At 64.0% G+C, this 230,686-nt stretch carries 186 protein-coding genes, 3 tRNA genes, 3 rRNA genes and 1 pseudogene (2 of these 193 only partly in view); 115 read left to right on the top strand and 78 right to left on the bottom strand.

Annotated elements, in window-relative coordinates; translation table 11 throughout:
* The 3 genes from CXQ81_RS23040 to CXQ81_RS23030 form a co-directional block, all read left to right on the top strand.
* On the top strand, nt 1-1,140 hold the 3' portion of the coding sequence (locus CXQ81_RS23040; RefSeq protein ID WP_007922870.1) for an ATP-binding protein. 183 nt of this gene lie to the left of the window's left edge; only the last 1,140 of its 1,323 coding nucleotides appear in the window; its start codon lies off the left edge, out of view; its stop codon occupies nt 1,138-1,140.
* 247 nt (nt 1,141-1,387) lie between these two features.
* Nucleotides 1,388-2,800: an aspartate aminotransferase family protein gene (locus CXQ81_RS23035; protein WP_101338672.1), complete on the top strand. Its 1,413-nt coding sequence runs from the start codon at nt 1,388-1,390 to the stop codon at nt 2,798-2,800.
* Between the two features lie 81 nt (nt 2,801-2,881).
* The gene (locus tag CXQ81_RS23030) at nt 2,882-3,106 is read left to right on the top strand and encodes an MbtH family protein (RefSeq protein ID WP_007923760.1); all 225 of its coding nucleotides are present in this window, start codon (nt 2,882-2,884) and stop codon (nt 3,104-3,106) included.
* 176 nt (nt 3,107-3,282) lie between these two features.
* Here the strand turns inward: CXQ81_RS23030 and CXQ81_RS23025 are convergent, their stop codons facing one another.
* The 11 genes from CXQ81_RS23025 to soxR all read right to left on the bottom strand — a co-directional run bounded on the left by CXQ81_RS23025 (nt 3,283) and on the right by soxR (nt 12,022).
* Nucleotides 3,283-4,110: a bifunctional 2-polyprenyl-6-hydroxyphenol methylase/3-demethylubiquinol 3-O-methyltransferase UbiG gene (locus CXQ81_RS23025; RefSeq protein ID WP_101338671.1), complete on the bottom strand. Its 828-nt coding sequence runs from the start codon at nt 4,108-4,110 to the stop codon at nt 3,283-3,285.
* A 254-nt stretch (nt 4,111-4,364) separates the two neighbouring features.
* Nucleotides 4,365-5,351 carry a metal ABC transporter solute-binding protein, Zn/Mn family gene (locus CXQ81_RS23020; protein ID WP_101338670.1) on the bottom strand — a complete coding sequence of 329 codons (987 nt, stop codon included), beginning with the start codon at nt 5,349-5,351 and terminating at the stop codon, nt 4,365-4,367.
* Nucleotides 5,352-6,251, bottom strand: a complete 900-nt coding sequence (locus CXQ81_RS23015; protein ID WP_085531635.1) for a metal ABC transporter permease — start codon at nt 6,249-6,251, stop codon at nt 5,352-5,354.
* Complete coding sequence (locus CXQ81_RS23010) at nt 6,251-7,006, bottom strand: metal ABC transporter ATP-binding protein (RefSeq protein ID WP_007930424.1); 756 nt, start codon at nt 7,004-7,006, stop codon at nt 6,251-6,253. The genes CXQ81_RS23015 and CXQ81_RS23010 overlap by 1 nt, the downstream gene beginning before the upstream one ends.
* Entirely contained in the window at nt 7,003-7,932 is a 930-nt protein-coding gene (locus CXQ81_RS23005) for a metal ABC transporter substrate-binding protein (RefSeq protein ID WP_007930423.1), read from the bottom strand. Before CXQ81_RS23005 ends, CXQ81_RS23010 begins: the two co-directional genes overlap by 4 nt.
* 34 nt (nt 7,933-7,966) lie before the next feature.
* A complete protein-coding gene (locus CXQ81_RS23000) occupies nt 7,967-8,539 on the bottom strand; it encodes a DUF6162 family protein (RefSeq protein WP_101338669.1) in 573 nt (190 codons plus the stop codon).
* The gene (locus tag CXQ81_RS22995; RefSeq protein WP_007930420.1) at nt 8,536-8,880 is read right to left on the bottom strand and encodes a hypothetical protein; all 345 of its coding nucleotides are present in this window, start codon (nt 8,878-8,880) and stop codon (nt 8,536-8,538) included. Before CXQ81_RS22995 ends, CXQ81_RS23000 begins: the two co-directional genes overlap by 4 nt.
* Nucleotides 8,877-9,398: a thiamine pyrophosphate-binding protein gene (locus CXQ81_RS22990; protein WP_101338668.1), complete on the bottom strand. Its 522-nt coding sequence runs from the start codon at nt 9,396-9,398 to the stop codon at nt 8,877-8,879. Before CXQ81_RS22990 ends, CXQ81_RS22995 begins: the two co-directional genes overlap by 4 nt.
* Nucleotides 9,399-9,415: 17 nt before the next feature.
* Complete coding sequence (locus CXQ81_RS22985) at nt 9,416-10,627, bottom strand: PepSY domain-containing protein (protein ID WP_053262110.1); 1,212 nt, start codon at nt 10,625-10,627, stop codon at nt 9,416-9,418.
* A 284-nt stretch (nt 10,628-10,911) separates the two neighbouring features.
* Nucleotides 10,912-11,373 (bottom strand): VOC family protein, encoded by a 462-nt coding sequence (locus CXQ81_RS22980; protein ID WP_101338667.1) that lies wholly within the window; start codon nt 11,371-11,373, stop codon nt 10,912-10,914.
* Between the two features lie 193 nt (nt 11,374-11,566).
* Nucleotides 11,567-12,022, bottom strand: a complete 456-nt coding sequence (gene soxR / locus CXQ81_RS22975) for a redox-sensitive transcriptional activator SoxR (protein WP_007930416.1) — start codon at nt 12,020-12,022, stop codon at nt 11,567-11,569.
* Nucleotides 12,023-12,140: 118 nt separating this feature from the next.
* Between soxR and CXQ81_RS22970 the strand changes: the two genes are divergently transcribed.
* On the top strand, nt 12,141-12,506 hold the full coding sequence (locus CXQ81_RS22970; protein ID WP_007930415.1) for an antibiotic biosynthesis monooxygenase: 366 nt from the start codon (nt 12,141-12,143) through the stop codon (nt 12,504-12,506).
* Here CXQ81_RS22970 and CXQ81_RS22965 read toward each other — a convergent pair.
* The 4 genes from CXQ81_RS22965 to msuE form a co-directional block, all read right to left on the bottom strand.
* The gene (locus CXQ81_RS22965; RefSeq protein WP_053262107.1) at nt 12,503-13,609 is read right to left on the bottom strand and encodes a sigma-54-dependent Fis family transcriptional regulator; all 1,107 of its coding nucleotides are present in this window, start codon (nt 13,607-13,609) and stop codon (nt 12,503-12,505) included. The two genes, CXQ81_RS22970 and CXQ81_RS22965, sit on opposite strands and share 4 nt — an antisense overlap.
* 23 nt (nt 13,610-13,632) lie before the next feature.
* A complete protein-coding gene (locus CXQ81_RS22960) occupies nt 13,633-14,820 on the bottom strand; it encodes an acyl-CoA dehydrogenase family protein (protein WP_007930413.1) in 1,188 nt (395 codons plus the stop codon).
* A 199-nt stretch (nt 14,821-15,019) separates the two neighbouring features.
* Nucleotides 15,020-16,171 (bottom strand): FMNH2-dependent alkanesulfonate monooxygenase, encoded by a 1,152-nt coding sequence (ssuD, locus tag CXQ81_RS22955; RefSeq protein WP_101338666.1) that lies wholly within the window; start codon nt 16,169-16,171, stop codon nt 15,020-15,022.
* A 9-nt stretch (nt 16,172-16,180) separates the two neighbouring features.
* Nucleotides 16,181-16,744: an FMN reductase gene (gene msuE, locus CXQ81_RS22950; protein ID WP_007930411.1), complete on the bottom strand. Its 564-nt coding sequence runs from the start codon at nt 16,742-16,744 to the stop codon at nt 16,181-16,183.
* A 401-nt stretch (nt 16,745-17,145) separates the two neighbouring features.
* Between msuE and CXQ81_RS22945 the strand changes: the two genes are divergently transcribed.
* The 3 genes from CXQ81_RS22945 (at nt 17,146) to CXQ81_RS22935 (ending at nt 20,767) form a co-directional block, all read left to right on the top strand.
* Nucleotides 17,146-17,412, top strand: a complete 267-nt coding sequence (locus CXQ81_RS22945; protein WP_085531618.1) for a hypothetical protein — start codon at nt 17,146-17,148, stop codon at nt 17,410-17,412.
* A gap of 321 nt (nt 17,413-17,733) precedes the next feature.
* Nucleotides 17,734-18,903: a cysteine desulfurase family protein gene (locus tag CXQ81_RS22940; RefSeq protein ID WP_101338665.1), complete on the top strand. Its 1,170-nt coding sequence runs from the start codon at nt 17,734-17,736 to the stop codon at nt 18,901-18,903.
* A gap of 55 nt (nt 18,904-18,958) precedes the next feature.
* Nucleotides 18,959-20,767 (top strand): aminopeptidase P family protein, encoded by a 1,809-nt coding sequence (locus CXQ81_RS22935; protein ID WP_101338664.1) that lies wholly within the window; start codon nt 18,959-18,961, stop codon nt 20,765-20,767.
* A 69-nt stretch (nt 20,768-20,836) separates the two neighbouring features.
* On the opposite strand, the gene CXQ81_RS22930 is transcribed toward CXQ81_RS22935, so the two are convergent.
* Together CXQ81_RS22930 and CXQ81_RS22925 are read right to left on the bottom strand one after the other, a co-directional pair.
* A complete protein-coding gene (locus tag CXQ81_RS22930; RefSeq protein ID WP_101338663.1) occupies nt 20,837-21,427 on the bottom strand; it encodes a 2-hydroxychromene-2-carboxylate isomerase in 591 nt (196 codons plus the stop codon).
* Nucleotides 21,428-21,463: 36 nt separating this feature from the next.
* Nucleotides 21,464-22,204, bottom strand: coding sequence for an SDR family oxidoreductase (locus CXQ81_RS22925; RefSeq protein WP_101338662.1), 741 nt, complete (start codon nt 22,202-22,204; stop codon nt 21,464-21,466).
* A 93-nt stretch (nt 22,205-22,297) separates the two neighbouring features.
* Here CXQ81_RS22925 and CXQ81_RS22920 point away from each other — a divergent pair, with 93 nt between their 5' ends.
* Nucleotides 22,298-22,867 carry a TetR/AcrR family transcriptional regulator gene (locus CXQ81_RS22920; RefSeq protein ID WP_101338661.1) on the top strand — a complete coding sequence of 190 codons (570 nt, stop codon included), beginning with the start codon at nt 22,298-22,300 and terminating at the stop codon, nt 22,865-22,867.
* A gap of 11 nt (nt 22,868-22,878) precedes the next feature.
* Here CXQ81_RS22920 and CXQ81_RS22915 read toward each other — a convergent pair whose 3' ends face one another.
* Complete coding sequence (locus tag CXQ81_RS22915) at nt 22,879-23,160, bottom strand: hypothetical protein (protein ID WP_007930399.1); 282 nt, start codon at nt 23,158-23,160, stop codon at nt 22,879-22,881.
* 169 nt (nt 23,161-23,329) lie between these two features.
* Nucleotides 23,330-24,217, bottom strand: coding sequence for a threonine/homoserine exporter RhtA (gene rhtA / locus CXQ81_RS22910; RefSeq protein ID WP_007930397.1), 888 nt, complete (start codon nt 24,215-24,217; stop codon nt 23,330-23,332).
* Nucleotides 24,218-24,914: 697 nt separating this feature from the next.
* Here rhtA and CXQ81_RS22900 point away from each other — a divergent pair.
* The 5 genes from CXQ81_RS22900 (at nt 24,915) to rrf (ending at nt 30,081) form a co-directional block, all read left to right on the top strand.
* Nucleotides 24,915-26,451 (top strand): 16S ribosomal RNA (locus CXQ81_RS22900).
* Nucleotides 26,452-26,516: 65 nt separating this feature from the next.
* Nucleotides 26,517-26,593, top strand: a tRNA-Ile gene (locus CXQ81_RS22895).
* Between the two features lie 26 nt (nt 26,594-26,619).
* Nucleotides 26,620-26,695 (top strand) — tRNA-Ala (locus CXQ81_RS22890).
* 239 nt (nt 26,696-26,934) lie between these two features.
* Nucleotides 26,935-29,826, top strand: a 23S ribosomal RNA gene (locus CXQ81_RS22885).
* 139 nt (nt 29,827-29,965) lie between these two features.
* A 5S ribosomal RNA gene (rrf, locus tag CXQ81_RS22880) occupies nt 29,966-30,081 on the top strand.
* Together the 16S, 23S and 5S rRNA genes with 2 tRNA genes alongside form the textbook arrangement of a ribosomal RNA operon.
* A 133-nt stretch (nt 30,082-30,214) precedes the next feature.
* Here the strand turns inward: rrf and CXQ81_RS22875 are convergent.
* On the bottom strand, nt 30,215-31,219 hold the full coding sequence (locus tag CXQ81_RS22875; RefSeq protein ID WP_101338660.1) for a zinc-binding dehydrogenase: 1,005 nt from the start codon (nt 31,217-31,219) through the stop codon (nt 30,215-30,217).
* Nucleotides 31,209-32,141 carry a TIGR03571 family LLM class oxidoreductase gene (locus tag CXQ81_RS22870; protein ID WP_101338659.1) on the bottom strand — a complete coding sequence of 311 codons (933 nt, stop codon included), beginning with the start codon at nt 32,139-32,141 and terminating at the stop codon, nt 31,209-31,211. Before CXQ81_RS22870 ends, CXQ81_RS22875 begins: the two co-directional genes overlap by 11 nt.
* A gap of 243 nt (nt 32,142-32,384) precedes the next feature.
* Here CXQ81_RS22870 and mrdA point away from each other — a divergent pair, with 243 nt between their 5' ends.
* A complete protein-coding gene (mrdA, locus tag CXQ81_RS22865) occupies nt 32,385-34,277 on the top strand; it encodes a penicillin-binding protein 2 (RefSeq protein ID WP_101338658.1) in 1,893 nt (630 codons plus the stop codon).
* A 1-nt stretch (nt 34,278) separates the two neighbouring features.
* Here the strand turns inward: mrdA and CXQ81_RS22860 are convergent, their stop codons facing one another.
* A complete protein-coding gene (locus CXQ81_RS22860; protein WP_101338657.1) occupies nt 34,279-35,265 on the bottom strand; it encodes a LysR family transcriptional regulator in 987 nt (328 codons plus the stop codon).
* Between the two features lie 155 nt (nt 35,266-35,420).
* On the opposite strand from CXQ81_RS22860, the gene CXQ81_RS22855 reads away from it, so the two are divergent.
* The 3 genes from CXQ81_RS22855 to CXQ81_RS22845 are packed head-to-tail and all read left to right on the top strand — an operon-like array spanning nt 35,421 to nt 38,400.
* A complete protein-coding gene (locus tag CXQ81_RS22855) occupies nt 35,421-36,722 on the top strand; it encodes an MFS transporter (RefSeq protein ID WP_101338656.1) in 1,302 nt (433 codons plus the stop codon).
* On the top strand, nt 36,719-37,474 hold the full coding sequence (locus tag CXQ81_RS22850) for a class II aldolase/adducin family protein (protein ID WP_007928209.1): 756 nt from the start codon (nt 36,719-36,721) through the stop codon (nt 37,472-37,474). The genes CXQ81_RS22855 and CXQ81_RS22850 overlap by 4 nt, the downstream gene beginning before the upstream one ends.
* A complete protein-coding gene (locus CXQ81_RS22845) occupies nt 37,471-38,400 on the top strand; it encodes a glyoxylate/hydroxypyruvate reductase A (RefSeq protein ID WP_101338655.1) in 930 nt (309 codons plus the stop codon). Before CXQ81_RS22850 ends, CXQ81_RS22845 begins: the two co-directional genes overlap by 4 nt.
* On the opposite strand, the gene CXQ81_RS22840 is transcribed toward CXQ81_RS22845, so the two are convergent.
* A complete protein-coding gene (locus tag CXQ81_RS22840) occupies nt 38,394-39,329 on the bottom strand; it encodes a LysR family transcriptional regulator (protein ID WP_087091837.1) in 936 nt (311 codons plus the stop codon). The two genes, CXQ81_RS22845 and CXQ81_RS22840, sit on opposite strands and share 7 nt — an antisense overlap.
* A gap of 182 nt (nt 39,330-39,511) precedes the next feature.
* Between CXQ81_RS22840 and CXQ81_RS22835 the strand changes: the two genes are divergently transcribed.
* From CXQ81_RS22835 to CXQ81_RS22785, 11 genes are all read left to right on the top strand, one after another.
* Nucleotides 39,512-40,816 (top strand): MFS transporter, encoded by a 1,305-nt coding sequence (locus tag CXQ81_RS22835; RefSeq protein WP_101338654.1) that lies wholly within the window; start codon nt 39,512-39,514, stop codon nt 40,814-40,816.
* Nucleotides 40,817-40,843: 27 nt separating this feature from the next.
* Entirely contained in the window at nt 40,844-42,073 is a 1,230-nt protein-coding gene (locus CXQ81_RS22830; RefSeq protein WP_101338653.1) for a Zn-dependent hydrolase, read from the top strand.
* Between the two features lie 10 nt (nt 42,074-42,083).
* Nucleotides 42,084-43,109, top strand: coding sequence for a histone deacetylase family protein (locus CXQ81_RS22825; protein WP_101338652.1), 1,026 nt, complete (start codon nt 42,084-42,086; stop codon nt 43,107-43,109).
* A gap of 296 nt (nt 43,110-43,405) precedes the next feature.
* Complete coding sequence (locus tag CXQ81_RS22820) at nt 43,406-44,092, top strand: cysteine hydrolase family protein (protein WP_101338651.1); 687 nt, start codon at nt 43,406-43,408, stop codon at nt 44,090-44,092.
* A 6-nt stretch (nt 44,093-44,098) separates the two neighbouring features.
* Nucleotides 44,099-44,986, top strand: coding sequence for a LysR family transcriptional regulator (locus tag CXQ81_RS22815; protein ID WP_101338650.1), 888 nt, complete (start codon nt 44,099-44,101; stop codon nt 44,984-44,986).
* A gap of 175 nt (nt 44,987-45,161) precedes the next feature.
* Nucleotides 45,162-46,364, top strand: a complete 1,203-nt coding sequence (locus CXQ81_RS22810) for an EAL domain-containing protein (protein WP_101338649.1) — start codon at nt 45,162-45,164, stop codon at nt 46,362-46,364.
* Between the two features lie 149 nt (nt 46,365-46,513).
* Entirely contained in the window at nt 46,514-47,140 is a 627-nt protein-coding gene (locus CXQ81_RS22805) for a response regulator transcription factor (protein ID WP_101338648.1), read from the top strand.
* Entirely contained in the window at nt 47,140-50,778 is a 3,639-nt protein-coding gene (locus CXQ81_RS22800) for a transporter substrate-binding domain-containing protein (RefSeq protein WP_101338647.1), read from the top strand. Before CXQ81_RS22805 ends, CXQ81_RS22800 begins: the two co-directional genes overlap by 1 nt.
* A 341-nt stretch (nt 50,779-51,119) precedes the next feature.
* Entirely contained in the window at nt 51,120-51,764 is a 645-nt protein-coding gene (locus tag CXQ81_RS22795; RefSeq protein ID WP_101338646.1) for a DUF1120 domain-containing protein, read from the top strand.
* Nucleotides 51,765-51,936: 172 nt separating this feature from the next.
* Nucleotides 51,937-52,338: a fimbria/pilus periplasmic chaperone gene (locus CXQ81_RS22790; protein ID WP_101338645.1), complete on the top strand. Its 402-nt coding sequence runs from the start codon at nt 51,937-51,939 to the stop codon at nt 52,336-52,338.
* A 257-nt stretch (nt 52,339-52,595) separates the two neighbouring features.
* Nucleotides 52,596-53,231, top strand: a complete 636-nt coding sequence (locus CXQ81_RS22785) for a DUF1120 domain-containing protein (RefSeq protein ID WP_081794179.1) — start codon at nt 52,596-52,598, stop codon at nt 53,229-53,231.
* Between the two features lie 377 nt (nt 53,232-53,608).
* On the opposite strand, the gene CXQ81_RS31290 is transcribed toward CXQ81_RS22785, so the two are convergent.
* Nucleotides 53,609-53,818, bottom strand: coding sequence for a hypothetical protein (locus CXQ81_RS31290; protein ID WP_173679822.1), 210 nt, complete (start codon nt 53,816-53,818; stop codon nt 53,609-53,611).
* Between CXQ81_RS31290 and CXQ81_RS22780 the strand changes: the two genes are divergently transcribed.
* The 10 genes from CXQ81_RS22780 (at nt 53,817) to CXQ81_RS22735 (ending at nt 65,638) form a co-directional block, all read left to right on the top strand.
* Nucleotides 53,817-54,446 (top strand): fimbria/pilus chaperone family protein, encoded by a 630-nt coding sequence (locus CXQ81_RS22780; RefSeq protein WP_256593414.1) that lies wholly within the window; start codon nt 53,817-53,819, stop codon nt 54,444-54,446. The two genes, CXQ81_RS31290 and CXQ81_RS22780, sit on opposite strands and share 2 nt — an antisense overlap.
* A gap of 31 nt (nt 54,447-54,477) precedes the next feature.
* The gene (locus CXQ81_RS22775; RefSeq protein ID WP_101338643.1) at nt 54,478-57,054 is read left to right on the top strand and encodes a fimbrial biogenesis usher protein; all 2,577 of its coding nucleotides are present in this window, start codon (nt 54,478-54,480) and stop codon (nt 57,052-57,054) included.
* A 32-nt stretch (nt 57,055-57,086) separates the two neighbouring features.
* Nucleotides 57,087-57,659 carry a hypothetical protein gene (locus tag CXQ81_RS22770; RefSeq protein ID WP_101338642.1) on the top strand — a complete coding sequence of 191 codons (573 nt, stop codon included), beginning with the start codon at nt 57,087-57,089 and terminating at the stop codon, nt 57,657-57,659.
* 186 nt (nt 57,660-57,845) lie between these two features.
* Nucleotides 57,846-60,725, top strand: coding sequence for an autotransporter outer membrane beta-barrel domain-containing protein (locus CXQ81_RS22765; RefSeq protein ID WP_101338641.1), 2,880 nt, complete (start codon nt 57,846-57,848; stop codon nt 60,723-60,725).
* 189 nt (nt 60,726-60,914) lie between these two features.
* Nucleotides 60,915-62,120: an EAL domain-containing protein gene (locus tag CXQ81_RS22760; protein WP_101338640.1), complete on the top strand. Its 1,206-nt coding sequence runs from the start codon at nt 60,915-60,917 to the stop codon at nt 62,118-62,120.
* Entirely contained in the window at nt 62,117-62,560 is a 444-nt protein-coding gene (locus tag CXQ81_RS22755; RefSeq protein WP_101338639.1) for a hypothetical protein, read from the top strand. Before CXQ81_RS22760 ends, CXQ81_RS22755 begins: the two co-directional genes overlap by 4 nt.
* 89 nt (nt 62,561-62,649) lie before the next feature.
* Nucleotides 62,650-63,405, top strand: a complete 756-nt coding sequence (locus CXQ81_RS22750) for a carbonic anhydrase (RefSeq protein WP_101338638.1) — start codon at nt 62,650-62,652, stop codon at nt 63,403-63,405.
* A 275-nt stretch (nt 63,406-63,680) separates the two neighbouring features.
* Nucleotides 63,681-64,094 carry a DUF4398 domain-containing protein gene (locus CXQ81_RS22745; RefSeq protein WP_101338637.1) on the top strand — a complete coding sequence of 138 codons (414 nt, stop codon included), beginning with the start codon at nt 63,681-63,683 and terminating at the stop codon, nt 64,092-64,094.
* A 14-nt stretch (nt 64,095-64,108) separates the two neighbouring features.
* Nucleotides 64,109-64,882: an OmpA family protein gene (locus CXQ81_RS22740; protein WP_101338636.1), complete on the top strand. Its 774-nt coding sequence runs from the start codon at nt 64,109-64,111 to the stop codon at nt 64,880-64,882.
* Nucleotides 64,883-64,942: 60 nt separating this feature from the next.
* Complete coding sequence (locus tag CXQ81_RS22735) at nt 64,943-65,638, top strand: outer membrane protein (RefSeq protein WP_101338635.1); 696 nt, start codon at nt 64,943-64,945, stop codon at nt 65,636-65,638.
* 158 nt (nt 65,639-65,796) lie between these two features.
* On the opposite strand, the gene CXQ81_RS22730 is transcribed toward CXQ81_RS22735, so the two are convergent.
* Entirely contained in the window at nt 65,797-66,060 is a 264-nt protein-coding gene (locus CXQ81_RS22730; RefSeq protein ID WP_101338634.1) for a hypothetical protein, read from the bottom strand.
* A 515-nt stretch (nt 66,061-66,575) separates the two neighbouring features.
* Here CXQ81_RS22730 and CXQ81_RS22725 point away from each other — a divergent pair.
* Genes CXQ81_RS22725 through CXQ81_RS22715 form a run of 3 tightly spaced genes read left to right on the top strand, consistent with a single transcriptional unit; the run spans nt 66,576 to nt 67,495 of the window.
* The gene (locus CXQ81_RS22725; protein WP_177323800.1) at nt 66,576-66,773 is read left to right on the top strand and encodes a hypothetical protein; all 198 of its coding nucleotides are present in this window, start codon (nt 66,576-66,578) and stop codon (nt 66,771-66,773) included.
* A complete protein-coding gene (locus tag CXQ81_RS22720) occupies nt 66,770-67,156 on the top strand; it encodes a hypothetical protein (RefSeq protein WP_101338633.1) in 387 nt (128 codons plus the stop codon). Before CXQ81_RS22725 ends, CXQ81_RS22720 begins: the two co-directional genes overlap by 4 nt.
* Before the next feature lie 21 nt (nt 67,157-67,177).
* Complete coding sequence (locus tag CXQ81_RS22715; RefSeq protein WP_256593413.1) at nt 67,178-67,495, top strand: hypothetical protein; 318 nt, start codon at nt 67,178-67,180, stop codon at nt 67,493-67,495.
* Nucleotides 67,496-67,538: 43 nt separating this feature from the next.
* Here CXQ81_RS22715 and CXQ81_RS22710 read toward each other — a convergent pair whose 3' ends face one another.
* Both CXQ81_RS22710 and CXQ81_RS31115 read right to left on the bottom strand, forming a co-directional pair.
* On the bottom strand, nt 67,539-68,744 hold the full coding sequence (locus CXQ81_RS22710) for a hypothetical protein (RefSeq protein ID WP_101338632.1): 1,206 nt from the start codon (nt 68,742-68,744) through the stop codon (nt 67,539-67,541).
* A complete protein-coding gene (locus CXQ81_RS31115) occupies nt 68,745-68,921 on the bottom strand; it encodes a hypothetical protein (protein WP_157832265.1) in 177 nt (58 codons plus the stop codon).
* Nucleotides 68,922-69,786: 865 nt separating this feature from the next.
* On the opposite strand from CXQ81_RS31115, the gene CXQ81_RS22705 reads away from it, so the two are divergent.
* Genes CXQ81_RS22705 through CXQ81_RS22690 form a run of 4 tightly spaced genes read left to right on the top strand, consistent with a single transcriptional unit; the run spans nt 69,787 to nt 75,392 of the window.
* Nucleotides 69,787-71,703, top strand: coding sequence for a sigma-54-dependent Fis family transcriptional regulator (locus tag CXQ81_RS22705; RefSeq protein WP_101338631.1), 1,917 nt, complete (start codon nt 69,787-69,789; stop codon nt 71,701-71,703).
* The gene (locus CXQ81_RS22700) at nt 71,703-73,421 is read left to right on the top strand and encodes an ABC transporter ATP-binding protein (protein WP_101338630.1); all 1,719 of its coding nucleotides are present in this window, start codon (nt 71,703-71,705) and stop codon (nt 73,419-73,421) included. The genes CXQ81_RS22705 and CXQ81_RS22700 overlap by 1 nt, the downstream gene beginning before the upstream one ends.
* Entirely contained in the window at nt 73,411-74,088 is a 678-nt protein-coding gene (locus tag CXQ81_RS22695; RefSeq protein WP_101338629.1) for a S8/S53 family peptidase, read from the top strand. Before CXQ81_RS22700 ends, CXQ81_RS22695 begins: the two co-directional genes overlap by 11 nt.
* Nucleotides 74,085-75,392 carry an NAD(P)/FAD-dependent oxidoreductase gene (locus CXQ81_RS22690; protein WP_101338628.1) on the top strand — a complete coding sequence of 436 codons (1,308 nt, stop codon included), beginning with the start codon at nt 74,085-74,087 and terminating at the stop codon, nt 75,390-75,392. Before CXQ81_RS22695 ends, CXQ81_RS22690 begins: the two co-directional genes overlap by 4 nt.
* Before the next feature lie 223 nt (nt 75,393-75,615).
* On the opposite strand, the gene CXQ81_RS22685 is transcribed toward CXQ81_RS22690, so the two are convergent.
* Both CXQ81_RS22685 and CXQ81_RS22680 read right to left on the bottom strand, forming a co-directional pair.
* Complete coding sequence (locus CXQ81_RS22685; protein ID WP_101338627.1) at nt 75,616-77,517, bottom strand: amidohydrolase; 1,902 nt, start codon at nt 77,515-77,517, stop codon at nt 75,616-75,618.
* Nucleotides 77,518-77,737: 220 nt separating this feature from the next.
* A complete protein-coding gene (locus CXQ81_RS22680) occupies nt 77,738-79,228 on the bottom strand; it encodes an aldehyde dehydrogenase (RefSeq protein ID WP_101338626.1) in 1,491 nt (496 codons plus the stop codon).
* Nucleotides 79,229-79,459: 231 nt separating this feature from the next.
* Here CXQ81_RS22680 and CXQ81_RS22675 point away from each other — a divergent pair, with 231 nt between their 5' ends.
* Both CXQ81_RS22675 and CXQ81_RS22670 read left to right on the top strand, forming a co-directional pair.
* A complete protein-coding gene (locus tag CXQ81_RS22675; RefSeq protein WP_007921876.1) occupies nt 79,460-79,849 on the top strand; it encodes an MliC family protein in 390 nt (129 codons plus the stop codon).
* Between the two features lie 211 nt (nt 79,850-80,060).
* A complete protein-coding gene (locus CXQ81_RS22670; protein WP_009044849.1) occupies nt 80,061-80,504 on the top strand; it encodes a hemerythrin domain-containing protein in 444 nt (147 codons plus the stop codon).
* A gap of 156 nt (nt 80,505-80,660) precedes the next feature.
* Here CXQ81_RS22670 and CXQ81_RS22665 read toward each other — a convergent pair whose 3' ends face one another.
* From CXQ81_RS22665 to CXQ81_RS22655, 3 genes are all read right to left on the bottom strand, one after another.
* Nucleotides 80,661-82,226 (bottom strand): PAS domain-containing methyl-accepting chemotaxis protein, encoded by a 1,566-nt coding sequence (locus CXQ81_RS22665; RefSeq protein ID WP_101338625.1) that lies wholly within the window; start codon nt 82,224-82,226, stop codon nt 80,661-80,663.
* A 235-nt stretch (nt 82,227-82,461) separates the two neighbouring features.
* Nucleotides 82,462-82,866 carry a DUF1090 family protein gene (locus CXQ81_RS22660; RefSeq protein ID WP_101338624.1) on the bottom strand — a complete coding sequence of 135 codons (405 nt, stop codon included), beginning with the start codon at nt 82,864-82,866 and terminating at the stop codon, nt 82,462-82,464.
* A gap of 130 nt (nt 82,867-82,996) precedes the next feature.
* Nucleotides 82,997-83,662, bottom strand: coding sequence for an HAD family phosphatase (locus CXQ81_RS22655; RefSeq protein WP_101338623.1), 666 nt, complete (start codon nt 83,660-83,662; stop codon nt 82,997-82,999).
* Between the two features lie 435 nt (nt 83,663-84,097).
* On the opposite strand from CXQ81_RS22655, the gene peaA reads away from it, so the two are divergent.
* From peaA to peaD, 4 genes are all read left to right on the top strand, one after another.
* A complete protein-coding gene (gene peaA / locus CXQ81_RS22650) occupies nt 84,098-85,678 on the top strand; it encodes a quinohemoprotein amine dehydrogenase subunit alpha (RefSeq protein WP_101339468.1) in 1,581 nt (526 codons plus the stop codon).
* 79 nt (nt 85,679-85,757) lie between these two features.
* Nucleotides 85,758-87,191, top strand: a complete 1,434-nt coding sequence (gene peaB, locus CXQ81_RS22645; RefSeq protein ID WP_101338622.1) for a quinohemoprotein amine dehydrogenase maturation protein — start codon at nt 85,758-85,760, stop codon at nt 87,189-87,191.
* Nucleotide 87,192: 1 nt separating this feature from the next.
* Nucleotides 87,193-87,516, top strand: a complete 324-nt coding sequence (qhpC, locus tag CXQ81_RS22640) for a quinohemoprotein amine dehydrogenase subunit gamma (RefSeq protein WP_007921889.1) — start codon at nt 87,193-87,195, stop codon at nt 87,514-87,516.
* 23 nt (nt 87,517-87,539) lie between these two features.
* Nucleotides 87,540-88,664, top strand: a complete 1,125-nt coding sequence (gene peaD / locus CXQ81_RS22635; RefSeq protein ID WP_101338621.1) for a quinohemoprotein amine dehydrogenase subunit beta — start codon at nt 87,540-87,542, stop codon at nt 88,662-88,664.
* A 44-nt stretch (nt 88,665-88,708) separates the two neighbouring features.
* Here peaD and CXQ81_RS22630 read toward each other — a convergent pair whose 3' ends face one another.
* Nucleotides 88,709-89,110, bottom strand: coding sequence for a lysozyme inhibitor LprI family protein (locus tag CXQ81_RS22630; protein WP_101338620.1), 402 nt, complete (start codon nt 89,108-89,110; stop codon nt 88,709-88,711).
* 192 nt (nt 89,111-89,302) lie between these two features.
* On the opposite strand from CXQ81_RS22630, the gene CXQ81_RS22625 reads away from it, so the two are divergent.
* From CXQ81_RS22625 to CXQ81_RS22615, 3 genes are read left to right on the top strand one after another with little or no spacing between them, the layout of a single operon-like run.
* The gene (locus CXQ81_RS22625; RefSeq protein ID WP_101338619.1) at nt 89,303-89,758 is read left to right on the top strand and encodes an SRPBCC family protein; all 456 of its coding nucleotides are present in this window, start codon (nt 89,303-89,305) and stop codon (nt 89,756-89,758) included.
* Nucleotides 89,748-90,107, top strand: a complete 360-nt coding sequence (locus CXQ81_RS22620; RefSeq protein WP_097138822.1) for a helix-turn-helix transcriptional regulator — start codon at nt 89,748-89,750, stop codon at nt 90,105-90,107. Before CXQ81_RS22625 ends, CXQ81_RS22620 begins: the two co-directional genes overlap by 11 nt.
* Nucleotides 90,108-90,122: 15 nt before the next feature.
* The gene (locus tag CXQ81_RS22615) at nt 90,123-90,929 is read left to right on the top strand and encodes an aminoglycoside phosphotransferase family protein (RefSeq protein ID WP_101338618.1); all 807 of its coding nucleotides are present in this window, start codon (nt 90,123-90,125) and stop codon (nt 90,927-90,929) included.
* 222 nt (nt 90,930-91,151) lie between these two features.
* Here CXQ81_RS22615 and CXQ81_RS22610 read toward each other — a convergent pair whose 3' ends face one another.
* The gene (locus CXQ81_RS22610) at nt 91,152-91,556 is read right to left on the bottom strand and encodes a GFA family protein (RefSeq protein WP_007921926.1); all 405 of its coding nucleotides are present in this window, start codon (nt 91,554-91,556) and stop codon (nt 91,152-91,154) included.
* A gap of 508 nt (nt 91,557-92,064) precedes the next feature.
* Here CXQ81_RS22610 and darA point away from each other — a divergent pair.
* From darA to darC, 3 genes are all read left to right on the top strand, one after another.
* Complete coding sequence (gene darA / locus CXQ81_RS22605; protein ID WP_101338617.1) at nt 92,065-93,006, top strand: 2-hexyl, 5-propylresorcinol biosynthesis aromatase DarA; 942 nt, start codon at nt 92,065-92,067, stop codon at nt 93,004-93,006.
* 7 nt (nt 93,007-93,013) lie between these two features.
* On the top strand, nt 93,014-94,165 hold the full coding sequence (gene darB, locus CXQ81_RS22600; RefSeq protein WP_101338616.1) for a beta-ketoacyl synthase DarB: 1,152 nt from the start codon (nt 93,014-93,016) through the stop codon (nt 94,163-94,165).
* Nucleotides 94,166-94,251: 86 nt separating this feature from the next.
* Nucleotides 94,252-94,503, top strand: a complete 252-nt coding sequence (gene darC, locus CXQ81_RS22595) for a 2-hexyl-5-propylresorcinol biosynthesis acyl carrier protein DarC (RefSeq protein WP_101338615.1) — start codon at nt 94,252-94,254, stop codon at nt 94,501-94,503.
* A gap of 89 nt (nt 94,504-94,592) precedes the next feature.
* Here the strand turns inward: darC and inhA are convergent, their stop codons facing one another.
* Complete coding sequence (gene inhA, locus CXQ81_RS22590) at nt 94,593-95,279, bottom strand: isonitrile hydratase (protein ID WP_101338614.1); 687 nt, start codon at nt 95,277-95,279, stop codon at nt 94,593-94,595.
* Between the two features lie 114 nt (nt 95,280-95,393).
* On the opposite strand from inhA, the gene CXQ81_RS22585 reads away from it, so the two are divergent.
* A complete protein-coding gene (locus CXQ81_RS22585; RefSeq protein WP_007921935.1) occupies nt 95,394-96,386 on the top strand; it encodes a GlxA family transcriptional regulator in 993 nt (330 codons plus the stop codon).
* Here the strand turns inward: CXQ81_RS22585 and CXQ81_RS22580 are convergent.
* The 5 genes from CXQ81_RS22580 to CXQ81_RS22560 all read right to left on the bottom strand — a co-directional run bounded on the left by CXQ81_RS22580 (nt 96,372) and on the right by CXQ81_RS22560 (nt 101,292).
* Nucleotides 96,372-97,274, bottom strand: a complete 903-nt coding sequence (locus CXQ81_RS22580) for an alpha/beta fold hydrolase (RefSeq protein WP_101338613.1) — start codon at nt 97,272-97,274, stop codon at nt 96,372-96,374. The two genes, CXQ81_RS22585 and CXQ81_RS22580, sit on opposite strands and share 15 nt — an antisense overlap.
* 124 nt (nt 97,275-97,398) lie before the next feature.
* Nucleotides 97,399-97,869 (bottom strand): isochorismatase family protein, encoded by a 471-nt coding sequence (locus CXQ81_RS22575; RefSeq protein ID WP_101338612.1) that lies wholly within the window; start codon nt 97,867-97,869, stop codon nt 97,399-97,401.
* A 102-nt stretch (nt 97,870-97,971) separates the two neighbouring features.
* Nucleotides 97,972-99,792 carry a glycoside hydrolase family 15 protein gene (locus tag CXQ81_RS22570; RefSeq protein WP_101338611.1) on the bottom strand — a complete coding sequence of 607 codons (1,821 nt, stop codon included), beginning with the start codon at nt 99,790-99,792 and terminating at the stop codon, nt 97,972-97,974.
* A complete protein-coding gene (locus CXQ81_RS22565) occupies nt 99,785-100,585 on the bottom strand; it encodes a glucose 1-dehydrogenase (protein ID WP_053262027.1) in 801 nt (266 codons plus the stop codon). Before CXQ81_RS22565 ends, CXQ81_RS22570 begins: the two co-directional genes overlap by 8 nt.
* A 119-nt stretch (nt 100,586-100,704) precedes the next feature.
* Entirely contained in the window at nt 100,705-101,292 is a 588-nt protein-coding gene (locus CXQ81_RS22560) for a TetR/AcrR family transcriptional regulator (protein WP_009044820.1), read from the bottom strand.
* Nucleotides 101,293-101,424: 132 nt separating this feature from the next.
* Here CXQ81_RS22560 and CXQ81_RS22555 point away from each other — a divergent pair, with 132 nt between their 5' ends.
* Nucleotides 101,425-102,618 (top strand): MFS transporter, encoded by a 1,194-nt coding sequence (locus tag CXQ81_RS22555; RefSeq protein WP_101338610.1) that lies wholly within the window; start codon nt 101,425-101,427, stop codon nt 102,616-102,618.
* A gap of 3 nt (nt 102,619-102,621) precedes the next feature.
* Here the strand turns inward: CXQ81_RS22555 and CXQ81_RS22550 are convergent, their stop codons facing one another.
* On the bottom strand, nt 102,622-103,758 hold the full coding sequence (locus CXQ81_RS22550) for a cupin-like domain-containing protein (protein ID WP_101338609.1): 1,137 nt from the start codon (nt 103,756-103,758) through the stop codon (nt 102,622-102,624).
* A gap of 312 nt (nt 103,759-104,070) precedes the next feature.
* Between CXQ81_RS22550 and CXQ81_RS22545 the strand changes: the two genes are divergently transcribed.
* Complete coding sequence (locus CXQ81_RS22545) at nt 104,071-104,814, top strand: thioesterase II family protein (RefSeq protein WP_101339467.1); 744 nt, start codon at nt 104,071-104,073, stop codon at nt 104,812-104,814.
* A gap of 442 nt (nt 104,815-105,256) precedes the next feature.
* Here the strand turns inward: CXQ81_RS22545 and CXQ81_RS22540 are convergent, their stop codons facing one another.
* Nucleotides 105,257-106,225 (bottom strand): siderophore-interacting protein, encoded by a 969-nt coding sequence (locus CXQ81_RS22540; protein ID WP_101338608.1) that lies wholly within the window; start codon nt 106,223-106,225, stop codon nt 105,257-105,259.
* A 212-nt stretch (nt 106,226-106,437) separates the two neighbouring features.
* Here CXQ81_RS22540 and CXQ81_RS22535 point away from each other — a divergent pair, with 212 nt between their 5' ends.
* Genes CXQ81_RS22535 through CXQ81_RS22525 form a run of 3 tightly spaced genes read left to right on the top strand, consistent with a single transcriptional unit; the run spans nt 106,438 to nt 137,378 of the window.
* Entirely contained in the window at nt 106,438-117,612 is an 11,175-nt protein-coding gene (locus CXQ81_RS22535; protein ID WP_101338607.1) for a non-ribosomal peptide synthetase, read from the top strand.
* Nucleotides 117,612-124,184: a non-ribosomal peptide synthetase gene (locus CXQ81_RS22530; protein WP_101338606.1), complete on the top strand. Its 6,573-nt coding sequence runs from the start codon at nt 117,612-117,614 to the stop codon at nt 124,182-124,184. Before CXQ81_RS22535 ends, CXQ81_RS22530 begins: the two co-directional genes overlap by 1 nt.
* A gap of 12 nt (nt 124,185-124,196) precedes the next feature.
* Complete coding sequence (locus CXQ81_RS22525; RefSeq protein ID WP_101338605.1) at nt 124,197-137,378, top strand: non-ribosomal peptide synthetase; 13,182 nt, start codon at nt 124,197-124,199, stop codon at nt 137,376-137,378.
* A gap of 288 nt (nt 137,379-137,666) precedes the next feature.
* Here the strand turns inward: CXQ81_RS22525 and CXQ81_RS22520 are convergent, their stop codons facing one another.
* Together CXQ81_RS22520 and CXQ81_RS22515 are read right to left on the bottom strand one after the other, a co-directional pair.
* Nucleotides 137,667-140,141, bottom strand: coding sequence for a TonB-dependent receptor (locus CXQ81_RS22520; protein WP_101338604.1), 2,475 nt, complete (start codon nt 140,139-140,141; stop codon nt 137,667-137,669).
* Nucleotides 140,142-140,236: 95 nt separating this feature from the next.
* Nucleotides 140,237-141,889 (bottom strand): cyclic peptide export ABC transporter, encoded by a 1,653-nt coding sequence (locus CXQ81_RS22515; protein WP_101338603.1) that lies wholly within the window; start codon nt 141,887-141,889, stop codon nt 140,237-140,239.
* 186 nt (nt 141,890-142,075) lie between these two features.
* Here CXQ81_RS22515 and CXQ81_RS22510 point away from each other — a divergent pair, with 186 nt between their 5' ends.
* The gene (locus tag CXQ81_RS22510) at nt 142,076-142,939 is read left to right on the top strand and encodes a N(5)-hydroxyornithine transformylase PvdF (RefSeq protein ID WP_087091757.1); all 864 of its coding nucleotides are present in this window, start codon (nt 142,076-142,078) and stop codon (nt 142,937-142,939) included.
* Between the two features lie 52 nt (nt 142,940-142,991).
* Here the strand turns inward: CXQ81_RS22510 and CXQ81_RS22505 are convergent, their stop codons facing one another.
* From CXQ81_RS22505 to pvdM, 3 genes are read right to left on the bottom strand one after another with little or no spacing between them, the layout of a single operon-like run.
* Nucleotides 142,992-143,885, bottom strand: a complete 894-nt coding sequence (locus CXQ81_RS22505) for a formylglycine-generating enzyme family protein (RefSeq protein WP_101338602.1) — start codon at nt 143,883-143,885, stop codon at nt 142,992-142,994.
* A 45-nt stretch (nt 143,886-143,930) separates the two neighbouring features.
* Entirely contained in the window at nt 143,931-145,229 is a 1,299-nt protein-coding gene (locus CXQ81_RS22500) for an aminotransferase class V-fold PLP-dependent enzyme (protein ID WP_101339466.1), read from the bottom strand.
* Between the two features lie 36 nt (nt 145,230-145,265).
* A complete protein-coding gene (gene pvdM / locus CXQ81_RS22495) occupies nt 145,266-146,690 on the bottom strand; it encodes a pyoverdine-tailoring dipeptidase-like protein PvdM (protein WP_101338601.1) in 1,425 nt (474 codons plus the stop codon).
* A 207-nt stretch (nt 146,691-146,897) separates the two neighbouring features.
* Between pvdM and CXQ81_RS22490 the strand changes: the two genes are divergently transcribed.
* Complete coding sequence (locus tag CXQ81_RS22490; RefSeq protein ID WP_101338600.1) at nt 146,898-148,520, top strand: twin-arginine translocation signal domain-containing protein; 1,623 nt, start codon at nt 146,898-146,900, stop codon at nt 148,518-148,520.
* 113 nt (nt 148,521-148,633) lie between these two features.
* Here the strand turns inward: CXQ81_RS22490 and CXQ81_RS22485 are convergent, their stop codons facing one another.
* Genes CXQ81_RS22485 through CXQ81_RS22475 form a run of 3 tightly spaced genes read right to left on the bottom strand, consistent with a single transcriptional unit; the run spans nt 148,634 to nt 153,197 of the window.
* Nucleotides 148,634-150,043, bottom strand: coding sequence for an efflux transporter outer membrane subunit (locus CXQ81_RS22485; protein ID WP_101338599.1), 1,410 nt, complete (start codon nt 150,041-150,043; stop codon nt 148,634-148,636).
* A 7-nt stretch (nt 150,044-150,050) separates the two neighbouring features.
* The gene (locus CXQ81_RS22480) at nt 150,051-152,024 is read right to left on the bottom strand and encodes a MacB family efflux pump subunit (RefSeq protein ID WP_101338598.1); all 1,974 of its coding nucleotides are present in this window, start codon (nt 152,022-152,024) and stop codon (nt 150,051-150,053) included.
* On the bottom strand, nt 152,025-153,197 hold the full coding sequence (locus tag CXQ81_RS22475) for an efflux RND transporter periplasmic adaptor subunit (RefSeq protein ID WP_007930104.1): 1,173 nt from the start codon (nt 153,195-153,197) through the stop codon (nt 152,025-152,027).
* 333 nt (nt 153,198-153,530) lie between these two features.
* Here CXQ81_RS22475 and CXQ81_RS22470 point away from each other — a divergent pair, with 333 nt between their 5' ends.
* The 6 genes from CXQ81_RS22470 to CXQ81_RS22445 all read left to right on the top strand — a co-directional run bounded on the left by CXQ81_RS22470 (nt 153,531) and on the right by CXQ81_RS22445 (nt 161,324).
* On the top strand, nt 153,531-154,013 hold the full coding sequence (locus CXQ81_RS22470) for a sigma-70 family RNA polymerase sigma factor (RefSeq protein ID WP_037035587.1): 483 nt from the start codon (nt 153,531-153,533) through the stop codon (nt 154,011-154,013).
* A 131-nt stretch (nt 154,014-154,144) separates the two neighbouring features.
* Nucleotides 154,145-155,479, top strand: coding sequence for a lysine N(6)-hydroxylase/L-ornithine N(5)-oxygenase family protein (locus CXQ81_RS22465; protein WP_087091751.1), 1,335 nt, complete (start codon nt 154,145-154,147; stop codon nt 155,477-155,479).
* Between the two features lie 611 nt (nt 155,480-156,090).
* Entirely contained in the window at nt 156,091-158,856 is a 2,766-nt protein-coding gene (gene mgtA / locus CXQ81_RS22460; RefSeq protein ID WP_101338597.1) for a magnesium-translocating P-type ATPase, read from the top strand.
* 349 nt (nt 158,857-159,205) lie between these two features.
* On the top strand, nt 159,206-159,922 hold the full coding sequence (locus CXQ81_RS22455) for an MgtC/SapB family protein (protein WP_007927856.1): 717 nt from the start codon (nt 159,206-159,208) through the stop codon (nt 159,920-159,922).
* A gap of 134 nt (nt 159,923-160,056) precedes the next feature.
* Nucleotides 160,057-160,476 carry a hypothetical protein gene (locus CXQ81_RS22450; protein WP_101338596.1) on the top strand — a complete coding sequence of 140 codons (420 nt, stop codon included), beginning with the start codon at nt 160,057-160,059 and terminating at the stop codon, nt 160,474-160,476.
* A gap of 368 nt (nt 160,477-160,844) precedes the next feature.
* Nucleotides 160,845-161,324 carry a hypothetical protein gene (locus CXQ81_RS22445; protein ID WP_007927859.1) on the top strand — a complete coding sequence of 160 codons (480 nt, stop codon included), beginning with the start codon at nt 160,845-160,847 and terminating at the stop codon, nt 161,322-161,324.
* A gap of 4 nt (nt 161,325-161,328) precedes the next feature.
* Here the strand turns inward: CXQ81_RS22445 and dkgB are convergent, their stop codons facing one another.
* The 3 genes from dkgB to CXQ81_RS22430 form a co-directional block, all read right to left on the bottom strand.
* Nucleotides 161,329-162,132 (bottom strand): 2,5-didehydrogluconate reductase DkgB, encoded by an 804-nt coding sequence (dkgB, locus tag CXQ81_RS22440; protein WP_101338595.1) that lies wholly within the window; start codon nt 162,130-162,132, stop codon nt 161,329-161,331.
* A gap of 225 nt (nt 162,133-162,357) precedes the next feature.
* Nucleotides 162,358-162,897 (bottom strand): PaaI family thioesterase, encoded by a 540-nt coding sequence (locus tag CXQ81_RS22435; RefSeq protein ID WP_101338594.1) that lies wholly within the window; start codon nt 162,895-162,897, stop codon nt 162,358-162,360.
* Nucleotides 162,898-163,021: 124 nt separating this feature from the next.
* On the bottom strand, nt 163,022-163,930 hold the full coding sequence (locus CXQ81_RS22430; protein ID WP_007927865.1) for a LysR family transcriptional regulator: 909 nt from the start codon (nt 163,928-163,930) through the stop codon (nt 163,022-163,024).
* A 108-nt stretch (nt 163,931-164,038) separates the two neighbouring features.
* Here CXQ81_RS22430 and CXQ81_RS22425 point away from each other — a divergent pair, with 108 nt between their 5' ends.
* The 8 genes from CXQ81_RS22425 to CXQ81_RS22390 all read left to right on the top strand — a co-directional run bounded on the left by CXQ81_RS22425 (nt 164,039) and on the right by CXQ81_RS22390 (nt 171,547).
* Entirely contained in the window at nt 164,039-164,905 is an 867-nt protein-coding gene (locus CXQ81_RS22425; RefSeq protein WP_007927867.1) for a pirin family protein, read from the top strand.
* 97 nt (nt 164,906-165,002) lie between these two features.
* Entirely contained in the window at nt 165,003-165,686 is a 684-nt protein-coding gene (locus tag CXQ81_RS22420; protein WP_007927869.1) for an isochorismatase family protein, read from the top strand.
* A 56-nt stretch (nt 165,687-165,742) separates the two neighbouring features.
* Nucleotides 165,743-166,369: an isochorismate family cysteine hydrolase YcaC gene (gene ycaC / locus CXQ81_RS22415; RefSeq protein WP_007927871.1), complete on the top strand. Its 627-nt coding sequence runs from the start codon at nt 165,743-165,745 to the stop codon at nt 166,367-166,369.
* Between the two features lie 435 nt (nt 166,370-166,804).
* On the top strand, nt 166,805-168,244 hold the full coding sequence (locus CXQ81_RS22410; protein ID WP_007927873.1) for a mechanosensitive ion channel family protein: 1,440 nt from the start codon (nt 166,805-166,807) through the stop codon (nt 168,242-168,244).
* Between the two features lie 202 nt (nt 168,245-168,446).
* A complete protein-coding gene (locus CXQ81_RS22405; RefSeq protein WP_007927880.1) occupies nt 168,447-168,887 on the top strand; it encodes a carboxymuconolactone decarboxylase family protein in 441 nt (146 codons plus the stop codon).
* A gap of 155 nt (nt 168,888-169,042) precedes the next feature.
* Nucleotides 169,043-169,795: a tellurite resistance TerB family protein gene (locus tag CXQ81_RS22400; RefSeq protein WP_101338593.1), complete on the top strand. Its 753-nt coding sequence runs from the start codon at nt 169,043-169,045 to the stop codon at nt 169,793-169,795.
* 211 nt (nt 169,796-170,006) lie between these two features.
* On the top strand, nt 170,007-170,540 hold the full coding sequence (locus CXQ81_RS22395; RefSeq protein WP_101338592.1) for a DUF3087 family protein: 534 nt from the start codon (nt 170,007-170,009) through the stop codon (nt 170,538-170,540).
* Nucleotides 170,541-170,761: 221 nt separating this feature from the next.
* Entirely contained in the window at nt 170,762-171,547 is a 786-nt protein-coding gene (locus CXQ81_RS22390; protein ID WP_101338591.1) for a sulfite exporter TauE/SafE family protein, read from the top strand.
* 111 nt (nt 171,548-171,658) lie between these two features.
* On the opposite strand, the gene CXQ81_RS22385 is transcribed toward CXQ81_RS22390, so the two are convergent.
* Entirely contained in the window at nt 171,659-172,213 is a 555-nt protein-coding gene (locus tag CXQ81_RS22385) for a UPF0149 family protein (RefSeq protein WP_101338590.1), read from the bottom strand.
* Nucleotides 172,214-172,395: 182 nt separating this feature from the next.
* Nucleotides 172,396-173,571, bottom strand: a complete 1,176-nt coding sequence (gene ampC / locus CXQ81_RS22380) for a class C beta-lactamase (protein WP_101338589.1) — start codon at nt 173,569-173,571, stop codon at nt 172,396-172,398.
* A 182-nt stretch (nt 173,572-173,753) separates the two neighbouring features.
* Between ampC and CXQ81_RS22375 the strand changes: the two genes are divergently transcribed.
* On the top strand, nt 173,754-174,632 hold the full coding sequence (locus CXQ81_RS22375) for a LysR family transcriptional regulator (protein WP_101338588.1): 879 nt from the start codon (nt 173,754-173,756) through the stop codon (nt 174,630-174,632).
* Between the two features lie 114 nt (nt 174,633-174,746).
* On the opposite strand, the gene CXQ81_RS22370 is transcribed toward CXQ81_RS22375, so the two are convergent.
* Genes CXQ81_RS22370 through CXQ81_RS22360 form a run of 3 tightly spaced genes read right to left on the bottom strand, consistent with a single transcriptional unit; the run spans nt 174,747 to nt 177,295 of the window.
* Complete coding sequence (locus tag CXQ81_RS22370) at nt 174,747-175,331, bottom strand: isochorismatase family protein (RefSeq protein ID WP_101338587.1); 585 nt, start codon at nt 175,329-175,331, stop codon at nt 174,747-174,749.
* A 58-nt stretch (nt 175,332-175,389) separates the two neighbouring features.
* Complete coding sequence (locus CXQ81_RS22365; protein WP_101338586.1) at nt 175,390-176,226, bottom strand: pirin family protein; 837 nt, start codon at nt 176,224-176,226, stop codon at nt 175,390-175,392.
* 10 nt (nt 176,227-176,236) lie between these two features.
* Nucleotides 176,237-177,295 carry an alkene reductase gene (locus CXQ81_RS22360; RefSeq protein WP_101338585.1) on the bottom strand — a complete coding sequence of 353 codons (1,059 nt, stop codon included), beginning with the start codon at nt 177,293-177,295 and terminating at the stop codon, nt 176,237-176,239.
* A gap of 102 nt (nt 177,296-177,397) precedes the next feature.
* Between CXQ81_RS22360 and CXQ81_RS22355 the strand changes: the two genes are divergently transcribed.
* Nucleotides 177,398-178,279: a LysR family transcriptional regulator gene (locus CXQ81_RS22355; protein ID WP_053261993.1), complete on the top strand. Its 882-nt coding sequence runs from the start codon at nt 177,398-177,400 to the stop codon at nt 178,277-178,279.
* 36 nt (nt 178,280-178,315) lie between these two features.
* Here the strand turns inward: CXQ81_RS22355 and CXQ81_RS22350 are convergent, their stop codons facing one another.
* Nucleotides 178,316-179,203 carry a LysR family transcriptional regulator gene (locus CXQ81_RS22350; protein WP_101338584.1) on the bottom strand — a complete coding sequence of 296 codons (888 nt, stop codon included), beginning with the start codon at nt 179,201-179,203 and terminating at the stop codon, nt 178,316-178,318.
* Nucleotides 179,204-179,335: 132 nt separating this feature from the next.
* Between CXQ81_RS22350 and CXQ81_RS22345 the strand changes: the two genes are divergently transcribed.
* Together CXQ81_RS22345 and CXQ81_RS22340 are read left to right on the top strand one after the other, a co-directional pair.
* Nucleotides 179,336-180,322, top strand: a complete 987-nt coding sequence (locus CXQ81_RS22345) for a zinc-binding alcohol dehydrogenase family protein (RefSeq protein ID WP_007927897.1) — start codon at nt 179,336-179,338, stop codon at nt 180,320-180,322.
* Between the two features lie 16 nt (nt 180,323-180,338).
* Nucleotides 180,339-180,818, top strand: a complete 480-nt coding sequence (locus CXQ81_RS22340; protein ID WP_101338583.1) for an SgcJ/EcaC family oxidoreductase — start codon at nt 180,339-180,341, stop codon at nt 180,816-180,818.
* Between the two features lie 130 nt (nt 180,819-180,948).
* On the opposite strand, the gene CXQ81_RS22335 is transcribed toward CXQ81_RS22340, so the two are convergent.
* Nucleotides 180,949-182,661, bottom strand: coding sequence for an amidase (locus CXQ81_RS22335; protein WP_101338582.1), 1,713 nt, complete (start codon nt 182,659-182,661; stop codon nt 180,949-180,951).
* 428 nt (nt 182,662-183,089) lie between these two features.
* Between CXQ81_RS22335 and CXQ81_RS22330 the strand changes: the two genes are divergently transcribed.
* A tRNA-Gln gene (locus tag CXQ81_RS22330) sits at nt 183,090-183,164 on the top strand.
* 127 nt (nt 183,165-183,291) lie between these two features.
* Here CXQ81_RS22330 and CXQ81_RS22325 read toward each other — a convergent pair.
* Entirely contained in the window at nt 183,292-183,954 is a 663-nt protein-coding gene (locus CXQ81_RS22325; RefSeq protein ID WP_101338581.1) for a glutathione S-transferase family protein, read from the bottom strand.
* Between the two features lie 105 nt (nt 183,955-184,059).
* Complete coding sequence (locus tag CXQ81_RS22320) at nt 184,060-184,665, bottom strand: response regulator transcription factor (RefSeq protein WP_007927901.1); 606 nt, start codon at nt 184,663-184,665, stop codon at nt 184,060-184,062.
* 113 nt (nt 184,666-184,778) lie between these two features.
* On the opposite strand from CXQ81_RS22320, the gene CXQ81_RS22315 reads away from it, so the two are divergent.
* On the top strand, nt 184,779-186,407 hold the full coding sequence (locus CXQ81_RS22315) for a hybrid sensor histidine kinase/response regulator (RefSeq protein WP_101338580.1): 1,629 nt from the start codon (nt 184,779-184,781) through the stop codon (nt 186,405-186,407).
* Between the two features lie 127 nt (nt 186,408-186,534).
* Here the strand turns inward: CXQ81_RS22315 and CXQ81_RS22310 are convergent, their stop codons facing one another.
* A complete protein-coding gene (locus tag CXQ81_RS22310) occupies nt 186,535-187,236 on the bottom strand; it encodes a hypothetical protein (protein ID WP_007927903.1) in 702 nt (233 codons plus the stop codon).
* 120 nt (nt 187,237-187,356) lie between these two features.
* Nucleotides 187,357-188,247, bottom strand: a complete 891-nt coding sequence (locus tag CXQ81_RS22305) for a LysR family transcriptional regulator (protein ID WP_101338579.1) — start codon at nt 188,245-188,247, stop codon at nt 187,357-187,359.
* Nucleotides 188,248-188,387: 140 nt separating this feature from the next.
* On the opposite strand from CXQ81_RS22305, the gene CXQ81_RS22300 reads away from it, so the two are divergent.
* Nucleotides 188,388-189,812: an MFS transporter gene (locus tag CXQ81_RS22300; protein WP_101338578.1), complete on the top strand. Its 1,425-nt coding sequence runs from the start codon at nt 188,388-188,390 to the stop codon at nt 189,810-189,812.
* Between the two features lie 187 nt (nt 189,813-189,999).
* On the opposite strand, the gene CXQ81_RS22295 is transcribed toward CXQ81_RS22300, so the two are convergent.
* From CXQ81_RS22295 to CXQ81_RS22285, 3 genes are all read right to left on the bottom strand, one after another.
* Complete coding sequence (locus tag CXQ81_RS22295; protein ID WP_101338577.1) at nt 190,000-191,529, bottom strand: DUF2235 domain-containing protein; 1,530 nt, start codon at nt 191,527-191,529, stop codon at nt 190,000-190,002.
* A 163-nt stretch (nt 191,530-191,692) separates the two neighbouring features.
* Nucleotides 191,693-192,469: a nucleotidyltransferase domain-containing protein gene (locus tag CXQ81_RS22290; protein ID WP_101338576.1), complete on the bottom strand. Its 777-nt coding sequence runs from the start codon at nt 192,467-192,469 to the stop codon at nt 191,693-191,695.
* A gap of 114 nt (nt 192,470-192,583) precedes the next feature.
* Complete coding sequence (locus tag CXQ81_RS22285; RefSeq protein ID WP_101338575.1) at nt 192,584-193,174, bottom strand: hypothetical protein; 591 nt, start codon at nt 193,172-193,174, stop codon at nt 192,584-192,586.
* 440 nt (nt 193,175-193,614) lie between these two features.
* Between CXQ81_RS22285 and katG the strand changes: the two genes are divergently transcribed.
* The 4 genes from katG (at nt 193,615) to CXQ81_RS22265 (ending at nt 198,035) form a co-directional block, all read left to right on the top strand.
* Complete coding sequence (katG, locus tag CXQ81_RS22280; protein WP_101338574.1) at nt 193,615-195,879, top strand: catalase/peroxidase HPI; 2,265 nt, start codon at nt 193,615-193,617, stop codon at nt 195,877-195,879.
* A 530-nt stretch (nt 195,880-196,409) separates the two neighbouring features.
* Nucleotides 196,410-196,676, top strand: coding sequence for a hypothetical protein (locus CXQ81_RS22275; protein ID WP_178081082.1), 267 nt, complete (start codon nt 196,410-196,412; stop codon nt 196,674-196,676).
* Nucleotides 196,676-197,701 carry a T6SS immunity protein Tli4 family protein gene (locus tag CXQ81_RS31110; RefSeq protein WP_256593412.1) on the top strand — a complete coding sequence of 342 codons (1,026 nt, stop codon included), beginning with the start codon at nt 196,676-196,678 and terminating at the stop codon, nt 197,699-197,701. The genes CXQ81_RS22275 and CXQ81_RS31110 overlap by 1 nt, the downstream gene beginning before the upstream one ends.
* 73 nt (nt 197,702-197,774) lie before the next feature.
* Complete coding sequence (locus CXQ81_RS22265) at nt 197,775-198,035, top strand: PAAR domain-containing protein (RefSeq protein WP_101338573.1); 261 nt, start codon at nt 197,775-197,777, stop codon at nt 198,033-198,035.
* A 198-nt stretch (nt 198,036-198,233) separates the two neighbouring features.
* On the opposite strand, the gene CXQ81_RS22260 is transcribed toward CXQ81_RS22265, so the two are convergent.
* Nucleotides 198,234-199,127: an NAD(P)/FAD-dependent oxidoreductase gene (locus CXQ81_RS22260; protein ID WP_101339464.1), complete on the bottom strand. Its 894-nt coding sequence runs from the start codon at nt 199,125-199,127 to the stop codon at nt 198,234-198,236.
* Nucleotides 199,128-199,233: 106 nt separating this feature from the next.
* Between CXQ81_RS22260 and CXQ81_RS22255 the strand changes: the two genes are divergently transcribed.
* A complete protein-coding gene (locus tag CXQ81_RS22255) occupies nt 199,234-199,881 on the top strand; it encodes a TetR/AcrR family transcriptional regulator (protein WP_009044753.1) in 648 nt (215 codons plus the stop codon).
* Nucleotides 199,882-200,157: 276 nt separating this feature from the next.
* Here the strand turns inward: CXQ81_RS22255 and CXQ81_RS22250 are convergent, their stop codons facing one another.
* Nucleotides 200,158-200,745 carry a TetR/AcrR family transcriptional regulator gene (locus CXQ81_RS22250; RefSeq protein ID WP_101338572.1) on the bottom strand — a complete coding sequence of 196 codons (588 nt, stop codon included), beginning with the start codon at nt 200,743-200,745 and terminating at the stop codon, nt 200,158-200,160.
* 147 nt (nt 200,746-200,892) lie between these two features.
* On the opposite strand from CXQ81_RS22250, the gene CXQ81_RS22245 reads away from it, so the two are divergent.
* The 5 genes from CXQ81_RS22245 (at nt 200,893) to CXQ81_RS22225 (ending at nt 205,646) form a co-directional block, all read left to right on the top strand.
* Nucleotides 200,893-201,993 (top strand): alkene reductase, encoded by a 1,101-nt coding sequence (locus tag CXQ81_RS22245; protein WP_009044751.1) that lies wholly within the window; start codon nt 200,893-200,895, stop codon nt 201,991-201,993.
* A gap of 72 nt (nt 201,994-202,065) precedes the next feature.
* On the top strand, nt 202,066-202,854 hold the full coding sequence (locus CXQ81_RS22240; RefSeq protein WP_101338571.1) for an SDR family oxidoreductase: 789 nt from the start codon (nt 202,066-202,068) through the stop codon (nt 202,852-202,854).
* 47 nt (nt 202,855-202,901) lie between these two features.
* Nucleotides 202,902-203,771, top strand: a complete 870-nt coding sequence (locus tag CXQ81_RS22235; protein ID WP_101338570.1) for an alpha/beta fold hydrolase — start codon at nt 202,902-202,904, stop codon at nt 203,769-203,771.
* 76 nt (nt 203,772-203,847) lie between these two features.
* The gene (locus CXQ81_RS22230; protein WP_101338569.1) at nt 203,848-204,846 is read left to right on the top strand and encodes an NADP-dependent oxidoreductase; all 999 of its coding nucleotides are present in this window, start codon (nt 203,848-203,850) and stop codon (nt 204,844-204,846) included.
* A gap of 449 nt (nt 204,847-205,295) precedes the next feature.
* Nucleotides 205,296-205,646, top strand: coding sequence for a BON domain-containing protein (locus tag CXQ81_RS22225; protein WP_101338568.1), 351 nt, complete (start codon nt 205,296-205,298; stop codon nt 205,644-205,646).
* A gap of 193 nt (nt 205,647-205,839) precedes the next feature.
* Here the strand turns inward: CXQ81_RS22225 and argC are convergent, their stop codons facing one another.
* Nucleotides 205,840-206,766, bottom strand: a complete 927-nt coding sequence (argC, locus tag CXQ81_RS22220) for an N-acetyl-gamma-glutamyl-phosphate reductase (RefSeq protein ID WP_101338567.1) — start codon at nt 206,764-206,766, stop codon at nt 205,840-205,842.
* A 113-nt stretch (nt 206,767-206,879) separates the two neighbouring features.
* Here argC and CXQ81_RS22215 point away from each other — a divergent pair, with 113 nt between their 5' ends.
* Nucleotides 206,880-207,764: a LysR family transcriptional regulator gene (locus CXQ81_RS22215; RefSeq protein WP_087091721.1), complete on the top strand. Its 885-nt coding sequence runs from the start codon at nt 206,880-206,882 to the stop codon at nt 207,762-207,764.
* A 12-nt stretch (nt 207,765-207,776) separates the two neighbouring features.
* Here CXQ81_RS22215 and CXQ81_RS22210 read toward each other — a convergent pair whose 3' ends face one another.
* Entirely contained in the window at nt 207,777-208,148 is a 372-nt protein-coding gene (locus CXQ81_RS22210; protein WP_009044741.1) for a PH domain-containing protein, read from the bottom strand.
* 270 nt (nt 208,149-208,418) lie between these two features.
* Here CXQ81_RS22210 and CXQ81_RS22205 point away from each other — a divergent pair, with 270 nt between their 5' ends.
* Nucleotides 208,419-208,835: a hypothetical protein gene (locus tag CXQ81_RS22205; RefSeq protein ID WP_101338566.1), complete on the top strand. Its 417-nt coding sequence runs from the start codon at nt 208,419-208,421 to the stop codon at nt 208,833-208,835.
* A gap of 53 nt (nt 208,836-208,888) precedes the next feature.
* Here the strand turns inward: CXQ81_RS22205 and CXQ81_RS22200 are convergent, their stop codons facing one another.
* Complete coding sequence (locus CXQ81_RS22200) at nt 208,889-210,151, bottom strand: OprD family porin (RefSeq protein ID WP_101338565.1); 1,263 nt, start codon at nt 210,149-210,151, stop codon at nt 208,889-208,891.
* 168 nt (nt 210,152-210,319) lie between these two features.
* A complete protein-coding gene (locus CXQ81_RS22195) occupies nt 210,320-211,213 on the bottom strand; it encodes a LysR family transcriptional regulator (RefSeq protein WP_023964142.1) in 894 nt (297 codons plus the stop codon).
* Between the two features lie 125 nt (nt 211,214-211,338).
* On the opposite strand from CXQ81_RS22195, the gene CXQ81_RS22190 reads away from it, so the two are divergent.
* The 13 genes and pseudogenes from CXQ81_RS22190 to CXQ81_RS22130 all read left to right on the top strand — a co-directional run bounded on the left by CXQ81_RS22190 (nt 211,339) and on the right by CXQ81_RS22130 (nt 223,204).
* Nucleotides 211,339-212,466, top strand: coding sequence for a muconate cycloisomerase family protein (locus CXQ81_RS22190; RefSeq protein ID WP_162805241.1), 1,128 nt, complete (start codon nt 211,339-211,341; stop codon nt 212,464-212,466).
* 32 nt (nt 212,467-212,498) lie between these two features.
* Complete coding sequence (gene catC, locus CXQ81_RS22185; protein WP_007922462.1) at nt 212,499-212,789, top strand: muconolactone Delta-isomerase; 291 nt, start codon at nt 212,499-212,501, stop codon at nt 212,787-212,789.
* 51 nt (nt 212,790-212,840) lie between these two features.
* Nucleotides 212,841-213,770, top strand: a complete 930-nt coding sequence (catA, locus tag CXQ81_RS22180; protein WP_101338564.1) for a catechol 1,2-dioxygenase — start codon at nt 212,841-212,843, stop codon at nt 213,768-213,770.
* 164 nt (nt 213,771-213,934) lie between these two features.
* Nucleotides 213,935-214,891 (top strand): AraC family transcriptional regulator, encoded by a 957-nt coding sequence (locus CXQ81_RS22175; RefSeq protein ID WP_101338563.1) that lies wholly within the window; start codon nt 213,935-213,937, stop codon nt 214,889-214,891.
* A 440-nt stretch (nt 214,892-215,331) separates the two neighbouring features.
* Nucleotides 215,332-216,693 carry a benzoate 1,2-dioxygenase large subunit gene (benA, locus tag CXQ81_RS22170; protein WP_101339463.1) on the top strand — a complete coding sequence of 454 codons (1,362 nt, stop codon included), beginning with the start codon at nt 215,332-215,334 and terminating at the stop codon, nt 216,691-216,693.
* Nucleotides 216,693-217,181: a benzoate 1,2-dioxygenase small subunit gene (benB, locus tag CXQ81_RS22165; protein WP_009044730.1), complete on the top strand. Its 489-nt coding sequence runs from the start codon at nt 216,693-216,695 to the stop codon at nt 217,179-217,181. Before benA ends, benB begins: the two co-directional genes overlap by 1 nt.
* Nucleotides 217,182-217,191: 10 nt before the next feature.
* Nucleotides 217,192-218,205, top strand: a complete 1,014-nt coding sequence (gene benC, locus CXQ81_RS22160) for a benzoate 1,2-dioxygenase electron transfer component BenC (RefSeq protein ID WP_007922864.1) — start codon at nt 217,192-217,194, stop codon at nt 218,203-218,205.
* Between the two features lie 58 nt (nt 218,206-218,263).
* Nucleotides 218,264-219,037 carry a 1,6-dihydroxycyclohexa-2,4-diene-1-carboxylate dehydrogenase gene (locus tag CXQ81_RS22155; RefSeq protein WP_101338562.1) on the top strand — a complete coding sequence of 258 codons (774 nt, stop codon included), beginning with the start codon at nt 218,264-218,266 and terminating at the stop codon, nt 219,035-219,037.
* Nucleotides 219,038-219,207: 170 nt separating this feature from the next.
* The gene (locus tag CXQ81_RS22150; RefSeq protein ID WP_053261960.1) at nt 219,208-220,545 is read left to right on the top strand and encodes an MFS transporter; all 1,338 of its coding nucleotides are present in this window, start codon (nt 219,208-219,210) and stop codon (nt 220,543-220,545) included.
* Between the two features lie 117 nt (nt 220,546-220,662).
* A pseudogene (locus CXQ81_RS22145) lies at nt 220,663-220,884 on the top strand (benzoate/H(+) symporter BenE family transporter); the annotation flags it as partial.
* A 322-nt stretch (nt 220,885-221,206) separates the two neighbouring features.
* On the top strand, nt 221,207-221,386 hold the full coding sequence (locus CXQ81_RS31285; RefSeq protein WP_178081081.1) for a hypothetical protein: 180 nt from the start codon (nt 221,207-221,209) through the stop codon (nt 221,384-221,386).
* 243 nt (nt 221,387-221,629) lie between these two features.
* Entirely contained in the window at nt 221,630-222,715 is a 1,086-nt protein-coding gene (locus CXQ81_RS22135; RefSeq protein ID WP_007922856.1) for a hypothetical protein, read from the top strand.
* 135 nt (nt 222,716-222,850) lie between these two features.
* Nucleotides 222,851-223,204 carry a DUF1428 domain-containing protein gene (locus CXQ81_RS22130; protein ID WP_053261957.1) on the top strand — a complete coding sequence of 118 codons (354 nt, stop codon included), beginning with the start codon at nt 222,851-222,853 and terminating at the stop codon, nt 223,202-223,204.
* A gap of 4 nt (nt 223,205-223,208) precedes the next feature.
* Here CXQ81_RS22130 and CXQ81_RS22125 read toward each other — a convergent pair whose 3' ends face one another.
* From CXQ81_RS22125 to CXQ81_RS22115, 3 genes are all read right to left on the bottom strand, one after another.
* On the bottom strand, nt 223,209-223,748 hold the full coding sequence (locus CXQ81_RS22125) for a phosphohydrolase (RefSeq protein WP_101338560.1): 540 nt from the start codon (nt 223,746-223,748) through the stop codon (nt 223,209-223,211).
* Nucleotides 223,749-223,892: 144 nt separating this feature from the next.
* Complete coding sequence (locus CXQ81_RS22120) at nt 223,893-224,099, bottom strand: 4-oxalocrotonate tautomerase family protein (RefSeq protein ID WP_007922853.1); 207 nt, start codon at nt 224,097-224,099, stop codon at nt 223,893-223,895.
* Nucleotides 224,100-224,166: 67 nt separating this feature from the next.
* Complete coding sequence (locus CXQ81_RS22115) at nt 224,167-224,913, bottom strand: SDR family NAD(P)-dependent oxidoreductase (RefSeq protein WP_101338559.1); 747 nt, start codon at nt 224,911-224,913, stop codon at nt 224,167-224,169.
* A gap of 118 nt (nt 224,914-225,031) precedes the next feature.
* On the opposite strand from CXQ81_RS22115, the gene CXQ81_RS22110 reads away from it, so the two are divergent.
* Together CXQ81_RS22110 and CXQ81_RS22105 are read left to right on the top strand one after the other, a co-directional pair.
* Entirely contained in the window at nt 225,032-225,952 is a 921-nt protein-coding gene (locus CXQ81_RS22110; protein WP_101338558.1) for a LysR family transcriptional regulator, read from the top strand.
* Between the two features lie 159 nt (nt 225,953-226,111).
* Nucleotides 226,112-226,561 carry a hypothetical protein gene (locus CXQ81_RS22105; protein WP_007922843.1) on the top strand — a complete coding sequence of 150 codons (450 nt, stop codon included), beginning with the start codon at nt 226,112-226,114 and terminating at the stop codon, nt 226,559-226,561.
* Between the two features lie 190 nt (nt 226,562-226,751).
* Here the strand turns inward: CXQ81_RS22105 and CXQ81_RS22100 are convergent, their stop codons facing one another.
* Both CXQ81_RS22100 and CXQ81_RS22095 read right to left on the bottom strand, forming a co-directional pair.
* Nucleotides 226,752-227,798 carry a class I SAM-dependent methyltransferase gene (locus CXQ81_RS22100; RefSeq protein WP_101338557.1) on the bottom strand — a complete coding sequence of 349 codons (1,047 nt, stop codon included), beginning with the start codon at nt 227,796-227,798 and terminating at the stop codon, nt 226,752-226,754.
* A 389-nt stretch (nt 227,799-228,187) separates the two neighbouring features.
* Nucleotides 228,188-229,039 carry a CAP domain-containing protein gene (locus CXQ81_RS22095; protein WP_007922840.1) on the bottom strand — a complete coding sequence of 284 codons (852 nt, stop codon included), beginning with the start codon at nt 229,037-229,039 and terminating at the stop codon, nt 228,188-228,190.
* Nucleotides 229,040-229,264: 225 nt separating this feature from the next.
* On the opposite strand from CXQ81_RS22095, the gene CXQ81_RS22090 reads away from it, so the two are divergent.
* Together CXQ81_RS22090 and CXQ81_RS22085 are read left to right on the top strand one after the other, a co-directional pair.
* A complete protein-coding gene (locus tag CXQ81_RS22090; RefSeq protein ID WP_007922838.1) occupies nt 229,265-229,876 on the top strand; it encodes a cell wall hydrolase in 612 nt (203 codons plus the stop codon).
* 214 nt (nt 229,877-230,090) lie between these two features.
* Nucleotides 230,091-230,686 carry the 5' portion of a GNAT family N-acetyltransferase gene (locus tag CXQ81_RS22085; protein WP_101338556.1) on the top strand. The gene runs 91 nt beyond the window's last position, so 596 of the gene's 687 nt are visible here — the first part of the coding sequence; the start codon lies at nt 230,091-230,093; its stop codon lies beyond the right edge, outside the window.

Below are 230,686 nucleotides of genomic sequence, written 5' to 3'. Positions count from 1 at the left end.
AAGGGCGAGGGCACCCATTTCAGCGCCGAACAGCTGAACATTCCCGGGGGCATGGCCTGCCAGGTCAGCTCCCTGCGCGGCGAGATCCTCGCCCGCAGCCATAACCATCCCGACGAAAAGCTCGAAGCCGAGCGCATGGGCTTTCACGACCAGATGATCGACGGTGTGCGCTGGCGCAGTTTCACCCTGGCCCGGGGCGACCTGCGTATCACCACCGCCGATCGCCAGGTCGAGCGTGAAGCGCTGAACATGTCGGTGCTGCTGGCGGCTTCGGTGCCGGTCGGCGTGGCCTTGCTCGGTTGCCTGTGGTTGTTGTGGCTGGGGATCGGCCAGGGCCTGGCGCCGCTGAACCGCATGCGCGATGCTCTGATGCGCCGCAGCGCCGACTCCCTGGAGCCGTTGCAGATCCAGCCGCTGCCCAGCGAGCTGCGGCCATTGCTGGAAACCCAGAACCAACTGTTCCAGCGCATCGGCAAGACCCTCGAACGCGAGCGCCGCCTGACCGGTGACGCCGCCCACGAATTGCGCAGCCCGCTGACGGCGATCAAGACTCACCTGCAAGTGGCGCGGATGACCGACGGCGCGGCCCGCGATCAATCCCTGGCGCGCGCCGAAGAAGGCGCCGACCGCTTGCACCGGACCCTGGAGCAGCTGCTGTTGCTGGCGCGGGTCGAAGGCAGCCTGTCGTTCGAGGACGGCGTGCAGTGCAGTGCCGAACAGGTGGCGAAAACCGCGATCCAGGACGCCGCCAGCGGCGCCCGGCAGCGGGTCAGGTTGCACATCGACGAGCGGGTGTCGGCGGCGCCGCTGGAAATGCCCTCGGTGCTGGCCATCGCTGCGCTGCGCAACCTGCTGGACAACGCCCTGCGCCACACCCCGAGCGATGCACCGGTGGAGCTGAACCTGGAAACCATCGGCAATCGCGTGCGTTTCCAGGTGCGCGACCACGGTGACGGCATTCCCGAGGATGACTTGCAGCACCTGACCCAGCGCTTCTGGCGCAACGGCCAGAGCACCGGTTGCGGCCTGGGTCTGGCCATCGTCCAGGCGATTGTCCAGCGCTGCGGTTGCGTGCTGCATTTCGACAGCCGGCCCGATGGCTTGCGGGTCGAGCTGACCATGCCGCTGCAAGCGGCCTGAGGGCCTCATCGCGGGCAAGCCTCGCTCCTACAGATATCACTTCTGTAGGAGCGAGGCTTGCCCGCGATGGCATTCTCATGTTCGCCACAACCTTTATGGTTGATACGCAATAAACCTCTCCCGGGTGTAAATCCTCTCGTCGCTGATGCGTTTCCAGAACAGGAAAACCTGCGAGTGCGCGCTGAACCGGCTGCGTACCTGTGTGGTGTGCGGTTTCGCTCAACTCATCAGCGTGAGGATTCGAGAGATGTCAGTTGCTACCAGCCTTGTCGACGATCAGCCCGCGCGGACCAGTCCCGCGCCTGCCGAGACGCTTTACCAGTTCACCGAATCGCCGTTGCTGGCCCGGCAGAACCAGCAGGAATCCAATGCCCGCAGCTACCCGCGGCGGATCCCGCTGGCGCTCAAGCGGGCGAGCGGGATTCATGTCGAGGACGTCGAAGGCCGGTGTTTCATCGACTGCCTGGCCGGTGCCGGGACCCTGGCCCTGGGCCACAACCACCCGGTGGTGATCGAAGCCATCCAGCAGGTGCTGGCCGATGAGCTGCCGCTGCTGACCCTGGACCTGACCACGCCGGTCAAGGACCAGTTCGTCCAGGACCTGTTCGGCCTGTTGCCGCCGGCCCTGGCCGCCGAGGCGAAAATCCAGTTCTGCGGCCCCACCGGCACCGACGCCGTGGAAGCGGCATTGAAGCTGACCCGTACCGCCACCGGCCGCAGCACCGTGCTGTCGTTCCAGGGCGCCTACCACGGCATGACCCAGGGCGCCTTGAGCCTGATGGGCAGCCTGGGGCCGAAGCGCCCGCTGGGTGCGCTGCTGACCACTGGCGTGCAGATCCTGCCGTTCCCTTACGACTACCGCTGCCCGTTCGGCCTGGGTGGCGAAGCGGGGGTCAAGGCCAACCTGAGCTACCTGGAAAACCTGCTGAGCGATCCGGAAGCCGGCGTGCAGCTGCCGGCGGCGATCATCGTCGAAGCGGTGCAGGGTGAGGGTGGGGTGATTCCCGCCGACCTCGACTGGCTGCGCGGCGTGCGCCGGATCACCGAGAAGGCCGGCGTGGCCTTGATCGTCGATGAGATCCAGAGCGGCTTCGGTCGTACCGGCAAGATGTTCGCCTTCGAGCACGCCGGGATCATTCCGGATGTGGTGGTGCTGTCCAAGGCCATCGGCGGCAGCCTGCCGATGGCGGTGGTGGTCTACCGCGACTGGCTCGACACCTGGCTGCCGGGCGCCCATGCCGGCACCTTCCGTGGCAATCAGATGGCCATGGCCACCGGTTCCGCGGTGATGCGCTACCTCAAGGAACACCAGGTGGCCGAGCATGCCGCCGCCATGGGCGAGCGTTTGAGCGAGCACCTGCGGATCCTGCAGCGCGACTATCCGCAGATGGGCGACATTCGCGGGCGCGGCCTGATGCTGGGGATCGAACTGGTGGACCCGGCCGGCGAGAAAGACGCCCTGGGCCATCCGCCGCAGTTCAGCCGCCTGGCGCCGCTAGTGCAGCGTGAATGCCTCAAGCGCGGGTTGATCCTGGAAATGGGCGGGCGCCATGGCAGCGTGGTGCGTTTCCTGCCGCCGCTGGTGATCACCGCAGCGCAAATCGACCAGGTGGCGGATATTTTCAGCCGCGCGTTGGCGGCGGCGGTCGCCAGCCTCTAATTTTCCACGGGCCTTGAACGTTCCTTATTCACAACCGCTGCGCGTTCAGCGCAGCGAGCCTTATAGCGATGGAGACACGTAATGACTTCAGTATTCGACCGCGAGGACATCCTCTTCCAGGTAGTGGTCAACCATGAGGAGCAGTATTCGATCTGGCCGGACTACAAGGCTGTGCCACAGGGCTGGCGCACCGTGGGCAAGAGCGGCTTCAAGAAGGAGTGCCTGGCCTACATCGAAGAGGTGTGGACCGACATGCGTCCGCTGAGCCTGCGGCAGAAGATGGACGCCCAGGCGGCGGCCAACTGATTACCGCGTACTGACGTTGACCTGTAGCCGCTGCCGCAGGCTGCGATAAGCCCGCCAGGGCTTCGGCGCTCTTAAGATCGCTGACGACCGTTCCGGTCGATCGCAGCCTGCGGCAGCGGCTACAGGGTGCAAAAGCCCGTTGAACCCCGCAGGTCCAGCGGGCTTTTTTGTGGGCGTCAGCCCAGGCGTTTGACGGCCTGCAAGGTGTAGCTCAATGGCAAGCGCCAAGGGGCGTGTTGCAGGTGCCATTCGCCTTGTTCGTCACAGCGCATCTGCCCGGGCAGGGCTTCCCAGGGGATGCTCTGGTGTTCCACCAGGCCGCTGATGTCCAGGCCGTGCTTGAGCAGCGCACTGACGATTTCCCCCAGGCCGTGGTTCCACGCATGGGTCACCGTGGCCTTGAGCGGTCGGTCGGTACTGACGTAGGTGCTGTCGTCGTCCCACACCAGCGGTTCGTTGCGCTCGAAGTAGGGCAGGTCGACCACCAGCGCATCCTCGCGGCTTTCGTCCAGGGCCCAGAGCATCGGGTGGCCTTCGCGGATAAACAGCCGGCCGCCGGGCTTGAGCAATTGGCTGACATTACGCGCCCAGGTGTCGACGCTGGGCAGCCAGCACAGAGCGCCGATACCGGTGTAGACCAGATCGAACGCGCCTTTGGGCAGCACCTCGCAGGCCTTGTAGACGTCGGACTCGACGAACTCGATGGCGCTCCCGGTGCGCGCCGCCAGGCTGCGGGCTTCGGCCAGGGACGCGGGGGAGAAGTCCAGCCCGGTCATCCGCGCGCCGAGGCGGGCCAGCGACAGGGTGTCGGTGCCGATATGGCATTGCAGATGCACACCGCGCAGGCCGCTGATGTCGCCCAGCAGCGGCAGGTCGAAACGCACCACCTCGGACAGGTGCCGCGGGTCGTCGACAAACATCTGCGCCTGGTAGTCCGGCGAGGCCGCGTGCAGCGGTGCGCGCTCGTCCCAGTTGGCCTGGTTGAGCTTGAGGTAGTCACTCATGGCGGGGCTTCCTGTCCGTTCGGTGGGAGCAGCAGGCTAGCACCGCCGAGGCGGTCGATTCTTGGGGGAATTTGTAAGCGCAGGCAGGCGCCTGTAGCCGCTGCCGAGCTTCAGCGAGGCTGCGATCACCCGCGAAGCGGGCGCCAAGCCAGGCAACCCCACACATCAGACCGGCGTCCGGTCCACGGGGCTGCGCCCCGATCGCAGCCTGCGGCAGCGGCTACAGGAATCGCGGTCGCGCCTCTGTCACCCATTCAAGACTTGGCGTTCAGCGCCGTGGTCACCTGCTTGATATTGTTCTCCAACTCCGCCAGCGGGTCGGCGCTGTCGGTTTGCAGCACCAGCAACTGGCTGCCGGCGGCGCTGATGGCGGCCTTGATCGCGTCGGACGGCTGGCGGTGATGCAGGACGATGGCCACGTCGTTGTCCTTGAGCCGGGTTTGCAGTTGCTGCAGGGCTTCGGGCGTCCACTCGTTGTCGGCGCGGGCGTCGACCTCCAGCAGCTCCAGGTTGAGCCCGCTGACCAGGTAACCGAAGTGGTCGCTGAGGCTGAGCACACTGAGGTTGTCGGCATTGGCCAGTTGCCCCTCGCTATCGGCGCTGAGCTTGAGCAGGCGTTGCTTGAGGCTGGCCAGGTTGGCGTCGATCTTCGGCTTGGCGGCGGGGGCCAGGCGCACCAGGTCGGCGGCCAGCACATCGGCCATGCGTCCCAGGTTATTGCTCGACAGCCACGGCTGGCTGTTCAGGCCGTCGCTCTTGCCGGGCTGCAGGGCGACCCCGGGCAGGGCGCCGTCCACCGGGCGCGCGGCATCGACTTCGACGATGCGGATGTTGCTGCGCCGCGCATTGGGGTACAGCGGGTCGTCCGGCCAGATCGAGCGCAGGCCGATCACCGCGTCGGCGCCGAGGGCCAGCTTATGCAGCGCCGGGGCGCCGCGGCCGGTGAAGTAGGCAGTCTGGCGTGAGCCCGGCAGGTTGTCGGGGGCGGCGCGTTCGAGTCGCACATCGGTGCCTTGCAGCAGCCACTGGGCGAGGCCGAAGGTGATCGGTAGCGAGGCCAGCACGGTGAGCGGCTTGGGTGAGCTGGCGCTGTGCAGCGCCGTGGTGCCCAGGCTCTGGTTGGCGGTGACGCGCATCGGTTCGAAACGGTCCGGCTGGGCCAGGGCCGGCGCGCTGCTCAGCCCGCCGAGGGCCAGGGCCAAAGCCAGGGGGCGTGTCAGGTGACGTAATGAACTGTGCATTTATCCGATATTCCCTTTGAGGCTGGGGACAATGCCGCGGGCAACGGCGGCCAGGGCGAAGGCGACACCGGCCACCAGGATGATCGCGGCGCCGGAGGGCACCGGCAGGTCGAAGAGGATCGGCAGCAGGATGCCGCACAGGGTGCTGACCGTGGCGATCAGCACCGAGATCCAGAAAAAGCCCTTGAGCGACTGGCTCAGCAGGCGCGCGGCCGCCGCCGGGATCACCAGCAGGGCGCCCACCAGGATCGCGCCTATGACTTTCACCGCGGCCACGGTGATCAGGGTCACCAGGATCACGAACAGGTAGTCCAGGGTTTTCACCGCGACACCGCGCACCGCCGCCAGTTGCGGGTTGAAGCTGGCCAGCATGATGCGGTTGTACAGCGGCAGGCTCAGGCCCATCACCAGGGCACCGACGATCAGCAGCACCAGCAGGTCGTTGCCGTTGACCGTGAGCACCGAACCGAACAGCACGTTTTCCAGGATGTGCACGTTGATCTTGCCGGCGAGGATCAGCAGCAGGCTGGCGCCCAGGGCCAGGGACACCGACAGGAACACCCCGATCAGGGTGTCCGGCGCCAGGCCGGTGCGGTTGCGCAGGTAGTTGAGCAGGATGCCGAACAGCAGGCAGTAGCCGAACAGGCTGCCGTAAGGGCCGGTGTAGGGTTCGCCGAGCAGGATGCCGATGGCCACGCCGGTCAGCGCCGCGTGGCCCACCGCTTCGGAGAAGAACGCGAAGCGCTTGACCACTACCAGGGTGCCGAGGCCGCCCAGCACCGGGCCGATCAGCAAGCCGGCGAGCAGGGCGTTGACCACAAACCCATAGGCCAGGGCTTCTGGCAGGTAACCGGAGGAGGCCCAGCCCTGGATCATCAGACGAAAGGCTTCGTAACTCATCAGGCAACACTCCCGCTGACGATATCCGCGCTGCGCGGGTGGGTGGAAAACAGCGTCAGCAGGCGTTCCGGGGTCAGTGCCTGCTGCGGGTGGGCGTCGAACAGCACGCGGCGATGCAGGCCGGTGACCCGGTCCGCCAGGCGGCCGACCGCTTCCAGGTCGTGCTCGATCCACAGCAGGGTGATCCCGGCCTGGCGCCAGTCGCCGAGCAGGCGCTCGAAGACCTGGATGCCGGCTTCGTCGAGGGCCGACATCGGTTCGTCCAGCACCAGCAGTTGCGGCGCCGGGATCAGCCCCTGGGCCAGCAGCACCCGCTGGCGTTCGCCGCCGGACAGGGCGCCCATGCGCCGCTTGCGTTTGTCCTGCATGCCGACCCGCTCCAGGGCTTCGCCTATGGCCGCGGCGTAATGCCGGCTGAGGCCGAGGAAAGCCGGGCGGCGCTGGCACATGGCGGCCATGAAGTCGTCGACGGTCATTGGCAGGCCGCGGTCGAATTCCAGGGCTTGCGGCACATAGCCGATCACCCCCGGCTCGCCCGGCCATTGCAGGCGCAATTGGCCCTGGTGGGGCATCTGCCCGAGCAGGGTCTTGATCAGCGAGCTCTTGCCGCCGCCGTTGGGGCCGACCAGCGCATGCACGGTGCCGGGCTGCACCTTGAAGCTGACGTTGTCGAGGATGGTGGTGCGACCCAGGGTCAGGCTGACCTGGTCGAATTCGATGGACGGGCCGCGGGCCAGGCTGTGCAGGGCGGTCATGCGCCGGCCTCCTGGATCGCCCGGACCACGGTGTCGAGGTTGCCGGCCATTTCCTTCTCGTATTTCTCGGCGCTGTAGTCGCCGTAGGAAATGTGCGACAGCGGGTACAGCTTGACCCCGGACTCGCGCTGGATGGTGTCGACGTAGGTGGAGGGGAAGTCCATCTCGGAGAAGATCACCTTGACGTCCAGTTCACGCAACTGGTCGATGGTCTTTTTCAACTGGCTCGGGCTGGGCTCGATGCCATGGGCCGGCTCGACCACGGCGGTGACTTCCAGGCCGAACTCGCGCAGCAGGTAATCGTAGGCGGCATGCACCGTGGCCACCCGCAGGTCGGCGTTGGGCGCCTTGGTCAGCTTGGCCAGGGCGTCGGCGCGCATCTGCCGCAGGCGTTTGCCGTAGGCGCGGGCGTTCTGGGTGTAGGTCTTGGCGTTGGCCGGGTCCATCTTGCCCAGCTCGCGGGCGATGTTGTTGACCTGGGCGATGGAGGCGCTGATGGACAGGAAGGTGTGCGGGTTGACCACTTTGCCGGCGCCGCGCGCGGCGATGCCGGTGGCGGCCAGCAGCGGCACGTTCTGATTGGCCTCGATCACCGGAATGTCCGGACGTTCGCTGGCCTCGATCATGCGGTCGGCGAAGTCGTCGTGGCCGACGCCATTGAGCACGATCACGTCCAGGGTGCCGATGCGCTTGATGTCTTCGGCGCGCGGTTCATAGGCGTGGGGGTTGAAGCCGGCGGGAATCAGCGGCACGACCTCGGCCTTGTCGCCGACGATGTTGGCCACGTAGCTGTAGTAGGGGTGCAGGGTGATGCCGATACGCAGACGCTTGGCCTGGTCGGCCGTGGCGAGAGGGCTGAGCAACAGGGCGAACAGGCTGACCAGCAGCACCCGCAGGAGCGGGCGGCGTTGAGATGAAATAGGCATGGGCTAGCGGTCTTCTCTCGGTGAATGCGTGGGTTCAGTGGCGATGCTGGCGGGTCACTCCGGCATCGAATTGCGCGACCACCTGCTGCCAGCCGGCACTGGTCAGGGCGGCGTCGCTGAGGTCGTTGGGGGCGGCGAGGGATGGGCCGCGGTTGAGCCAGATGTCCGGGTCGGCGGCCGGGTCGGCGGCGATGCGCATCAGGAAGGAGCCGGCCACTTGATTGTTCTGGCTGAGGCCGACATAGGCCTGTTGCCGCAGTTGCCAGGTATGCCCGCCACGGCTCACAGAACTGGCGTCCTGGGCAAAGGGCGCGAAACCTTCCTCGGCCAGTTGTTCGGGCGTCGGCAGGGCCTGGGCTTCTTCGCGCAGCAGGCGGATTTCGTCGAGGGTCACCCGCAGGTCGGCGTATAGGCCCTGTTCGCCGGCGGTGAGGTCGCGGCGGGCGTCCAGTTGCTGGCTGTCGATGCTGGCTACTTCGCTGGTTTCGCCGCGCCAGAGCACCACGGTGCCGGCCACGCTGAGGATCAACAGGCACAGCAGCAGGACGTAGAGGGTTTCATGGCCGGCACCGGCCGGGCGCACAACTTGGTGGGTGGAGGTGCTCATGGGGCCTCGATGTCGGCTTGGTCGATCTCGACCACGTGGCCGGGGCCGGCGTCGAACAGCACGTAGAACTCGGCGTCGGGTTTCTTGAAGGTCAGGGTGGAGTCGGCGCCCAGTTTGCCGGGCACCAGGATGGTTTCGTCGTAGCCGATCACGTCCAGGGTCACCCCCGGGGCGCCGCTGCCGTCGGAGAAACCGCCGGTGCAGCGGATCTGCTCGCCGTCGATCTGCTTGCACTCGCACATCGGGTTATGGGCCAGGGCGCCGCCGCTGAACAGGGCGCTGGCCAGCAGGAGTGCGCCGGCACCGAGCAGGCGCAGGCGGGCGGTGGGTACAGCAATCATGGTTTGCCTCCTTGTTGGTTCAGCCAGGCGAGGGTGGCCGGGGATGCCTGGCCCAGGGGGATGGCTGCCTGGTGCATGCTGCCGTCCCAGCCTTCCATGGTTATCCACAGCTCGGCGTCGGCCTTGGTCTTTTGCGGAATGGGCAGGCTGGCCCCCATGCGGTACGGGGTGCCGAAGAAGATCACCCCGGCGGCGCGCAGGCTGCGGGGTTTGCCGATGCGCAGGTAGGTGGCCTTGACCTGGTCGATACAGGCGTCGCACAGGGCGGCATTGAAGCCCTTCATATAGCCGGCCGGCCCCTGGAGTTGTGGTGCTTGATTACGCAATTCGGCCAGGCGCAGGCTCCAGGGCCCGACCTGCACCTCGCCCACCTCGCGCTCGCCCAGGCCGCTGTCGCCACGGGCCAGCGCCGCGTCGGCGAAGTACTTGGGCATGAAGCCGAGGGGGATCAGTAACAGCAGGATGTTCAGGTGGAAACGCCATTTCAGCCAGAACTGGCGCAGGGGCGAAACCGGCATTGGGTTGTCTGTCTTGCTCACAGGTTGCCCTCCGGCGTGTCGCTGTGCAGGGCCGCAACCGGGCGCTGGGCGAGGGCGGGACGTGGTGTCTTGGTGCTGCGCTTGAGGGCCGCGGCCGTGGCCAGGGCGGTGCGTTTGGTCCAGATCAGCAGGCCGCTGAGCACCATCATGCTCAGCAGCAGGCCGAAGAAGCACCAGATCAGCTTGATCCAGATGCCGCCGAAATCACCGGTGTGCAGCGGACGCATGGATTCGGTGACGAACTCCAGCGCCGAGCGATGGGACAGCAGGTGCATGGTATCGACCGAGCCGCTGTAAGGATTGAGGTTGGCGGTCTGGTACATCAGCGGGTACCAGCCGCGGCCGCCAATGAACAGGTGGCTGTAGGCATTGCTCGGCAGCATGACGAAGCTGACCTCGAAGCCCGGGATCTGCTGGGTGGCGATGCGGATGGCTTCATCGACGCCGATCATCGGCGCCGGGCTGCCGTCGGCGGAGGTCGGCACGCTTTCGCGGGCGATCACCGGAACTATGGGTTCGCTGGAAAGGGTGATCTGGTTGTCGCCAAGAATCGCCTGGATCAGGAACCAGGTGCCGGTGATGGAGATCACCGCGATGAACCAGATCGACCAGATGCCGCTCAGGCGATGGAAGTCGCCCCAGAAAATCCGCGCGCCATGGCGCAGGCGCAGGGTCGGCTTGAGGAAACCCTTCCAGAACTTCTTGTAGACCACCAGGCCGGTGACCAGCGAGGCCAGCATCGGCAGGCCGAGCAGCGATACCAGGTACCAGCCCCAGCTGTAGCCGTTGGTGAAAGGCACCAGCCACCAGCCGTGCAGGGCGCGGGTGAAGGCCTGGAAGTTGAATTGCGGGCTGACGCCCTGGATGACGCCGGTGTACGGGTTGACATAGACCTCGACGGAACGGCCATCGGGGTAGCTGACGCCCACGGTCAGGGCGAAATGCGCTTCGTCGGGGGTGCTGATGCTTTCGACCAGGGTCTGCGGTTCGGCCTGCTTGATGGCTTTGACGATCTGGTCGTAGCTCAGCGGTTGGGCGTCGCCTGTGGGTTTGCTGGCGCGGATGTCGGGGTTGGCCAGCCAGACGATTTCCTGGCTGACCACGGCCAGGGTGCCGGTGACGCAAACGATCAGCACAAAGAACCAGATGGGCAGGGCCAGCCAGCTGTGAACGAGAAACCAGATTTTCGAGCGGGACTTCTTCGACATTGAGCACGCGTCTTGATTCGAGGAGTGGAGCCGCGGGCGGCTGGTAAGCCCGGAGAGAAACCCGCGGCGTAACCTTCGCCAACGCGACCTGCTGCATCTAATTAAGACGAATGAGAATCGTAAATCCCGAAAGACGATATGAAAGTAAATGTTTCCGCGCGACCAATGGCGTGCACAAGGCCCGCGCTGTGGGGCGTTGGGGGGGCGCTATCGCGGGCCAGCCTCGCGCGCTTCTTCTGTAGGCGCGAGGCTTGCCCACGATCAACGGTTTTCAGGCACAGCACTTATCCCTGCTGTTTAAACATCTCCACGGCCCGCTGCTTGATCTGCTCTTCGCTCAGGTCTTCCTTGCGGGTGGCGAGAAACCACAGGTGGCCGAACGGGTCTTTGAGGGTGCCGCTGCGGTCGCCGTAGAACTGGTCCTTGACCTCGGACACCACCTGGCCACCAGCGGCGATGGCCTGGGCGAACTGTTTGTCGACATCGTTGACGTACAGGTGCAGGCCGACGGCGGGTGATTGGTCGGGATTGCTCAGTGGCCCCTGATCGCAGGGCGTTCCTAGCATGATCGGGCAGTCGCCGATGCGCAGCTCGGCATGGCCGACGCTGCCGTCGGGCATGTCCAGGCGCATGACCTGGGTGGCGCCGAAGGCATTCTTGTAGAACTCGATAGCCTCGGCAGCCTGCGTAATCCCCAGGTAGGGCGTGATGCTGGGGTAACCCTCGGGGATGGGTTTGACGCTCATCTCGGTTCTCCTTTCTTGTCATGGGTTTGTCGAAGTGAACCTGGCCGGTTTTCCGGTCGGTTCACTATAGGCTCGGGCAGTCCACAGTCTGGCTTGAACTGACGAGGTGTCCGCCTGGCAACAGTGAGCCAGCGATCAGGAGGAAGAGGTGCAGCCGCTGCCACAGGCTGCGGTCGGGCTGGGTGCCGCCCGCTCAGTCGGTTTCCAGCAATCGCGCGCCCGGGCCGCGCTCGCCCAGCTGATCGCCCTGGTTGCGCAGCGGGCAGTCTTGCATCGACAGGCAACCGCAGCCGATGCAGCCATTGAGGCGGTCGCGCAGCAGGGTCAGTTGCTTGATCCGCTCATCCAGCTCCTGGCTCCACTGCTCGGACAGCCGCCTCCAGTCGGCGGCCGTCGGTGCGCGGTGGTCCGGTAGGCTGCGCAGGGCCTGGCCGATCTCGGCCAGGGGAATGCCCAGGCGCTGCGCCACCTTGATCAGCGCCACCCGGCGCAGCACTTCCCGCGGATAACGGCGCTGGTTGCCGGCGTTGCGGTTGCTCTTGATCAGCCCCTTGGTTTCATAGAAATGCAGGGCGGTGACCGCTACGCCACTGCGGGCGGCCACTTGGCCGACGGTGAGTTCCTTGTGCACGGTTTCGGGGCTGGGCATGCAGCGCTCCTGCGGGTGGGGAATGAGCAAAAGTCGCTTGACCTTTACTTAACTGGAGGTTTTACCCTGCGGAACTTCGAATCACAAGATTCCGTTTATCCGTCAGTGGGGACTTGCCATGCACGCGTTTGCGCAAAACCGCAGCTTTACGCAATTGATCGAATTCGAAACCGAACCCCATCAACAATCCGGCCTGGTGTCGGCGCTGTCCGAGCAGACCGAACGCCTGGCCCAGGGCTACCCGGGTTTCCTGAGTGGCAGCGTGCAGGCCAGCGAGGACGGCCGGCGGGTGCTCAACTACCTGCAATGGCAAACCCGGGAAGCCGGCGAGGCGGCCTTCCAGAGTTTCGAGAAGGGCGAACAGGATTTCTGGCAACTGCTGCGTGCCTATCAGGCCAAGACCGTGACCTTTGGCTCGTTCCAGGTGGTGCGCAGCATCGAGCGCAGCCCGGACAACGCGTTGCACTGCCGTCTGGCCAGCTAGATCGACAGTTGCAGGGTGCGCTCGTGCTGGCCGGGTTTTTCCGGCGGGCGGCGCTTGTTCACCGCCAGTTCGCCGATCTTGATCAGCCGGGTGCGGGTGACGTTGCGGCTCAGGCCCAGCAGGTTGGCGGTGTGCACCTGGTTGTAATGGCTGAAGCGGTAGGCCGCGCGCAGCAGCGCGTCCTCGACCTTTTCATGCAGGGCGCCGGCCTGCTCTTCGAAGAGTTTGTGAAAGGCCCGCTCCAACAGGGCTTCGGCTGAGTCGTCATGGCTGTGGTGGCTGTCGTCCTGGCGCTCGATGCGCATGTTCGACAGGCGCAGGTCGTCGCGCTCGATCACGCCGTCGCGGCAGATCAGCAGGGTGTGGTGGATGACGTTTTCCAGTTCGCGGATATTGCCCGGCCAGCTGTAGCTGCGCAGCTTGTGCTCGGCCTCGCTGCTGATGGTCACGGCGCCGTAGCCCAGGCGCTGGCTGTAGGCTTCGATAAAGTGCCGGGTCAGCGGCAGGATGTCGCCGGGGCGCTCGCGCAACGGGCTCAGTTCCAGGCTGACGACGTCGAGGCGGTAGTACAGGTCCTCGCGAAAATGCCCGGCGTTGATGGCTTTCTCCAGTTGCACGTTGGTCGCCGCCAGCACCCGCACATCGATGGGAATGCTTTTGCGCGAACCCAGGCGCACCACTTCGCGTTCCTGCAGCACCCGCAGCAACTTCACCTGGATCGCCATCGGCAGGTCGCCGATTTCGTCGAGGAACAGGGTCCCGCCATTGGCCTCTTCGAACCAGCCGGCCTTGGCGCTCAGGGCCCCGGTGAAGGCGCCTTTTTCATGGCCGAACAGCTCGGCCTCCACCAGCGACTCGGAGAACGCGCCGCAGTTCACCGCCACGAAGGGCCGGTTGCGCCGGGCGCTGAGGTTGTGGATATGGCGCGCCACCAGCTCCTTGCCGGTACCGGTTTCGCCGATGATCAACACGCTGGCCTCGCTCGGCGCGACCTGCTGCAGATGCGCCAGCAAGGCCTGGGATTTCGGGTCTTCGAACACCTGGGCGGTGGCCCGGATCGAGGTGGCCAGGGCCGGCGAGGGCGGTAGGGTCAAAAGCTGCATGGACAAGCTCCGGGAGCAGAAGGCTAGGAATAGAAAGTCGGGGTCGGCAGGGACTGGTTCAGGGCCCAGTCACCCAACTCATGGAGTTTGTAATCCACCGGGTCGTGCAGGGTTTGCGTGCGCAGGTTGCGCCAATGCCGGTCCAGGCGCAGGGAGGCGTGGGTGGAGCGGGCGCCGGTGACCTCGAACAGGCGGCTGCACAGCTCCAGGCCCTGGCGCGTGGTGGCGACCTTGGCGGTGGCGATGGCCGTGGCCAGGTGGCCGCGCTCTTCGGCGCTCAGGTTCGGCCCCTTGGCCCAGGCCTTGTCCAGCAGCTCCGCGGCGCGCTCCACCAACAGCCGCATGCCTTCCAGGGCCACCCAGAAATCCCCGTAATGACCCAGCACATAAGGGTCCTGATAGGCCTCCTGCGCGCTGGACTTATGCCAGGGCCGGGTTTCGGTGAGGGTGTACTGGCGAGCTTCTTCAAAAGCCCCTTCGGCGATGCCGAGGAACATGTGGGTGAAGGTCAGTTGGGCGATCAGTGGGCGCAGGCAGGCGAAGGGCGTGCTCAAGGGCCCCGGGTCCAGCAGCAGTTCCGATTCCTCGACCCGCACCCGCTCGAAGCTGGCGCTGCCGCTATCGGTCTGGCGCTGGCCCATGTTGTTCCAGTCGTTGTGCAGGGTGATGCCGCTGCGGCCGCTGGGGATGGCGGCGATCAGCAGCTTGCCGCCGTTGCTTTCGTCGACCGCCGAGGCGATGAGCATTTCCGAATCGCTGGCGCCGGAGCAGAAGCTCTTCTTGCCGGAGAACTCGCGCCAGCCGCCGAGGTTCTTCACCACGGTACGGGTGTCCAGCGGGTTGAGGGCGTTGCCCCAGAACCAGTTCTTGCGCGCGGTCTGTTCGAACCAGGGTTGCCATTGTTCCGGGCGGGCGAACAGGCGCACGGTGGCCAGCATCAGGTGGTGGAAGCCGAAGACGTGGGCGATGGAGCTGTCGACCTTGGCGAACTCGCGGACGATGTTCAGGGTCTCGCTCCAGCTGGCGCCGAGGCCGCCGTACTGGGTGGGAATGCTCAGGGCCAGCAGGCCGCTCTGGCGCAGGGCGTCGCGCTGGGCTTTCGGGGTACCGCCGCGTTCGTCGCGTTCGACGGCGGTCAGGGCAAACTCGGCCGCCAGCTGGCGGGCGGTCTGCAAGGGGGACAACAAGGCGCTTTGCGGCTTGGCAGTCACGCGGTGTTCCTCGTTCGGGGCCGGTTATTGGGCCGTGAAATCGGTGGGGCTGTGAAGCGAGCGCGGGGCGCTCGATCGCGAGCAAGCTTGTTCCTACAGGGTGCAGGTGGTTTCTGTAGGAGCAGGGGGGGGGGGCGCCCAGTTCTTGCCCGCGATAGCGTTCCGGCAGGCGACCCATGGCATGGGGTCGCCATGCTGGTTAGCCTCCAGCCGCTTTTTTGCTCGGCAGCACGTCATTGGCGATCATTTCGCCGAACGGCCCGGTGAGGTTGGTCACGCCACGTCCGGCCAGGCTGGCGTAGGGTTCCGGCAGCAGCGGGAACACCAGTTCGGCAAAGCGGTAGGCTTCTTCCAGGTGCGGGTAGCCGGAGAAAATGAAGCTCTCGATCCCCAGGTCCGCGTATTCCTTGATCCGCGCCGCCACCTGCTCGGGGTTGCCCACCAGCGCGGTGCCGGCGCCGCCACGTACCAGGCCGACGCCGGCCCAGAGGTTGGGGGCAATTTCCAGATTGTCGCGCCGCCCGTCGTGCAAGGCGGCCATGCGCCGCTGGCCCTCGGAATCGAAGCGCGAGAAGGATTGCTGCGCGGCGGCGATGGTGTCGTCGCTGATGTGTTCGATCAGCTTGTCCGCGGCCTTCCAGGCCTCTTCCGCGGTTTCGCGCACGATCACATGCAGGCGGATGCCGAATTTCACCGTGCGGCCATGGCGGGCGGCCCGCTCACGCACATCGGCGAGTTTCTCGGCGACCGCGGCCGGTGGTTCGCCCCAGGTCAGGTACACGTCCACCTGTTCGGCGGCGAGGTCATGGGCGGCGTCCGAGGACCCGCCGAAATACAGCGGCGGGTAAGGCTTCTGCACTGGCGGGTACAGGGCCTTGGCGTTCTGCACATGCAGGTGCTTGCCTTCGAAGTCCACGGCTTCGCCTTGCAGCACCCGGCGCCAGATCCTCAGAAATTCGTCGGTGACCTCATAGCGCTCGCTGTGGCTGAGGAAGCTGCCGTCGCCGCGGTTCTCGTCGGGGTCGCCGCCGGTCACCACGTTGATCAGCAGGCGGCCGTTGGACAGCCGGTCGAGGGTGGCGGCCATGCGCGCCGAGACGGTCGGCGAGATGATCCCCGGGCGGATCGCCACCAGGTAGCGCAGGCGTTCGGTCAGGGGCACCAGCGCCGAGGCGATCACCCAGGAGTCTTCGCACGAACGCCCGGTGGGGATCAGTACGCCGTGATAGCCCAGGCTGTCCGCGGCCTGGGCCACTTGCTTGAGGTAGTTGAGGGTGACCGGGCGCGCGCCCTGGGTGGTGCCCAGGTAATGGCCGTCGCCGTGAGTCGGAAGAAACCAGAAAACATCCATGACAGGTCCTTAAGCGATTTTCAGCAGATTTTTCGGATGCACGCCGAACAGTGGCGCGGCGCGTTCTGCCGCAAGGCGAATGCGGGCTTTCAAGGGCTCGCTGGTGATCTGGTAGTTGGCGAAGTCGGCCTCGGTGGCATAGACCCCGATGGGCAGGGTCAGGGCCTGGAAGAAACTGAACAGCGGCCGCAGCTGGTGATCCAGCACCAGGGCGTGACGTTCGCTGCCACCGGTGGCGGCCAGCAGCACCGGGGTGTCGATCAGCGCGTTGAGGTCGATCAGGTCGAACAGGTGCTTGAGCAGGCCCGGGTAGGAACCGCGGTACACGGGTGCTGCGACGATCAGCAGGTCGGCGCTTTCGATGGCTTGCAACTGCGCTTCGACTTCCGCCGCCAGCTCCTGGCGGGACAGGGCTGCGCCCAGGGGGCGGGCGATGTCGCCCAGTTCGATGAGTGTGCTCTCGATCGGCAATTGCCCCGCCAGTTCGGCGAGCAGCGCCTGGGTCAGCACCAGGGTACGCGAGGGGCGCCAGGTTCCACCGGACAGGGCAACGACTTTTAATGGACGCGACATGATCAGTTCCTTTGTTGAACAGGGCTCAACGAGCAGTGAGTAGTCCCAGGGCTTGAGCAAGAGCTGTACCAGCGCCGCAAAGCCTTGAGTGGCGGGGCTTGTGGCGCTGTTGCAGGAGCGGGCTGTTGTTGGGAAGACACTGTTTTGTTGATTGGCTGTTGCCTGGCGAACAGTTGCTCAGGCAACAGCAGGCGGCGCGATGGGCCTGTTATAAAGGCTTACTGATATTCCTAAAAAATACTTTATTTCCATATTTATAGGTCTTTTAGGAATATGTGCGCCTGCGATGGGCTGCGATAGGGGGAATCGATAGCCACTATCGAGCGTGATGATTTCTGCCCCGGGAAGGGCGACGGTAGCCTGTGTCCATTGCCTCGCAGCCCAGATCCAGGAGCTTTGCCATGAACCGTTCGCTTGTCTTTTCCTTGCTTGTCGCCACTGCGGTGCTGGCCGGTTGTGCCAGTCAGCCTGGCCCGGAGTCGCGTCCCTATACCGCCGAGGAAACCCGCGAACTGGCGCTGGAAGCCCTGAACCGGCGCGGGCTGTCCTTTGACGAATACCAACAGAAGAAGGCCGAGCTGCTTGCCCCGCAACGGACCTTCGGTTTCGACCAGAAGGGTGAAATGAACGCCGAACACAGCGTGACCCTGCATGGCCGGGCCAGCTGATTTGTCGATCTGCCACGGCCTTGCCTGCGCAGGCTGACGGACTGCCGGTGAGCATCGGCAAAACCCTGTGATGATTTTCCCCGCCTTGCGCCTTGTTCTTCGGCCCCCTGGCCGAACCTCGCTTAACCCGGCTCCCGGAGCCTGTTAAGCTGCCCCTCGGGAGCGTTCCTACGCACTTTTAAATGAAGTTGTCCTTCTTTAACTGCATCCGATCGGGTATTGCTGACGGTCTGCCATTTTTGCGTTGCCGAAAGGGCGCGTATCAGCGTTCGGCACCGAGCGAACCTTGATCCTGGAACAGGCTCTGCGGGTATTTTTGCGATGAATAAACGTCCTCTCTATTTCGACTACGCCGCCACCACGCCGGTGGATGAGCGAGTCATTCAGGTGATGGTGGAATGTCTGGGGTTCAACGGTAACTTCGGCAATCCGGCGTCCAGTTCCCACGCCTTCGGCCAACAGGCCCGGCGCAGCGTCGAGCTGGCGCGCCAGCAGGTCGCCCAACTGGTGGGCGCGGCGCCCGAGCAGATCGTCTGGACCTCCGGCGCCACCGAATCCAACAACCTGGCGCTCAAGGGCGTGGCCCAGGCCCGGGGCATCTCCGGCGGGCACATCATCACCAGCCAGATCGAGCACAAGGCCATTCTCGACACCGCCAGCCAGTTGCAGGCTGCCGGCGTGGCGGTGACTTACCTGATGCCGGACAGCGACGGGCTGATCACGCCCGAGGCGGTCAGCGAGGCCCTGCGCGACGACACCTTCCTGGTGTCGCTGATGCTGGTCAATAACGAACTGGGCACGCTCAACGACATCCCGGGCATTGGCCGTGTGGTCCGTGAGCGCGGGGCGCTGCTGCATGTCGACGCGGCCCAGGGCGCGGGCAAGGTGGCGATCGACCTGGCGCAGTGGCCGGTGGACCTGATGTCCTTTTCCGCCCACAAGATTTACGGCCCCAAGGGCATCGGCGCGCTCTACGTCGGCCCGCGCGCGCAGCAGCGCTTGCAGGCGCAGATCCACGGCGGCGGCCATGAAGGCGGCTTGCGCTCCGGGACGCTCGCGACCCATCAGATTGCCGCCATGGGCGCCGCCTTTGCCCTGGCCGCCGAACATTTCGACGAAGAAGCGGCGACCATCGCCCGTCTGCGCGAGCGTCTGCTCGAACAATTGGCCGACGTGCCGGGGCTGCGCCTGAACGGCAGCCCGGCCCAGCGCATTCCCCACACCTTGAGCCTCACCTTCGGTGAAGGGGCGTTCAACCCGGCGGCCCTGAGTGCCTCCATCGCGTTTTCCGCGACCTCGGCCTGCAACTCGGCGAGCAATGCGCCGTCCCATGTGTTGCTGGCGTTGGGGCTCGACGCCCGGGCGGCGGGGCGGACCATCCGCCTGAGCCTGGGGCGTTTCACCACCGAGCAGGACATCGATCAGGCCGTCCAGCTGATCAAGGCTTCATCCGCCAGTGCACCGGCGTTCTGGGCGGTTGCCCAACCCTGAGGGTCGATGCCCTCGGTATCCAATAACAATGATTGACCTGGTAGCAGGAGACACAATGAGTACGCAGCCCTTGACCAATGGAGTGGTCCCCCAGCGCCTGGCGCGCACCCGCGAGCTGATGAACCGCGAGGGCATTCATGCCCTGCTGGTGCCGTCGGCCGACCCGCACCTGTCGGAGTACCTGCCCGGTTACTGGCAAGGCCGGCAGTGGCTGTCGGGTTTTCACGGTTCGGTCGGCACCCTGATCGTGACGGCGGATTTCGCCGGGGTCTGGGCCGATAGCCGTTATTGGGAGCAGGCGACCAAGGAACTCAAGGGCAGCGGCATCGAGTTGGTCAAACTGTTGCCGGGCCAGCCCGGCCCGTTGGACTGGCTGGCCGAGCAGACCCCGGAAGGGGGCGTGGTCGCGGTCGACGGCGCGGTGATGGCGCTGGCTTCGGCGCGTACCCTGGGCAACAAGCTGCAGGAGCGCGGTGCTCGCCTGCGCACCGATATCGATCTGCTGAACGAAGTCTGGAGCGACCGCCCGAGCCTGCCGGACCAGCCGATCTACCAGCATTTGCCGCCCCAGGCCACGGTCGACCGGGTCGAGAAGCTCGGCAAGCTGCGCGAAACCCTGAAAGAGCGAGGCGCGGACTGGCATTTCATCGCCACCCTCGACGACATCGCCTGGCTGTTCAACCTGCGCGGCGGTGACGTCTCGTTCAACCCGGTGTTCGTCTCTTTCGCCCTGATCAGCCAACAGCAGGCGACGCTGTTCGTGGCGCTGAGCAAAGTCGATGATGCCTTGCGTGCCGTGCTGGAACAGGACGGCATCGCCCTGCGTGACTACAGCGAAGTGGCCGCGGCCCTGAGTGCGATTTCCGACGGCGCCAGCCTGCTGGTGGATCCGGCGCGGGTTACCGCCGGTTTGCTGGATAACCTTGGGGATGGTGTGACGCTGCTGGAAGGCCTGAATCCGACGACCTTGGCCAAGTCCCGTAAAAGCCTGGCTGATGCCGAGCATATCCGCCAGGCCATGGAGCAGGACGGTGCGGCGCTCTGCGAATTCTTCGCCTGGCTGGAATCGGCCTGGGGCCGTGAACGCATTACCGAGCTGACCATCGACGAGCACCTGACCGCGGCGCGCACCCGTCGCCCCGGTTACGTATCCCTGAGCTTCAACACCATCGCCGCGTTCAACGCCAATGGCGCGATGCCGCATTACCACGCCACCGAAGAAGAGCACGCGGTGATCGAAGGTGATGGTCTGCTGCTGATCGATTCCGGCGGCCAATACCTGGGCGGTACCACGGACATCACCCGCATGGTCCCGGTCGGTACCCCGAGCGCCGAGCAGAAGCGCGATTGCACGCGAGTGCTCAAGGGCGTGATCGCCTTGTCCCGGGCGCAATTCCCGCGGGGCATCCTGTCGCCGTTGCTGGACGCCATCGCCCGCGCGCCGATCTGGGCCGAAGGCGTGGATTACGGGCACGGCACCGGTCATGGCGTGGGGTATTTCCTCAATGTCCACGAAGGCCCGCAAGTGATCGCCTATCAGGCGGCGCCAGCACCGCAAACCGCGATGCAGCCAGGGATGATCACCTCGATCGAGCCGGGTACTTATCGTCCGGGCCGTTGGGGCGTGCGCATCGAAAACCTGGCGATGAACCTTGAGGCAGGCACTAGCGAATTCGGCGAGTTCCTCAAGTTCGAAACCCTGACCTTGTGCCCGATCGACAGCCGCTGCCTGGAACCTTCGCTGCTGACCCAGGACGAGCGTGAGTGGCTCAACGCCTACCACGCTGAAGTGCGTCGGCGCCTGAGTCCGCTGCTGCAGGGCGCGGCGCTGGAATGGCTGAATACCCGTACCGCAACTCTCTGAACGTGAATCGCGCTGCCAGCCTTGGGCTGGCAGCGCGAATGGCGTTGCTCGTCATATTGACGTCTTGGCTTAACTCAAGGCTTCTAGGACAAAGTCCAGGCGATCCTGGCCGAAGAACAACTGGTTATCGACGAACATGCTCGGCGCGCCAAACACGCCGCGCTGCAAGGCTTGTTCGGTCTTGTCCTTGAGGGCGTTCTTGACCTCTTCATCGTTGGTCAGGGCCAGCACCTCTTGCGGATCGAATCCCCCCTCACTGAGTACTGCCGCAACGGTGGCCTGATCGTTCAGGTTGCGCTTCTCGACCCAGAGTGCGCGAAACAGGCAGTCGATAAAGGCAATAAAACGCTGCGGGTGTCGCAGTTGTATGCCGGTCACCGCGCGCATCAGCAGCAGGGTGTTGATCGGGAAGTGCGGGTTGAATGCCAGTGGCACCTCATAACGTTTGGCATAACGCGCCAGGTCCTGAAGCATGTAGCGTCCTTTGGCGGGGATGCTGATCGGCGAGGCATTGCCCGTGACCTTGAACACGCCACCGAGCAACATGGGTTGATAAATCAGCTGGCTGCCTGTCTGGGCACAGATCTTTGGCAATTGGGTGTAGGCCAGGTAAGAGGTCGGACTGCCCAGGTCGAAAAAGAACTCGACGGTTTTGCTCATCGGTGATGCTCCCTTTTTGTTGTTGTGGCGCAGGGTTTACCAGCGTTCGTTCCAGGGCCGCAGATCCAGTTCGAAGGTCCAGGCATCCCGGGGCTGTCTGTGCAGATACCAGTAGTTGTCGGCGATGTGTTCGGGGTTGAGGATGCCGTCCTCATCCTTGAGCGCATACTTTTCCGGGAAACTGTTGCGGATGAAGTCCGTGTCGATGGCGCCATCGACCACCACATGAGCAACGTGGATATTCAACGGCCCCAGCTCCCGGGCCATGCTTTGCGCCAGTGCGCGAATGCCATGCTTGGCTCCGGCAAAGGCGGCAAACCCCGCAGCGCCGCGCAAGCCCGCGGTGGCGCCGGTGAACAGGATGGTCCCGCGTTTGCGAGTGACCATGCGTTTGGCCACTTCTCGCGCATTGAGGAAACCCGAGAAGCAGGCCATCTCCCAGATCTTGAAGTACTTGCGCGCTGTTTCTTCAAGGATGCTGCAGGGCACGTTGGCGCCGATATTGAACACCAGGGCTTCGATCGGACCGATCTCGCGCTCAATCTGTTCGATCAAGGCAATCACTTCTTCCTCTTTTCGAGCGTCGCAGGCGAACCCATGGGCTTCGCCTCCCGATTGCTGGATGGCCTCCACCAGGGGCTGCAACTTGTCCGCGCTGCGTCGGGTGACGCAGGCGACAAAACCTTCCCGGGCAAAACGCTTGGCAATTGCACCGCCTGTGGCATCGCCGGCTCCGACGACCAAAACGACTTTCTTGTTCTCTGTGGCTGTAGTCATGGTGGGATCGCTCTATTGGTAAACGGTCGTTAACTAAACGAACGTTATGCTACGATCCGCCGAGCGTCAAGGCGAAGAGAGGAGAGGGGCGTCATGCGTTATTCAGCCAGTCACAAGCAGGAAACCCGGGAACGGCTGCTGCAGAGCAGCGCGGTGTCAGCGAAAAAGGAAGGGTTTTCGACTGTGGGGGTCGATGGCCTGATGAAAGCGATCGGGCTGAGTGGTGGGGCCTTCTACAGCCACTTTTCATCCAAGGATGAGCTGTTCGGTTCTATTGTCGAACGTGAGCTGAGCCAGAGCCTTGAGCGTCTGGGGGGCGATGGTGAGCAAAGCCGGATGCGGCTTGAGCGCTGTCTCAAGCACTACTTGAGCATGGCGCATGTCGAGAGCCCTGAAACGGGCTGCGCCTTGCCAACCTTGGGCGCGGAAATCTCACGGGCGGACGAGGGGGTTCGACAGCAGGCGCAAGACTGGATTTGCCGTTTGCAGCAGAGTTGGGCGCGCACCCTGGGCAGCGACAGCCTGGCCTGGTCGATTCTGTCGCAATGTGTGGGGGCGTTGGTGGTGGCGCGAATGCTGGTCAGTCCGGACATTCAGCGCCAGGTCCTGAAGTCGAGCCATGACGAAATTGTTCGTCAATTGCCAATGCAGGATGTGCAGTAGGCAGGTGCTGCCTACTTGCAGATGACGATCATGCTGCGGCTGGTATAGCCGGCGGGATTCAGGCCGAAGGGATAGTCGCCCGGGTCCTCCACTGCATCTCCGGATTTGGCGATCACCTTGTAGCCTTTGGGGCCGCAGGAGGTAGCAGCGCTGGCGTAGCATTTGTCCCAGGAGGAGGACAGGCCGGAGCAGTTGATATGCAGGCCCTTCTTTCCGCGCTTGACCTCGGTTTTCGAAGTTGCGGCGCAACCTGCGATGGCCAGTACGGCTAACAGAATCAAAAAACGTTTCATTCCTGTCCCTATTGCTGATCCCGGATCTGTTGTCCGGGTTCGACTGCGTTAGCTGTCACTTTGGCGTCTGTGCGGTCCTTGTCTGAAAAATCCATGACTGGCGCTGAGTTACAGTGCCTAAACATGGCCTAATTGAGCGGCAAATACCAGAGCTATGTACAACCAGGAATCAATCCGCCGCTACCAAAGGTTTCGATTCGCTGCGCATGGTCAGGGTCGCACCCACTGACGCCAGGATGATGCAGGCAATAGCCAGCCACTGCGCGAGCGACAGGAATTCGTGGAGGAACAGCAGCCCGGACAAGGCACCAAAAGCAGGCTCGATACTCATCAGCGTGCCGAAGGTTCTCGCCGGCATTCGGGTCAGGGCGACCATCTCCAGGCTGTAGGGAAGGGCGGTGGAGAGAATGGCCACGCCGATGGCGATGGGGATCAGGCTGGGCGTCAGCAAGGCAGCCCCGGCATGCACGATGCCGATAGGCGCAACGAACAAGGCAGCAATCATCACGCCCAGCGCTGCAGTCTGGATGCCATTGTCGGCCCCGGCCTTTTGCCCGAACAGAATATAGAGCGCCCAGCACACCCCGGCTCCCAAGGCATAACCCGCGCCGATCAGGTCGATACCTGCGCTCGTATCGCTGGTTGGAATCAACAGCAGCAGACCGATAATCGCCAGGGCGATCCAGAGAAAGTCGATGGCTTTTCGCGAAGCATAAATGGCCACGGCCAGTGGGCCGGTGAATTCCAGGGCCACGGCGATTCCCAGAGGAACGCTGCGTAGCGACATATAGAAGAGAAAATTCATTCCACCCAGCGCCATGCCATAGACGATGACGGTGCGCAGGGACTTGGCGGTGAGCTTCGCGCGCCATGGGCGCAATAGCAGCAGCATGATGATGCTGGCGAAAATCAGGCGCAGTGTGGTGGTGCCCTGTGCGCCCACGATCGGGAACATGCTTTTGGCCAGTGAGGCGCCGGACTGGATGGACGCCATGGCAATAAGCAGCAGTCCCACCGGGAACAGGGTCGAGGCTAGGCTGCGGGGCTGGTCATTCATGGCAAGGCATCATCCGGGTCAAGAGGAGGGTTTGGTGCGCCGACATGATGCTCAACTAAAAACGCTTGAGCAATATATTGCTCATGATGTTTCTGCTCTTCTTATATAGAGAAGGATTCATCCGTTTTTGCAGGTTATTGATAGAAAAGACAAATTAGGGGTTGACGGCAGATTCTGGAAGTCTATAATTCGCCCCACTTCCGGCGCAGTCGAAACGGAAAACTCCTTGAGATTCAACGAGTTACGCGGTTTTCGGCAGTGGTTACGCTTCAGTTCATCGAAGCCCGAAGGAGTTGATTCGGCAGTAAGTTTTCGCCGAGTTAACGATTCGATCTTCTCGGTCGAAAGCGGAGAAAAAGAGGTGTTGACAGCAGCGTGTAACGCTGTAGAATTCGCCTCCCGCTGACGAGAGATCGGAAGCGCAAGTGGTTGAAGTTGCAAAGGAAACTTTGAAAACTTCTTAAAATAACCGCTTGACAGATGCAGAGGCTGCTGTAGAATGCGCGCCTCGGTTGAGACGAAAGACTTAACCAACCGCTCTTTAACAACTGAATCAAGCAATTCGTGTGGGTGCTTGTGGAGTCAGACTGATAGTCAGAAAGATTATCAGCATCACAAGTTACTCCGCGAGAAATCAAAGATGTAACCAACGATTGCTGAGCCAAGTTTAGGGTTTTCTCAAAACCCAAAGATGTTTGAACTGAAGAGTTTGATCATGGCTCAGATTGAACGCTGGCGGCAGGCCTAACACATGCAAGTCGAGCGGTAGAGAGGTGCTTGCACCTCTTGAGAGCGGCGGACGGGTGAGTAATGCCTAGGAATCTGCCTGGTAGTGGGGGATAACGTTCGGAAACGGACGCTAATACCGCATACGTCCTACGGGAGAAAGCAGGGGACCTTCGGGCCTTGCGCTATCAGATGAGCCTAGGTCGGATTAGCTAGTTGGTGAGGTAATGGCTCACCAAGGCGACGATCCGTAACTGGTCTGAGAGGATGATCAGTCACACTGGAACTGAGACACGGTCCAGACTCCTACGGGAGGCAGCAGTGGGGAATATTGGACAATGGGCGAAAGCCTGATCCAGCCATGCCGCGTGTGTGAAGAAGGTCTTCGGATTGTAAAGCACTTTAAGTTGGGAGGAAGGGTACTTACCTAATACGTGAGTATTTTGACGTTACCGACAGAATAAGCACCGGCTAACTCTGTGCCAGCAGCCGCGGTAATACAGAGGGTGCAAGCGTTAATCGGAATTACTGGGCGTAAAGCGCGCGTAGGTGGTTCGTTAAGTTGGATGTGAAATCCCCGGGCTCAACCTGGGAACTGCATCCAAAACTGGCGAGCTAGAGTATGGTAGAGGGTGGTGGAATTTCCTGTGTAGCGGTGAAATGCGTAGATATAGGAAGGAACACCAGTGGCGAAGGCGACCACCTGGACTGATACTGACACTGAGGTGCGAAAGCGTGGGGAGCAAACAGGATTAGATACCCTGGTAGTCCACGCCGTAAACGATGTCAACTAGCCGTTGGGAGCCTTGAGCTCTTAGTGGCGCAGCTAACGCATTAAGTTGACCGCCTGGGGAGTACGGCCGCAAGGTTAAAACTCAAATGAATTGACGGGGGCCCGCACAAGCGGTGGAGCATGTGGTTTAATTCGAAGCAACGCGAAGAACCTTACCAGGCCTTGACATCCAATGAACTTTCCAGAGATGGATTGGTGCCTTCGGGAACATTGAGACAGGTGCTGCATGGCTGTCGTCAGCTCGTGTCGTGAGATGTTGGGTTAAGTCCCGTAACGAGCGCAACCCTTGTCCTTAGTTACCAGCACGTTATGGTGGGCACTCTAAGGAGACTGCCGGTGACAAACCGGAGGAAGGTGGGGATGACGTCAAGTCATCATGGCCCTTACGGCCTGGGCTACACACGTGCTACAATGGTCGGTACAGAGGGTTGCCAAGCCGCGAGGTGGAGCTAATCCCACAAAACCGATCGTAGTCCGGATCGCAGTCTGCAACTCGACTGCGTGAAGTCGGAATCGCTAGTAATCGCGAATCAGAATGTCGCGGTGAATACGTTCCCGGGCCTTGTACACACCGCCCGTCACACCATGGGAGTGGGTTGCACCAGAAGTAGCTAGTCTAACCTTCGGGAGGACGGTTACCACGGTGTGATTCATGACTGGGGTGAAGTCGTAACAAGGTAGCCGTAGGGGAACCTGCGGCTGGATCACCTCCTTAATCGACGACATCAGCTGCTTCATAAGCTCCCACACGAATTGCTTGATTCATTGAAGAAGACGATTGGGTCTGTAGCTCAGTTGGTTAGAGCGCACCCCTGATAAGGGTGAGGTCGGCAGTTCGAATCTGCCCAGACCCACCAATTACTGGTGCACCCTGTAGCGATACGGGGCCATAGCTCAGCTGGGAGAGCGCCTGCCTTGCACGCAGGAGGTCAGCGGTTCGATCCCGCTTGGCTCCACCATTACAGATTGGTGTCCATCGTTTAAAGCTTAGAAATGAGCATTCCATCAAGTTGATGGTGAATGTTGATTTCTGATCTTTATCAGAATCGTTCTTTAAAAATTTGGGTATGTGATAGAAAGATAGACTGGATAGCACTTTCACTGGTGTTGTTCAGGCTAAGGTAAAATTTGTGAGTTTAATCGCGAATTTTCGGCGAATGTCGTCTTCACAGTATAACCAGATTGCTTGGGGTTATATGGTCAAGTGAAGAAGCGCATACGGTGGATGCCTTGGCAGTCAGAGGCGATGAAAGACGTGGTAGCCTGCGAAAAGCTTCGGGGAGTCGGCAAACAGACTTTGATCCGGAGATGTCTGAATGGGGGAACCCAGCCATCATAAGATGGTTATCTTGTACTGAATACATAGGTGCAAGAGGCGAACCAGGGGAACTGAAACATCTAAGTACCCTGAGGAAAAGAAATCAACCGAGATTCCCTTAGTAGTGGCGAGCGAACGGGGACTAGCCCTTAAGTGGCTTTGAGATTAGCGGAACGCTCTGGAAAGTGCGGCCATAGTGGGTGATAGCCCTGTACGCGAAAATCTCTTAGTCATGAAATCGAGTAGGACGGAGCACGAGAAACTTTGTCTGAATATGGGGGGACCATCCTCCAAGGCTAAATACTACTGACTGACCGATAGTGAACTAGTACCGTGAGGGAAAGGCGAAAAGAACCCCGGAGAGGGGAGTGAAATAGATCCTGAAACCGTATGCGTACAAGCAGTGGGAGCAGACTTTGTTCTGTGACTGCGTACCTTTTGTATAATGGGTCAGCGACTTATATTCAGTGGCGAGCTTAACCGAATAGGGGAGGCGTAGCGAAAGCGAGTCTTAATAGGGCGTTTAGTCGCTGGGTATAGACCCGAAACCGGGCGATCTATCCATGGGCAGGTTGAAGGTTAGGTAACACTGACTGGAGGACCGAACCGACTACCGTTGAAAAGTTAGCGGATGACCTGTGGATCGGAGTGAAAGGCTAATCAAGCTCGGAGATAGCTGGTTCTCCTCGAAAGCTATTTAGGTAGCGCCTCATGTATCACTGTAGGGGGTAGAGCACTGTTTCGGCTAGGGGGTCATCCCGACTTACCAAACCGATGCAAACTCCGAATACCTACAAGTGCCGAGCATGGGAGACACACGGCGGGTGCTAACGTCCGTCGTGAAAAGGGAAACAACCCAGACCGTCAGCTAAGGTCCCAAAGTTATGGTTAAGTGGGAAACGATGTGGGAAGGCTTAGACAGCTAGGAGGTTGGCTTAGAAGCAGCCACCCTTTAAAGAAAGCGTAATAGCTCACTAGTCGAGTCGGCCTGCGCGGAAGATGTAACGGGGCTCAAACCATACACCGAAGCTACGGGTATCACGTAAGTGATGCGGTAGAGGAGCGTTCTGTAAGCCTGTGAAGGTGAGTTGAGAAGCTTGCTGGAGGTATCAGAAGTGCGAATGCTGACATGAGTAACGACAATGGGTGTGAAAAACACCCACGCCGAAAGACCAAGGTTTCCTGCGCAACGTTAATCGACGCAGGGTTAGTCGGTCCCTAAGGCGAGGCTGAAAAGCGTAGTCGATGGAAAACAGGTTAATATTCCTGTACTTCTAGTTATTGCGATGGAGGGACGGAGAAGGCTAGGCCAGCTTGGCGTTGGTTGTCCAAGTTTAAGGTGGTAGGCTGGAATCTTAGGTAAATCCGGGATTCTAAGGCCGAGAGCTGATGACGAGTTACCTTTTAGGTGACGAAGTGGTTGATGCCATGCTTCCAAGAAAAGCTTCTAAGCTTCAGATAACTAGGAACCGTACCCCAAACCGACACAGGTGGTTGGGTAGAGAATACCAAGGCGCTTGAGAGAACTCGGGTGAAGGAACTAGGCAAAATGGCACCGTAACTTCGGGAGAAGGTGCGCCGGTGAGGGTGAAGGACTTGCTCCGTAAGCCCATGCCGGTCGAAGATACCAGGCCGCTGCGACTGTTTATTAAAAACACAGCACTCTGCAAACACGAAAGTGGACGTATAGGGTGTGACGCCTGCCCGGTGCCGGAAGGTTAATTGATGGGGTTAGCTAACGCGAAGCTCTTGATCGAAGCCCCGGTAAACGGCGGCCGTAACTATAACGGTCCTAAGGTAGCGAAATTCCTTGTCGGGTAAGTTCCGACCTGCACGAATGGCGTAACGATGGCGGCGCTGTCTCCACCCGAGACTCAGTGAAATTGAAATCGCTGTGAAGATGCAGTGTATCCGCGGCTAGACGGAAAGACCCCGTGAACCTTTACTATAGCTTTGCACTGGACTTTGAATTTGCTTGTGTAGGATAGGTGGGAGGCTTTGAAGCGTGGACGCCAGTTCGCGTGGAGCCATCCTTGAAATACCACCCTGGCAACTTTGAGGTTCTAACTCAGGTCCGTTATCCGGATCGAGGACAGTGTATGGTGGGTAGTTTGACTGGGGCGGTCTCCTCCTAAAGAGTAACGGAGGAGTACGAAGGTGCGCTCAGACCGGTCGGAAATCGGTCGTAGAGTATAAAGGCAAAAGCGCGCTTGACTGCGAGACAGACACGTCGAGCAGGTACGAAAGTAGGTCTTAGTGATCCGGTGGTTCTGTATGGAAGGGCCATCGCTCAACGGATAAAAGGTACTCCGGGGATAACAGGCTGATACCGCCCAAGAGTTCATATCGACGGCGGTGTTTGGCACCTCGATGTCGGCTCATCACATCCTGGGGCTGAAGCCGGTCCCAAGGGTATGGCTGTTCGCCATTTAAAGTGGTACGCGAGCTGGGTTTAGAACGTCGTGAGACAGTTCGGTCCCTATCTGCCGTGGACGTTTGAGATTTGAGAGGGGCTGCTCCTAGTACGAGAGGACCGGAGTGGACGAACCTCTGGTGTTCCGGTTGTCACGCCAGTGGCATTGCCGGGTAGCTATGTTCGGAAAAGATAACCGCTGAAAGCATCTAAGCGGGAAACTTGCCTCAAGATGAGATCTCACTGGAACCTTGAGTTCCCTGAAGGGCCGTCGAAGACTACGACGTTGATAGGTTGGGTGTGTAAGCGCTGTGAGGCGTTGAGCTAACCAATACTAATTGCCCGTGAGGCTTGACCATATAACACCCAAGCAATTTGCGCTTAACAGCCAGATTGCGGTGTGTGAAGACGAAACGAACCGAAAGTTCGAGAAAACACACAAACTATCGCATACCCAATTTGCTGAAGCGTCGAAAGACGACTCGGCACACCGAATTTCTTGACGACCATAGAGCATTGGAACCACCTGATCCCATCCCGAACTCAGCAGTGAAACGATGCATCGCCGATGGTAGTGTGGGGTTTCCCCATGTGAGAGTAGGTCATCGTCAAGATTAAATTCCAAAACCCCAATTGCGAAAGCAATTGGGGTTTTGTTTTTGCGCGCGGAAAAACCTTTCCAGTCACCGGAGAGCAGTGCGCTTCGACTCAAGAACTACCTCAAGCCGAAGGCACCCTTGGCGGGCGTTAACGTCCCAGGCTGTTGTGGGTCAGCCGGGCTACCCACTTGCCATGCTGCTCACCATTCTTCAATGCCCGCAGTTTCTCCGGCAGTTGGTTGAAGTCGAACTCAATCAGCGGTGCAGGTTGCAGCAGACCCGATACAGTCCCGCTCATCAGTTGCTCGGCGTACTGACGTAGCTGTTGCCAGTCGGCTCGGCTGCCGTAAGCGTGAATACTGTTGAGGGCCACCTCGTGGAGTGAGATCGCGGTGCTGAACGCCGGCAATGGCGCTGCCTCCTGACGATCCTGAATACACACCAAGTGCCCGTTGTAACCCAGCAGTGCTGCCAGCCTGCGCGCCTGAGCCCCGCTGACGGTATCGAACAGCGCATGCAGGCAACGTTCGCCCAGTCGCGATTGCAGCTCGGTTTGCCAGGTGCCTGCCCGATAGTCGAAGACCCCGACCGCGCCTTGCGCCAGCAACCGCGCATGGTGCTGGGCAGACGCCGTCGCCCACACCCGCAAACCACGTTGCGCCGCCAACTGAACCAGCAGTGAACCCACTGCCCCGCCAGCTCCCACCACCAGCACATCACGTGCACCTACAACGGGGACCTTATCCAGCGCCTGCAAGGCGGTCAGGCCGGGGCAGGGCAGGCTGGCGGCAACCGCATCATCCAGTGACTCAGGAACCGGCAGCGCCGCATTGGCATCGAGCAGGCAATACTCGGCGAAGCTGCCATCACGGCTCAACGACTGGTGATAAGCCACCCGTGTACCGATCTTCAGCGTCACCGCGGACCCCGCGGCCACCACCACACCAACGCCATCGACACCAGGCACGCGGCCGGTATGCCAATCGGCATGTCCCCACTCGATGATCTTCCAGTCCACCGGGTTGAGGGCGATCGCGCTATTGGCGATCAGCACTTCATTCGCTCCCGGTTGCGGCAATGTCTTGCGGATCAGTTGAAGGCCTTCCAGGCCGGCTCCTGCGGTCCAGCCCCAGGCGTTGTATTCAGTTGGCATGGTGAAACCTCGGCAGTACGAATTCGGCAATTTCCTCGATGGCCTCGGCCACCGGGCGTTCACTGCGGCGCAGATGCAGGCCGACATGCTGCACGCCTGCCTCACGCAGGGCCTGCAGCTCCTCGATCAGTGCCAGGCGCCCACAGCGGCCACCAAAGCGCAGGCGCTGCATGGGTGCATGCGGGTCAGCGGCAAGGTCCAGGTGGACGAAACTGATATAGGGTTTGTCGCCACCGACCTCACGCCAGAGCGCGACGCGTCGGCGATGTTCGTCCGGGGTGCCCGGGTAGGCGAGCCAGCCGTCCATGTGTGCACCGATCCAGGCCGGCGATTGCTGGCCCAGCCCGGCCACGAGTAGCGGTGCGGCTTCAGGACGCTGTGGCAGCAGATGCGCACCCTCGGGTAAACGATCCTGTCCCTGGCTGTGCAACAGCTCGACAGCATCGCGAAAGAGCTCTCCGCGCTGGGCGTAATCGACACCGAACAGCGGATACTCCATCGGCCGGTCACCACTGGCGACCCCCAGCAGCAAGCGACCATCGCTCAACTCGTCGATGCTGTTGGCGGCCTTGAGGGTCAGCCACGGCTGACGCAACGGCAGGACCACCGCGGCGGTTCCGAGCATGATGTTCTGCGTGATGCCGGCCAGATAGCCGAGGTAGGAAAAGGTTTCGAAGACCTGAGCGGCATCGCCGAAATTCGGGTCGTACACCGGTACGTCACGTACCCATAGCGCGCGAAAGCCGGCCTGGTCCGCCAGGCGGGCGAGGGTTGCGTGCTGCTTGAGGTCCGGCACGCCGAAGGGGCGACCTTCGATCTGGCGCAGGCGTTGGCCATCGCTGGACCAGTCGTTATCGAGCGGCAGTTCCAGGCCGACGGAAAAGTTGTTCCTGCCAAGCAGGCGTTGAAAACGAGGGTGCATGAAGGGCTCCGGCGTCTCGCCCGTGGCAAGACGGTCATAGGGATCACAGCGCAGCAGTATCCCCAGGCCCGGCCCACGGAAAAATGCATGAATCGGAACAACAATCTTGAGCGGGCATCACGAATCGGCTGAATTCTTCATGAAAGCGCCGGGACGGTTTTTGGTATGGTGCAGCTCGCTTTTCAAGGGACCGACATTCACCCGCACGGATCAGCGTTCACTATTCCACGAGAAGCTGTAGCAATGCCTGAACCGATACCGATCAAGGACCACGAAAAAGAGACGCGGCTGGTCAACAAAAGACTGTTGGCCTGCGCGCTCCTGGTGGTCGCTATCACCTGCACCCTGATCGGGCGCCTGTACTTCCTGCAGGTGGTCGAATTCGACTACCACTCGACCATTTCCGAAAACAATCGGGTGCACGTGCTGCCCATCACCCCGACTCGCGGCCTGATCTACGACCGCAACGGCGTGCTGCTGGCCGACAACCGCCCCAGCTTCAACCTGACCATCACCCGCGAGCGCACCACCGATCTGAAGGGCGAGCTGGACCAGGTGGTCAGCCTGCTGCACCTGCCCGCCGAGGACCGCGCGCTGTTCGACAAGGCGCTGAAGCAGTCACGCCATCCGTTCGTGCCGGTCACCCTGTTCTATGAGCTGACCGAAGAGCAGATCGCCGTGCTGGCGGTCAACGAGTACCGCTTGCCGGGGCTGGAGGTCGAGGCCCAGTTCGTGCGGCACTATCCGATGGGCGCGCACTTCGCCCATTCCATCGGCTATGTCGGGCGCATCAACGAGAAGGAAGCCAAGGTCCTGGATTCGGTGGAGTACCGCGGCACCCAGTCGATCGGCAAGACCGGGATCGAGCGCTTCTACGAGTCCCAGCTGCATGGCCATGTCGGCTATGAAGAGGTGGAAACCAACGCCCAGGGCCGGGTCATGCGGGTGCTCAAGCACACCGATCCGATCCCTGGGAAAAACATCGTGCTCAGCCTCGACGTGAAGTTGCAGGAGGCGGCCGAGGCGGCCCTGGGCGACCGTCGCGGATCGGTGGTGGCCCTCGATCCGCAGACCGGCGAAGTGCTGGCCATGGTCAGCAAGCCGAGCTTCGACCCGAACCTGTTCGTCACCGGCATCAGCTTCAAGGAGTACAGCGCGTTACGCGACTCCATCGACCGGCCGCTGTTCAACCGGGTGCTGCGCGGCCTGTATGCGCCGGGTTCGACCATCAAGCCGGAGGTGGCGATCGCCGGGCTGGACTCCGGGGTGGTCAACGCCTCGACCCGAGTGTTCGATCCGGGTTACTACCAACTGCCGGACGTCGACCACAAATACCGGAACTGGAACCACAGCGGCGACGGCTGGGTGGACCTGGACGCGGCGATCATGCGTTCCAACGACACCTACTTCTACGACCTGGCGCACAAGCTCGGTATCGATCGCCTGCACGATTACCTGGCGATGTTCGGCCTGGGCGAGAAAGTCTCCCTGGACATGTTCGAGGAAGCGCCAGGGCTGATGCCGTCCCAGGCCTGGAAGCGCGCCACCCGGCGCCAGCCGTGGTTCCCCGGCGAGACGGTGATTCTCGGCATTGGCCAAGGGTATATGCAGGTCACGCCGCTGCAGCTGGCCCAGGCGACGGCGCTGATCGCCAACAAGGGCGTGTGGAATCGCCCTCATCTGGCCAAGACCGTCGATGGCGTGGCGCCGGTGGACGAACACCCGATGCCGAACATCCGGCTCAAGGACCCGGTCGACTGGGACCTGGTCAGCCACGGCATGCAGATGGTGATGCACGCGCCCCGGGGCACCGCACGCGACGCGGCGGCCGGTGCGCAATACCGCATCGCCGGCAAGAGCGGTACGGCGCAGGTGGTGGCGATCAAACAGGGCGAGCGTTACGACCGTCTCAAGACCCGCGAGCGCCATCGTGACAATGCCTTGTTCGTCGGCTTCGCGCCGGCCGAGCACCCACAGATCGTGGTGGCGGTGATGATCGAGAACGGCGAGGCCGGCGGCCGGGTCGCAGGCCCCGTGGTACGTCAGGTCATGGATGCCTGGCTGCTCGATCAGCAAGGCCACCTGAAGCCGCAATACGCCAGCCCTGGCAAGGGGCCGGACGTTCCCCACGCCTGAGTCATTTGAACATCAGGCTGTCCGGCACCTGCTCACGAATACTGAGCATGTGCTGGATGCTGTCCAGGAACAGGGTTTCGGCCTGGCTCATCTTCTGTTCCCGGTGCCACAGCAACTGGATATCGAAATCCACCACGCCCTCGTCCGGCGGCAAACGCCAGAGCAGCCCTTGCTCGACATCCCGCCTGACCAGGTGGATCGGCAGGCAGCCGATCCCGAACCCTGCGCAGATCAGGCGATAGATCTCTTCAAAGCTGGTGGAGGAGGCGACGATCTTGCCGGTAAAGCCCTGCTGGTCGCGAAACAGCGTCAGCGGTGACAGGTTGCCCCCCAACTGGTCGCTGGTGAAGCTGACGAAGTTCTCGTTGGCCAGCTGTTGCAGGGTCAGGCCTTGCTGGCCGAACAGCCGGTGGCGCTGGCCGCAGAAGTAGGCATACCGCTCGCGAAACAACACCCGCTGTTCCAGCCTGGGTTGTGGCAGGCGGCACAGCCCGACCCCCAGGGTCGCGGTCTTTTGCAGCAGCGAACTGATGATGTCCGAGCTGCCCATCACCTCGACTTCCAGCTCGATTTTCGGGTGGGCCTCATGGAAATCGGCGAGGAACTCGTCGTAATGCGGCGCCTGCACACCGCTGACGGTGAGGATGCGGATCTTGCCCACCACGTCGTCGTTGCGGCTCTCCAGCACCGTGCCCAGGCGCGAGATATCGCCGTAGATATCGGTGGCGATACGCAGCACTTCCTCCCCGGTTTCCGTCAGCTCGAAGCGCCGTCCGCTGCGCGCGATCAACACGCAATCGAGCTGTTCCTCCAGGCGCTTGAGGGCCTGGCTGACCGCCGACTGGGTGATGTGCAGGCGTGCGGCGGCCCGGCTCATGCTGCCTTCCTGGCCGATTACCAGGTAGGTGCGCAGCAGGTTCCAGTCCAGGCGATCGTTGAGGAAACGCCGACCGACCCAGGGGTTGGAGGTGGAGAGCGGTGCGGGCATGGCGGCTCCATGTAGTAGCGGTGCTAATAGCAAAGATAAGGATTTGAAAATTGACTAATCCTGGCATGACGGCGATAAAGCCCACAAGCGCCAGAGAGCGCCGCGTGATCAGCCTTCCGCACCTGCCCAAAACTACAAATACACAGGGTCCTTGCATGCACAGCACTCCTCAGCCGCGCCGAGCCGCGGCGGCGGCCTTTATCGGCACGACCATCGAGTTCTACGACTTCTACATCTACGCCACGGCCGCGGCCCTGGTCCTCGGCCAGGTGTTCTTTCCCAGCAGCGACCCGGTGATGAGCACCCTGGCAGCCTTCGGCAGCTTCGCCGTGGGCTTCATCGCCCGGCCCATGGCCGGCATGGTGTTCGGCCACCTCGGCGATCGCCTCGGGCGCAAGAAAATGCTGCTGGTGACCATGGCGCTGATGGGCCTGGCCACCACCGGCATCGGCTTGCTGCCCAGCTACGCCAGCGTCGGCATCTGGGCGCCCATCAGCCTGATCGTGCTGCGCATCATCCAGGGCATTTCCGTGGGCGGCGAGTGGGGCGGGGCGGTGCTGATGGCCAGCGAACATGCCCCGGCCAAACGCAAGACCTTCTACGCCTCCTTCGCCCAGCTCGGCAGCCCGGCCGGCCTGCTGCTGGCGTTGATCGCCTTCCGCCTGGTGACCGGGCTGGACCAGCAGGACTTCCTCGACTGGGGCTGGCGCCTGCCGTTTCTCGCCAGCGGCGTGCTGATGATGTTCGGCCTGATGATCCGTTCCGGCGTGCATGAGTCGCCGGAGTTCGCCAAGGCCCGGGACAACAACGAAACCGCCCAGTACCCGGTGATGGAAGTGCTGCGCAGCTGCTGGAAGCAGATCCTGTTCGCCGCCGCCGCGGTGACCATCGGTTCGGCCGGCTTCTTCTTCACCAACACCTTCATGATCACCTACGTGACCCAGTACCAGGGCATTTCCCGGGCGACCATTCTCGATTGCCTGTTCCTGGTGACGATCATCCAGCTGCTGTCCCAGCCGGTCTCCGCGCTGCTGGCCGAGCGTATCGGCGAGGGGCGTTTCCTCAAGTGGGTGGCGCTGCTGTGCATGGCCACGCCGTACCCGATGTTCCTGTTGGTCGGCACCCAGAACATTGTGCTGATGACCCTTGGCATCGCCCTGGCGGTGGTGATTCTCTCGGCGCTGTACGCGGTGATCGCCGGCTACATGACCCAGGCCTTCCCGGTGCACCTGCGCTACTCGGGGATCTCCATCGCCTACCAACTGGCCTGCGCGGTCGCCGGTGGCAGCACGCCGCTGATCGGCACCCTGCTGGCCAGCCAGTTTTCCGGACAGTGGCTGCCGCTGGCGGTGTTCTTCAGCCTGCTGTCGGCCCTGTCATTGATCGGCGTCTGCGGCCTGGCCCGGCTGCGCGCCAACCCGACTGTCCACCACGCTGCCAAAGAGGTGTATTCGTGAGCAAACCCGAACACATGAGCCCGATTGAATGGCAGGCCCGCTGCGAGCTGGCAGCCCTGTATCGACTGGTCGCGCACTTTCGCATGACCGACCTGATCGACACCCACATCACCCTGCGCATTCCAGGGCCCGAGCATCACTTCCTGATCAACCGCTACGGGGTGATCTTCGACCGCATGCGTGCCAGCGACCTGGTGCGCATCGACCAGGAGGGGCGCATCGTCGACCCGCACTACGCCGGGCACCGGGTCAACGCCGCCGGCTTCGTCATCCACTCGGCGATCCATATGGCGCGCCCGGACCTCAACTGCGTGATCCACACCCACACCGCCGCCGGCATCGCAGTGGCCGCGCAGAAACAGGGGCTGTTGCCCATCAGCCAGCACGCGCTGAAGTTCTACGGCAAGCTGGCGTACCACACCTATGAAGGTATTGCCTTGTCCCTGGACGAGCGCGAGCGCCTGATCGCCGACCTTGGCCCGCACAAGGCGATGATCCTGCGTAACCACGGCCTGCTGGTGGGCGGTGCCAGCGTCGCCCATGCGTTCCAGGAGATCCATTTTCTCGAGCGTGCCTGCCAGGCCCAGGTCCAGGCGCTGGCCGGCGGTTGCGAGCTGAACTACCCGTCGCCGCAGGTCTGCGCCCACACCGCCGAACAGTTCGAACGCGACGACGCCGACCACATCATCGAGCTGGCCTGGGAGGCCGCCTTGACCTTGATCGAGTCCCAGCGCGAGTCCTATCTGTCATGAGCCTCGTGGTGCTGCTGTCCCGCGACAGCCTGTTGCTCAAGCAATTGCAGGCCGCCTTCGCCCGCTGCGCGCCACAGGTGCAGGCGGTGCTGGCCGACGATCCGCGTGCCGCTCAGGCGCAGGTCGCCGCTTGCTGGTTTCCACCCGCCGGCAGCCTGGGGCGTTTGCCCAGCCTGCAAATGATTCATTCGGTGGCGGCGGGCATCGACCACCTGGAACACGACCCTTCGTGCCCGGACCTGCCGGTGTGCCGGGTGGTGGACCCGGGCCACCGCCAGGGCATGACCGAGTACCTGCGCTGGGCGGTGATCCACTATCACCGCGGCTTCGACCGGGTGCTGCAGCAGCAGCGCGAGCGGCACTGGGAGCGGCCGCTGCAACGGCCGGCGCGGCAGTTCAAGGTCGGGGTCATGGGCCTGGGTTCCCTGGGCAGCGCCATCGCCCTCGACCTGGCCGCCGCCGGCTACGACGTGCGCGGCTGGGCCCGCAGCGCCAAGCGCCTGGCGGGGGTACAAACCTTGGTCGGACCGGGGCAGCTGGAGCCCTTTCTCGACCAAGTGGAACTGCTGATCAACCTGCTGCCCCTGACCGCCGAGACCCGCGGCATTCTCGGGTGCGACAGCTTTGCCCGGCTGGCCCATGGCGCGGCGCTGGTCAATGTCGGGCGCGGCGGCCACCTCAACCTCGACGACCTGCAACAGGCCCTGGCCAGCGGCCAGTTGCGCGGCGCTTTGCTCGATGTGTTCGAACAGGAGCCGCTGCCGGCCGATCATCCGTTGTGGAGCACCCCCGGGGTCACTCTCACCCCGCACATGGCCTCGGCGGCTTCCCACGATTGCATTGCCGAACAGGTGGCGGACAACCTGCGGCGGCTGCAAGCCGGCGATGCGCTGTTGAACGAGGTGGACAGGGCACAGGGTTACTGAGCGCCCAGGCAGGCCTGTAAGGCTTCGATAAAGACCGTCTCGGCGCGGCTCATGCGCTGTTCTCGGTTCCACAGCAGATGGATATCGACGTCGGCGATGCCTTCGTCGGGCGGCAGGCGCCACAGCAGCCCGGCTTCGACATCGGCCGCCACCACATGCTCGGGCAGGCAGCCGATACCGTAGCCGGCGATCACCAGGCGCCGCACTTCTTCCAGGCTCGGCGACGAGGCGACGATGCGCCCGCTGAAACCCTGTTGGTCGCGAAAGATGGTCAGCGGCGAGAGCATGCCGCCGATCTGGTCGCTGGTGAAGCTGACGAAATTCTCCCGCTGCAAATCCCCCTCGGCCACCTTCTGCTGGCCGAACAGCCCATGGTGCTTGCCGCAGAAAAACGCATAGCGCTGGCGCAGGAACAGCCGCTGTTCCAGGCGCGGCTGGGGCCGGCGGTTGAGGCTCAGGCCGAGGGTCGCGGTTTTCTCCTGCAAGGCGCTGACGATGTCCGAGCTGCGCAGCACCTCGATCTCCAGGTCGACCCGCGGATGCTGGCGGTGGAAGTCGGCGAGGAAGTCATCGAAACGCGCGGAAAAGATCCGGCTGATCATCAGCAGGCGCACCTTGCCGATCACCTCGTCGGCCGGCTGCTCCAGCACGCCACTGACCTGGGACATCTGCCCGTAGATCTCGCCGGCCAGGTGGAAGATCTGCTCGCCTACTTCGGTCAGGGCAAAACGTGGTCCGCGCCGGGCGATCAACTGGCGGCCCAATTGTTCCTCCAGGCGCTTGAGGGCCTGGCTCACCGCCGGCTGGGTCAGGTGCAGGCGGGCGGCCGCGCGGCTGATGCTCAGTTCCTGGCCGATCACCCGAAAGGTGCGTAGCAGGTTCCAGTCCAGGCGGTCGTTGAGCAGGCGGTCGGGCAGGCGGTTGGACATGGCGCGGGGCTCTGGGTCGAAGGACAGGGCTGATAATAAGTAGCGGTAATAATCAACATAATAAATAGAAAATTGACTAATTATAGGCCCGCGACGATAAATCCCTCCCAGACAGGCGCCGTCAGAGCGCCTCGGCATTCCCGTTCTCTCCTGCCAGAAAAATAATCAAAGGAGCACGATCCATGAAGCCTTCAGCTTCGCCACAGCCGCGCCGTGCGGCCGCCGCCGCCTTTATCGGCACCATGATCGAGTGGTACGACTTCTACATCTACGCCACCGCCGCGGCGCTGGTGTTCGGCGCCTTGTTCTTCCCCTCCGACGACAAACTGTTCAGCACCATGGCGGCCTTCGGCACCTTCGCCGTGGGCTTCTTCGCCCGGCCATTGGGCGGCATCGTGTTCGGCCATATCGGCGACCGTATCGGGCGCAAGAAATCCCTGGTGATCACCCTGCTGATGATGGGCGTGGTCACGGTGTGCATCGGCCTGCTGCCGACTTATGCACAGATCGGCGCGGCGGCGCCGGTGCTGCTGATCCTGCTGCGCATCGTCCAGGGCATCGCCGTCGGTGGCGAGTGGGGCGGGGCGGTGTTGATGGCCGGCGAGCATGCGCCCAGGGGCCGGCGCAACTTCTTCGCGTCCTTTGCGCAGTTGGGCAGCCCGGCCGGGTTGATCCTGTCGCTGCTGGCCTTCAGCGCGGTCACCCGCCTGCCCGAAGAAGACCTGATGAGCTGGGGCTGGCGCCTGCCGTTCCTCGCCAGTGCGCTGTTGCTGGTGGTGGGCCTGGCGATTCGCCTGGGGGTCAATGAGTCGCCGGAATTCCTCGCCAGCCGCGAGCAGGCGCACAAGAGTCTGCGCAAGGAACAGGCGCCGGTGATGGAGGTGCTGCACAGCGCCTGGCGCCCGCTGCTGCTGTGCATCGGCGCCAACACCCTGGGGATTGCCGGGGTGTACTTCACCAACACCTTCATGATCGCCTACAGCACCCAGCAACTGGGGTTGCCGCGTTCGCTGATCCTGGAATGCCTGTTCGTGGTGGCGATCATCCAGTTCTGCATCCAGCCCCTGGCGGCCTGGACCGCCGAGAAGATCGGCGCCACGCGCTTCCTGTGCCTGGTGTCGTTGCTGGCCATGGCCTCGCCGTACCCGATGTTCGTGCTGGTGAGCAGCGGCCAGGCGCCGCTGATCATCCTCGGCATCGCCCTGGCGGTGGTGTGCATGGCGTCTTTCTATGCGGTGATCGCCGGCTACGTCAGCGGCATGTTCGAGACCCGCGTGCGCTACACCGCGATCTCCCTGGCCTATCAGATCTGCGGTGCCGTAGCCGGTGGCCTGACGCCGCTGATCGGCACCTGGCTGGCCCATCAATTCGCCGGCCAGTGGTGGCCGATGGCGTTGTTCTACAGCCTGATCGCGACTATCTCGCTGCTCTGCGTGCTGGCCCTGGCCCGTCGCCATGCAGCCGTCCACCGCCTGGAAATGGCTTGAGTGTTTACGAATCCGGAGAACCGAAGCATGTTGAAGATCAACGGTGAACGCCTGTGGGCGAGCCTGATGGCCATGGCCGAAATCGGTGCGACTGCCCGTGGCGGCAGTTGCCGCCTGGCCCTGAGCGAGGACGACAAGGCCGGGCGCGAGCTGTTTGCAAGCTGGTGCCGCGAGGCCGGCATGAGCCTGAGCGTCGACCCCATCGGCAACCTGTTTGCCCGCCGTCCGGGCAGCGACCCCGACGCCGCCCCGGTGATGATGGGCAGCCACCTCGACACCCAGCCCGAAGGCGGGCGCTTCGATGGCGTGTACGGCGTGCTCGCCGGCCTGGAGGTGGTGCGCCGCCTCAACGATCTGCAAATCCAGACCCGCAAGCCGCTGGAGGTGGCGGTGTGGACCAACGAGGAGGGCGCGCGTTTTACCCCGGCCATGTTCGGCTCGGCGGTGTTCACCGGGATCATGGACCTGGAGAGCGCCCTGGCGGTGCGCGACGCCGACGGCATCAGCGTCGCCGAGGCCCTGCATGCCACCGGCTACGCCGGTACGCGGCCACTGGGCGGGGCGGTGGATGCCTACTTCGAGGCGCATATCGAGCAGGGGCCGATCCTCGAAGACAACGCCAAGAGCATCGGCGTGGTCAGTGGCGGCCAGGCAATCCGCTGGCTCGATGTGCAGGTCGAAGGCCTGGCGGCCCACGCCGGCACCACGCCGATGCCGCTGCGCAAGGATGCGCTCTACGGCGCCGCGCAGATGATCCTGGCGATCGAAACCCTGGCCACGGATTTTGCCCCCGAGGGCCTGACCACCGTTGGCGAGCTGAGCATCGCCAAGTCTTCGCGCAACACCATTCCCGGCCTGTTGCAGTTCACCGTCGATCTGCGGCACCACCGCGACAGCGCCATCGCCGCGATGGAGCAGGAGGTCCGCGCGCGGCTTGCTGCCATCGCCGGACAACGCCAGCTGAAGGTGACCATCAGCCCGCACTGGATCAGCCCGGCCACGCCCTTCGATGCCGACTGCGTGGCGGCCGTGCAACAGGCGGTGGACAGCCTCGGCTACGCTCAGCAATCGATCGTCAGTGGCGCTGGCCATGACGCGATTCACCTGGCGCGATTCTGCCCCACGGCCATGGTCTTCATCCCGTGCGTTGGCGGCCTGAGCCACAACGAAGCCGAAGACGTATTGCCCGAGGACGTGCGCCAGGGCACCGACGTATTGCTCAACGCCGTGCTGGCCCGCGCCGGCCAGGTCGAATAAGGAGAAGGTCATGCGCAGTTTTTTCCACCCCGAACAGCTGCTGCACCATCCGCGCAGCTATTACTCACGCGGCCAGATGCGCACCCCGCAGGAAGTGCCCGAGCGCGCCCAGCGCCTGGTCCAGGCCGCGCACTCCCTGGGCTTTGAGGTGCTGCAACCGGAGGATGCCGGCCTGCAACCGCTGCTGGCGGTGCATGGCGCGGCGTACCTGCAATTTCTCAAGGAAGCCCACCAGCGCTGGAAGGAAATTCCCGAGGACTGGGGCGACGAGGTGATGTCGAACATCTTCGTCCGCGAGCCCAACGCCCTGCGCGGCATCCTCGCCCAGGCCGCGCGTTACCTGGCCGATGGCAGCTGCCCGGTGGGCGAACTGACCTGGCGTTCGGCCTACTGGTCGGCGCAAAGCGCGATTGCCGGCGCCCGCGCCTTGCTCGACGGCGAACCGGCGGCCTACGCCCTGTGCCGCCCGCCGGGTCATCACGCCCGGGCCGAAGCCGCCGGCGGTTTCTGCTACCTGAACAACGCAGCGATCGCCGCCCAGGTACTGCGCGAAAAATTCGCCCGGGTCGCGGTGCTGGACACCGACATGCACCACGGCCAGGGCATCCAGGAAATCTTCTACGAACGCGACGACGTGCTGTACGTCTCGGTGCACGGCGACCCGACCAACTTCTACCCGGGCGTCGCCGGTTTCGCCGACGAGCGCGGCAGCGGCGCGGGGCAGGGCTACAACCTCAACCTGCCAATGGCCCACGGCGCCAGCGAAGCCGAATTCCTCGCCCAACTGGAAACCGCCCTGGCGGCGGTGAAGAGCTTCGACGCAAAAGTGCTGGTGCTGTCCCTGGGCTTCGACATCTACGAACTCGACCCGCAAAGCAAAGTGGCGGTAACCCGCGCAGGTTTCGCCCGCCTCGGCGAACGCATCCGCAGCCTCGGCCTACCGTGCCTGATCGTGCAAGAAGGCGGCTACCACCTGGAAAGCCTGGAAGACAACGCACGGGCATTCTTTGCCGAAGCTAGGGCCTGGAAGCTCTGATCGAGGCGATTGTGAGATCGCTTCGCGGGCAAGCCTCGCTCCTACGCAAGCACAGGTGCCGCCGTCCGTAGGAGCGAGGCTTGCCCGCGATAAACGTCAACGATAACGCGGGGCTCGCCCTTCATGGGCGGTGCTTTGGCAGACAGCCGCTGAGCGGTGAACCACGCATATTGCAGATTGCCGAACACCCCTATTTGTGCGAAAACCGCACAGACCCTGTGCTACCTGCGCTGTGTTCGAGCTTGAGGTATTTCCCTAGCATTTGCTCATTCACTCGACCGAAGAAGGAAATACCCATGCAACGTTTTACCCGTCGTTTCCTCGCCGCCTGTGCATTTTCCGGCATTGTGGCCAGCACCGCTGCCTTGGCTGAAGGCCATCCGACCATTCGTGCCATGTCGGGCGCCACGCCGGTCAGTGAGTTGCCGGCCGGCAAGTCGGCATTGCTGGTGATCGACTTCCAGAACGAATACTTCACCGGCAAGATGCCGATCCCGGACGGCGCCAAGGCCCTGGCCAATACCCGTGAGCTGATCAAGTTCGCCGACAGCCACAACCTGCCGGTCTATCACGTCCAGCACGTTGCCCCGGCCGGTTCGGCGGTGTTTGCCATCGATGGCGAAACCGTGAAGTTCCACCCGGACATGCAGCCGCGGGCCAAGGACAAGGTGCTGCAAAAAAGCACGGTCAGCGTCTTCGCCAGTACCGATCTGGATAAGCGCCTGAAGAGCGCCGGCATCGAGAACCTGATCATCTCCGGCCTCATGACCCACGCCTGTGTTGCCGGTGCCGCCCGTGACGCTGCGCCCCTGGGCTACAAGGTCATAGTCGCCTCTGATGCCTCGGCCACTCGCGACATCACCCGGGTCAACGGTGACACGATCGACAAGGACGCCTTGCACAAGGCCGCGCTGGCCGAGATCGAGGACACCTTCGGCGACGTGATGACCACCGCCCAGATCCTCAAATTGCCGGTGCGCTAAACCGCTATGAATCAGATGCTCGCCATGCGTGTGTTCCGCTGTATCGTCGAAGCCCAGGGGTTTTCCGCCGCCGCCGAGCGGCTGGACACCACGCATTCCTCGGTGTCGCGACATTTGCAGCAACTGGAGTCCACGCTCGGCGTGCGTCTGATCAATCGCAACACCCGGCGCATGAGCCTCACCGCGGCGGGCGAGCGTTATTACACCGCCTGCGTGGACATCCTGGATCGCGTCGATGCCGCGTCCCAGGCCGTGACCCTGGAGCAGGAACGCCCCTCCGGGCTGCTGCGCATCAGTGCACCGCTGGTGGTCGGCACCCTGGAGCTGGCCCATTGGCTGCCGGCGTTCCAGCAGCGGTATCCGGACATCCAGGTCGACCTGTCCTGCTCGGACCCTTTTGTCGATCTGGTGGCCGATGGCTTCGATGTGGCCATCCGCATCTGCGGGCCCTTGGCCGACAGCAGCCTGGTCGCGCGCTTGCTTACGGTCTCGCCCATGGTGATGGTCGCGTCATCGGCCTACGTCTTCAGGTGCGGCCTGCCACGCAGCGTCACCGAACTCAGCGCGCATCGGCTGCTGACCTTTGCCTCGGCCACGCAGTGGTCCCTGGTGAGTGAAAAAGCTGAGCCGGTCACCGTGACCGCCGACAGCCGTTTTCACACCGACACCATCACCGCGTTGCACGCCTGCGCCCTGGCGGGTGGGGGCATTGCCGCCTTTACCCTGGCCACCGTGCAGGACGACCTGTTGGCCGGCAGGCTGGTGCGGATTCTTCCCGACTACACCCTCGGTGTGCGTCATTACTATGCGCTGTTCCCCCATGCCCGGAACCTGCCCGCCAAGGTCAGGGCATTTGTCGATTTCATGGCCGAGTATTACCGAGCCAAGTCGTGACCTTGGGGCTGTCCGACCGCTCTCCGTTCACTCATGGCGCTCAGCCCCTGGCGTAGGCGCCTGACACCCGGGCTTGGGAAAATTCCTACAAGTCTCTGGGAAGACCCCTGCTCAAAACTCCGCCATCGCCTAGCAGAATGCCTCTCCCTGGCTCCATGGCAATGGCAGACGAACGATGACCTCCCTGCGTATTCTGGTTTTAGAAAAACACTCGGCTCAGCGCAGTGCCGTGGTCGCTGCGCTGCAGCAACTGGGTGTTTTCGATATTTTGCAGGCCAGCAGCGGAGAACAGGCGTTGGCCTTGATGCAACGCCAGGGCCAGGTGGATGTGGCCCTGTGCGACCTGGCCCACATGGGCATGGACTGCCTGGATTTCCTCAACTGCGTGGGCCAGCTGTCGATGGTCCGGGCAGTGATTCTCTACTGCGAGTTTCAACCACAGTTGCGCCGGGCCATCGAACAGATGGCCTCGTTTTCCGGGGTGGAACTGCTGGGAACCCTGAGCACGCCGATACAGGCCAAGGCCCTGCAAAAGATCCTGCAGCGTTACCAGCACCAATGCCAGGCGACGGCAGCGGCGCCTGTGCCCGTGACGAGCTTGCCCAACGAAGAAGACATTCGCCGTGGGCTGGCCCTGGGCGAGTTCCGCGCGTTCTTCCAGCCCAAGTTTTTCCTGGCCAATGGTCAGGTGGCCGGGGCTGAAGTCCTGGCGCGCTGGCAGCACCCGTCGAAGGGCTTGCTGCTGCCCAGGGATTTTCTCGCGGCCGTGCTGGCCTACGACCTGATCGACGAGATGTTCAAGCAGTTGCTGGAACAGGGCCTGAGCCTGCTGGGCATGTTGCAGCGGGGTGGGCGCCCGCTGGAGATGTCGTTCAACCTGCATGCATCGCAACTGTTGGAGGCGGGGCTGACCGACCATATTCGCCAGGCGCTCAAGCGCCATCGGGTATCGGCTGCGGCCCTGACCTTCGAGCTGGCGGAGAACGGTCTGCTGGAGATCCAGCCGAGGATTCAGGAGAGCCTGCTGCGTTTGCGGGTCATGGGCTGCGGGCTGTCGATCGATGATTTCGCCGTGGGTTTTTCCTCGCTGAAACTGCTCTGCCAGTTACCCTTCAGCGAGATCAAGCTGGACGGTGAATTTGTCCGCAGCATCCACGAACCGCGCAGTAAAGCGGTGATTGCCAGTACGGTAGCCTTGGCCCGCTCACTGAGTATGTCCCTGGTGATCGAAGGGGTGAGCAATCAGCAAGAGTGCTACGCACTGATCAATATGGGATGTGAAGTAGGTCAGGGTTTTTACTATGCCCAGCCCATGTCTTCCCATGAGCTGTTAACGTGGCTGCGGGCACCCTCCATCGCCGGGCAAGAGGAGGCTTAGCCAGCGTGGCGGGTGAGGAAAAACACGTCGCGCGCCGCCTTGTAAAAGCTCATATATGCTAAAAGCCGTAGCGGGATATCAGGCGCTTTGCGTGTAGCATCCTGATCCCTTCCGACTCGATTCTCGTTCCCCCATTTACTGAGGCTCCTATGCTCAAAGCCGTGATTGTGGACGATCACCCGTTCATTCGTTCGACCGTGAGGATGATCCTCAAGCAGGAGCAGTACGAGGTCGTGGCGGAGACCGACAACGGCGCCTCGGCCGTCCAGCTGACCCGTGACCATCAGCCCAACCTGGTGCTGCTGGATATCTCCATGCCGGGGGTCGACGGCCTGGATGCCCTCAACCGCATTTCGGCGTTGAAGCTGCCGGTGAAGGTCCTGGTCCTGACGTCCTTGTCCCCGGTGTTCTTTTCGATGCGCTGCTTGCGGGCGGGGGCCGCCGGCTACGTGTCGAAGGCCGATGACCTGGACGAGCTGGTGAAGGCCATCAACGCCATCAAGTCTGGCTATACCTTCTTCCCCGACCTGACCCTGAACTCGGTCCGCAGGGGGGACGTGGAAGCCTCGGAGCAGGCGTTGATCGAGAGCCTTTCCGACCGGGAACTGTCGATCCTGCAGCAACTGGCCAAAGGCTTGAGCAACAAGCAGATCGGTGACGACTTGCTCCTGAGCAACAAGACCATCAGCACCTACAAGGCCCGGCTGATCGAGAAGCTCAATGTGAGCTCGCTGGTGCACCTGGCGGAACTGGCCAAGCGTAATAACCTGATCTGATGAAGTCTTCACTGCGCTTGTGCCTGGCCCTGCTGGTACTGCTGTCGCCGGTATTCGTGGTGGCCCAGGCCGCTGATGAGGCCGAGGCAGAAACCCTGCAATTGCTCGGGCGCTCCAGCCTGGGTGAACACCAGGTCGAGCTGGCCGAGGCGGATTGGAGCTGGTTGCGCAAAAAAGGCACCTTGTACCTCGGGATTTCGGCGCCGGATTACCCGCCCTTCGACGTGACCGGCACCGGTCGCGATTACGAAGGGCTGACCGCCGATTACGTGGGGCTGCTGGCGCAGCTGCTGCATGTCCAGGTGCAGGTGCGTCGCTTCCCGTCCAGGGCCGATGTGATCCGTGCGCTGAAAGACGGTGAAGTCGACCTGCTGGGTACCGCCAACGGTTTTGAAGAGAGCGACCCCGAACTGGTGATGTCGGCCGCCTATGCCGACGATCAACCGATGATCGTCACCCGTAGCGACGAAGGCGCTTCGTTTGCCGGGGACATGGCGGGGAAAAAGATTTCCATGCTGTACCACTACCTGCCGCCGCAGAGTGTCAGTCGCGCCTATCCCGATGCCGAGCTGCAACTCTATCCTTCGACGTTGAGCGCGATTGGCGCCGTGGCCTTCGGCAAGGCCGACGCCTACCTGGGCGATGCCATCAGCGCCAATTACCTGATCGGCATGAACTACCTGAACAACGTCCAGCTCAGCGACTTCTCGCGGCTGGAGGGCAGCCGCTTTGCCTTTGCCTTGTCCGCCCGCAACACCCGGCTGCTGGGCATCACCAATGCCGCCATCGCGGCGATTCCCATCGGCGAGCGCATGGCCATCCTGCGGCGCTGGGGGGCTTCCGAGATGAATATCCCGGGGCAGAATCGCCTGCACCTCACGCCCAAGGAGCAGCGCTGGCTGGAACAGCACCCCAGGGTCACGGTGGCGGCGATGGAAAACTTCCTGCCGCTGTCGTTCTTCGACAAGAAAGGCGCCCTGCGCGGCGTCAGCGCCGACGTGCTGGCCAAGGTCAGCCTGCGCACCGGCTTGAAGTTCGACATGGTGCGCGGCACCTCGATGGCCCGGCAGATCGACAACCTGCAGGCCGGCAAGGTCGATCTGCTGGCCGCCTTGACCCCGAGTGCCGAGCGGGAAGGGCAGATGCGCTTCACCCGGCCTTATCTGTCGACCCCTTATGTATTGATCACCCGCATCGGTCCGCAGAGCCCGGCGACCCTGGATGAGATGGCCGGCAAACGCCTGGCGATCATTCGCGGCATGTTCCTCACCGACTACATCGCCAGCCGTTTTGCGCAGGTGCAGATCGTCTATGCGGACAATGCGGCCCAGGTCATGGCGATGGTCGCCAAGGGCGAGGTCGATGCTGGCGCCAACTCCCTGCTCAGTGCCCGCTACATGATTTCCCGGCAGTATCGGGACCGCTTGCAGGTCACCAGCACCGTGGGCATCGAGCCCGCCCGGTTCGCCTTCGTCACCCAGCGCGGCGACCTGGAACTGTACGCCATCCTGGAAAAGGCCCTGCTGAGCATCTCGCCGGAAGAAATGGCCGAGATCACCAATCGCTGGCGCAGCGAGGTGGTGATCGACGACACCTTCTGGCTGCGCAATCGCGACGCGATCGTCCAGGGCTTCTTTATCGCTGGTGTGTTGCTGCTGCTGGCGTTCGTCTGGATCGCCTACCTGCGCCGCTTGATCCAGCGGCGCGAAGTGGCCGAGCGGGCGCTGAACAACCAGCTGGAGTTCATGCGGGTGCTGATCGACGGCACGCCGCATCCGATCTACGTGCGTGACCTCGAAGGGCGCATGGTGATCTGCAACTCCAGTTACCTCGAGGTCCTGGGCCTGAGCAACGACGAGGTGCTGGGCAAACTCATCACGGAAAGCGTGTTTACCGACAGCGCCGAAGCCGCTGCCTACCACGACGAGTACCTGCAGGTACTGCGCGACGATGTGTCGAAAGTCCAGGATCGCGCGCTGGTCCTGCCCGATGGTCGCCATCTGACGATCTATCACTGGATGCTGCCGTACAAGGACAGCGAAGGGACCATCACCGGCATGATCGCCGGCTGGATCGATGTCAGCGAGCGCGAGCAACTGCTGGGCATGGTCCAGGAAGCCAACCGGGCCAAGACCACCTTCCTGGCGACCATGAGCCATGAAATCCGCACGCCGCTGAATGCGGTGATCGGCATGCTCGAACTGGCCCTGAAAAAGTCCGACCAGGGCGTGCTCGACCGCTTTGCCATCGAAGTCGCGTCGGGGGCCGCCCACGGCCTGTTGGACCTGATCGGCGACATCCTCGACATCGCCCGGATCGAGTCCGGCAAGCTGTCCCTGACCCCGGGCCGCGCCAACCTCAGGGAGCTGGTCAGGTCGGTGGCGCGGATCTTCGAGGGCCTGGCGGAGCAGAAACAGCTGAAGCTGGAGCTGACGCTGGATGCCCGCGCCGATTGCGATGTGTCGATCGATCCGCTGCGTTTAAAGCAGGTCATTTCCAACCTGGTCAGCAATGCCATCAAGTTCACCGCCGAAGGCGAAGTGCGCCTGCTCCTGGAAGTGCTGGCCGACACCCCCGGCGAGCCGCTGTCGATACGGCTGCGGGTGGAGGACAGTGGCCAGGGCATTTCCGTCGAGGACCAGCAGCGCCTGTTCAGCCCCTTCACCCAGGCCAGCAACAACAACCAGTCCGGGCGCAGCGGCTCGGGCCTGGGGCTGGTCATCAGCCGTACCCTGTGCGAAATGATGGGCGGCCAACTGCACTTGCACAGCGTGCTGGGGCAGGGCACGCAAATCGAAGTGTTGCTGCAGATGCCGGTCCTCGAGCCGCTGCCCCCTGCAGCACCCTCTGCGATTGAGGCGTCGCTCCAGCAGCCACTGAAGATTCTGGTGGTCGACGACTACCCGGCCAACCGCCTGCTGCTGTCCAAGCAACTGGGCTACCTGGGCCACGAGATGGTCGAGGCCCAGGACGGCGCCCATGGCTTGCGCGCCTGGCGCAAGCAGCGTTTCGATGTGGTGATCACCGACTGCAATATGCCGATCATGAACGGCTATGCCCTGTCGCGCGCGATCCGTGCCGAGGAAGCGGACCGGCGCCTGGCGCCGTGCCTGATCATCGGCTTTACCGCCAACGCGCAACCGGATGAAAAGACCCGGTGCCTGGAGGCGGGTATGGACGACTGCCTGTTCAAGCCCATCAGCCTGGAGTCGCTCAAGCAGCGCCTGGACCGGTTCGAGCCGGTCGTCGTCGCGGTGCCGGCGGATCAGGCCGCCGAGGAGCAGATCGACGACATCGACTTCGCTTCCCTGGAAAAACTGGTCCGTGGCGATCAGGCGGCGATGCGCGAGCTGCTGAACGACCTGGCGCTGAGCAACCAGCAAGACATGGCCCGGCTGGCCGAAGACTGCTCCACCCAGGACGGGCAGGAACTCTCCGACCTGGCGCACAAGGTCAAGGGCGGCGCGCGCATCGTCAAGGCGCGACGCCTGATCCTCGCCTGCGAGCAGCTGGAGGCCGCCTGTGAAGCGAAGGCAGACGGGCAGGCCCTGCGGCGGGCGGGTGCTGCGTTGAAAGAGGAAATGTCCGCGCTGGCGACGGCGTTGGACACTTACACCGGGGCCATCCAGACCCACTAAGGCGCAGAACCGGGCGTTAGCCTGGGGCTTCTCGCACAGTTAAGTGACAGAGCCGCAATGGCCCAGAGTCTTGAAACTTCCTAGTTTAAAAGTCGCACTGTATACAAGGTTGCGCAGAGCAACGTGCAATGTGTTGGTTTCAACGCGATGCTCCGGGAGCTTATTCCGTGCCACTTCAGGTCGCCGGAAATTTCCTACAAAGACTTGGGCTGATTCGAGTACTGCCACGCTTGGCCCTTGCTTATTCTGGTTCCCGGGTAATAGAGAACAAGCTAACAAGATGAACAGCCTTGAGCTCACTGCCTGTCTTTATCCTTGTATTTTATTAATAGGTAAATGTGATGAACTTTCCTAAGAAGGTAATGTTGGGTTCTGTGTTGTTGCTGGGCGCTACCAGTGTGCTTGCAGATAATGCGGATCTGCGTGTTATTGGTACTATTGCACCAAGTGCTTGTACTCCAGTTTTTACCGGTGGTGCAACTGTTAACTATGGTGCCATTCCTCCCGCTTCTCTGGGCCAGACTACCGAGACCGGTTTGGCTGCTCGGGACGTTGCTTACACCATTACTTGTAATGCTCCTCTTGTTATTTCTACAACCTGGCGTGATGCTCGGGCAGGTACAGCTACAGCAGGACCGGCGCCGGCTATTAACTATTTTGGCCTCGGCCAGCATGATGGCACTAACATCGGTCGCTATCAGATCGCCAACGTCGTTGCTGGTACTACCGCAGATGGTAATGCTGTCGATGTAATCCAGAAAAATACTGCGACTGGTCCTTGGATTCTTTCCAATCTCGGTACAGTCGCGAATGATGGAATTCGACAGTACTCCTACGCACCGGTTGGTACATTGGTGCCGGGGGCTTACTCGACATATGCCGGAACAATTCGTGTGACTTCGGTAATTACACCGACTCAAAACCTCAATATGAACACTGAAGTCACTCTTGATGGTCTCTCCACTATGACCGTTAACTACCTGTAATACGGTATTTATATTGCGCTCCATTTGGGGCGCAATATGATATTTCGTTTTTTCTTCGCTTGTCCTTTGTTTTCTTACTTGTCTCTCTTGAACCCTAAGGGGCAGTGCGCTTTCAATTTACTGGAGGATCATTTTTCATATTTTCGATAAGACCAAACTGCTCTTTCTCGTCATGTTGGTCCCTATCAGCCCGATGTCCCAGGCTGCCGGCATGGTGCCTGAATCCACCGTGGTATTGGTCAATGTCGCCGACGGCGAAGGCGCCATGAATGTCACCAACAGCGATGACAAAGCCATGTTGCTCTACACCTCGCTGGAGAACCTGCCGGAAGATCAGGACAGCCTGCTGGTGGTCAGCCCGCCCGTGGGCCGGGTCGAGGTCGGGGAAAAGCGACTGGTGCGTTTTATCGTCCAGTCTGAGCAACCTATTACTGCCCAACGACTCAAGCGCGTGATCTTCGAGGGCATCCCGCAATCCGACCCCGCTGCCAAGGCGAAGATCGGCGTCACCGTGCGCCAGAAAGGAAATGCCCGCGGTGGCAACAGGGTTGAACGTCTACAACGGGTCACTTGAGAGCCGTTGACGCGGAGGAATAGTTGCAGTGACAGGGCCGTAACGGCCCGAGTCTTTATTCCTCCTTTATCCAGTTTCTTTCTTCTTGTTTTTCGTCAACTGCTTGGGAAATTTCCTACATCCCCTTGGGCTACTTCATATTCGTCTGCATGAGTGATCTCGTTACCCTGAGCCCAGGTCATAGATGCAAGGCAGATACAACGTTGCGTTTTGCTCTAGTAGCCTTTCTTTGAGGTTCTTAATACGGATGATTAGCCATGAGCTTCCCTAAGAAAACACTGCTGGGTTCTTTGCTACTGCTAAGCGCGACTAGTGCATTTGCTGTCGATACCGCCGATCTGCGGGTGATTGGTACTATCGCACCCACTGCCTGTACGCCAACTTTTGCAGGTGGTGGCACTATTAACTACGGCTTGATTCCTGGTGCCTCGTTGAGCGCAACTGCCGAGACTGCACTTGCCGTCAGAACCATTAGCTATACCATTACGTGTAATGCTCCTATCAGAATTGGTATGTCGTGGACTGACAGTCGCCGGGATAGTACTGTCAGGGCTCCATATAATGGGCTTGGAAAACACATGGGGGCTAATATCGGGTTTTTCCTTATGACACCCGTTCCTGCCGGGACTACCGCAGATGGGGCTTCGGTAGATCTTATTAGTAGAACCAATGATACTGCGGCCTGGGTACTTGCGAGTGCTATTAGCCCTATAGTGCCTGACGGCGTACGCACTCACAGCTATGCTCCAAAGGGAACGCTGGTTCCAGGCGCCTATAGTAACTATGCAGGCACTATCAATGTTCTTTCAGTTATTGCCCCTACCAGCACGCTGGATATGACCCGCTCGGTGACCCTGGATGGTCTGACGACCATGATAGTGCGTTACTTGTAACGATGGATAGTATTGCGCCTACAGGTGTGGGCGTAATTCTAAAAATATAAGTGTCCTATGGGGTGGTCTGTTTTTCTTGTCAATTGTTAATGAAAGATGGCTTGTCAATCTTTAGTGGTTTTGCGGCTTTTCTTTAAGTCGCACCTCTTTCGATAAGGAAGAAAATATTATCTGCTGGGCGATTTTTTCGCTCCCTCTCGACGCACACGCCGGATGAATATCGGCACTCTTCGGTCGATGCGATTTAATAAAGTCGGTTGAGCCGCTCCAAGGTGTCACCTGATCTTCCTTTGTCTAATTCGCTCTGGAAGTGATTTTTATATAATTAAAGTTGCGTGAGAAATTTCCTACATGATTGTGGGCTGATTCATCTGTTTTTAAGGTTTCATCTCTTTAAACTTAAGGTGATGTTGTTGGTGTTGCTTGCCTTGGTAGTGGATTTTTTTGTGTGGGGCGGCGCGATAGTTGTTAGGTGGTTGAATTTTTTGCGAGGGTTTATCTATGAAGTATTCATATAAAATTGGCTTGTGTTCCTTGGCTGCATTTGTGTTAGTTGCATTAAGTAATATTTCCCATGCGGCAGGCATGGTGCCCGAATCCACCGTGGTATTGGTCAATGTCGCCGATGGCGAAGGCACCATGAATGTCACCAACAGCGATGACAAAGCCATGTTGCTCTACACCTCGCTGGAGAACCTACCGGAAGATCAGGACAGCCTGCTGGTGGTCAGCCCGCCCGTGGCCCGGGTCGAGGCCGGGGAAAAGCAACTGGTGCGTTTTATCGTCCAGTCGGAGCAACCTATTACCAACCAACGCCTCAAGCGCGTGACCTTCGAGGGCATCCCGCAAGCCGATCCCGCTGCCAAGGCGAAGATCGGCGTCACCGTGCGCCAGAACCTGCCGGTGCTGATCAGCCCCGGGGATCTGCCGAAGAAGCAGGACCCCTGGACCTTGCTGGAGTGGAGCCTCAACGGTCGCGACCTGGCGGTGAAGAACGACAGCCGTTACGTGGTGCGCCTCAACCAGGCATTCAGCGTGATGCCGGCCGACCTCAAGCTGGAACTGCCTGCCAGTTACATCCTGCCGGGGCAGACCCACCACTTCGAGCTGCCCGCCGGCACCACCCTGAGCGCTGACGCCAAGGTGCGGATCTACCCGGTCACCACCTACGGCTTCACCACCCCGCCTTTCGATGCGCCACTGAAGAAGCAGTGATCCCGTTCCGACCTTCCAAGTGGTACAGCCCATGACTTTGCAACCGACGATGGCGCACTCCCGCCGAGGGAGTGCGCGGAAATTCCCTGCGCCGATGCCGGCCTTCCGGGTCAAGCCCTTGTTGCTGATGATCGCCGGCCTGATCGCCTGCGGCGCGCAGGTGGCCAAGGCCGCAGCGCCTGCCTCGCCCGGCGGCACGGCACCCACGGACGCAGCGGCCTCGGCGTCGTTCGACCAGGGTATGTTGAAAAGCCTTGGCCTCGATCCGAAGGTGGCGGAGTTTTTCAGCCAGGCACCGCGCTTTACCGAAGGCCGTCGCCGGGTGGGCCTGCAGGTCAACGGCAGCCCGCGCGGCAGCGTCGACGCGCGGTTCGATGCCGAGGGCGCGTTGTGTTTCGACCGGGCGCTTATGGATCAGGCCAACCTGCGGGTGCCCGCGGACGAGTACCGGCTGAGCCAGGGGCAACCCCCGGCGGACAGCAACTGCTACGACTTTGCAGCGGCCTACCCACAGACCGAAGTAGAACTGCGGCCGAACCGCGAAGAGGTAGCCCTGCTGGTCAGCAGCGACGCCCTGCGCCCGATCGGTGAAGACCTGGGCATTTATCAGGGCGGCGGCAGCGCCGGGCTGTTCAACTATGAAGTGCTGGGGCAGAACAACCAGTTTTCTGGCGGGCAGAACAGCTATTACGCCGCCAATACCGAGTTGGGTTTCAACGCCGGTGACTGGATTGTGCGCAGCCGTCAGGCGTACTCGATGCAGAACGAGGTGAGCAACTTCCAGTCGCTCTACACCTATGCGCAGAAAACCTTCGTGCCGCTGAAGTCGACCCTGCAGGCGGGGCAGATCAATATCAGCAACTCGGTGTTCCAGGGCGCGGCGATCACCGGCGTACAGGTGGTCCCGGAGGCGGCGCTGCAAGGTCGCGGGCTCGGCGGCGCCACTGTCGAGGGTATTGCCCAGAGTTCGGCGCGGGTGGAAGTACGCCAGGCCGGCGCGCTGATTCACACCAGCCTGGTGCCTGCCGGGCCGTTCAGCCTGCCCAACGTGCAATTGTTGAACGGGCGCACGGACCTGGATGTACGGGTCATCGAAGCGGATGGCTCGCAGCGCAGCTTTACCATTCCAGCAGCCTCCCTGTCCCAGGTTGCGCTGACCGCACCAGGTTATTCGGTGGCTGCCGGTAAGGTCCGTACGTTCGACGCCCGGGACATGCAGTCGCCGATGGTGGTGACCGGCACCGGCGGCTGGCTGTTGAACCCCAGTAATAAAGTGTCGACCGGGCTGATGCTCAGCGACAACGACTATCGCGCGGCGGCCTGGACCCTGGATTCGAGCCTGACCCCCAGCACGGTGATGAGCGTGCAAAACACCTTCTCCAATGCTGGCGAGGAGGGCAAGAGCGGCACCCAGGCGAGCATCTCGCTCAACACCAGCCTGACCGAGAGAATCAGCGCCGGGGTCAACGCCACCCGCCAGACCGAGGGTTATCGCGACCTGCTCGACACCACCCGCGAACAGACCCCTGGCTATACCGATGGCCTGAGCCAACAGCAGTACGGTGTTTCCCTGGGCTGGAACGACGATGTGCTGGGGGCCTTGGCTACCAGTTACTCGACCGGGACCACCTTTGACGGCCGTACCACCCGCCATCTGAATGCTTCCTGGGTGAAAACCTTCAAGCATGCGACGGTCAGCCTGAACGTCGAGCGCTCCCTGGGCGGCAATCGTGACCAGGATGAGTTTTTCCGTGGAGGTCGCTCTTCCAGCGACAACGGCAACGCCATGTACCTCACGGTCAGCGTGCCCCTGGGCGGCAAGCGCAATGTGCGGGCCTACGCCAACAAGCGCGACGGCAGCACCCGTTTTGGCACCACCTACGATGACAACAGCAATGATTTCGCCACCTATCGCCTGAGCGCCGAGCGTGACACCGAGCGCAAGGAACAGGACTTCTCCGGCAACCTCAACCTGATGCCGCGTTATGCCCAGGTCAACCTCGGTTATGCGCGCAATGGCGCCGACAGCACCAGCTACAGCGGCCAGTTGCGGGGTGGCGTGGCCGTGCATGAAAACGGCGTGACCCTGTCGCCCTATGCACTGAGCGACACCTTCGGCGTGGCCAAGGTCGGCGATGTCGGCGGCGTCAAGCTGACCACCCCGAGCGGCCCGGTCTGGACCGACCCCTGGGGCAATGCGGTGATCCCGCAGCTCAATGCCTACCAGAACACCCGGGTGGAAATCGAGACCAAGAGCCTGCCGCGCAACGTGGATATCCAGAACGGTTTCAAGTCGGTGTCGGCCGGCCGCGGCTCGGTACAGAAACTCGACTTCCCGGTGGTCAAGTCGCGTCGCGCCTTGCTGCGGGTGACCGACGCCGCCGGCCAGCCGATGAGCAAGGGCCTGGCGGTATTCGATGCCAAGGGCAACTTCGTCACCACGGTGGTGGATGACGGCAAGGTGTTCCTGACCAATGGGCAGTTGAGCGAGGCCCTGAACATTCACACCACGGAGAGCACCTCCTGCGTGATCCATTTCAGCCTCCCGCAAGAGCCGGATCTGGATGTGTATTTCGAAACAGCCAAGGCCACTTGCGCGGCCAGCTGATTGCCGACCCCATGCCGGGGCGAGGAACGAGTATGAAAACTTCCCTGTTAAACCTGAGGGCACTGGCCCTCGGAACGCTGTTGATCGGCGCGACCCTGGCGAGCGAGCGAGCCTTGGCCGATGACTGCCAGATCAACCTGAGCCAGTCGCAGATGGACTTCGGGCAGGTCATGCCGCCCAGTACCAACGCCGCCCTGAATGCCGGCAACCTGCATTCCCTGGGGAATCGGGTCATCAGCCTCAACGCCAGCTGCCTGCAACCTTCGAAGTTGCTGCTGGTGCTGCGGGGCGAGCAGCTCGGCGCGGACTTCAAGTTCGCCAAGCAGGGGCAGACCCGCGTGGCCTTGAGCAATGCCTTGCTTGACGGACGCAGTGTCGAGCTGGCGCAGGTCAAGGCGCCTGGCGCGGCGGCGGGCGCCTACAGCCCATCGATCATCGCGGTACCGGGCGACATGATCATCCCGGTCAGCGGTGGCTTGCCGGCGACGGGTTCGGTGCTGTCGCTGCAAGTGGAAATCCAGCCGGTGGTGCCGGTCGCGGAGCTGCGTACCCGCGAGGCCAAGACCCTGGAGGCCAATCTGTCGTTCCAGGTCAGGGCTTACTGAGAGCGGTGCGGGCCGCGCCGTTCCAGGGCGAGTGCAGGCCAGGAGCGGAGGCGGTGGTTTCAAGCGTAAGGGACAGCCCCAAAGGCTGATCGTGGTTTCTCAACAAGGGCAAACGCCTTGACCAACTTTGCAATTTGAGGATTGCGATGGGGGTTGCTGCGTGCCGAATAAAATAAGGACGGTTTTATGTCTTCCAAGTCGAAGTGCTGTCTGGTCAGTGTTGTCGGGGGGGTGGCCCTTGAAGTCATGACGCTGGGGCAGGCCCATGCCGTTACCTTGCCGGGCCTGGTGCTGGATGGGGTGACCATCGATGTGACCGGGAACAATTTCCCGGGGGTGCGCGATGGCGGGAATAATTTCCCGATCAGCATCCGTGACAGCGTCATTAGCGCCAACGGCCAGTTCAGCCACGGGGTGGTGTTGTCGGGGGCCAACAGCTCGGTGCTGGCCAACGATTCGACGGTGTCGACCCTGGGCGATGCCAGCCATGGTTTCAGCTTCGCCGGTGTGAACCAGACGGGGGTGTTGAACCGTACCGGGGTGAGCACGGCGGGCGACAACTCCTTTGCCTTGAACCTGGGGCAGGGCGCCCAGGTGCAGCTGACCGATGTGAACCTGCAGACCCTGGGGCGGTTCTCCTCGGCGGCCGACCTGTCGGGCGCCAGCCAGCTCAGTGCCAGCGGCAGCCGTTTCCAGACCGCTGGCGACAATGCCCATGGCCTGTACCTGCTGGGTGCCGATACCCGCCAGCGCGCGCTGGCCACCCTCACCGACAGCGACATCCGCACCGGCGGCGACAACGCCATCGGGGTCAACGTCAACGGCAATGCCACGGCGACCCTGGAGGACAGCAGGATTGTCACCAGCGGTGCGAATGCCTTTGGCGTCTGGGTGCCGCATGCCGACAGCCAGTTGCTGGCGCGCAACCTGAGCATCGAGACCCAGGGCGACAACGCCATTGGCGTCTTTACCCAACTGGGCGGCAAGGCCAGCCTCGACGGTGGCCGCGTGCACACCCAGGGGAACCAGGCGTATGCCCTGTATGCCGGCAATGTTTCGGCCATCGAGGCGCGCAATCTGTCGCTGCAGGTCGGGGCCAACAGCGTCGGCGCCTTCGCGAGCGACCGTTCGCAGATCACGCTTGAAAACATCGACCTGAGCAGCGAGCAGACGGCGATTGGCCTGGCGGCCTATTCCGGCTCGACCATCGCGGCCGCCGATTCCTCGATCAGCCTCAGCGGTAGCGGGGCGCGGGCGGCCCAGGCCAATAACGGCGGGACCTTGCGCCTGGACAACCTGGACATCGCGGCCACTGGCGCCGACAGCATCGGCTTGCAGTCATTGGCCAGCGCCGGCGTCGGCAACACCTTCGAGGTGCAGAACACCCGCCTCGATGTAGCCAACGGCCGGGCCATCAGCGTCCAGGGCGGCAGCGCGCGGATCGACCTGAGCGGCTCGACCCTGAGCGCGGACACCCTGTTGGCGGTGGATCAGCGGACCCTCGCCGATGGTCGCGTGCTCGACAGCGAAGACGTGCTGGTCACGGCCCGCCAGTCGAGCCTGAGCGGTGCTATCCAGGCCAACGCGCGCAATTCGCAACTGCTGCTGGAAGATGGCTCCAGCCTGGCTGGCACGGCCCATGGCTTGAATGGGCTGACCTTGAATCAAAGCACCTGGGACATGACCGGCAGTTCGCAGATCGGGCAGTTGAACCTCGATCAAGGGCAGGTGCGTTTCAGCGGTCCTGCGCACAGCGTGCTGGCCATCGACGGCGACCTCACCGGCAACGGCACCTTTATGATGAACAGCGACCTGGCCAGCGAGCAGGGCGACCTGATCAAGGTCGGCGGTTCGATCGAAGGCGCCCATACCCTGGTGGTGGAAGACTCCGGCCATGAGCCGGCGGCGGCCAACGGCAAGCTGATGCTGGTGGATGGCAACGGCGGCGCGGGGCGCTTCAGCCTGTATGGCGGGCATGTGGACGCCGGCGCTTTCCGCTACACCCTGGAGCAGCGGGCGGATGACTGGTATCTGGTGAACACCGCCGGTGTGACGCCGGTCGATCCTCCGATTGATCCTCCGGTTGACCCGCGTGATCCTCCGGTCGACCCGGTCGAGCCTCCGGTCATTCCAGTAGACCCGGCCCCGGCGCATCTGTCGGCGGGGGCCAATGCCGCCATCGCCTCGCAGACCGCGGCCGCCACCTTGTGGAACGCGCAGATGAACACCCTGGTCAAGCGCCTGGGCGAGCTGCGCCTGGGCAAGGATGAAGGTGGCGTCTGGACCCGGGCCATCGGCAGTCGCTACAACATCGCCGAGCATTCCAGCCGGGCCTTCAGCCAGGACAACACGGGGGTCGAGATCGGCGCGGACAAGGCGATCGGCCTGGCCAGCGGCAAGGTGTATGTCGGCGGCATGCTGGGGACCGCCAAGTCCGAGCTGAACTTCGGCGAGGGCGCGAGCGGGCAGATCGACAGCCGGATGCTGGGGGCCTACGCCACCTACCTGAACGACAACGGCGTGTATGTCGACAGCGTGCTCAAGTACAGCCGTTTCGACAACGACCTCAAGCTGCCGACCAACCTGGGCAACGCGGTCAAGGGCTCCTACAGCGCCAACGGCTACGGTATCGATGTGGAAGTGGGCAAGCACATCAAGCTCAAGGATGGCTGGTTCGTCGAGCCGCAGGTCGAGCTCAGCGCCACCCGTACCACTGGCGCGAAATACACCGCGAGCAACGGCCTGCGGGTCGACTCGGCGGCCATGGATTCGTTGCAAAGCCGCGTTGGTTCGCTGTTCGGTCGCAGCCTGGAACTGGGTAATGGCATGCAGGCCCAGCCTTATGTCAAGGCCTCCTATGTCGCCGAACATGCCGGCGACAGCCATGTGCGGGTCAACGGCCACAAGCTCAAGTCAGAGTTGCCGGGTAACCGCGCCGAGCTGGGTGTTGGCGGGATCCTGCAAGTCAGCGAGCGCAGCAAGCTTTCCCTGGATGCCGAGTTCGCCAAGGGCAATGACATTGAACAGCCATGGGGCGTGACGCTCGGTTATCGCTACCTCTGGTAAACGGTGTTCCCTCCTTTGCCCAGCCTTGGCTGGGCTTTTTTTTGCCTGGGGTTTTTAGCGCGCGGCGCTGCGGTTTATCCGCCTGGCATGGCTTGGGAAATTTCATACAGCAACGGCGGACGTTACCTCGGTTGTTTCCCGGGGCCCTGACGCAACATGAGCTACAGCTCTTTTCGTGGGTGGGTCCCAATGCCTGTTTCTACTTTGCGTGTCATCGTCCTTGAAGATCATTCCTTCCAGCGCGCCATTGCCGTGAGCATGTTGCAGCAGATGGGCTGCACGCAGGTGTTCCAGGCCGCGGACGGGGCGCAGGCGCTGGCGGTGCTGAACGAGGTCGGCCCGGTGGATATCGCCCTGTGCGACCTGCGCATGGATGGCATGGACGGCCTGGAGTTCTTGCAGGCGGTCGGCCATTCGGGGCAGGTGGGCTCGGTGATCATCAGCAGTTCGCTGTCCGCCGACCTGCGGCGCACGGTGCGGCAGATCATTTCCCTGTTGAACCTGGAACTGCTCGGCGATATCGGCAAGCCGCTGCACTACGAAACCCTGGAGCGCCTGCTAAAAAAGCATTGCAGTGCGCCGCGTATCGCAACCCCGCCCGAACCGCCGGAGATCTTTCCGGATGAGGCGCAGGTACGCGAGGCCCTGGCGACTCACGAACTCTGCGGGTTCTTCCAGCCGAAATTCATCCTGGAGACCGGGGAGATCACCGGCGTCGAAGTGCTGGCTCGCTGGCGGCATGCCTCGGGCAAGGTGCTGTCTCCGGCTTGTTTCCTGCCGGTCCTGGAGCGTTACGGCTTGCTCGATGAGCTGCTGAACCAGCAGTTGCACCAGGGGCTCGCGCTGCAACAGCAATTGCGCACGCTGGGGCATGACCTGAATTTCGCCTTCAATCTGCACGCCGGGCAATTGTCCAACGGCACCCTCGCTTCACAGATCCGTACCTTGCTCAGTGAGTACGGCGCGCGGGGTTCGAGCCTGACCTTCGAGCTGACCGAGAGCGGCCTGCTGCAAGCGCCGGAAACCAGCCTGGAGTGCCTGTATCGCTTGCGGATGATGGGTTGCCGCTTGTCCATCGATGATTTCGGCAGCGGCTTTTCTTCACTCCAGCGCCTGCTCCAACTGCCCTTCAACGAAATCAAGCTGGATGCCGGGTTCGTCCAGGCGCTGACCCAGGAGCCGCGTTGCCATGCGGTGGTCAGCAGCACCCTGGCGCTGGGCGAAGCCCTGGGCATGGCGGTGGTGGTGGAGGGCATCGAGACCGACGAGCAACGCCAGCACCTGTTGAACATGGGCTGTAGCCAGGGGCAGGGGTACTGGTACGCCAGGCCCATGAGCAGCGGCGATCTGCTGCGCTGGCTCGAGGGCGGGCAACAGCGGAGCCTGCGCGCATGACCGACAAGAAACTGCGCATCCTGATCGCCGATGAGCGTCACGAGCAGTTGCTGCACATCGAGAAGCTGCTCAACCGCCTCGACTACTACCGCATCGCGCCCATCCGCACCTTCGATGAGCTGGCATTGCTGACCGATAGCGCCACCGAGTCGTTCGACCTGCTGATCGTCAACAAGGCCCTGGGCGTGCCCTATGGCATCGACATGCGGCAGTTCTGTCGCGCCCGCCCGCACATCCGCCATGCGCTGTTCTACGACAGCCCGGAGCCATCGCTGGAGTTGATGCTGCACAGCCCGGACCAGCCGGTGCGTGCGTGCCTGGCCGCCCCCCCGGACGCCGGCTCGCTGAGCTTGCTGATGAGCATTATCGATCCACCGGCCCAGTGGGCCAGCCTCACCGCGTTGTCATGGTTGCGCGGGCCCGCCCAGCAGGCCCGATGAACCGTCAACAAGCCGTTGTGCATGGCCAGTGGGGGATGCGCAAATGGATTCGCGCCAGTCGAATTGATCGGTTTATCAAACGAGGCTTCATGAACGTGTTTATTCGTCCTTTTTATCTGTTCGTTCCCTTGTGTTTTTCCCTGGCCAGCCAGCACGCGGCCGGGGCTGACTGGACTTACCACGGCGCCCATGGCCCCACGCACTGGGGCATGTTGGGCAGCGAGCTGTGCGCCCAGGGCGCCCAGCAGTCGCCCATCGATGTCGAGTTGAAAAAAGTTCACCCCCTTAGAGGCAGCGCCTCGGACTTGAACATCAGCTACGGCGCGACGTCGCTCGACGTGGTCAACAATGGCCACAGCATTCAGGCCAACGTCGGTGATGGGGAAACCGTCACGTTCAAGGGCCGTGAATACCGCCTGGTCCAGTTCCACTTTCATACCCCCAGCGAACACCGGATCGAGCATGTGTCGTATCCAATGGAAATGCACTTGGTCAACCAGGGCCCGGACGGCCGTCTGCTGGTCATCGGGCTTATGGTCAAGGAAGGGCAAAACAACCGCGAGCTTGCCGCGTTGTGGAAGCGCCTTCCCGAGCGTGAAGGCCAGGCCGTGACCCTGAGTGCCAAGGACGCGCCGGACCTCGGTTCCCTGCTGCCCGCTGCCAGCCATCATGTCTTCTACCAGGGCTCACTGACCACGCCGCCCTGCACGGAAGGGGTGCAGTGGGTGCTGTTCGAACAACCCATCGAGCTGTCGAAGGCCCAGATCCGGAAAATCCGCCAGTTGTTTCCCGACAACCACCGCCCGGCGCAGCCGCTCAATGAGCGCGAGGTGGACGAGGACTGAGTCCTTGGGAAATTTCATACAGGAACTCAGGCCGTTGCCTCGGTTGTTGGCCAGGGTGGTCACGCAAGATGAGGCACAGCTCTCCAGCGCTGGCCGATGGGTCAGGCGCTGATTCGCTGAGCGTGCCGATGAGCGACATCGCTCCACCGGCCCAATAAATCATGAGTAGCAGCTGTGCATTGCCAATGGGCAATGCGCTTGTGGATTTCCATTGCCTCTCACTTGGGTGAAGAGGGCTGCAAGCATTAGTTGGCAGAGAACATCTGGAGAACTTTATGAGTACTAAGCATTCAAGTCGGCGAGCCATTTTCTGGGCCTCCCTGCTCACCGGCACGGTCTTGATCAGCGCCTGCGCCAGCGTCCCCGCGCCTGACGAACAGGTGTCCCTGGCACGCAATGCCCTGAGCCGTGCGGTATCCGCCGGAGCGACCCAGTACGCGCCGGTACAGATGAAGACCGCGCAGGACAAGACCATGTTGATGGACCGCGCGCTCGGCGAAAAAGACTTTGGCAAGGCCAAGGGCCTGGCCGAGCAGATCGCCGCGGATTCGGCACTGGCCGAGCGCATGGCGCGCACCGCGAAACTGCAGAAAGAACTGAAGGATGCCCAGACCGGTATCCAGGTCCTCAAGCAGGAAATGCTGCAGGCGCCTGATGCCGGGTTGAATCCAGACTCGCCGACCTTTTAACTGAGGAATTTTCCATGCGAACTTCATTGATTTTCCCTTCCCTGTGCGCATTCGCGCTGCTCCTGACCGGCTGCGCCGCCACCCCGGAAAACCCGCAACTGGTCGAGGCACGCAAGCTGTACTCGGACCTGCAGAGCAAGCCTGAGTCGAGCACCCTGGCCGCCCTGGAAACCCAGGACGCCTTTATCGCCCTGGGCAAGGCGGACATGCTGTCCATCCAGGACCGTCGCGCTCCCGAGATCGACCAGTACGCCTACCTGGCCAAGCAAAAGATCGCCCTGGCCGAGCAGACCATTCTCGGGCGCAAGGCCGAGGCCGGTTTGAGCACCATCGACGTGCAGCGCACCCAGGTGCAACTGGATGTGCGTACCCAACAGCTCAAGGCCCTGCAGGCGATGAAAGCCAAGCAGACGCCACGCGGTGAAGTGGTCACCTTCGGCGACGTGCTGTTCGATACCGGCAAGGCCAGCCTCAAGCCCGGCAACCAGCGCAACGTCCAGCAACTGGCCGACTTCCTGCTCAACAACCCCGAGCGCAAGGTGCGCATCGAAGGCTTCACCGACAGCGTGGGCAGCGATGCCTTCAACCAGACGCTCTCCGAACGCCGCGCCGAAAGCGTGGCCTTTGCCCTGGAACGCCTGGGCGTGGACATGACCCGCATCAAGACCCAGGGCTACGGCAAGGAATATCCGGTGGCCGACGACGCCTCGGCGCAGTCCCGCCAGTTGAACCGTCGGGTCGAGGTGATCATTTCCAACGGTGCCGCGGCGGTCGACAGCCGCGGGTAACTGCGCCGCTGGATCAAGGCTGTATCGCTTTCCCTTAAACGTTAGAGATAAAACCTGACAATGAAGACGCTTACAAAAATCTCCGCTTTGCTGCTGCTCGCTCCTGCGGCTTACACCTCGCTGGCTTCGGCCGCTCCGGCCGAAGAGGAGGGCTACTACGGAGTCGCCCGGGTGATCAGTGCCGAGCGCAAGGCCCGCAACATGGATGCCAGCGCACGCCCCGGCATCGGGGCGTTCGTTTCCGGCGACGACAGCCAGAAGGACATGACCGGCTCGATCGGGGTCGGTTACCGGTTCGGCAATGGCTGGCGCGTGGAGGGCGAGTTGTCCCTGCCGCAAAAGGACAAATTCACCAGCGGCTCGACCACCTTCCCCACCAGCCTCAACGAGCACCATATCGAGTCCAGGCGCGTGATGCTCAACGCCTATCGGGACTTTCGTGTGACCGAGAAGCTGTCGCTCTACGGTTCCGCCGGGCTGGGCCTGGCCCAACTCGAGTCCAAGGGCTGGCAGGGTAACGAGTCGCGTCAGTACGGCTCGGCGACCCAGACCAACCTGGCCTGGTCCCTCGGCGCAGGCGTTGCCTACGACGTGACCGATCGCCTGGCCCTGGACCTCGGCTATCGCTACGTCGACATGGGCGACACCGAAAGTGGCTGGAACAACTTCCCGAATGCCCGCGGCCTGCAGGACGAGAAGATGAAGGCCAACCTGGTTTCCAGCGAAGTCGTGCTGGGTATGCGCTGGGCTTTCTAGGCCGGTAAAGACCGCCATCGCAAGCGCGCTCCTGCGGGAGCGTGCCCAGCTGCCGGAGCGGCGTGCTGGCGATGAACGTCAACCATAACGCCCAGCCTCCGGGCTCCCCCCGAACCGAAAGGTTCAGGGGGCATGCGCGTGATCGCGCGGCGCTGGCGTTAGCTTTGCATCGCCTTGCCCTGCGCCACATCCAGCAAGGCCACGCCATCGCTCAGCAGCAGCGAGGCGATATCGGCGATCTGGAACAAATCACTTTCATCCGCGGTACGCGCGGTCATGCAAGACAGGCTGTTCATCAGTTTGTGAATGGCGCGAACGCGCCGGTCGGCGCAGGCCAGCAAGTCCACCAGCGAGGCGCTGGAATCGATCAGCAGGACAGGATGCTCGGTGGCAGTGCTGTGAAGCGGGATATATCCGTTCATTGATGTAGCTCCGTGTGTTGAGTGGGCTACCACCAAACCCTCCTACAAGCTGGGTGGCAGCTGTACGCGGGGTAGGAGACCGGTCACACGACCCGGCCACGCCGAAGCGTGCCCGCGCACAGCCGCCATAAACACAGGGCAGCAAAAAGCACCCAGAAAAAGCTGGGCGCTCGTGCACGGTGTGATACTCGGGCTCCTACACCCGGTCGCTGATTTGGCAGCGACCGGCGCAGAGTAATGACGCACCTTCATGAGCGCAAGCCCCGACTCAATGACCGAACGTAACAACAGAGTAGGCGACCAATACGCCATCTCAGACCTTGATCCGGCTCCAGCGTCAGACAAGTACAGGCACGCTTGTAGGACTCTCCTGAAATACACGTTTTTACCCTGTTCAAGTGTTCTATCCGCTTGAGCCGACAGATGACGGTCAGCACCATCCCCCCGCCTTATCAATAGCGCCAACACGCTCAACGGCTTGCTTGGACGCGTCGTTTATCAGGGAGGAGGGGGGTATGTGGCTGCGCCTTGAAGCCTTTTTAACGACGCCTATTGTCGGAACACTGTGCGTCGCACTGGGTGTTCCAACTGCTGGCTTAGCCTCGTTGGCTTGTGGTGTCGTGGTTGTAGGAAGTGCTTCTTTTACGGCTGGTGTCGTTGGTAACTCTGCCGGGGAAGCCATGGCCGAGAAAATTTATGAGGCGGTCAAATGAGCCTGAATACGGCAGACAAAATATTTCTGGTGGTCGGACTCGTCGATTTTGCAGGGATATTTATTGTGCTTGGTATTTGCTTGCACATGGCCTACACCAAGATGGACTTGATGTTGGATCATCTGAAAAACAGTGCTGTGCTCAGCACGCTGACCACGCTCAGGCACGGTGGCCCATGGGGGAAACTGATTCTGGTCGGGAGCATTTCCGGTTTTGTAACCTTCCCCCATTTTTACCTTAAGCGTGGCTGGGTCAGTGCCGAGGACTTGCTGGGTTTTCCTGCGGCGCTTAAGCGCAAGTTGGTCGTGCTGCAGTGGAGTGCGCTAGCGCTGATAGTGGTCATGATGGGCCTTGCGGCGGTGGTCAAGCTGGGTGTTGTTTGAGGTTATTTACGAGAGCCACAAATGAGTACCCCTGAGATTGCTTTCGGGTATCTGGGTGGTGTAGTGATTCTCGGCACACTTGTCTGGATTGGCGTCGCGTTGCACATGGCCTATACGAAAATGGATGAGCTCTTGGACCATCTGAAAAACTGTTCCGCCATCATGGCCCGCGCTCCGTTAAAACACGGCGGTCCCTGGGGGAAGCTGTTGCTGATTGGGGGGATCTCCGGGATCGTGACGTTTCCCGGGTTCCATCTCAAAAGAGGGGAGACAGAAACCATCGTGACGCCGGGCCTGGCCAATGGCGCGGCGACCTTTACGATTATTTATCCGCGATGAACGGCACACCTCCTGCCGGGAGGCCGGCAGGAGGCAGCGCGGCTCAGTCGTAGTTGCTCACATAAGCCAGGATGCCCTGGGCGCCCAGGGCGTTACCGTTGAAACGGGTCGCCTGCAGCAGTACGGCGATCTGGTTGTCGCTGGCGACGGCTTTTGGAAAGGTATTGCCGCTGTCGTTCGGGTTGATCGATGTTTCCGCCGCCAAGGGGATGAAGGCGTCATCGAACCGGTTGAAAAAGATGCCGGTATAACCGGTACTCCAGGTCACCAGGAAGTCAATGACACCGCATGTGGCCGGCATGGCACTGATATAGGGCTGGCTCGAGGCGTAGACATTGTTGTTCAGGCGAACGGGGGAGAGGGCTTGCAGTTCCTGATCGCTTTGGTACTGCTCAGCCTCAGACTGATCAGCCTTGCCGAAGATCCGGACTCGGTCGCCATAGACATAGGCGCTGGTGCCGATATAAACCAGCATGATGTTGTTGTGCGCGGTGTCGAAGGTTGCATGGAACTTGCCCATGCCGGTTTGCGAGTAACTGGTCATCAGATTGACCGGCGATTTGCCGGAGGAGGGGCTGCCCACTCGCAGGAAATTGATCTTGCTCAGGGTTTCCTGGACGCCGACGATCACCCCGTCGCCATGGTTCATCAGCACGATATTTTCGTAGGTGGAAGTGTCCAGATCGGCACCGGGATTAAACAGGGTCGGATAGACGGCAGAGGTGATCATCACCGGATAACTGGTCGGCTCGAGGGTGTCCTTGTCCAGCCAGATGCCTTGCAACTGGCGTTCGGTCACGCCGATCCAGCAGGCGAAGAGGTGGCAGTTGGCGGGGTTGTAGATGACCCTGGGGCAGACGTAATCACCGTTGGAGCCACTGATCAGGGTTTCCGTGAAGGGCGCGCCGATACCCTGGCGCTCGCTGACGCTGTATTTGCGCGCAAAGATGCGAAAGGCGCCCGGGTCGTTGCTGGCCCAGACGGCAACGAAGTCGTCGCTGCCCTGGATCGGCGTGGTGTCGACATCCTTCTGGGTCCGCTGGGTGAAGGCGGGAAGCAGATAGCTCGGGCGTAGCGTGCCATTTTTTGTCTCCAGGCGGCCATAGAGCGTGGTGTAGCCGGAAGCCTTCGGCCCTTGATAGGTGCCGACCAGGTGACCGCTGACATCGGTCTTCAGCACGCCGCGCAGGGATTCGTTGCTGCTGTCGTCATAGAAAATGTTCAAGCCGTTCAACCATTTGGTATTCATTCAGGCACCTGTGACTGTTTGAGGAGTGTCTTCGTTGTTCACGTAGTGGCGCAGGAACAGCAGGTCGCCATTGGCATCGGTCTGATGGCTGTAAAGAAGCGCAGGCAAACCGTTAATGATTCCCGAGTCGAAATTTCTGAAGAAGTTTCGCAAGTTCGGGGTGGAGGAACTGGGCATGCTGACTCTCCTTGTGGGCGAAATAGTCGAAGCTACTTTCTGCCGTGGGCTTTCCATCTCCATGGACTTTCATAGGGGGCGCCAATCAGGCTCTGCCCTGAAAAGCAGCTTTTCGGGAGGTCGATTTAGTGGGGCGTAGGTGACTTTTCTGGGCGGCTTGAAGTGTGCAAGCTGACAGTCTTGATAGGTCGTAGAAGTGCGGGGCAATAGTGTGTTCCGACGCATGACTTCGACCTCCTTGTCGACTCGCGTTCTGTCCGTTCGCATCCAGCAAGATCAGCGTAGTCATTATTTTCTAGTGCCCGATAATATTTTTTTATTTATTTAAAACAGTAAGATGCCCCTGAAGTTTTGAGCGGTTACAGGTTTGTCGGATAACTGACTTGGCGAGGGAAAGGGTGGTGTTACTAGGTGGCTATAAAGATAAGTGCGAGTGGTAATAGTGCGAAGTTGTCTTTATAACTCCGCTAAAGAATGACCATGGCTTCTTGTAAGTATTGGCAATAAGTCATTTCAGAATATAAAGGGACTTAGTTGGCAGCCTGTCCGCATTACCTGCTTTATGTTCCCCCTGTTCAGACTGGTCATTTACTGGGCCGTTTACCGCCAGGCGAGCAGTGAGTACCAGGGGCAACCGGACGCCATACGGCTCTTGCCATCCGCTTTACGTTAACGTCAAGATGCTCCGGCGCGGTTTTTCCCGTGGCGCAGGTTTTGCTTCTGTGAATGGCAGGGCTGGCCGCGGGCCAAACTTCCCTTTACTGCCTTCTGAACCGGGTGTAGACATTGCCCATGGCTTGCGTGCCCCTCGCAACCCAAGGGAATGGACCGGGGAGGTGCCGGGCGGACCGATTCGGAGCGCTTGATGACCCTTATAAAAACAACAACCGGCGAGCTGCAGCACCAAGCCGGGCTGGCCCGCAGAAAACTCCATTTGGAAGGCGCAGTCCCCGATGGTGTATTACGGGCGGAAATCGATGCGTCATGGCGGCGCAGCCTCAGCCATGGCGTGCACTTCAATGGCCAGCCGGAGTTGGCCCTGGAGTCCGGCGCCAGCCTCGAGGTGCTGCTGGCGAGCAATCGCCTGCTGCTCGACGCGGCGATACCCGCCATCGACTACCTGGCCGAGCGCCAGGGCAAGGACGGCCTGATTATCCTGGCCAATGCCGACGCCACCATTCTTGCGGTCGAAGGCCGGGCCGACCGGCTCAAGGGCCGCGGCGTGCAGGACATCACCCTCGGCGCCTGCTGGAGCGAAGCCAATCGCGGCACCAATGCCCTGGGCACGGCGCTGGTGGAAGCGCGCACCACCCTGATCGACTGCGGCGAACATTACCTGGATCGCCTGAGCCCTTTTTCCTGCACCTCGGTGCCCATCCACTGCCCCCAGGGCGAGATCCTCGGCGTGCTCGACCTGACCCGCGAAGGTCCGTTGGGCCGTATCCACGACAGCACCGCGCTGCTGAGCATGGCGGTCAGCCAGATCGAGAGCCGGGTGTTCAACAACAGCTTTCCCGAGCAGATTGTCCTGGCGTTCCACAGTCGTCGGCAGTATCTCGAATCGCCGTGGCAAGGCTTGCTCGCGGTCAGTCTCGGCGGGCAGATCCTGGCGGTCAGCGCCCAGGCCTGCCAGTTGTTGCGCGCCGAGCGTTCGGCACTGGTGGGGCGGCGTTGCGAAGAGTTTCTTGGCGTGGATGGCGTGCAACTGCTCGGCCGTTTGCAACAGGGCGGCATCGGCAGCCTGCAGACCGCCAAGGGCGAGTTTTTCTACAAGACCCTGCGCGCCCCGCAACGCTCGATCAATGTCAGCAGCGTGCCACGCAGCACGTCGAAAAACGCCCCGAGCCAGGCGCAGCCCGACCCGCAACTCGACACCCTGGCCGGCAGCAACAGCCGTTATGCCCGGGCCTTGCGCATGGCCCGGCAGGGCCTGGCCAATGCCTTGCCGGTGTTGCTGCTAGGGGAAACCGGCACCGGCAAGGAGGTCATCGCCCGCGCCCTGCACATGGCGGGCAGTCGCGCCGACAAGCCCTTTATCGCGGTGAACTGCGCGGCGATCCCCGAGGGCCTGATCGAGTCGGAGCTGTTCGGTTATCGCGAGGGCGCCTTCACCGGCTCGCGCCGTGGCGGCATGATCGGCCGCCTGCAACAGGCCCATGGCGGCACCCTGTTCCTCGATGAAATCGGCGATATGCCGCTGGCCTTGCAGGCGCGCCTGTTGCGGGTGTTGCAGGACCGCAAGGTAGCGCCGCTGGGCGCCGGCGAAGAGCAGGACATCGATGTGGCGCTGATCTGCGCCACCCACCGCGACCTCAAGCAGCAGGTGGCCGACAAGCAGTTTCGCGAGGACCTGTTCTACCGGGTCAACGGCATCAGCGTGATGCTCCCGGCGCTGCGCGAGCGCGAGGACTTCGACGCGCTGCTGGACGTGCTGCTGGCCAAGCTCGGCAGCCCCGGCGCGGCCCTGGCCGAGGACCTGCGCCAACTGCTGGCCGGCTATCACTGGCCGGGCAACATCCGCCAGTTGGAGATGGTCCTGCGCACCGCCCTGGCCATGCGCGAGGCGGGCGACGCGGTCCTGGGCCTGGAGCACCTGCCCGACAGCATGCTCGACGATCTCAACGCCAGCGAACGCCCGGCCAGCGGCAGCATCCGCGAGAACCAGCTGGAGCTGATCCGCCAGGCGCTGGACAGCCACCAGGGCAATGTTTCCGCCGCCGCCGATGCCCTGGGCATCAGTCGCGCGACCCTGTACCGCAAGCTCAAGCAGTTGCGCAGCTGATGTCGCGCCTGCTCAGCCGGCTGGTGGACAGCCCCGACCCCGCGGCCCTGCAAGCCGCCTTGCGCTGGCTGTACGGGTTTGTCCGCCCGCAGCGCCTGGCCATCGCCGGGTTGCTGGCGCTGTCGGTCTGCGCCTCGTTGCTGGTGCTGGTGCAGCCGTGGCTGACCAAGCTGCTGATCGACGACGGCCTGCTGGCGCGCAATTTCCCGAGGCTGGCGTGGATCGTCGGGCTGATGATTCTCGCCGGGCTGCTGGGCACCGCGCTGTCGGGCATCAACCGCTACCTGCACACGCGCCTGTCGGGGCGGATCCTGTTCGCCCTGCGCGACGACCTGTACCGCCATTTGCAGCGCCTGTCGCCGGGCTTCTACGGCCAGCGGCGGATTGGCGACCTGATGTCGCGGCTCGATGGCGACGTCGCGGAGATCCAGCGTTTTGCCGTCGATTCGCTGTTCTCCGCGGTGTCCAGCGTGATCGGCCTGGTGGTGGCCCTGGCGCTGCTGGTGACTCTGTCCTGGCAGCTGTCGCTGCTGGCGCTGCTGCTGATTCCGCTGGACGTGCTCTGGCTGCGCTGGATGCGGCGCAAGGTCGAGCGCGATGTGCGGCAACTGCGCGAGCGTTCGGCGGACATGTCGTCGTTCATGGTCGAGACACTGCCGGTGATGAAGTTCATCCAGAGCGCCGGCCAGCAACAGCGCGAAGCCCGGCGCCTGGAACAGTTGGGGCAGGGCTACATGAGCCAGTTGCTGCGCCTGCAGGTCAGCGAGTTCTTCACCCAGGCGGTGCCCGGCACCCTGACTTCGCTGTCGCGGGCCTGTGCGTTCCTGATCGGCGGTTATTGGGTGGTGCAGGGCACCTGGCAGTTGGGCGCACTGATCGCCTTTTCCACTTACCTGGGCATGGCCGTGGGGCCGGTGCAGAGCCTGCTGGGGCTGTACGTGGCGATCCAGCGCATGAGCGTCAGCCTGGGCCGGGTCATGGAGCTGCGCGGCGAGCAACCGAGCGTGACCACGCCGGCGCAACCGTTGCCGATGCCCAGCGGTGGCGAGCTGTCTTTTCGTGATCTGCACTTCAGCCACCCGGGGCGGCCGAGCACCCTGCGCGGCATCGAGGCACGCATTCCCTATGGCCTGAAGGTGGCCCTGGGTGGCGGTTCCGGGGTCGGCAAATCGACCCTGATCGACCTGCTGCAACGCCACCACGACCCGCAGTCCGGGCAGGTGCTGCTGGACGGTATCGACCTGCGCCAGCTCGACCTGTTCGAGCTGCGCCGGCGCATCGCCGTGGTCAGCCAGGACATCGTGCTGTTCCGCGGCAGCCTGGCCGACAACCTGGCCTACAGCGTGCCCGACGCACCGCGCGCGGCGGTGGCCGAGGTGGCGCGGCTGGCGCAACTGGACAGCCTGATCGAAGCGCTGCCCGAGGGCCTGGACAGCCCGTTGGGCGAGCGCGGCCAGCAGCTGTCCGGCGGGCAGAAACAACGGATCGCGATTGCCCGCGCGCTGCTCCAGGACCCGTTGATCCTGGTGCTGGACGAAGCCACCTCGGCGGTGGACGAAAGCACCGAGCGCGAAGTGATCGAGGCCATCGACCGGCTGTTCGCCGGACGCACGCGGATCCTGATCAGCCATCGGCCGTCGACCCTGGCCGACGCCGACCTGCGTTTCGAGCTGGTGGACGGCGTGTTGCACTCCGTGAAGGTGCCCCATGAAGCCTGAGCTGCGGATCGGCGTGGTCGACAGCGGGCATACGGCCGTGCAACGCCCGCAGGTGGTGGCCGGGCGGCGCTTCTACCTGGTGGAAGACGGGGTCGGCGAGGGCGACTTGCGCGAGGACCCCCTCGGCCACGGCAGCGCGATTATCGAGGCGATCAGCGCGCGGGCGCCCCAGGCGCGTTTCTGTGTGGCCCAAGTGTTCGACCAGCGCGGGGTGACCAGTGCGCTGCAGATCGCCAGCGCCCTGGACTGGCTGGTCAGCCAGCAGGTGCGGCTGGTCAACCTCAGCCTGGGGCTGCGCCAGGACCGCCGCCTGTTGCGCGAAGCCTGCGCGGCCGCCCTGGCCCGTGGCGTGCTGTTGTGCGCCTCGACGCCGGCCCAGGGCGAGGGGGTGTACCCGGCGCGTTACCCGGGGGTGCTGCGGGTCACCGGCGATGCCCGTTGCACCCCCGGCGAATGGTCGTGGCTCGACAGCCAGCAGGCCGACTTCGCCGCCTGTGTGCAGGGCAGCCACCCCGGCCAGTCCGGCGCCAGCCTGGGCTGCGCGGCATTGAGCGGGCATATCGCCCGCTACCTCGGCGAACACCGCGACGCCGATAACCCGCAGGTGGTCCAGTGGCTGCGGACCCACGCCCGCTATCACGGCCCCGAACGGCGCGGCTGGACATGAGGCCGATCCTGGTGCTCGGCGCCGGCCCGGCGGGGGCCGCGGTGGCCCTGGGCTTGCGCCGCCTGGGTTACGCGGTGGCGCTGGTCAGCGAGTGGCGGCGTTTCCCGGCGCTCGAAGGGGTGTCGCTGCGGGTGCTCGAAGCCTTGCGTGGCGCCGGCCTGGGGCGTGGGCTGGAGGCGGCGTTGCAGGCGTCCCAGCGTCAGGTGGTGTGGAACGGCCAGAGCCATGCGCAGAACGTCGAATACCTGCTGGATCGCCCGCGCTTCGATCGCGGCCTGCGCGAGGATCTGCGCGAGGCCGGGGTCGAACTGATCGAGGGCCGGGTGCTGGAGGTGCAGTCGACGGCGAACGGGCATCGGCTGCGGATCGAGGGGCAGGCCGAGCGTTTCGCGGATTTTCTGGTGGAGGCCCGCGGGCGCCAGGCGCCTGCATCGAGTAAAGAACTGGGCAAAGGCCTGCGGGGCCCGGAAACCCTCAGCCTGCTCAACCGCTGGCAGGGCGCGCCGGGCAGCACCGCCAGCGCCGTGCACAGCCTGGAAGACGGCTGGGCCTGGATGGCGCGCCAGGCCGACGGCCAGTGTTACTGGCAACTGACGGTGGACGTGGCCAGCGCCGCGCTGCCGGGCAAGGCGCAGTTGCTGGATTACTGCCGCCAGCGACGACAGGCTTCGGCCCTGGCGCGGGCGTTTTTCGGCGCTGGGCCGGAGCTTGATGTGCAGCTGCACGCGCGCAGCAGCACGGCGATCCTGTGCCCGCAGGTGTGTGGCGCCAACTGGATTCGCGTGGGCGATGCGGCCATGGCCGTGGACCCACTGTCGGGCAACGGGATCTTCCAGTCGCTGTCCTCGGCATTGCAGGCGCCGGCGGTGATCAACACGCTGCTGCAACGGCCCGAACGGGCGGCGCTGGCGCAGCGCTTCCATGCCCGGCGGGTGGAGCAATTGTTCCTGCGTTTTGCCCGCATCGGCCGCGATTTCTACGCCGACGAGCAGCGTTGGGCCGAACAGCCGTTCTGGCAGGCGCGCCGGCAATGGCCGGACCGCGAGCCGGCGCATCGCGTCGCGGACTTTTCCGCCCTGCGTATCGAGCGCGCCCCGGTATTGCGCGACGGCCTGGTGGACGAAGCCGAGGTGGTGATCACCCCGGACCAGCCGCTGGGCATCTGGCATGTGCAAGGGGTGGAGCTGGCGCCGCTGTTGCGCCGCTTGCCCAACGAGCCGGCGCAACAGCTGCTGGCGGGTCTGAGCGCGGAGCAGGACAAGGCCGTGCGCGGCTGGTTGCTGGGGCAGGGATACCAGCCCTGATGCGACGGTGGCGGCTTTTGTAGCCGCTGCCGCAGGCTGCGATCGGCGGCGCAGCCGCCGCAAAGGCACCAACGATCGATCGTCGGATGTGTGGCGCCTGGACGATTGATCGCGAGCAAGCTCGCTCCTACAGAAGATGAGACGCCCTTGTAGGAGCGAGGCTTGCCCGCGATCCGCGCAGCGGCCATCCAAACCCCGCCGCCCGGCTTGCGACAGCTGACGGTCAGCGATCGGGATTGACGTACACCCGGTGGCCGCCTTTCCAGGTTTCACAGACCTTGATGTCCCTGATGCTGGTGGCCGGCACTTTCTCGTCGAGGGGATCCTGCTCGAGAATCACCAGGTCCGCGAAATAACCGTCCTGCAGGGACCCGGTCCAGCCTTCGGCGTGGCACTGCCAGGCCGCGTCATAGGTGATGGCTTTCAAGGCCTGCTTGCGCGTCAGGCATTCGGCTTCATTGAGGATCGGTTGCAGCCTTGGGTCATGGACGAACCGCCCCTGGGCATCGCGAATGCCTTCCATCTTGCGGGTCACCGCCTGCTCCATGGAGCGCAGCGGCCCCAACGGCGTTACCGAACAGTCGCTGTGCAGGGTCATTCTCAGGTTGTGGTCCAGGGCCGACTGGCACAGGTCGAGCATCTGTTCGGCCTTGCCTTCGAAGATCGCCTGTTTGAAGGCGTAGCCCCAGTAGCCGACATGACCGATCAGGAAGCTTGGCGACAGGCCCAGGCGCTGCAGGGTCTGCAGGGTGCCCGCGGTCAGCAGCGAGCAGTGCTCGATGCGGTGGCGTTTTTCCAGGGCGCTGCCGCCCTGCAAGGCCGCCTCGTAGGCTTGCAGGGTGAACTCGATGGCCCGGTCGCCGTTGGCGTGGATCATCAGCGGCCAGCCGGTTTCGACGGCATTGCGCACCACGGTCTTGTAGGCATCGGGTGGGGTGACCGGGGTGTGGTCCTGGTCGCAGAAATTGAAGTTGCCCACCGGCCGCGTCGCCTCGCAGCAGTAGCGCGTGGCCTGGTAGCCCGTCAGCCCCTGGTTGGAACCGTCCGACACCAGCTTGACCGAGCCCTGGTAGAAGCGCTTGGCCTGTTCCCGGCTGACCGGCTGGTAGCGCGGCAGCTTGCCGATGGCCTCGGGCGTGCCATCGCAGGCGGCGGCATAACCGATCCGCAGCTTCCTGGGGCGGGTCAGGAAGTAGGCGCCCAGTACCCGCTTCGACTGGGGGTCCATCATCGCGTCGTAGAGCAGGGTGATCCCGCGGCGCGACGCCTTGTCGAAGTAGTCTTCGAGGTGCTTGAAGATATTGAGTATTTCCAGCTGCTGCCTGAGGGGAATGCTCTTGATGGCGGCCAGCACCTGGGCTTCCTGCAGGACACCGTTGTCGGCCCTGACGCCGGTCTTCTTGAACACCGCATCGCTGGCCGCGGTGTTCAGGTAGGCGGTGTGCATGGACGCGCTGATCAGCAGCATCGGATGCTGCTTGTCGATGGTGTCCAGGTTGCCGATGTCGTCGCCGGGGCCACAGTGGAAGGTGATGAGTCTGTTCAGGCCGTGGGGTACGACCTGGAAGGGCATCAGCGCCGGATCGACCTGATGGCCGAGGATCCAGGTCGAGTTGTCCTTGGGCAGGTTGGCCTGGATGGTGCTTTTCAACCATTGCCAGTCATAGGTGGGCCGTAGCCGCTGGTTCTTGTGCTCATCGGGGTTGTCGGTATCGATGGCCCCCAGGTTCAGCCAGCCTTCCATGGCACAGCTCTGCACGATATGGGCGTGGGGTTCGATCAGGCCGGGCAACAGGGTCCTGCCGTTCAACGACTGCTTTTTGTAGGTGATGCCCAGGGTTTTCATGCGGGCTTCGACGGCGGCCAGGGTGCCGGATGCGACCACGTCGCCGGCGTGGATGCCCAGGGCCTCGACCCGTTCGTCCATGTTGCCGTCGCGCAAGGGGTAGATGGTGCCGTTGGTAAAGATGATGGACTCGCCGGCCGGTTCCTTGGCCAGCTCATTGGCGTCCTGTGGCTGGCTGGCGGTATGGCTGGCCGGGTCGAGTGTGTCCTTCAGAGCGTTCCAGATGGGGTTGTGGCATCCGCATTGGACCCCGTCGTGATCATATCCATTTGATCCCATGATGCTTCCCTCGGGTTTTCGGTGGTGATGAGGTGTGGGTTGAAGGTGGGTGAGCCAGGCTCGCAGGGCAGCTGTCGAGCCGGCTCGGGCTGAGCGTAGCAGCCGTTCGGGGCGCAGGCCGGGCAGCGGGTCGGCGACGCTAAACCAGTCGTCGGGAGACGCCGGACAGACCCCGGCGCCGCCGTTGAGGAGCGCTTGCGCTATGGGCTATCGCGGGTCGTCAGAGCTTGATCAGCACCGATTTCAGCTCGGTGTAATGCTCGATCGCCGCGTAACCCATTTCCCGGCCCACGCCGGACATCTTGTAGCCACCGAACGGCAGCGCCGGGTCGAGGGCGCTGTGGCAGTTGACCCAGACCGAACCGGACTTGATCCGCGGGATCATCCGGTGCACCGCCGCCAGGTCGTTGGACCAGATGCTCGCGCCCAGGCCGTAGGGGCTGTCGTTGGCCAGGCGCAGGGCCTCGGCTTCGTCGTCGAAAGGAATGGCCACCAGCACCGGGCCGAAGATCTCTTCCTGCACCAGCGAATGCTGCTGGTCGACGTCGACTATCACCGTCGGTTTGACGAAATAGCCGGGGCCGAACCGCTCGCCGCCGCAGGCGAGGGTGGCGCCGCTGTCCCGGCCCATCTCGATATAGCGCCAGACCCGCTCCTGCTGCCGGGCGGAGATCAGCGGGCCCATGTCGACGCTGGTGTCCAGGCCGCTGCCGAGTTTCATGGCGTTGGCGATGCCGGCGATATCGGCCACCACATTGTCGAAGTGCTTGCGCTGTACATACAGCCGGGAGCCGGCGCAGCAGACCTGGCCCTGGTTGAAGAAGATCGCGCTGGCAGCGCCGGCCGCGGCGCTGCCCAGGTCGGCATCGGCCATGACGATGGTCGGCGACTTGCCGCCCAGTTCCAGGGTGACCCGGGTCATGTTGTCCATGGCGATCTTGCCGATTTCCTTGCCCACCGCGGTGGAGCCGGTGAAGGTCAGCTTGTCCACCCGTGGGTTGTGGGTCAGGGCCGAGCCCGCGGTGATGCCGGTGCCGGTGACTACGTTGAACACGCCGTCGGGGTAGCCGGCTTCCTGCACCAGTTCGGCGAGTTTCAGCGCGGTCAGCGGGGTTTCGTCGGCCGGCTTGAGCACCACCGTGCAGCCGGTGGCCAGGGCCGGGCCGAGCTTCCAGCAGGCCAGCAGCAGCGGGAAGTTCCAGGCGACGATGGCGCCGACCACGCCCACCGCTTCGCGGCGGATGAAACTGTGGAACTGCTGGTCGGGCATCAGCGGCACTGAGACCTCGACGCTGCTGCCTTCGATCTTGGTCGCCCAGCCGGCCATGTAGCGCAAAAAATCGATGGCCAGTTGCACGTCCATGACCTGGGCCACCGCGGCGCTCTTGCCGTTGTTCAGGCACTCCAGTTGCGCCAGCAGCTCGGCGTCGCGCTGCATCAGGTCGGCGAGTTTCCACAGCAGGTTCTGCCGTTCCCGCGGGCGGGTGCGGCTCCAGGGCGAATCGTCGAAGGCCTGGCGCGCAGCCAGCACCGCGCGGTCGACATCGTCCACCGTGGCCCGCGGCACCACGCACAGTTGCTCGCCGGTGGCCGGGTTGCGCAGGGGCATGGTCTGGCCGTCGGCGGCCTCGACCCATTCGGCGCCGATCAGCATGCGCGGGGCGCGCTGGATAAAGGCGGTGGTGGCGGGGAGCAGGGTTGCAATAGCCATGACAGAACCTCTTGTTATGCGTGAGGCGAGGGCTTTCGCAACCGCTGTGCCAGTTTTTAATTGCGATTAACTATATGATTTTAATAGGGTTTATTTGATGTGACGGAAGGGCTGCGGATACAAGCTGTCGCAAATTGCGAATGCCTTGAGACACCCCGGCCTGAACTTATGGGGGCCTGCTTCGTCGTAAAGGGGCCTGTCATGAAAGTGCACTGAACAAGGAGCTGTACATTGAAGATTGCAACGATTCTGGGAACCACCTTGCTGCTGGCGCCGTTGTTCGCCCAGGCCGCGACGACCCCGGCCGAGCCGGAACTGCCGGCGTACCAGAGCAGCCTGGCCAGCTACCGCTGCGAGGGTGGGGTAGAGGTGCAGGCGGCGTACCTGAACATCGATAACGGCGCCTCGTTCGCCACCCTGTATTACAAGGGCCAGCTGATACCGATGCATATCGCCCGTGCAGCCTCCGGCGCGCTGTATGTCGCCGACGACGAGCAGAACAGCTACCGCTGGCACACCCAGGGCGACAGCGGCCTGTTGAGCTTCCTGGAAGCCGACCACACCGCCAAGGAACAGCAACTGCTCAAGGACTGCCAGGAGCAGAAGACCGAGGAGCAGTAACGCCTGGCCCCCATCCGCCTGTAGGAGCCAGCTTGCTGGCGAGAGGTCGGCACGGACCCTCTGGTTTGCGCGTCGAACGCCAGTCCGTCATCGCGAGCAATCGAGCGTCGACCGGCTGCTCCTACAGAGGGGGGACGGCCATTATCTGCGGTTGAACTGCCGTCGAACGGCCAGTGTCTAGTCAAGACAAGCCTGCCGTGGAGATGTGCCCGTGAACATATTCGAAGCCCTGCGTGAGAGCCATGAACGCCAGCGCGGCTACGCTGCCGAACTGATGCGCACCTCGGGGGACAGCCCCGAACGCAGCGCGGCCTACGCCCAGCTCAAGGCCGAAGTACAGGCCCACGAGACGGCGGAGGAACGCTTCTTCTACCTGCCGTTGATGGAGCACGACAACGGCGTCGACCTGAGCCGGCACGCGATTGCCGAGCACCACGCGATGGACGAGCTGATGGAGGCATTGGACGACACCGAGATGTCCAGCCCGGCCTGGCTGGCCACGGCGAAGAAGCTGGTGGACAAGGTGCATCACCACCTGGAGGAAGAAGAACAGAAGTTCTTCCAGATGGCCGGCAAGATCCTCGACGACAAGCAGAAGGACCAGTTGGCCAACGGTTACGTGAAGGAGTACCGGCAGCAGCTGGCGGCCGACTGAGACGGCCCTCGAAGAATTAAAAAGCCCACGCATTGGCGGGCTTTTTTGTACGTGACGGGGGGAGGGCCAGGCCCACGATCGCGAGCAAGCTCGTTCCTACAGGAACAGCATCCATTGCAGGAACGCTTGCTCGCGATAAACCCGTACACCCCGAACCTAGCGGTTGAAACGTTCCACCAGCGAGTACTGGGTGGTGGCGGTCCGGGTCAGTTCCTTGCTCAGTTCGGCCGAGTGATGGGCCTGCTCCGAGGTCTGGTCGGCCAATTGCGCGATGGTGCTGATATTGCGGCTGATTTCCTCGGCGACCGCGCTCTGCTCCTCGGTGGCCGCGGCGATCTGGGTGGTCATCTCGGTGATGTTGGCCACCGCCTCGCTGATGCCCAGCAGCGCCTGGTCCGCCTCCAGTACCCGGGCCACGCCTTCCTCGGCCTGGCGCTGGCCGCTTTCCATGCTCTGCACGGCGTTTTGCGAGGAACTCTGCAACTGGGTGATCAGTTCATGGATCTGCTGGGTGGATTGCGCGGTGCGCTGGGCCAGCTGGCGCACCTCGTCGGCCACCACCGCGAAACCGCGGCCCATGTCGCCGGCGCGGGCTGCTTCGATGGCGGCGTTGAGCGCCAGCAGGTTGGTCTGGTCGGCGATGCTTTTGATCACATCGACCACGGTGCCGATCTCGTCGCTGTCCCTGGCCAGTTGCGCCACGTTCTGCCCGGTTTCGCCGACCACCTGCGACAGGCGCTCGATGGCTTCGCGGGTATCGCGGGCCACTTCGCGCCCACGGTCGGTCAACTGGTTGGCGGCCTGGGTGGCGTCGGCGGTGCGCTGCACATGGCTGGCCACTTCCTGGGTGGTGGCGGCCATCTGGTTGACCGCGGCGGACACCTGCTCGGTTTCCACCCGCTGGCGGTCCAGGCCACGGGAGCTGTCGCTGGCCAGGGTATCGGAGCGGCTGGCCAGGGCATTGAGCTGTTCGGCGCTGTCCTGCAGGCGGGTAAGGCAGGTTTGCAGCCGCGCGTCCTGGCTGACGAAGGCGGTTTCCAGGCATGCCTGGGGGCCGTGGGCGTCGCTGTACATCTGCGCGATCAACGGGTCGCAGGTGGACGAGTCGGCCAGTTGCAGCAGGCGCCGGGCGGCATTGCCCTGGCGCTGCATCGCCAGCAGCGCCAGGGGCACGGAGAGCCCGGCGGCCACCGCCAGCGCCAAAGGCTGCGCCAGCCAGATACCGCTCAGGCTACCGGCCAGGCCCGTGGCCAGGAACGGCGCCCAGCCCAGCAGGGCCGGTTGCCAGCGATGCCGACGGGGGATGGCCGGCTGCTTGCGGTTGAGACGCTGGTAGAGGCCTTGCGCGCGGCGGATCTGTTCGGCGCTGGGTTTGACCCGGACCGATTCGTAGCCGACGATCCGGCTGCCCTCGAAAATCGGCGTGACGTAGGCGTTGACCCAGTAATGGTCGCCATTTCTCGAGCGGTTCTTGACGATGCCCATCCACGGCTGGCCCTGTTTCAGCGCCGCCCACATATGGGCAAATACCGCGGGGGGGACATCGGGGTGACGGACAATGTTCTGTGGAGCGCCGATCAGGTCGTCGCGGTCGAAACCGCTGATGTCGACGAAGGCATCGTTGCAGTAGCTGATGACGCCATGGGCATCGGTGGTGGAGATGAGTTTCTGGTTTGACCCTAAAGCCACTTCACGTTGTGTAACGGGCTGATTGTTTCTCATTTCCAGATTGCTCCCTGTGTCCTACAAAATCCATCGGCACGAGTCAGAACAATCTTAGCTAAATATTAGAAAATTCCTTGCATAACAATTGGTTGCATTCCCATTCACGAGGAATTCTGAATACTCCCGAACGGATTTCGCAGGTTGTTGAATCTGTTGGGAAAGTCTGGCGCTGAAGGAGGCCCGGGCTCGCCGAAGCGAGCCGGTGATGAAGCTTATCGGGCAAGAAACCGCTTCAGTTGCCGTGGGCGCCAAGGGCGTATTGCAGGACTTGCAGGGCGTGGGTCAGCCGGGCCTTGCGTTTGTCGATGATGCTTGGGTCGCCATAACGCTGCGCGGCGTCGAGTTCCATCTGGCGCAATATCACTTGGTATTCGGCCTGGCGCAGGGGCGGGTTGTGCTCGAAGTGCAGGCCGTCGCAATAGTCGCTGAGCGGTTCCAGCGCCCGTTGCAGGCCGGCCAGTTGGCGCTGCTCAGGGTCGGGCAGGAGTTTTTCCAGGCTGCTCTTGATGGCTTCGCCCCGGGTCAGGCAGCTGCTGGTGGCTTCCGGCGGGGCCGGTTCGAGGTCTTCCTGGGCATGGCCCGTGCTGGCTGCAAGGCCCAGCAGGGCCAGCAGGGAAAGGGAGGTGAGGGCGTTCATGAAGGTCCTTGATACGACAGGCGTGCGGGGCGCTATCTTCAAGAGCCAACGCGCGCCGGACCATCAGACACAACTGAAAAAGCCTAGGGATATTTCTGGGTTTGCCGATCGGACCGGGCAGTGCCCGGTCTCAGCGTGGGCCGAGCATCCGCTCGATCACCGCCCACAATCGCGGGTCGTTGAAATCCTCGACCACCAGATGCGCGCCAGCGGCCAGCAACGCCTCGGGGCTCTGGCTGGTGGCCAGGCCGACGGTGAAGACCCCGGCCCCGACCGCGGCGGTCAGGCCGGGGATCGAGTCCTCGAAGGCTATCCCGGCCTCGGCGCTGGCGCCCAGGCATTCCAGGCCGGTGAGATAGGGCAGCGGGTCGGGCTTGGCCCGCGGCAATTCCTCGGCCACCAGCACGCTGTCGAAGCGATCGCCCAGCCCCAGCACGTCGAGCATGTGCTCGGCATTGGCCCGTGGCGCATTGGTCACCACGCAGACGCCGATGCCGCGTTCCCGGGCGAAATCCAACAGGCGCAGCAGGCCCGGCATCGGCGTCAGTCGTGGCGACAGCTGGCGAAAGCGCACTTCCTTGCGGTCGGCGAAAGCCTCGTGCTCGGCCACCGAGCGCTGCGCAAACAGGTAGCGGCACATATTGGCATTGGCCTGGCCGCTGACATGGGCCGCGAACTCTTCCTGGGTGAACACCCGGCCCTCTTCCTCCAGCAACAACTGCTGCAACGCCAGCAGGTGCAGTTGGTCGGTGTCGGTCAGGGTGCCGTCGAGATCGAAAAGCAGGGCATTGAGCATGGCGCGATTCCTGTCAGGGCCGGTGGCTGAAGCGGTTAAGCCAGGCATCGTAGCAGCTGCCGAGGGGGGCGCCACAGCCATTTCTCGGGGTGATTCAGAATGCTGCCCCCGCCGCCAGCCACCTCTCCCTTCCTGTGCTTAGCTCTCAAGACTCCTCTGCTTTTGCGGGCGTAGGCGGGTCTCGTCTCAGAGTGGAACAGTTGTCGCGAAATTAAACGCGGTCGGCCGGCGGTTGCCTGGGAGATGTGTCCTGTAACTTCAGCAACTCATTGATAAGACACATTATTTGTAAGCTGGCACGCTCCGTGTATTGCTCAACCCAGCCGTTTCTCTTGCCTCCGTGCCCGGCGCCACCGGGCATGGCAGAAACCATAAAAACGACGCGCAACAATAATAAAGCTCGCTAATAAAAAGCTCCGTGGAGGTCCGACCTTGATCAAGAGAACACTCCGAGCAGGCACGTCCAGCGGCCTGCTGGCGCTGGCGGTCTGCGCCGCCCTGCATGCCCCTCCCAGCCTTGCCGCGCGCGAGGCCCAGGCCATCCTCAAGGAAACCTGCCAGGGCTGTCATACCCCGGAAACGGCGGGCGGCCTGAGCCGCATCAGCCACCAGCGCAAGACCCCGGAAGGCTGGCTGATGAGCATCGCCCGCATGCAGGTCATGCATGGCCTGCAGATCAGCGACGACGACCGTCGTACCCTGGTCAAATACCTGGCCGACACCCAGGGCCTGGCGCCGAGCGAAACCGACGGTGTGCGCTACGCCCTGGAGCGGCGCCTGAACACCGTGGAAAAATTCGACGAACAAACCCGCCAGATGTGCGGACGCTGCCACTCCGGCGCGCGGGTCGCCCTGCAGCGGCGCCCGGCCCAGGAGTGGGAGCGCCTGGTGAACTTCCACCTTGGCCAATGGCCGTCTCTGGAATACCAGGCGCTGTCCCGCGACCGCGACTGGTTCGACCTGGCGCGCAAGGAGATGGTGTCGCTGCTGGCCAAGCGTTATCCGCTGGACAACCCGGCCTGGGCCCAATGGCTGGCTAGCGCGCCCAAGGCCGAGACCCTGGTGGGCGACTGGAGCTTCAGCGGACACCTGCCGGGCAAGGGCGAACTGGCCGGGGTGATGAGCGTCGCTGCCGATGGCAACGACACCTTCAAGGTCGGCATCAAGGGCCAGTACGCCGACGGCAGCCCGTTCAACGGCGAGGGCAGCGCGATTCTCTACAGCGGCTACGAATGGCGCGGCAATGTCAGCATCGACGGCGTGAGCATGCGCCAGGTATTCGCCGCCAAAGGCAATGCATTGCAGGGCCGGATGTTCGAGGCCGAGCACGACGAGCGCGGCCTGGACTTCGTCGCCGCCAGGCAGGGCAGCAGCCGTTTGCTGGCGGTGCAGCCGGGTTACCTGAAGGCCGGCGCCGAAGCTGAAGTCACCCTGATCGGCAGCGGCCTCACCGGCAAGCCGGGCTTTGGCAAAGGCGTGGAAGTGGTCGAGGTCATCGAGCAGAGCGCGGAGCGGATCAAGGTCAGGCTCAAGGCGGCCGCCGATGCCCAACCGGGCCTGCGCAACGTCACCGTCGGCACGCTGAAAGGCCCGACGCTATCGGTCTACAGCAGCATCTCCGAAGTCAAGGTGGTGCCGGAGTTCTCGGTGGCGCGGGTCGGCGACGGCGGTGGCTCGACGCCGAAAGTCCAGGGCCGCTTCGATGCCGAAGCCTGGGGCAAGGGCGCCGATGGCAAGCCGTACCGCATCGGCGTGTTCCCGGCGCAGTGGAAGGTCGAGGCCTTCGACGAGCGCGCCAGGGAAGACGAGGACGTCAAGTTCGCAGGCCAGATGCAGGCCGACAGCGGCGTATTCATTCCAGGCGATGCCGGGCCGAACCCGCAGCGCAAGATGTCCACCAACAACGCCGGCAACCTCAAGGTGATCGCCGCCGTCGACGACGCTGGGAAATCCCTGACCGGCGAAGGCCACCTGATCGTCACCGTGCAACGCTGGAACAATCCACCCATCCCCTAAGGCGCGGTCCGTGACTGACGACACCCTTTCGGAATGACCGCGGGCCCCCGCCAAAAGGGGCCGGCACAGGAGGTTTGCAATGGGCGCTATCTTGAATCTGGTCGAACGCAACCTGCACGAAGTGCAAGTCGATGCCGACCGCATGCTGTTCCATATCCCCAGCAGTTCGCTGTTCGCCAGCGATGCCTTGACCGGCAGCATCATCGATGCCCTGCGCGGGCCGGGTTGCTCTTCCACTGAGCTGATCCAGCGACTGGCCAGCCAGTACGACGGCGAGGAAATCAACGAGACCCTGCGCGAGCTGATCGCCCTGGAACTGGTCAGCGACGGCTCGCCGCTGACTGAGGAATGGACCGTCAAGCGGGTCGAGCGCACGGCGATCAACACCGTGGTGCTCAACGTCAACACCGGCTGCAACCTGAGCTGCACCTACTGCTACAAGGAAGACCTGGACAAGCCCTCGGCGGGCAAGAAGATGGACGTCGAGACGGCCATCGCCTCGGTGGAAATGCTGCTCAGGGAATCCCCCGACGAGGAACGTTTCACCGTGGTGTTCTTCGGTGGCGAACCGCTGAGCAACCGCAAGCTGATCGAGTACATGGTCGACTACTGCGAGAAGCGTTTTCGCGAGGCGGGCAAGTTCGTCGAGTTCGTCATGACCACCAACGCCACGCTGCTCACCGAGGAAACGGTGGACTACCTGAATGCCCACCGCTTTGGCTTGTCGGTGAGCATCGACGGGCCGAAGACCGTGCACGACCGCAACCGCATCACCGTGGGCGGGCAGGGCACCTATGACGTGGTGCGGCGCAAGGCGCAGATGCTGCTGGCGCGCTACGACAGCCGCCCGGTCGGCGCGCGGGTGACCCTGACCACCGGGGTCACCGATGTGGAAACCATCTGGGACCACCTGTTCAACGAACTGGGTTTCGCCGAAGTCGGGTTTGCCCCGGTGACCTCGGGCGATATCAGCAGCTTCAACCTCACAGGCGAGGAACTGGTCGAAGTCTTCGCCAGCATGAAGCGCCTGGGCCGGCGTTACCTGGAGGCGGCCCTGGAGCATCGCAATATCGGTTTCTCCAACCTGCACCAGCTGATCACCGATATCCATGAAGGCCACAAGAAGGCACTGCCCTGTGGCGCCGGCCTGAAGATGCTGGCGGTGGACCACAAGGGCGAGCTGAACCTGTGCCACCGCTTTACCGGCTCATCGCTGCCGACCTTCGGCAACGTGCGCGAGGGCGGGGTGAAGCAGATGGAGCTCAACGACTTCCTGTCCCAGCGCCTGGACCGCAGCAACACCGGCTGCGACAGCTGCCGCATCCGCAACCTGTGCTCCGGCGGCTGCTACCACGAGAGCTACGCCCGCTACGGCGACCCGGCGCACCCGACCTATCACTATTGCGAACTGATGCGTGACTGGGTGGATTTCGGCATCGAGGTCTACAGCCGGATCATGGCCCGCAACCCTGCGTTCATCAGCAGTTACATCACTCCGCGCAAGGCCCACTGACATGAAACATCTCAAGCCGATCAATAACAAAGCCCAGAAACTGGAACAGGCCGCCGACGAGAACCGTATCGAAGAAGTGGTCGCCATGAGTTCGGTGGCCGGTTGTGCCTCGACCACCGACCCGGGCTGGGAAATCGATGCCTTCGGTGGCGTGTCGTCCTTGTGCCAGCCGATGGAGGCCGACCTCTACGGTTGCTCCGACCCTTGCTGGTGGCCGGCCCAGGTGCCGGACATGATGAGCACCTACCCCGATTGGAACAAGGACGCCCAGGCCTCCAACGAGAACTGGCGCAACCTCGGTACTGTGTTCCCTAAAGACAAGTAATCGGTCAGTAGAAGGATTCCAGCATGCGCTTGATCAATGCCTGCGGCCTGGCCGCTTCCGCCGTCCTGGGGGCCTGTTCCCTCAGCGTCCTGGCCGATGACAACAGTGACAAGGCCCTCAACGCCGGCCATGAATACATGGTCACCACCAACTACCCGAACAACCTGCACGTGATCGACCTGGCCAGCGACACGCTGTACAAGACCTGCAAGATGCCCGACGCCTTCGGCCCCGGCACCGTGCAGCTGGCGCCGGACCGCAAGGTCGCCTACGTGCTGAACAACCACTACGCCGATGTCTATGGCGTTGAGCTGGACAGCTGCAAGCAGGTGTTCCACGCCAGCATCACCCAGCAGCCGGGGGAAAAGGCGCGCTCGATGTTCGCCTTCACCGTCAGCCACGACGGCAAGGAGCTGTACACCGTGGCCAATCCGACGCTGATGCTCAACGACCGTTATGAGGTCAAGCCGCCGCGGCTGGACGTGTATGCCACCGACGGCGGGCTCAAGGCCAAGCCGGTGCGTAGCTTTCCGGCGCCACGGCAACTGACCATCATGCAGAGCGGTGACGACGGCTCGTTGTATGTGGCCGGGGCGGATGTGTACAAGGTCGACGTCAAGACCGGCAAGTTCGATGTGCTGATCCCCAGCCGCCACTGGAAACGCCCGAACTACAGCGCGCCGGACGTGCTCTACGTGTGGAACCAGCAGACCTGGCGCCATGATTTCTCGCTGCTCTACACCGCCGCCAAGTTCAAGGACCAGAAACAGGACCCGGCCAGCGCCGAGTACCTGTACGGTCTGTTCAGCATCGACTTGAAAACCGGCAAGAGCGAAACCACCGACTTCGGTCCGCTGACGGAAATCTACTTCAGCGGCATGCGCTCGCCGAAGGACCCGAACCTGATGTTCGGCGTGCTCAACCGCCTGGCCAAGTACGACATCCGGCAGAAAAAACTGCTCCAGGCCGCCACCCTGGACCATTCCTACTACTGTATTTCGTTCAACAAGGCGGGCAGCAAGATCTACCTGGCCGGGACCTTCAACGACGTGGCGATCTTCGATGCCGACAGCCTGAAGCAGATCGGCAGCATCAAGCTGCCGGGCGGGGACATGGCGATCACCACGGCCCAGGTGTTCGAGCGCTAGTCGCGGATACCGCCATCGCGAAAAAGCTCAAGATCACCGCGGCTTCAATTCCCCGGCACCGGACAGCCGAGGTCGCCTTCCTGGCACTTGAGGTAAGTCTTGAACGCCTCGACCCGGGCCTTGGTCAGGTCGGTGGTGCAGTTGCTGTAGATCAACGGGTAGACGCTGCCACCGGCCACCCCGGAGGCGGCGAACCCGCATTCCGCATCCCGAAAGGCCATCCAGGCGCGCTGGGCGCCGACCAGCAGCTTCTTGCCGTCCGGGTTGTCCTTCAGGCGCTGGGTGATGCGCTGGTAGAGCGTATTCAGTTCCTTGTCCGCCGCCTGGTGCTGCTCGGCGGCGCACTGGTTCATGGCGGCCTGGGTGCTGGCGTTGGCACAATCGGCGGCCTGGGCCAGCGGGGTGAGCAGCAGCGGCGCCAGGGCCAGGAAAATACGTGGGTTCATGCTGATTCTCGCGATGGACGATCAAGGGGGCATCAAGGACGTTTTGCCGGCCGCCCGGTTCTGGTTGGCGACAGCTCTTTGGCCTGCATCCTAGCCCTGACGACGACCGCGTGTCCGTCTTTGCGAAAAAATGCAACTTAAAGGTTGCTCTTCTGCCAGGGCGAGCTAGGGTGTGATCACTGGAGGTGACCCATGAACTCATCAGATCGCATCGAAAGAAAGATCCTGCTCAAGGCGCCGCGTGCCCGTGTCTGGGCCGCGCTGGCGAATGCCGAGGCGTTCGGCAGCTGGTTCGGCGTGGCGCTCGAAGGCCAGCGTTTTGTCGTTGGGCAACGGACCCGGGGGCAGATTACCTATCCCGGGTATGAACACCTGGTCTGGGATGTGCTGGTGGAGCGGTTGGAGCCCGAACATCTGTTCGCCTTCAGCTGGCACCCTTATGCGGTGGAGCCGGGCGTGGATTATTCCGCCGAGCCCAGCACCCTGGTGCAATTCGAACTCGAAGACCTGGACGGCGGCACCTTGCTGCGGGTGGTCGAGTCGGGGTTCGATGGCATTCCACCCGAGCGGCGGCTCAAGGCGTTTCGCATGAACAGCCGCGGCTGGGACGAGCAGATGAACAATATCGAGACCTACCTTGGCCCCTGATACCTCTTCCACATCCCTGCTGCCGGTGGCGGCATCCCTGGACGGCTCGGCCATGATCTTCGCGGCACTGGGCGACGAGACCCGCCTGCGGCTCGTCGCCATCCTGTGTGGCGGTGGCGCGATGTCTATCACTCAACTGACCCTTGGCACCGACATCAGCCGCCAGGCGGTGACCAAGCATTTGCAGGTGCTGGCGCAGGCCGGGCTGGTGCGCGACGCCAAGCTGGGGCGCGAGCGCCTGTGGGCCTTCGAACCGGGCCGGCTGGCCGAGGCCCGGCGCTCGCTGGAGGTGATCAGCCAGCAATGGGATCATGCCCTGGGTCAATTGCAGGCCTTTGTCGAGTCATAACGGAAAGAGTCACGGATGTTCGAGTTTTACCTGAAACGCTGGAACCTGCAGGTCGATGGCGCGCCCATCGTCACCCCTGGCAGCCACTTGTTGCCGGTGCGCCTGGACGATGCGCCGGCGATGCTGAAGATCGCCCTCGACGACGAGGAAAAATACGGCAACCGCCTGATGGTCTGGTGGGCCGGGGAGGGCGCCGCCCGGGTCTACGCGCACCATGGCGATGGTTTGTTGATGGAGCGGGCCATGGGTCGGCGCTCGCTGATGCAGATGGCCCTGGCCGGCGAAGACGACGAGGTCAGCCGGATCGTCTGCGCCAGCCTGGCACGCCTGCATGCGCCACGCGCGACGCCCTTGCCGCCGCTGTTGAGCCTGCAGGAATGGTTCAAGGCCCTGCGCCCGGCCGCCCGGCGCGAGGGTGGGGTTTTCCTGCGCTGCCTGGCCACGGCCGATGAACTGCTGGCTACCCCTCGGGAGCAGGTGGTGCTGCACGGCGATATCCATCACGACAATGTGCTGGATTTCGAGGAACGCGGCTGGCTGGTGATCGATCCCAAGCGGGTCATGGGCGAGCGCGGTTTCGATTTCGCCAACCTGATCTGTAACCCGGACCTGGCGACCAGCAGCGATCCGCGGCGCTTCACCCGCCAGGTCGAGGTCATCGCCCAGGCCGCCGGGCTGGAGCGCAAGCGCCTGCTGCAATGGGTGCTGGCCTATACCGGGCTGTCCGCCGCCTGGTTCCTGGAGGACGGCGACATACCCAGCGCGGAACACCAACTGCAAGTGGCGGAATTGGCCATTCACGCTCTGGAAGGCGCGGCCTAGGGGTTTTGGCAGGTCGATCTATGGCGAAAGGCTTACATGCGCTGGCTGCTATCTCGCCTGTTGCCGATTGGGCGACAGGCTTAATCTTCACCCACCAACTGCAGCGCAGGACGCGCTCAGGGTCATGGATGACCGACCATGTGCAAGGATGCAGCGACAGGATGTCGTAATGGTCTTGAAAAAACCCCGCTTCGGCGGGGTTTTTTTTCGCCTGTGGAAAAGCTAGAGATGGCGGGTTTCCTCCGGCACGTTGCCCCAGTTGTCATGGCGCCCATCGGCGTAATGCACCGGGGCCGCAAGCAGCTCCTGCAGGTCGATGTCATCCAGGGTCATCACTTGCACCGCGACATAGTCGCCGCCGATCTCCTGCACATGACCGCGCCCGAAGGGGCGTACGCCGCAATGCTTGCAGAACAGATGATGGGTATTGCCGGTGTTGAACCGATAGTCGCTCAGCGCCTGTTCGCCACTGAGCAGGCGAAAGGCCTTGGGGGCGATGATCGCGTTCCAGTTGCGGGTCTTGCTGCAGATCGAGCAATTGCACTTGTGGGTGCCCTGGCTCAAGTCGATCTCGGCTTCATAGCGCACTGCACCGCAATGACAACTGCCGGTGTAAGTCTTGTGCATGGCAAGGCTCCTGAGGGAAGGCTGGGCCAGAGTGTAGAAGCTGCCCGGACATTAGCGGGAAAACTTTTTGATTAAGGCCAGTAGCCATTATTGAATGTGCCCTGCTTAGATTAAAAAGGTTCCGATAAGAGCATGTAAATTCGTCCGTTGGGTAGCGCGAAGGGCCTACCAGAGTTGGTAGGTTTACAAGCGTCCGATTGCAGATAGAGTTTCAACCAGAAGACGGGTTCTGTCCCACTACAGGTTCTTTCTGTCAAAAGCAGGCAGAAAGTATTTGTCATGCGGGGTGGGCGATTTCCGGGTTCAGTTCGTCACCAGGCCGCTGCTCCGGGTGCTGCTGTTTTTGCCGTGCAGCATGTTTTGTTTTTTAAGTTCGACCAGCCACGAATACAGTGCGCGTCTTTCTCGTCGTGCCCAACTTATAAAAACTGCCTTTTATGCTGAAGTTCACATTCAAGTGAATCTCTGGCGTGTCTGTGTGGTTGAAAAGCCAAAGGTCCCCGCACTTATGAAACATGTTCTTGTGGTTCGTTATTCGCAAAGCGGTCAGTTGAACGACGTAGTCGAAAGCCTGATCTCGCCCCTGCGTTCGACGCGGGAGGTCAAGGTGCATGAGATGGTGCTCAAGCCCCGGGTCGCCTATCCGTTTCCCTGGCCGGTGGGCCGGTTTTTCGACGTGTTTCCCGAGACCGTGCAGCTCAGCCCGCCGGCCATCGAACCACTGCATACCGATCATCCCGGGCCCTTCGACCTGGTGATCCTGGCGTATCAGGTCTGGTACCTGTCGCCGTCGCCGCTGATCACCGCGTTTCTCCAGAGCGCGGAAGGCAAGCGCCTGCTGGCCGGGCGCCCGGTGGTCACGGTGATCGCCTGCCGCAACATGTGGCTGATGGCCCAGGAGGCGGTCAAGCACCTGCTGCACGAGGCCGGCGCGCGGTTGCTCGACAACGTGGTGCTGACCGACCGGGCCAACACCTTCGCCACCCTGATTACCACGCCGCGCTGGATGTTCACCGGCAGCCGCGAGTCGTTCCTCGGCCTGCCCAAGGCCGGGATCAGCGCCGAGGATGTCCAGGGCGCCGCACGTTTCGGGCGGGCATTGAAGGCCGCCCTGCAGGCCAATAAAGAGCAAGCCGACGGGCCGATGCTGGCAGGGCTGGGGGCGGCGACCGTCAACCCCGGGCTGATACTCAGCGAGCGGGCGGCCTATAGAGGCTTCAAGTTCTGGTCGGGAATAATTTGCCGTTTCGGCAAGTATGGGCAATGGCTACGGCGACTCTTGCTGTGCCTGTTCATCGTTTATCTATTACTGGTCATCTTGACTGTCCTGCCTGTTTCACTGGTGTTACGCCGTTTGCTTCATCCCTTTATCCGGACGCGGCTCGATAAATTACAGCGTTATTACGAACAGCCGTCCGGTTCGCAACTAAATCTTGAATCCGAAGGGTGAAATCATCATGAGTGAATTGTTTGTCTATATCACGAAAACATCCACTTATATGCCGGGAGAGGCAGTGGATAACGATACGATGGAGAGCATTCTCGGGTATGTAGGCGGGCGACCTTCACGGTCTCGGCAAGTAGTGCTGCGTAATAACGGAATCAAGCAGCGCTATTATGTGCTGGACCCGCAGACCGGTATTCCCCGTTTCACTAACGCGCAAATAACCGCCGAGGCGATCAAGGGCCTGGTGGGCGACGGCTTTACCCTGGACGCCATGGAATGCCTGTCCACCGGCACCACCATGCCGGACCAGTTGATGCCCAACCATGGCGTGATGGTGCATGGCGAACTGGGCAACAAGCCTTGTGAGGTGGTGTCCACCGCCGGCATCTGCCTGGCTGGCCTCACCGCGCTGAAATATGCCTACCTGTCGGTGCTTGCGGGGGCCAGCCGCAATGCCGTGGCCACCGCCTCGGAGGTGCCTTCGCCGGTGCTGCATGCGCGCAATTTCGATGCGGAAAACGAGGCGCTGGTGGCGCAGATGGCTGCCCGCCCGGAAATCGCCTTCGATAAGGATTTCCTGCGCTGGATGCTGTCCGACGGGGCCGGGGCCTTCCTGCTCGAGAACCAGCCACGGGCCGGAGGTTTGTCGCTGCGCATCGACTGGATCGACATCTTCTCCTACGCCAACGAATTGCCGACCTGCATGTACGCTGGCGCGGAAAAGGCCGACGACGACAGCCTGATCGGCTGGAAGCTGCTGACCCCGGAGGAGTGGGCCTTGCGCTCGATTTTCGCGATCAAGCAGGACGTGCGGCTGCTGAACGAGAACGTGGTGAAGTACACCCTCGGCAAGCCGCTCAAGGAGGTGATGATCAAGCGCAACCTGTCGCCCGAAGCCATCGACTGGTTCCTGCCGCACATGTCATCGGAATACTTTCGCAAGCCGATTGCCGAGTGCCTGGAAAACACCGAACTGGCGATTCCCCAGGAGCGCTGGTTCACCAACCTGTCCGAGCGCGGCAACACCGGCTCGGCGTCGATCTACATCATGATCCACGAGTTGCTGGAGTCCGGGCGCTTGCACAAGGGACAGCGCGTGCTGTGTTTCGTCCCGGAAAGCGGGCGCTTCTCCGGCGGCTTTATGCACCTGACGGTGGTCTGAGGCGCCTCGCCAAGGCGCAAGAACCCGGTGGCCGGCGCGGGTCGGCCACTGTTTCGTGGTACGCATCCAACTGCAAGGGAATGAATATGGAAACCCTCGAACAACGCGTGAAAAGAGTGGTGGCGACCGAACTGGCCGTCGACCTGACGCAGATCGGCAACCAGGACTCGTTCGTCGAGAACCTGGGAGCAGACTCGCTGGCCCGGGTGGAACTGGTGTCGGCCCTGGAGGCCGAGTTCGACCTCACTATCCCGGACGACGCAGCCGATGGCCTGCAGACCGTGCAGCAGGCGATCGACTACCTCCGACAGGCCAGTGAGCAAGCAGTCCCGGCCTGACGCCGGTTCATCGAAGATGCGGCCAGGGCTCAGCTGGCCGATAAGGTTGCCCTGGTCCGCATCTTTCTTCAGCTTCTGTAAGCGCCGTCTCAGGCCTGCTGCCACTGCGCCACGACCCTGTCGACGATCTCGGCGCGCTGCTGGATGGAGTTCGCCGCGAGCCGCTGGGCTTGTTCCACCACCGCTTTGGGCGCTGTCTCTGGGCTACCGGCCGCGAACGGCGGAGCCGGGGCGTATTCCAGTTGCAGCTGGACCCGCTGCGCCGTTGCATCGCCGAACAGTTCGCCGGCCAGGGTCAGGGCAAAATCGATCCCGGCGGTAATCCCGCCACCGCTCAACAGGTTGCCATCGCGCACCACGCGTTCCTGTACCGCGATCGCCCCCAGCGCCTCCAGCAAATGGTGGTAGGCCCAATGGGTGGTGGCGCGCCTGCCCCGCAGCAGCCCGGCGGCGCCAAGCACCAGGGAGCCGGTGCAGACCGAGGTGACATAACGCGCCTGCTCCGCCTGCTGGCGGATGAAGTCGAGGGTCTGCGGGTCTTCCATCAACGGCCCGACACCGGCGCCACCGGGGATGCAGATCACGTCCAGCGGCGGGCAATCGGCGAAGCTGGTGGTCGCCTGCAGCACCAGGCCGGTGCTGGCGGTGACCGGCCCGCGCGCCTTCCAGACCAGATGCACCTGCACGTCCGGCAGCGACGCGAGCACATCGTAGGGGCCGGTCAGGTCGAGTTGCTGGACGTTGGGGAACAACAGGAAACCGATCTGCAGCGTCATGGGGTATCTCCCTGGAGAAATTCGAAGGTGTCCGCTCTTATGTGGCTGGACGGTTCGACTCTAGCGCCCTAGGCTTTGGCGAATACGCCAACCTACCCACGATTTACGCCAATCATGTCCCAGACCGCCAGAACCGTTCATGTACTGACTTTCGCCAACGCCCAGGTACTTGACGTCACGGGCCCGCTGCAGGTGTTTGCTTCGGCCAACGACCTGGCGCGGCACAAAGGCCTGCCGCTGCCCTACGCGGTGAATGTGATCGCCGCGGGCGACGGGCCGGTGACCACCTCGGCCGGGCTGGCGCTGTTGGCCGAGCCCTTGCCGGCGCCGGGCACGCCATGCGACACCCTGGTCATCGCCGGCGGCTGGGGTGTGTACGCCGCGGCGGAAGATCCGGCGCTGGTGGCCTGGGTCCGCCAGCAGGCGGCGCTGGCGCGACGGGTGGCGTCGGTGTGCACCGGGGCGTTCCTGCTGGCCGCCAGCGGCTGGCTCGACGGGCGCCGGGTGGTCACTCACTGGACCCGCTGCGAGCAACTGGCGCGGCAATATCCGCAGCTGCGGGTGGAAGCCAACCCGATCTTCATCAACGAGGGGCCGGTCTGGACCTCGGCCGGCGTCACCGCCGGTATCGACCTGGCCCTGGCGCTGGTGGAGGCGGACCTGGGGCATGCCATGGCGCTGGACGTGGCCCGGCAACTGGTGGTGTTCCTCAAGCGCCCGGGCGGCCAGTCGCAGTTCAGTGCGACACTGGCCCTGCAAAAACAGGGCAGCCGCTTCGACGACCTGCACGCCTGGATCGCCGAAAACCTCGGCCGCGACCTGAACATCCCGGCCCTGGCCGAGCGGGCCGGCATGAGCGAACGCAGCTTTGTCCGCCACTACCGCGCCGACACCGGCCAGACCCCGGCCCGGGCCATCGAACAGATCCGCGTGGAAAGCGCCCGGCGCCTGCTCGGCGACAGCGGCGTGGCGATCAAGCGCATCGCCGTGCAGTGCGGCTTCGGCAGCGAAGAAACCCTGCGCCGCAGCTTCCTGCGGGTCGTCGGCGTGACGCCGCAGGCCTATCGGGAGCGCTTTTCGCCAGAGGGGGAGTCAGGCTTCCAGTAGTTCCAGCAATGCCTGCAAGGTGGCGTGCGGCGCTTCCTGCGGCACGTTGTGGCCGACCCCGGGCAAGACCCGGCGCTGGTAAGGGCCGGTGAACAGGCCGATGTCTTCGTCCTCTTCGCTCGCCGGGCCGACCCCGTCATCGCCGCCGCACAACGAGAGGGTCGGCACGCGGATCGGCGGCTGCTGCTCCAGGGCCTGCTCGATATGTTCCAGGCTCGGGTCGCCCGGCGCGTACATGAAGCGATGCCGGTAGGAGTGGATCACCACCTCGACGAAGTCCGGGTTGTCGAACGACGGCGCGCTCCGGCCATAGAGTTCCTGGCCGCGATCCCAGGTCGGCGACCACAGTCGCCACAGCAGTGCGCACAGTTCGCGACGGTTGGCGGTCAGGCCGTCGACCCCGCGTTGGGTGTGGAAATAGTACTGATACCAGAGCCGGTGCTCGGTCTCGGGCGGTCGCGGTTGGGTCGAGCGGGCAATGTCCTGGATGTTGTAGCCGTCGGCGCTCACCAGGCAGCGCACCCGCTCCGGCCACAGGGCCGCGACGATGCAGGCGGCGCGACCGCCCCAGTCGAAACCGGCGAGGGCGGCCAGGGGGATCTCCAGGGCGTCCATCAGGTCCAGCAGGTCCTGGGCCAGCGCTGCCTGTTGCCCGGATCGCAGGATGTCCGGGCCGGCGAAACGGGTCGGGCCGTAGCCGCGCAGGTACGGCACTATCACCCGATAGCCGCGCACCGCCAGCTCGGGGGCGATCTCGTCGTAACTGCGAGGGTCGTAGGGAAAGCCATGCAACAGGATCACCGGCTCGCCGTCGGCGGGGCCGTGGTGTTCGTAGGCGATGCGCAGGGACGGGGTCTGGATGTACTGGACAGAGAGCGAGCTGTTCATGACGGATCCGGCGACAGGGAAAACAGCAACCTTAGCTCAAACTGCATGCCTGGCCAGTGTCGCGCCAGGACCTCGTTCGTGGGCTTTGCCCTGGCTGACGAATGCTTCAGACATCAGTCAGCGGCTACAGGAAGGCGAGCTCGGCGCTGGTCGTGAGGTGCTTGAAATGGTGCTGCCACAACCGCACGCCCAACTGCCCGCTGCGGTCCAGTGACGAGCCTACGGTCAGGTCGGTGATCAGCGTCGGTTGCAGGCCGGCGTCGAACAGGGCGAAGCCGGCGGCGAGCACGCAGGTGTCGGTCTGGATGCCGCAGACCAGCACGCGGTCCGGGGCCAGGCTGCGCAGGTAGGCAATGGTGTCCGGCGTGGGGGCGTAGCCGTGCTTGATGAAGACGCGGTCGGCGGCGACCAGGCTGTGGTCGTCGGCGGCGGGGCACCAGCCGAGCTGGCGGACGAAGGGCGTGCGACTTTCGTCATGGCGCTCGACGGTGGCCACCGAGGACAACTGGCCGAGCAGGGCGTTGATGCCGTTCACCAGCCAGTCCGGCGGGTTGAACGAGGGTTGCACGTCGATGATCAGCAGCACCTGGCGCATGGGAATCCTTGAGGGAACCGGGCGGCCTATTCTGCCCGCAAACCGCCGTTGCCGCGAACGGCTTGTCTTCTGTAGGCGCGAGGCGATGGGGCGTATTGCGGGTCAAGGCTGCCAGAGGATCTTCTCGCCACTGAGCCGGCGATCGAGAAAACTCGCGGCGCTGATCAGGGCCAGGTGGGTCAGTGCCTGGGGGGTGTTGCCCAGGTGCCGGGCATGGCTGTCGAACTCTTCGGCGTACAGCCCCAGCGGGTTGGCGTAGCGCAACAGTTGCTCGAATTCCAGGTGGGCCTGCTCCAGCCGGCCGGCGCGGGCCAGGCATTCGACGTACCAGAACGAGCAGGCGGCGAATGCGCCTTCGGTGCCGGCCAGGCCGTCGATCTGGCTGTCTTCGTTGCGGTAGCGGTAGACCATGCCGTCGCGCACCAGGGTCCTCTCGATGGCTTCCAGGGTCGCCAGCCAGCGCGGGTCGCGGGCGCCGACGAAGCGCACCAGAGGCATCAGCAGCATCGAGCCGTCCAGCGCGGTGCCGCCCCGGTACTGGACGAAATGCCCGCGTTCTGCGTTCCAGAAGTTGCTCCAGATATCGTCGTAGATCGCCTGGCGGGTCTGGTCCCAGCGGGCGAACGGCGCCGGCAGCGAGCGCTTCGAGGCGAGGCGGATGGCCCGGTCCAGGGCGACCCAGCACATCAGCCGCGAATGCAGGAAATGATGCTGCTCGCCGCGCATTTCCCAGATGCCCACATCCTCGCCGTCCCAGCTGCTGCAGACCTGATCCACCACGTCCACCACGTGTTTCCAGCCTTCGTGGGAAATCGCCTCGCCGTATTTGTTGACCAGGTACACCGCGTCCAGCAGCTCGCCGAAGATGTCCAGCTGGACCTGTTCATAGGCCTGGTTGCCGATACGCACCGGCGTCGCGCCGCCATGCCCGGACAGGTGCGTCAGTCGGGTTTCCGGCAGCTGCTGGCGGCCGTCGATGGCGTACAGGATATTCAGCTTGGCCGGCTGGCCACAGCAGTCGCTGACCCGTCCGCGCAGCCAGCGCATATAGGCGTTGGCCTCCTCGACGAAGCCCAGGCGCATGAAGGCGTAGACGGTGAACGACGCGTCGCGGATCCAGGTGTAGCGGTAATCCCAGTTGCGTTCGCCGCCCGGGGTTTCCGGCAGGCCGAAGGTGGCGGCGGCGAGGATCGCCCCGTGCTTGCGCGAGGTCAGCAGCTTCAGCGCCAGGGCCGAACGGTTGACCATTTCGCGCCAGCGGCCGCGGTAGTTGGACTGGCCGATCCAGTCGCGCCAGAACTTCAGGGTGCGTTCCAGGCACAGCTCGCTGCCACCTGTGACCAGCCGCGGATCGTCGAGCCCGCCCAGCATGAATTCGGCGCTCTGCCCCTGTTCCAGCTCGAACTCGGCCACCGCCGCCTGCCGGTCGATGCGCAGGGGCTGGCTGGCCACCAGGCGCAGCCCCGGCTGCCGCTCGGCCTCGAAGCACACCGCGTCGCCGTCCAGTCGTGCCCGGGTGGGGGCGCGGGCATAGTCATGGCGCACCGCGCAGCGCAGGCGCAGGGTAGCGCGGCCGCTGACCACCCGTACCCGGCGGATCAACAGCGGCAGGTCGTCCTCGCTGTCGCCGATCGGCAGCAAATCGGTGGCTTCGACCACGGCCCGCTCGCTCAGCCAGCGGGTCTGCAGGACGTTGCTGTCGGGCAGGTAGATCTGTTCGTGGCGGGCGTCGGGCAGGTCCGGCGCCAACTGGAAGATGCCGGCGTCCGGGGTGTCGAGCAGCGAGCAGAAGATCGACGGGCTGTCGAACTCCGGCCAGCAGAAAAAATCCACGCTGCCCTTGTCGTTGACCAGCGCGGCGCTGCGCAGGTCGCCGATGATGCCGTGGGCGTCGATCGGCGCCTGTCGTTCAGTGTCAGCCATGGTCGCGAAACTCCGGGTACAGGCTCATGCCGCCATCGATCACCAGGGTGCTGCCGAGCACGTAGTCGGAGGCATCGCTGGCCAGCCAGACCACGGCGTTGGCCACGTCCTTGACGTCGCCGATGCGCCCGTAGGGAATCAGCTCGAGCAGCTTGCGCTCGGCCGCGCCCTCGGTGGCCTTGCGATTGAGCGGCGTGGCGATCGCGCCCGGGGCAATGGCATTGACGCGGATGCGCTGGTGGCTGACCTCCTGGGCCAGGCTGCGCATCAGCATGTCCACGCCGCCCTTGGACGCCGCGTAGTTGACGTGCCCGGCCCAGGGAATCCGCTGATGCACCGAGCTCATGTGAATGATCTTGCCGGCGGCCCGCGACACACCGGTGCGGATGCCCTGGCGATTGAAAATGCGCAGGGCGGCGCGGGCGCAGAGGAACTGGCCGGTGAGGTTGACGCTGATCACCTGGTTCCAGTCCTCCAGGGTCATGTCCACCGTGGCGGCGTCTTTTTGCAGGCCCGAGTTGGCCACCAGGATGTCGAGGAAACCGAAGGCTTCCAGGGCCCTGTCGAACAGGTGCTGGACCTGGTCTTCCTGGGAGATGTCGGCGCCCACGGCAATGGCCCGGCCGCCGCAGGCGTTGATGTCGGCGGCGAGCTTTTCCGCGGGCGCCGCCTGCCGATGGTAATTGAGCACCACCGAGGCCCCGGCCGCGGCCAGGGCGGTGGCCGCCGCGGCGCCGATGCCGGAACTGGCGCCGGTGACCAGGGCGACTTGTTGGTTCAGGGAGATATTCATGAGCACGCACCTTAACCGGAGAGCCTGTTCAGCTGACTGGCTAGAGCGGGCAGGAGTTCACCGCAGTTACGAAGTCCCGGAGGAGGGTGGGGCCGATGCCAAGCATCCGGCGCCGGGGCTCAGCGCACCCGCAAGCCCTGCAGCAGTGCCTCCAGCCCGGCCAGTGCCTGCTGCAATCGTTGCCCCGGATGCTCGTCCCGGGCGATCCACAGCGAAGCGTCGAGCAGGCTGCCGTTGATCAGGCGCGCCAGGGCTTCGCTGGGGGCGTTGACCACCAGGCCGGCCTGCATCAGCTCATCCAGCAGCGCGCTCAAGGACGCCACGCACTGCTCCTCGCTAGCCTCGGTCAGGTCGCCGAGTACTGCGCGCGCATCCTGCAGGACGATGCGCTGGATCTCCGCTTCCTGGGCCATTTCCAGGTAAGTGCGGCAGCGCTGGACGAAGGCGGCCCAGAGGTCGTCGGTGCCGCGCGAGATTGCCTCCAGGCGCTGGTCCATTTCCGCGTCGAGCTGTTCCACCACCGCCGCCAGCAGGCCTTTCTTGTCGCCGAAATGGTGATACAAGGCCCCCCGGGTCAGGCCCGCCTCGGCCGTCAGCTCGTCCATCGAGGTGTTGGCATAGCCCAGGCTGCCAAAGGCCTGGCGGGCACTGGCGATGAGTTTGCTGCGGGTTTCTTCGATCATCTCGGCGCGTTGACGCGGGCTCATGGCGGGCACTCACACAACTGATACATGGATTGACATACGCCGCGTATGTTCTCATGCTTTCTCACATACGCGCCGTATGTATTTTTGTCTTGCGGTGCATTTCTGGCAAGCCTCAAACAAGGTGTGATGACGATGGCAAACCCTTACCGCGAACTGTTCAACGCCCCCGGCAGCCGCGCTTTCGTGGTGGCGGGGATGATTGCGCGGATGCCGATGTCGATGACCGGCATCGGCCTGATCACCATGCTGGCCCAGCTCAAGGGCGGTTATGCGCTGGCCGGTGCGGTGGCGGCGACCTTCGCCCTGGCCACGGCCTTTTGCGCGCCCCAGGTGTCGCGCATGGTCGACCGCTTCGGCCAGGGCCGGGTGCTGCCGATCGCCGCCGGTGTGGGCGGCGGGGCACTGCTGGCGTTGCTGCTGTGCACCCGCTTGCAGACGCCGCACTGGACGCTGTTCCTGTTCGCCGCCCTGGCCGGCTGCATGCCGAGCATGCCGGCCATGGTTCGCGCCCGCTGGACCGAGCTGTATCGCGGCCAGCCACAGTTGCAGACCGCCTATGCCCTGGAGTCGGTGCTCGATGAGGTGTGCTTTATCGTCGGCCCGCCGTTGTCGGTGGGGCTGTGCGTGGCGGCCTTCCCCGAGGCCGGGCCGCTGGCGGCGCTGCTGATGCTGGCGATCGGCGTCACCGCGCTGGTGGCGCAACGGGCGACCGAGCCGCCGGTGCATCCCCATGAGGCCCGGCACGACGTGTCGATCATCCGCTCGCTGGAGTTGCAGCTGCTGGTGCTGCTGATGATCGCCATGGGCATGATCGTCGGCGTGGTGGATGTGGTCAGCGTGGCGTTTGCCCAGCAGCAGGGGCAACCCGCGGCGGCGAGCATCGTGCTGTCGGTGTACGCCATCGGTTCCTGCCTGGCGGGCATCGCCTTCGGCGCGCTGAAACTGAATATCCCGCTGCCGCGGCTGTTCATGTACGGCGGTATCGCCACCGCCGTGACCACCCTGCCATTGCTGCTGGCGAGCAATATCTTCGGCCTGTCCCTGGCGGTGTTCGTCTCCGGCCTGTTCTTCGCCCCGACCCTGATCGTCGCCATGGCCCTGGTGGAAAACATCGTGCCGCCGGCCAAGCTCACCGAAGGCCTGACCTGGCTGGTCACCGGGGTCAGCATCGGCGTGGCCATCGGCGCCGCCAGTTCCGGCTGGCTGGTGGATGCCTTTGGCGCGCGCAGCGGCTTCTGGGTGGCGCAGGCGGCGGCAGTGGTGGTGCTGGGGGCGGCAGTGCAGAGCTGTCGCCGGCTGACCCGCAGCCAGCCGGCGGTCGCCTGAGCCTTACCAGCCGCGCCCGGAGTTGACCCAGAAATTCACCGACAGCGAGGTGGACACCGACTGCACCTGGTGGAACCAGCCCTCGGGCAGGAACAGCAGGTCGCCGGCTTCCAGGATGACCCGCAGGAAGGTCACGTTCCGCGAGGCCGGAAAACGCTCGTAGTCCGGCGCGTCCGGGTTGACCTCGCAACCGTCGAGCCCGCCCTCGGGGGCGGTCGACCAGGTGCCCAGCGCCTCACGGTGGTGGGGCGCGGCGAGGATGAAGGACTTCTGGCCCCAGACCTGGGCGAACAGGTTGTCGGTGTCGTCGCGGTGCAGCGGGGTCAGGGTGCCCTTGGGGCCGATCCAGATCCGCGGCGGGATGAACAGCGAGCGGTCGAAGTAGGGCGGGTACTGGATCTGCTCCAGCAACTGCGCCGGCAGGATGTTGTTGCCCATGTAGGCGGGCGGTTCGCCGTCGGCGTTTTTCGGCGCCGGGTTGTCCAGCGAGGCGATGAACTCGGCCATGGAGGTGGAGCGGAAGTCGCGCTCGGTGGAAAAGGTCTTTTTCACGTAGTCGCCGTGGCGGGTGATGCCTTGCAGTTCGGCGAAGTGCACCAGCGATTCTTCGCGGTTGAGCTGGAACAGCGGCCAGTCCTGCAGGGCATCGCTGATCACCACGGGAATGCCCTGGGGCAGGTAACGCGTCCTGAACTCCTCCACCGAGAGCCCGCTGCGCGGACGCCGTTCCACCGTGCGCTGGGTCGGCAGGCCGGCCGAGACTGTCTCGCTGTAGCGCGGCGGGGTGGGGTAGCGAGTGTTCATCTCGACTTTCTTTTCCAGCGCGCCACCGCCATGCCGGGCATGGTCGATGATCTGCGGCAGCAGCGTGGCCAGGCCCATGTTGCCGCCGATCTTCAGGCGGCCGCTGGCGAACAGTTCCTCGACGTTGGCGCTGCCGCCCATGATCCCGAGAAAGTCGGCCTGGGCGACCTCGATGGTGACGTCGGGCGCCGGGTGCCGGCCGGCTTCGGTGCGGCTGTGCGCCTGGACCTGTGACCAGAATGCCAGCTGTGGACCGAACACGAATTGAAAGGTGCCTTCGATTCCCACGGCACCGGCATTGGCGAACAGCTTTGACAGAAGGGTCTGCAAGTCCACGGCGATCTCTCTTGTTGGTTGGTTTGATCTGCAGCAGGGAACGAAGGCTGTATCGGGAAATTTATGGGGACGACTGACTCAATGACGACCGGTCAAGCGAAGGGGATCTAATGTAGGAGCGAAGCTTGCTCGCGATGAACCTGAGAACACCGCGTTTACCCAATGCAAGACGCGGTATCGTTAACGACCATCACGAGCAATCGAGCGTCGACCGACTGCTCCTACAGATGGGCGTCAGGCTGGCTGCCGCACTAATTTGCCGGCCAGGTGGCACGTCCAGTCTTTACCATCATTTTTTTCAAGGGGAACACCGTGACCCAGCTGACGTTGCTGTGCCTGCCGTATTCCGGAGCCAGCGCCATGGTCTACAGCCGCTGGCGGCGCAAGCTGCCCGAATGGCTGAAATTGCAGCCGGTGGAACTGCCGGGGCGGGGCGCCCGTTATGCCGAGCCGCTGGCCACCGACATGCGCGAGCTGGCGCGGCAACTGGCCGCGGAAGTTCGCGCGGGCCTGCGTGCGCCCTATGCCTTGTTCGGCCATAGCCTGGGGGCGTTGCTGGCCTGCGAGCTGGCCCACGCCCTGCGGGCCCTGGGTTGTCCGGAACCGGTGGCGCTGTTCGCTTCGGGAACCGCGGCGCCGACCCTGCGCACCGACTACGACCGGGGTTTTGCCGACCCCAAGACGGACGAACAACTGATCGAACAGTTGCGCACCCTCAATGGCACCAGCGAAGAGGTATTGGCCAACCAGGAATTGATGAGCCTGACCCTGCCGATCCTGCGCGCCGACTTTCTCCTGTGTGGCCGTTTTCGCCCGCTGCAGCGACCGTTGCTGAACTGCCCGGTGCATGTCCTGGGAGGCAAGGCCGACCGGGCCACCACCGAACAGTTGATTGGCTGGAGGAAGGAGACCCAGGGCAGCTTCTCCGTGGACATGCTGGCGGGCGGGCACTTCTTCATCCACGAACACGAAGCCAGGGTCCTGAGCCTGATCAAGGGCCACCTTGAGGTGCATCGTCGGCGTCACCTGCAACCGGAAACCGCAGCGGCCCTGTAGCCGCTGCCGTAGGCTGCGATCGGCCGGCACGGCCGCGGCGCTCTCGGTGGCCCCATCCGCAAGATCGTCAAGCAAGGCCCTGCGGGCCTTATCGCAGCCTCGCGGGTTCGGCAGCGGCTACAGGAGTGGGCGTAGCCGCTGCCGTAGGCTGCGATCGGCCGGTACGGCCGCGGCGCTCTCGGTGGCCCCATCCGCAAGATCGTCAAGCAAGGCCCTGCGGGCCTTATCGCAGCCTCGCGGGTTCGGCAGCGGCTACAGGAGTGGGCGTAGCCGCTGCCGTAGGCTGCGATCGGCCGGTACGGCCGCGGCGCTCTCGGTGGCCCCATCCGCAAGATCGTCAAGCAAGGCCCTGCGGGCCTTATCGCAGCCTCGCGGGCTCGGCAGCGGCTACAGGAGTGGGCGTAGCCGCTGCCGCGGCGCTCTCAAGGCCCAGGCAGATCTATCAGCCCAACGACGTGCCCAGGCGCCAGTAGCCCATCAGGGTCAGGTTGCGGCGTTCCTGGCCGCGCTCGTTGATCAGGTGGCGGCGGATGCTCATCACCGTGGCGGACTCGCCGGCCACCCAGGCGTAGAAGCTGTTGTCGGCCGGCGTGGCGGTCTCCCAGGGGCGTTGTTCCTCGTCGCCCTCGCGGACCTTGACCGGCCGCTGCGCGGTGTGGGGCGGCGGCAGCTCGGCCAGCTCTCGGGCGGCATGGATCAGGGTTTCGCCGTGCTGGGCGCCCAACAGGTCCCGCGGCAGCCAGTTGAGCCGGGTCTGGGGGTTGCAGCGCAAGTCGATGCAATCGCTTTCGTGGGGCACTTCGATAAACGCCTGCACGTCCGGGTAATCCGGATACTCCTGCAGCTCCTCGAGAATCCCGGCAATGGCCGGCAGGGCGGTTTCATCGCCCATCAGCAGCACTTTGCGGATATCTGCCGGCGGCATCCATTCATAACCGCCGGGATCGCCGCTGTAGGCCTTGTTCGGTACCACCATCTGCAGGCGGTCGCCGGGCCGGGCGTGGGTGGCCCAGCCGGACGCGGGGCCGTTGACCCCGTGCAGCACGAAGTCCACATCCAGCTCCGCCGGCAGCAGGCGCAGGGCGCGGATGGTGTAGGTGCGCATCGGCGGCTGCTGCTCGGCCGGCAGCTTGCGCCGGGCGGCGTGCCAGTCACCTTCCACCGGCAGTTGCGGGGCGCTGCCGTCGGCGCCGGGGAACAGCAGCTTGATGCGCTGGTCCGGGGCCAGGGTGCGGGCCTGGGCGATGTCCTCGCCGGCGAACACCAGGCGCACCAGGGACGGGCTGAGGACGATGCGCCGCTTGAGCTCGACGTTGATCACCCGGTAGCCCTTGGGTCTGGGCCGGTCGATGCCCGTCAGTTTGCGCAAGCCTTGGGTGAGGATGTCGGTCAGCGATTGAGCGGAGGACATGGGCAGGTACCTGTTGCAAGGGGGGGATAAGCAAGGAACGAAGGGGGGTGGGTCCGATTTACCGTCGGGGCCGCTGGCCGGCCTGTCCTGCGCGGCCCGGGGGTTGGCGGCCGGCGTGGCGCGCGGGGTTAATTTTCCCGGGCCTTCATCCGTTCCGTAGGGATGACCGAGCCAATGCTCGATACCCCACACGCAAGTACGGATGACCCCCGATGAATGCCGAAGACTCCTTGAAGCTCGCCCGTAGATTCATTGAACTGCCGCTGGAAAAGCGCCGGCTGTTCTTGAAGGCTCTGGACAAGGAAGGCGTCGACTTCTCTCTGCTGCCTATTCCCGCGGGGGTCGCAGTGCCTGACCGCCAGGCGTTGTCCTACGCGCAGCAGCGCATGTGGTTTCTCTGGCAACTGGACCCGCAGAGCGCGGCCTACAACCTGCCCAACGCGGTACGCCTGAGCGGGCCGCTGGATCGGGCGGTGCTGGCCCGGGCCTTCGACTGGCTGCTGGAGCGCCATGAAAGCCTGCGCACGGTGTTCCGCCTGGAGCAGGACGAGCCGCGGCAGGTCATCCTGACGACCCAGGTGAGCATCGATTACCAGGACCTGAGCGACCTTGACCCTGCGCTGCGCGAGGCCAGCGTGCGGCAGCGGGCCGACGCCGAGGCGCGCCGGCCCTTCGATCTGCAGCAGGGACCGCTGTTGCGGGTCTGTGTGCTGGGATTGGGGGAGCAGGAGCACGTCATGATGCTGACCTTGCACCATATCGTCGCCGACGGCTGGTCCATGGGCGTGCTGATCGAGGAGTTCCTGCAAGCCTACGACGCGCTGCTCCAGGGCGCGGCGCCGAGTGCGCCGGCCCTGCCGATCCAGTACCGCGACTACGCCCTGTGGCAGCGCAGCTGGCTGGAGGCGGGGGAGCAGGAGCGGCAGCTGGCGTACTGGCGGGCCAAGCTCGGGGACGAGCATCCGGTGCTCAGGTTGCCCACCGATCATCCGCGCCAGGCCCATTCCAGCCGCCAGGGGCGGCGCCTGGACCTCGAGCTGGCGCCGGATTTGGCCCAGCAACTGGGCGCCCTGGCGCGACAGCAGGGGGTGACCCTGTTCGCCGTACTGCTGGCAGGTTTCAAGCTGCTGCTGGCGCGCTACAGCGGCCAGCAGGATATCCGCGTGGGCGTGCCTATCGCCAACCGCACGCGCCAGGAAGCCGAAGGGCTGATCGGCTTCTTCGTCAACACCCAGGTGCTGCGCAGCGAGTTGAGCCCGCACTTGACGGTGGAGCAACTGCTGGCGGATATCCGCGAGACCACCCTGGGCGCGCAGGCCCATCAGGAGCTGCCTTTCGAGCGGCTGGTGGAGGCCCTGCAACTCGAGCGCAGCCTGAGCCACAGCCCGCTGTTCCAGGTGCTTTACAACCACCAGCCGCAGGTCACCGAGCTGACCACCCTGCGCAGCCGCTCCGGTCTTGAGGTGCAGGCCCTGGCGCGCAACGAGCGCACGGTGCAGTTCGACCTGACCCTGGACACCTTCGAGCGCGGTGGCCGGCTGCAGGCCGCCTTCACCTACGACTGCCAGCTGTTCGAGGAACAGACCGTCGAGCGCATGGCCGGCCACTGGCAGAACCTGCTGTGGGCGATGGTGCGTGAGCCGCGTTCGGCGATCGCCGAGCTGCCGCTGCTCAGCCCCGAGCAACGCCAGGCCACCCTGGCCCAGGGCGTCGGTGCGCATGAGGCGTTCGCCGCCGTTTCGGTGCTCGAGCTGTTCGCCGAGCAGGTGCGCGTACGGCCCGAGGCCCCGGCCCTGGTGTTCGGCGAGCAGTGCCTGAGTTACCGCCAGCTGGATCAGCGCGCCGCGCGCCTGGCCGCGGCCCTGGTACTGCGTGGCGTGGGCCCCGAGGGGCTGGTGGGGATCGCCGTGGAGCGCTCCCTGGAGATGGTGGTGGGCTTGCTGGCGGTGCTCAAGGCCGGCGGTGCCTATGTGCCGCTGGATGCCCAGTACCCCGAGCAACGCTTGCGCTACATGCTGCAAGACAGCGGCGTTACCCTGCTGCTGAGCGAGACCGCGGTGCAGGCGCGGCTGCCGCTGGCGGCCGGGGTCAGCGTGCTGTTGCTGGACCAGCCGGACAGCTGGGCGCCGGCCACCGGCCCGCAGGCGCCACTGCCGCGGGTCGAGGCCGGGCACCTGGCCTATTCGATCTACACCTCCGGTTCCACCGGGGCCGCCAAGGGCGTCACCATCACCCACGCAGCCCTGGCCAACTACGTGCAGGCGATCCTGGCGCGCCTGCCGCTGGGGGCCGCGCGCAACATGGCGGTGGTCTCCACCATTGCCGCCGACCTGGGGCATACCACGCTGTTTGGCGCCCTGTGCTCCGGCAGTTGCCTGCATGTGATCGACCTGGATACCGGCCTGGACGCCGAGGCCTTTTCGGCCTACCTGGACGCCCGGCAAATCGATGTGCTGAAGATCGTCCCTTCGCATTTGCAGGCGCTGATGAGCGGCGCGGAGCCGGCCCGTTCCCTGCCAAGGCAGTGCCTGGTGCTGGGCGGCGAAGCCTGCCCGGCGGCGCTGGTCAGAAAGATCGCGGCGCTGGCGCCGCAGTGCGCGGTGTTCAACCACTACGGCCCGACGGAAACCACGGTCGGCGCCCTGACCCTGGCCGCCGCTGCCGTGGATCAGGCCCTGGCGGTGGTGCCCCTGGGCCAGCCGCTGGCCAACGTTCGCGCCCGGGTGCTGGACGCCTCGTTGCAGCCCGTGGCGCCCGGCACCCCGGCCGAGCTGTACCTGGGGGGCGCCGGCCTGGCGCGGGGCTACCACCGCCGGCCGGCCTTGACCGCCGAGCGTTTCGTTCCCGACCCGTTCAGCGCCGACGGGCAGCGGCTGTACCGCACCGGTGACCTGGCGCGCTACCTCGATGGCGGGGTCATCGATTACCTGGGGCGCATCGACCATCAGGTGAAGATTCGCGGCTACCGCATCGAACTGGGGGAAATCACCGCGGCGCTCAAGCAGTTGCCGCAGGTCGAGGACGCCGTGGCCCAGGTGGTCAGCGTGGCGGATGAGCCGCAAGTGGCGGCTTATGTGGTGCTGGCCGAGGCCTGTGTCCAGGAGCCGGAAGCGGCCTGGCAGGAGATTCGCCGGCAGCTGGCGGTGGCGTTGCCCGACTACATGCTGCCGATGCATTTCGTGGCCCTGGAAGGCATGCCGTTGACCGCCAACGGCAAGCTCGACCTGCGGGCCTTGCCGCCGTTGCAGCAGCAGGCGCCGGTGGCGGTCTACGTTGCCCCGGTCAGCGAGTTGCAGCGGGGTATCGCGGCGATCTGGCAGGACGTGCTCAAGGTCGAGCGGGTGGGCCTGAGCGACAACTTCTTCGCCCTGGGCGGGCATTCGTTGCTGGCCACCCAGATCATTTCCCGGGTCCGCCGGCTGCTGGCGGCGGAGGTGCCGCTGCGGGTGCTGTTCGAGACCGCGCGCCTGGATGAGTTCGTCGAGCAGGTGCAGGCTTGCGCCGGCACGGGGTCGTTGTCGCTGATCGAGGCGCTAGGGCGCGACGAGCCATTGCCGGCTTCCCATGCCCAGCAGCGGCAGTGGCTGTTCTGGCAGATGCATCCCCAGAGCACCGCCTACCACACGCCGATCGTGGTCCGGCTCCAGGGGGTGCTGGACCGGCAGGCGCTGCAGCACAGCTTCGACGCCCTGGCCCGACGCCATGAAGCCTTCCGCACCACCTTTACCCAGCACCAGGACAGCCTGTGCCAGGTGGTGCACCCCCAGGGTGAAATTACCCTGGCCTGGGAACGCCTGGCCCCGGGACTGTCCCGCGAGGCGGTCGAGGCCAGGGCCCTGGAAGAAACCCAGGTGCTGTTCGACCTGGAGCACGGCCCCCTGTGCCGGGCCCGGGTGCTGCAGATCGCCGAGCAGGACTGCCTGCTGGTGGTGACCCTGCACCACATCATTTCCGATGGCGCCTCCATGAGTGTGCTGGCCCGGGAATTCGTCGCCCTCTACCGGGGGGTCATCCAGGGGCAGGCGCCGCGGTTCGATGAACTGAGCGTGCAGTACGCCGACTACGCCAGCTGGCACCGGGCCTGGCTCGAGCAAGGCGAGCAGCAGCGGCAACTGGATTACTGGCGCGAGCAGCTGGGGCTGGAGCACCCGGTGCTGGAACTGCCGGTGGACCATCCGCGCCAGGCCCTGGTGAGCCATCGCCAGGAGCGCCTGGGTTTGCGTCTGCCGCTGGACCTGGAGCAGGGCCTGCGGCGCCTGGCGCGCGAGCATGACATGACCCTGTTCCAGCTGTTCCTCGGCTCGTTCGCCCTGCTGCTGCACCGCTATTGCGATCAGCCCGATATCCGTATCGGCGTGCCGGTCAGCAACCGTCGCCACCAGGAAATGGAAGGCGTGATGGGTTTCTTCGTCAACACCCTGGTGATGCGCGTCGACCTGGCGCCGAACCTTGCGGTGGGGCAGTTGCTGCGCCAGGTCAAGGCCACGGCCCTGGCTGCCCAGGCCCATCAGGACCTGCCGTTCGACCGCCTGGTGGATGCGCTCAAGCCCCAGCGCGCGCTGGACCAGAACCCGCTGTTCCAGGTGATGTACAACCACCTGAGCATTGCCGGGGAAAGCGCCGACGGCGCCAGCCTGCCGGGCCTGCAGGCCGAGGAGATGGTCCTGCAGGGCGGTACCGCGCAATTCGACCTGACCCTGGAAACCCTGGAGACCGACGCCGGGATCAATGCGTCGTTCATCTATGCCGCTGAGTTGTTCGAGGTGTCGACCATCGAGGGTTTCGCCGATCACTGGCGCAACCTGCTGCAAGGCATGCTCGAACCGCAACAGGCGATTGGCGAGCTGCCGATGCTGGGCCGGGAGGAGCAGGGGCGGATTCGCCAGGACTGGGATCACACGCATGCGGTCTATCCGACCCAGCGTTTTGTCCACCAGCTGTTCGCCGACCAGGCGGCCAGGGCGCCGGAGGCGCCGGCGGTGTTGTTCGCCGAACAGCGCCTGAGCTATCGCGAGCTGGACATTCAGGCCAACCAGCTGGCGCACAAGCTGATCGAGCTGGGCGTCGGTCCGGAAGTGCGGGTGGCCATCGCCATGCCGCGTTGCGCGGAAATCATGGTGGCCTTCCTCGCCGTACTCAAGGCCGGTGGGGTCTATGTGCCGCTGGACATTGAATATCCCCAGGACCGCCTGCGCTACATGATGCAGGACAGCGGCGCGTGGCTGCTGTTGACCCAGAGCCATCTGCTGGACCGCCTGCCGATCCCGGACGGTTTGCCGACCCTCAGCGTCGAAGGCGCGGCCGATTTCGCGGCTTACCCGACGACCAGCCCGGAGGTGACCCTGGCCGAGGAAAACCTCGCCTATGTGATCTACACCTCCGGCTCCACCGGCTTGCCCAAGGGCGTGGCGGTGTCCCATGGCCCGCTGGCGATGCACAGCCTGGCCACCGGCGAGCGTTATGAAATGAGCCCGGCGGACTGCGAGCTGCACTTTATGTCCTTCGCTTTCGACGGTTCCCATGAAGGCTGGATGCACCCGCTGATCTACGGCGCCAGCGTATTGATCCGCGACGACAGCCTGTGGTCGCCGGAATACACCTACGAACAGATGCATCGCTACGGTGTCACCGTGGGCGTGTTCCCACCGGTGTACCTGCAACAACTGGCGGTGCACGCCGAACGCGACGGCAATCCGCCGGCGGTGCGGGTCTATTGCTTCGGCGGCGACGCAGTGCCCCAGGCCAGCTACGACCTGGCCTGGCGGGTGCTGCGGCCGAAATACATTTTCAATGGTTATGGCCCAACCGAGACGGTGGTCACTCCGCTGATCTGGAAGGCCAAGGCCGGCGATCCGTGCGATGCGGCCTACGCGCCAATCGGCAATATCGTCGGCAATCGCAGCGCCTACGTGGCCGATGCCAACCTCAATTTGTTGCCGGTTGGCGTGGCGGGCGAGCTGTACCTGGGCGGCCTGGGCGTGGCCCGGGGTTACCTGGATCGGCCAGGGCTGACAGCGGAACGCTTTATTCCCGACCCTTACAGCACCAGCGGGGCGCGGCTGTACCGCAGCGGCGACCTGACCCGCTACCGCACCGACGGTCTGGTGGAATATGTCGGCCGTGTCGACCATCAGGTCAAGGTACGGGGCTTCCGTATCGAACTGGGTGAAATCGAGGCACGGCTGCTGGAACAGGAGCCGGTACTGGAAGTGGCGGTGATCGCCCAGCCCGGGCCGAGCGGCCAGCAACTGGTGGGTTATATCGTGCCGGTGGACGCCGACGTGGCGCACAGTGCCGAACGCCAGGCGCAACTGCGGGAAAGCATCAAGGCGCGCCTGCGGGAGAGCCTGCCGGACTACATGGTGCCGACCTACCTGCTGTTCCTCGAAGCGCTGCCGCTGACACCGAACGGCAAGCTGGATCGCAAGTCGCTGCCGAAAGTCGATGCGCAGTTGATGCAGCAGACCTATGTGGCGCCGCAAAACGACCTGGAGCAACAGATCGCGGCGATCTGGGCCGATGTGCTGAAGCTGGAACAGGTGGGCGTCACCGACAACTTCTTCGAGCTGGGCGGCGACTCGATCATCTCGATCCAGGTGGTCAGCCGCGCCCGTCAGGCCGGTATCCGTTTCACCCCGAAAGACCTGTTCCAGCACCAGACGGTGCAAGGACTGGCCACGGTGGCGGAGCAGGGCGAGGGCGGCTTGCAGATCGACCAGGGCCCGGTGCGTGGCAGCACGGCGCTGCTGCCGATCCAGCAGTGGTTCTTCGACACCCCGGTGCCGGAGCGTCAGCACTGGAACCAGTCGGTGCTGCTCAAGCCGCTGAAAGCCCTGGGTGCCAAGGCGCTGGAGCATGCCTTGCACGCCTTGCTCGAACACCACGACGGCCTGCGCCTGAATTTTGTCGAAGCGGGCGCAGCCTGGAGCGCGACTTATGCGCCGTCGGCGCCGGTGACTTCGGCGCCGTTGGCCGCGATGCAAGCCGATGCGCTGCTGTGGCTGGTGGACGACGCCACTGAGGATTCACTGCAAACGCTGTGCGACGCGGCGCAACGCAGCCTCAATCTGCAACAGGGGCCTTTGCTGCGCGCCGTGCTCTTCACTTTGCAGGACGGCAGCCAGCGTCTGCTGCTGGCGATCCATCACCTGGTGGTGGACGGCGTGTCCTGGCGGGTGCTGCTGGAAGACCTGCATCGGGCCCTGGTGCAGCAAGCGGCCGGGCAAGCCATCCGGCTGCCGGCCAAGACCAGCTCGACCCAGGCCTGGGCCGGGCAGTTGCAAGCCTATGCCAGCAGCACGGCGCTGCAGCAGGAGCTGGGTTACTGGCAGGCGCAGTTGCAGGGCGTCGAGTCGGGCCTGCCCTGCGACCGGGTAACGGACCGGGTGGCGATCAAGGATGCCCTGAGCGTCAGCACCGAGCTGGATCAGGCCTACACCCAGCGCCTGCTGCAGGATGCCCCGGCGGCCTACCGCACCCAGATCAACGACCTGTTGCTGACGGCATTGGCGCGGGTCATCACCCGCTGGACCGGCGAGGCCAACGCCCTGGTGCAACTGGAAGGCCATGGCCGCGAAGAGCTGTTCGACAGCATCGACCTGAGCCGCACTGTGGGTTGGTTCACCAGTGTGTTCCCGGTCAAGCTGACACCGCAGGCGGCCCTGGCCGACTCGATCAAGCAGATCAAGGAACAACTGCGCGCGGTGCCGAACAAAGGCATCGGCTTCGGCGCCCTGCGTTACCTGGGGGATGCCAATGCCCAGGCAACCCTCGCGGCCCTGGCGGTGCCGCGCATCACCTTCAACTACCTGGGCCAGTTCGACGCCAGCTTCGACGAGCCGGATGCCTGGTTTGCCCCAAGCGCCGAAGCCAAGGGCCAAGACCAGAGTGCCGAGGCGCCGCTGGGCAACTGGCTGAGCATCAATGGCCAGGTCTATGGCGGTCAGTTGAAGCTGGGCTGGAGCTTCAGCCAGACAATGTTCGAGCGCTCGACCATCCAGCGCCTGGCGGATGACTATGCCGAGGAACTCAAGGCGCTGATCGAGCATTGCAGCCAGCCGCAGCACCGTGGCGTGACACCGTCGGACTTCCCGCTGGCGGGCCTGAGCCAGCAGCAACTGGATCGCCTGCCGCTGTCCCTGGCCCAGGTCGAGGACCTCTACCCGCTGTCGCCGATGCAGCAGGGCATGCTGTTCCATACCCTGTACGAGCAGCAGGGCGGCGATTACATCAACCAGCTGCGGGTGGATGTGGACGGGCTCGATCCCGAGCGCTTCCAGCAGGCTTGGCAAGAGGCCATCGACCGTCACGATATCCTGCGCAGCGGTTTCCTCTGGCAGGGCGAGTTGCCGGCGCCGATCCAGGTGGTGCACAAGCGCATCGCCCTGGATTGTGTCGAGCATGACTGGCGTGCCGTGGCATCGGCGGCCGAGGACCTGGACGCCCTGGCCGAGCAGGAGCGCCAGCGCGGTTTCGACCTGGCGGCGGCGCCGTTGCTGCGCCTGGCCCTGGTACGGATCGACGACCAGCGTTATCACCTGATCTACACCAACCATCACATCCTCATGGACGGCTGGAGCAACTCGCGGCTGTTGGGCGAAGTGCTGCAACGTTACTCGGGGCAGTCGGCGGGGGCGGCGCCAGGCCGCTATCGCGACTACATCGCCTGGTTGCAGCGCCAGGATGCCCAGGTCGGCGAGGCCTTCTGGAAAGAGCAACTGGCGGCCCTGGACGAGCCGACCCGCCTGGCCCAGGCCATCCACCGCAGCGGGCCGAGCACCCTGGACAAAGGCCATGGGGCTTACCAGCAGCAGTTGGATGAGCAGCAGACCCAGCGCTTGAGCGAGTTCGCCCGCCAGCAGAAGGTCACGGTCAACACCCTGGTGCAAGCTGCCTGGCTGTTGTTGCTGCAACGCTACACCGGGCAGGACACGGTGGTGTTCGGCGCCACGGTGTCCGGGCGTCCCGCGGAACTCAAAGGCGTGGAGCAGCAGATCGGCCTGTTTATCAACACCCTGCCGGTGGTGGCCTCGCCGCGTCCGGACATGGCCGCCAGCGCCTGGCTGCAGCTGGTGCAGGAACGCAACCTGGCCCTGCGCGATTTCGAGCACACGCCGTTGTATGACGTGCAGCGTTGGGCCGGCCTGGGGGGCGAAGCCCTGTTCGACAACATCCTGGTGTTCGAGAACTACCCGGTGTCCGAAGCCCTGGCCCAAGGCGCTCCGGCGCAGTTGAGCTTCGGCGTGGCGGCCAACCACGAGCAGACCAACTACCCGTTGACCCTGTCGGTCTACCTGGGGCAGACCCTGGCCTTCGACTACAGCTATGCCCGCGAGCATTTTGCCCAGGCGGACATCCAGCAACTGGCCGGCTACCTGGAGCAACTGCTCATGGGCATGCTGGCGAGCCCGCAGGGCCGCCTCGGCGAGCTGTCGTTGCGTGGCGCCACCGAGCGCCGGCTGATCGACGAGCAGCGCGGCCGGACCCCGGCGCGGGACCTGGCGCCGCAGTCTGTCCATCAGTTGATCGAGGCCCAGGCCCAGCGTACCCCGGATGCCGTGGCACTGCTGTGTGATGGCCAGCAACTGAGCTACGGCCAGTTCAACCAGCGGGCCAACCAACTGGCCCACAAGCTGATCGAGCAGGGCATCGGTCCGGATGTCCGGGTCGGTATCGCCGTGGAGCGCGGGCTGGACATGATTGTCGTCCTGCTGGCGGTGCTCAAGGCCGGTGGCGCCTACGTGCCGCTGGACCCGGAATACCCCCAGGACCGCCTGCACTACATGATGCAGGACAGCGGCATCCAGCTCTTGCTGACCCAGGCGCCACTGCTTGAACGCTTGAAGGACGGCGTAGCGGTGCCGCACCTGTGCCTGGACTCGCATGAGCACAGCCTGCGCGGCTACCCCCTGGACAATCCGCGCTCGCGGGCCGAGGCCGGCAACCTGGCGTACGTGATGTACACCTCCGGTTCCACCGGGCGGCCCAAGGGCGTGGATATCAGCCACGCTGCCTTGAGCCGGCACGCCCAGGTTTCCCGGGATTATTTCAAGATGACCGCCGAGGACCGCGGGCTGCAGTTCTCCACCTTCAACTTCGACGCCTTCGTCGAGCAGCTGTACCCGGCGCTGATCTGCGGCGCCTCGGTGGTGATCCGTGGCAAGGACCTGTGGGACAGCGAGACCTTCTACCGTGAGCTGATCGGGCAGGGCATCAGCATCGTCGACTTGAGCACCGCCTACTGGTTCATGCTCGGCAAGGATTACGCCAGCCGCGAACCCCGGGACTTCGGGCGCCTGCGCCAGCTCAACCTGGGCGGCGAAGCCATGGCCGCGGAAGGGGTGGCCGCCTGGAAAAAGGCCGGGTTGAAGGACGTTTGCCTGCTCAATACCTACGGGCCCACCGAGGCCACGGTGAGTGTCACCGCCCATGACTGCAGCCGCTACCTGCGGGACGACGCAACCCTGCCGAGCCAGATCCCTCTGGGCAAGGGCCTGCCGGGCCGTTCCATCTACCTGCTGGACAACAGCGGCAACCTGACCCTCAAGGGCGCCACCGGCGAGCTGATGATCGGCGGCGAGCTGCTGGCCCGGGGTTACCACGATCGCCCAGGTCTCACGGCGGAGCGTTTCATCCCCGACCCGTTCAGCCAGGACGGCGGGCGCCTGTATCGCTCCGGTGACCTGGCGCGCTACGACGCCGAGGGCGTGATCGATTACGCCGGGCGTATCGACCATCAGGTGAAGATCCGCGGTTTCCGGATCGAGATGGGCGAGATCGAAGCGCGCCTGCTGGAACAGCCCCAGGTGCGTGAAGCCGTGGTGCTGGCCCAGGAGGCGGCCGGTGGTCCGCAGTTGGTGGCCTATCTGGTCGCCGCCGAGGGCGTGTTGGCGCAGTGCTCGGAACAAAACAGCCAGGACGACCAGGCCCGGTTGCGCGACGAGTTGAAAGCGGCGCTCAAGGCCGTGCTGCCGGACTACATGCTGCCGGCGCACCTGCTGTTCCTGGAAACGCTGCCGCTGAGCCCCAACGGCAAGCTGGACCGCAAGGCCCTGCCCAAGGCCGACGCCAGCCTGTTGCAGCAGGCCTATGTCGCGCCGCAGAGCGAGCTGGAACAACAGGTCGCGGCGATCTGGGCCGAGGTGCTCGAAGTCGAGCGAGTGGGCATGAACGATAACTTCTTTGAATCAGGTGGGCATTCCTTGTTGGTAACCGCGATGGTCTCTCGAGTCCAGCTCAAGCTTGGGCGTCAAGTCAGTGTGCAGATGGCGTTCGAATTTCCAACCCTGGGGCTGTTCGTCAGCCAGTTGCAGCAGGCCCCGGGCCAGGCGCAGGGCGCCGACCTGAGTGCGCTGGCGCTGTTGCTCGACGAAATGGAGGCCGTGTAATGGATAACGCCACCGCGCTGAAGATTGTCAAAGGCTTCATCCTGCTGCCGCTGGAGAAGCGCAAGGTCTACCTGCAGAAGATGCTGGAGCAGGGCATTTCCCCGGCCAACCTGCCGATTCCGCAGGTGCGCCTGGGCCATGCGCGCCTGCCGCTTTCCTATGCCCAGCAACGCCAGTGGTTTCTCTGGCAACTGGCGCCGGACAGCGCCGCCTATCACATCCCCAAGGCCCTGCGCTTGCGTGGCCGGCTGGACGTGGAGGCCTTGCAGCGCAGCTTCGACACACTGATTGCCCGCCATGAAAGCCTGCGCACGCATTTCGTCGAGGACGCCGACGCGGCGGTGCAAGTGGTGCTGCCCGAGGTGCGCCTGGAAATCGCCCGCCAGTCGTTGCCGGCCATGGCCGATGAACGCGAGATCGACACCGCGGTGCAGGGCTTCGTGCAAGCCCAGACCCGGCAGCTGTTCGATCTGTTGCAAGGGCCTCTGCTCAGGGTCGGCCTGTTGCGAATGGCCGAGGACGACCATGTGCTGGTCCTGACCCAGCACCATATCGTTTCCGATGGCTGGTCGATGCAGGTCATGGTGGATGAGCTGATGAGCCTCTACATCGGCTACAGCCAGGGGCAACAGCCCCAGCTGCCGCCGCTGCCGATCCACTACGCCGACTACGCCATCTGGCAGCGCAACTGGATGGAAGCCGGTGAGAAGGAGCGGCAACTGGCCTACTGGACGGTGCAGCTGGGGGGCGAGCAGCCCCTGCTGGAGCTGCCGCTGGACCGTCCGCGTCCGGCCGTCCAGAGCCATCGCGGCGCGCGCCTGGAGCTGATCCTGGAGCAGCCGTTGAGTGAAGCCCTGGGCAGCCTGGCCCAGCGTGAAGGGGTGACCTTGTTCATGCTGTTGCTGGCCTCGTTCCAGGTTCTGCTGCACCGCTACAGCGGCCAGGCCGATATCCGCGTCGGCGTGCCCATCGCCAACCGCAACCGGGTCGAGACCGAGCGCCTGATCGGCTTCTTCGTCAATACCCAGGTGCTCAAGGCCGAGATCGACGGGCAGATGTCCGTAAGCCAGCTGTTGCAGCAGGTGCGGCAAACCGCCCTGGCGGCCCAGGCGCACCAGGACCTGCCTTTCGAGCAATTGGTGGAGGCGCTGCAACCGGAGCGCAGCCTGAGCCACAACCCGCTGTTCCAGGTGATGTTCAACCATCAGATCGAGGCCGCGGCTCCAACCGGCGCCCTCAGCCTGCCGGGCCTGAGCATCGAAGCCCTGGACTCGGCGGGGCAGTCGGCGCAGTTCGACCTGACCCTGGACACCGTCGAGACCCAGGGCCGGATCGCCGCCGCGCTGATCTATGCGACCGACGTATTCGATGCCGCGACCATCGAGCAGATGGCCGGCCACTGGCGCCAGTTGCTGCAGGGCATGGTCCGCCAGCCAGAGCAGCGCATTGGCCTGTTGCCGATGCTCGATGCCGGGGAGCAGGCGCGGATCGTGGCCCAGTGGAATCCGCAGGCGCAGGCATTCCCCTCGACGGCCTGCGTGCACCAGCTGATTGAGGCGCAGGCGCCCGAGGCCATCGCCCTGACGTTCCAGGGGCAGCACCTGGACTACCGGCAGCTCAATGAACGGGCCAACCGCCTGGCGCACAAACTCATCGAGCAGGGCGTGGGGCCCAATGTGCTGGTGGGGCTGGCGGCGGAGCGTGGCCTGGAGATGCTGATCGGCCTGCTGGCGATCCTCAAGGCCGGCGGTGCCTATGTGCCGCTGGACCCGGCCTATCCCCAGGACCGTCTGCAACACATGATGCAGGACAGCGGCATCAGGCTGCTGCTGACCCAGGCGTCTCTGCGGCAGGTGCTGCCGGCGTTTGCCGGCAGCACCCTGTTGCTCGAGCAGCCACTTGCGGACTACGGGGTGCACAACCCCGAGGTCGGGGTGACCCCGCAGGACCTGGCCTATGTGATCTATACCTCCGGCTCTACCGGCAAGCCCAAGGGCACCTTGCAGACCCATCACAATGTGCTGCGGCTGTTCGCGGCGACCGCCGACTGGTTCCGCTTCGGCCCGCGGGATGTCTGGAGCCTGTTCCATTCCTATGCTTTCGACTTCTCCGTATGGGAGATCTTTGGCGCCCTGATGCATGGCGGGCGCCTGTTGATCGTGCCCCAGGAGGTGGCGCGTTCGGCCCAGGACTTTTACCCGCTGCTCTGCGCCGAAGGGGTCACGGTGCTCAACCAGACGCCGTCGGCCTTCCGCCAGTTGATGCACGTAGCCTGCGCCGCCGAGCAGGGGCATGCGCTGCGCTACATCGTGTTCGGCGGCGAGGCCCTGGAGGTCAATACCCTGCAACCCTGGTTCCAGCGTTTCGGCGACCGCCAGCCGCAGCTGGTGAACATGTACGGCATCACCGAAACCACGGTGCACGTGACCTACCGCCCACTGTCCCGGGCGGACGTGACGCTGGCGGGGGCCAGCCCGATCGGCGAGCTGATCCCCGACATGTCCTGGTACCTGCTGGACGGCAATCTGCAACCGGTGCCCAAGGGCTGCATCGGTGAGCTGTATGTCGGGCGCGCGGGGCTGGCCTGGGGCTACTTGAACCGCGGCGACCTGAGCGCCGCGCGGTTTGTCCCGGACCCCTTCGGCGAACCTGGCGCGCGCCTGTACCGTACCGGCGACCTGGCGCGTTACCAGGCCGATGGTTCGATCGGCTACATCGGCCGCATCGACCATCAGGTGAAGATCCGCGGTTTCCGCATCGAACTGGGCGAGATCGAAGCACGCCTGCTGGAACTGCCCGCGGTGCGCGAGGCGGTGGTCCTGGCCCAGAAGGGGCCGGACGGTCCGCAACTGGTGGCCTATGTGGTGCCCACCGGCCTGGACTGGCACAGCCAGGACCCGGTTGCCGAGCAACTGCCACTGCGCGACGGCATCAAGGCCGGGCTGCGCGAGCACCTGCCGGGCTACATGGTTCCGGCCCATGTGCTGTTCCTCCAGGCGCTGCCCCTGACCGCCAACGGCAAGCTCAATCGCGCTGCCTTGCCGGCCATTGACGGCAGCCTGTTACAGCAGGTCCATGTGGCCCCGCGCAGCGAGCGCGAACAGCAAGTGGCCGGGATCTGGGCCCAGGTGCTGAAACTGGAAAAGGTCGGCTTGAGCGATAACTTCTTCGAGCTCGGTGGCCATTCGCTGCTGGCCACTCAGGTGATGTCCCGCATCCGTCAGGAGCTGGGCATCGAGGCACCGCTCAAGCTGTTGTTCGAAGGCGAGTCGCTGGAAGATTTCGTCCGCCTGCTGGGGCCGGAAACTGCCCAGCCCCTCCAGCCGATTCCCCTGGTGGATCGCCAGCAGCCCCTGGCGGTCTCCTATGCCCAGGAACGCCAGTGGTTCCTCTGGCAACTGGATGCCGACAGCAGCGCCTACCACATCCCCATGGCCTTGCGCCTGCGCGGTGCCCTGGATGACGCGGCGTTGCAGAGCAGCTTCGATGCCCTGATCGCTCGCCATGAAACCCTGCGCACGCGCTTTGTCGAGGGCCCCCAGGGCCTGACTCAGGTGATCGAGGCCCAGGCCCGCTTGCGGATCGAGCGACAGGACCTGTCCCTGCTGGTGCAAGCCGGCAACGCCGAGCAATTGATCGAGCAGGTGATCGAGACCCAGGTACGCCAGGCCTTCGACCTGCGCCAGGGGCCTTTGCTGCGCGCCACACTGGTACGCCTGGCGGCGGACGAGCATGTGCTGGTGCTGGTGCAGCACCATATCGTCTCCGATGGCTGGTCGATGCAACTGATGGTCGAGGAGCTGATCCAGCTGTATGGCGCCCATGCCCAGGGGCAGCCGGCACAGCTGCCGGCGCTGGCGCTGCAGTACGCGGACTACGCGGCCTGGCAACGGCAATGGATGGACGCCGGCGAGCGTGAACGTCAATTGGGCTACTGGCTGCGGCAACTGGAAGGCGGCACCCAGGTGCTGGACCTGCCGCTGGACCATCCTCGCCCCTTGCAGCAAAGCCACCGCGGCGCGCGCCTGGGCATCAGCCTGGACGGCGCGTTGCCGGGCGCCTTGAAACAACTGGCGCAGCGCGAAGGGGTGACCCTGTTCATGCTGTTGCTGGCCTCGTTCCAGGTGCTGCTGCACCGCTACAGCGGCCAGGCGGATATCCGCGTTGGTGTGCCCACCGCCAACCGCAACCGGGTCGAGACCGAGCGCCTGATCGGCTTCTTCGTCAACACCCAGGTGCTCAAGGCCGAGGTCGACGGGCAATCGAGCTTCAGCGACTTCCTTGGTCAGGTCAAAGGCCGTGCCCTGGAAGCCCAGGAGCACCAGGACCTGCCTTTCGAGCAATTGGTGGAGGCCCTGAACCCGGAACGCAGCCTGAGCTACAGCCCGCTGTTCCAGGTGCTGTTCAACCACCAGGCCGCCGCCCGTCAGGGCGCCCGGGGCCTGGAGGTGCCCGGCTTGCAGGTGGAGATGCTCAGTGGCGAGGAGAGCAGCACCCAGTTCGACCTGAGCCTGGATACCTTCGAGTCCGACGATGGCCTCTGGGCGTCCATGACCTACGCCACCGACCTGTTCGAACCTTCGACTATCGAGCGCCTGGCCCAATCCTGGGTGCAGTTGCTGCAGGGCATTGTCCAGCAGCCGCGCCAGCGCCTGGGGGACCTGCCGCTGCTGGGCGCTGCCGAGCAGAACCAGCTGCTGCACGAGTGGACCCCGGCGTCTGTCAAGTTCCCGGGCGATCACTGTGTGCATCAGTGGGTCGAGGCCCAGGCGCGGAAAACCCCCGAGGCCGAAGCCCTGCTGTTTGCCGGGCAAAGCCTGAGCTACCGGGAACTCAATGCCCGGGCCAACCGCCTGGCGTACAAGCTGATCGAGCTGGGTGTGGGGCCCGAGGTCCGGGTCGGAGTGGCCATGCAGCGCACCCCGGAAATGGTCGTGGCCCTGTTGGCGGTGCTCAAGGCCGGTGGCGCCTATGTGCCCCTGGACCCGGATTATCCACAGGACCGCCTGGCCCATATGCTGCGTGACAGCCAGGCGCAGATTCTGCTGACCGAGAGCGCACTGTTGTCGCTGCTACCGGCTGTCGAGTCCCTGCAAACCCTGCAACTGGATGCGCAACCGGGTTGGCTGGACGCTTATTCACTAGAAAACCCGGCGCCGCGAGCGACCGCGGACAACCTGGCCTATGTGATCTACACCTCCGGTTCCACCGGTTTGCCCAAGGGCGTGGCGATTGCCCATCGCAACGTGCTGGCGCTGATCGACTGGTCGAATCGGGTGTACAGCGCCGACGACCTGCAAGGGGTGCTGGCCTCGACCTCGATCTGCTTCGACCTGTCGGTGTGGGAGCTGTTCGTGACCCTGGCCAGCGGTGGCTCCATCGTCCTGGCGCGTAACGCCCTGGAGCTGCCGGAACTGGCCGATCGTGACCGGGTACGGCTGATCAACACCGTGCCTTCGGCGATTGCCGCGCTGCAGCGCAGCGGGCAGATTCCGCCCAGCGTGCGGATCATCAACCTGGCGGGCGAGCCGCTGAAACAGGCGCTGGTGGATAGCCTCTACCAGCAGCCTGGGCTGGTGCATGTCTACGACCTGTACGGTCCTTCGGAAGACACCACCTACTCGACCTACACCCGGCGCGAGGCCGGCGGCCAGGCCAATATCGGCCGGGCCATCAGCAATACCCAGAGCTATATCGTGAGCCCTGATTTGCAGCCGGTGCCGGTGGGCAGTGCTGGCGAGTTGTACCTGGCCGGCGCCGGGGTGACTCGCGGCTACCTGGCGCGCCCCGGGCTGACCGCCGAGAAGTTCGTGCCCAATCCGTTCTCCAGCGACGGTGGCCGCCTGTACCGCACCGGTGACCTGACCCGTTACCGCGCCGATGGGGTGATCGAGTACATCGGCCGCATCGACCATCAGGTGAAGGTCCGTGGTTTCCGTATCGAGCTGGGTGAAATCGAAGCGCGGCTGGTGCAGCAAGCCGCGGTGCGCGAAGCCTTCGTCCTGGCCCAGGACGGCGATAACGGCCAGCAACTGGTGGCCTATATCGTGCCGAGCGAAACCACCGCGGCCGTCGAGGCCCAGGCCGCGCTCCGGGAAAGCATCAAGGCTGCCCTGAAAGAGCATTTGCCGGACTACATGGTGCCGACCTATCTGCTGTTCCTCGAAGCGCTGCCGCTGACGCCGAACGGCAAGCTCGACCGCAAGGCCCTGCCCAAGGTCGACGCGCAGTTGATGCAGCAGGTGTATGTGGCGCCGCAGAGCGAGCTGGAGCAGCAGGTCGCGGCGATCTGGGCCGATGTATTGAAACTGGACCGGGTGGGCCTGAGCGACAACTTCTTCGAATTGGGCGGCCATTCCTTGCTGGTGGCCCAGGTCGTGACCCGGGTCAAGCAGCAGTTCGGGGTGGATATTCCCATCAAATCGCTGTTCGGCGCGGAGAGCCTGTCGGCCTTTGTCGAGAAGGTTCAGGCCCTGCGGGAAACAACCTCTTCGCTGCAGGATGAATTGGCTAAATCTTTGGAGGCCCTCAAACGTTTATCTCCTGATGATCTTGAAAAAATAATTTCTTAGGAGAGGTAGTACATGCAAGCTTTAATCGACTCGGTAGGCACGCTTTCTGCCAAAGAAAGAAAAGCCCTGGCGATTTTGCTTAAAGAAAAGGGCATCAACCTTTTTGGTATCGCTCCTATCTGCAGCCGCGGCGCCGATGAGGCGCCGGTTCTCTCCTATACCCAGGAAAGCCAATGGTTCCTTTGGCAACTGGAGCCCGACAGCAGCGCCTACCACATCACCACGGCGTTGCGCTTGACCGGAGAACTGGACCTCGACGCGCTGCGCCATGGGTTCGACAGCCTGATTGCCCGGCATGAAACCCTGCGTACTACCTTTTGCGAAGAAGATGGCATCGCGGTGCAGGTGGTTCATCCACCGGCGCCGCTGGACATCGAGGTCATCGATCTGCAAGCCGGCGGCCTGTCTTATGAGGAACAGGTCAACGCCCTGACCGACAGCAAGCGCCAGCCTCCCTTCGACCTGCGTAACGGCCCGCTGCTGCGAGCCAGCCTGTTGCGAGTGACGGCGGACGAACATGTGCTGGTCCTGACCCAGCACCATATCGTCTCCGATGGCTGGTCGATGGGGGTGATGGTCGATGAGCTGATCCAGCTCTATGCCGGCTACCGCCAGGGACGCACGGTCAACCTGCCGGCCCTGCCGATCCAATACGCCGACTATGCCAACTGGCAACGGCAGTGGATGGACGCCGGCGAGCGTGAACGGCAGCTGGGCTACTGGCTGCAGCAACTGGGCGGGGAACAGCCGCTGCTGATGCTGCCCCTGGACCATTCGCGCCCGGCGATCCAGAGCTATCGCGGTGCTCTGTTCGACATCCCGCTGGGAGATGAACTGCGGGTCGGCCTCAAGCAACTGGCGCAGCGTGAAGGGGCGACCCTGTTCATGCTGTTGCTGGCCTCGTTCCAGGTGCTGCTGCACCGCTACAGCGGCCAGACGGATATCCGCGTTGGCGTGCCCACCGCCAACCGCAACCGGGTCGAGACCGAACGCCTGATCGGCTTCTTCGTCAACACCCAGGTGTTCAAGGCCGAGGTCGATGGCCAGCTGGGCTTCATTGACTTCCTGCAACAGGTCAAGCAGACCGCCTTGATGGCGCAGTCCCATCAGGACCTGCCGTTCGAACAGCTGGTGGAGGCCCTGCGCCCCGAGCGCAGCCTGAGCCACAGTCCGCTGTTCCAGGTGATGTTCAACCATCAGACCGCGGTCAAGAAGGGCGCGCAGAGCCAGCGCCTGGACGACCTCAGCATCGAGACCCTGAGCTGGCAGGGGCGCGCCGCGCAGTTCGACCTGACCCTGGACACCTTCGAGTCCGAGGATGGCCTGTGGGCTTCGCTGACCTACGCCACCGACCTGTTCGAACCCTCGACCATCGAGCGCCTGGCCCAGTCCTGGGTGCAGTTGCTGCAGGGCATTGTCCAGCAACCCCGGCAACGCCTGGGGGACCTGCCGCTGCTGGGCGCTGCCGAGCAGAACCAGCTGCTGCACGAGTGGGCCCCGGCCACCGGTGAATTCCCCAGCGATGGCTGTGTGCAGCAGTTAGTGGAAGCCCAGGCACGGAAGGCCCCCGAGGCAGAAGCTCTTCTGTTTGCCGGGCAAAGCCTGAGCTACCGGGAACTCAATGCCCGGGCCAACCGTCTGGCGCACAAGCTGATCGAGCTGGGTGTGGGGCCCGAGGTCCGGGTCGGCGTGGCCATGCAGCGCACCCCGGAAATGGTCGTGGCCCTGTTGGCGGTGCTCAAGGCCGGCGGTGCCTATGTGCCGCTGGACCCGGATTATCCACAGGATCGCCTGGCCCATATGCTGCGCGACAGCCAGGCACAGATTCTGCTGACCGAAAGCGCATTGCTTAGCGTGCTACCTGCGGTGGACACCCTGCAGACCTTGCAACTGGACGCGCAACCGGGCTGGCTGGACGCTTACTCGACCGACAATCCGGCGCCGCGAGCGACCGCGGCCAACCTGGCCTATGTGATCTACACCTCCGGTTCCACCGGTTTGCCCAAGGGCGTGGCGATTGCCCATCGCAACGTGCTGGCGCTGATCGACTGGTCCAGCCGGGTGTACTCAGCCGACGACCTGCAAGGGGTGCTGGCCTCGACCTCGATCTGCTTCGACCTGTCGGTGTGGGAGCTGTTCGTGACCCTGTCCAGCGGCGGCTCCATCGTCCTGGCGCGCAACGCCCTGGAACTGCCGGAACTGGCGGACCGCGACCGGGTACGGCTGATCAACACCGTGCCGTCGGCGATTGCCGCGCTGCAGCGCAGCGGGCAGATTCCGCCCAGCGTGCGGATCATCAACCTGGCGGGCGAGCCGCTGAAACAGGCGCTGGTGGATAGCCTCTACCAGCAGCCGGGGCTGGTGCATGTCTACGACCTGTACGGCCCTTCGGAAGACACCACCTACTCGACCTACACCCGCCGCGAGGCCGGCGGCCAGGCCAATATCGGCCGGGCCATCAGCAATACCCAGAGCTATATCGTGAGCCCTGATTTGCAACCGGTGCCGGTGGGCAGTGCTGGCGAGTTGTACCTGGCCGGAGCCGGGGTGACCCGTGGTTACCTGGCGCGCCCCGGGCTGACCGCCGAGAAGTTCGTGCCCAATCCATTCTCCAACGACGGCGGCCGCCTGTACCGCACCGGCGACCTGACCCGTTATCGCGCCGATGGAGTGATCGAGTACATCGGCCGTATCGACCATCAGGTAAAGATCCGCGGTTTCCGTATCGAGCTGGGGGAAATCGAAGCGCGGCTGGTGCAGCAGGCGGCGGTGCGCGAGGCCTTCGTCCTGGCCCATGACGGTGAAAACGGCCAGCAACTGGTGGCCTATATCGTGCCGAGCGATGCCGGGGCGGCGGTTGCCGGTGACGCGCAACTGGCCCTGCGCGAAAGCATCAAGACCGCCCTGAAAGAACATCTGCCGGACTACATGGTGCCGACGTACCTGCTGTTCCTCGAGGCGTTGCCGCTGACGCCGAACGGCAAGCTCGACCGCAAGGCCCTGCCCAAGGTCGACGCGCAGCAGCTGCAACAGGTCTATGTGGCACCGCAAAGCCAGCTGGAGCAACGGATCGCGGCGATCTGGGCCGATGTGTTGAAGCTGGAACAGGTGGGGGTCACCGATAACTTCTTCGAGCTGGGCGGCGACTCGATCATCTCGATCCAGGTGGTCAGCCGCGCGCGCCAGGCCGGTATTCGCTTCACCCCGCGGGACCTGTTCCAGTACCAGACGGTACAAGGTCTGGCGGCGGTGGCCGAGCAGGGCGAGGGTGGGGTGCAGATCGACCAGGGGCCGGTACGCGGCAGCACGGCGCTGTTGCCGGTGCAGCAGTGGTTCTTCGAGGCGCCCATGAGCGAGCGCCATCACTGGAACCAGTCGGTACTGCTCAAGCCGGCCCAGCCGTTGCGCGCCGAGGTGGTGGAAAACGCCTTGCAGGCGCTGTGGGTGCAGCATGACGCCCTGCGCTTGCAGTTCAGCCAGGAGGCTAATGGCTGGTCGGCGCGTTTTGCCGATGCCAGCCAGCGGCCGGAGCTGCTCTGGCAGATCGCGGTGGATAGCGCCCAGGCCATGGAGCAGTCGGCGATCGAGGCGCAGCGCAGCCTGAACTTGCAGGACGGACCGCTGCTGCGGGCCGTGCTGTTCAGCCTGGCGGACGGCAGCCAGCGCCTGTTGCTGGTGATCCATCACCTGGTGGTGGACGGGGTGTCCTGGCGGATCCTGCTGGAGGATCTGCAACTGGCCCACGCGCAACTGAGCGCCGATCAATCCCTGGCATTGCCGGCCAAGACCAGCTCGACCCAGGCCTGGGCCGAGCATATGCAGGCCTATGCCCAAGGCGCGGCGCTGCAACAGGAACTCAAGTACTGGCAGGCCCAGTTGCAAGGCGTCGAGTCGAGCCTGCCGCTGGATCGCCCCGTGACCGCGTTGCAGAACCAGCACGCCAGCAGCCTGAGTTCGCGCCTGGACAAGGCCCATACCCAGCGCCTGTTGCAGGACGCCCCGGCGGCCTACCGCACGCAGATCAACGACCTGCTGCTCACGGCCCTGGCCCGGGTCATCACCCGCTGGAGCGGCGAGGCCAGCGCCCTGGTGCAACTGGAAGGCCACGGTCGCGAAGAGCTGTTCGATGACCAGGACCTGACCCGCACCGTGGGTTGGTTCACCAGCATGTTCCCGGTCAAGCTGACGCCGCAGGCGGCCCTGGCCGACTCGATCAAGCAGATCAAGGAACAGCTGCGCGCCGTGCCGAACAAGGGCATCGGCTTTGGCGCCCTGCGTTACCTGGGGGACGAGGCGGCCCGGCAGGCCCTGGCGGCCCTGGCCGTACCGCGCATCACCTTCAACTACCTGGGGCAGTTCGACGGCAGCTTCGACGAGCAGGATTCCCTGTTCAAGCCAACCGGTGAAGCCAAGGGCGAAGACCAGAGCCCGCTGGCCCCGCTGAGCAACTGGCTGAGCCTGGATGGCCAGGTCTATGGCGGCGAGCTGAGCCTGAGCTGGACCTTCAGCACGCAGATGTTCGACGCCGCGACCATCCAGCGCCTGGCGGACGACTATGCCGAGGAACTCAAGGCCCTGGTGGAGCATTGCTGCGAGCCGGGCCAGGGCGGCGCGACGCCCTCGGACTTCCCGCTGGCCGGCCTGGACCAGCAGCAGCTGGACCGCTTGCCGGTGGCGCTGGCCCAGGTCGAAGACCTTTACCCACTGTCGCCGATGCAGCAGGGCATGCTGTTCCACACCCTGTACGAGCAGGCCGCGGGCGACTACATCAACCAGCTGCGGGTGGACGTGGACGGGCTCGATCCGCGGCGCTTCCAGCAGGCCTGGCAGGCGGCCATCGATCGGCACGACATCCTGCGCACCGGCTTTATCTGGCAGGGCGAGGTGTCGACACCGCTGCAGGTGGTGCACAAGCACATCGCCCTGGAGTGCAGCGAGCACGACTGGCGTGGCCAGCCACAGCCGCAGGAAGCCCTGGACGCCCTGGCCGCCGCCGAGCGCCAGCGTGGCTTCGAGCTGGATGCGGTGCCTTTGCTGCGCCTGACCCTGGTGCGTATCGACGACCAGCGTCATCACCTGATCTACACCAACCATCACATCCTGATGGACGGCTGGAGCAACTCGCAGTTGCTCGGCGAAGTGCTGCAGCGTTATGCCGGCCAGGCGCCGAACCATGCGCCCGGTCGCTACCGGGATTACATCGGTTGGCTGCAACGCCAGGATGCCCAGGCCTGTGAAAGCTTCTGGAAAGAACAATTGCAGGCGCTGGACGAACCGACCCGCCTGACCCAGGCGCTGTCCCGGGTCGCGGACATTCCGGCCGGCACCGGTCACGGCAAGCACCATCGCGAGCTGGACCTGGCGCAGACGGCGCGCCTTGGCGAATTTGCCCGCCAGCAGAAGGTCACCATCAATACCCTGGTGCAAGCGGCCTGGCTGCTGTTGCTGCAGCGTTGCACCGGCCAGGAAAGCGTGGTGTTCGGCGCCACGGTGGCGGGGCGTCCGGCGGAGCTCAAGGGCATCGAGCAGCAAGTGGGCCTGTTCATCAACACCTTGCCGGTGGTGGCCACGCCACGTCCGGACATGACCGTGAGCCAATGGCTGCAGGCGGTGCAGAGCCGCAACCTGGCGCTGCGCGACTATGAATACACGCCGCTGTACGAAGTGCAGCGTTGGGCCGGGCTGGGTGGCGATGCGCTGTTCGACAACATCCTGGTGTTCGAGAACTACCCGGTGTCCGAGGCCCTGGAAAAAGGCGCGCCGGCACAACTGCAGTTCGGCACGGTGGGCAACCATGAGCAGACCAACTACCCGCTGACGGTCGCGGTCAATCTGGGCGAGAGCCTGTCGTTCGAATTCATCTACGCCCGCGAGTCGTTCTCCGAGGCTTCGATGGTGCAGTTGGGCGGGCACTTGCAGAGCCTGTTGCTGAGCCTGATGGCGCATCCGCGGACGGGCCTGGGCGAGTTGCCATTGTTGACCCTGGAAGAACAGCGCGGCATCCGCCAGGACTGGGATCACACTGATGTGGTCTATCCGACCAACCGCTTTGTCCACCAACTGTTCGCCGACCAGGCGGCCAGGGCGCCGGAGGCGCCGGCGGTGTTGTTCGCCGAGCAGCGCCTGAGCTATCGCGAGCTGGACATTCAGGCCAACCAGCTGGCGCACAAGCTGATCGAGCTGGGCGTCGGCCCGGAAGTGCGGGTGGCCATCGCCATGCCGCGTTGCGCGGAAATCATGGTGGCCTTCCTGGCGGTGCTCAAGGCGGGCGGAGTTTATGTGCCGCTGGACATCGAGTACCCCCAGGACCGCCTGCGCTACATGATGCAGGACAGTGGCGCGTGGCTGCTGTTGACCCAGAGCCATCTGCTGGATCGTTTGCCGATTCCTGAAGGACTGCCGACCCTCAGCGTCGAAGGCGCGGCCGATTTTGCCGGCTACCCCGCCAGTGCACCCCAAGTGGATCTGGCCGAAGAAAACCTCGCCTATGTGATCTACACCTCCGGCTCCACCGGCTTGCCCAAGGGCGTGGCGGTGTCCCATGGCCCGCTGGCGATGCACAGCCTGGCCACCGGCGAGCGTTATGAAATGAGCCCGGCGGACTGCGAGCTGCACTTTATGTCCTTCGCTTTCGACGGTTCCCATGAAGGCTGGATGCACCCGCTGATCTACGGCGCCAGCGTATTGATCCGCGACGACAGCCTGTGGTCGCCGGAATACACCTACGAACAGATGCATCGCTACGGTGTCACCGTGGGCGTGTTCCCACCGGTGTACCTGCAACAACTGGCGGTGCACGCCGAACGCGACGGCAATCCGCCGGCGGTGCGGGTCTATTGCTTCGGCGGCGACGCAGTGCCCCAGGCCAGCTACGACCTGGCCTGGCGGGTGCTGCGGCCGAAATACATTTTCAATGGTTATGGCCCGACCGAGACGGTGGTCACTCCACTGATCTGGAAGGCTCGTGTCGGTGATCCCTGTGATGCGGCCTACGCGCCAATCGGCAATATCGTCGGTAACCGCAGCGCCTACGTGGCCGATGCCAACCTCAATCTGTTGCCGGTGGGCGTGGCGGGCGAGTTGTACCTGGGCGGCCTCGGTGTGGCCCGGGGTTACCTGGACCGTCCGGGCCTGACGGCCGAGCGTTTTATTCCCGATCCTTACAGCACCAATGGGGCGCGGCTGTATCGCAGTGGTGACCTGACCCGCTACCGCACCGACGGTCTGGTGGAATACGTCGGTCGTGTCGACCATCAGGTCAAGGTGCGCGGCTTCCGTATCGAACTGGGTGAAATCGAGGCACGGCTGCTGGAACAGGAGCCGGTACTGGAAGTGGCGGTGATCGCCCAGCCCGGGCCGAGCGGCCAGCAGCTGGTGGGCTATATCGTGCCGGTGGATGCCGACGTGGCGTTGAGCAACGAGCGTCAGGCGCAGTTGCGCGAGAGCATCAAGGCCCGCCTGCGGGAAAACCTGCCGGACTACATGGTGCCCACCTACCTGCTGTTCCTCGAAGCGCTGCCGCTGACACCGAACGGCAAACTGGACCGCAAGTCATTGCCCAAGGTCGATGCACAGTTGATGCAGCAGACCTATGTGGCGCCGCAAAACGACCTGGAGCAACAGATCGCGGTGATCTGGGCCGATGTGCTGAAGCTGGAACAGGTGGGCGTCACCGACAACTTCTTCGAGCTGGGCGGCGACTCGATCATCTCGATCCAGGTGGTCAGCCGCGCGCGGCAGGCCGGTATCCGTTTCACCCCGAAAGACCTGTTCCAGCACCAGACGGTGCAAGGACTGGCCACGGTGGCGGAGCAGGGCGAGGGCGGCTTGCAGATCGACCAGGGCCCGGTGCGTGGCAGCACGGCGCTGCTGCCGATCCAGCAGTGGTTCTTCGACACCCCGGTGCCGGAGCGCCAGCACTGGAACCAGTCGGTGTTGCTCAAGCCGGCCCAGCCTGTACAAGCGGCTGTCCTGGAGACGGCCTTGCAGGCGCTGACGGTGCAGCACGACGCCTTGCGCCTGCGGTTTGTCGAGGGCGAGGGGGGCTGGAGCGCAGCGTTCGCCGAGTTCGACGAGCAGGCGCAACTGCTGTGGCAGGCCAGCGTGGCCAACGACCAGGAGTTGCAGCAATTCAGTGAGCGCGCCCAGCGCAGCCTGAACCTGCAGGACGGCCCGCTGCTGCGTGCCGTGCTCTTTACCCTGGCTGACCAGAGCCAGCGCTTGCTGCTGATCTTCCATCACCTGGTGGTGGATGGGGTGTCCTGGCGGATCCTCCTGGAAGACCTGCAGGCGTTGCTGGGCAACCGGCCGCTGCCGGCCAAGTCCAGTTCGACCCAAGCCTGGGCCGGGCAGTTGCAGGCTTATGCCAGCAGCGCGGCCCTGCAACAGGAGCTGGGTTACTGGCAGGCACAGTTGCAAGGCGTCGACTCGAGCCTGCCCTGGGATCACGCCAGCGACGGGCTGCAGAACCAGCACGCGCGCAGTGTCGATACCCGGCTGAACAAGCGCGATACCCAGCGCCTGCTGCAGGATGCCCCGGCGGCCTATCGCACCCAGATCAACGACCTGTTGCTGACGGCATTGGCGCGGGTCATCACCCGCTGGACCGGCGAGGCCAACGCCCTGGTGCAACTGGAAGGCCATGGCCGCGAAGAGCTGTTCGACAACATCGACCTGAGCCGCACCGTGGGTTGGTTCACCAGCGTGTTCCCGGTCAAGCTGACGCCGCAGGCGGCCCTGGCCGACTCGATCAAGCAGATCAAGGAGCAACTGCGCGCCGTGCCGAACAAGGGCATCGGCTTCGGCGCCCTGCGTTACCTGGGGGATGCCAATGCCCAGGCAACCCTCGCGGCCCTGGCGGTACCGCGCATCACCTTCAACTACCTGGGCCAGTTCGATGCCAGTTTCGCTGAAGAGCAGGCGCTGTTCACGCCGGCCCGTGAAGCCAAGGGTGAGGACCAGAGCCCGCAGGCACCCCTGGGCAACTGGCTGACCCTCAACGGCCAGGTCTATGGCGGCGAGCTGAGCCTGGGCTGGAGCTTCAGCCAGGCGATGTTCGAGCCAGCGACCATCCAGCGCCTGGCGGATGAGTACGCCGAGGAGCTCAGGGCGCTGATCGAGCATTGCAGCCAGCCCGACCACCGTGGCGTGACGCCGTCGGACTTCCCGCTGGCGGGCCTGAGCCAGCAGCAACTGGATCGCTTGCCCGTGCCGGTGGCGCAGATCGAGGACCTCTACCCGCTGTCGCCGATGCAGCAGGGCATGCTGTTCCACACCCTGTACGAGCAGGCCGCGGGCGACTACATCAACCAGCTGCGGGTCGACGTGGACGGGCTCGACCCGCGGCGCTTCCAGCAGGCCTGGCAGGATGCCATCGATCGCCACGACATTTTGCGCAGCGGCTTTATCTGGCAAGGCGAGCTATCGACGCCGGTTCAAGTCGTGCACAAGCAGATCGTGCTGGACTGTGTCGAGCATGACTGGCGGGGCCAACCTCAACAGCAAGAGGCCCTGGATACTCTGGCCGATGCCGAGCGTCAGCGCGGTTTCGAGCTCAGCGCTGCGCCGTTGCTGCGCCTGACCCTGGTACGGATCGACGACCAGCGTTATCACCTGATCTACACCAACCACCACATCCTGATGGATGGCTGGAGCAACTCGCAGCTGCTCGGCGAGGTGTTGCAACGTTATGCCGGTCAGTTGCCGGGCCATGTGCCCGGTCGCTACCGCGATTACATCGCTTGGCTGCAGCGTCAGGATGCCCAGGCCGGCGAGCGTTTCTGGAAAGAGCAACTGGTGGCCCTGGACGAGCCGACCCGCCTGGCCCAGTCCATGGTGGCGGCTGCGCAGGGGTTGAGCGCCAGCGGCCATGCCACCCATCTGCACAGCCTGGATGCGCAGCAGACCCGACGCCTGGGCGAGTTCGCCCGCCAGCAGAAGGTCACGGTCAACACCCTGGTGCAAGCCGCCTGGCTGCTGTTGCTGCAACGCTGCACCGGGCAGGACACGGTAGCGTTTGGCGCCACGGTGTCCGGGCGTCCCGCGGAACTCAAAGGCGTGGAGCAGCAGATCGGTCTGTTTATCAACACCTTGCCCGTGGTGGCCACGCCACGTCCGGACATGACGGCGCGCGACTGGCTGCAAGCGGTGCAACGCCACAACCTGGCCTTGCGTGACTATGAACATACGCCGCTGTATGAAGTGCAGCGCTGGGCCGGCCTGGGTGGCGAAGCCCTGTTCGACAATATCCTGGTGTTCGAGAACTACCCCGTCTCGCAAGCCCTGGAGCAGGGCGCGCCAGGACAATTGCGCTTCGGTAGCGTGGGCAACTTTGAGCAGACCAACTACCCGCTGACCTTGCTGGTGGGCGTGGGTGAAAGCCTGTCCCTGGAGTTCAAATACGCCCTGGCGTCGTTCTCCCCGGCGGCCATGACCCGGTTGGGCGAGTACCTGGAAAACCTGCTGCTGGGCATCATGCTCGACGCGCAACAGTCCCTGGGCGAGTTGCCGTTGCTGGGGGCCGCCGAGCAGTCGCGGATCCTCCATGAATGGAATCCGCCGGCCAGCGATTTCCCGAGCGAGTGCTGTGTGCATGAGCTGATCCAGGCTCAAGCGGTTAAAACCCCGGATGCCCAGGCACTGATCTTCGGTGAGCAACGCGTCAGCTATCAGGCATTGAATGCCCGGGCCAACCGCCTGGCGCACAAGCTGATCGAACTGGGCGTCGGGCCTGAGGTGCGCGTCGGCGTGGCCTTGCAACGCTCGACGCAAATGGTCGTGGCCTTGCTGGCGGTGCTGAAAGCCGGCGCGGCCTATGTGCCGCTGGACCCGGATTATCCGCAGGATCGCCTGGCTCATATGCTGCACGACAGCCAGGCGCAGATTCTGTTGACCGAGAGCGCATTGTTGGAAGTCCTGCCGACCCTTGAGTCCGTGCGAACCCTGCAACTGGATGCCGACGCTGGCTGGCTCGATGGGTACTCCGCGGAGAATCCACAGGCGGTGGCGACCCCGGATAACCTGGCCTATGTGATCTACACCTCGGGTTCGACCGGCCTGCCCAAGGGCGTGGCCATCGCTCACCGCAACGTGCTGGCGCTGATCGACTGGTCGCTGCAGGTCTACAGCCCGGCGGATCTGCAAGGGGTCTTGGCTTCGACCTCGATCTGTTTCGACCTGTCGGTGTGGGAGCTGTTCGTTACCCTGTCCGCTGGCGGTTATATCGTCCTGGCCCGTAATGCCCTGGAATTGCCTGAGCTGCCGGCGCGCGACCAGGTGCGCCTGATCAATAGCGTGCCGTCGGCCATTGCCGCTCTGCAGCGTGGCGGGCAGATTCCGGATGGCGTACGCATCATCAACCTGGCCGGCGAACCGCTGAAGCAGAGCCTGGTCGACAAGCTTTATGAGAACCCGGGGTTGCAGCACGTCTATGACCTGTATGGGCCGTCGGAAGACACCACTTACTCGACCTATACCCGTCGGGAAAAAGGCGGTCGGGCCAATATCGGCCGGGTGATCAGCAACACCCAGGGCTACATCCTCGGCGCGGACCTGCAAGCGGTGCCGGCGGGTAGCGCGGCAGAACTCTACCTGGCCGGTGCTGGGGTCACCCGGGGTTACCTGGCCCGCCCGGCGCTGACCGCCGAGAAGTACGTGCCCAATCCGTTCGCCACGGACGGCGGTCGCCTGTATCGCACGGGCGATCTGACGCGTTATCGCGACGACGGGGTGATCGAGTACATCGGGCGTATCGACCATCAGGTCAAGGTGCGCGGTTTCCGCATCGAGCTGGGCGAGATCGAAGCGCGACTGGTGCAACAGGAGGCGGTACGCGAAGCCTTTGTCCTGGCGCAGGACGGCGAAGGTGGCCAGCAACTGGTGGCGTACATCGTGCCGGCCGATGCCGAGGTAGCGCTCGATGTGGCGCGCCAGGCCAACCTGCGTGAGGTCATCAAGGCGCGGCTCAAGGACAACCTGCCGGACTACATGGTGCCGGCTTATCTGTTGTTCCTTGAGGCCTTGCCACTGACGCCGAACGGCAAGCTGGACCGCAAGGCCCTGCCCAAAGCCGATGCCAGCCAGGTGCAACAGGCCTATGTCGCGCCGCAAACCGAGCTGGAGCAACAACTCGCGGCGATCTGGGCCGATGTACTGAAACTGGACCGGGTCGGCCTGACCGACAACTTCTTCGAACTGGGCGGCCATTCGCTGGATGCCTTGCGACTGGTCAGTGAGATCAGGCAGGCCTTGGGGCTGGAGTTGAGCCTCAACACCGTCTTCACCTCGCCCGATGTGCAGCAAATGGCCCGGTTCGCGACCACGCGCCAGGCGTCCAAGGCTGACAACATCGTCGCGCTGGGCGGAACCGGGCAGCCGGTTTTCTGCTTCCACCCGGCGGGCGGGACCGTCTATTGCTACCTCTCGCTGGCGGCGCGGCTCAAGGACCGTTATGCGGTCTACGGGGTGCTGAACGAGGCCTATCTGCAGGAGGACTGGAGCGAAACCTCATGGCAGGCCATGGTGCAGCGTTATGTCGGCAATATCAGGAAGGTCCAGCCGCACGGCCCTTATCGTTTGCTGGGTTGGTCCCTGGGCGGTTCCATCGCCATGGACGCCGCCAGCGAACTGGAGGCCATGGGCGAAGAGGTCAGCTTCCTCGGACTGTTCGACCCAACCCCGCCCGAGGATGCCGCGCATCAGCAGGTCGAGCTGCAGGTACCTGCCGCAACATTGGCCGCCGAGTCCGAATGGCGGGCCGTGATCGACCAGCTGAGCCTGCTCTATCCGGCACAGGCCGGGCTGATTGGCAGCCGCTTGAGAGACGAGGCGCAACTGTCCTGGGACAGCATCTTTGCCTGGATGGTCGCCCATACCGACCTGCCGCGCGCGGAGCTGGACCGGGCGGTGACGCTGTTCAAGGCCGAGTTCGACAGTGCGCTGGTGAACACGGTGTTCAACGACCTGCGTCGTCTGTTTGCCGCCTATAGCTACCGACCGCTGCGGGTCAGCCCGCATCTGTGGTGGTCCGCGGACTACAGCGAGGCCCGGGTCATGCGGCTGGAGGAGGCCATCAGTGCCCTGGCGGGAGGTCAGCGTCCAGGCAGTTCGTTCAGGGTCGAGTCTTGCCATGAAGACATGATCGGGTCGCCTGCCTTGCTCGACAGCCTCAGGGAGCGCTTTCTGGCTCAGCGTTAAGTGCCACGCCAAAGGCCCGGATCAGCGATGATCCGGGCCTTTTTCATTGCGTTCTGCTGAGTTTGCGGCCGCCCCGCGGGTGCAGATGACTTCCGGCACCTGGGGTGGGCTCGGCGATAGGCGCACAGGCATTCGGCGGCCGCTGCAACAGCGGATGAGGTGTGGCTCGGTCGAGCGGGAAGGGGAGCGAGGCGGGGAGGGAAGCCCAGGATGAGCGCGGTCATCCTGGGGGGAGCCCTGGGTCAGCCGGTGGGCCGGGCAGGGCGGGCAGCGGGGTTCAAGCGGGGCTCAAAGCGACCAGCGTACCGTCACCATGGCATTGCGCGGATCGCCATACTGGTTGATGCCATAGACCGTGTTGGTGCCGATGCTCTGATAGTACTTCTTGTCGAAAACGTTATTGATGTTCAGGCGGATATCGACATGCTCCGAGGCTTTGTAGCTGGTCATCAGGTCGACCAGGGTGTAGGCCTCTTGTTCGATGCGGAATTTGCTCGTCGTGTCATAGAAGTTGGTGCCCTGGTTGTAGATGGTGTTCTGCCGATACACGCCGCCACCGATGGTCCAGCGATTGAGATCGCCGGGCAGCTGGTAGGTGGTGAAGGCCTTGAACACATGGCGCGGGATATCGGTGTCGTACAGGCGACCCTTGTTGTCTGGGTTGGAGTCCTTGGTGTATTTGACTGAGGCGTAGGTGTAGCCGGCCCCCAGTTCCCAGCCCGGGGCCAGGGATCCGTTGATTTCCAGCTCGATACCTTGGCTGCGGACTTCGCCGGCGGCTTCATAGCAGGTGGTGCCTGCCGGGGTGCACTGGTTGGGGCTCACTTCCTTGGCGCGGTTTTCCTGGTCGATGCGGAAGATCGCCGCGCTGGCATTCAGGCTGCCGTCGAAGTACTCGCCCTTGATACCCAGTTCGTAGTTCTTGCCTTCGATGGGCTTGAGGGCGTTGTTGGAGGTGTCGAGTTCGGTCTGCGGCTTGAAGATGTCGGTGTAGCTGACATAGACCGAGTGATGTTCGTCCAGGTCATAGATCGCCCCGGCGTAGCGGGTCAGGTGCCGCGTTACCTTGTTGGGCAGGCTGGAGGCATACGGCCTGCCGTTCCAGGCGGTGGTGACGTCGTATTTGTACCAGTCCAGGCGGCCGCCGAGGATCAGCTTGAGGTCATCGGTGAGGTTCAGGCGCGTGGTGACATAGGTGCCTTCCAGCTCGCTGGTGCGGTGCTGCGTCCAGGGGTTGGCGCTCATGTCCGGCTTGGGAATGCCGCTGGGGTTGTTCAGGTCGGTATGGGTCTCCAGGTCGATGGGCAAGCCCTTGCCGTTGAACGTCAGTTCGCGCTTGCTGGCGCCCACCACCAGTTCATGGGTACGGCCGAACAGCGAGAACGGCCCGGTGACATAACCGTCGTAGCTGCTTTGCTTGTCCTTGTAGTCGTACCGGCCGATGTTCTGGCCGAACTCATTGTAGTCGGGGCCCATGCGCTCCGGGATGGAGCCGAGCATGCTCAGGTCGGACCAGCTCCTGCTGGCGGCCAGGAGCATTTTCCAGTTGTTGGCGAAGCGGTACTCCAGGCGGGTGAACGCGGTGGTGTTGTCCTGGTCCCAGTACTCCCAGTCGCTGCCCAGGTAAGTGGAGCGCTTGAGGTGCAGGTCGCTGCCGTCCTTGGCCACGGGCAGGCCGCCCCAGGCAGTATTGTTATTGGCGTTCTGGTTGGAGATGCCGAAGGTGAAGGTGGTGTCTTCGTTCAGGTCGGCCTCGGTGATGCCATAGAACACCGAGCGCTCGGAGCTGGTGAAATCCTGGAAGCTGTCCTTGGTCTGGTAGGCGGTGACTATCCGCCCACGCAGGGTGCCACTGTCGTTCAAGGCATTGGAGGCGTCGAATTCGGTGCGGTAGTTGTCCCAGCTGCCGGCGCTGCCGGTGACGGTGACCCGCGGGGTGGCGGTCGGGCGCTTGCGCACCATGTTGACCGCCGCCGAAGGGCTGCCGGCCCCCTGCATCATGCCGGTGGCGCCACGCACCACTTCCACCCGGTCGAAGATCGCCATGTCGGGGGTGGAGTTCATATCCCGGCTGAGGTAGTGGGTCAGGTCATTGGGCAGGCCATCGGTCATCAGGTTTTCGATGGTAAAGCCGCGGGAGTAGAAGGTCGGCCGCTGCGGACCGTCCTTGGTCACGGAAATCCCCGGGGTGCTCTTGAGCACGTCCTCCAGGGTTTTCATGTTCTGGTCATCCATGCGCTGGCGGGTGATGACCGTGACCGATTGCGGCGTTTCCCGGGCCGTCAGGGCTAGCTTGCTGGCGGTCTGCATGGCCCCGGTGGTGTAGGAGCCGGTGTCCTCGGTGGTCATGCCCAGGCCCTGGGCGGTGATGGTGCTGGCCCCCAGTTCCAGCGAGCCTGTGGAAGCACGGTTGAGAATGGTCACCGAGTTGCCCTTGAGGGAATAGGCGACCCCCGTGCCATTGAGCAGCACCGCGATGGCCCGCTCCGCCGAATAGCTGCCGGTGAGCGCGTTGCTGCGCTTGCCTTGCACATCGTCAGGGCTGTACAGCACTTGCAGGTTGGCCTGGCGCCCGAACTCCTGCAGGGCCGACGCCATGGATTGCGAAGCGATGTTGAAATGGACTTCCTGGGCCTGGACCTGCGCCATCAAGGGCAGGGTCAGGGCCAGGCCCAGGGTGCGCGAAGCCATTCTCGGCGAGAACGCCTGGCAAAGGAGGGCTTTGGCCAGAGGAGTCAGTCGATGTTGTGCGGGCATGCTCATGTGCTCTTAGAAGTCCGGCAGATGTAATGATTGTTAATGCTAGTAATTCTCAGTTCTGTCTGTATGACGCACCAGTGGCCATAAACCGGAAACAATCACGCCGGTTGCAGATCAGTCATCACTTTGCCGGCCTTCATGCGCACCAGCTGGTCGGCGATATCGAAGTAACGATCGTCGTGACTGATGACGATGATGGTCTTGCCCAGGCGCTTGAGGTCCGGCAGCAGCTCGGTGTAGAAAATCCGCCGGAAGGCCGGGTCCTGGTCCGCCGCCCATTCGTCGAACACCAGCACCGGGCGCCCTTCGAGCCAGGCATTGACCAGGGCCAGGCGCTTGCGCTGGCCGGTAGAGAGATCGGTGGTGGTGAAGGCGCCATCCTTGACACTGACCTTGTGCGCGATCTCCAGGCGGTCCAGGTATTGGCTGGCGCTGTCCAGTGACTGCTGGCCGCCGCCCTGGACCAGGTCGTCGAACAGGTAGTAGTCGGCGAACACGGTGGTGAACAGCTGGCGGTAGTCGTCCCGGGTCGGGTCGGTCACGGCCTCGCCGTTCAGGCGTATTTCCCCGGCCTGGGGTGGGTAGAGTCCCAGCAGCAGCTTGATCAGGGTGGTCTTGCCACAGCCGTTCTCGCCGACGATGAACACGATGTCGCCCTGCTTGATGTCCAGGTTGATCGGCCCCAGGTGGAACGGCTCGCTGCCTTCCACCGCGGGCGGGCTGTAGCTCACGCCACGCAGTTCGAGGCTGTGCACCACGGGTTTCGGCGCTTCGGTAGCGTCCAGCAGCAGGTGGGGTTCGGGGGAAGAGAAGCGCTCGGACAGCTCGCTGATGCGGCCGAAGGCGATCTTCGCCTTGCCCACCACCGGCAGGTAGGACACCAGGTTTTCCAGCGGGCCTTTCATGTACAGCAGCACCAGCACGAAGCCGGTGATCACGGTCGGGTCCGGGTTCGGATTGTAGGCCTGCATGGCCAGGGCCAGGCCGATGACCACGAAGAACAGCATCGAGCCGAAGGTCTTGGCCAGGATATAGATGTTCACCGAACGCACCTGGATCGAGGCGATGCGGTCCGCGGTTTCCCGGATCCGGTGGGTGTTCATCCGGTAGCGGCGCGGACGGTGCATGCGCAGTTCCTTGGCGCCCGAGGCAATGGCGTTGTAGTAGCGCTGCAGTTCGTCTTCCTGGTCGCGGGCCAGGTCGAAGCCGCGGATCCCCTTGCCGCCGGCCACGTACTGCACGCTGATGCCGATGATGATGGCGACCACCATCATCAGGAACATCGGCACCGACAGGTACGCCAGGTAGCCCAGGCAACCCAGGGTGACGGTGGCGGCGATGGCCAGCGGGGTGAAGGCGAAGGAGAAGTCGCTGATGGTGTCGACGTCGTGGGTCAGCACCGGGATCAGGCGGTGGGAGCGGTAGCGCTCGATCTGGGTGATGGGCGCCGAGAGCACTTTTTCCCCCAGGTCCTTGCGCAGGGCGGCGATGATCCGCTGGCCCACGTAGTTGGTGCCGATATCCGAGACGATCGAGCTGGTCAGGGCCAGCAGGCACAGGGCGGCGAAGGTCAGCACCACGCCCTGGGTCATGCCGGTCGCCGAGTGCAGGGCGTTATTGATGGTGGCCAGCAGCAGGGTGATGGCCAGGCCGCCTACCATGCCCAGGGCCACGGAAATCACCACAGTGGTACGAAAGGGTCTGAGCAGGGCGAGCAGTCCGTGAAAGGCTCCGCGCTTGGGGTCGGTCATAAGGGGTTCCCGGCAGTGAATGAAGGGTCGAGGCACAAAGACCCGTACTCATGACAGACGAACCGTTGGCGGGAGTATTTAGCGCGGCCGCGGGCGTGGATAAATTGCCTGGCGCCTGATTCGTTCTTGTTTTGCAGGTGCACGCGTAACGACGTCGTGCCTGGCCCATTCAGCGAGAGCGAGCAAATGACGAAAAAGAATCTGGTGTATGTCTGGTCCCTGAGGAACGCGGCGGCCGACAAGGCCGGGCAGCCGGTGGCCTACAAGGATCACGAGCGCTACATGAAGTCGGTGCTGGAGTTCCTGGTGGAGACGCTGAACCAGACGCCCCTGGGCGACGCTTATAACCTGGTCGGGGTGGTGTATGACGACGACGAGCAGTCGCCACGGGACCGGCAACTGGTGAGCGACTACGGCTTCGCCTATCAGCCCGGCCGGCAATGGCTGTACCCGGCGGACCTGCGCGTGCAGGGGCGCCTGGTCAATGACCTGCTGCTCAGCGTGCCGTCCACCTATCGCCGCCATCCGCGCGGTTCGGCCGAGCACATCGCCGGCAAGCAGGATTTCGAGCGTCGCCTGCACGACACCCTGGTGGACCTTGCGGCCGACATCGTGGTGCTCGACGGCCTGCTGGTGATCCTCGACGAGCTGGTGCGTCCGGGCGCGCCTTTCGCGCGGCGGATCATGAACATCCATCCGGGCATCACCCGCCTCGAGTCGCCCTACGAGCGCCGCGGTGCCTATGCCACCTGGAATGCGCTGTACGGCGCCCGTGGGCAGAAGGTGGTGGACTGGACCACCCGGGAAACCGAGCCGGTCGAGCCGCTGTACATGACCGGTGCTTCGTTCCACTACGTGGACAACGGCATCGATTCCGGCGAGGTGTTCCACGACGTGCTCAACACCGAGATCGCGCCCGAGGACACCATCCTCGAACTGCGCTGGAACAACTTCAACAACAGCCTGTTCCCGGCCTTGCATGAAGGCCTGGCGCTGCTGGCCGAGACGCTGCGCGAGCAGCCGGTTGGCGAGTCCCGCGCCGGCGCCTGAGGCTCGTGGCGGTCAAGCGCGGCATCGCGCTTGACCGCCGTCGATCGGCCTCTTATTTGTGGCCGGTGCCAGGCTGTTCCAGCTCACGGGCTACGCGAAAGCCCAGGAAGTCGCCGCGAACCTCGCGCTTGCGGCTGTTGCGGTTGCCCGAGCGGGAGAACACCGGGGCCTCGCCCCAGTCGTTGCCGCGAATCTGTGCGTCGAGACACACGCCGCCCGAGTCTTCCATCCAGGCGCTGCCATCGGTGGGCGCGCCGACATAGTCGGGGTGCCAGCAGTCGGCGACCCACTCATAGACATTGCCGTGCATGTCATACATGCCGAAGGCGTTGGGCGGATAGCTGCCCACCGGGGAGCTGTAGCTGTAGCCGTCCTTGGGGCCGTAGGTGTTGGCGTGCTTGCTGATCTGGTACTGGCCTTCTTCATCGAACGGGAAGGGGAAGGAGCCGGTGCTGCCGGCGCGTGCGGCGTACTCGCGCTCGGCCTCGCTGATCATCCGGTAGTGCTGGCCGGTCTTCTTCGACAACCACTGGGCATAGGCCTGGACCTCGGCATAGTCGATGCAGACCGCGGGCTGGCGCGGGCCTTGTTGATAACGCGGCTTGCTGGCCTGGCACAGGCGGCCGGGCCGGTCGTCGCCGTCCTTGATCACCGTGCCGGTCTCGCGGATGTAGGCATCCAGCTCGCCGGCGGTCACGTGGAAACGGCTGATGGCGAAGGGCTTGCTGAAGGTCACCTTGTGCAGCGGGCCTTCGTCGGGTTCCCTGCCGACCTCGCCTTCGGGGGAGCCCATGACGAAGCTGCCGGCGGGCAGCACCACCATTTCCGGGCAGTTCTTGCAGTCCTTGAACACGCTGCCGGGCTTGGCGGGTTCGGCGGCCTGGGCAGTGAGGCTGACCAGGCAGCCGAGCAGCGCGGCGAGTGAGGAGCAGGCGATAGGTTTCATCATCAATAACCTTGTGCGATGTAGAGAAAAGAGGTGGACGAGGGCTCAGGCGGTCTTGCCGCCACGCAGTCGCTTGCCCAGCAGGTCCATGGCGCGGTCGATATCCGCCTCGCTGTTGAGCAGGCCAGGCGCCATGCGCACTACGGGTCCCGCGTCGCGGTCCACTGCATCCACCAGGACGCGGTTCTCGATCAGCCAGGCGGCGGTGGCGTCGGTGTCCAGGTTCGGGCCACGGAAGAAGGTGAAGCCGGCGGACAGCTGCGGGCTCAGGGGCGTCACCAGCTCGATGCCTGGCAGTTCCTGCAGGCGCTGCTTGAGGTAGCTGTTGAGTTGGTGGATGCGCGCCTGGACGTTGGCCTTGCCCAGTTGCATGTGCAGTTCGAACGCCTGGTCCACGGCCCAGCGGTGTTCGAAGCTGTGGTAGCCGCCAGGGGTCATGGTGGTGGCGAAGTCCTGGTTCTCGGAGAAGGTCGCCACCATCGGCGTCAGGTGCTCGAGCTTTGCCGAACGCGAGCAGAAGATCCCGGTGCCCCGCGGGCCGAACATCCATTTGTGGGTGCCGGCGACGAAGAAGTCGCAATTGAGGTCGGCAAAGGTGACGTCCTCCACCCCCAGGCCGTGGACGCCGTCGACGCAGTAGAGAATCCGCTCGCCCTCGTCGCGATTGCGGTTGTGCTGGTCCACCAGCTTGCCGATCTCGCCGATCGGCAGCTTCACGCTGCTGCCCGATTGCACCCAGGTCATCCCCAGGACGCGGGTGTTGGGGCGGATGCTGCGGTCGATATTGCCCAGCACTTCGTCGATGGAGACCTGGTGGGGCGACTTGAACAGCTCGATGGTGCGCACCTGGGTGCCGTCGCGCTGGGAGCGGTACTTGAGTGCGTTGCGGGTCGAGTAGTGTTCATGCACCGTGGTCAGTATTTCCTGCCCGGGGCGCACGTGGATGCCGCCATACATCATGGCCAGGCCTTCGGTGGTGCTGCCGGTCAGGGCCACCTGGGCGGGCTTGATCTGCAGGTAGCGGCCGACGCTCTCGCGCACCTGGGCCTCGTGCTTCCAGGTGTACTGGGTGTCGTAGTCCATGGCCATGGCCGGGTTGCGATCCAGCACCGCGCGGTACTGTTCGATGGCCTCGCGCACGGGCCTGGGGTGCGAGGTGATAAGGAAGTTGGCCAGGTGCACATAGTCCGGGTCGAGGTCGAACAGCTGGCGCAATTGGGCCCATTGCTGGGGGCTGGTGGCGGGTGTGGCGGCGGCCCGGGCCTGGCCGATGGCGAAGCTGCCCAGGGGCAGGGCGGCGGCCAGCAGGCCCGCGTGCTTGAGGAAGGTCCGGCGATTGGTCACGGGAGGGTTCTCGTTCAGGGTTCGGTCGGTCATGGTTCAGTCGGCGACGACGGCGTGTTCGGTTAAGGCATGCTCGACGGCACGATCGACGGCATGTGCGACAGGTTGCGCGGTGGGTTGCGCCGGCTTGGCGAGTTTGCGCACCTGTTCCCAGACGCGCAGGTAGTTCTCGCCCCAGAGCTTGGCGATCTCGATGTCGGTGTAGCCGCGCTGGATCAGCTCGGCGGTGACGTTGCGGTTGTCCGCCACGCTCATCCAGCCGTTGACGCCGCCGCCCTCGTTGAAGTCCGAGCTGATGCCGACGTGATCGATGCCGATCTTTTTCACCGTGTAGTCGATGGCGTCGACATAGTCCTTGAGGCTGGCCTTGGGCTCTTCTTCAAGGATGCCGTACAGGGCGCTGGCGTACTCGCCGAAGCGCTGTTCCGGCCAGATGGTGATGACCGAGTCGCCCGGCATCAGGGCGTTTTCCAGGCCTGGCAGCAGGGCCAGGTCGAAGCGCTTGCGCAGGGCGTTGAGCTTGTCCAGGGTCGGCTGGCTGAGGGGGCGCAGGTAGGTGGAGAAACCCACGACCTGGACCACCCCGCCGGTGGCCTTGATGACCTGCAGCTCCTTGTCGCTGAGGTTGCGCGGGATGTCCACCAGGGCCCGGGGCGCGGAGTGCGAGGCCACCAGCGGCGCGCGGGTCAGGGCCGCGACATCGTCCAGGGCCTTGCTGGACATCTGCGAGACGTCGATCACCACCCCCAGGTCATTGAGCCGGTGCACGGCCTGCTTGCCGATCGGCGAGAGGCCGCCGAGGGCGTCCCGGGTGTCGTTGAAGAACGGCAGCGGGCGCGAGGAGTCGGCCCAGTCGTTGTTGCCCACATAGCTGAAGCCGAACAGGCGCATGCCGCGGGCGGCCCACTTGTCCAACTGGTCGAGGTCGTCGCCCATGGCATAGGCATTGAGCAGGCTGACCACCACCGCCAGCTTGCCTTCGGAGGCGATGCGGCGCAGGTCGGCGGGGGTATAGGCGATGGCTACCTGGTTGGGGAAGTCGCGCACCAGGCCCTGGATGATCCGGTAGCGGGTCTCGCGCTGGTGCCGGGCTTCTTCGACGAAGCCGGCGGTGGGGCGGTGCGGGGCGTTGGGGCCGTTCCACATTTCCGGCCAGGCGAGAATGCTCAGGGCCACGCCGGACATCCTGCCGCGACCGGCCTTGACCAGGTCGAACTGACGATGGGTGTCCTTGTCCGCCTCGGTGCCTTCGGTGCCGAAGTCCAGGGGCACGGTGACATGGCTGTCGAAGGAGATGATGCGCTCCTGCAGGTCGTTGGCGCGCTTGACGATGTCGCTGGGGTAAGACACCCGGCCTTTCCAGTAGTAGTGCCAGGCGGCTCCGGTACCGACACCGAGTACGGCGACAATAAGTACCAGCAGGCTCAGGTAGAGGGTTTTCTTACCAGGTAATTTGATCATTGCTATCCCAGTCGCAGGCGGGCTGATGACGGGGTCGGGGCTGCAAGCGCAGGGCTTCCAGGTCCGACCTTTTGTGTACATCTATCCGCGATAAACGAGCTGGCCGGCGGCAAATTTAGCGGCCCGGGAGTGGCTCGCCGGTAAATTTCCGTGCAAATCCAACGTTCTAGCTAGATGCGTGACGCGCCACTGGATATAGGTAGAGCGATGAGGTTTTCGAGACGAGGATTTTTGACCGGTCTGGCGGTGACGGGGGCGGCTATTCCTGTGGCGCTCTACACCCGCAAGGAGTTGCAGCGCCAGGACGTGCGCCGTCAGGAAGAGCTGGAAATCACCCCGGGGGAAGCCAAGCTGGAAGTCGCCCTCGATCCGGGCGTGCGTCTCGCCGATCACCTGCGGGGCATCTGGGATATCGAGTTTCTGGACGCCCAGGCACCGTTACCGCGTCGCGGCTGTGAGCTGGTGCTCGATGTCGGTCCGACCGGGCGCGGCCTGCGCGGCTTTCTGGGGCATCCGCAAAGCCTGCGCGCTGACGGTCCGGTGGAGTTTCGGGTGCAGGGCGAGCTGGCGGCGGTGGACGCCGCGAAGTTGTGCTGGCGGCTGTTCGCCGCAGGCCAGATCGGCGGCGCGCCCAGCCATGAGTGCCAGGTGGCGCTCGACGAGGTCTGGGCGAGCTGGGGCAATGCCGGCAGCGGCACCCTCAGCGGCAGCCTGCAGTCGTTGCAGGTCTCGCCCCTGGCGCCGGTGTCCGCGGTGCGCTTCGTGGCGCGCAAGCGGGCCTTTCCCGCGGCCCGGGAGCAGAACGGCCTGAGCCCTGAGTTGCTGGCCTGGCTGGTGTCGCCGCAGCATCGCCTGTTCCACCAGCTCTGGCATGCCTCCCGGGATCGCTGGCATTCCTTGCCCAAGGACAAGCAAAACAGCCTGCGGGGGCTTGGCTGGCAGCCGGGACCGCTCAAGCACGAGCGCGATGCCCGTGGACGACGCAAGCATCGCAACGCCTCGGGAGTCGACTTCCTCTTCATGCACCGGCACATGCTGTTGCAGGCCCGTTCGCTACAGCCGGACCTGGTGTCCTGGCAGCAGCTGCCCTTGCCGTCGCCGCGCCTGGAGCAGGATCGCCAGGGCTTTATCCGCTACTACGAAAACCACGACGGCTGCTCGGTGCCGCCGGCCTGGATCGCCGACGACGATGAAGAGTTCACCCGATGGCTGCATGGCTTGAAGAGCGACGCGGCCTTCTATGGCAATTTCCAGGTCTGGGAGTCGCAGTACCAGGACCCCGAATACCTCAGCCGTCTGACCCTGGGGCAGTTCGGTTCGGAGGTCGAGCTGGGCCTGCATGACTGGTTGCACATGCGCTGGGCCGATGTCGCCCGGGACCCTGCCAACGGCATGCCGGTCATGGAGGCCCGGGTTTCCTCGGACTTCGCCGGACGCTGGTACCTGGTGCAGAACGACTTTCTCGGCGACCCGTTCTCGTCCCATGTGCATCCGATGTTCTGGAAGTTCCATGGCTGGATCGACGACCGCATCGACGATTGGTTCCGCGCCCATGAGCGCTTCCATCCCGGTGAAGTGCTGCGCCGCGAGGTCAATGGTGTGCCGTGGTTCGCGCCCGGGCGCTGGGTCGAGATCGACGACCCCTGGCTGGGGGCCTCGACCCATGGCTGCGGCCCGCTGGGCAACGCGCCTGGCGAGATGTCGCTGGAGATGGACCAGGAGGTCATGAAGCTGGCCCTGCGTATCGCCCTGAGCCGTGACGAGGAGGTGCCACAGTTGCTCAAGCGGGCACCGCGGCGTCCCTGGTACGCCCAGCACCTGAAGTTGTGAGCCGGTAAGGCCGCGGCGCGGGTCCTGTCGCAGGGCCCGCGCCGTTGTGTTTTCTGGAGCGCTTTATTGGGAGACTCTGTTATTAAGAGGCTCTTTATTTACAGGCTCTGGGTTCAGAGACTCTTGGTTTCGAGCGTCTTCCAGCCACCGCCCAGGGCTTTGTACAGGGCAATGCTCGACTGTACCCGGGACAGCCGCAGTTGCACGTTCTGGTCCTGGGCGGCGTACAGGGTGCGCTGGGTTTCCAGCACGGTGAGCAGGTCTTCGGCGCCAGCCTGATAACGGCTCTGGGCGATCTCGAAGGCCCGCTGCGCCTGATTCAGTTCTTCGCCTTGCCATTGCCGCTGCTGGTCCAGGCCGCGAATGCTGTTGAGGGCCTTTTCCACATCGGCGAAGCCATTGATGATCGCCCCGCGGTAGCTTTCCAGCAGTTCCTGCTGGCGTGCCGTGGCCTTGTCGCGCTCGGCGCCCAGGCGGCCGTTGTTGAAGATCGGTGCCACCAGTGCGGCGGTCAGGTTGTAGAAGGGGCTGCGTAGCACGTCATCGAACGTGTTGGCGCCGGAGCCGAGGTTGGCGGTCAGGGTCACGTTGGGCAGCATCGCCGCCCGTGCCACCCTGACATCGGCCCGGGCCGCTGCCAGCCGGGCTTCGGCGCCGGCGATATCGGGGCGGCGGGCCAGCAGGTCGCTGGGCACTCCGGCATCGATGTCCGGCCAGTTCAGTTGGGCGAAAGGCTGGTCGCTCAGGGTCAGGCTCTGCACTGGCCGGCCGAGGAGGGCGGCGAGGGCGATCAGGGCTTCTTCGGCCTGTTGCCGGACCTGCGGCACCTGGCGCTGCTGGGCCGCCACCAGGCTTTTCTGCTGGGCCAGCTCGAGGGCGGTGGCCGAGCCCGCGTCGTAGCGGGTCTGCACCAGCCTGAGCACGCTCTGCGCATTGGCCAGGTTGAGCTCGGCAATCCGGCCCTGTTCCCGCAGCGACAGTACCTGGGCGTAACTGTTGGCCACGCCGCTGAGCAGGGTCAGTTCCACGGTGGCCCGGTCGAACTCGCTGGCCTGCAGGCCCAGCAGGGCGCTGTCCCGGGCGGCGCGCTTGCCGCCCCAGAAATCGATTTCATAGGTGGCGCTCAGGCCGGCATTGAAATAGTCCACGGCCTTGTTGTTGCTGTTGGTATCCAGCTGGCTGTAGCCGCTGCCCCGCAGGAGCTTCTGCCGGTTGGCGTTGAAGGTGCCGTTGACGGCGGGCAGCAAGGGCGCGCCGGCAATGACGGCGCTGGCCTGGGCCTGCCGGACCCGGGCCATGGCCGCCGCCAGGTCGTGGCTGCCGGCGCGGGCTTCGGCGATCAGGCGGTCGAGTTCCGGGCTGCCGAATTGCAGCCACCAGCGTGGATCTCGCTGGCGCGGCGCGAGGCTGGCGGCGGAGTGCCAGGCGGCGGGGGCTTGCAGGCCGCTGTCCGGGCGCGGCGCCGGGCTGCTGCAGGCGGCCAGCGCCAGGCTGGCGGCCAGGAGGGTCAGATGCACTTTCATAGGTCGATCATTCACTGGTAAGGGCCTTGACCGGATCGAGCCGGGCAGCTTTGCGGGCTGGCATGAAGCCGAAGGTGACGCCGGTGATCAGGGCGCAGCCGAAGGCCCCCAGTATCGCGGCCAGGGAGAAGGCCACGGCCACCTCGCTGAGGATCAGGATGCCGCCGATGATCAGCGCCACGCCGATCCCGGCCAGGCCGCCGACCACCGAGAGCATCACCGCCTCGGTGAGGAACTGGCGCAGGATGTCGCGCTGGCGGGCGCCGGTGGCCATGCGGATGCCGATCTCCCGGGTGCGTTCGCGCACGGTCATGAGCATGATGTTCATCACTCCGATACCGCCCACCAGCAGCGAGATCGCGGCGATGGCGCCGAGCATCAGCGACAGGGTGTTCTGGGTCCGCGCCTCGGCCTGGATCATGGCGGCGTTGTTGGTCAGTTCGAAGTCGCGTTTGCCGCCGTGCATGCGCAGCATCAGTTCGTCGATTTCGCGTTCGGTCTGCTTGACCCGGCTGGCATCGGCGGCGGCAATCGCCACGTACTGCGGGTTGTGGTCGCCGAACAGGCGGATGCTGGCGGCGGAGTAGGGCACGGCGATGCGGTCGTCGCTGTCGCTGTCGCCGGAACTGGCGCCCTTTTCCGAGAGCACGCCGACCACCTGGAACGGCACGTTCTCGATCAGGATGTATTGGCCGATGGGGTTGGCCACGTCCTTGAGGAGTTTTTCCCGGACCTTGTGGCCGATCACCGCCACCGCCGCCGCCGAGCGTTCGTCGGCGTCGCTGAAGTAGCTGCCCTGGGCCACGGGCCAGTTGAAGATCTCCGGGAAGTTGGTGTCGTTGCCACCCACATAGCTCATGTAGTCGGCGTTGCCGAAGCGGACCCCGGCCTTCGCACCATTGACCGGCATGATGCGTTTTACCTGGGGCAGGTTGGCCAGGGCCGCGACGTCGTCCAGGGTGACGATGCCCGCGGGCGTGCGCGGGTTGGGCGAGTAGCCGCTCAAGTAGATGATGTTCGAGCCGAAGGCGCCCATCTGCGCCATGACCTGGCGTTTGCTGCCTTCGCCCACCGCCAGCATCACCACCACCGAGGCCACGCCGATGACGATTCCCAAGAGGGTCAGGGCGGTGCGGAAGCGGTTGATCCACATCACCCGCCAGGCCGCCTGCACGGCATCCACCAGCTCGCCTTTCCAGGCGCCGTTGTGTTCGCTGCCGTCGGCCAGGCGCTGGCGCAGGTCCACTGCCTGCAGGGCGCCGCTGTTGGCGCTGGCCTGGACCTCGGGGTGCTCGTCGGCGGTGTCGCTGATGATCTCGCCGTCGCGGATTTCGATGATGCGCTTGGCCCGCGCCGCGACTTCGCGGTCGTGGGTGATGAGGATCACCACGTGGCCCTGGCTGGCCAGTTCGTCGAGCAGGCTCATGACCTCGGCGCCGCTGTGGCTGTCGAGGGCGCCGGTGGGTTCGTCGGCGAGGATGATATGGCCGCCGTTCATCAGCGCGCGGGCGATCGACACCCGCTGCTGCTGGCCGCCGGACAACTGGTGCGGGCGGTTGCCGGTGCGGCTGGCCAGGCCCAGGCGCTCGAGCAGGGCAGCGGCGCGGGCGTGGCGCTCGGCCGCCGGGGTGCCGGCATAGATCGCCGGCATCTCGACGTTTTCCTGGGCCGAGCCAGAGGGAATCAGGTGGTAGCCCTGGAACACGAAGCCGAAGGCCTCGCGACGCAGCCAGGCCAGTTCGTCGCTGTCCAGCCGGGCGACGTTTTCCCCGGCGAACAGGTACTCGCCCGAGGTCGGGCGGTCGAGGCAGCCGAGAATGTTCATCAGCGTCGATTTGCCGGAGCCGGAGGCGCCGACGATGGCGACGAACTCGCCAGCGTGGATCGACAGGTCGATGCCACGCAGCACGTCCACTTGCGGCGTGTCGCCGCCGCCATAGGATTTGCGGATGCCCTTGAGGTCGATCAGCGGGGTTTGCATTCAGCCTCCGCTGCTTTGCGCGGGACCGATCAGCAAGTGATCGCCTTCGGCGAGGCCGTCCAGGACCTGGATGCGCAAGCGGTCGCTGATGCCGACCCGTACCTTGCGCTCCTCGATCGAGCCGTTTTTCGCCACCACCCGGGCCAGCTGGACGCCGCTCTCGGTGCTGCCCTGCAGGGCGGCGATCGGCGCGGTGAGAACGTCTTGCGCGCGCTCGGCGACAAAAAACACCTGGGTGGTCATCTCGGCCATCAGCGCGTTGTCGGCGTTATCCACATCCAGCAGCACGGTGTAGAGCACCACCCGGCCGCTGCCGCTCTTACTCGAACTGTTGGGGCTGCCGCTGCCCTGGCTGCTTTCGTTCAGCGGCTTGGGCGGGATCGGCAGGATCTGCCGCACGGTGCTGGTCCAGCGCCGGGCGCCGCCGCTCAAGGTGGTGAAGTAGGCGGTCATGCCCGGCTTGACGTGGCCGATATCGGCTTCGGAGACCTCGGCCCAGACGGTCATCGGCGACAGCCGGGCGATGCGCAGGATCAACGGCGTCTGTTGCTGGGCGTTGAGGGTCTGGCCTTCACGGGCGTCCACCGCGACCACGGTGCCGGACATCGGCGCGTAGATCCGCGTATAGCCCAGCTCGGCCTGGTCGCTGCGCAGGCTGGCCTGGGCCTGGCGGATCTGCGCCTGGATCATGTCGATCCGCGCCTGGGTGGCCTTGAGTTCGGCGCGGGCGGTCTGCACGTCTTCGTCGCGGGTCGCGCCGCCGGCGGCGAGGTTCTGCTGGCGCTGGTACTTCTGCCGGGCCAGCTCGTTCTGCGCCCGCTGCTCTTGCAGCTGGGCCTGCAGGTTCTCGATGGAGAAACGGCTGGCATCGAGCTTGGCCTGCTGAGTAGCGGGGTCGATCTCCACCAGCAGTTGGCCTTCCTTGACCGGGTCGCCGGCCTCGACATGGATCTTGCGGATCTGCCCGGACGCCTGGGCACCGACATCCACGTAACGCCGCGGTTGCAGGGTGCCCAGGGCGGTCACGCTGCTTTCGATGGTGCCGCGGCTGACTTGTACGGTGGCGAGCTGGTCGCGCCCCGGCGGCAGGAACTGCCAGGTGGCGAAGGCAACGACAGGAATCAGACACAGGGTGACAAGCAGGGCGCGTCGGGTATGACGGGGACGTTTCATGCAGGGTTCCGGCCAATGGAAGTCGGCCCGTCGTCCGGCCTGGCCCAGGGGGTGGGCAGGGCTGGAGGCTGCCGCCAGAGCGACAGATACGGGGAGCTGTCAGGTAGACGAGAAGCGCCGGAGGGAATTTAAGTCATGACACATGGCGTTACAGGTGCGGGGTTACAGGTTAGGCGACGAAAATAAAACCGGCGAATCGACACAGCACTTTAAATCTATATGAGAATTACTATAAATTACGCCACTTCTAAACTGCCATCATCGAATCGCCTGCCCAGGGGCGGAGTGCCAGTTGTGCTCAAGGACAAAAGCCGCGTATCGCGGTCGGGAGTCATGTTGGAAAACTACTATCGCGAGCTGGTGTGTTTCCTCAACGCCAAGCTGGGCAACCTGCAGGTGGCCGAAGATGTGGTGCATGACGCTTATGTGCGGGTGCTGGAGCGTTCCAGCGACACGCCGATCGAGCAACCGCGGGCCTTCCTCTACCGCACGGCGCTGAACCTGGTGATCGACGGCCATCGGCGCAATGCCTTGCGCCAGGTCGAATCCCTGGATGTGCTCGACAACGAAGAGCGCTTTTTCAGCCCCTCGCCACACACCTGCATCGACCATGGCCAGCGCCTGGACATGCTGCAACGGGCGCTGGCGGAGCTGCCGGCGCTGTGCCGGGAAAGTTTCCTGCTGCGCAAGCTCGAAGGCCTGTCCCACCCCGAGATCGCCGAGCGCCTGGGGATTTCCCGCAGCCTGGTGGAGAAGCACATCGTCAATGCGATGAAACATTGCCGGGTGCGGGTCCGGCAGTGGGACGCCCATTGATCCTTCTTTGTTAAATTTTTTTTCACTGTCCTCGTTCCTACTCAACAGACGACCTGCTGCCTCGCCATGGGCCGATCAGGTCACCGTCGATTTCTCCCCGCGTTGAGGGATTTATCCAGAGGACACTGGAAATGACACAGGCAATTGCATCGACCATCGTTCACGACCTGATCGGTATCGGTTTCGGCCCCTCGAACCTGGCGCTGGCTATCGCGCTGGAAGAACGTGGCCAGATTCAGGGTCCGCTGGACGCGCTGTTTCTCGACAAGCAGGCCGACTACCGCTGGCACGGCAACACGCTGGTGGCCCAGAGCGACCTGCAGATTTCCTTTCTCAAGGACCTGGTGACCCTGCGCAACCCGACCAGCCCGTACTCCTTCGTCAACTACCTCAAGCACCACGGCCGCCTGGTGGACTTCATCAACCTGGGCACCTTCTATCCGTGCCGCATGGAGTTCAACGATTACCTGCGCTGGGTCGCCGGGCACTTCCAGGAGCAGAGCCGCTACGGCGAAGAAGTGCTGGCCATCGAACCGGTGCTGCACAACCAGCAGGTCGAGGCACTGCGGGTGATTTCCCGCGACAGCCAGGGCCAGGAATTCGTCCGCACCAGCCGTTCGGTGGTGGTCAGCCCTGGCGGCACGCCACTGATCCCGGACACCTTCAAGGCGCTCAAGGACGACGGCCGGGTGTTCCACCACGCGCACTACCTGGAGCGCATGGCCAGCCAGCCGTGTGCCAGCGGCCAGCCGATGAACGTGGCGATCATCGGGGGCGGGCAGAGCGCCGCCGAGGCCTTTATCGACCTCAACGACAGCTTCCCTTCGGTGCAGGTGGACATGCTGGTCCGCGGTTCCGCGCTGAAACCGGCGGACGACAGCCCGTTCGTCAACGAAGTGTTCTCGCCGGCCTTCACCGACCTGGTGTTCCAGCAGCCGAGCGGCGAGCGCGAGCGCCTGGTCCACGAGTACCAGAACACCAACTACTCGGTGGTGGATGTCGACCTGATCGAACGCATCTACGGGATTCTCTACCGGCAGAAAGTCTCCGGCATCGCGCGGCATGCCTTCCGCACCCTGACCACCGTGGAAAAAGCTACCGCCACCGCCCAGGGCGTCGAACTGGTGCTGCGCAACACCTCCACCGGCGAGCTGAGCACCCGCCACTACGACGCGGTGATCCTGGCCACCGGCTACGAGCGCCAGACTCACCGTGCGTTGCTGGCGCCGCTGGAAGCCTACCTGGGCGACTTCGAAGTGGACCGCAACTACCGGCTCATCACCGACGAGCGCTGCAAGGCCGGCATCTACACCCAGGGCTTCAGCCAGGCCAGCCACGGCCTGAGCGACACCTTGCTGTCGGTGCTGCCGATCCGCGCCGAGGAAATCGCCGCCTCGCTGTACGAGCACGACAAAGGCCGCCACAGCCGTTCGGTGCGCGACCTGCTGCTGGCCACCGCCAGCTGACAGAGGTCGCCGGGCCCGATAGTTCAGTGTTGAACGTTCGGGCCTCATCGCGGGCAAGCCTCGCTCCTACACAAGCATGCACATTCTCTGTAGGAGCGAGCGGGCGGCGATCCGACTTGCCCGCGCTGGACGGCGCAGCCGTCCCCATTCCTGACCGCTCTACACCCCGCAAATTCCCGCTGTTATCTCCCCCGGTCGAGCGCCCGCCGACGACCCTTCCTGAACCATCGCTGAAGAACTTTTCGATTCCCCTGCCAGCGCCTTGCCGTCGATTTACTCTGCAAAAACCGCGGCGTAAGCTGCGCGCGTTTTCCATCAAGCGGAGACCCACAGTGGGTACTTGTTCGAGTGACAGTAGTCGGCCGGTTTCGCTAACCGGCACCTTCCCGGCAAGATAACGCACCCGCCTTGTGTGCCGTTGTCTCGCCATGACAGCGAGCGGCGGCTTCCCGATCGTGGCCTTCAGGGCCCGTTCCCGATGTCCTTCTCATCGACACTGCAACAGTGGGTGATGCCTGGCGCATCGCCGCGCTACGGCTGCGCCTGTTTGCGCGGCCGGCGAACCAGACCTGGCTGTGAGTCTCCCGGCGCCGACCGTTAGGGGACACACCATGAACCTCACCCTGCTCAAAGAGTTTTTTGCCGGCTTCCTGCGGACCCGGCACTTCGCCCGGCACTTTCGCCGCCTGGCCTTGCTGGAGAGCTTCAGCGACGCCAGCGTCAGCCGCGACCTGCCGCCGAGCCTCGCGCACACCCTGGTGGCCGCGGCCAACGACGATGCCACGGACCTGCTGCAACGCCTCGGCAGCCACACCGATGGCCTGAGCGAGGCCGAGGCCCAGGCCCTGCGCGAGCAGCATGGCCTCAACGAGGTCGAGCACGAGCAGCCGCTGCCCTGGTGGACGCACCTATGGCATTGCTACAAGAACCCCTTCAACCTGCTGCTGACCCTGCTGGCGGTGATCTCCTGGCTGACCGAAGACATGAAGGCGGCCACGGTGATTTTTTCCATGGTGGTGCTCTCCACGCTGCTGCGCTTCTGGCAGGAGGCCAAGTCGAACAAGGCCGCCGATGCCCTCAAGGCAATGGTCAGCAACACCGCCACGGTGCTGCGGCGCAACGTGGTCGACGCCGCGCCGTCGGTGTTCGCCCGGCTGCATGGCGCGGCGGTGGCCAGCCAGGGCCTGCAACGCCTGGAACTGCCGATCCGGCAACTGGTGCCGGGCGACCTGATCCAGCTCTCGGCCGGCGACATGATCCCCGCCGATTGCCGGGTGCTCAGCGCCAAGGACCTGTTCGTCAGCCAGGCGGCGATGACCGGCGAATCGATGCCGGTGGAGAAATTCCCGCGCCAGCAGGACGCCGCCACCCTCAATCCGCTGGAGCTGGACAACATCCTGTTCATGGGCACCAACGTGGTGTCCGGCGCGGCCACCGCGCTGGTCCTGAGCACTGGCAACGCCACCTATTTCGGCGCCCTGGCGCAGCGGGTCGGGGCCACCGACCGGGCGCCGACTTCGTTCCAGAACGGGGTGAACAAGGTCAGCTGGCTGCTGATCCGCTTCATGTTCGTCATGGCGCCGCTGGTGCTGTTCATCAACGGCTTCACCAAGGGCGACTGGATGGAAGCGCTGCTGTTCGCGCTGTCGATCGCCGTGGGCCTGACCCCGGAAATGCTGCCGATGATCGTCACCTCGACCCTGGCCAAGGGCGCGGTGTTCCTGTCGCGCAAGAAAGTCATCGTCAAGCGCCTGGACGCGATCCAGAACTTCGGCGCCATGGACGTGCTGTGCACCGACAAGACCGGCACCCTGACCCAGGACAAGATCTTCCTCGCCCGGCATGTGGATGTCTGGGGCGAGGAGTCCGACGACGTGCTGGAAATGGCCTACCTGAACAGCTACTACCAGACCGGCCTGAAGAACCTGCTGGACGTGGCCGTGCTGGAGCACGTCGAAGTGCACCGCGAGCTGAGGGTCGGCACGGCGTTCCAGAAGGTCGACGAGATTCCCTTCGACTTCAACCGGCGGCGCATGTCGGTGGTGGTGGCCGAGAAGGAGCGTGCGCACCTGCTGATCTGCAAGGGCGCGGTGGAGGAGGTGCTGGCGGTGTGCACCCGGGTGCGCCATGGCGCCGCCGAGGAAATGCTCAGCGACGAGCTGTTGGCGCGGATCCGCCAGGTCACCGCCCAATTCAATGGCGAAGGCCTGCGGGTGGTGGCCGTGGCTGCCCGGCCGATGCCCCGGGGCCGCGACAGCTACAGCCTGGCGGATGAGCAGGGGCTGACCCTGATCGGTTACGTGGCCTTCCTCGACCCGCCCAAGGAAAGCACCGCGCCGGCCCTTGAGGCCCTGGCCGCCCATGGCGTGGCGGTGAAGGTGCTGACCGGCGACAACGAGCTGGTGACGGCGAAGATCTGCCGCGAAGTCGGCCTGGAACAACAGGGCCTGCTGCTGGGCAACGACATCGAGCGCATGAGCGACACGCAGCTGGCCAAGGCCGTGGAAACCACCAATGTCTTCGCCCGGCTCACGCCCTCGCACAAGGAACGCATCGTCCGCCTGCTCAAGGGCAACGGCCATGTGGTCGGCTTCATGGGCGACGGCATCAACGACGCGCCGGCGCTGCGCACCGCGGACATCGGCATCTCGGTGGACAGCGCCGTGGACATCGCCAAGGAGGCGGCGGACATCATCCTCCTGGAGAAAAGCCTGATGGTGCTGGAGGAGGGCGTGCTGGAAGGCCGGCGGACCTTCGCCAACATGCTCAAGTACATCAAGATGACCGCCAGCTCGAACTTCGGCAACGTGTTCTCGGTGCTGGTGGCCAGCGCGTTCATTCCGTTCCTGCCGATGCTGCCGATGCATCTGCTGGTGCAGAACCTGCTGTACGACATTTCCCAGATCGCCATTCCGTTCGACAACGTCGATGACGAAATGCTGGCCCGTCCGCAGCGCTGGCAGCCGGCGGACGTCGGGCGTTTCATGCTGTTTTTCGGGCCGATCAGTTCGATCTTCGACATCAGTACCTTTGCCCTGATGTGGTACGTGTTCGATGCCAATACCCCGGACCACCAGACCCTGTTCCAGTCCGGCTGGTTCGTGGTCGGGCTGCTGACCCAGACCCTGATCGTGCACATGATCCGCACGCCGAAGATCCCGTTCCTGCAAAGCCGCGCGGCCATGCCGCTGCTGGTGATGACCGGGTTGATCATGGCCATCGGCATCTTCCTGCCCATGGGCCCGCTGGCGCACTACTTCAAGCTGCAGGCGCTGCCGTCGCTGTACTTCGTGTTCCTGCCGGTGATCCTGCTGGCGTACATGGCGCTGACCCAGGCGGTGAAGGGCTTTTATATCCGTCGGTTCGGCTGGCAATAAGCTGCGGCTCGCGGCCGACGTTGCACAACATCCTGTAGCCGCTGCCGCAGGCTGCGATGGTCCGGGCCACGCTGTTCGCAGGGCTTTCAGCGATAGCACCGGCGTCGCGGCCGTGCCGGCCGATCGCAGCCTGCGGCAGCGGCTACATTGTCGAGCCATCCGGCTGCTGGTGCGGCGATCCGGGGCTGGGCGGGCCAACATCTCTTGGTAACAGCGGCGCCGCAAAATGGCCGGCAGCCCCGGCCCGGCCTGGTCGCCGGCAGTTGGAATGCCGACTGCTCGTTCGCTCCTGCCAAGTGCACCTATCCTTTAACGGCAGCCGACCGCCGCGTACTCAAGGACTCCCTTCATGCAAGCACTCCAGAACATCAACCTGACCTCCCTGGTGGACACCCTGGTCAGCCTCAGCGCGGCCTTTATCCTCGGTGGCCTGATCGGCTTCGAGCGCCAGTACCGGCAACGCACCGCCGGCCTGCGCACCAACGTGCTGGTGGCGGTGGGCGCGGCGATTTTCGTCGACATGGCCAACCGCCTCGGCGGCGCCGAGGGCGCGGTGCGGGTGGTGGCCTATGTGGTGTCCGGCATCGGTTTTCTCGGCGCCGGGGTGATCATGCGCGAGGAGGGCAATGTCCGTGGCCTGAACACCGCGGCCACCCTCTGGGCCTCGGCGGCGGTGGGCGCCTGCGCCGGCGCCGACCTGATTCTCGAAGCCTTTCTCGGCACTTTGTTCGTGCTGGCGGCCAACACCCTGCTGCGACCGATCGTCAACAACATCAACCGCCAGCCGCTGGATGTGATCTCCGCTGAGGTCACCAACATCGTCTATGTCATCGCCCATCGCTCCAAGCAGAAGGCCGTGTTCGCCCTGCTCGAAGCGGAACTGGAACGCAGCAACTACCCGGCCAGCGACATCGATGTCCATGCCTTCGGCAACGACGACGTGGAGATCGAAGCCACCCTGGCCACCACTTCGGTGGACGGCGACGAGCTCGACGCCCTGGTGGCGCGTCTGTCCACCTCGGCCCTGGTGGAGCAGGCGTTCTGGAGCCCCAGCACCACCGAATAAAGCGCCCGTGCAGGGGGCTTTCCTGGGAGAAATTTCTTGTGCGCGGTAATTTTTGGGAATTGTCTTAAAGAGTCGGCCTGGGGCCATCGGATAGTCTGTCGGGCCTCTGTGTTCAACCGATAGTTGCCACGCCGATGCCCAACAAACGCCTGAGAATACTGATTGCCGATGCGTCCCGGGAGCAGTGTGGGCGCATCCAGCGTTTGTTGAATGGGCTGGGGTATTTCCGCGTCGCGGCGGTGGAGTCTTTCCGCGAACTGGTGACCCTGACTCACTATTCCTGCGACCCCTTCGAGAACTTCGATCTGTTGCTGCTCAGCGGCGAGCTGGCGTTCGCCGCCGGGGTGGACGCCGGCGCGTTCTGCCAGGGCAACCCGCAGATCCGCCATGCGATGATCTATGGCGGTCGCACCGAACAGGCATTGCCGGTGGTCCTCGGTGCCTCTGCGCTACAGGAGATTCTCTGGGTGCAGGGCGCCACGCAAGAGATCCTCCAGCGCTTCATTGCCCATATCAATCCTCCCGCCTCCTCGGGCAAAGACCGAACCTTCTGAATGCTGAATAGCCCTCCGCAGTTGCTGGGAACAGGGCTTGCGTCGCGCTACTGGAGGTGGACCGCCACCTGGCCAGCGGATCTCCGATGGCCGCTACCGGGGCCGGGCGGGGTCTTTTGTCTCCATCCGGAGCGGGCAAAAAGCAGGATTCATGGCCGCCCATGGATAGCCGATGAGTGCCGCCGGTGTGGGCGGAAATACCAGGGAAACGAGCATTTCGGGCTCGAAAAGTAGGGGAAAGCCGCATTTTAGTAATTCGGAGTAGGGCTTTTCAGAAAACCCTTAGAGAAAACTATCGGCTGCTCCCCTAGCCTTTATTCATAGGCTTGGAGCCTGTCATCTCAGACTTTTTTCATGGTCGCGAACAAATGCCGAATAAAACGTTACGAATCCTGATCGCCGATGAACAGCATTTTCATCGAATGAAGATCGAGCGGGTGCTGAACCAGCTGGGCTATTACCGGATTGCACCGATGTATCGACTCGTCGAGGTGTTGAACGTCGTGGAATATGGCAGTGAGCCAATGGACCTGCTGATCATCAACGCTTCGCTGGGGTTGCAGGCCCGGCTCGATATCGTGGCGTTCTGCATGGATAACCCGCAGATCCGTCATGTGCTGGTCTATGACTCCGAGCTTCTCGGCGTGCCTTCGATTCCACTCGGTCCGCAGCGCAAGCTGTATATCAGCAGCCTGCCGCTGCCGGACCACGAGACCCTCAGCCGCTTGATGGCGGCCATCGACACCGGCCACCGGAGCAAGATCCCGGCGGCCGGAAAGTTTCCCAGCAGTTCCAATGAGGAAGAGATCGCCCCCGATGGCATTCGGTTGAATGCCGTGGTGCGTTAAGGCCTCAGTCCCACGCCGGTGCAATGCCGGCGGGGCTGGTCAGACGATGACCGCGCTCCAGACTGGCGATGCGTTGCATGTCTGCCTCGCTCAGGGTCAGGGCACAGGCCTTGAGGTTGCTTTCCAGGTTCGCGCGCCGGGTCGAGGAGGGAATCACCGCATGACCCGATTGCATGGCCCAGGCCAGGGTCACTTGGGCCGGCGTTGCCCGATGCTGCTGGGCGATCTGCTGGATGACCGGGTCCTCGAGCACTTCACCGTAGGCCAGCGTCATGTACGAGGTGATGTGAATCCCCTGGTTTTGCGCAAACTCCACGACCTTGCGGTTCTGCAGGTAAGGATGCAGTTCGATCTGATTAGTGGCGATGTGCTCGGCACCGACCGCGGCGATGGCCTGCCGCATCAGGTCGATGGTGAAGTTGGAAACACCGATCTGCCGGGTCAACCCCAGTTGCCTGGCCTCCAGCAGCGCCGCCATGAACTCTTCGACCGGTACCTGGTTGTCCGGTGACGGCCAGTGGATCAGGGTCAGGTCCAGGTAGTCGGTCCGCAGCTTGCGCAGGCTGTCCTTGAGGCTGGGGATCAGCTTGTCGCGGGCGAAATGGGCGACCCAGATCTTGCTGGTGACGAACAGCTCGTCGCGGGGGATGCCGCTGTCGGCGATGGCCTGGCCGACCTCGGCTTCGTTCTCGTAGATCTGTGCGGTGTCGATCGCCCGGTAGCCCAGTTCGAGCGCGGTGCTGACCGAGTCGATGACCACCTGGCCTTGCAGGCGAAAGGTGCCGAGGCCGAAAGCAGGTACAGACATGGATGACTCCAGATGGCAGTGGAAAGGCCACGAGTATCCCGATCCGCACCCTTGAGAAAAACCGCCGGGCAGGCAAAGCAATCTTTACCGCGAATCACGAATGCGCGGGCAGGCACGATCCCTGGTAGGCGCGAGCTTGCTCGCGAGACGTCCTCCCGGCCACCGATGAGCGCAAGCCGTAGTTTTTTCGCGAACGAGCTCGCTTCTAAAGACGCAGAGGCGGTTTCAGCCACGCGCTTGAAGAATCATGCAGGTGGTGGAGCCGGTGGCGTACAGGCGGCCATCGACGTCGTAGATCCGCCCTTCGGCCAGGGCGGTGGAGCGGCCCAGGTGGACGATCTTGCCTTCGGCGCGGATCGGCCCGCTGCTGCCGGTCAGGGCCCGCACATAGCTGATGCGCAGGTCCAGGGTGGTGTAGCCCTGGCCCTTGTTCAGGCGGGTGTGGATCGCGCAACCCATGCAGGAGTCCAGCAGGGTTGCGGCATAACCGCCGTGCACGCTGCCCAGCGGGTTGTAATGGCGGGCATCCGGGGTGCCCTGGAACACGAAGTGCCCGGCGGACCATTCGATGGGGATGAAATCCAGCAACGTGCCGATGGGCGGCGAGGGCAATTCGCCGTTGCCGATGCCGTCGAAGAACTCGGCGGGCGAGAGGGCGCTGACCTCGGCCAGGGACAGGCTGCCCGGACCGGCCAGGCGCGCGCGCATGGCCTGTTCCTGGGCAATCCACTGGGCCAGGGTGGCCTCGCGGGATGGGCTTTGCATGGGCGTTTCCTCGCTGGGTGGAACAAGATGACGAGAAAAATATTATGTTCGAAATATTATTTCGGCCAGTGTCAAAAACGCCACAGGTCGGAAGATTCGGCCAGGCTTCACCTTGCGCGCATCCTCAGGTGATATCGCTGCGGCTGAACTCCTCGCCGAGAAAGTCGATCAGGGTGCGCACCGACGGCAGCAGGCCACGGCGCGACGGGAAGATCGCATGGACGATCCCGCACTTGGGCGCCCAGTCCGGTACCAGCTGCACCAGGCGTCCGGCGGCCATATCGTCGCGCACCACCACGCTGGGCAGGTGGACGATGCCGATTCCCGCCAGCGCCGCCTGGCGCAGGGCAATCAGGTCGTCGGTGACCATCCGCGGCTTGTGGCGAATCTGCGCGAGCGTCTCGTCGGGGCCGAACAGCTCCCACTGGTATTCGCGTTGCGCCGCGCCCCAATGCAGGCTCGGCAGGCCGCTGAGGTCGGCGGGCGAGGCGGGGCTCGACAGGCGCGCAAGAAAGTCCGGGTGGCCGACCAGGCACTGGGTGCTGTTGCCCAGCACCTTCATCACCAGGTCGCTGCTTTCCAGTGGCGGGAAGCGCACCCGCAGGGCGATGTCGAAACCTTCGTGGATCAGGTCGACCCGGCGGTTGGTGCTCTCGATGAACAGCTCCACCAGCGGGTACTTGAGCATGTAGCGGGTCAGCATCGGCCCGACCCAGGAGTTGAGCAGCGCGGTCGGGCAACTGATGCGCACCAGGCCCTGGGGCTCGGAACGGTTGCGCTCGATGACTTCCGCGGCGCTTTCCGCTTCCACGCGCATGGCCAGGCACCGCTGGTAGTACTCATGGCCGATCTCGGTGAGCGAGCAGTGGCGGCTGGTGCGGTGAATCAGGCGCACGCCGAGGCGTTCCTCGAGCTGGGCAATGCGCCGGCTGAGCTTGGACTTGGGCATGTCCAGGGCGCGTCCGGCGGCGGCAAAGCCGCGGTGTTCGACGACCTGGGTGAAGTAGTAGAGGGTATTGAGGTCTTCCACCATCGTTCTCCAGATAGAACGCTAAGAGCGATTTTTGCAGTCTAGTGCATCAAAGGTATGGGTTTTAAGGTGTATCCAACGAAATAACTCACCCATTTCGGAGGCACCCCCATGAAAAACATCATCGGTATCTACACCAGCCCACGGGCCCATTGGGTGGGCGACGGCTTCCCGGTGCGCACGCTGTTTTCCTACGACAACCTGGGCAAGCACATCAGCCCGTTCCTGCTGCTCGACCACGCCGGCCCGGCTGAATTCACCCCGACCCAGGGACGGCGCGGCGTGGGCCAGCACCCCCACCGCGGCTTCGAAACCGTGACCATCGTCTACAAGGGCGAGGTGGAGCACCGCGACTCCACCGGCAGCGGCGGCAAGATCGGCCCTGGCGATGTGCAATGGATGACCGCGGCCTCGGGGATTCTCCATGAGGAGTTTCACTCCGCAGCGTTCGCCCGGTCCGGCGGCACCCTGGACATGGTCCAGCTGTGGGTCAACCTGCCGGCGCGGGACAAGATGGCCGCGCCTGGTTATCAGACGATTCTCGATGGCGACATCCCGGCCATCGCCCTGAAGGACAAGGCCGGCACCCTGCGGTTGATCGCCGGCGAGTACGACGGCGTCAAGGGCCCGGCCCGCACCTTCACGCCCATCGACGTCTGGGACATCCGCCTGAATGCCGGCAAGCCCCTGACCCTCGACCTGCACGAGGGGCGCAACACCGCCCTGGTGCTGCTGCGCGGCACGCTCCAGGTCAATGGCCAGGAAGTAGTGCGTGAAGGCCAGCTGGTGCTGTTCGAGCGCGACGGCGACCAGCTCAGCCTGGAGGCCAACAACGACGCGGTGGTGCTGCTGCTCAGCGGCGAACCGATCGACGAGCCCATCGTCGGTCATGGTCCGTTCGTGATGAACAGCGAGGCCGAGATCCACCAGGCCTTCGTCGACTTCCAGTCCGGTCGTTTCGGCCAGATGCCTGGCTGACCCCCACTTACCGACTTGCACAGGACGTGTCGGCCGGTTCAGGGCCAGGGATGGCTGTTGCCTTCAATAAATGCCCTAAACGAAAGAGGAACTGCACATGAACAACTTCAATGCTGCCAACTTCAATGGCGCCAAGCCGACCATCGACCCCAACGACGCAGCGATGCTGCTGATCGACCACCAGAGCGGGCTGTTCCAGATCGTCAAGGACATGGACGTGCCGCAATTGCGGGCCAATGCCATCGCTCTGGCGAAAGCTGCGACCTTGCTGAAGATGCCGGTGATCACCACCGCCTCGGTGCCCCAGGGCCCCAACGGCCCGCTGATCCCGGAAATCCACCAGGAGGCGCCCCATGCCCAGTACGTGGCCCGCAAAGGCGAAATCAACGCCTGGGACAATCCCCAGTTCCGGGCGGCGGTAGAAGCCACCGGCAAGAAAACCCTGGTGATCGCCGGCACCCTGACCAGCGTCTGCCTGGCGTTTCCGTCGATCGCCGCGGTGCATGAAGGCTACAAGGTGTTCGCGGTGGTCGATGCCTCGGGCAACCATTCGCGGCTGGCCACTGACCTGACCATCGCCCGCCTGGCCCAGGCCGGGGTGGTGCCGATCGACATCATGGCGACGCTTTCCGAGCTGCAGGGTTCGTGGAACCGCCCGGACGCCGAGCAGTGGGCCGCGGTCTACGCCCAGGCCATGCCGCATTACCAGTTGCTGATCGAGAGCTACCTCAAGGCCCAGCAAGTGGCGAACGAGCACGAAGTGCTGGACTCCCAGCGCTGAAGCTGCACCCCCACGCCGACCTCCAGTCGGTATCGACAAGAAGCGAGGACTACCCCATGACTACTGCCTACAAGCGTCTCGACAAAGACAACGCCGCCGTGCTGCTGGTGGATCACCAGGCCGGCCTGCTGTCCCTGGTGCGCGACATCGATCCGGACAAGTTCAAGAACAACGTGCTGGCCCTGGCCGACCTGGCCAAGTACTTCAAGCTGCCGACCATCCTCACCACCAGCTTCGAAACCGGCCCCAACGGCCCGCTGGTGCCCGAGCTCAAGGCGCTGTTCCCGGACGCGCCGTATATCGCCCGGCCCGGCCAGATCAACGCCTGGGACAACGAAGACTTCGTCAAGGCGATCAAGGCCACCGGCAAGAAGCAACTGATCATTGCCGGCGTGGTGACCGAGGTTTGCGTGGCCTTCCCGGCGCTGTCGGCCCTGGAAGAAGGTTTCGAGGTGTTCGTGGTCACCGACGCCTCCGGCACCTTCAATGCCCTGACTCGCGATTCTGCATGGAACCGCATGTCCACCGCCGGCGCCCAGTTGATGACCTGGTTCGGCCTGGCCTGCGAGCTGCACCGCGACTGGCGCAACGACATCGAGGGCCTGGGCACCTTGTTCTCCAACCACATCCCGGACTACCGCAACCTGATCACCAGCTACACCACCCTGACCCAGGGCAAGTGACCTGCCAGCGGCGGCTACACAAGGCAGCGAGCACGACCGGGCTATCGGAGGTGTCGCCATTCCCTGTAGCCGCTGCCGCAGGCTGCGACAGGACCGAAGGTCCTCCAGCGGTTTCAAGACCCTGCGCCTGCTGCGCAGTCGATCGCAGCCTCGCAAGCTCGGCAGCGGCTACAGGGTTAGCGCCGATCGGTAGGTCACAACCCCTGTAGCCGCTGCCGCAGGCTGCGATAGGGCCGAAGGCCCTTAAGCGATCTCAAGGTCCTGCGCCCCCTGCGGGGGCGCTCGCAGCCTCGCGGGCTCGGCAGCGGCTACAGAGTGAGCGACATCGTTGCAGGCAGGGGCCTCCCATGAGGCCCCTGTTTTTGTTTCTGCGGCTATACCTGCAAGGTCGCTTGTGTGAGATTGTCGCGCCTCTGACCGTGCTGGAGTTGCTTGATGCCGAACCTGTTCGCCGACCACCCGCTGTTCGCCGCGCTGGTCCTGATCCTGCTGGACATGCTGCTGTGGCGCCTGATCGGCGCGCGGGGCGGTTACTGGAAGCTGCTGGTGCGGGTGCTGATCTTCACCCTGTACAGCGTGCTGCTGTTCAACCAGGGCCTGAACCCGATGCAGGCGGCGCCCTGGCCGGAGGACGTGCCGCTGCACCTGGCCGCCACCGGGTTGCAGATCGGTTGGTGGCTGTTCGGCGCGCGGACCCTGACGGTGTTGCTCGGCACCCTGATGATGCAGCGGGTCGGGCATACCGGGCGGCTGTTGCAGGACTTGATGGGGGCGGTGATTTTCCTGATCGCCATCATCGCCGCCATGGCCTATGTGCTGGAGCTGCCGGTCAAGGGCGTGCTGGCCACCTCCGGCGCGGTGGCGATCATTGTCGGCCTGGCGCTGCAAAGCACCCTCAGCGACGTGTTCTCCGGCATCGTGCTGAACACCACCAAGCCGTATCAGCTCGATGACTGGATCTCCATCGACGGCACCGAAGGCCGGGTCACCGACATCGACTGGCGCGCCACCCGGCTGCAGACCTCCCAGGGCAGCATGGCGGTGATCCCCAATTCCCTGGCGGCCAAGGCCAAGATCATCAACTTCAGCCGTCCCGCCGATATGCACGGGCTTTCCATCAGCCTCCAGGTCAGCCCCCATGCGCGGCCGCAAACGGTGATCGAGGCGCTGGAACGGGCCATGCTCGGTTGCCGTTTCCTGCTCCCCAAACCGGCCCCCAGCGTGGCCCTGAAAAGCTCGGGCAATGCCGGGGTGGAGTACGAGATCAGCGGTTTCGTGGCCTCCATGGGGCAGAAGCGCGAAGTGCGCAACCAGCTGTTCGACCTGGCTTTCCGGCACTTGCAGGCGTCCGGCGTCAGCCTGTTGTCCAGCGGTGAAAGCAGCGTGGCGGCCCACCTGTCGCGCCCGCGGGCGCTGCTGGACAGCTCGAGCATCTTCTCCACCCTGCGCCAGGAAGAGAAGGAAACCTTCAGCCAAAACATGACCCTGCAGACCTTCCGCGCCGGCGAGACCATCCTGCCGGCGGGCGAGGTGAGCGATCACCTGCTGATCATCGAATCGGGGGTGGTCTCGGTCAGCCTGATCCGCGATGGCAAGCCCTTCGAGGCCGGGCGCATGGGGCCGGGCGAAGTGATAGGCGAGGCGGGGGTTGCCGATCAGGCGACCGCGGCGGACTTCTCGGCCAAGACCTTCTGCACCCTGTACCGCATCGAAAACGAATACCTCAAGCCGTGCCTGGATGCGCGGCGCGACATCAGCGACGCGATGAAAAACCTCCTGGATTTCCGCCAGCACATCGCCCAGACCCTGACCCAGGAAAGCCCGCGGCCGGCGGTGAAAAAAGGCTTTATGCAGTGGCTGCGCCGGCGCGCCTGAGTGTCCATGTACGCCCCCTGCAGGCGCGCAGCTTGCGCGCGATAGCGTCATCGGTGAATGGCCGCTGCGCGGATCGCGCGCAAGCTGCGCTCCTACGCAAGAGGGGGGCATTGGTCACCTGGTCTTAGCCGCAATTGGTTATTGGTTGGGACCAGGCCCGGGCTTAACGTAGCGCCACATTCATTTGATCTGGAGCCACACCATGCAACCGCGTATCGACTTCTACACCGCCTCGCCGGACGCCCTCAAAGCCATGATCGCGCTGGAAACCGCGGTATCGAAACTGCCCCTGGAAAAGTCGCTGATCGAGCTGGTGAAGCTGCGCGCCTCGCAGATCAACGGCTGTGCCTTCTGCGTCGACATGCACACCGCCGACGCGCGCAAGAGCGGGGAAACCGAGCGCCGCCTGTACGCGGTCTCGGTCTGGCGCGAAGCGCCGTTCTTCACCGACCGCGAACGGGCCGCCCTGGCCTGGACCGAGTCCCTGACCCGGGTCAGCGAAACCCATGCGCCGGATGCCGACTACGAGCTGCTGAGCAGCCAGTTCAGCCCCAGCGAACAGGTCGACCTGAGCCTGGCCATCGCCACCATCAACAGCTGGAACCGCCTGGCGGTGGGTTTCCGCAAAATGCCCCAGGCCTGATTCCCGGGCTCACTGGCCGTCGGCTGGCGGATGGAATGGGCCGCCAGCGCGGCGTTTGGCGAGAAGGGATCAGGGCCCAAGCGGAAGCAGTTGGCGCAATGCGTGGCGAAGACTATTGTTGGCAATCTGAATAACTGCCCGAAGAGAGCGATGCCATGAACACCAGTGATTTGCTTGAACAGTTGCTGCGCGCCGGCCAGGCCTCGATGACGCAGCAGGGTGGCGGGGCCTCGGCACCGCAGGATGGCCTGGGAGGCCTGGGTGGCTTGCTCGGCGGCCTGTTGGGCGGTAACAGCGGCGGCGGAGCGCCGGCCGGCGGCCTGGGCGGGCTGGGTGGTCTGCTGGGCGGCTTGCTGGGCGGTTCCGGGTTGGGCGGCGCGGCTTCCGGTGGAGCCCCTCAGGGCCGCTCCGGCGGTGGTGCGAACTACGCGGCGCTGGCCTCCCTGGGGATGATGGCGTTCCAGGCTTATCAGGCCTGGCAGCGCCAGCAGCAATCGGCGGCGCCGCAACAGGCGTTGCGCACCGTCGACCAGCTGGCCGGCCCGGAAGTCGAAGAACACAGCCATGCGATCCTCCGCGCCCTGATCGCCGCGGCCAAGGCCGATGGCCGCATCGACGAGCAGGAAAAACAACTGATCAGCGCCGAGATCGGCCGTCACACCGATGACCCGCAATTGCAGCAATGGCTCGACGACGAAGTCGCACGTCCCCTGGACGCCGCCGACGTGGCCCAGTCGGCCGCGGGCGAGCCGGGCATGGCGGCGGAAATGTACCTGGCCAGCGTGATGCTGGTGGACGATCAGCAGGACGCCGAGCGCAGTTATCTGGACGAACTGGCGGCGGCGCTGCGGATCGACCCCGAGCTGCAACTGCACCTGGAGCAACAGGCCAAGGGCCAGGTGGCCTGAGCCACGAGGACCGGCTCCGCCAGGGGCCGGTCCATTTGTCCGCGTCGGGCATGCCATTCGACGCCCGGCATGCTCGATCCGTAATCTCTGCTTGTCTCCGACAGCGCCCCCGTGGCCGAGGTGGATTGTCGCAGCGTGGATTTATTCGCCATCTCCGGGGGCGGGCAGGGTGATAATGCCGGCCTGTCCATCATGCGAGCGCACCGTCGCCATGTTCGAGATCCAGCCGCAGAACCCCGAGCTTTTTCGCCAGCAGACCCGCCGCAGTACCCTGTTCATTGCCCTGATTTTCCTGTCCCTGGCCATGCTGCTGTCCAGCGCCGCGGTGCTGCTGTTCGGCACGCCGGGCGGCGATAACTTCAAGCTCAATGTCGCCGGCGTGCTGGCCGGGCTGGCGGTGAGCATGGTGCTGATGCGCGTGCGTTTCTGGTCGCAGCCGTGGATGGCCGCGGCGGTCTACGGCTGGCAGCTCAAGCGCAGCCTGATGAGCGTGACCAACGTCATGCACCACGTCACCGCGGGCGTCGAGTCCCAGGACCCGACAGCGATGAAACTGCTGCGCTTCTACCACCTGGGCCTGACCCAGATGCACCAGCTGGATGCCAACTCCAGCGCGTTGAGCCAGGCGGTGCATGAGATCGACCGGCACAAGGAGCGGATGCTAGCCCTGGGCATGGACACCGAGCAGAAGCGCTTGAATCCGGACTGGATCGAAGCGGTGAAGCGGATTCCGCTAGCAAAGTGACCTGCAAAGGGCGCGCGGTTTCGAAGGTTTCCCCCGGCCGTTTCCGAGCCAATCTCGGCATGTGATGGGTGCATGCAATCCGCGGGTTGTATGCGCTGAATACATGGCAAAATGGCAAAGAGTTATAACGTTAGATTTTATTTATATAAATGGACATAAGCATTAGCGCTATGCTGCCGCCAGTTTTTTACCTGGCCGCGGTTGATGCGTAGGGCTTATTGATGGATGTGGGTAATTTTGGTTTTGTAATCGCGGGCCTGTTGGTGGGTTTCATCGTGGGGATGACGGGGGTGGGAGGCGGTTCGCTGATGACCCCGATCCTGTTGTGGTTTGGTATCAACCCGGCGACCGCTGTCGGCACCGACCTGCTGTACGCCGCCATCACCAAGTCCGGTGGTGTGCTGGTCCATCAGAAAAACCGCAACATCGACTGGAAAATCACCGGCTGGCTGACCCTGGGCAGCGTGCCTGCGGTGTTGCTCACCCTGTGGTTCCTCAAGAGCCTGCACACCGACCCGCAAGCGCTGAACAGCGTGATCAAGCAGGCCTTGGGTTTTGTGCTGCTGCTCACCGCCCTGGCGATCCTGTTCAAGAAAAAGCTCCTGGCGTTTGCCCAGAAGCACGCCGGCGATCACTACCACCTGAAGGATTCCAGCCTCAACGGCCTGACGGTGTTCACCGGCGTGGTCCTGGGCACCATGGTCGCCCTGACCTCCATCGGCGCCGGTGCCCTGGGCACCGTGGCGCTGTTCATCCTTTATCCCTTCCTCGCCACCAAGCGCCTGGTCGGCACTGAAATCGCCCACGCCGTGCCGCTGACCCTGGTCGCCGGCCTGGGGCACGCGAGCATGGGCAACATGGACTGGCAACTGCTGGGCTTTCTGCTGATGGGCTCGCTGCCGGGGATCTGGCTCGGCAGCCACATGACCGGCCGCGTCTCGGACGAACTGCTGCGGCCGTTCCTGGCGCTCATGCTGTTTTCCATCGGCTACAAACTGGCGTTCTGACCCCGCGCTGGCGGGTCGAGCCAAGAGCCTCCTGCGGGAGGCTTTTGTGTTTTTGCGGTTTGAGTGCGCACACTTGGGGCGGGCCGTGATGGACCCACCCCCAGGCCTCTCTCAGCGTTGCGCCAACCAGTAATCGTGCAGCTCACGGGCGGCCTGTTCGACGCTGGCCACGGTCTGGCGATGCTGAGCCAGATCGAGGTCGGCCGGCAGTTCGAAGTTGTCCTGTTCGGCGCAGGTGATGATGGCTTGCAGCTGGGCGGCCTGGGCGGCGGGCAGCTCGGGCCAGTTGCTCACGGCCATGGCGCGGAGGTAGCCGAAACACCATTCTTCCGCCAGCGTCAGCGGCTGGTCCTGATGCTCGGTCTGTTCGAAACGCGGCTGAAAACTCGCCGAGTCATTCGCCAGCGCCGTGGCGAGGGCGTTCAGATGGCGCACGCTCAGCTCGATGAAGCGCTTGCACTCCTCGGGGTCCTGCCAGTCCGGGTTCTGCCCGCCCCAGATGGCCGGGAACCATTCGGCGATGTCCACCTGGGCCGGGCCGGACACCAGGGCGGTGCAAAAACCGTCCAGCTCGGCCAGGTTGAGCACGGAGTGGTCGTCGCCATACTTGAGCAGGGTGTCTTCGATGAATTCGAACTCGGCGGGGCTGAGCGGCTGGTTGTGCATGGAGGGTTTCCTTGGAAAAACGTGCAGCCCCAGGGGCTGCGCGGAAAAAAGACGCGGAGGATGGCGCGTTCCGCGGCTTTTATCCAGCGCCGATCATCGTCGTGGAGCGCGTTGTCATGGCTGCGACGCGCTCCTGGCCACTCCAGCGACCGGCCCGTTAACCGATCCGGTCGCTGTTGTTCTCAGGGTTGCGCGTCATCCAGTGCCTTGAGCAGGGCATGGGCGACCTTGACCCGTTCGGCGTTGGGGTAGTTCTTGTTCGCCAGCAGCACCAGGCCGATGTCCTTGCCGGGCACGAACAGCACATAGGCGCCGAAACCGCCGGTGGAACCGGTCTTGTTCAGCAGGGTATCGGCCCGCGGTGCCTGGGGCGGGGTGAACCAGCGGGTCGGGTGCGGTTCGAAGGCCATCTGTGACGAGTTGCCGGCCAGCAGGGCGTCCAGGCTGAGCGGGTAAGGATAGAGTTCCCAGCCCAGGCCCTGGGTCATGCCCTCGACCTGGTAATAGCCGGTGTGGGTGAGGGCGATGGCCTGCGGCCAGGGTTGCGCCAGCGACTCGGGCTTGAGGTTGGCCTGGACGAAACGCAGCAGGTCGGCGGCGCTGGTCTTGACCCCGTAGGCCTCGGCATCCAGGGCGCCGGGGCCGACCCGCACCGGCTTGCCGTCCTTGCCGTAGCCCTGGGCGTAATTGTCCATCTGTGACTTCGGTACCTGGATATAGCTGTGCTGCAGGCCCAGCTGCGGGAACAGCCGCTGCTCCATCAATTGCTCGAAGGGCTGCCCCAGGCTTTGCGCGGCCAGGTAGCCGAACAGACCGATGCTCGGGTTCGAGTACAGGCGCTGGGCGCCGGGGGCAAAGGCCGGTTTCCAGCCCTGGTAGTAGCCGAGCATCTTGTCCTGGCTGTCCCATTGTTCCGGGAACTGCAACGGCAGGCCGCCGGCGCTGTAGGTCCCCAGTTGCAACAGGCTGATGTGCTCGAAGGCGCTGCCTTTCAACGCCGGCAGGTAGCGGCTGGCCGGGTCGTTCAGGGACAGCTTGCCGCTGGCCTGGGCATAGGCCCCCAGGGTCGCGGTGAAGAGCTTGCTCACCGACCCGACCTCGAACAGCGTGTCGGCGTCGACGGCCTTTTTCCCTTCTTTGGAGGCCAGGCCGTAGTTAAAGTAATGGGGCTGGCCCTTGAGAGTGATGGCCACCGCCATCCCGGCGATGTCCTGTTGTTGCATCAACGGCCGGATCGCCGCGTCGACCAGGGGTTTGAGCGCGCTGTCCGGCTGGCTGGCGGCCAGGCAGGCGCTGGCGCCGGAGAGCAGCAGGGAAATGGTGAAAAATCCGGATAGGGCTAGGTTTTTGTTGTGCATGATGGGCTGGCATTCCATGATTTTGCAGGGTGATGGCCGCTACACTCCGAGCGGCTTTTGCCAGCGCCTGCCCTTGCAGTCAGGGAGCAGGGCGCTGCGAGCCGGCTCAATGTAGGCGGTCGGCGAAGGATCGGCAAACGACGATATTTCGCAGGAGCCATTAGAAAAACTAGGGAGTGGTCATGATCCGACCCCATCTGCCGCTGAATGCCCTGCGCGCCTTCGAGGCCTCGGCGCGGCATTTGAGTTTTACCCGCGCGGCCATCGAGCTGTGCGTGACCCAGGCGGCGGTCAGTCATCAGGTGAAAAGCCTTGAGGCCCAGCTCAACGTGACCCTGTTCAAGCGCCTGCCCCGCGGGCTGATGCTGACCAGCGAGGGCGAAACCCTGCTACCGGTGCTGTGCGAGTGTTTCGACCGCATCGCCGAAACACTCGGCCGCTTCGAAGGCGGGCACTACCGCGAAATGCTCAGCGTCGGCGCGGTCGGCACCTTTGCCGTCGGCTGGTTGTTGCCGCGCCTGGAGGACTTCCAGGCCCGCCACCCGTTTATCGACCTGCGCCTGTCGACCCACAACAACCGGGTCGACGTCGCCGCCGAAGGCCTGGACTACGCCATCCGCTTCGGCAACGGCGCCTGGCACGGCACCGATGCTGTCCAGCTATTGGAAGCACCGCTGTCGGTGCTCTGCGTGCCGGAACTGGCTCGGCAGCTGCGCAGCCCCGCCGACCTGCTCGGCCAGACCCTGCTGCGCTCCTACCGCACCGACGAATGGCCGGAATGGTTCAGCGCCGCCGGCTTGCCGGCCAGCACCCTGCCTGCGCGCAGCATCGTCTTCGACTCGTCCCTGGGCATGATGGAAGCCGCGCAGCAGGGTATAGGCGTGGCCCTGGCGCCGCCGCTGATGTTCTCCCGGCAGTTGCACGCCGGCAGCATCGTCCAGCCGTTCGCGCTGGGCATCACCACCGGCAGCTATTGGCTGACCCGCTTGCAGTCCAGGGCGCAAAGCCCGGCGATGCTGGCGTTCAAGGAATGGCTGTTGGGGACCGTGCAGGAGGGCTGAAGACGGTCTGAAGACCAGGTGTTTCCCTGGGCGCATAGCGTGCGGACGGGGAGGGCGCCAATGCGGATCGCCAGAACCGCCTGGCGCCGTTCTGGTGATCGTTTTTCGCGCGACTCAGCCTTGCAGCGCGGTCATCAGTACCTGCACCAGTTGACCGCCTTGTGGCGTCGCCCAGCTTCCCGCGAGTTCGGCGATCAGCTGGTTGGTACTGGTCAGGGTCACGCCGCCCTTGTCCATCCGGCGCAGGGCGATGTCATCGGCCATGGCGCTGGGTGAACCGCCGGCGTCAGCCACCACCTGCACCTCATAGCCATCGCGCACCAGGCTCAGGGCCGGGTACACCGTGCAGACGTCATTGGTGACCCCGGCAATGATCAGTTTCTTGCGACCGGTGGCCTGGACCGCCTTGGCGAAGTTGTCATCGTCCATGGCGTTGACGATCCCCAGGCGCTTGACGCGGGCGGCGAACTCGCCGGGCAGGATCTGTTCCAGTTCGCTCAGCAGTGGCCCCTGGGCGTATTCCTCCATGCTCGAAGTCAGGACCACCGGCAGTTGCAGGATACTGGCGGCCTTGGCGAGCATCAGCGCGTTGCGTTTCATCTCTTCGAAGGGAATGGATTTCACCCAGCCCATGGTCCCCACTTGGTGGTCGATCAACAGTAGGGCGGCATTTTCGGCACTGAATTTTTCGTAGGACATGATGGTGCTCCTGGTAGGTGAGATTGGGCGCTTGCGCCCCGGGGTTGATCTAGGGCGATCAGCGCGCTTGCAGCGTGCCGAACGCGCCGCGCTGGTAGGCCTCGACGGCCGCGGCCAGCGCCTCTTGCGAGGCAAGGGCCAGCGGCCCCTGCCAATACACCGGTTGCCCCAGGGGGCGGCCGGAAAACAGCACCGCCTTCGCCGGCCCCTGGTCCGCCCGCAGGCTGAGCTGGCGTTCTTCGGGTTGTGGCAGGCTCACTGGCAGTCGGGCGTGCATTAGGTCGAAGGGCTGGCCATCGACCGACAGTTCACCGTCGATCGGCATCACGAAGGCGCCATGGCCGGCCGCGATCGGCACCGTCACCTGCGCGCCTGGCTCCAGGGAGATGTCCAGCAAGCTGACCTCGGTGGGCAGCGACAGCGGCGAATGGAGATCCGCGAAGCGGCCCAGTGGCACCCGGACTTTCACCCCCGGTAACTGCACCACCGGCACGTCCTCGGCTTCGAGGCTGAAGACGAACGGCGCGCCGCCCTGCAGGTGCAGTGGCAGGTTGATGAACACCTGCAGCATGTGCACGGTCTTGCCTGTCTCGGTGGGCACTTCTTCATGCACCACGCCCGTGCCCGCGGCGGTCCAGTGCAGGCCGCCGGGCTGGATCAGGTTGCGGTTGCCCAGGGAGTCGCGGTTGTCGATCCCGGTCTCGGAGTCGAGGAACAGGTAGGACACCGCGGAAAAACCGGCATGGGGGTGCGGCGGGAACGTCGGCCCGCTGGTCCAGGCGTGGTCGACCGCGAGGAAGGGGTCGATGGACGTGGCGGGCTGGCCACCGCGCAGGGTGAAGGCACGGAAGTGGCTGCCGTGGTTCATCCGTTGCAGGCGTGCGATATGGGTCATGGCGGTGTCCTCAGGCGCCCAGGTTCGGGTAGTCGGTATAGCCTTGCGCGCCCGGGCTGTAGAAGGTCTCCTTGTGCGGTGCATTCAGCTCGGCGCCCCGGCGGAAACGCTCGGGCAGGTCCGGGTTGGCGAGGAAGGCCGCGCCAAACACCACGGCGTCGGCCAGGCCATCGGCGAGCAGCGTTTCAGCGGCCTGCTGGTCGAGCCCGCCACCGATCAGGTAGCGGCCGTCGAACAGTGGGTGCAACAGGGCGTGGTAGTCGACGCTGGCGCCGAACAGGGCCACGTGCAGGTAGGCCAGGTCGAGTCCGCGCAACTGCTCCACCAGGTAGCGGTAGGTCTGTTGCGGGTTGGCATCGGTGATGTCGTTGAAGTTCATTTCCGGCGAGATCTTCAGGCCAACCCGGTCACCGCCGATTTCCGCTGTCACCGCCGCCAGTACCTCGAGGACAAAACGCGCGCGGTTCTCCACCGAGCCGCCGTAGGCATCGCTGCGCTGGTTGCTGCCGGACGAGAGGAACTGTTCCGGCAGATAACCCGAGGCGCCATGCAGCTCGACCCCGTCGAAACCCGCCTCGATGGCCAGGCGTGCGGCCTGCCGATAGCCCGCGACCACTGTGGCGATTTCTTCCACGCTCAGTGCATGGGGGGTGACGAAGTCCTGCAGGCCGGTCGCGGTCCAGGTCTGGCCCGCCGGCCTGATCGCTGAAGGGGCCAGGGGCAGGGCGCCTTCAGGCAGCAGCGAAGGGTGAGAGATGCGCCCGCAGTGCATCAGTTGCATGAAGATCTTCCCGCCGCGCGCGTGCACCGCCGTGCTGACCTGCTTCCAGGCCGCCACCTGTGCCGCGGTTTCGATCCCCGGGGTACGCACGTAGCCCTTGCCCAGGGCGGCGGGGAATACCCCCTCGGAAACGATCAGGCCGGCGCCGGCGCGCTGGGCGTAATAGGTCACCGCCAACTCGCTGGGCACCCCGGCATCATCGGCGCGGGAACGGGTCATGGGCGCCATGACCAGGCGGTTGGACAAGTGGTGGCGACCTACTTGGACGGGGGAAAAAAGCGAACTCATGGCAGTGCTCCTCAATGGGCGATGTGGTTATCATCGATCAATCCAAAGTCGGGATAAATCCGTCTAAATTGAAATGACTGATCCATTAGTGGAGCAATCGGCGTGGAGTTTCTGAACGATATGGCGCTGTTCGTCGAGGTGGTGAAGGCGCGCAGTTTCCGCCGCGCGGCGCAAGCGATGGAGATGCCGAACTCGACCTTGTCGCGGCGCATCAGCGGCCTGGAGAAGGCCATCGGCCTGCGGCTGCTGCACCGCACCACTCGCAAGATCGAACTGACCGAGGCGGGGCAACTGTACTTCGAGCGCTGCAAGCGCATCGTCGAGGAGGCCCGGCTCGCCCACGAGCAACTGGGGGAAATGCTGGCGCGGCCCAGCGGCCTGTTGCGCGCCTCGCTGCCGGTGGATTTCGCCACCATCTACCTGGCGCCGCTGATCGCCGAGTTCGCCGGCCGTTACCCGGGCATCAGCTTCGATTTCGACCTGACGCCGCGCCAGGTCGATTTGATCAGCGAGCCGGTCGATGTGGTCATTCGCATGGGCGAGCCACCGAGCTCGAACCTGATCGCGCGCAAGCTCGCCAGCCTGCCGCGCTTTTTGTACGCCTCACCGGCTTATCTCGAACGGTTCGGCGAGCCGGCTCATCCGCAAGATCTGGCGGGGCATGAATGCCTGCGCCTGCGCTCGCCCAAAGCCGACAACTGGACGCTGTCCCGTCCAGGCGAAACGCTGGAGATTGAGGTGGGCGGGCGCTTCCAGCTCAACAGCGTGGGCCTGATCCGCCGCCTGGCGACGCTCGACCTGGGCATCGCCGTGCTGGCGCAAGGCATAGTCGCCGAGGAGCTGGCCAACGGCAGCCTGTGCAGGGTAATGCCGCAGTGGCAAGCCAGCCCCATCCCTGTCTACGCGCTCACCGAAACCCGCCTGCTGCCGGCGAAGACCCAGCGCTTTATCGAGTTCCTGCGGGAGCGGCTGGAGGAGGGCTGATCGATTCGGGTCGTGCCTGGGCCCTTCAGGAGCGAATCACTGCTGAGTGGACGACACGTCTGTCAGGTAGCCCATGTACCCCTGGGAGAAGTCCAGGTACGCCCGCACGATGGCCGAGGGGTGACGGTGGGACGGGTAGAGCAGATTGATTTGCTGCTCGGGCAAGGGATAGTCGGGCAGCAGCGCCAGCAGCCGGCCTTCGCGGATGGCACGCGCCGCGAGGAAGGGCGGCAGTTCCGTCACCAGGTCACCGGCCAGCGCCCGGCTGCGCAGGTGCGCATAGTCGTTGGTGGCGAGCATGGCCCTGGGCTTGAAGGCCACCTCTCCCAACTGCCAGGTCCCCGGGCTGCCCTGGCTCCAGACTCCGCAGGGGTAAGCATTCAGCGCCTCGACGCTGCGGGGCGGGCCCAGCCGCTCAAGCAACGCCGGGCTGGCTACCAGCAGGTGGCGATAGCTCAGCAGGCGGCGGGCGACCATGGTCTCATGGGTAATCGCGCCGACCCGTAACGCCACATCCACGCCGTCTTCGATGAGGTCGATGCGTCGCTCCGTGGTATGGACGCTGACCTCGACCTGCGGGTAGCGGCGCTGGAACGCCGACAGCACATCCCACCAGGGTTCGAACGAGGGCGGCAACGACAGCCGCAAGCGGCCTTTCAACAGGGCCTGATCGCTGATCACCGCCTGTTCCCCTTCGATCAGCGCCTCGATACCGCGGCTGGCGTGTTCGTACAGGCGCGCCCCCGAGTCGGTGAGCTTGGTGCCCCGTACCGAGCGTTCGAGCAGTTGCACTTTCAGCTGCTGTTCGAGCTCGCGAATGCGTCGGCTCAAGGTGGGCAGGGGAATCTCCAGGCGCTCGGCGGCGGCGGAAAGGCTGCCGGCCTGCGCCACGCTGACAAACATCCGGACGGCGTTGAAGTCCATGGCTGATCCTCTCGTTTATGAGAGGAAGCCTATCTGTTGTGTGGATTATCTTCCAGTTTCGCTTGAAGGATAGTGACGCCACTGCCTTGACGGCAATCGCTCCGACCCACAACGTACTTGAGGAATTCCAGCATGAAAGCTTATGTGATCGAACAGACCGGTGGCCCGCAAGTCCTGCAATTGCGGGATATCCCGTCCCCCGAGCCGACGGCCGACGAAGTCCAGATCCGCGTCCGCGCCTTTGGTCTCAACCGCGCCGAAACCTATCTGCGCGCTGGCAAGATGGGCGCCATCAGCGCACCTCGGGTGCCGGGCATCGAGGCGGTAGGTGAAGTCATCCAGGACCCCTCGGGTCTGTTGCGCACGGGCCAGCGGGTGGTCACGGCCATGGGCGGCATGCAGTTCACCCGCAATGGCAGCTACGCCGAGCAGGTGACGGTGCTACGCAGCAACGTGATTGCGCTGGATGACACTTCTTTGTCCTGGGAACAACTGGCTACGCTGCCGGAGGCCTACCTCACGGTATGGGGTGCGCTGGACAAGAGCCTGGGCATCCAGAAGGGCCAGACCTTGCTGGTTCGCGGAGGCACCTCATCGGTTGGCCTGGCCGCCATCACCTATGCCAAGGCTCGTGGATTAAAAGTCATCGCCACCACCCGCAACCCGGAAAACAGCCAGCGCCTTTACCAGGCAGGGGCCGACGTGGTGGTGGTCGACAACGGCGATATCGCCCCGCGCATCCGCGAAATCGCGTCTGCTGGGGTCGATGCGGCCCTGGAAGTCGTTGGCGCGCCCACACTGCGAGATACCCTCAAGACCCTGCGCCCCTTCGGTGCGGTGAGCGTGATCGGGCTGCTCGGCGGCGCGCCGATTCTGGAGCAGTTCCACCTGATGCAGGACCTGCCCGCGGGCGTGCGTCTGAACTTCTTCCCGAGCGGCTTGTTCGGTACGCCGGCCCTACCCCTGCAGGACACTCCGCTGCCGTGGCTGGCCAAGGAACTCGCCGCCCAGCGCATACCGTCCATCCATACCCGAACCTTTGCCTTTGACGAAGTCCGCGAGGCGCATCGCCTGATAGAAAGCGATCGCGCACTGGGCAAGCTCGTCGTCGTGCTTTGATCTCAAGGAGAACATCATGGGTATTCGATTGATCACATTGGTGCTTGCCAGCCTGTTGCTGCCCCTGGCGGCCCAGGCTGCCCAGCCAGCCGCCGAGACAGGCGTGACGGCGGCGGTCACCCAACAGCTCAAGCGCTATGAAACGGCGTTGAACGCATCCGACCTTGACCACGTCATGACCCTGTATGCCGGCGACGCGGTGTTTATGCCGCAGAACAGCCCGCCGGCCGTGGGAAGTGACGCGATACGCGCGGCGTATCGGCAGATCTTCGACCTGCTCAGGCTCGACGTGCGTTTCACCATCGATGAAATCCAACCGCTGTCACGGGACTGGGCGTTCGCCCGGACCCGTTCCAACGGTACGGTGAAGTTGCTGAAGGGGGATCAGCCTGCCAGCAGTGAAGGCAATCAGGAGGTTTTCCTGTTGCATCGAGAAAGCGATGGCCAATGGCGTTTTGCACGCTATATCTTCTCGACCACCCAGCCACGCAAGTAGCTGAAGGAAGCAGAGGCGCGGCGCTGCCTTGGAACAGGCCACGGATGGGGCTCGGTGTTCAAGCGCGCTGTTAGCGGGTGGGATTGGAGCTGGTCATGCTCCATCCCGCCCTTGCTTGTTTACCCGCCGATTATTCGCCTGCCAGCAACGCCGGAGTGCGCGGCGGGATCAGGCGTTTGCTGCCGGTGGACTCGTAGGCCGCCGCCAGGCGCAGCAGGTTCGAATCGTCGTAGGCGCGGCCGGCGAAGGTCAGCCCGACAGGCATGCCGATGTCCGGCATGACGCCCATCGGCACGGTGACCGTGGGCACGCCCAGGTGGCGGATGGCGAGGTTGCCGTTGGCCACCCAGACGCCATTGCTCCAGGCAATGTCCGCGGACGCCGGGTCGACATCGGCATTGGCCGGGCCGACGTCGGCCACGGTGGGGAAGATCACCGCATCAAGGCCGAGACGGTCCATCCAGTCCTCGAGGTCGAGCTTGCGGGTTTTCTCCAGGCCGCGCAGGCCGTCGGGCACGCTGGGGATCTGGTCCCAGGGGGTGATGCCGCGCTCGGCCATCTTCACGTACTCGTCCATGCCGGCGGCGAGGTCGCCTTCGCGATTGGGCAGGGTGCCCGGGTCGTGAGGGAAAATCAGCGGGCCGTCGACGTCCACCAGGCGATTGAGCTGCGGGTCGCCGTTGGCTTGCAGGAAGTCATCGAAGGCCCAGGCGGTCAGGTCCCACAACTCATGGTGCAGGAACTCCTTGGACACCAGGCCGCGGTTGAACACCGTCGGCGCGCCGGGGCGATCGCCCTCGCAATTGGACACCAGGGGGAAATCCACTTCGAGCACCTCGGCGCCGGCGGCTTCGAGCGCCTGGCGCGCCTGCTGCCAGAGGCCGATCACCGAAGGGCGGGTGTCGATGCGTTGCCCGGTCGGGCCACCGATCCCCGGCGCCTCGCTGGTGCCCGCCTCGGGGTCGGCGTTGATGTACATGCGCGGCACGCCGAAGCGCTTGCCGGCCAGGGCGCTGCTGCTGGCGGCCAGTTCCTGATAGGACGCCGGGCGCACCGAGGCCACGCTGGGAATCGGCACCCAGGGTTGCAGGCGCCACAGATCGCCACGGGTGTCCGGGTCCTCGGCGACCACCACGTCGAGCACTTCGAGCAGGTCGGCCATGGTCCGGGCATAGGGCACCACCACGTCCATGGTCGGGGTCAGCGGCCAGTTGCCGCGCACCGAGATCACCCCGCGCGACGGGGTATAGGCACACAAGCCGTTGTTCGAGGCAGGTCCCCGGCCGCTGGACCAGGTTTCCTCTGCCAGGCCAAAGGCGGCGAAGCTGGCGGCGGTGGCGGTACCCGCGCCGTTCGACGAGCCCGAGGCGAACGGTGCGGTGAGGTAGGCGGCGTTGTACGGGCTTTCCGCGCGGCCATAGACTCCGCGCTGCATGCCGCCGTTGGCCATGGGCGGCATATTGGTCTTGCCCAGGCAGATCGCCCCGGCGGCGCGCAGCCGTTCGATGGTGAACGCGTCGCGATAGGCGATCAGCCTGGCGAAGGCGGGGCTGCCGGAAGCCGCGGTGAGGCCCTTGACCAGATAGCTGTCCTTGGCGGTGTAGGGTATTCCATCGAGCGGACCCAGGGTTTCACCCTTGGCCCGGCGGGCGTCGGAGGTCTGGGCTTCCTTGAGCGCGTCGGGGTTGCGTACCACTACCGCATTGAGGGCGGTAGGCGTATCGGGGCCGTCGTAGGCATCGATCCTGGCGAGATAGGCCTGGACCAGTTCGACCGCCGTGGTCTGGCCAGCTTCGAGCGCGGCGCGCAGTTGGGCAATGGAAACCTCGGTGACTTCGATCATGCTGTTACCGCCGGCTGCTGAGGGGTGATGTAGTGAAAGTTGCCATCACACTGGCGCTGGGGTTGGGGCGGCTTGGGCACATCGCTTATCTCACAATGGGTGTTCATATTGGTTCTCGTTGCGCGGCACGACGCGACTGGGGCTGGGCTACAACCTGAGCGGGGTATTTTGCACCAAGTTGCCGGCGGGGAATCGTTAAAGGTTTCGCCGTCGTTGTTGGCGGCTGATCGGCGACTGGCGCCCGCCGTATAGCGGTTGCCGGGCATCGGCGGTTTTTACCTCACTCAGGCCCCAAAAAGTAAGTAGCTGTTTTAAAAACAAATTTATGCATCTTTGACTTCACAGACGACGAAAAAGTTGATAAATTTCCGCGCGTTCTTGCAGAGGCCCCCACGGGGCTTGCAGTGAAAGCAAGCAACAGCAGAGATAGGGGCGTCGCCAAGCGGTAAGGCAGCAGGTTTTGATCCTGCCATGCGTTGGTTCGAATCCAGCCGCCCCTGCCATTTCTCATCCCTCCCTCTATTTATCAAACGCTCCCCCCAAGGCACGGCCTCGGCTCCATCCGGATGCTCAAGCGGCCCGCTTTTGTGTGCCCGGAATATTCCCATCACCTCAGCTCTGGTTCGGCGGCTAGCGAAAGCGCGGCGCAATGGCCTCGGCAAACGGGTAGTGGACAAAGTAGGGCCGGGCTTCGTCGATGACCCGCTGGAACGAGGGGCGCTGTATCAGCCGCTCGAAATAGGCGCGCAAATGGCGATGGTCATCGGCAAAGGCCACCAGCGTGCTGGCATAGAACAAGGCCGGGGCGGCGGCGCAATCGGCCAGGCTGAAGTCCGGGCTGGCCACCCAGGTCCTCGAGGCCAGGCGCCGTTCGAGCATGGTGTATGCGCTCAGCAGGGCTGCGCGTTCCCGGCTCAGGTCCCCATTGGTGCCATACAGGCGATCGGCGACTATCCGCTGCATCGGCCCCTGGACATGGCAATCGAAAAAACGGTCCCACAGCCGGACCTCCAGCGCGCTGTCCCAATCATCCGGAATCAATGGCTGCCGGCCCCGATAAAACCGATCCAGGTACTCGATGATCACACTCGATTCCGGCACATCGCGCTGCCGGGCGTGATCGCGGATGACCGGGAACTTGCCCAGCGGCCACAGGCTTTGCAGCTCGGCCCGGTCGGCGTCGTTGGCCAGGTCGATGATGCGTTTTTCAAAGGCGATGCCGTGTTCGTACAGGGCGATCAGCACCTTGTGGCAGAACGACGACAGGGGATGGAAATACAGGGTCAGCGGCATGTTCCGGTTCCTCGGTGAAGGGTGGGGCGCACGACGTGCCAGCAGGGAAACCCACACAGTATCGGCCTGCCTGGATGGCCACGCGTCGGCAGGCGACGAACCGGGCTACAGCCCCCCTGAATATTTCACCGCCGCCGCGGCCCGTGATGGCACATTGAGGATGCGCAGCAGCGACGACACATGGATGCGCACGGTGAAGGGCGAGATCTCCAGTTCGCGGGCGATTTCCTTGTTGGTCTTGCCCTGGGCGATCAGGCGCAGCACCTCGTGCTGGCGCGCGGTCAGGGTGGCGCCGGTGCCCAGCGGCAGCAGGCCGGAAGGGGCGAACTTGACCAGTACTTCGCCTTGGCGAATGGCCAGGACCGCCTGGCCGATCTCGTCGGGGGCGATGTTCTTGCCGATAAAGCCGTCGACGCCGGCGGCCATGACCTCGCCGATCAGCGTCTGGTCATCGACCATCGACACCACGATCAGGGTGGTGCGCGGCAATTGCTTGCGCAGTTCGGCCAGCTGGCTGACGCAGGTCAGGCCTGGAAAACGCAGGTCGAGGATCAGCGTGTCCAGTTCGTCACCGGCCCGGGTCAGGGCGAGTACCCTGTCCAGGTCGCCGGCCTGTTCGATCAGCGCATCCGGCAGCAGGCGCTGGACCGTGCGCAACATGCCCTCGCGAAACAGCGGGTGATCGTCGGCTATGATAATCCGGCATGCCATGGGGTGACTCTCCTTGGGTCGAGCTTTCCTTGAGGCAGCTACTTTAGCAGCGGGCCAGGCAACTGCCTGTGGTTCGTGTCGAGTACGACGACTGGCGCACAAGGATGTTCCCCATGAAATTCGAGAAAAACACCGAGCTCGACCAGGCCAACCTGCGCATTATTGTCGGTTCCTGTGCCGTGGCCTATATCGGCGTGCTGGGTTTCCTGCCCGGGCAGCGGGTCGATACCTACCTGCCGATCGTGATCTATATCGTCCTGTTCCTGCTGCTGTCGATCGTCCTGCGCCAGGCCATCGTGCACTGGCCCGGGCATTATCCGGCGCGACGGATCCTGAGCATGGTCCACGACTACACCGGCACCTCGTTCGGCCTGGTGGTCGGCGGGGAGGCGGCGTTGCCGCTGTACGCGGTGATGGTCTGGGTCAACCTGGGCAATGGCATGCGCTATGGCTCGCGCTACCTGGCGATTGCCACGGCCCTGGCGCTAATGGCGCTGCTGGTGGTCTATCGCCTGACGCCGCTGTGGCAGGCGCAACCCTTCATGGTGCTGATGCTGATGATCACCAGCACGGTGATCCCGGTCTACGCCCATATCTTGCTGGAGCGCACGCGCAAGGCCTCGGAGGAGGCGATTGCCGCCAACCTGGAAAAGTCGCGTTTTCTCGCCCAGGCCAGCCACGACCTGCGCCAGCCGATCCACTCCATCGGCCTGTTCACCGCCTGCCTGCGCGAGGCGCGCCTGGGCGACGAAGAGCGGCGCCTGGTGGACAACATCGACCGCTCGCTGCTCAACGTCTCGCAATTGTTCCGCTCGATTCTCGACCTCTACACCCTCGACAACGGGCGGGTGCAACCCCGTTTCCAGACCCTGCACCTGGGCGAATTCCTCGCTGACCAGATGCGGCAGAACGCCGAAGCCGCACGCTGGGCTGGGGTCGAGCTGCGCCTGCGCCCCTGTTCGCACTGGGTCCGGGCGGACCCGGCGCTGCTCACCACCATGGTCCAGAACGTGCTATCCAACTGCTTCAAGTACGCGGCGCGGCGACCGGTGCTGATTGGCGTGCGCCAGCGGGGGGCGGGGCTGGCCATCGTCATCTATGACCAGGGCCGGGGGATTGCCGAAGAACACCTGCCGAACCTGTTCGAGGAGTTCTATCGGGTGCGCGAGCTACGGGACAAGGACGTCGAAGGCGTGGGCCTGGGCCTGTCCATCGTCAAGCGCCTGGGGCAGTTGATGGGGCTCGAGGTGGCGATCCGTTCGCGGCTGGGCCACGGCACGGCGGTGAGCCTGTACGGGTTGCCCCTGGCGCCACCGCAGTTGCAAGCCGCCAGCCTCGACGAGGCGCGGCAGGCGGGGCTGCTGACCGGCTTGAAAGTGTGCCTGGTGGAGGATGATCGCAACGTGCTGCTGGCCACCTCGGCCTTGCTCGAGCGCTGGGGCTGCGTGGTCCAGGCCGAGCTTTGCGGTAAGGACCTGGTCAGCGACTGCGACGTCATCGTCGCCGACTATGACCTGGGCAACCACGCCACGGGCATCGAGTGCATCGACAGCCTGCGCCGGCAGCGCGGCTGGGCGGTGCCGGCGCTGATCCTCACCGGGCATGAGGTGGAGAAGATCCAGGCCGCGTTGCACGACCGCAATATCGCCATCCTGTCCAAGCCGGTGCGCCCGGCCGAACTGCGCGGCAGCTTGCGGGCGCTGCGCCAGCATTCTGCGCCGGCGGTCATGCCCGAGGCGTGACAGGGCGGTTCGGCGAGCCCTGGCCGCTTCCTTCGCGCCGCAAAACCGTGGTGCTGGGGGAGGGTGGTCGATTAGCGCAAATGTGCCAGGGCGGTGATTCGCGAACCACTGTGAAAGGCACCGCGAATCAGGGCTCGGCTCCGTGCCGGGCTTTGCGTGTCTCAGGTGCATTGCTGAACATGAAGATTTCTACTCGAGACGGGTCGCTGTACCCGACCTCAAGTGCCACCTGCTCAGTGATTCGCAGGTATTCAAGGTATTGAGAGGGCGTTGGAACGTATCGGTAAGTGGCCATTTTCGCTGTCAGGGACGCATATTCCTGCGGCCTTGTCCGAGTGAGGTACTTATGTATTCTCGAGTCGTATATCTGTGCCCTATGGCCTTCGCTGGTCGTGATACCGCCAAAGTGCAGCAACTTGGTGGTGATGCCGTTCTTGACGTTGGGCAGTGAGTTGACCTGCTCGTATAGCTCGTCGTTCAAGGTGGCGCCTGGGCCAATCTGCTCGAGAATGAACGGGAGAGCGTTCAGTGCGTGTTGAAGCGTTCTGCCGCCCGGCAGCCCGCCACGCGGGAAGCCCCAGGCGATAGCGCTCAGAGCCCCCAGATGGGGATCCTGCTGGAATGCACTGAACACATCCGCTCTGCTCAGGGTGATTGCCTTGGCACCATCGAATACCGGTTGGAAGGCCGCGCCATAACGTTCGAAGCTCGACCACTTCATGCCGATGGACTGTCGCAGGGGGTCGATAGTCCGGGTGCCGCGGAGCAAGTCGACCAGGCTGACAGGAGTGGCAGCCGTCGTGGCTATTTTCTTGTTCACAAGAGTCATTCCAGTGGTAGTGAAATCGTTGAAGCGCTTTTTACCGCGATCCTTCCTGCACGCCCATGGTGAGCATGGCGCAAAGCGCCCGATGACGGCCTTGGATCATCCGTCCCCGTGTTTTTTACCTCACTTTCCACACACCTCCCGCACGCACTCGCGCAACCAGCGATGCGCCGGGTCGCTGTTCATGCGTGGATGCCAGAGCATGGACACGGTGATTTCCGGCGTGGCCAGCGGCAGGGCGAAGCTGTGCAGGCCGCTGCGCAGGTTGTGGGTGTGGCGCTCGGGGACGGCGGCGATCAGGTCCGAGGCGCGGACCAGGGCCAGGGCGGCGGAGAAACCGCCAACGACAGTGGCGATATCGCGCGTCAGGCCCGCCGCCTGCAACGCATCGTCCACCAGCCCGCGACCTGGGCCCAGGCGCGATACCAGCACATGCTCGCCAGCGGCATAACGGGCGGCGCTGATCGGCCCGCGGCTCAGCGGATGACCGTTGCGCACCACGCCGATAAAACGATCGCGGAACAGCGCGCGGGTATGGATTTCCGGGCTGGCGTTGGCGTCCACCACGCCGGTGTCGAGGTCGACCGTGCCGTCGCGCAGGGGCGTGCTGTCCTTGCTGGTTTTCTGCATGAAATGCAGGCGCACCCCTGGGGCTTCGGCGCGCAGGCGGGCGACCAGGGCCGGGCCGAAGTTCTCGACGAAACCGTCGCTGCTGCGCAGGGTGAAGGTGCGCACCAGGCGCTGCAGGTCGAGCCGTTCGACGGGGCGCAACATGGCTTCGGCGTCCTGCACCAGATGGCCGACCCGCTCGCGCAGTTCCAGGGCGCGCGGGGTCGGCACCAGGCCGCGGCCGGCGCGCACCAGCAGCGGATCGCCGGTGGTTTCGCGCAGGCGCGCCAGGGCCCGGCTCATCGCCGACGGGCTTAGCCGCAGGCGCTGGGCGGCGCGCGCCACACTGCCTTCGGCGAGCAGCACGTCGAGGGTGATCAGCAGATTGAGATCGGGTGTGGACATGGCGGTGGTCCTGTCTGGCACAAAAGTGAGATGGCGTCAGACGCACGAATAACCTGCAAAGGCTGCGTCTTCCGCCATGTTAGACCGCGGGCTAGATTGGCGACAGCGCCATTTCGCGCGGGTCAGAGCGGGAGTGCAGAGTGAAGCCAGTCAGTAGCGGAACAGAACCGGACGTTGTGTCAGTCGGCTGGGCGCTGGCCAGCCTGTCGTTGTCGATGTTGCTGGCGTCGCTGGGCACCAGCATCGCCAATGTGGGCTTGCCGACCCTGGTGCAGGCGTTCGGGGCGAGCTTCCAGCAGGTGCAGTGGGTGGTCCTTGCCTACCTGCTGGCGATGACCGCGCTGATCGTCAGTGTCGGCCGGCTCGGCGATTTGCTGGGACGGCGGCGCCTGCTGCTGGTGGGGATCCTGCTGTTCACCCTGGCCTCGATGCTCTGCGCCGCCGCCCCGACGCTGGGGATGCTGATCGGCGCCCGGGCGCTGCAGGGCGTCGGCGCGGCGATCATGATGGCGTTGACCCTGGCCCTGGTTGGCGAGACGGTCAGCAAGGCCCGCACCGGCAGCGCCATGGGCCTGCTGGGCACGATGTCGGCGATCGGCACCGCCCTCGGCCCGTCCCTGGGCGGGGGATTGATCGCCGGGTTCGGCTGGCAGGCGTTGTTCCTGGCCTGCGTGCCGTTGGGCGGGCTGACCTGGGTGCTGGCTTATCGGTATCTGCCGGCTGCTGGTCAGGCGCGGGCCCTTGAACGAGGCGCGTTCGACCCGCTGGGCACCTTGCTGCTGGCCCTCACGCTGCTGGCCTACGGGCTGGCCATGACCCTGGGCCGCGGCCATTTCGGCCTGCTCAACGCCGGGCTGCTGTTGGCGGCGCTGATGGCGGCCGGCCTGTTTGTCTGGGTGGAAGCGCGGGTGGCCGCGCCGCTGATACGCCTGGCGCTGTTTCGCGATGCGGCCTTGAGCGGCAGCCTGGCCATGAGTGCGCTGGTCTCGACGGTGATGATGGCAACGCTGGTGGTCGGGCCTTTTTACCTGGCCCACGGGCTCGGGCTGGAAACCTTTACGGTGGGCCTGGCGATGTCGCTCGGCCCCTGTGTCACCGCGCTGAGCGGCGTGCCGGCCGGGCGCATCGCCGATCGTTTGGGCGTGCGGCCGATGATCCTCGCCGGTCTCGGCGCCATGGTCCTCGGTTGCCTGATGCTGGCGTTGCTGCCGGCGAGCCTGGGCATTGGCGGCTACCTGGCGCCCATCGTTGTCATCACCCTGGGCTATGCAACGTTTCAGACCGCCAACAACACCGCGGTGATGAGCGAGGTGGGCGCCGAACAGCGCGGAGTGATCTCCGGCCTGCTCAACCTGTCGCGCAACCTCGGGCTGATCACCGGCGCCTCGCTGATGGGCGCGGTGTTCGCCGCGGTGACAGGGGACCTGAGCACGGCGAGCGCCGAGGCCGTCGGCAGTGGTATGGGCTTCACCTTCGCCCTGGCCGCGGGGCTGGTGGTCATGGCGTTGTCTGTTGCGCTGGCCAGCCAGCTGCGTGGGCGGCAGGCAGTGGATTCGACGGTTTAGCCCGCAGGCAGCGTCAGCAAAAACCTGACCACCGCAAACATCTTCTGTAGGAGCGAGGCTTGCCCGCGATGACGGACCCTGGTTCGACGCGAGAAGTGGGTTGCATGTAATGGCCCCATCGCGGGCAAGCCTCGCTCCTGCAGATGCGAGGCTGGCGCGGGGCAATTGGAGGTGTTTGGCTGTCGATTTATTGGGGGCTCTCCAGGATCACCGCATCGTTGTTGGTGGCTTTTCTGCGTAGGCCATTGGTTTTCGGACAGTTGGGTTCATAGGTGCCGACAATGCTGTAGTTGCGCGCTAGGTCGGCCTTCAGGCAGCGATCGCGCCTGGCGTAGCCGAGGTTGATCGGGTCATAGCGAGATTCGGGTTTTGGTTCGCGCTGAGGATGAGGTGCTTTCAAATCGCGTTTATCCATTCTCAGGAACACGCTGGCATGGACCTTGTCTCGTTCCACCGGTTTGCGACGAATCAGCCCGGCTTTCTTGTAGGCGACATGGGTCAAACCTGTGGCATCGTGGAATTCATCGTGCAGCGGCCCGCCGATGCACTCGGTTGGCCAACTGCTGCTATTGGCAAAGATGCCGGCGTCACTGACGTTGGCCAACATCCAGCGCAGCGGGATGGTTTCCAGCCCCTGGCCGCCTTTGGCATACGGGCTTTCACCGCACTTGGCAGCATCCGGATCATTGAGGTAACCGCCTCCTATATCTGCATGAACGCCGGCAAACCATACCTCTTCCAATACCTGTGATTTCGTTTGCGGCAGGCCGAAACGCAGCAGGCGGAACGACGCCCGTTGTTCATCCAGGGACATGGCGTGGTAACCGCGCTCGGCGTACAACTCCAGGCGATGTTCGTCGGGCTCTTCCTTCAGGTTGGCGCCCACCGCCGGTACGGTATCGAAGACACCGATGACTTTGACCACGATCTGCTTTTCGTTTTGATCCTTGGGCTCCTCTCCGTAGACCAGGATGTTGTGGCGCTTTCGATAGTCTTTCACCTGACCTCGTAGATCGTCATCGAAACCAGGCACACCTTTGTTTCTCGACTTATAGATGTCGTACATGTCCTCGACCACATCGTGCATATGGCCGGTCCATCCCCATAGGGTACTGTCGTCGCGAGCATCGGCTTTCAGGTTCTTGGGCAGTCCGGCGATTTCGATAAAGCCATTCAAGGAGCGTGCGGTAAAGGCACCACGGCTGAAACCGAAGATATAGATCTCGTCACCTGGTCGGTACGCTTCGATCAGAAAACGGTAGGCTTGGCGGATGTTCAGGCTGACCCCGCTGCCGAACACCGCGCCGAAGGGGGTGGTGATCTTAGTGGCCACACCCTTGTCGTAATAGGGAATGACCCTGGTCCCGTTCTTGGCCTGCTCGAGCGCCTGGTTGTACATGCGCCAGATATTGGTGTTGTCCTCCTTGGTGTTTTCCGTGCCGTCGAGCAGTACCACCAGTTTTCTGGGGCCTTGGTCGCTGTACAGGCAGTTGTTGAGCAGTTGCCAGCGTTTACGGATTTTGAAGTAACCGTCTTCGACGTCGTTGATGTTGAAACCTTCTTTACAGGCGGGTATCTGCGCGAGTTTTAGCGTTGTCCGGGCTTTTGCCAGCAATTGATAGTCAATGTTCCGTGTGGTTTGCAGTTTCAGCACGCTATTGTTGGTTATGGAGCAAGCGGAGAGGAGTACAAAACTCAACAGAAGGGCGATGCGCATATCGAAGGTCTCCGTGACCAGATACAGACGATGGCGTGGTGATGCAGGCAACCGGGGCAGAAGGGCAGGCTCCCGTGGTTGCTTCAGTGACACTAGTCGAGGGTGTTCAAAATGCCATCATTGGGGCCGGATTTGACAGGGCGAAGCCAGGGCAGGTGAGGTATCACCCCGCGTTTTCCCCTGCCAGCAACGCGCTGTAAGCCCGCAACCGCCGCACGAACTCACTCACCGAACCCTGGGGAACATAGGCCTGCTTGAGGAAGAACGCGGCGTACTCGGCCATCCCTGGTTCGGCCGCCGTCAGCAGTTGCGCATGCTCCTCCAGGGTGGTCGGCCAGCCGCGTTCCTGTTCGCCGCGCAGCAGGTTGGCCGAACGTAGCGCCTTGCGCGCCGCAGCCCGTTGCAGGCGTTGCTGCTGCAACGGTTCGCGGCTTTGTTCCAGCTGCTGAGCGTAGCCTTCCAGCACTTGGGGGAAGTCGCCATTCAGTGCCAGGGCGATGGTCCGGCTCGGGCGGAAAGGCTCGAAGCGCAGCCCCAGGTCATTGCCCCAGATGCAGCGGCACTGATGCTTGAGCCAGAAACCCCAGCGGTAGCGATTGTCGGGCGCCAGCACCTCGCTGAGCACGCCGATATCGAAATCGATCTTCGACACTTCCGGGTGCCGCGCTTCCAGCGCTTGCCGAGTCTGCTCCAGCCGCTGACGCTCCGCGGGGCTCGGTGCCCAGGCCAGGACCAGGGTCACATCCAGGTCGGAGGTGCCCGGCCGCGCGTCGCCACGGGCCACGCTGCCGTACAGGTACAGGCCATCGAGCAGCGCCGGAAAACGCCGCGAGAGCATCGCGCACAGCTCATCCACCAGAGGGCTGAATGCCGGTTGCAACGGCTGGTCGGGCAGGGACTGGATAAAACCTTCGGCGTCGACGCCTGGGTACTGCGACATGGTGATCTCGGTGGGGCAATGGCGATGAAAACCGCCCGGGCCAGGCGGGTGATTGGCAGACAGTCTGGCTGACTTCACGGATCGCGCAAGCCGGCGCGGTTCAACGCCACGCCGTCACGGGTCGAGGCTCGCCAGATCGTTACCGAGGGGCGTCGGCGACTCGCCGTTGATCGCGCATAACAGCGCCGTGATGGCTTCCCCCTCGACCATGCCGCGCTCTTGCAGCAGGTCCGCCACCGCGCCGACCGCCGGCCAGTAGCGATGCACCAGGCAACTGGCGCGGGCCAGGGCCCGGGATTCGGCGTCGAGCAGCTTGCGCGGTGGCAGCAGGCTGATCAGCTCATGAGCGCGGCTCAGGTCGCCGCGGCCGCTGCCTCTTATCAGCCTGTCGGATCGGCCATGGCGGTAGATCGCTTCGGCCACCGGGCCGGCAAAGCAATGCAGCAGGTCGCGCTCGATGGCCTCGATCATCGATGGCAGGTATTCGGCGATCCCCGGGGCGTCGAAGGCGGGGCGCGGGACCAGGTAATCGGCTTCCACCAACCCCTCTACATAGCGCGGGTTGCCGCGCAGATCGAGCATCGGACCCGCGTCGGCTTCGGCCCTGGTGCGCACGGTAATGCGGGCGATCGGTTGACCGTTCCACCAGAAGGCCAGGGCGTGGCCGGCTTCGTGGATGGCCGTGCAACGCGGGCGCTGGTTCATGGTCTTCTCCCGTGCTCTGTACGCGTCGGGCGGACGAAAAAGGCGGGGCATCAGTCGCAAAAGCCGTCAGAGCCCCCGCGGGGCTGTCCCTATCATTGGCTTCGGCCTTGGGCCCCGGGTAAAAGTTTGTCCCTATCAACAACCAATAGTCCGGCTATTAGCGATCCGCCACAGAGGGTCTAGCCTTAATTCAGCGCTGGCGTGAGCCGGCCGGATGAGACCTGATCAAGAGATAACGAAGAACGAGTCAGAAGCGTACTGGGCTTACCGTGGGCCACCGTCCTGGCAACTCGCTTGCCGCTCTGCAACATGCCCTGTGGCCACACCCATCAGTTGAGCGAACTGTGAGCCCCGCAACCTATGTCATTGCTTTCGCCTGTCGCTATTTCGTGCCCATCCGGGGCGGATAGCTGGATGAATACGACCAAAGGTAGCTCCTCATGGCAAACGAATCGAAATGCCCGTTCAACCATGCCGCCGGCGGTGGGGTAACCAACCGCGACTGGTGGCCGAACCAACTGAACCTGAAGATCCTGCACCAGCACTCGTCCCTGTCCGACCCCATGGGCGAGGACTTCAACTATGCCGAAGCCTTCAAGCGCCTGGATTTCCAGGCCCTGAAACAAGACCTGCATGCGCTGATGACCGACTCCCAGGACTGGTGGCCCGCCGACTTCGGCCACTATGGGCCGCTGTTTATCCGCATGGCCTGGCACAGCGCCGGGACCTACCGCGTCGGTGACGGCCGTGGCGGCGCCGGTTCCGGCCAGCAGCGTTTCGCGCCGCTCAACAGCTGGCCGGACAACGTCAGCCTCGACAAGGCGCGCCGGCTGCTGTGGCCGATCAAACAGAAGTACGGCCGCAACATCTCCTGGGCCGACCTGATCGTGCTCACCGGCAACGTCGCCCTGGAATCCATGGGCTTCAAGACCTTCGGTTTTTCCGGCGGTCGCCCGGACGCCTGGGAGCCGGACGAAGACGTCTATTGGGGCTCGGAAAACAAATGGCTGGGCGGCGACACCCGCTATGGCAAACCGGATAAAGCCGCCATGCAAGAACCCGGCGAGGGCCAATTGGTGGCCGAGCCTGGCAATGAAGAAAGCCGCACCGACCAGGGGCGCAACCTGGAAAACCCCCTGGCCGCGGTGCAGATGGGCCTGATCTATGTGAACCCCGAAGGCCCCGAGGGCAACCCGGACCCGGTGGCCGCCGGGGTAGATATCCGCGAAACCTTCGCCCGCATGGCGATGAACGACGAAGAAACCGTGGCCCTGATCGCCGGCGGCCACGCCTTCGGCAAGACCCACGGCGCCGGCCCCGCCGACAATGTCGGCGCCGAACCTGAAGCCGCCGGCCTGGAACTGCAGGGCCTGGGCTGGAAGAGCACCTTCGGCAGTGGCAAGGGCGCCGACACCATCACCAGCGGCCTGGAAGTGACCTGGACCACCACGCCCACCCGCTGGAGCAACAACTACCTGGAAAACCTGTTCGGCTTCGAGTGGGAGCTGACCAAGAGCCCGGCGGGCGCGCACCAGTGGACGCCCAAAGGTGGCGCCGGCGCCGGCATCATCCCCGATGCCCACGACCCCTCCAAGCGGCGCAACCCGACCATGCTGACCACCGACCTGGCGCTGCGCTTCGACCCGATCTACGAGCCGATCTCGCGACGCTTCCTGGCGAACCCCGATCAGCTGGCCGACGCCTTCGCCCGCGCCTGGTTCAAGCTGATCCACCGCGACATGGGCCCGCTCTCGCGCTACCTGGGCCCGGAACTGCCCCACGAAGAACTGCTGTGGCAAGACCCGATCCCCGCGGTGGATCATGCCCTGGTCAACGACAGCGATATCGCCGCACTCAAGGCCAAATTGCTGGCCTCGGGCCTGTCGGTGTCGCAACTGGTGTCCACCGCCTGGGCGGCGGCTTCCAGCTTCCGTGGCTCCGACAAACGCGGCGGCGCCAACGGCGGGCGCCTGCGCCTGGCCCCGCAAAAGGACTGGCCGGCCAACCAGCCCGAGCAACTGGCCAAGGTGCTGGCGACCCTCGAAGGGGTCCAGAAGGATTTCAACAGTGCGCAATCCGGTGGCAAGAAAGTCTCCCTGGCCGACCTGATCGTGCTCGGCGGTAGCGCCGGCATCGAACAGGCCGCGAAAAACGCCGGCCTCGACATCAGCGTGCCGTTTTCCCCAGGGCGCATGGACGCTAGCCAGGAGCAGACGGACGTCGAGTCGTTCGGCTACCTCGAACCCATCGCCGATGGCTTTCGCAACTACCTCAAGACCCGCTACGCGGTACCGGCCGAAGCGCTGCTGATCGACAAGGCGCAACTGCTGACGCTCACCGCCCCCCAAATGACGGTGCTGATCGGCGGCCTGCGCGTGCTCGACATCAACGTCGGCCACACCCCCCACGGCGTCTTCACCACACGGCCGGGCGCGCTGACCAACGACTTCTTCGTCAACCTGCTGGACATGGGCGTGGAATGGAAACCTGTCTCCGACGCCCAACAAGAGTTCGAAGCCCGCGACCGCAAGACCGGCCAGGTCAAATGGACCGGCACCCGCGTCGACCTGGTCTTCGGCTCCAACGCCCAGTTGCGGGCATTGGCCGAGGTCTATGCCAGCGCGGATGGGCAGGGGCAGTTCGTGCAGGACTTTGTCGCGGCCTGGGTCAAGGTGATGAATCTGGATCGGTTTGATCTGAGGTGAGGGGAAGCGCCTTGAGGTCTGGAAACAGGGCTCTCGACCCGATGGTTCAGGTCGGGGGCACCAGGCCGGAGGTAGGCGCCTCATAAACCATTCGGTGTTTTTGAAAGTTGCTGACGCCTCCCAGTGTGGAGGCGTTTTTTTGTCCGAGGGGAAGGTAGCGGTGACTGTTCGCGGGGTGGAGATTGCCTGGGCTCATTGGGACAGAACGGGGGATATCCATCTCTTGATAGGTGTCGATGACCTGTCCTTTCTCTGACTGCTCAAGTGCATTTGATCTGATCAGGATCAGGTTTTCCTTACGGCAATTTTGGATAATTCCTACCCCTATACCTTCGTCTCTTTGGGTATGGTGGCAAGCCTGATTTGGACGCCTGATGTGGCGGCCACAGGCCCATCAGATCGGGCGTCGAGAACATGCAAACGGTGTGAGTGCGGAGTTGACCCTCGTGCATTTTTACAAATAGGTTGCTGCCGTCAAGGATGATGAGAACGGCAGTTACAACGGTTGGTTCCGCCGTGGCCTGCCTGCTGTGGTCGAAGGTCCGCTACGGTTTGCCGTGACACAGGAGTCATCTGGCAGCGGTGGGGACGGGACCGTTCCCACCGACTCCGGACTGGCCCCCGGCAGAGCCGGCATCAAGGCCAGCTTCCGCCAGGGCGGCAAGGGCGTCGGGCAGTACAACACCGACAAAGGCTACGAATATCAAAAAAGCTACAACGACAAACGTGCCCAATGGGCCACTCTCTATGGCGTTATCAAGATTGCCCAGCATGCTGACTGGGCAGGAGGTTCATGATGCGCCTGCGTCAGCTCTTCACTGTTCTTGGCATGGTCGCCTTGACCAGTATCACCAGTTGCACATCATTTTCCTCTTCTCGGAACTCTTCCATGGACAAGACCGGATGGATCACCCATTGCTTGGGCAGATTCCTGATCGATTTGCCGCCCCAAGCGGAAGTCAGAGCGGGGTATTACTTGCGTGGGCAGGTTATTGAGCCACTAAGGGACGATCTCGCTGCATTCACGTCCAGGATCGATCAGCACGAGCAGGAGCTTAAACGGCAGCAGCATGATACGAAGGGAAGCATGTTTGTGCGCCGGTATGATCTGGGCAAAGGCTCAACCGGGATCCTGTCTTGGGCTTCCGATGCCAGTATCGAGTCGTATTACCTGTACGCCTATGCTGTTTCAGAACCTGTGTGGCAGCCTTATTACTGGAGGATTGAGATGGAGCCAGATCGCGAGCCTCGTGGCATTGAGGTCGCGAAGAACCTGGTACGCGATCTTCGCTCTCGCGAACCCAGTGAAATTCCCACCGAGCCGGGTTTTTGCATTGATCGTGGCTATATCGCAGGCAACCACTTCCAGAGCGAACGTTTCGATATCGGCGTGACTTTCCCGGATCACCCCGGCGCCCACTTCGAATTCACCTCCAGCACCGGAGCAGAAGAGAACCGTCTGCTGGATCGGGTGAGTGGTTTCCTCGCAGATGCCGCCAGGACGGTGCTGGGGATCGAGACCCTGCGCAAAAAGGAGCGTGGCGGCGCGGTTCCTGCCGACGAATACCTGTTGGCCAGTACTGACAAGGGGCAACGCATCTATACGTTCGCCTGGGAAGCTCAAGGCAAAGATGACTCGATTACCGAGCCAAACATTTCAGCCGCGCTTGGTGTACTTCAACGTAGCCCCGACAGCAACGGCAGGCTGCCAGCGCCGCCATTCAAATCAGACAAAGAAGCGCTGGCGTTCTGGGACACCATCATCGGCTCCGTCCGCCTGCGCCCGGTGTCTTCGCATGACGGTAATACAGCAGGTTCCTGAATATTTATCCTTCGGAGGGCGCAAGGCCCAAGGAGAGAGGAGTGTTTGTGAGTACAACGGAAAAGGAGCAGACATGGACATCATCCGACTCGGCGATTCCACCAGTCACGGTGGAACCGTGATCGAAGCGTTCAACCAGACCGACCTGAACGGCAAACCCATGGCCGGGGTCGGGCACAAGGTCACCTGCCCTCTATGCAAAGGTGTGTTTCCTATTGCCGAGGGCAGTGCCTTGCTGGATGTCGGCGGTGTTCCCGTGGCGCTCCATGGAATGAAAACCGCCTGTGGCGCCAGCCTGATCGCCAGCGGGCCCACAGGCGACGCCGGGAGTTAGTCAGGTAGAGGGTGGGTAGCTACACGGACTTGCCCACCCGTTTGCATTCGACCTGCCATGACATCTCCTCGTTTTGATTCGTTCTTAACTAGCGAAAGACAACCGCTCCCTACCATTGCGTCAAACTCGACGATCCGTGCTTCACCGCGCCAACCTCTGCGAAGGCGACGACGCAACCGGAGAAGGGAATCTGTGCTCTCAAACCAGCATCGACTGCTGGGCGAAGATACCCGCCATCGCGCCTTGCCATGATGCCGTGGTGACCGATGCCATGAGGGGGTTTGCCAGGTCGCCGGCAGCGTAGATGCCAGGCATGCTGGTTTCGCGGCGCTCGTCGACCTTGAGGGCGATGCCCAGGGGTGTATCGACCGTGTCGAGGCCCAGCGATTCATGCAGGCGTGCGGACGGCTTGTTGCGCGGATGGGCGAACAGGATGTCGACCGCGACAGAGGGGCCGGCGTCGAGCCTGACGGTGGCGTTATGGCTCTCGTCATGGTCGATTTCGGTGAGTCGGCCATCGACGACAGGGATGCCGCGGCGCGTCAGATCGGCCCGGATGTCGGGTGGAATGTCGTGACCATTGGCGAAGACCGTCAATGTGTCGGTCCAGTCGTGGTACAGCCTGACGTAGTTGTGCGAGGGCGGGCCGGACCAGACGAGGCCCCAATGCCGGCCGGCAACTTCAAAGCCGTCGCAATAGGGGCAGGGCACGATGGAGGAGCCCCAGCCTTCGGCAAAGCCGGGAACTTCAGGCATCTGGTCGGCGACGCCATAGCTCAGGATCAGGCGGCGCGCCCTGAGGCTTTCGCCATCGCCAGTGAGGACGGAGAAATCGTCGATGACGCCGGAGATGCTCTCGGCCCGCGCAGTGGCCAGCCTGACCGTGGGATAGCGCGCCAGCTGCTGCCGCGCCTCGGCCAGGATCTCCAGCGGTGGCTTGTGGTCGTGGCCGAGCAGGCCATGCGAGTGGTCGGCGAAGCGATTGCGCGGCAGGCCGGTGTCGAGAACGGTGACCTTGCGCCGGGCACGGCCGAGCTGCAAGGCGGCGGCAAGACCGGCAAAACTGCCGCCGATGATGATGACGTCATTCATGGTGATGGGCTCCGGGCTGTGGATGAAGGGAATCGGCTTGCACACTTAAGATACTTTGGAGTACCCTAATTCAAGAATTAGAATACTGTCAAGTACTGGAATTTTTATGAGCGAAAACAGCCAGAGCCGGCGCGGCCGGCCCGCCAACGAGGCGCTTGGCCAAACGATAGCCGACGCCGCGTGCGAACTTTTTGTGGAATTGGGTTTTCAAGCGACGACCATGGATAAGGTCGCCAAGCGGGCGAAGATATCCAAGCTAAGCATCTATCGGCACTTCGAGAACAAGGAGGCGCTGTTCAGCGCGGCCATCGCGGCCCACTGCCAGCAGTTTGCACCTCAGGCCCTTTTTGAAGGCGTCGACGGTTCGGCCGAAGATCAGCTCATGGCGGTGGGATCAACCCTGCTTCGCACGCTGTTGAGCCCGGACGTGCGCAGTGTCGAAGCCATGATCATGGCCGACAAGACCAATCAAAAGTCGTTAAGCAAGCGCCAATACGAAGCTGGCCCCGCCTATGTCATCGCCCAAATCGAGGCCCTGTTGCGTCAGTTGCACGCGAAGGCGGTTCTGAACGTGCCCGATCCTCTACGGTCAGCTCGCTTGTTTGCCGCGCTTTTCAAAGGGTCCGATCTTCTGATTATCGCGCGCTTCGATGAGGCGAGAGCCGAGGACGATAACGAAATCGAATCCTATTGCCGGTCGGCCGTCGCCATGTTCATCGCCGCGCACGGTGGCAACGACCACGCGGGCGGATAAGCATTTGATTGCTCCGGGCAGCTTGGCCTGGGCGGTCGTCCAGGCGCTTCGTCATATTGGGCTGGCGTGCGCCAATATGGTGAACAGGGCGGTGAGTTGGTTTTGATTTGAAGCTCTTTTACGTGAACCAGGAAAAAACGCCGTTTATCGCAGGTGATGAGTGGCGTTTTATTGGCTGGAAGGATGCTTTCGGCCAGAAGCGGGCATTCGTTCGTCTCGGCCAACGACGAAATGAAAGCGAGTCAGCACGTGTTGTGCGACATCCATCTATCTCCTCTACGACTGAATCTGCGATTGGCTAGGTAATGATTCGGTCATTTGTGCGTGACACACCGCCAGGATTTCATCGGCCAGCGCCGAGTCGTCAGGACAGGCGCGCGACAAGATGATCGCCCCGACCGCGCGCGCCAGCAGGTCGATCATTTTCACCCTCGCTTCACCCGGCGCCGCATCCGGCCCGGTCGGGTATTTTTCGCCGAGCGTTTGCAATGTGCGCTCGATGCCTTCGGCGAATGCCGACTTCAAATCGTCCGACTGACGCGCCGCGTCACCGCACAACGCCGCCATGGTGCAACCCGTGGCGCGCCCATCGCGATGATCCCTGGACACATACACATCGATGAAGTCCTTCACGCTCAATTCTTCGGCGCTGGCAAGTGACTGCGCAAGGCTGTTAGCCGAGGCTTCGGCCATCAGGTCCGCCTTCGAACCGAAGTGTTTGTAGAAACCGCCATGGGTGAAACCGGCGGCGGCCATCAAGTCGGCCACGCCGACACCGTCAAAACCGCGCTCGCGAAACATGACTGAGGCCGTTTCGACGATGTGCTCCCGATTTAGCTGGGCCTGAGCCTTGGACACTCGCATGGGAAATACCTCGCTACCGCTGGAAATTCATCGGCTGATGATACATAGATGTTGACCATAATCAAAATCGTTGACAGTTTGGATTTCGATCATCATCCTAATCGAAAGCGACCTGACCATTTCCCCACGGGCACGGAACAAACACCCATGAGCGACCTGAATCTGTTTACCCCTTACACGCTTGGCGCGCTGACGCTGGCGAACCGCGTGGTTCTCGCGCCACTGACGCGCAATCGCGCAGGCAAAGGCTTTGTGCCGAGTGAGTTCGCGGCTGCCTATTACAGCCAGAGGGCCAGCGCGGGCTTGCTGATTTCCGAAGCCTCGCAGATCTCGCAGCAGGGGCAGGGCTATCAGGACACCCCGGGCATTTACACGCAGCCGCAGATAGAGGGATGGCGCAAGGTGACCGATGCCGTGCACGCCAAGGGCGGGAGAATTTTCCTGCAGTTGTGGCATGTGGGCCGCGTATCCCACGTGGATCTGCAACAGCACGGCGCGGCGCCGGTAGCCCCTTCCGCGCTTCGTCCTGCGACCAAGGTGTTCGTCAACAATCGTTTCGAGGACGTTTCCGAGCCGCGAGCGCTGGAGACTGACGAACTGCCGGGCATCGTCGACGATTTCCGCCAAGCGGCGGCAAACGCCATTGCGGCAGGCTTCGACGGCGTGGAAATCCATGGTGCAAACGGCTATTTGCTGGACCAGTTCATCAAGGACGGCTCCAACCTGCGTACGGATGCGTACGGCGGCTCGATCGCCAACCGTGCGCGCCTGCTGCTGGAAGTGACGGCCGCCGTGGTCGCCGAAATTGGCGCTGATCGCACGGGCATCCGCCTTTCGCCTGTCTCGCCGGCCAATGGCATATCGAGCAGTGATCCACAGGCTCAGTTCGATTACATCGTCGAGCAACTCAATGCTCTGGACATCGTTTATCTGCACGTCGTCGAAGGCGCGACCGGTGGGCCACGCGATGTGGCGCCCTTTGATTTCGATGCCTTGCGCCGGCGCTTCAAGAACACTTACATCGCCAACAACGGCTATGACCTGGACCTGGCCACGGCACGCCTTGCGCATGACAAGGCTGACCTGATCGCCTTTGGCCGTCCATTTATCGGTAACCCTGATCTGGTGGAGCGGCTCAAGACCGGTGCGCCACTGTCCGCCTTCGACCCCACCACGCTCTACGGCGGCGGTGCGGCGGGATACATCGACTATCCGACGCTTGCCGAATCAAGCGCTGCCGCGAACTAGGCACTGGCCGATCGAGCCTGGTTTTACTCGTGCATCAATCCCAATTCATGTTCCCGAAAAAGAGCTGACATCATGACGACTCGCCCCACCGTTCTCATCACTGGCGCTTCCACCGGCATCGGCGCGGTTTACGCCGAGCGTTTCGCCCAACGCGGGCATGCTCTGGTGTTGGTCGCCCGCGACCACTCGCGCCTCGAGACGCTCGCCGCAACGTTGCGTGGCGAACACAACGTCGCCATTGAAGTGCTTCCGGCCGACCTGACTCAACTCAGCGACCTGCACATCGTCGAAGCACGCCTGCGGGATGACGAGCGCATCGGCATCCTCGTCAACAATGCCGGCGCCGCACAGTCCGGCCACTTCATCGAGCAAAGCACCGACAGCGTTGCACAACTGGTGGCCCTCAACACCACCGCGCTGGTGCGGCTTGCCAGCGCCATCGCGCCACGCCTGGCCAAGGCAGGTGAAGGCGCGATCATCAACATCGGTTCGGTGGTGGGGCTGGCGCCGGAGTTCGGCATGTCGGTCTACGGGGCGACCAAGGCGTTTGTGCTATTCCTTTCCCAAGGCCTGAGCCTGGAGCTGTCGCCGCAGGGTGTTTATGTGCAAGCCGTACTGCCCGCCGCCACCCGCACGGAGATTTGGGATCGCGCCGGTATCGACATCAACACCTTGAGCGAAATCATGGAAGTGGGTGACCTGGTCGATGCCGCACTGGTTGGCTTCGACCGTCGCGAACCGGTGACCATTCCTCCGTTGCAAGAAGGTGAGCGCTGGGATGCCTTGCAAGCCGCGCGCCAGGGGCTTTTGTCGCAGATCAGGCAATCCGCCGTGGCGCAACGCTATTTGACTCAGGTCTGAACCCTGTCGAACAGGTCGGCCTTGCCCCGCAATCGGAGGGAATAAACATGACCCCCATGGCTACCCGCAATCACCCGGCTTCGCAGCCGTCATTTATCAACGCGGTGAACCAGTCGGTTCTGATTGGCGGGATACCTTTCGCCTATCGTGACCTGGGACCCAAGACGGAGGTCCCGCTGGTCATGTTTAACCATTGGGGGGCTGTGCTGGATAACTTTGACCCCCGCATCGTCGACGGTCTGGCAAAAAACCGGCGTGTCATCGCGACCGATTACCGCGGTATCGGTGGCTCGGGTGGCGCCGCGCCATTGACCGTCGGTGAGATGGCTGACGATGCAATCGGCCTGATTCGTGCGCTGGGTTTTGACCAGGTTGACGTGCTCGGTTTTTCACTCGGCGGCTTCGTCGCTCAAGACATCGCCCTGAAAGCTCCCGAACGAGTGCGCAGATTGATCCTCACCGGAACCGGACCGGCCGGTGGCACAGGCATCGACAGCCTCGGTTCGGTGACCTGGCCCTTGATGATCAAAGGTTTGCTGACGCTGCGAGACCCCAAGTTCTATCTGTTCTTTACCAGCACGGCCAATGGCCAACGCGCCGCGTCCGAGTATCTGCAACGTTTGAAAGAGCGCCAGGAAGATCGGGACAAAGGCCCGACACCCCGCGCGTTTCTACGGCAGTTCAAAGCCATTACCGCGTGGGGCAGGCAGGCCTCGCAAGATCTCGGTCGCCTGCGGATGCCGACCCTGATCGCCAACGGTGACAACGACATCATGGTGCCCACCGTGAACTCGATCGAGCTGGCGCAGCGAATCCCCAACGCGCAACTGATCATTTATCAGGACGCCGGGCACGGCAGCATTTTCCAGTACCACACCGATTTCGTGGCCAAGGCCGTGGCGTTCCTCGACGCCTGACGGCCTGCACGTCTAATCGCATCAAGGTTGCCGTGGCCGCGCCCATTCTCACTTCACCGACAAGAGTATCTGCAACATGAAGGCATTTTTTATCGACCGCTACGGCAAGCAGGACGGAGTGCTTGGCGAAGTGCCCGACCCAGCGGTCGGTGTGCATGACGTTCTGATCCAGGTGCATGCAACGAGCGTGAACCCGTTGGACTCAAAGATCAGAACGGGGGAGTTCAAGTTGATCCTGCCCTATACCTTTCCATTGGTATTGGGCAACGACCTGGCCGGAGTTGTCGTTCGCACGGGATCGGCGGTGAAGCGATTCAAGCCAGGAGACGAAGTCTATGCCCGTCCTCCCGAGGCCCGGATCGGCACCTTTGCCGAACTGATCGCCGTGAACGAAAGCGCGCTCGCGCTGAAACCCTCGAATCTCGATATGGCCGAAGCGGCTTCCATTCCCTTGGCCGCCTTGACGGCCTGGCAGGCGCTGGTTGAGACCGCCCAGGTGAAAAAAGGCCAGAAGGTGTTGATTCATGCCGGATCCGGCGGTGTCGGCACGCTTGCCATCCAGCTCGCCAAACACCTCGGTGCCTTCGTTGCGACCACCACCAGCACGGCGAATGTCGAATGGGTGAAAGCACTCGGGGCGGATGTGGTCATCGATTACAAACAGCAGGATTTTGCAAACGAGTTACGTGATTTCGACGTGGTGTTGAACAGCCTAGGCGCCGATGTACTGGAGAACTCGCTCAAGGTTCTCAAGGCTGGCGGACAGCTCATTTCCCTTTCGGGGCCGCCGACCGCGCAATTTGCCCAAGAGCAAGGTTTGTCCTGGGTGCTGGGGCAAGTCATGCGCCTGCTGAGCAGCGGTATTCGCAGAAAAGCCCGCAAGCACGGGGTGAACTATACCTTTTTGTTTATGCGCGCCGACGGGATGCAACTGCAGAAAATCACCTCGCTTATCGAGGCTGGCGTCATCAAACCGGTCATCGATCGTTCCTTCCCTTTTGAATCGATTGCAGAGGCGTTGTGGTACGTCGAGCAGGGCAGGTCAAAAGGCAAAGTCACCGTCACAATCAAATAGCGCACTACAAAACATGTCGGTAGATAACCTAGACGCCACCCAGTATCAGGCTCCCGCGCCTGAACCAGAGTCGCCGCCCACCATGCCCACACAGGAGCCGTTGCCACCGAAAGTCGCGCCTGCAGAAAAGCCGACGATCATCTGGCGCAGTTTGCTGCTGGAGCAGTAACGAGAAGTGCTTCATTGCAATTGAAACGATGCTTGCTGCGTCACCGGCTCCCAGCAAATGGCAAGTTCGCCGAAAACCACCATTCACAAAAGGGCCATCGGACGACCAGAACCCCCGCGCACCAAGCCCCGCCAACCGCCGAACTATAATTAACAAGCACCCCATCTGCCCGGCGAGTACCGCTACGCCCATCGGTTACCCAGCAAGCTCACCCGCCTGGCAGAGGGCAGTCCAACCAATGGGACGGGACGCCCAACTGATGACACGAGAGGGACCCGCCATGAAACTTCATTCCTTCCAGCATTACTCCCATGGTCTGGAAATGGCCGTTCACGATGCATGGGTCACCACCAAGGTGAGGTCGGCCCTGACCTTTGCCGAATCGACCCGTGGTTTGCCTATCCATGTCAAAACCCATGCCGGCATGGTTACCTTGAGCGGTCGGCTCAACACCCATAAACAGTGTGAGCAGGCTGTCAGCCTGACCCGTGGGGTACACGGCGTCGCCGGCATCGATGCCAGCGATTTGCAGACCCATATGTTCACGCCGGGAAGCCTGCCCGAAGCGCCCAACGCCGAAGAGAGCAGCGAATACCCTTCGCCGTCGGCGACGAAGAGGGACGACAAATGACCAAGGCGAAGGCTTGAGCGTCGCGCCGGGAGGCCAGGGCGGCGCTGGGTTCGCTAGCCTTTTCGGCGGGGCCTCAGGAGGATCGCCAGCACGTTGAAAGCCCTGCCCGGTCGGGTGGGGCTTTCTCTCAGTTGCCAAAGGGTTGCACCCAGCCAGGCTGTATCTGACCCGTTGCAATGCGCAGGCAGTCCCTTCAGCCCAGCGCGGCCAGCATCAGATCCAGATTCTCCACCGCCGCCCCTGCCGCGCCTTTGCCCAGGTTGTCGAACACCGCCGCCAGCAACACCTGGCCCTCACCCTCGAACACCATCAAGCGCATAGCGTCGGTATCGTTCAGCGCCCGCGGATCAAGCCCCGTGAGTTCTTGTGCCTGCCGAAGCGACATCACCTGCACACAACCGCTGCCGACGTAGTGCTGTTCCAGGCAGGCATGAATGCGCGCGGCATCCACGCCGGGCGCGAGCAGGCGCAGCTGTAGAGGAATGGTCAGCACAATGCCCTGGCGAAACGCACCGTAGGCCGGGACGAACAGCGGCCGTTCGCTCAGGCCACTGTGTTGCTGGATTTCCGGCACATGCTTGTGGGCCAGACCCAGGCCATAGACCTGGAAAGGGGCGGCTTGGGAAGCATTCGGGCTTTCGTGGGCTTCGACCGCAGCGCGGCCGCCACCGGAGTAACCGGAGATGGCGTTGATGCTGATCGGGTAGTCCTTCGGCAGCAGTCCGGCTTGCAGCAAGGGGCGCAGCAGGCCGATGGCGCCAGTGGGGTAGCAGCCGGGGTTGCTCACCCGTTTGGAGGTGGCGATGCGCTGTGCCTGTTGCGGGTGCATTTGCGCGAAGCCATAGGTCCAGTGGGGGTGGGTGCGGTGCGCCGAGCTGGCGTCGATCACCCGCACGGCCGGGTTGCGGATGCTGGCGACGGCGTCGCGGGCGGCGGCGTCGGGCAGGCAGAGCAGGGCGATGTCGCAGGCGTTGATGGCTTCGGCGCGACGTTGCGGGTCTTTGCGCTGGTCGGCGGCGAGGGTCAGCAGGTGCAGGTCGCTGCGGCCTTGCAGGCGCTGGTGGATCTGCAACCCGGTGGTGCCCTGGTCGCCGTCGATAAATACGAGGGGTGTGCTCATGCTGTGTGCTCGCAAGCGGGAATAGATTGGGCAAATCTTCCGGCTGAAGCTGAAATAGAGAAAGTTGAATTTAATAACGCTAAGATTCAGTTTTTCTGAATCTGGAGCAGGCCATGCGTGAGATCAGCCTCGACCGGCTGCGCACCCTGGTGGCGATTGTCGACCTGGGGTCCTTTGCCGAAGCGGCCCGCGCGCTGAACCTGGCGCCGCCCACGGTCAGCCTGCATATCGCCGACCTGGAGGCGCGGGTGGGCGGCTCGCTGTTGTCGCGCACCCGCGGTCGGGTGCAGCCGTCGGCCATTGGCGAAACCCTGGTGGAACGGGCGCGGCGGCTGTTGGCCGATGCCGAGCAGGCGCTGGAGGATGTGCAGCGCCAGGTGCTGGGCCTGGCCGGGCGGGTGCGCCTGGGGGCGTCCACCGGGGCCATTGCCCAATTGCTGCCCCAGGCCCTGGAAACCCTTGGCCAACGCCATCCGGGCATCGACCTGCAGGTGGCGGTACTGACCTCCCAGGAGAGTTTGAAGAAGCTCGCCGAAGGTTCGCTGGATATTGGCCTGGTGGCCTTGCCGCAAACCCCGGTCAAGGGTTTGCGCATCGAGCCCTGGCGCAAGGACCCGGTCATGGCTTTCCTGCCGGCCCGCTGGCAATGCCCCGATCCGGTGACGCCGCAATGGCTGGCCGCCCAGCCGCTGATCCTCAACGACCACAGCACCCGGTTGTCGCGCCTGACTTCGGAATGGTTCGCCCTGGGCGGCCAGCAGCCCACGGCGCGCATCCAGCTCAACTACAACGACGCGATCAAGAGCCTGGTGGCCGCCGGTTATGGCGCCACCTTGCTGCCCCACGAAGCCGCCACGCCGCTGCCCGACACCCGGATCGCCATGCGCCCGTTGCAGCCGCCGCTGTGGCGCCAGCTGGGCATTGCCCATCGGGACGGCGACGTGGAGCGCTCGACCCAGCATGTGCTGGAGGTGCTGTGGGGGCTGAGCGCCGATTGATAACGGAGAGCCTTAGCCCAGCAGGTGCCTGGAAATGTGCTTCGAGATTTCCACCATCGAAGTCTTGCCGGTGAACTCGAACTTCACCTGGCCCAGCGATGAAAAGTAGATCTCCAGCTCGGAGTCCAGGTCGAAGGTGCCGGAGGTTTCCACCGAGTAGGCAACGATGTTTTTGTAGGGCAGGGAGGTGAAATCCTTTTTGCTGCCGGTGATGCCCTGCACGTTGACCGCGATGATGCGCTTGTTGGTAAACACCACGCCGTCGCGCATGGCTTTATAGGCATCGATCACCTGCTCGCCTTCCAGCAGCAGGTCGCTGACCCGCTCGGCGTATTCGTCGTTTTGCTTGAGCTTGAAGAAGCCTTTGTTGTTGAAGTCGATCATGGGGAGCGTCCTTATTTTTGAAGTAATATTCCAGGTTTTTGCTAGCTGTTAAGGCGTATCGGACCCGGCTCAGGTTCCATCGCCGCTTGGGTACAGCGTTATACCAAGAGTTTGCTGGTAGCAGATACCAGTTAAGGCGATGTCTCTGATGGCCTTTGAATTATTCTGATCGACTTTTAACTGGAATTAATAATTCATGAGGTAGCTACTACTTTGGATTGCACATGATTCTCGGCATCACTGGAAGAGCAACTATTAGGAACTGAAAGGATGAAACGGATTTTAGCGGTATGGCTGTTGATTGCCGGCAACATGGGGAGTGTTGCCTATGCTGGGGGCGATATTACAGCGGCCCGGCAGTCGTTGAAGAATTACGGCCTTGGCTATTGCATCGTTAATCAGTTCAAAAATGAGTCCGATGTGAAGAGCGATATAGAGTCGGCTATTGGCGCCTATTCCTTCATGGGGAGTGGTATGCACACCATTCTTCAGAATGAAGATACCCTGGAGACTCTGCATAATCCTTATGATGCAACGACGAATTTTGTATTCTCCATGTATGAGAAAACCCAAGCCAGTAGCAAATATACGGATAAGAAAGTCGTGTTTTATGCCTGCCTCGATATCTATAACTCCAAGGCACTCGACGACTTTATCAAGATACAGGACCCGTACATTACACAATGATGGGTAAAGAACTGGCCGAGCGCGATATCCCATATCGCGCTCGCCACCCTGCCTTAAAACAACTTCCAGCTATAACTCAGCAACAACCGGTTCTCATTGATATCGGTCCGATAATTCGAGCGCGCCAGCACATTGCGCACCTTGATCCCCAGCCCGCCCAACGGGCCGGACTGGATCACGTAACCGATATCCAGGTCGCGCTCCCAGTCCTTGCCTTCATAACCCTTGCCGGTGTCGACGTTGTCGCCGCGGATGTAACGCACGGTGCTGGTCAGGCCGGGCAGGCCGCGGGCGGCGAAGTCGTAGTCGTAGCGCAGTTGCCAGGAGCGTTCGTCGGTGTAGGCGAACTCGTAGGTGGGCACTTCGTTGCCCAGCGGGGTGATGTTGGCGAAGACCCGGGGAAAGGCGCTGTCGCCGAACATGCCCTGGTAGCCGACATAAAAGGTGTGGCCACTGCGCTTGGCCGATAGCAGGGAGAAGAAGGCCTGGTTGTCGATGGCGCCGAGCAGCTGTTTGCCGTCTTCTTCGCTGTCGTAGTAGCCGAGGTTGGCGCCGAGTATCCAGTTGCCCAGCGGCTGGCTGTGTTTCAGGCCGAGGAAGCGCTGGTGGTAGATGTCTTCCAGCTGGCCGTACCAGGCGCTGAGGCTGCTGCGTTTGTCGTTGAAGGCGTAGTCGGCGCCGGCGTAGTTGAAGGCGTCGCTGCTGACGGCGCGTTTCGGTACGTGGCCGAGCATGGCTTGCAGTTTGCCGTCGCCGGATTCGTTGCGCAGGCTGGTGGAGCGCAGGCGGCCGCCTTGCAGGGTCAGGCCGTCGATGTCGTTGGAGACGATGCTCGCGCCCTGGTAGGACGGCGGCAGCAGGCGGATGTCGCTGAAGCTGAGTACCGGCAGGTTGGGTTGCAGTTCGCCGATGCGCAGCTCGCTTTTTGCCAGGCGCAGTTTCAGTGCCAGGCCGAGGCGGCTGTAGTTGTCGGCGGCTTCGCCATCCTCCTGCACCGGCAGTAGGCCGCTGTTGACCCGGCCCTTGCCGCTGTCGAGCTTGAGCCCCAGGGTGCCGATGGCATCCAGGCCTAGGCCTAGGGTGCCGGGGGTGTAGCCGGACTTGAGGTTGAGGATAAAACCCTGGGCCCATTCCTGGGCCATGGACTGCTCGGTGCCGCGGATATCCGAATAGTCGCGGCTGAAGAAGTAGTTGCGGGCCTGGAGGGTGGCGGTGGCGTCCTTGATAAAACCGCCTTCTGCGGCCAGCAGCGGCTGGGGCGCGCTCAGGCACACCGCGCTGGTGCCCAGCGCGGCGAGGGTCTTTGCAGGTTTCATTGCTTTTACTCTTATTGTTATGGAAAGCAGTTCACTGCCCGGCAGGCTAGGGGCGGGTGTGGGGCGGGTGCTATCCATTGCCTGCAGACCTGTATCCCTTTTCTGCAGGTGCGCTTTTTTGCGGTAAGGGGAGGTGGGCGCAACCGCGAGTCGGCTGCGCGCGAGGAGTCAGGCGTCGGGGTGTTCGGCGCGCAGTTCGTCGATCATCCGCAAGCAGTGGCTGAGCCCCGCCGACACGTCGCCGACCCGCCGGCTGATGATGATCGGCGAGGTGGCGTTGGCTTCCAGCAGCGGGCTGAAGCCGATGTCGTCGCGGTGCAGCAATTGCACCGAGGCCGGCACCAGGGTGATGCCGATGCCGGCGCCCACCAGGCCGATGGCGGTCTGCAGTTCGTTGGTCCACTGCACGATGCGGATGTTCAGGCCGTGGGTGTTGAACAGCGCGATCACATGGTCGGCGTAGCTCGGGCGCGGGTTGCCGGGGTAGAGCACGAAAGGCTCGTCGGCCAGTTGCGCGAGGCTCACCGGCTGGCCGATCAGCGGATGGCCGGCGGGCAGGGCGGCCACCAGGCGATCCTCGGTCTGCACCTTCTGCACGATGGCCGGGTCGTCGATGCGGATCCGCCCGAAGCCGATATCGATGCGCCCGGCCTTGAGCGCTTCCACCTGTTGCAGGGTGGTCATTTCCGACAGCCCCAGTTCCAGGGCCAGGGTCTCGTGGCTGCGCAGGCGGCGGATCAGTTCCGGCAGCAGGCCGTACAGGGTCGAGGGGGCAAAGCCGATGCCGAGCCAGGTCTTTTCGCCGTGGCCGATGCGCCGGGTGTTGTCGCAGACCTTGGCCAACTGCTCCAGCAGCACGCTGGAATGCTCATAGAAAAAGCGCCCGGCTTCGGTCAGGCGCAAGGGCCGGCCGCGCTCCAGCAACAACACCCCGAGTTCTTCTTCCAGTTGCTGGATCTGCCGGCTCAGGGGCGGCTGGGCGATGTGCAGGCGCTCGGCGGCCTTGGTGAAGTTGAGGGTCTGGCCCAGCACCTGGAAGTAACGCAGATGACGCAGTTCCATAAGGCCTCCGCGGGCAAAGGTTGGATACCTTCAAGGTATCGAGCCAGACCAATTCTATATTGGAACCCCGGAAAAAGCCGTACGAGAATCGGTTCCATAACTTCAAGAACCTGATGGGTATGGAAATGCTTTCAAGTGCCATTGAATCGATCGAAACGATCATTGTCGATCTGCCCACCATCCGCCCGCACAAGCTGGCGATGCACACCATGCAGAACCAGACCCTGGTGCTGATCCGCCTGCGCTGCGCCGACGGCATCGAAGGCCTGGGCGAAGCCACCACCATCGGCGGCCTGGCCTATGGCAATGAAAGCCCGGACAGCATCAAGACCAATATCGACCGCTTCTTCACGCCGCTGCTGCTCGGCCAGGACGGCGCCAATATTAATGCCGCCATGCAGCGCCTGGAGCGCAGCATTCGCGGCAACACCTTCGCCAAATCCGGCATCGAAAGCGCCTTGCTCGACGCCCAGGGCAAACGCCTGGGGCTGCCGGTCAGCGAACTGCTCGGCGGCCGGGTGCGCGACGCCTTGCCAGTGGCCTGGACCCTGGCCAGCGGCGACACCGCCAAGGACATCGCCGAAGCGGAAAAGATGCTCGACCTGCGCCGCCACCGCATCTTCAAGCTGAAGATCGGCGCCGGCGAGGTGGACCGCGACCTGGCCCATGTGATCGCGATCAAGAAGGCCCTGGGCGACCGCGCCAGCGTGCGTGTCGACGTCAACCAGGCCTGGGACGAAGCGGTGGCGGTGCGTGCCTGCCGGGTGCTGGGCGGCAACGGCATCGACCTGATCGAACAGCCGATCTCGCGCAACAACCGCGCCGGCATGGTGCGCCTGAACGCCATCAGCCCGGCGCCGATCATGGCCGACGAATCCATCGAATGCGTGGAAGACGCCTTCAACCTGGCCCGCGAAGGCGCGGCCTCGGTGTTCGCCCTGAAGATCGCCAAGAACGGCGGCCCGCGCGCGGTACTGCGCACCGCGGCGATCGCCGAGGCGGCGGGTATCGGCCTGTACGGCGGCACCATGCTCGAAGGCGGTATCGGCACCCTGGCGTCGGCCCATGCCTTCCTGACCCTCAATACCTTGAGCTGGGACACCGAACTGTTCGGCCCGCTGCTGCTGACCGAGGACATCCTCGCCGAGCCGCCGCTGTACCGCGATTTCCAGCTGCACGTATCCCGGGCGCCGGGCCTCGGCCTGAGCCTGGACGAGGAGCGCCTGGCGTTCTTCCGCCGCGACCAAGCCTGAACTGCCATTCATCACGTCTTAAGGAGAGCACCATGCTGTTCCACGTCAAAATGACCGTGAACCTGCCGGTCGACATGAACCCCGAGCGCGCCGCCCAGCTCAAGGCCGACGAAAAGGCCCTGGCCCAGCGCCTGCAAGAGCAGGGCAAGTGGCGGCACCTGTGGCGCATCGCCGGCCTGTATGCCAACTACAGCGTGTTCGACGTCGACAGCGTGCAGGAACTGCACGACCTGCTGATGCAACTGCCGCTGTACCCGTACATGGCTATCGAAGTGAACGCGCTGTGCAGGCATCCTTCGTCCATTCGTGCGGATGACCGCTGAGCCCGCGCCAGCCTGCTCCACACTCTAATAAATACAAGATGAGGAATAACCATGAACGTCCGAATTTCCCACACTGCCAGCGCCCAGAAATTTCTCGAAGAAGTCAGCGGCCAGTTCAACGATCAGGGCAACCCACGCACCAAGGCCCTGGTGTACCGCATCCTGCGTGACACGGTGAACATCATCGAGGACCTCGATGTGACCCCGGAAGAGTTCTGGAAGGCGGTCAACTACCTCAACGTGCTCGGCGCGCGCCAGGAAGCCGGGCTGCTGGTGGCCGGCCTGGGCCTGGAGCACTACCTGGACCTGCTGATGGACGCCGCCGACGAACAGGCCGGCAAGACCGGCGGCACCCCGCGCACCATCGAAGGCCCGCTGTACGTGGCCGGCGCGCCGCTGAGCCAGGGTGAAGCGCGCCTCGACGATGGCGTCGATCCGGGTGTGGTGCTGTTCATGCAGGGCCAGGTGCGCAACACCGCCGGCGAACCGCTGGCCGGGGCCATTGTCGATGTCTGGCACGCCAACACCGGCGGCACCTATTCCTACTTCGACACCACCCAGTCCGAGTTCAACCTGCGTCGGCGCATCGTCACCGATGCCGAAGGCCGCTACCGTTTTCGCAGCATCGTGCCTTCGGGCTACGGCTGCCCACCGGACGGTCCGACCCAGCAGTTGCTCGACCAGTTGGGCCGCCACGGCCAGCGTCCGGCGCATATCCACTTCTTCATCTCGGCCGATGACCACCGTCACCTGACCACCCAGATCAATCTCGATGGCGACGAATACCTGCACGATGATTTCGCCTACGCCACCCGTGACGAACTGATCGCCAAGATCACCTTCAGCGACGATCAGCAGCGTGCGGCGCAGCATGGGGTCAGCGGGCGTTTCGCCGAGATCGACTTCGACTTCACCCTGCAGTCGTCGGCCCAGCCCGAAGAACAGCAGCGCCTGGAGCGGGTGCGAGCGCTGGAGGACTGACAGCGCGGCAGATCCCGATTCGGGGCCACGGGATAACGTGAGTGATCCCGTGGTTTTTGCCGTTGTGAGCCGTGGTCGAAGTCTTGCGTGATGGGCCAGCGGTGGCGAACGATCACCGCCCGGCAATAACAATCCCAATAACAAAAACGGGGAGTGACCCGCTTATGGAAACCCATCTGTTGAGTGAGCGCAGCCGGGTATTCGCCCAGGCCGATCCCTACGCTGTGTCCGGCTATGTCAACCAGCATGTGGGCAGCCACTGCATCCGTTTGCCCAAGGCCGGCAGCCCCCAGGCCAGCCTCAATCATCGGCAGTTCGCCAGCCTTGACCTGTGCTCGATCAGCTACGGCGGCAGCGTGCGCGTCACCTCGCCGGCGCTGGAAACCATCTACCACCTGCAAGTGTTGCTACGCGGCCACTGCCTGTGGCGCGGCCATCGCCAGGAGCATTACTTCGCCCCCGGCGAGCTACTGCTGATCAACCCTGACGATCCGGTGGACCTGACCTACTCCGACGATTGCGAGAAATTCATCATCAAGGTGCCCACCCGCCTGCTGGAGTCGGTGTGCGATGAGCAGCGCTGGCTGTATCCGGGGCAGGGCGTGCGCTTTGTGGGCAACCGCTACCAGTTGGATGAGCTGGAAGGTTTTATCAACCTGCTGAACGTGGTCTGCCGCGAAGCCGAAGCCGCCGAATGCATCCCCCGGGTGCAGGAGCATTACGCGCAGATCGTTGCGAGCAAGATGCTCAGCCTGATGAAGACCAACATCCGGCGGGTGGGCCTGGGCTCGTCGTCGGCGACCTTCGAGGCCATCGCCGACTACATCGAGCGCAACCTCAAGCAGGACATCGGCTGCGAAGAGCTGGCGCAACAGGCGCAGATGAGCCTGCGTTCGCTCTATGCGCTGTTCGAGCGCAACGCCCGCACCACGCCCATGCGCTACATCCGCCAGAAGAAACTCGAGCGGATCCACGCCTGCCTGCGCGACCCCGGCTGCAACGTGCGCAACATCACCGAACTGGCCATGGACTTCGGTTTCCTGCACCTGGGACGCTTCTCGGAAAGCTACCGCAAACAGTTCGGCGAACTGCCTTCCGACACCCTCAGACGCCGGCCTTGACCCGCCCATGCTTCTGTAGGAGCGGCCGGTCGACGTTCGATTGCCGGCGATGGCGAACGACGCGCAGGCGTCTGATCCGACGCCCTCGCGAGCAAGCTTCGCTCCTACAGAAGCTGTGTCCGCCACGTCATCCCCGATTCCTCGTAGCCGCTGCCGAGCCCGCGAGGCTGCGATCGACTGCGTAGCAGTCGCAAAACCTGAAACCGTATTCGCTCTGGATAAATGCGCGGCCCGAGTAGCGGCCGCTACGTCGGAATGCCGCCCAACCCGATCGCAGCCTCGCAGGCTCGGCAGCGGCTACAGCAGCGGCTACCCATGTAGGACTTGCCCTACAAAACTCTGCAGAAAACGGATAGTGGTCTGCACGCAACGGATATTGCCCCCGCACACCCCGCCCTAGCATGAGCCTTGCCTGAATAAAAACAATGGAGGCGGCGGCCATGACCCTGCGACCCGAATACCTTCACTCCCTGCTTGAAGAAGACCGTGACCGGGGCGTCTACCGCTGCAAGCGGGAGATGTTCACTGACCCCCGGCTGTTCGACCTGGAAATGCAACACATCTTCGAGGGCAACTGGCTGTACCTTGCCCACGAGAGCCAGATCCCCAACAACAACGACTACTACACCACCACCATGGGCCGGCAGTCGGTGTTCATCGCGCGCAACAAGGACGGCGAACTCAATGCCTTCCTCAATGCTTGCAGCCACCGCGGCGCCATGCTCTGCCGGCACAAGACCGGCAACAAGTCGTCCTACACCTGCCCGTTCCACGGCTGGACCTTCAACAACTCCGGCAAGCTGCTCAAGGTCAAGGACCCGGCCGCCGCGGGTTACCCCCCGAGCTTCAACTGCGAAGGCTCCCACGACCTGACCCGGGTCGCGCGCTTCGAGTCCTATCGCGGCTTCCTGTTCGGCAGCCTCAACCCCGACGTGCTGCCCCTGGTGGAGCACCTGGGCGAGTCGGCGAAGATCATCGACATGATCGTCGACCAGTCCGCCGACGGCCTGGAAGTGCTGCGCGGTTCCTCGAGCTACATCTACGAAGGCAACTGGAAGCTCACCGCGGAAAACGGCGCCGACGGCTACCACGTAAGCTCGGTGCACTGGAACTACGCGGCCACCCAGAGCCAGCGCAAGCAGCGCGAAGCCGGGGAAGCGATCAAGACCATGAGCGCCGGCAGCTGGGCCAAGCAGGGCGGCGGTTTCTATTCCTTCGACAAGGGCCACATGCTGCTCTGGACCCGCTGGTCCAACCCCGAGGACCGCCCGCTCTACGAGCGTCGTGATGAGCTGGCCCGGGACTTCGGCCAGGCCCGCGCCGACTGGATGATCGAGAACTCGCGCAACCTGTGCCTGTACCCCAACGTCTACCTGATGGACCAGTTCAGCTCGCAGATCCGCATCGCCCGGCCGATCTCGGTGGACCGCACCGAAATCACCATCTACTGCATCGCGCCCAGGGGCGAAAGCGACGAAGCCCGGGCCATGCGCATCCGCCAGTACGAGGACTTCTTCAACGTCAGCGGCATGGCCACCCCGGACGACCTGGAGGAATTCCGTTCCTGCCAGATGGGCTATCAGGGCTGCAACAGCGCCTGGAACGACATGTCCCGCGGCGCCGAACACTGGGTCGAGGGCGCGGACGACGCGGCCCGGGAAATCGACCTGCAACCGATCCTCAGCGGCGTGCGTACCGAAGACGAAGGCCTGTTCGTGATGCAGCACAAGTACTGGCAGCAAACCATGCTCGAGGCGGTGGCCGCCGAAGCTGCGCGAACCATTGCCGTGGAGGCTGTGTGATGAGCATTTCCCATGACACCGTGCGCGATTTTCTCTACCGCGAAGCGCGCTACCTGGACGACAAGGACTGGGACAGCTGGCTGGAACTCTATGCCGCCGACGCGACCTTCTGGATGCCGTCCTGGGACGACAACGACGAACTCACCGAAGACCCGCAGCGGGAAATCTCGCTGATCTGGTACGGCAGCCGCTGCGGCCTGGAAGACCGGGTGTTCCGGATCAAGACCGAGCGCTCCAGCGCGAGCATTCCCGACACCCGCACCTCACACAACCTGAGCAACATCGAGCTGCTGGAGCAGGCCGACGGCCTGTGCAAGGTGCGCTGCAACTGGCACACCCTGAGCTTTCGCTACAAGACCGTCGACAGCTACTTCGGCACCAGCTTCTACACCCTCGATGTGCGCGGCGAGACCCCGCGGATCCTGGCCAAGAAGGTCATCCTGAAGAACGATTACGTTCGTCAGGTCGTCGATGTCTACCACCTCTGAGGCGACCGCCATGACTCATCACATCGCACTCAATTTCGAAGACGGGGTGACCCGCTTCGTCGCCGCCAACGCCGGCGAAACCGTGGCCGATGCCGCCTACCGCCAGGGCATCAATATCCCCCTGGACTGTCGCGACGGCGCCTGCGGCACCTGCAAGTGTTTCGCCGAAGCCGGGCGCTACGACCTGGGCGAGGAATACATCGACGACGCGCTGACCGCGGCTGAAGCCGAGCAGGGCTTCGTGCTGACCTGCCAGATGCGCGCCTTGAGCGACTGCGTGGTGCGGGTGCCGGCTTCGTCGCAGGTTTGCCGCACCGCCCAGGCCACCTTCGACGCCACCATCAGCGCGGTGCGCCAGCTATCCGACAGCACCATCGCCCTGTCGATCAAGGGCGAGGCCCTGAGCAAGCTGGCGTTTCTGCCGGGGCAATACGTCAACCTCGGCGTGCCCGGCAGTGAGCAGACCCGGGCCTATTCCTTCAGCTCGCTGCAGCGCGACGGCGAGGTCAGCTTCCTGATCCGCAACGTGCCGGGCGGCCTGATGAGCAGCTTCCTCACCGGCCTGGCGAAAGCCGGTGACCCCATGAGCCTGGCCGGGCCCCTGGGCAGCTTCTACCTGCGCGATATTCGCCGGCCGCTGTTGCTGCTGGCCGGGGGCACCGGGCTGGCGCCGTTCACCGCGATGCTGGAGAAAATCGCCGAGCAGGGCAGCGAGCATCCGCTGCACCTGATCTACGGGGTGACCAACGATTTCGACCTGGTGGAAATGGATCGCCTGGAAGCCTTCGCCGCGCGCATCCCCAACTTCAGCTTCAGCGCCTGCGTGGCCAACCCCGAGAGTCGCCACCCGCTCAAGGGCTACGTGACCCAGCATATCGAGCCCAGGCACCTGAACGACGGCGATGTGGATGTGTACCTGTGCGGCCCGCCGCCGATGGTCGAGGCGGTGAGCCAGTTCATTCGCGAGCAGGGCATCGCCCCGGCCAATTTCTACTACGAAAAATTCGCCGCCAGCGCGGCCTGACAGCCCCCGCTCCTACAGATGAAGGGGGGGCGTCGGTACATTGGCATGAGGTTTTGAGATGAGCAGATTCGAGGAAAAAGTCGCCCTGGTCACCGGGGCGGCGCAGGGCATTGGCCGGCGGGTCGCCGAGCGCCTGGCCGAGGAGGGCGCGCGGGTGGTGCTGGTGGATCGCTCCGAGCTGGTGTTCGAGTTGCAGGCCGAGCTGGCCCCCAGGTTCGAGGTGCTGGCGCTGACCGCCGACCTTGAGCAGTACGCCGAATGCAGCCGGGCGATGGCCGCGGCCGTCGAGCGTTTCGGGCGCATCGACGTGCTGGTCAACAACGTCGGCGGCACCATTTGGGCCAAGCCGTTCGAGCACTATGCAGAGCAGCAGATCGAAGCCGAAGTGCGTCGTTCGCTGTTCCCCACCTTGTGGTGCTGCCACGCGGCGCTGCCGTACATGCTGGAGCAGGGCAGCGGCGCCATCGTCAATGTGTCGTCCATCGCCACCCGCAGCATCAACCGCGTGCCCTATGGCGCGGCCAAGGGCGGGGTGAATGCCCTGACCGCCTGCCTGGCGTTCGAGACCGCCGGGCGCGGGGTGCGGGTCAACGCCACCGCCCCCGGCGGCACCGAAGCGCCGCCACGGCGCATTCCGCGCAACAGCGCCGAGCAGAGCGCCGAGGAACAGGTCTGGTACCAGCAGATCGTCGACCAGACCGTCGACAGCACCCTGATGAAACGCTACGGCACCATCGACGAGCAGGCCGCGGCGATCCTGTTCCTGGCCTCCGACGAGGCGTCCTACATCACCGGCCTGGTCATGCCGGTAGGCGGTGGCGACCAGGGCTGAAGTATCAGGCGTCATTGAAAATTGCACCCTGACCGTAGGAGCGAGGCTTGCCCGCGATGGCGTCCGGCCTGGCACACCGCAGCGCTCCAATCGCGGGCAAGCCTCGCTCCTACAGGACTGCGCAAACGCACATCCGGTTTCTCATAAAACAACAACAAGAGTCAGATGCCATGCGAAACATAGACAGCAATCAATTGATCGACGGGGCACGCTTCAATGCCTTCCACTGGCGCGTGCTGTTCTGGTGCGCGCTGATCATCATCTTCGACGGCTACGACCTGGTGATCTACGGCGTAGTGCTGCCGGTGCTGATGCAGGAGTGGGGCCTGAGCCCGCTGCAGGCCGGGGCGCTGGGCAGTTATGCGCTGTTCGGCATGATGTTCGGCGCGCTGTTTTTCGGCACGCTGTCGGAGCGCATCGGCTGCAAGAAAGTCATCGCCATCTGCGTGGTGCTGTTCAGCGGTTTCACCCTGCTCAACGGCTTCACCACCACGCCCACCCAGTTCGGCATCTGCCGCTTTATCGCCGGCCTCGGCATCGGCGGGGTGATGCCCAACGTGGTGGCGCTGATGAACGAATACGCGCCGAAGAAAATCCGCAGCACCCTGGTGGCGATCATGCTCAGCGGCTACTCGGTGGGCGGCACGCTGTCCGCCGGCCTGGGCATCGTGCTGCTGCCGAATTTCGGCTGGCAGGCGGTGTTCTATGTGGCGGCGATCCCGTTGTTGCTGTTGCCGCTGATTCTCAGATTCCTGCCCGAATCCCTGGGCTTCCTGCTGCGCCAGGGCCGGGACGACGAAGCGCGCCAGGTGCTGCAATGGGTCGAGCCGGGCTTCGTCGCGCAACCCGGCGACTCGTTCGTCAAGGCTAACCTCAAGACCGCCGGCGCACCTGTGGTGCAGCTGTTCCGCGAAGGCCGGGCGCTGAGCACCCTGATGCTCTGGGTGGTGTTCTTCTGCTGCCTGCTGATGGTCTACGCGCTCAACTCCTGGCTGCCCAAGCTGATGGCCAGCGCCGGTTACAGCCTGGGCTCGAGCCTGATGTTCCTGCTGGTGCTGAACCTCGGGGCGATTTTCGGCGCCGTGGGCGGCGGCTGGATCGGCGATCGCCTGCAGCTGCAAAAGGTCCTGGTGGCGTTTTTTATCGTGGCTGCGGTGTCTATCAGCCTGCTCGGCTTCAAGAGCCCGCACGGGTTGCTGTACGCCCTGATCGCGATTGCCGGGGCCACCACCATCGGCACGCAGATCCTGGCCTTCGCCTGTGTCGCCCAGTTCTATCCGGTGACGATCCGCTCCACCGGCATTGGCTGGGCCTCGGGGATCGGCCGCAGCGGGGCCATTGTCGGGCCGCTGCTGGGCGGTGCCTTGGTGAGCATCGAGCTGCCGCTGCACTATAACTTCATGGCCTTTGCCATTCCGGGGGCGGTGGCGGCGCTGGCGATGTGTTTCGTCTACCCGCGGCCCGCCAAGGCGCTGCCGGTCAGCCAGGCCAGCGCGCCGTCCCTGTAGCTGGGGCCATGACCGGTGCGGGCGCCCAGGTGCCGGCACCGGTGGTTCAGTCATGCCATGCCTCAGGGCTTCGGGGCTTGCATGCAGCCGTTGATCGAGGATTTTTCATTGTCGGCGCTGGTGGCCTGGTTTATCGCCACGCTGATTTCCTATGCCGGGCCGCTGGTGATCATCTTCCAGGCGGCCCTGGCCGGGCTCGCCCTGTTCGCCACCATGGGAGGCGCCCTGAGCAGCGCCATGGCCGTGTCGCGGGATCGCGAGGCGGCGTTGATCACCTTCCTGGTGACGGCGTCGGGCATGTCGCTGTTCGGTTTGTCGGCGGCCTTCTGGGGCTGTTTGGCCTGGTGGCCCGTGGCGTGCTGACCCTGCGTTGTCCGCAGGGGTTACCGGTAGTGGGGGAGGCACAGGCGCGTAATTGACAGTGCCGCGGCATTGGCCATGTATCGAAAACCTTGCACAGGCCAATCACCTCCGGCACGGCCAGGGGCTGCGGGGGTGCCGTTCGCTGCTGCTGAAATAAGCGCGCAAGTCCCTGTAAAACTGTGGGTTTTTCGATACAACCCTTACCCATTCTTTACCTTCATGCGGTGCTCGATGTCGCACAAACGCTGTCTGAAACGACGAGAAACTTGTGGTTATCGTCCTGAAAGAGAGTGAAGCGATGATATTGAGTCGAGTTGCAAAAGTGGCGGTAGTGATCGCCTTGTTGTCGTCCCTGTCGGGCTGCTGGATGTTTTTCCCACCGGGTGGCGGCGGTGGCGGCGGTGGCGGGCATGGCGGCGGTGGCGGTGGCCCGCATGGCGGTTTTGGCGCAGGTCCCGGCGGTGGCGGTCCACGCTGACCACGACTGACCTGCTTCTGTACGAGCCAGGCTTGCCGGCGATCGAGGCGCCGCGGTGTATCAGGCCGGACGCCATCGCGGGTAAGCGGCTGGTCGGATACGCCGTCGCGAACCCCTTCTCGAGCCTGGGGCGCAAACCCCCAGCACCTATACTCAATCCAGGCATGGTCGTGTGGTATCCGGTTGAAGCCTGCCCCGTCGTGAGCGGGTGGCCGTGGTCGACGCTGTGCGAGGGTTGCCATCTTGTACCTGCGTGCGCTGATCGTCGTGATGCTGCTGGTGCTGGCCGGATGCGCCGCGACCCAGCGTGTCCGCGAGGTGGTGGCGCCGGTGGTGGTGCCGGCCAGCACCTGGCGCCAGGTGGACCGGGAGATCGCCGAGGCTTCGCAGCAGGCGGTGATCCAGGTCAAGGTCTTTGCTCGCGGCTCCATGGAGCACTGGCGGGTGCGGGTCTATGCCGTTACCGAGGAAACCTTCATCCCCTGGTTCAGCAGTTACTGGACCCAGGAATGGATGGCCATGAAAGTCAGTTGGTACAGCCTCACCGCCGGCGACGAGCAGGACGCGGCGGCGACGCGGCTGGCGGAGTACCTCAAGGAGCAGTATCAGGAGCAGGTGCTGGCACCGGTGGCGGTGGAGATCGACCCGGATGCGATTCTCAACCAGGCCACGGAGTTCTATATCGAGCTGCTGGACAAGCAGGTGCAGGTTATCGCCCAGCGTTATCGGTTGCCGGCCAGGCAACTCGATCAACGGCTCAATGGCATCCAGGCGATTCGCCTGGGGCCGCCGCCGGCGCGCGATGCGTCGTTGTATCAGGTGTTGCATGCCAAGCCCCTGACTACGCTGCCGGCCTACTCGGCGCTGTACCAGCAGATCCATAGCGCGCCGGCGGGCACTGGCGAGGTGTCGTCCGAGGCCGGGATTGTCTCGGTGGCCAGGCAGGCCAGCGAAAAATTCGAAGCGCAGATGGCCGGCCGTGGCATTGCCGGCGCCGCATCGGCAGTGGCCGGCAAGGTCGCCGGCGCGGTGATCTCCTTGGGCGCCGCGGGGTTTCGCGCGATTGCCCATGAGAGCGACCGGGCCGAAACTGAGGCGCAGATTCGCCAGAGCCTGGGCAAGGCGTTCGACCAGGCCTGGTTCAAGCTGTTGAACAACACCGGCAACGGGGTGATGGCCGGGGTGTATTACCTGGCCGGGCATATCGAGGGCGAACTGGGCCAAAGCGCGGTGCCGGAGCCCCCGCTGGAGACGGTGCCGGGCACTGTGCATCCGCCCGCGACGCCGGGCCTGAGTGCCCCGCAAACCGGTTGGCAGCCGGAGCCATGAAGCCCGTCGGTCGGTCGATTCAGGTTTTTTCGCGCCGACTTGTCGATTGTCGGCGATGCGGATCGACCAGTTCCCAGAGTGACCGACAGCAAGGTCGGGATCCGATGTTCAACCCCAATCAGCAGGAGCAGGATCATGTCTTATGTCGATGGTTGTGTACTGGCGGTACCCACCGCCAACCGCGAGGCCTTCAAGCAGCATGCGCAGGTCGCGGCGAAGGTGTTCAAGGAGTTCGGCGCCTTGAGCGTGGTCGATTGCTGGGGCGACGACGTGCCCGAGGGCAAGCTGACCTCGTTCCCCATGGCGGTCAAGCTCAAGGCGGACGAGACGGTGGTGTTCAGCTGGATCATCTGGCCGTCCCGTGAAATCCGCGACGCGGGCATGCAAAGAGCCATGGAAGACCCGCGGCTCAAGCCCGACGTCTGCCCGATGCCGTTCGACGGCCAGCGCATGATTTATGGCGGATTCACGATGCTGCTCAATGCCTGAGGCGTCACCAGCGAAACATCGGCAGCGGCCGCAGCGGCGTACGCAGCAACTGCCGGGCCGAAGCGCGTGCCAGCATCCAGTGAAACCCCTGGTCGGGGTAGCGTGCCTGCACCTCGCGGATAAACGGGCGGGGCAGGCCGAAGTTGAGCAAGCCCAGGGAGACGTCGATCGTGTCGGCCTGCCGGAACGCTTCGACGCTCGCGGCGCGGGCCTGGTGATAGGGGCGCAGTGTGTGATGCTGCTCGATCAGCGCGCTGACCTGCTCCGCCAGCCGTGACTCGCCGCGCTCGGCCAGAAAGGCCCGGGCCAGCTGGATCGACGGCGTCAGGTAGTCGAGGGTGCCGTGGGTCCAGATACCCAGGTCATGAAAGGCCGCGGCGATCTGCACCGCGCAGGACAGCGGCCGGTCCTGCGGATTGAGCGCGGTGTAGAAGCTCAGCACGCGATACACATGATTGCGATAGCCGGGCAGGTCCTTGCCGATCACCGTGGCGAAAGAGGCAAGGATCTGTTCGGTGAGCGGGCATTCGAGAACGACGTCCATGTGGTCTGCCCCGGGTCTGGAGGGGTGACAGTATAAGGCTCGGCGCAGGGCTTGAGGATGCGGGCGTCGCGGCGTATTCGGCAGGTCGCGGATCGATTCAACGCCAGGAACAAAGGGCGGACCCGATGCTGGCCCGCCCTTTGTTCATTGCGCCGTTCGCTGGCGGTATTCGGTGGTGGTCATGCCGGCGTAGCCCCAGTTGTCGGTGTCGACTTCCTCGATGACGATGTGGGTCAGTTCCGGGGCCTTGTTCAGCACCCGTTGCAGGGTTTCGGTGATCTCGCGGATGACCTGGGCTTTCTGTTCGCGGGTCACGCCGTCACGGGTGATGCGGACGTTGACGAAAGGCATGGCATTACTCCTGAGGAAAAGATTGGGGGGTGCAAGGGACGGGAGGCACGCGGGCCTCCCGCCGGGTTTACCATTTGCCGCTGCTCATGCCGCCGTCCACCGGCAGCACCACGCCGGTGGTGAAGCCGGCGCCGGACAGGTAGAGCACCGCGTCGGCGATTTCCTCGATGCGTCCGACCCGTCCGGCCGGTTGCAGGCCGTCGAGGAAGGCGCGGTGCGCCGGGTCGTGCATCGGCGTGTCGATGATCCCCGGGGCCACCGCGTTGACCTGGATATTGAACGGCGACAGCTCCAGGGCCAGGGCGCGGGTCATCTGGTTCACGCCGCCCTTGATCAGCACCGGCAACGCCGCCGGGACCGCCAGGTTCGGTTGCAGCGCGACGCTGGCGCTGATGTTGATGATGCGGCCCCGGCGCCGTTCGATCATGTGCCGCGCGGCGGCCTGGGAGGCGTAGACCACACCCTTGAGGTTGGTCTCCAGCAGGCTTTCCAGCTCCTCGGGGCTGTAGTCGATAAACGCCTTGGGCAGGAAGAAGCCGGCGTTGTTGACCAGCACATCGACCTGGCCGAAGCGGTCGATGGCGCGTTCGACCAGTTGCATGGCGGTGGCCGGGTCGGCAATGTCGCCTTCGACCCCGAGAAAATGCTCGCTGTGGCCCAGGGTTTCGGCCGCCGCGGCCAGCCGCTGTGCCGAGCGGGCATTGCCGACCACGTTGTAGCCGCGGGCCAGGTAGGCCTGGGCCAGGCCGAGGCCGATGCCGCTGGAGGCGCCGGTGATGATGACGGTGCTGTTGTGGTTCAGGGTGTGGCTCATGGGGATAGTCCTGTTTTGCGGTGAGAGTGGTTCCAGCGCTGTTGGGCAGAACTATATTTGTGTGCGGAATGCTGATAAACAGCGCTTCAGGTACTTCACTTGATACATGGTGTAATCAATGACTCGGCAATTCGACGACGTGCTGCTGGGCAGCATCGAGCTGTTCTGCATGGCGGCGGAGATCGGCAGCTTTACCGGCGCGGCGCTGGCGGCCGGGGTCACGCCGGCGGCGGTCAGCCGCTCGGTGTCGCGCCTGGAAGAACGGCTCGGCGTCCGCCTGTTCGTGCGCACCACCCGCAGCATCCGCCTGACCGACGGCGGGCGTGACTATCACCAGCAATGCCGCAGCGCGCTGAACCAGATGCTCGAAGCCGAGCGCCAGTTGACCGGGCAGCAGCTGGCGCCTTCCGGCACCTTGCGCATCAGCCTGCCGACCACCTACGGCCATCTGCGGATCCTGCCGCTGCTGCCGGAGTTTCGCCGGCGCTACCCGCAGATGCGGGTGGAGGTCAACCTGAGCAACCGCAATATCGATTTCGTCGAAGGGGGCTACGACATGGCGATCCGGGTGCGCGCGCAGCCGGATTCCGGGCTGGTCGCGCGGTTGCTGGAGGACGCCGAACTGGTGGTGTTCGCCGCCCCGGATTACCTGGCGCGGGCCGGTACCCCGCAGCGGCTCGACGACCTGGCGCAGCACGAGTGCATCCAGTTCGAGCTGCCCAGCAGCGGCCGGCGCATCGCCTGGCTGTTCAACGGCGCCGATGGCCCCTGCGAAGTGCTCGCCGAGGGGGCCTACGTGTGTTCGGAAGACCTACAGGGGGGCGTGATCTTGGCCAGGCACGGCGCCGGCCTGTTCCAGACCTACCGTTTCATGGTCGAGCGCGAGCTGGCCGAGGGTTCCCTGGTGGAGGTGCTGCAGCCTTACGGCGGCCGTTCGCGGCCCTTCAGCCTGCTGTATCCCCACAACCGGCACGTGCCGTTGCGTCTGCGCGCCTTTATCGATTTCCTGCTGGAGAAACAGCCGGGCTGGAAGACCTGAAGCAGGGATGGGCAGCCCGGGATGGATTGGTTAGTATGGCGGCCGGGCTTCCTGGGCGCCCACCTCGCGAAAGCGCAAGCACCTTCAATTTCCGCAAGCAGCACGCTTGCATACCCCCTCCGGGCCAATAGCGAGCAGGCCGATTCTCTTGGAGTTGGTATGCCTATCCAGAAATCCGTTCCCCGTTCACCCGCCAGTCAGGCCGCCAGCCTGGTACTGCGCGAAGCCAAACGCCTGCATCGCACTGCAACCAGTGGTTCGCTGGCCGGCGCCTTGCCGATCCTGCGGCGCTTGCTGGCGAGCAACAGTTTGCCTGGCCTGTCGTTGCCCGAGCTGTATCGGCAGCGCGACAAGGTGCAGCGCAAACACCTGTTGCGCACCCTGGCCAGCGAGGCCGGTTTTGCCAGTTGGGAGACCTACCGCCAGGTTCTCGACGAGCTGGCGCCCGAGCAGTTGCAGCATTTTGAACTGGTCTACCGCCAGGCGGGCCATCTCAACTGCTGGTTCTCGTCGCCGGACGAGGCCCGGGAGTATGTGGCCCATCATGGCGGGCGGCTGTTGTGCGTAGGGCAACAGGCGGTGGTGCTGGTGGATCTGCCGGCGGCGTAAGACAGGCACGGCACCCGGGATTTCCCCGAGTGCCGTTTTTTCATTGGCATGCGGCACCTGCGTGTCCCCGTAGGAGCGAGGCTTGCCCGCGATGGCGCCCTCCCTGAGCCACCGCGGCGCCCCGATCGCCGGCAAGTCGGATCGCCGCCCGCTGGCTCCTGCAGGATCGCATCGCTCGCACGATCCTCCTTCATTTACGTGCCTCGAGAATCAGGTTGAACGGCGTCTCCGCGGCCCGGCGGAACTGGCTGAAGCCGGCTTCGCTGAAGACCTGGCGCAGGCGCGCTTCGCCGGCCTGGGCACCGAGCCCCAGGCCGACTTCCTGGGACAGCGAGTTGGGCGTGCAGATAAAGGTCGAGGCGGCATAGAACAGCCGGCCGACCGGGGTGATGTTCTGGTCCAGTTTATCGTTGGCGAACGGCTCGACCAGCAGCACGCTGCCGTCGTCTTTCAGCGCCTGGAAGGCATATTGCGCGGCGCCCACCGGGTCGCCCATGTCGTGCAGGCAGTCGAAGAAGCAGATCAGGTCGTAGTCGTTGCCGGGGTAGGTCTTGGCGCTGGCCTGGGAGAACTGCACGCGGCCGGTCACCCCGGCTTCCTCGGCCCGTTGCGTCGCGGTGGCGATGGAGGGCTGGTGGTAGTCGAAGCCGAAAAACTGCGAGGCGGGATAGGCCTGGGCCATGATCACTGTCGAGGCGCCATGCCCGCATCCGACGTCCGCCACCTTGGCCCCGGCCTGGAGTTTTTCCACCACGCCGTCCAGGGCCGGCAGCCACTCGGCCACCAGGTGCGCCCTATAGCCGGGGCGGAAGAAGCGCTCGGTGCCGCTGAACATGCACGGATGGTGGTCGCCCCAGGCCAGGGCGCCGTCGCCGCGCATCGCCGCCAGCAGTTTGTCCTTGTCGTGAAACAGCGCAGAGACCACCACGGCGCCACCGGCCACGTACACCGGCGAGTCCTCGACGGCCAGCGCCAGGGCCTGCTCTTCCGGCAGGCGGAACTGGCCGCCCTGGTGTTCCATGTAGCCGGACGCGGCATGGGCACTCAGCCATTCGCGCAGCAGCCGCGCGTTGCAGCCGGTCTTGGCGGCCAGCGCCTCGGGGCTGACGAAGCGACTGTCGGCCATGGCCCGGTACAGGCCCAGTTCTTCGCCGACAATCATATTGGCGAGCATCGCCGCGCCGCCCATGTCTGACACCAGCTTGCCCATGAAATCGTTGAGCTTGGCTTCGTCCATGGCCTGGTCCTCCGCTGTGAGGGTCACTGCCGCCGACGGCCCGGCAGTGGCCGGATGGAGATACGCGGCGTGCGCGGGGAGGCCATGTCCCGGCGCTGCCGAATGAGCGGGCCTGGCAGGGCCGGCCCGTGTTCTGAAGAGCTGACGCACGCCTCCCGCGGGGGACGGGGTGCGTGCCTACCGTTCAGGCAGATGAGGCTGGCCATCGGGCCTGGGCGTCGAACCCGTGGCGGCAGGCGAGGCTGCGCGTGGGTTCCGGGACGCCCGGAGCAAGCGATTGCTGGTCGGTAGATGAGTCAGTTTAGTTGCCCGGCGGGGGCGTCGCGGGGTTGGCCGATGAGGGGGCGGGGCGCCGCTGACGGCGCCCCGGGGCAAGGTCGGTCAGGCCGTCAAGGCGTGCCGAACATCGCGGTCCAGTAGATGCCGGCATCGCTTTTCGGATCGACCGCATAGGACGCGCCCAGCTCGCGATACTGCGGGTTCATCAGGTTGGCGCAATGGCCCGGGCTGGCCAGCCAGCCATCGACCACCTTGCGCACGCTGTCCTGGCCGGCGGCGATGTTCTCGCCGATCTGCTGGCCGGCATAACCCGCCAGTTCGGCGCGGTCGCCGGGGGTGCGACCGTCGCGGTCCTTGTGATCGAAGAAGTTGTGATTGGCCATGTCCCGGGTATGGTCCTGGGCCGCGCTGGCCAGGGTGGCGTTCCAGGCCAGCGGGGTGGCGGCGGCGAAGATCTGGTTGCCGCACTGGCGCGGCTGCGCGCGGGCGCTATTGAGGGTTTCCAGGAGCTTCTGGCCCTCGGCCTGCCAGTCGCCGAGGCGTGCGGTCAACAGTGGCCGGGCGAGGACGATGCGCCATTCCTGGCCGGTGCGGCTGACACCGATATCGACGAACTGCGGGTCCAGCACCACCTGGCAGAAACTTTCCTGCACCGCCTTCATGGCCGCCTGGGCATTGCGCGGTCCGGACAGGCTGATGGCCTGCACATTGACCATCGGGTAGGCACTGCTGGCCAGGGCCTGTTGCAGATTGCCGATGCTGTTGGCCGGCAGCACCAGGCGCGGGTCGGCGGCCAGCGGCGGCAGTTCCTGGGACACCTGGCCGGCGCAGCGCTGGACCTGGCTGCGGTAGCTATTGATCGATGTCACCAGTTGCGTCTCGTCGCTCGCCACGGCAGCGGTGGCGAAGGCCATGCTCAGCGACAACAGGGTCAGCGGCAGAACGGAGGATAGGCAGCGCATGGAGGTCTCCCTTGAGCGAATTGCGCCCATGATGCGCGATTTTGCCCCGTTCGGCGCAAGGTCTTTTTGCCGAAAACCGGCGCCGTTATCCGTCCTTGCCGTTGCTGGCGCGGTGCAGGTTACGGGCGGACGGCGGCGAACTACACTCAAGTCCAGTCGCTGCCAGCCGGCAGGCTGGCGGCGGCTTTTCCGTGCCCGGATCGGGTTTTTGGCGAAGGTACGAGCATGCGCCCGACAGCGATTGCCGGCGGTTTTCTGATCCTCCTGTGCGGGGGGCTGGCAATGGCCGCGGGTGAAACAGCGGACCCCGAAGTGGCGCAGGACAAGGCCCAGGTCCTGGAACAGAAAGCCGCGGACCAGCAGCCGGCGCCACGCGGCGAAACCATTACCCCTCCCGAGGCCCAGGCGGTGGACCCGGCGGGCGCCGCGCCGCTGGACGACGCCATTACTTGCCTGGCGCGGTCCATCTACTGGGAAGCCAAGGGCGGGGCCGCCGCCGACATGGAAGCCGTGGCCAGCGTGGTGCTCAACCGGCTCGGCCATGAGGGGTTTCCCGATACGGTGTGCGCGGTGGTCAAGCAGGGGTCGGAGCAGCGCGCCTGTCAGTTTTCCTGGTGGTGCGACGGGCGTGCGGATCAGGTGAAGGAAGATGAGCCCTACATCGCGGCCAAGGAAATCGCGCGCAAGGCGCTCAACCAGCAACTCGCGGACCGCACCCACGGCGCCCTGTATTTCCATGACCGGCGCGTGCGGCCCGATTGGGCCAGGCAATACCGCAAGACCGCCGAGACCGGCAAGTTCCTGTTCTACAAGCCACGAGGCGACAGCGCCCGTTAGCCCCGCGTGGCCCTGTAGGAGCGAGGCTTGCCCGCGATGGCGTCATTCCTGACACACCGCGGCGCCTGGATCGCCGGCAAGTCGGATCGCCGCCCGCAGGCTCCTACAGAGGCAGATCGCGGTACGGCCTTGGCGCGACAACGGGTTATCATGCCGGCCCGCCGCCGACGCCTGCTGTCCCAGGCGTGCCTCAACCTTTGGAGCCCACCGCGCAATGCCGATCATCAGCCACTTCCAGACCCCGTGCCCGGAAGCCGTCAACAGCCAGATCCTGCAAATGGTGGTCGACTACCTGACCGACATCAGCGCGGTAGCGATCCCGCCCAGCAACCTGCTGTACAACATCTACCAGTACGCCATCGGCTTTGAGGTGCATCTGTATCTGCAGGCCCTGGACGGCTCCCGGGGCATCGCTGTGGAACTGCTGGTGGCCACTGACGAGGACGACCCGCAGCAGGTGCTGGGTTTTGTGCTGTACCTGCCGGTCAAGGACGATCCCGAGGCGTGCGGCGTGGCCTATATGGCGGTGCGTGCCAGCCATCGCCGGCAGGGGATCGCGCGGGCGCTGCTGGCACGGATGCGCGAGCGCTACCCCCATGCCGAACTGACCTGCGCGGTGGGCAAGGTGGCCTGGTTCGAAGCGCTGGGTTTCCAGGTGCTGGGCATGCGTGGCCCGCAGGTGCTGATGAATACCCGCGATCACGCTACCGACGGTTTGATGGGCCTGCTGGACACGGCGCCGATCTATCGCTCGCTGGAGGTACGGCAGATCCACAGCTACCTGCTGCAAAAGCATGGCAAGCGGGCAAT

The organism is Pseudomonas sp. 09C 129 (assembly GCF_002843625.1).
Classification (GTDB): Bacteria; Pseudomonadota; Gammaproteobacteria; order Pseudomonadales; family Pseudomonadaceae; genus Aquipseudomonas; species Aquipseudomonas chlororaphis.
Note: the sequence above shows the minus strand (reverse complement) of the source record. Positions and strands in the feature narration are given on the sequence as shown.

Bases quoted from the DNA above. Each gene is read 5' to 3' on its own strand.
- CXQ81_RS22985 (WP_053262110.1), bottom strand. From the start codon at position 10,627: ATGTCGAAGAAGTCCCGCTCGAAAATCTGGTTTCTCGTTCACAGCTGG.
- CXQ81_RS22775 (WP_101338643.1), top strand. From the start codon at position 54,478: ATGACTTTGCAACCGACGATGGCGCACTCCCGCCGAGGGAGTGCGCGG.
- CXQ81_RS22120 (WP_007922853.1), bottom strand. From the start codon at position 224,099: ATGCCTTTCGTCAACGTCCGCATCACCCGTGACGGCGTGACCCGCGAA.
- CXQ81_RS22155 (WP_101338562.1), top strand. From the start codon at position 218,264: ATGAGCAGATTCGAGGAAAAAGTCGCCCTGGTCACCGGGGCGGCGCAG.
- CXQ81_RS22790 (WP_101338645.1), top strand. From the start codon at position 51,937: ATGTTGGTCCCTATCAGCCCGATGTCCCAGGCTGCCGGCATGGTGCCT.
- CXQ81_RS23020 (WP_101338670.1), bottom strand. From the start codon at position 5,351: ATGCACAGTTCATTACGTCACCTGACACGCCCCCTGGCTTTGGCCCTG.
- CXQ81_RS22655 (WP_101338623.1), bottom strand. From the start codon at position 83,662: ATGCTCAATGCCCTGCTTTTCGATCTCGACGGCACCCTGACCGACACC.
- CXQ81_RS22430 (WP_007927865.1), bottom strand. From the start codon at position 163,930: ATGGTGGAAGACCTCAATACCCTCTACTACTTCACCCAGGTCGTCGAA.
- CXQ81_RS22340 (WP_101338583.1), top strand. From the start codon at position 180,339: ATGGGTATTCGATTGATCACATTGGTGCTTGCCAGCCTGTTGCTGCCC.
- CXQ81_RS22945 (WP_085531618.1), top strand. From the start codon at position 17,146: ATGAACCGTTCGCTTGTCTTTTCCTTGCTTGTCGCCACTGCGGTGCTG.
- CXQ81_RS31290 (WP_173679822.1), bottom strand. From the start codon at position 53,818: ATGCCTGCCGCATGGGAAATATTACTTAATGCAACTAACACAAATGCA.
- CXQ81_RS22750 (WP_101338638.1), top strand. From the start codon at position 62,650: ATGAACGTGTTTATTCGTCCTTTTTATCTGTTCGTTCCCTTGTGTTTT.
- CXQ81_RS22680 (WP_101338626.1), bottom strand. From the start codon at position 79,228: ATGGCTATTGCAACCCTGCTCCCCGCCACCACCGCCTTTATCCAGCGC.
- dkgB (WP_101338595.1), bottom strand. From the start codon at position 162,132: ATGTCTGTACCTGCTTTCGGCCTCGGCACCTTTCGCCTGCAAGGCCAG.
- CXQ81_RS22510 (WP_087091757.1), top strand. From the start codon at position 142,076: ATGACGAAAAAGAATCTGGTGTATGTCTGGTCCCTGAGGAACGCGGCG.
- msuE (WP_007930411.1), bottom strand. From the start codon at position 16,744: ATGTCGCGTCCATTAAAAGTCGTTGCCCTGTCCGGTGGAACCTGGCGC.
- CXQ81_RS22980 (WP_101338667.1), bottom strand. From the start codon at position 11,373: ATGAGCGTCAAACCCATCCCCGAGGGTTACCCCAGCATCACGCCCTAC.
- CXQ81_RS22480 (WP_101338598.1), bottom strand. From the start codon at position 152,024: ATGCAAACCCCGCTGATCGACCTCAAGGGCATCCGCAAATCCTATGGC.
- CXQ81_RS22665 (WP_101338625.1), bottom strand. From the start codon at position 82,226: ATGAGAAACAATCAGCCCGTTACACAACGTGAAGTGGCTTTAGGGTCA.
- CXQ81_RS22845 (WP_101338655.1), top strand. From the start codon at position 37,471: ATGAGCCTCGTGGTGCTGCTGTCCCGCGACAGCCTGTTGCTCAAGCAA.
- CXQ81_RS22125 (WP_101338560.1), bottom strand. From the start codon at position 223,748: ATGGACGTCGTTCTCGAATGCCCGCTCACCGAACAGATCCTTGCCTCT.
- CXQ81_RS22660 (WP_101338624.1), bottom strand. From the start codon at position 82,866: ATGAACGCCCTCACCTCCCTTTCCCTGCTGGCCCTGCTGGGCCTTGCA.
- CXQ81_RS22410 (WP_007927873.1), top strand. From the start codon at position 166,805: ATGCCGAACCTGTTCGCCGACCACCCGCTGTTCGCCGCGCTGGTCCTG.
- CXQ81_RS22970 (WP_007930415.1), top strand. From the start codon at position 12,141: ATGCACGCGTTTGCGCAAAACCGCAGCTTTACGCAATTGATCGAATTC.
- CXQ81_RS23000 (WP_101338669.1), bottom strand. From the start codon at position 8,539: ATGAGCACCTCCACCCACCAAGTTGTGCGCCCGGCCGGTGCCGGCCAT.
- CXQ81_RS22585 (WP_007921935.1), top strand. From the start codon at position 95,394: ATGTCCCAGACCGCCAGAACCGTTCATGTACTGACTTTCGCCAACGCC.
- CXQ81_RS22405 (WP_007927880.1), top strand. From the start codon at position 168,447: ATGCAACCGCGTATCGACTTCTACACCGCCTCGCCGGACGCCCTCAAA.
- benA (WP_101339463.1), top strand. From the start codon at position 215,332: ATGACCCTGCGACCCGAATACCTTCACTCCCTGCTTGAAGAAGACCGT.
- CXQ81_RS22685 (WP_101338627.1), bottom strand. From the start codon at position 77,517: ATGGGATCAAATGGATATGATCACGACGGGGTCCAATGCGGATGCCAC.
- ssuD (WP_101338666.1), bottom strand. From the start codon at position 16,171: ATGGATGTTTTCTGGTTTCTTCCGACTCACGGCGACGGCCATTACCTG.
- CXQ81_RS22760 (WP_101338640.1), top strand. From the start codon at position 60,915: ATGCCTGTTTCTACTTTGCGTGTCATCGTCCTTGAAGATCATTCCTTC.
- CXQ81_RS31115 (WP_157832265.1), bottom strand. From the start codon at position 68,921: ATGCCCAGTTCCTCCACCCCGAACTTGCGAAACTTCTTCAGAAATTTC.
- CXQ81_RS22090 (WP_007922838.1), top strand. From the start codon at position 229,265: ATGCGCCCGACAGCGATTGCCGGCGGTTTTCTGATCCTCCTGTGCGGG.
- CXQ81_RS22360 (WP_101338585.1), bottom strand. From the start codon at position 177,295: ATGAGTTCGCTTTTTTCCCCCGTCCAAGTAGGTCGCCACCACTTGTCC.
- catA (WP_101338564.1), top strand. From the start codon at position 212,841: ATGAACGTCCGAATTTCCCACACTGCCAGCGCCCAGAAATTTCTCGAA.
- CXQ81_RS22830 (WP_101338653.1), top strand. From the start codon at position 40,844: ATGTTGAAGATCAACGGTGAACGCCTGTGGGCGAGCCTGATGGCCATG.
- CXQ81_RS22475 (WP_007930104.1), bottom strand. From the start codon at position 153,197: ATGAAACGTCCCCGTCATACCCGACGCGCCCTGCTTGTCACCCTGTGT.
- CXQ81_RS22315 (WP_101338580.1), top strand. From the start codon at position 184,779: ATGAAATTCGAGAAAAACACCGAGCTCGACCAGGCCAACCTGCGCATT.
- CXQ81_RS22370 (WP_101338587.1), bottom strand. From the start codon at position 175,331: ATGTCCTACGAAAAATTCAGTGCCGAAAATGCCGCCCTACTGTTGATC.
- CXQ81_RS22525 (WP_101338605.1), top strand. From the start codon at position 124,197: ATGCAAGCTTTAATCGACTCGGTAGGCACGCTTTCTGCCAAAGAAAGA.
- CXQ81_RS22195 (WP_023964142.1), bottom strand. From the start codon at position 211,213: ATGGAACTGCGTCATCTGCGTTACTTCCAGGTGCTGGGCCAGACCCTC.
- benC (WP_007922864.1), top strand. From the start codon at position 217,192: ATGACTCATCACATCGCACTCAATTTCGAAGACGGGGTGACCCGCTTC.
- CXQ81_RS22105 (WP_007922843.1), top strand. From the start codon at position 226,112: ATGCCTATCCAGAAATCCGTTCCCCGTTCACCCGCCAGTCAGGCCGCC.
- CXQ81_RS22295 (WP_101338577.1), bottom strand. From the start codon at position 191,529: ATGCGCATCGCCCTTCTGTTGAGTTTTGTACTCCTCTCCGCTTGCTCC.
- CXQ81_RS22345 (WP_007927897.1), top strand. From the start codon at position 179,336: ATGAAAGCTTATGTGATCGAACAGACCGGTGGCCCGCAAGTCCTGCAA.
- CXQ81_RS22250 (WP_101338572.1), bottom strand. From the start codon at position 200,745: ATGCGAGTGTCCAAGGCTCAGGCCCAGCTAAATCGGGAGCACATCGTC.
- CXQ81_RS22560 (WP_009044820.1), bottom strand. From the start codon at position 101,292: ATGAGCCCGCGTCAACGCGCCGAGATGATCGAAGAAACCCGCAGCAAA.
- benB (WP_009044730.1), top strand. From the start codon at position 216,693: ATGAGCATTTCCCATGACACCGTGCGCGATTTTCTCTACCGCGAAGCG.
- CXQ81_RS22335 (WP_101338582.1), bottom strand. From the start codon at position 182,661: ATGATCGAAGTCACCGAGGTTTCCATTGCCCAACTGCGCGCCGCGCTC.
- CXQ81_RS22705 (WP_101338631.1), top strand. From the start codon at position 69,787: ATGACCCTTATAAAAACAACAACCGGCGAGCTGCAGCACCAAGCCGGG.
- CXQ81_RS22800 (WP_101338647.1), top strand. From the start codon at position 47,140: ATGAAGTCTTCACTGCGCTTGTGCCTGGCCCTGCTGGTACTGCTGTCG.
- CXQ81_RS22290 (WP_101338576.1), bottom strand. From the start codon at position 192,469: ATGTCGCAGTACCCAGGCGTCGACGCCGAAGGTTTTATCCAGTCCCTG.
- CXQ81_RS22805 (WP_101338648.1), top strand. From the start codon at position 46,514: ATGCTCAAAGCCGTGATTGTGGACGATCACCCGTTCATTCGTTCGACC.
- CXQ81_RS22770 (WP_101338642.1), top strand. From the start codon at position 57,087: ATGAAAACTTCCCTGTTAAACCTGAGGGCACTGGCCCTCGGAACGCTG.
- CXQ81_RS22420 (WP_007927869.1), top strand. From the start codon at position 165,003: ATGAACAACTTCAATGCTGCCAACTTCAATGGCGCCAAGCCGACCATC.
- darA (WP_101338617.1), top strand. From the start codon at position 92,065: ATGAAACATGTTCTTGTGGTTCGTTATTCGCAAAGCGGTCAGTTGAAC.
- CXQ81_RS22995 (WP_007930420.1), bottom strand. From the start codon at position 8,880: ATGATTGCTGTACCCACCGCCCGCCTGCGCCTGCTCGGTGCCGGCGCA.
- CXQ81_RS22920 (WP_101338661.1), top strand. From the start codon at position 22,298: ATGCGTTATTCAGCCAGTCACAAGCAGGAAACCCGGGAACGGCTGCTG.
- pvdM (WP_101338601.1), bottom strand. From the start codon at position 146,690: ATGATCAAATTACCTGGTAAGAAAACCCTCTACCTGAGCCTGCTGGTA.
- CXQ81_RS22575 (WP_101338612.1), bottom strand. From the start codon at position 97,869: ATGCGCCAGGTGCTGCTGATCATCGACGTGCAACCCTCGTTCAACCCG.
- inhA (WP_101338614.1), bottom strand. From the start codon at position 95,279: ATGACGCTGCAGATCGGTTTCCTGTTGTTCCCCAACGTCCAGCAACTC.
- ampC (WP_101338589.1), bottom strand. From the start codon at position 173,571: ATGCACAACAAAAACCTAGCCCTATCCGGATTTTTCACCATTTCCCTG.
- CXQ81_RS22625 (WP_101338619.1), top strand. From the start codon at position 89,303: ATGAACTCATCAGATCGCATCGAAAGAAAGATCCTGCTCAAGGCGCCG.
- CXQ81_RS22515 (WP_101338603.1), bottom strand. From the start codon at position 141,889: ATGACCGACCCCAAGCGCGGAGCCTTTCACGGACTGCTCGCCCTGCTC.
- CXQ81_RS22100 (WP_101338557.1), bottom strand. From the start codon at position 227,798: ATGGACGAAGCCAAGCTCAACGATTTCATGGGCAAGCTGGTGTCAGAC.
- CXQ81_RS22235 (WP_101338570.1), top strand. From the start codon at position 202,902: ATGACCCCCATGGCTACCCGCAATCACCCGGCTTCGCAGCCGTCATTT.
- ycaC (WP_007927871.1), top strand. From the start codon at position 165,743: ATGACTACTGCCTACAAGCGTCTCGACAAAGACAACGCCGCCGTGCTG.
- darB (WP_101338616.1), top strand. From the start codon at position 93,014: ATGAGTGAATTGTTTGTCTATATCACGAAAACATCCACTTATATGCCG.
- CXQ81_RS22175 (WP_101338563.1), top strand. From the start codon at position 213,935: ATGGAAACCCATCTGTTGAGTGAGCGCAGCCGGGTATTCGCCCAGGCC.
- CXQ81_RS22690 (WP_101338628.1), top strand. From the start codon at position 74,085: ATGAGGCCGATCCTGGTGCTCGGCGCCGGCCCGGCGGGGGCCGCGGTG.
- CXQ81_RS22285 (WP_101338575.1), bottom strand. From the start codon at position 193,174: ATGAACCAGCGCCCGCGTTGCACGGCCATCCACGAAGCCGGCCACGCC.
- CXQ81_RS22530 (WP_101338606.1), top strand. From the start codon at position 117,612: ATGGATAACGCCACCGCGCTGAAGATTGTCAAAGGCTTCATCCTGCTG.
- CXQ81_RS22445 (WP_007927859.1), top strand. From the start codon at position 160,845: ATGCCGAATAAAACGTTACGAATCCTGATCGCCGATGAACAGCATTTT.
- CXQ81_RS22990 (WP_101338668.1), bottom strand. From the start codon at position 9,398: ATGCCGGTTTCGCCCCTGCGCCAGTTCTGGCTGAAATGGCGTTTCCAC.
- CXQ81_RS22435 (WP_101338594.1), bottom strand. From the start codon at position 162,897: ATGCAAAGCCCATCCCGCGAGGCCACCCTGGCCCAGTGGATTGCCCAG.
- CXQ81_RS22740 (WP_101338636.1), top strand. From the start codon at position 64,109: ATGCGAACTTCATTGATTTTCCCTTCCCTGTGCGCATTCGCGCTGCTC.
- CXQ81_RS23030 (WP_007923760.1), top strand. From the start codon at position 2,882: ATGACTTCAGTATTCGACCGCGAGGACATCCTCTTCCAGGTAGTGGTC.
- CXQ81_RS22485 (WP_101338599.1), bottom strand. From the start codon at position 150,043: ATGAAAGTGCATCTGACCCTCCTGGCCGCCAGCCTGGCGCTGGCCGCC.
- argC (WP_101338567.1), bottom strand. From the start codon at position 206,766: ATGAGCACACCCCTCGTATTTATCGACGGCGACCAGGGCACCACCGGG.
- CXQ81_RS23035 (WP_101338672.1), top strand. From the start codon at position 1,388: ATGTCAGTTGCTACCAGCCTTGTCGACGATCAGCCCGCGCGGACCAGT.
- CXQ81_RS22325 (WP_101338581.1), bottom strand. From the start codon at position 183,954: ATGCCGCTGACCCTGTATTTCCATCCCCTGTCGTCGTTCTGCCACAAG.
- CXQ81_RS22240 (WP_101338571.1), top strand. From the start codon at position 202,066: ATGACGACTCGCCCCACCGTTCTCATCACTGGCGCTTCCACCGGCATC.
- CXQ81_RS22205 (WP_101338566.1), top strand. From the start codon at position 208,419: ATGAAACGGATTTTAGCGGTATGGCTGTTGATTGCCGGCAACATGGGG.
- CXQ81_RS22820 (WP_101338651.1), top strand. From the start codon at position 43,406: ATGCAACGTTTTACCCGTCGTTTCCTCGCCGCCTGTGCATTTTCCGGC.
- CXQ81_RS22810 (WP_101338649.1), top strand. From the start codon at position 45,162: ATGACCTCCCTGCGTATTCTGGTTTTAGAAAAACACTCGGCTCAGCGC.
- CXQ81_RS22815 (WP_101338650.1), top strand. From the start codon at position 44,099: ATGAATCAGATGCTCGCCATGCGTGTGTTCCGCTGTATCGTCGAAGCC.
- CXQ81_RS22375 (WP_101338588.1), top strand. From the start codon at position 173,754: ATGATCCGACCCCATCTGCCGCTGAATGCCCTGCGCGCCTTCGAGGCC.
- CXQ81_RS22190 (WP_162805241.1), top strand. From the start codon at position 211,339: ATGCTTTCAAGTGCCATTGAATCGATCGAAACGATCATTGTCGATCTG.
- peaB (WP_101338622.1), top strand. From the start codon at position 85,758: ATGGGCGCTATCTTGAATCTGGTCGAACGCAACCTGCACGAAGTGCAA.
- CXQ81_RS22630 (WP_101338620.1), bottom strand. From the start codon at position 89,110: ATGAACCCACGTATTTTCCTGGCCCTGGCGCCGCTGCTGCTCACCCCG.
- CXQ81_RS22225 (WP_101338568.1), top strand. From the start codon at position 205,296: ATGAAACTTCATTCCTTCCAGCATTACTCCCATGGTCTGGAAATGGCC.
- CXQ81_RS22940 (WP_101338665.1), top strand. From the start codon at position 17,734: ATGAATAAACGTCCTCTCTATTTCGACTACGCCGCCACCACGCCGGTG.
- CXQ81_RS22150 (WP_053261960.1), top strand. From the start codon at position 219,208: ATGCGAAACATAGACAGCAATCAATTGATCGACGGGGCACGCTTCAAT.
- mgtA (WP_101338597.1), top strand. From the start codon at position 156,091: ATGAACCTCACCCTGCTCAAAGAGTTTTTTGCCGGCTTCCTGCGGACC.
- CXQ81_RS22840 (WP_087091837.1), bottom strand. From the start codon at position 39,329: ATGTCCAACCGCCTGCCCGACCGCCTGCTCAACGACCGCCTGGACTGG.
- CXQ81_RS23010 (WP_007930424.1), bottom strand. From the start codon at position 7,006: ATGACCGCCCTGCACAGCCTGGCCCGCGGCCCGTCCATCGAATTCGAC.
- CXQ81_RS22580 (WP_101338613.1), bottom strand. From the start codon at position 97,274: ATGAACAGCTCGCTCTCTGTCCAGTACATCCAGACCCCGTCCCTGCGC.
- CXQ81_RS22230 (WP_101338569.1), top strand. From the start codon at position 203,848: ATGAAGGCATTTTTTATCGACCGCTACGGCAAGCAGGACGGAGTGCTT.
- CXQ81_RS22855 (WP_101338656.1), top strand. From the start codon at position 35,421: ATGCACAGCACTCCTCAGCCGCGCCGAGCCGCGGCGGCGGCCTTTATC.
- CXQ81_RS23005 (WP_007930423.1), bottom strand. From the start codon at position 7,932: ATGCCTATTTCATCTCAACGCCGCCCGCTCCTGCGGGTGCTGCTGGTC.
- CXQ81_RS23015 (WP_085531635.1), bottom strand. From the start codon at position 6,251: ATGAGTTACGAAGCCTTTCGTCTGATGATCCAGGGCTGGGCCTCCTCC.
- CXQ81_RS22450 (WP_101338596.1), top strand. From the start codon at position 160,057: ATGCCCAACAAACGCCTGAGAATACTGATTGCCGATGCGTCCCGGGAG.
- CXQ81_RS22400 (WP_101338593.1), top strand. From the start codon at position 169,043: ATGAACACCAGTGATTTGCTTGAACAGTTGCTGCGCGCCGGCCAGGCC.
- CXQ81_RS23025 (WP_101338671.1), bottom strand. From the start codon at position 4,110: ATGAGTGACTACCTCAAGCTCAACCAGGCCAACTGGGACGAGCGCGCA.
- CXQ81_RS22200 (WP_101338565.1), bottom strand. From the start codon at position 210,151: ATGAAACCTGCAAAGACCCTCGCCGCGCTGGGCACCAGCGCGGTGTGC.
- CXQ81_RS22095 (WP_007922840.1), bottom strand. From the start codon at position 229,039: ATGCGCTGCCTATCCTCCGTTCTGCCGCTGACCCTGTTGTCGCTGAGC.
- CXQ81_RS31285 (WP_178081081.1), top strand. From the start codon at position 221,207: ATGATATTGAGTCGAGTTGCAAAAGTGGCGGTAGTGATCGCCTTGTTG.
- catC (WP_007922462.1), top strand. From the start codon at position 212,499: ATGCTGTTCCACGTCAAAATGACCGTGAACCTGCCGGTCGACATGAAC.
- rhtA (WP_007930397.1), bottom strand. From the start codon at position 24,217: ATGAATGACCAGCCCCGCAGCCTAGCCTCGACCCTGTTCCCGGTGGGA.
- CXQ81_RS22860 (WP_101338657.1), bottom strand. From the start codon at position 35,265: ATGCCCGCACCGCTCTCCACCTCCAACCCCTGGGTCGGTCGGCGTTTC.
- CXQ81_RS22455 (WP_007927856.1), top strand. From the start codon at position 159,206: ATGCAAGCACTCCAGAACATCAACCTGACCTCCCTGGTGGACACCCTG.
- CXQ81_RS22215 (WP_087091721.1), top strand. From the start codon at position 206,880: ATGCGTGAGATCAGCCTCGACCGGCTGCGCACCCTGGTGGCGATTGTC.
- CXQ81_RS22210 (WP_009044741.1), bottom strand. From the start codon at position 208,148: ATGATCGACTTCAACAACAAAGGCTTCTTCAAGCTCAAGCAAAACGAC.
- CXQ81_RS22615 (WP_101338618.1), top strand. From the start codon at position 90,123: ATGTTCGAGTTTTACCTGAAACGCTGGAACCTGCAGGTCGATGGCGCG.
- peaD (WP_101338621.1), top strand. From the start codon at position 87,540: ATGCGCTTGATCAATGCCTGCGGCCTGGCCGCTTCCGCCGTCCTGGGG.
- CXQ81_RS22310 (WP_007927903.1), bottom strand. From the start codon at position 187,236: ATGACTCTTGTGAACAAGAAAATAGCCACGACGGCTGCCACTCCTGTC.
- CXQ81_RS22385 (WP_101338590.1), bottom strand. From the start codon at position 172,213: ATGCACAACCAGCCGCTCAGCCCCGCCGAGTTCGAATTCATCGAAGAC.
- CXQ81_RS22785 (WP_081794179.1), top strand. From the start codon at position 52,596: ATGAGCTTCCCTAAGAAAACACTGCTGGGTTCTTTGCTACTGCTAAGC.
- CXQ81_RS22965 (WP_053262107.1), bottom strand. From the start codon at position 13,609: ATGCAGCTTTTGACCCTACCGCCCTCGCCGGCCCTGGCCACCTCGATC.
- CXQ81_RS22535 (WP_101338607.1), top strand. From the start codon at position 106,438: ATGAATGCCGAAGACTCCTTGAAGCTCGCCCGTAGATTCATTGAACTG.
- CXQ81_RS22930 (WP_101338663.1), bottom strand. From the start codon at position 21,427: ATGAGCAAAACCGTCGAGTTCTTTTTCGACCTGGGCAGTCCGACCTCT.
- CXQ81_RS22130 (WP_053261957.1), top strand. From the start codon at position 222,851: ATGTCTTATGTCGATGGTTGTGTACTGGCGGTACCCACCGCCAACCGC.
- qhpC (WP_007921889.1), top strand. From the start codon at position 87,193: ATGAAACATCTCAAGCCGATCAATAACAAAGCCCAGAAACTGGAACAG.
- CXQ81_RS22780 (WP_256593414.1), top strand. From the start codon at position 53,817: ATGGTGCCCGAATCCACCGTGGTATTGGTCAATGTCGCCGATGGCGAA.
- CXQ81_RS22470 (WP_037035587.1), top strand. From the start codon at position 153,531: ATGTTGGAAAACTACTATCGCGAGCTGGTGTGTTTCCTCAACGCCAAG.
- CXQ81_RS22245 (WP_009044751.1), top strand. From the start codon at position 200,893: ATGAGCGACCTGAATCTGTTTACCCCTTACACGCTTGGCGCGCTGACG.
- CXQ81_RS22875 (WP_101338660.1), bottom strand. From the start codon at position 31,219: ATGCCAACTGAATACAACGCCTGGGGCTGGACCGCAGGAGCCGGCCTG.
- CXQ81_RS22915 (WP_007930399.1), bottom strand. From the start codon at position 23,160: ATGAAACGTTTTTTGATTCTGTTAGCCGTACTGGCCATCGCAGGTTGC.
- CXQ81_RS22870 (WP_101338659.1), bottom strand. From the start codon at position 32,141: ATGCACCCTCGTTTTCAACGCCTGCTTGGCAGGAACAACTTTTCCGTC.
- CXQ81_RS22565 (WP_053262027.1), bottom strand. From the start codon at position 100,585: ATGAATATCTCCCTGAACCAACAAGTCGCCCTGGTCACCGGCGCCAGT.
- CXQ81_RS22390 (WP_101338591.1), top strand. From the start codon at position 170,762: ATGGATGTGGGTAATTTTGGTTTTGTAATCGCGGGCCTGTTGGTGGGT.
- CXQ81_RS22350 (WP_101338584.1), bottom strand. From the start codon at position 179,203: ATGGACTTCAACGCCGTCCGGATGTTTGTCAGCGTGGCGCAGGCCGGC.
- CXQ81_RS22720 (WP_101338633.1), top strand. From the start codon at position 66,770: ATGAGCCTGAATACGGCAGACAAAATATTTCTGGTGGTCGGACTCGTC.
- CXQ81_RS22555 (WP_101338610.1), top strand. From the start codon at position 101,425: ATGGCAAACCCTTACCGCGAACTGTTCAACGCCCCCGGCAGCCGCGCT.
- CXQ81_RS22110 (WP_101338558.1), top strand. From the start codon at position 225,032: ATGACTCGGCAATTCGACGACGTGCTGCTGGGCAGCATCGAGCTGTTC.
- CXQ81_RS22395 (WP_101338592.1), top strand. From the start codon at position 170,007: ATGTTCGAGATCCAGCCGCAGAACCCCGAGCTTTTTCGCCAGCAGACC.
- CXQ81_RS22730 (WP_101338634.1), bottom strand. From the start codon at position 66,060: ATGAACGGATATATCCCGCTTCACAGCACTGCCACCGAGCATCCTGTC.
- CXQ81_RS22115 (WP_101338559.1), bottom strand. From the start codon at position 224,913: ATGAGCCACACCCTGAACCACAACAGCACCGTCATCATCACCGGCGCC.
- CXQ81_RS22735 (WP_101338635.1), top strand. From the start codon at position 64,943: ATGAAGACGCTTACAAAAATCTCCGCTTTGCTGCTGCTCGCTCCTGCG.
- CXQ81_RS22425 (WP_007927867.1), top strand. From the start codon at position 164,039: ATGAAAAACATCATCGGTATCTACACCAGCCCACGGGCCCATTGGGTG.
- CXQ81_RS22745 (WP_101338637.1), top strand. From the start codon at position 63,681: ATGAGTACTAAGCATTCAAGTCGGCGAGCCATTTTCTGGGCCTCCCTG.
- CXQ81_RS22835 (WP_101338654.1), top strand. From the start codon at position 39,512: ATGAAGCCTTCAGCTTCGCCACAGCCGCGCCGTGCGGCCGCCGCCGCC.
- CXQ81_RS22765 (WP_101338641.1), top strand. From the start codon at position 57,846: ATGTCTTCCAAGTCGAAGTGCTGTCTGGTCAGTGTTGTCGGGGGGGTG.
- katG (WP_101338574.1), top strand. From the start codon at position 193,615: ATGGCAAACGAATCGAAATGCCCGTTCAACCATGCCGCCGGCGGTGGG.
- CXQ81_RS22320 (WP_007927901.1), bottom strand. From the start codon at position 184,665: ATGGCATGCCGGATTATCATAGCCGACGATCACCCGCTGTTTCGCGAG.
- darC (WP_101338615.1), top strand. From the start codon at position 94,252: ATGGAAACCCTCGAACAACGCGTGAAAAGAGTGGTGGCGACCGAACTG.
- CXQ81_RS22490 (WP_101338600.1), top strand. From the start codon at position 146,898: ATGAGGTTTTCGAGACGAGGATTTTTGACCGGTCTGGCGGTGACGGGG.
- CXQ81_RS22540 (WP_101338608.1), bottom strand. From the start codon at position 106,225: ATGTCCTCCGCTCAATCGCTGACCGACATCCTCACCCAAGGCTTGCGC.
- CXQ81_RS22925 (WP_101338662.1), bottom strand. From the start codon at position 22,204: ATGACTACAGCCACAGAGAACAAGAAAGTCGTTTTGGTCGTCGGAGCC.
- CXQ81_RS22695 (WP_101338629.1), top strand. From the start codon at position 73,411: ATGAAGCCTGAGCTGCGGATCGGCGTGGTCGACAGCGGGCATACGGCC.
- CXQ81_RS22260 (WP_101339464.1), bottom strand. From the start codon at position 199,127: ATGAATGACGTCATCATCATCGGCGGCAGTTTTGCCGGTCTTGCCGCC.
- CXQ81_RS22570 (WP_101338611.1), bottom strand. From the start codon at position 99,792: ATGGCTGACACTGAACGACAGGCGCCGATCGACGCCCACGGCATCATC.
- soxR (WP_007930416.1), bottom strand. From the start codon at position 12,022: ATGCCCAGCCCCGAAACCGTGCACAAGGAACTCACCGTCGGCCAAGTG.
- CXQ81_RS22825 (WP_101338652.1), top strand. From the start codon at position 42,084: ATGCGCAGTTTTTTCCACCCCGAACAGCTGCTGCACCATCCGCGCAGC.
- CXQ81_RS22700 (WP_101338630.1), top strand. From the start codon at position 71,703: ATGTCGCGCCTGCTCAGCCGGCTGGTGGACAGCCCCGACCCCGCGGCC.
- CXQ81_RS22365 (WP_101338586.1), bottom strand. From the start codon at position 176,226: ATGACCCATATCGCACGCCTGCAACGGATGAACCACGGCAGCCACTTC.
- CXQ81_RS22715 (WP_256593413.1), top strand. From the start codon at position 67,178: ATGAGTACCCCTGAGATTGCTTTCGGGTATCTGGGTGGTGTAGTGATT.
- CXQ81_RS22725 (WP_177323800.1), top strand. From the start codon at position 66,576: ATGTGGCTGCGCCTTGAAGCCTTTTTAACGACGCCTATTGTCGGAACA.
- CXQ81_RS22795 (WP_101338646.1), top strand. From the start codon at position 51,120: ATGAACTTTCCTAAGAAGGTAATGTTGGGTTCTGTGTTGTTGCTGGGC.
- mrdA (WP_101338658.1), top strand. From the start codon at position 32,385: ATGCCTGAACCGATACCGATCAAGGACCACGAAAAAGAGACGCGGCTG.
- CXQ81_RS22610 (WP_007921926.1), bottom strand. From the start codon at position 91,556: ATGCACAAGACTTACACCGGCAGTTGTCATTGCGGTGCAGTGCGCTAT.
- CXQ81_RS22520 (WP_101338604.1), bottom strand. From the start codon at position 140,141: ATGAGCATGCCCGCACAACATCGACTGACTCCTCTGGCCAAAGCCCTC.
- CXQ81_RS31110 (WP_256593412.1), top strand. From the start codon at position 196,676: ATGCGCCTGCGTCAGCTCTTCACTGTTCTTGGCATGGTCGCCTTGACC.
- CXQ81_RS22305 (WP_101338579.1), bottom strand. From the start codon at position 188,247: ATGTCCACACCCGATCTCAATCTGCTGATCACCCTCGACGTGCTGCTC.
- CXQ81_RS22755 (WP_101338639.1), top strand. From the start codon at position 62,117: ATGACCGACAAGAAACTGCGCATCCTGATCGCCGATGAGCGTCACGAG.
- CXQ81_RS22465 (WP_087091751.1), top strand. From the start codon at position 154,145: ATGACACAGGCAATTGCATCGACCATCGTTCACGACCTGATCGGTATC.
- CXQ81_RS22505 (WP_101338602.1), bottom strand. From the start codon at position 143,885: ATGAAACCTATCGCCTGCTCCTCACTCGCCGCGCTGCTCGGCTGCCTG.
- CXQ81_RS22265 (WP_101338573.1), top strand. From the start codon at position 197,775: ATGGACATCATCCGACTCGGCGATTCCACCAGTCACGGTGGAACCGTG.
- CXQ81_RS22710 (WP_101338632.1), bottom strand. From the start codon at position 68,744: ATGAATACCAAATGGTTGAACGGCTTGAACATTTTCTATGACGACAGC.
- CXQ81_RS22935 (WP_101338664.1), top strand. From the start codon at position 18,959: ATGAGTACGCAGCCCTTGACCAATGGAGTGGTCCCCCAGCGCCTGGCG.
- CXQ81_RS22255 (WP_009044753.1), top strand. From the start codon at position 199,234: ATGAGCGAAAACAGCCAGAGCCGGCGCGGCCGGCCCGCCAACGAGGCG.